General features: G+C 52.2%; 241 protein-coding genes, 1 pseudogene and 1 riboswitch (2 of these 243 only partly in view). Of the genes and pseudogenes, 36 read left to right on the top strand and 206 right to left on the bottom strand.

The window, feature by feature from the left end:
• From ACFVSO_RS11435 to metH, 17 genes are all read right to left on the bottom strand, one after another.
• Positions 1-260 carry the 5' portion of an endonuclease MutS2 gene (locus ACFVSO_RS11435; protein WP_387473365.1) on the bottom strand. It extends 1777 nt beyond the left edge of the window, so only the first 260 of its 2037 coding nucleotides appear in the window; the start codon lies at positions 258-260; the stop codon falls past the left edge of the window.
• Positions 261-834: 574 nt separating this feature from the next.
• Complete coding sequence (locus ACFVSO_RS11440; protein WP_387473367.1) at positions 835-2358, bottom strand: glycine betaine uptake BCCT transporter; 1524 nt, start codon at positions 2356-2358, stop codon at positions 835-837.
• 92 nt (positions 2359-2450) lie between these two features.
• The gene (locus ACFVSO_RS11445) at positions 2451-3113 is read right to left on the bottom strand and encodes an MBL fold metallo-hydrolase (RefSeq protein ID WP_387473369.1); all 663 of its coding nucleotides are present in this window, start codon (positions 3111-3113) and stop codon (positions 2451-2453) included.
• Positions 3114-3229: 116 nt separating this feature from the next.
• Positions 3230-3904 carry a GNAT family N-acetyltransferase gene (locus ACFVSO_RS11450; RefSeq protein WP_387473371.1) on the bottom strand — a complete coding sequence of 225 codons (675 nt, stop codon included), beginning with the start codon at positions 3902-3904 and terminating at the stop codon, positions 3230-3232.
• Between the two features lie 7 nt (positions 3905-3911).
• Complete coding sequence (locus ACFVSO_RS11455) at positions 3912-4619, bottom strand: GNAT family N-acetyltransferase (protein WP_387473373.1); 708 nt, start codon at positions 4617-4619, stop codon at positions 3912-3914.
• Positions 4620-4638: 19 nt separating this feature from the next.
• Positions 4639-5499, bottom strand: coding sequence for a carbon-nitrogen hydrolase family protein (locus ACFVSO_RS11460; protein ID WP_387473375.1), 861 nt, complete (start codon positions 5497-5499; stop codon positions 4639-4641).
• Positions 5500-5521: 22 nt separating this feature from the next.
• Positions 5522-6886: a sensor histidine kinase gene (locus ACFVSO_RS11465; protein WP_387473378.1), complete on the bottom strand. Its 1365-nt coding sequence runs from the start codon at positions 6884-6886 to the stop codon at positions 5522-5524.
• Complete coding sequence (locus ACFVSO_RS11470; RefSeq protein ID WP_387473380.1) at positions 6883-7581, bottom strand: response regulator transcription factor; 699 nt, start codon at positions 7579-7581, stop codon at positions 6883-6885. The genes ACFVSO_RS11465 and ACFVSO_RS11470 overlap by 4 nt, the downstream gene beginning before the upstream one ends.
• A gap of 77 nt (positions 7582-7658) precedes the next feature.
• Positions 7659-9281, bottom strand: coding sequence for a serine/threonine protein kinase (locus ACFVSO_RS11475; RefSeq protein WP_387473382.1), 1623 nt, complete (start codon positions 9279-9281; stop codon positions 7659-7661).
• Positions 9282-9449: 168 nt separating this feature from the next.
• Entirely contained in the window at positions 9450-10469 is a 1020-nt protein-coding gene (locus ACFVSO_RS11480; RefSeq protein WP_387473385.1) for an SAM-dependent methyltransferase, read from the bottom strand.
• 50 nt (positions 10470-10519) lie between these two features.
• Positions 10520-10861: a cyclic-phosphate processing receiver domain-containing protein gene (locus ACFVSO_RS11485; protein WP_387473388.1), complete on the bottom strand. Its 342-nt coding sequence runs from the start codon at positions 10859-10861 to the stop codon at positions 10520-10522.
• A gap of 42 nt (positions 10862-10903) precedes the next feature.
• Positions 10904-11722, bottom strand: a complete 819-nt coding sequence (locus tag ACFVSO_RS11490) for an Fpg/Nei family DNA glycosylase (RefSeq protein WP_387473390.1) — start codon at positions 11720-11722, stop codon at positions 10904-10906.
• Complete coding sequence (locus ACFVSO_RS11495) at positions 11723-12565, bottom strand: TIGR01457 family HAD-type hydrolase (protein WP_387473392.1); 843 nt, start codon at positions 12563-12565, stop codon at positions 11723-11725.
• Positions 12562-13872, bottom strand: coding sequence for a ribonuclease H-like domain-containing protein (locus tag ACFVSO_RS11500; RefSeq protein ID WP_387473394.1), 1311 nt, complete (start codon positions 13870-13872; stop codon positions 12562-12564). The genes ACFVSO_RS11495 and ACFVSO_RS11500 overlap by 4 nt, the downstream gene beginning before the upstream one ends.
• On the bottom strand, positions 13869-16151 hold the full coding sequence (locus ACFVSO_RS11505; RefSeq protein ID WP_387473397.1) for a DEAD/DEAH box helicase: 2283 nt from the start codon (positions 16149-16151) through the stop codon (positions 13869-13871). The genes ACFVSO_RS11500 and ACFVSO_RS11505 overlap by 4 nt, the downstream gene beginning before the upstream one ends.
• Positions 16152-16292: 141 nt before the next feature.
• Positions 16293-17231: a ribonuclease Z gene (rnz, locus tag ACFVSO_RS11510; RefSeq protein ID WP_387473399.1), complete on the bottom strand. Its 939-nt coding sequence runs from the start codon at positions 17229-17231 to the stop codon at positions 16293-16295.
• 109 nt (positions 17232-17340) lie between these two features.
• Positions 17341-20721 (bottom strand): methionine synthase, encoded by a 3381-nt coding sequence (metH, locus tag ACFVSO_RS11515; protein WP_387474259.1) that lies wholly within the window; start codon positions 20719-20721, stop codon positions 17341-17343.
• Positions 20722-20922: 201 nt separating this feature from the next.
• Here metH and ACFVSO_RS11520 point away from each other — a divergent pair, with 201 nt between their 5' ends.
• On the top strand, positions 20923-21462 hold the full coding sequence (locus ACFVSO_RS11520) for a 1,2-dihydroxy-3-keto-5-methylthiopentene dioxygenase (protein ID WP_387473401.1): 540 nt from the start codon (positions 20923-20925) through the stop codon (positions 21460-21462).
• A gap of 110 nt (positions 21463-21572) precedes the next feature.
• Here ACFVSO_RS11520 and ACFVSO_RS11525 read toward each other — a convergent pair whose 3' ends face one another.
• The 4 genes from ACFVSO_RS11525 to ACFVSO_RS11540 all read right to left on the bottom strand — a co-directional run bounded on the left by ACFVSO_RS11525 (position 21573) and on the right by ACFVSO_RS11540 (position 23587).
• Positions 21573-22361, bottom strand: coding sequence for an HAD family hydrolase (locus ACFVSO_RS11525; protein ID WP_387473403.1), 789 nt, complete (start codon positions 22359-22361; stop codon positions 21573-21575).
• Between the two features lie 27 nt (positions 22362-22388).
• Entirely contained in the window at positions 22389-22895 is a 507-nt protein-coding gene (locus ACFVSO_RS11530) for a hypothetical protein (RefSeq protein WP_387473406.1), read from the bottom strand.
• 12 nt (positions 22896-22907) lie between these two features.
• Entirely contained in the window at positions 22908-23105 is a 198-nt protein-coding gene (locus tag ACFVSO_RS11535; protein WP_387473408.1) for a DUF896 domain-containing protein, read from the bottom strand.
• Between the two features lie 179 nt (positions 23106-23284).
• A complete protein-coding gene (locus ACFVSO_RS11540; protein ID WP_387473410.1) occupies positions 23285-23587 on the bottom strand; it encodes a LysM peptidoglycan-binding domain-containing protein in 303 nt (100 codons plus the stop codon).
• Between the two features lie 230 nt (positions 23588-23817).
• On the opposite strand from ACFVSO_RS11540, the gene lexA reads away from it, so the two are divergent.
• Together lexA and ACFVSO_RS11550 are read left to right on the top strand one after the other, a co-directional pair.
• Positions 23818-24438, top strand: coding sequence for a transcriptional repressor LexA (gene lexA / locus ACFVSO_RS11545; RefSeq protein ID WP_387474262.1), 621 nt, complete (start codon positions 23818-23820; stop codon positions 24436-24438).
• A 162-nt stretch (positions 24439-24600) separates the two neighbouring features.
• Positions 24601-24777, top strand: a complete 177-nt coding sequence (locus ACFVSO_RS11550) for a YjfB family protein (RefSeq protein ID WP_387473413.1) — start codon at positions 24601-24603, stop codon at positions 24775-24777.
• 112 nt (positions 24778-24889) lie between these two features.
• On the opposite strand, the gene ACFVSO_RS11555 is transcribed toward ACFVSO_RS11550, so the two are convergent.
• The 5 genes from ACFVSO_RS11555 to ACFVSO_RS11575 all read right to left on the bottom strand — a co-directional run bounded on the left by ACFVSO_RS11555 (position 24890) and on the right by ACFVSO_RS11575 (position 28458).
• Entirely contained in the window at positions 24890-25087 is a 198-nt protein-coding gene (locus ACFVSO_RS11555; protein WP_387473415.1) for a hypothetical protein, read from the bottom strand.
• A 134-nt stretch (positions 25088-25221) separates the two neighbouring features.
• Positions 25222-27045 (bottom strand): ABC transporter ATP-binding protein, encoded by a 1824-nt coding sequence (locus tag ACFVSO_RS11560; RefSeq protein WP_387473418.1) that lies wholly within the window; start codon positions 27043-27045, stop codon positions 25222-25224.
• Complete coding sequence (locus ACFVSO_RS11565) at positions 27042-27443, bottom strand: hypothetical protein (RefSeq protein ID WP_387473421.1); 402 nt, start codon at positions 27441-27443, stop codon at positions 27042-27044. Before ACFVSO_RS11565 ends, ACFVSO_RS11560 begins: the two co-directional genes overlap by 4 nt.
• Positions 27444-27490: 47 nt before the next feature.
• Entirely contained in the window at positions 27491-27964 is a 474-nt protein-coding gene (locus ACFVSO_RS11570) for a hypothetical protein (protein WP_387473424.1), read from the bottom strand.
• Positions 27964-28458, bottom strand: a complete 495-nt coding sequence (locus ACFVSO_RS11575) for a TlpA family protein disulfide reductase (RefSeq protein WP_387473426.1) — start codon at positions 28456-28458, stop codon at positions 27964-27966. Before ACFVSO_RS11575 ends, ACFVSO_RS11570 begins: the two co-directional genes overlap by 1 nt.
• 643 nt (positions 28459-29101) lie before the next feature.
• Between ACFVSO_RS11575 and ACFVSO_RS11580 the strand changes: the two genes are divergently transcribed.
• On the top strand, positions 29102-29902 hold the full coding sequence (locus tag ACFVSO_RS11580; protein WP_387473429.1) for a DUF2935 domain-containing protein: 801 nt from the start codon (positions 29102-29104) through the stop codon (positions 29900-29902).
• Positions 29903-30023: 121 nt separating this feature from the next.
• On the opposite strand, the gene glnA is transcribed toward ACFVSO_RS11580, so the two are convergent.
• From glnA to ACFVSO_RS11685, 21 genes are all read right to left on the bottom strand, one after another.
• Complete coding sequence (gene glnA, locus ACFVSO_RS11585; RefSeq protein ID WP_387473431.1) at positions 30024-31352, bottom strand: type I glutamate--ammonia ligase; 1329 nt, start codon at positions 31350-31352, stop codon at positions 30024-30026.
• Positions 31353-31378: 26 nt separating this feature from the next.
• The gene (locus ACFVSO_RS11590) at positions 31379-31789 is read right to left on the bottom strand and encodes a MerR family transcriptional regulator (RefSeq protein ID WP_119799669.1); all 411 of its coding nucleotides are present in this window, start codon (positions 31787-31789) and stop codon (positions 31379-31381) included.
• 61 nt (positions 31790-31850) lie between these two features.
• Entirely contained in the window at positions 31851-33095 is a 1245-nt protein-coding gene (locus ACFVSO_RS11595) for a methionine gamma-lyase family protein (protein ID WP_387474264.1), read from the bottom strand.
• Positions 33096-33176: 81 nt separating this feature from the next.
• A complete protein-coding gene (locus ACFVSO_RS11600) occupies positions 33177-34160 on the bottom strand; it encodes an AAA family ATPase (protein ID WP_387473435.1) in 984 nt (327 codons plus the stop codon).
• A 301-nt stretch (positions 34161-34461) separates the two neighbouring features.
• The gene (locus tag ACFVSO_RS11605; RefSeq protein WP_387473438.1) at positions 34462-35139 is read right to left on the bottom strand and encodes a YdcF family protein; all 678 of its coding nucleotides are present in this window, start codon (positions 35137-35139) and stop codon (positions 34462-34464) included.
• Positions 35136-35693 (bottom strand): ribonuclease FAU-1 family protein, encoded by a 558-nt coding sequence (locus ACFVSO_RS11610; RefSeq protein WP_387473440.1) that lies wholly within the window; start codon positions 35691-35693, stop codon positions 35136-35138. Before ACFVSO_RS11610 ends, ACFVSO_RS11605 begins: the two co-directional genes overlap by 4 nt.
• 186 nt (positions 35694-35879) lie before the next feature.
• Positions 35880-36533 carry a peptidylprolyl isomerase gene (locus tag ACFVSO_RS11615; RefSeq protein ID WP_387473442.1) on the bottom strand — a complete coding sequence of 218 codons (654 nt, stop codon included), beginning with the start codon at positions 36531-36533 and terminating at the stop codon, positions 35880-35882.
• A gap of 27 nt (positions 36534-36560) precedes the next feature.
• Complete coding sequence (locus ACFVSO_RS11620; RefSeq protein WP_387473445.1) at positions 36561-39047, bottom strand: transglycosylase domain-containing protein; 2487 nt, start codon at positions 39045-39047, stop codon at positions 36561-36563.
• A 148-nt stretch (positions 39048-39195) separates the two neighbouring features.
• On the bottom strand, positions 39196-39441 hold the full coding sequence (hfq, locus tag ACFVSO_RS11625; RefSeq protein ID WP_116044566.1) for an RNA chaperone Hfq: 246 nt from the start codon (positions 39439-39441) through the stop codon (positions 39196-39198).
• Complete coding sequence (gene miaA / locus ACFVSO_RS11630) at positions 39438-40460, bottom strand: tRNA (adenosine(37)-N6)-dimethylallyltransferase MiaA (protein ID WP_387473449.1); 1023 nt, start codon at positions 40458-40460, stop codon at positions 39438-39440. Before miaA ends, hfq begins: the two co-directional genes overlap by 4 nt.
• A complete protein-coding gene (locus tag ACFVSO_RS11635; protein ID WP_387473452.1) occupies positions 40453-41232 on the bottom strand; it encodes a class I SAM-dependent methyltransferase in 780 nt (259 codons plus the stop codon). The genes miaA and ACFVSO_RS11635 overlap by 8 nt, the downstream gene beginning before the upstream one ends.
• Complete coding sequence (gene mutL / locus ACFVSO_RS11640; protein ID WP_387473454.1) at positions 41229-43568, bottom strand: DNA mismatch repair endonuclease MutL; 2340 nt, start codon at positions 43566-43568, stop codon at positions 41229-41231. Before mutL ends, ACFVSO_RS11635 begins: the two co-directional genes overlap by 4 nt.
• A gap of 30 nt (positions 43569-43598) precedes the next feature.
• Positions 43599-46238, bottom strand: a complete 2640-nt coding sequence (mutS, locus tag ACFVSO_RS11645) for a DNA mismatch repair protein MutS (RefSeq protein ID WP_387473456.1) — start codon at positions 46236-46238, stop codon at positions 43599-43601.
• A 34-nt stretch (positions 46239-46272) separates the two neighbouring features.
• Positions 46273-46428 (bottom strand): hypothetical protein, encoded by a 156-nt coding sequence (locus tag ACFVSO_RS11650; RefSeq protein ID WP_387473458.1) that lies wholly within the window; start codon positions 46426-46428, stop codon positions 46273-46275.
• A gap of 81 nt (positions 46429-46509) precedes the next feature.
• The gene (locus tag ACFVSO_RS11655; RefSeq protein WP_387473461.1) at positions 46510-47901 is read right to left on the bottom strand and encodes a putative amidoligase domain-containing protein; all 1392 of its coding nucleotides are present in this window, start codon (positions 47899-47901) and stop codon (positions 46510-46512) included.
• A 186-nt stretch (positions 47902-48087) separates the two neighbouring features.
• Complete coding sequence (locus ACFVSO_RS11660) at positions 48088-48657, bottom strand: outer spore coat protein CotE (protein ID WP_387473463.1); 570 nt, start codon at positions 48655-48657, stop codon at positions 48088-48090.
• A 208-nt stretch (positions 48658-48865) separates the two neighbouring features.
• A complete protein-coding gene (locus ACFVSO_RS11665) occupies positions 48866-49897 on the bottom strand; it encodes an aromatic acid exporter family protein (protein WP_387473466.1) in 1032 nt (343 codons plus the stop codon).
• Position 49898: 1 nt separating this feature from the next.
• Positions 49899-50696 carry an ABC transporter permease gene (locus ACFVSO_RS11670; RefSeq protein WP_387474266.1) on the bottom strand — a complete coding sequence of 266 codons (798 nt, stop codon included), beginning with the start codon at positions 50694-50696 and terminating at the stop codon, positions 49899-49901.
• A 91-nt stretch (positions 50697-50787) separates the two neighbouring features.
• Entirely contained in the window at positions 50788-51585 is a 798-nt protein-coding gene (locus tag ACFVSO_RS11675) for an ABC transporter ATP-binding protein (RefSeq protein ID WP_387473468.1), read from the bottom strand.
• Between the two features lie 27 nt (positions 51586-51612).
• Entirely contained in the window at positions 51613-52623 is a 1011-nt protein-coding gene (locus tag ACFVSO_RS11680; protein WP_387473470.1) for an ABC transporter substrate-binding protein, read from the bottom strand.
• Between the two features lie 157 nt (positions 52624-52780).
• Positions 52781-54295, bottom strand: coding sequence for a carboxypeptidase M32 (locus ACFVSO_RS11685; RefSeq protein ID WP_387473473.1), 1515 nt, complete (start codon positions 54293-54295; stop codon positions 52781-52783).
• Between the two features lie 127 nt (positions 54296-54422).
• Here ACFVSO_RS11685 and ACFVSO_RS11690 point away from each other — a divergent pair, with 127 nt between their 5' ends.
• Together ACFVSO_RS11690 and ACFVSO_RS11695 are read left to right on the top strand one after the other, a co-directional pair.
• Positions 54423-54758 (top strand): iron-sulfur cluster biosynthesis family protein, encoded by a 336-nt coding sequence (locus ACFVSO_RS11690; RefSeq protein WP_387473475.1) that lies wholly within the window; start codon positions 54423-54425, stop codon positions 54756-54758.
• An 11-nt stretch (positions 54759-54769) separates the two neighbouring features.
• The gene (locus tag ACFVSO_RS11695; RefSeq protein ID WP_387473477.1) at positions 54770-55327 is read left to right on the top strand and encodes a beta-class carbonic anhydrase; all 558 of its coding nucleotides are present in this window, start codon (positions 54770-54772) and stop codon (positions 55325-55327) included.
• A 77-nt stretch (positions 55328-55404) separates the two neighbouring features.
• On the opposite strand, the gene ACFVSO_RS11700 is transcribed toward ACFVSO_RS11695, so the two are convergent.
• Complete coding sequence (locus ACFVSO_RS11700) at positions 55405-55932, bottom strand: DUF309 domain-containing protein (RefSeq protein ID WP_387473479.1); 528 nt, start codon at positions 55930-55932, stop codon at positions 55405-55407.
• Between the two features lie 134 nt (positions 55933-56066).
• Here ACFVSO_RS11700 and ACFVSO_RS11705 point away from each other — a divergent pair, with 134 nt between their 5' ends.
• The 3 genes from ACFVSO_RS11705 (at position 56067) to ACFVSO_RS11715 (ending at position 58908) form a co-directional block, all read left to right on the top strand.
• Positions 56067-56519 carry a hypothetical protein gene (locus ACFVSO_RS11705; protein WP_387473481.1) on the top strand — a complete coding sequence of 151 codons (453 nt, stop codon included), beginning with the start codon at positions 56067-56069 and terminating at the stop codon, positions 56517-56519.
• On the top strand, positions 56519-56812 hold the full coding sequence (locus ACFVSO_RS11710; protein WP_116044589.1) for a YxcD family protein: 294 nt from the start codon (positions 56519-56521) through the stop codon (positions 56810-56812). The genes ACFVSO_RS11705 and ACFVSO_RS11710 overlap by 1 nt, the downstream gene beginning before the upstream one ends.
• A gap of 167 nt (positions 56813-56979) precedes the next feature.
• Positions 56980-58908, top strand: coding sequence for a glycosyl hydrolase family 18 protein (locus tag ACFVSO_RS11715; protein WP_387473484.1), 1929 nt, complete (start codon positions 56980-56982; stop codon positions 58906-58908).
• A gap of 234 nt (positions 58909-59142) precedes the next feature.
• Here the strand turns inward: ACFVSO_RS11715 and ACFVSO_RS11720 are convergent, their stop codons facing one another.
• Entirely contained in the window at positions 59143-59811 is a 669-nt protein-coding gene (locus tag ACFVSO_RS11720) for an NAD-dependent epimerase/dehydratase family protein (protein ID WP_387473487.1), read from the bottom strand.
• Between the two features lie 105 nt (positions 59812-59916).
• Here ACFVSO_RS11720 and ACFVSO_RS11725 point away from each other — a divergent pair, with 105 nt between their 5' ends.
• The gene (locus tag ACFVSO_RS11725) at positions 59917-60252 is read left to right on the top strand and encodes an antibiotic biosynthesis monooxygenase family protein (protein WP_387473490.1); all 336 of its coding nucleotides are present in this window, start codon (positions 59917-59919) and stop codon (positions 60250-60252) included.
• A gap of 144 nt (positions 60253-60396) precedes the next feature.
• Here ACFVSO_RS11725 and ACFVSO_RS11730 read toward each other — a convergent pair.
• Positions 60397-60564: pseudogene (locus ACFVSO_RS11730) on the bottom strand (ATP-binding cassette domain-containing protein); the annotation flags it as partial.
• A gap of 166 nt (positions 60565-60730) precedes the next feature.
• Between ACFVSO_RS11730 and ACFVSO_RS11735 the strand changes: the two are divergent.
• Both ACFVSO_RS11735 and ACFVSO_RS11740 read left to right on the top strand, forming a co-directional pair.
• The gene (locus ACFVSO_RS11735) at positions 60731-61060 is read left to right on the top strand and encodes an ArsR/SmtB family transcription factor (protein ID WP_387473493.1); all 330 of its coding nucleotides are present in this window, start codon (positions 60731-60733) and stop codon (positions 61058-61060) included.
• Positions 61061-61076: 16 nt separating this feature from the next.
• A complete protein-coding gene (locus tag ACFVSO_RS11740; RefSeq protein WP_387473495.1) occupies positions 61077-61589 on the top strand; it encodes an SRPBCC domain-containing protein in 513 nt (170 codons plus the stop codon).
• 119 nt (positions 61590-61708) lie between these two features.
• Here the strand turns inward: ACFVSO_RS11740 and ACFVSO_RS11745 are convergent, their stop codons facing one another.
• The 4 genes from ACFVSO_RS11745 to ACFVSO_RS11760 are packed head-to-tail and all read right to left on the bottom strand — an operon-like array spanning position 61709 to position 63341.
• Positions 61709-62098 (bottom strand): VOC family protein, encoded by a 390-nt coding sequence (locus tag ACFVSO_RS11745; RefSeq protein ID WP_387473498.1) that lies wholly within the window; start codon positions 62096-62098, stop codon positions 61709-61711.
• A complete protein-coding gene (locus ACFVSO_RS11750) occupies positions 62095-62448 on the bottom strand; it encodes a DMT family transporter (protein ID WP_387473501.1) in 354 nt (117 codons plus the stop codon). Before ACFVSO_RS11750 ends, ACFVSO_RS11745 begins: the two co-directional genes overlap by 4 nt.
• A 12-nt stretch (positions 62449-62460) precedes the next feature.
• Positions 62461-62787, bottom strand: a complete 327-nt coding sequence (locus ACFVSO_RS11755; RefSeq protein WP_387473503.1) for a DMT family transporter — start codon at positions 62785-62787, stop codon at positions 62461-62463.
• A complete protein-coding gene (locus ACFVSO_RS11760; protein WP_387473506.1) occupies positions 62784-63341 on the bottom strand; it encodes a TetR/AcrR family transcriptional regulator in 558 nt (185 codons plus the stop codon). The genes ACFVSO_RS11755 and ACFVSO_RS11760 overlap by 4 nt, the downstream gene beginning before the upstream one ends.
• Before the next feature lie 316 nt (positions 63342-63657).
• Between ACFVSO_RS11760 and ACFVSO_RS11765 the strand changes: the two genes are divergently transcribed.
• The 4 genes from ACFVSO_RS11765 to ACFVSO_RS11780 all read left to right on the top strand — a co-directional run bounded on the left by ACFVSO_RS11765 (position 63658) and on the right by ACFVSO_RS11780 (position 68589).
• Positions 63658-64911: a serine hydrolase domain-containing protein gene (locus ACFVSO_RS11765; protein WP_387473508.1), complete on the top strand. Its 1254-nt coding sequence runs from the start codon at positions 63658-63660 to the stop codon at positions 64909-64911.
• Positions 64912-65017: 106 nt separating this feature from the next.
• Entirely contained in the window at positions 65018-66118 is a 1101-nt protein-coding gene (locus ACFVSO_RS11770) for a nitric oxide synthase oxygenase (RefSeq protein WP_387473511.1), read from the top strand.
• 564 nt (positions 66119-66682) lie between these two features.
• Positions 66683-68035, top strand: a complete 1353-nt coding sequence (locus ACFVSO_RS11775; protein ID WP_387473513.1) for a lytic polysaccharide monooxygenase — start codon at positions 66683-66685, stop codon at positions 68033-68035.
• A gap of 212 nt (positions 68036-68247) precedes the next feature.
• A complete protein-coding gene (locus tag ACFVSO_RS11780; RefSeq protein ID WP_387473515.1) occupies positions 68248-68589 on the top strand; it encodes a hypothetical protein in 342 nt (113 codons plus the stop codon).
• 62 nt (positions 68590-68651) lie between these two features.
• Here ACFVSO_RS11780 and ACFVSO_RS11785 read toward each other — a convergent pair whose 3' ends face one another.
• From ACFVSO_RS11785 to ACFVSO_RS11795, 3 genes are all read right to left on the bottom strand, one after another.
• Complete coding sequence (locus ACFVSO_RS11785) at positions 68652-68981, bottom strand: antibiotic biosynthesis monooxygenase (RefSeq protein WP_387473518.1); 330 nt, start codon at positions 68979-68981, stop codon at positions 68652-68654.
• 66 nt (positions 68982-69047) lie between these two features.
• Complete coding sequence (locus ACFVSO_RS11790) at positions 69048-69242, bottom strand: hypothetical protein (protein WP_387473520.1); 195 nt, start codon at positions 69240-69242, stop codon at positions 69048-69050.
• Positions 69239-69895, bottom strand: coding sequence for a phosphatase PAP2 family protein (locus tag ACFVSO_RS11795; RefSeq protein ID WP_387473523.1), 657 nt, complete (start codon positions 69893-69895; stop codon positions 69239-69241). Before ACFVSO_RS11795 ends, ACFVSO_RS11790 begins: the two co-directional genes overlap by 4 nt.
• A gap of 95 nt (positions 69896-69990) precedes the next feature.
• Between ACFVSO_RS11795 and ACFVSO_RS11800 the strand changes: the two genes are divergently transcribed.
• The 3 genes from ACFVSO_RS11800 to ACFVSO_RS11810 all read left to right on the top strand — a co-directional run bounded on the left by ACFVSO_RS11800 (position 69991) and on the right by ACFVSO_RS11810 (position 72873).
• The gene (locus ACFVSO_RS11800) at positions 69991-70857 is read left to right on the top strand and encodes a class I SAM-dependent methyltransferase (RefSeq protein ID WP_387474268.1); all 867 of its coding nucleotides are present in this window, start codon (positions 69991-69993) and stop codon (positions 70855-70857) included.
• Positions 70857-71564 (top strand): RluA family pseudouridine synthase, encoded by a 708-nt coding sequence (locus ACFVSO_RS11805; protein ID WP_387473525.1) that lies wholly within the window; start codon positions 70857-70859, stop codon positions 71562-71564. Before ACFVSO_RS11800 ends, ACFVSO_RS11805 begins: the two co-directional genes overlap by 1 nt.
• Before the next feature lie 67 nt (positions 71565-71631).
• The gene (locus ACFVSO_RS11810) at positions 71632-72873 is read left to right on the top strand and encodes a CapA family protein (protein ID WP_387473528.1); all 1242 of its coding nucleotides are present in this window, start codon (positions 71632-71634) and stop codon (positions 72871-72873) included.
• A gap of 36 nt (positions 72874-72909) precedes the next feature.
• Here the strand turns inward: ACFVSO_RS11810 and ACFVSO_RS11815 are convergent, their stop codons facing one another.
• Positions 72910-73317 (bottom strand): MarR family winged helix-turn-helix transcriptional regulator, encoded by a 408-nt coding sequence (locus tag ACFVSO_RS11815; RefSeq protein WP_387474270.1) that lies wholly within the window; start codon positions 73315-73317, stop codon positions 72910-72912.
• A gap of 211 nt (positions 73318-73528) precedes the next feature.
• On the opposite strand from ACFVSO_RS11815, the gene ACFVSO_RS11820 reads away from it, so the two are divergent.
• The gene (locus ACFVSO_RS11820; RefSeq protein ID WP_387473530.1) at positions 73529-73696 is read left to right on the top strand and encodes a hypothetical protein; all 168 of its coding nucleotides are present in this window, start codon (positions 73529-73531) and stop codon (positions 73694-73696) included.
• On the opposite strand, the gene gyrA is transcribed toward ACFVSO_RS11820, so the two are convergent.
• From gyrA to leuC, 18 genes are all read right to left on the bottom strand, one after another.
• Entirely contained in the window at positions 73677-76139 is a 2463-nt protein-coding gene (gyrA, locus tag ACFVSO_RS11825) for a DNA gyrase subunit A (RefSeq protein ID WP_387473532.1), read from the bottom strand. The two genes, ACFVSO_RS11820 and gyrA, sit on opposite strands and share 20 nt — an antisense overlap.
• 12 nt (positions 76140-76151) lie before the next feature.
• Positions 76152-78122: a DNA topoisomerase IV subunit B gene (gene parE / locus ACFVSO_RS11830; RefSeq protein ID WP_387473534.1), complete on the bottom strand. Its 1971-nt coding sequence runs from the start codon at positions 78120-78122 to the stop codon at positions 76152-76154.
• A 57-nt stretch (positions 78123-78179) separates the two neighbouring features.
• Positions 78180-79166, bottom strand: coding sequence for an ABC transporter permease (locus tag ACFVSO_RS11835; protein WP_387473537.1), 987 nt, complete (start codon positions 79164-79166; stop codon positions 78180-78182).
• Complete coding sequence (locus ACFVSO_RS11840) at positions 79159-80103, bottom strand: ABC transporter ATP-binding protein (RefSeq protein WP_387473539.1); 945 nt, start codon at positions 80101-80103, stop codon at positions 79159-79161. Before ACFVSO_RS11840 ends, ACFVSO_RS11835 begins: the two co-directional genes overlap by 8 nt.
• 19 nt (positions 80104-80122) lie before the next feature.
• The gene (locus tag ACFVSO_RS11845) at positions 80123-80953 is read right to left on the bottom strand and encodes a GDSL-type esterase/lipase family protein (RefSeq protein WP_387473541.1); all 831 of its coding nucleotides are present in this window, start codon (positions 80951-80953) and stop codon (positions 80123-80125) included.
• A 187-nt stretch (positions 80954-81140) separates the two neighbouring features.
• Positions 81141-82331 (bottom strand): M14 family metallopeptidase, encoded by a 1191-nt coding sequence (locus ACFVSO_RS11850; RefSeq protein WP_387473543.1) that lies wholly within the window; start codon positions 82329-82331, stop codon positions 81141-81143.
• Positions 82332-82448: 117 nt separating this feature from the next.
• Entirely contained in the window at positions 82449-82727 is a 279-nt protein-coding gene (locus ACFVSO_RS11855) for a YqkE family protein (protein WP_387473545.1), read from the bottom strand.
• Positions 82728-82737: 10 nt separating this feature from the next.
• Complete coding sequence (purT, locus tag ACFVSO_RS11860) at positions 82738-83922, bottom strand: formate-dependent phosphoribosylglycinamide formyltransferase (protein ID WP_387473547.1); 1185 nt, start codon at positions 83920-83922, stop codon at positions 82738-82740.
• A gap of 153 nt (positions 83923-84075) precedes the next feature.
• Positions 84076-85899 (bottom strand): ABC transporter ATP-binding protein, encoded by a 1824-nt coding sequence (locus ACFVSO_RS11865; protein ID WP_387473549.1) that lies wholly within the window; start codon positions 85897-85899, stop codon positions 84076-84078.
• Entirely contained in the window at positions 85896-87692 is a 1797-nt protein-coding gene (locus ACFVSO_RS11870; protein WP_387473552.1) for an ABC transporter ATP-binding protein, read from the bottom strand. Before ACFVSO_RS11870 ends, ACFVSO_RS11865 begins: the two co-directional genes overlap by 4 nt.
• Before the next feature lie 326 nt (positions 87693-88018).
• The gene (locus ACFVSO_RS11875) at positions 88019-91744 is read right to left on the bottom strand and encodes a dynamin family protein (protein ID WP_387473555.1); all 3726 of its coding nucleotides are present in this window, start codon (positions 91742-91744) and stop codon (positions 88019-88021) included.
• Positions 91745-91756: 12 nt separating this feature from the next.
• Entirely contained in the window at positions 91757-92029 is a 273-nt protein-coding gene (locus ACFVSO_RS11880) for an NAD/NADP transhydrogenase alpha subunit (protein ID WP_387473557.1), read from the bottom strand.
• Between the two features lie 20 nt (positions 92030-92049).
• Positions 92050-92730 (bottom strand): endonuclease III, encoded by a 681-nt coding sequence (gene nth, locus ACFVSO_RS11885; RefSeq protein WP_387473560.1) that lies wholly within the window; start codon positions 92728-92730, stop codon positions 92050-92052.
• Between the two features lie 162 nt (positions 92731-92892).
• Entirely contained in the window at positions 92893-94989 is a 2097-nt protein-coding gene (locus ACFVSO_RS11890) for an S-layer homology domain-containing protein (protein WP_387473562.1), read from the bottom strand.
• Positions 94990-95037: 48 nt separating this feature from the next.
• Positions 95038-95637, bottom strand: a complete 600-nt coding sequence (locus tag ACFVSO_RS11895) for a GerMN domain-containing protein (RefSeq protein ID WP_387473565.1) — start codon at positions 95635-95637, stop codon at positions 95038-95040.
• Between the two features lie 19 nt (positions 95638-95656).
• Positions 95657-97078: an N-acetylmuramoyl-L-alanine amidase gene (locus ACFVSO_RS11900; protein WP_387473568.1), complete on the bottom strand. Its 1422-nt coding sequence runs from the start codon at positions 97076-97078 to the stop codon at positions 95657-95659.
• 154 nt (positions 97079-97232) lie between these two features.
• Entirely contained in the window at positions 97233-97832 is a 600-nt protein-coding gene (gene leuD / locus ACFVSO_RS11905) for a 3-isopropylmalate dehydratase small subunit (RefSeq protein ID WP_387473570.1), read from the bottom strand.
• Positions 97833-97863: 31 nt separating this feature from the next.
• Positions 97864-99279, bottom strand: coding sequence for a 3-isopropylmalate dehydratase large subunit (leuC, locus tag ACFVSO_RS11910; RefSeq protein WP_387473572.1), 1416 nt, complete (start codon positions 99277-99279; stop codon positions 97864-97866).
• Between the two features lie 179 nt (positions 99280-99458).
• Between leuC and ACFVSO_RS11915 the strand changes: the two genes are divergently transcribed.
• Positions 99459-100352 (top strand): LysR family transcriptional regulator, encoded by an 894-nt coding sequence (locus ACFVSO_RS11915; RefSeq protein ID WP_387473574.1) that lies wholly within the window; start codon positions 99459-99461, stop codon positions 100350-100352.
• Positions 100353-100845: 493 nt separating this feature from the next.
• Here the strand turns inward: ACFVSO_RS11915 and ACFVSO_RS11920 are convergent, their stop codons facing one another.
• A complete protein-coding gene (locus ACFVSO_RS11920) occupies positions 100846-101649 on the bottom strand; it encodes a carbon-nitrogen family hydrolase (protein WP_387473576.1) in 804 nt (267 codons plus the stop codon).
• A 125-nt stretch (positions 101650-101774) separates the two neighbouring features.
• Between ACFVSO_RS11920 and ACFVSO_RS11925 the strand changes: the two genes are divergently transcribed.
• The 9 genes from ACFVSO_RS11925 to ACFVSO_RS11965 all read left to right on the top strand — a co-directional run bounded on the left by ACFVSO_RS11925 (position 101775) and on the right by ACFVSO_RS11965 (position 111001).
• A complete protein-coding gene (locus tag ACFVSO_RS11925; RefSeq protein WP_387473578.1) occupies positions 101775-102251 on the top strand; it encodes a hypothetical protein in 477 nt (158 codons plus the stop codon).
• Between the two features lie 123 nt (positions 102252-102374).
• Positions 102375-103571 (top strand): pyridoxal phosphate-dependent aminotransferase, encoded by a 1197-nt coding sequence (locus ACFVSO_RS11930; protein ID WP_387473580.1) that lies wholly within the window; start codon positions 102375-102377, stop codon positions 103569-103571.
• A 355-nt stretch (positions 103572-103926) separates the two neighbouring features.
• A complete protein-coding gene (proB, locus tag ACFVSO_RS11935) occupies positions 103927-105033 on the top strand; it encodes a glutamate 5-kinase (RefSeq protein ID WP_387473582.1) in 1107 nt (368 codons plus the stop codon).
• Positions 105034-105069: 36 nt separating this feature from the next.
• Positions 105070-106320, top strand: a complete 1251-nt coding sequence (locus tag ACFVSO_RS11940; protein WP_387473584.1) for a glutamate-5-semialdehyde dehydrogenase — start codon at positions 105070-105072, stop codon at positions 106318-106320.
• Positions 106321-106375: 55 nt separating this feature from the next.
• Entirely contained in the window at positions 106376-107245 is an 870-nt protein-coding gene (gene proC, locus ACFVSO_RS11945) for a pyrroline-5-carboxylate reductase (RefSeq protein WP_387473586.1), read from the top strand.
• Positions 107242-108474, top strand: coding sequence for a 2,3-diketo-5-methylthiopentyl-1-phosphate enolase (locus ACFVSO_RS11950; protein WP_387473589.1), 1233 nt, complete (start codon positions 107242-107244; stop codon positions 108472-108474). Before proC ends, ACFVSO_RS11950 begins: the two co-directional genes overlap by 4 nt.
• A complete protein-coding gene (locus ACFVSO_RS11955; protein ID WP_387473591.1) occupies positions 108471-109154 on the top strand; it encodes a 2-hydroxy-3-keto-5-methylthiopentenyl-1-phosphate phosphatase in 684 nt (227 codons plus the stop codon). The genes ACFVSO_RS11950 and ACFVSO_RS11955 overlap by 4 nt, the downstream gene beginning before the upstream one ends.
• Complete coding sequence (gene mtnB / locus ACFVSO_RS11960; protein WP_387473593.1) at positions 109151-109801, top strand: methylthioribulose 1-phosphate dehydratase; 651 nt, start codon at positions 109151-109153, stop codon at positions 109799-109801. Before ACFVSO_RS11955 ends, mtnB begins: the two co-directional genes overlap by 4 nt.
• A gap of 156 nt (positions 109802-109957) precedes the next feature.
• Positions 109958-111001 (top strand): MerR family transcriptional regulator, encoded by a 1044-nt coding sequence (locus ACFVSO_RS11965; protein WP_387473596.1) that lies wholly within the window; start codon positions 109958-109960, stop codon positions 110999-111001.
• 114 nt (positions 111002-111115) lie between these two features.
• On the opposite strand, the gene ACFVSO_RS11970 is transcribed toward ACFVSO_RS11965, so the two are convergent.
• From ACFVSO_RS11970 to ACFVSO_RS12070, 21 genes are all read right to left on the bottom strand, one after another.
• The gene (locus ACFVSO_RS11970; protein WP_387473598.1) at positions 111116-111799 is read right to left on the bottom strand and encodes a DnaD domain protein; all 684 of its coding nucleotides are present in this window, start codon (positions 111797-111799) and stop codon (positions 111116-111118) included.
• Between the two features lie 46 nt (positions 111800-111845).
• The gene (locus tag ACFVSO_RS11975; protein WP_387473601.1) at positions 111846-113072 is read right to left on the bottom strand and encodes an acetate kinase; all 1227 of its coding nucleotides are present in this window, start codon (positions 113070-113072) and stop codon (positions 111846-111848) included.
• Positions 113072-113941, bottom strand: coding sequence for a 3-hydroxyacyl-CoA dehydrogenase family protein (locus tag ACFVSO_RS11980; protein ID WP_387473604.1), 870 nt, complete (start codon positions 113939-113941; stop codon positions 113072-113074). The genes ACFVSO_RS11975 and ACFVSO_RS11980 overlap by 1 nt, the downstream gene beginning before the upstream one ends.
• A 116-nt stretch (positions 113942-114057) precedes the next feature.
• Positions 114058-115551, bottom strand: coding sequence for an AAA family ATPase (locus ACFVSO_RS11985; RefSeq protein ID WP_387473607.1), 1494 nt, complete (start codon positions 115549-115551; stop codon positions 114058-114060).
• The gene (locus ACFVSO_RS11990) at positions 115544-116083 is read right to left on the bottom strand and encodes a hypothetical protein (RefSeq protein ID WP_387473609.1); all 540 of its coding nucleotides are present in this window, start codon (positions 116081-116083) and stop codon (positions 115544-115546) included. Before ACFVSO_RS11990 ends, ACFVSO_RS11985 begins: the two co-directional genes overlap by 8 nt.
• A gap of 122 nt (positions 116084-116205) precedes the next feature.
• Positions 116206-116712, bottom strand: a complete 507-nt coding sequence (locus tag ACFVSO_RS11995) for a hypothetical protein (protein ID WP_387473611.1) — start codon at positions 116710-116712, stop codon at positions 116206-116208.
• 32 nt (positions 116713-116744) lie between these two features.
• Complete coding sequence (locus ACFVSO_RS12000) at positions 116745-118046, bottom strand: amidohydrolase (protein ID WP_387473613.1); 1302 nt, start codon at positions 118044-118046, stop codon at positions 116745-116747.
• Positions 118027-118683 carry a redox-sensing transcriptional repressor Rex gene (locus tag ACFVSO_RS12005; protein ID WP_387473615.1) on the bottom strand — a complete coding sequence of 219 codons (657 nt, stop codon included), beginning with the start codon at positions 118681-118683 and terminating at the stop codon, positions 118027-118029. Before ACFVSO_RS12005 ends, ACFVSO_RS12000 begins: the two co-directional genes overlap by 20 nt.
• 49 nt (positions 118684-118732) lie before the next feature.
• Positions 118733-121597, bottom strand: a complete 2865-nt coding sequence (gene dinG, locus ACFVSO_RS12010) for an ATP-dependent DNA helicase DinG (protein WP_387473618.1) — start codon at positions 121595-121597, stop codon at positions 118733-118735.
• 16 nt (positions 121598-121613) lie between these two features.
• Positions 121614-122342, bottom strand: a complete 729-nt coding sequence (locus ACFVSO_RS12015) for a tetratricopeptide repeat protein (RefSeq protein ID WP_387473621.1) — start codon at positions 122340-122342, stop codon at positions 121614-121616.
• Between the two features lie 117 nt (positions 122343-122459).
• Positions 122460-122843 carry an aspartate 1-decarboxylase gene (gene panD / locus ACFVSO_RS12020; RefSeq protein WP_387473625.1) on the bottom strand — a complete coding sequence of 128 codons (384 nt, stop codon included), beginning with the start codon at positions 122841-122843 and terminating at the stop codon, positions 122460-122462.
• Between the two features lie 2 nt (positions 122844-122845).
• Entirely contained in the window at positions 122846-123724 is an 879-nt protein-coding gene (panC, locus tag ACFVSO_RS12025) for a pantoate--beta-alanine ligase (RefSeq protein WP_387473627.1), read from the bottom strand.
• On the bottom strand, positions 123721-124632 hold the full coding sequence (gene panB / locus ACFVSO_RS12030) for a 3-methyl-2-oxobutanoate hydroxymethyltransferase (protein ID WP_387473629.1): 912 nt from the start codon (positions 124630-124632) through the stop codon (positions 123721-123723). The genes panC and panB overlap by 4 nt, the downstream gene beginning before the upstream one ends.
• Positions 124633-124977: 345 nt before the next feature.
• On the bottom strand, positions 124978-125961 hold the full coding sequence (locus tag ACFVSO_RS12035) for a biotin--[acetyl-CoA-carboxylase] ligase (protein ID WP_387473632.1): 984 nt from the start codon (positions 125959-125961) through the stop codon (positions 124978-124980).
• Between the two features lies 1 nt (position 125962).
• On the bottom strand, positions 125963-127246 hold the full coding sequence (locus ACFVSO_RS12040) for a CCA tRNA nucleotidyltransferase (RefSeq protein WP_387473634.1): 1284 nt from the start codon (positions 127244-127246) through the stop codon (positions 125963-125965).
• 51 nt (positions 127247-127297) lie between these two features.
• Positions 127298-128458 (bottom strand): N-acetyl-alpha-D-glucosaminyl L-malate synthase BshA, encoded by a 1161-nt coding sequence (gene bshA, locus ACFVSO_RS12045; protein WP_387473636.1) that lies wholly within the window; start codon positions 128456-128458, stop codon positions 127298-127300.
• A 64-nt stretch (positions 128459-128522) separates the two neighbouring features.
• Complete coding sequence (gene bshB1 / locus ACFVSO_RS12050; protein WP_387473638.1) at positions 128523-129215, bottom strand: bacillithiol biosynthesis deacetylase BshB1; 693 nt, start codon at positions 129213-129215, stop codon at positions 128523-128525.
• The gene (locus ACFVSO_RS12055) at positions 129215-129637 is read right to left on the bottom strand and encodes a methylglyoxal synthase (protein WP_387473640.1); all 423 of its coding nucleotides are present in this window, start codon (positions 129635-129637) and stop codon (positions 129215-129217) included. The genes bshB1 and ACFVSO_RS12055 overlap by 1 nt, the downstream gene beginning before the upstream one ends.
• Before the next feature lie 39 nt (positions 129638-129676).
• Positions 129677-130489 (bottom strand): 4-hydroxy-tetrahydrodipicolinate reductase, encoded by an 813-nt coding sequence (dapB, locus tag ACFVSO_RS12060; protein ID WP_387474272.1) that lies wholly within the window; start codon positions 130487-130489, stop codon positions 129677-129679.
• Between the two features lie 10 nt (positions 130490-130499).
• Positions 130500-131033: a tetratricopeptide repeat protein gene (locus tag ACFVSO_RS12065; RefSeq protein ID WP_387473643.1), complete on the bottom strand. Its 534-nt coding sequence runs from the start codon at positions 131031-131033 to the stop codon at positions 130500-130502.
• Between the two features lie 53 nt (positions 131034-131086).
• Positions 131087-131422, bottom strand: coding sequence for a nucleotide pyrophosphohydrolase (locus ACFVSO_RS12070; protein ID WP_387473645.1), 336 nt, complete (start codon positions 131420-131422; stop codon positions 131087-131089).
• A 132-nt stretch (positions 131423-131554) separates the two neighbouring features.
• Between ACFVSO_RS12070 and ACFVSO_RS12075 the strand changes: the two genes are divergently transcribed.
• Positions 131555-132418, top strand: coding sequence for a YitT family protein (locus ACFVSO_RS12075; protein ID WP_387473648.1), 864 nt, complete (start codon positions 131555-131557; stop codon positions 132416-132418).
• A 33-nt stretch (positions 132419-132451) separates the two neighbouring features.
• Here the strand turns inward: ACFVSO_RS12075 and ACFVSO_RS12080 are convergent, their stop codons facing one another.
• The 58 genes from ACFVSO_RS12080 to ACFVSO_RS12365 form a co-directional block, all read right to left on the bottom strand.
• On the bottom strand, positions 132452-133315 hold the full coding sequence (locus tag ACFVSO_RS12080) for a sporulation protein YpjB (protein WP_387473651.1): 864 nt from the start codon (positions 133313-133315) through the stop codon (positions 132452-132454).
• A 46-nt stretch (positions 133316-133361) separates the two neighbouring features.
• A complete protein-coding gene (locus ACFVSO_RS12085; RefSeq protein WP_387473653.1) occupies positions 133362-133991 on the bottom strand; it encodes a DUF1405 domain-containing protein in 630 nt (209 codons plus the stop codon).
• Between the two features lie 65 nt (positions 133992-134056).
• Positions 134057-134920 carry a c-type cytochrome gene (locus ACFVSO_RS12090; RefSeq protein ID WP_387473658.1) on the bottom strand — a complete coding sequence of 288 codons (864 nt, stop codon included), beginning with the start codon at positions 134918-134920 and terminating at the stop codon, positions 134057-134059.
• Between the two features lie 19 nt (positions 134921-134939).
• Positions 134940-135611, bottom strand: a complete 672-nt coding sequence (gene qcrB, locus ACFVSO_RS12095; RefSeq protein WP_119799573.1) for a menaquinol-cytochrome c reductase cytochrome b subunit — start codon at positions 135609-135611, stop codon at positions 134940-134942.
• Between the two features lie 16 nt (positions 135612-135627).
• A complete protein-coding gene (locus tag ACFVSO_RS12100) occupies positions 135628-136158 on the bottom strand; it encodes a Rieske (2Fe-2S) protein (protein WP_387473662.1) in 531 nt (176 codons plus the stop codon).
• Between the two features lie 241 nt (positions 136159-136399).
• Positions 136400-136822, bottom strand: coding sequence for a DUF2487 family protein (locus tag ACFVSO_RS12105; RefSeq protein ID WP_387473664.1), 423 nt, complete (start codon positions 136820-136822; stop codon positions 136400-136402).
• Between the two features lie 113 nt (positions 136823-136935).
• A complete protein-coding gene (locus tag ACFVSO_RS12110) occupies positions 136936-137118 on the bottom strand; it encodes an IDEAL domain-containing protein (RefSeq protein WP_120113266.1) in 183 nt (60 codons plus the stop codon).
• A 23-nt stretch (positions 137119-137141) separates the two neighbouring features.
• Positions 137142-137648, bottom strand: coding sequence for a gamma carbonic anhydrase family protein (locus ACFVSO_RS12115; RefSeq protein ID WP_387473667.1), 507 nt, complete (start codon positions 137646-137648; stop codon positions 137142-137144).
• Positions 137649-137710: 62 nt separating this feature from the next.
• A complete protein-coding gene (locus ACFVSO_RS12120; RefSeq protein WP_387473669.1) occupies positions 137711-138892 on the bottom strand; it encodes a hypothetical protein in 1182 nt (393 codons plus the stop codon).
• Positions 138893-139094: 202 nt separating this feature from the next.
• Positions 139095-139682: a histidine phosphatase family protein gene (locus ACFVSO_RS12125; RefSeq protein ID WP_387473672.1), complete on the bottom strand. Its 588-nt coding sequence runs from the start codon at positions 139680-139682 to the stop codon at positions 139095-139097.
• 42 nt (positions 139683-139724) lie between these two features.
• Positions 139725-140333, bottom strand: coding sequence for an anti-sigma factor family protein (locus ACFVSO_RS12130; RefSeq protein ID WP_387473674.1), 609 nt, complete (start codon positions 140331-140333; stop codon positions 139725-139727).
• Positions 140330-140923 (bottom strand): RNA polymerase sigma factor, encoded by a 594-nt coding sequence (locus ACFVSO_RS12135; protein ID WP_387473677.1) that lies wholly within the window; start codon positions 140921-140923, stop codon positions 140330-140332. The genes ACFVSO_RS12130 and ACFVSO_RS12135 overlap by 4 nt, the downstream gene beginning before the upstream one ends.
• A gap of 565 nt (positions 140924-141488) precedes the next feature.
• Complete coding sequence (locus ACFVSO_RS12140; RefSeq protein WP_387473679.1) at positions 141489-142580, bottom strand: prephenate dehydrogenase; 1092 nt, start codon at positions 142578-142580, stop codon at positions 141489-141491.
• A gap of 10 nt (positions 142581-142590) precedes the next feature.
• Positions 142591-143682 carry a histidinol-phosphate transaminase gene (hisC, locus tag ACFVSO_RS12145; protein ID WP_387473681.1) on the bottom strand — a complete coding sequence of 364 codons (1092 nt, stop codon included), beginning with the start codon at positions 143680-143682 and terminating at the stop codon, positions 142591-142593.
• A 143-nt stretch (positions 143683-143825) separates the two neighbouring features.
• Complete coding sequence (trpA, locus tag ACFVSO_RS12150; RefSeq protein ID WP_387473683.1) at positions 143826-144632, bottom strand: tryptophan synthase subunit alpha; 807 nt, start codon at positions 144630-144632, stop codon at positions 143826-143828.
• A complete protein-coding gene (gene trpB, locus ACFVSO_RS12155; RefSeq protein WP_119799561.1) occupies positions 144632-145825 on the bottom strand; it encodes a tryptophan synthase subunit beta in 1194 nt (397 codons plus the stop codon). Before trpB ends, trpA begins: the two co-directional genes overlap by 1 nt.
• Positions 145822-146505, bottom strand: a complete 684-nt coding sequence (locus ACFVSO_RS12160; protein WP_387473687.1) for a phosphoribosylanthranilate isomerase — start codon at positions 146503-146505, stop codon at positions 145822-145824. Before ACFVSO_RS12160 ends, trpB begins: the two co-directional genes overlap by 4 nt.
• The gene (trpC, locus tag ACFVSO_RS12165) at positions 146502-147299 is read right to left on the bottom strand and encodes an indole-3-glycerol phosphate synthase TrpC (RefSeq protein WP_387473689.1); all 798 of its coding nucleotides are present in this window, start codon (positions 147297-147299) and stop codon (positions 146502-146504) included. The genes ACFVSO_RS12160 and trpC overlap by 4 nt, the downstream gene beginning before the upstream one ends.
• On the bottom strand, positions 147289-148332 hold the full coding sequence (trpD, locus tag ACFVSO_RS12170; RefSeq protein WP_387473692.1) for an anthranilate phosphoribosyltransferase: 1044 nt from the start codon (positions 148330-148332) through the stop codon (positions 147289-147291). The genes trpC and trpD overlap by 11 nt, the downstream gene beginning before the upstream one ends.
• A gap of 2 nt (positions 148333-148334) precedes the next feature.
• On the bottom strand, positions 148335-149903 hold the full coding sequence (trpE, locus tag ACFVSO_RS12175) for an anthranilate synthase component I (protein WP_387473695.1): 1569 nt from the start codon (positions 149901-149903) through the stop codon (positions 148335-148337).
• A 324-nt stretch (positions 149904-150227) separates the two neighbouring features.
• Complete coding sequence (aroH, locus tag ACFVSO_RS12180) at positions 150228-150599, bottom strand: chorismate mutase (protein ID WP_387473697.1); 372 nt, start codon at positions 150597-150599, stop codon at positions 150228-150230.
• Positions 150596-151699 carry a 3-dehydroquinate synthase gene (gene aroB, locus ACFVSO_RS12185; protein WP_387473700.1) on the bottom strand — a complete coding sequence of 368 codons (1104 nt, stop codon included), beginning with the start codon at positions 151697-151699 and terminating at the stop codon, positions 150596-150598. Before aroB ends, aroH begins: the two co-directional genes overlap by 4 nt.
• 300 nt (positions 151700-151999) lie before the next feature.
• Positions 152000-152170, bottom strand: coding sequence for a hypothetical protein (locus ACFVSO_RS12190; protein WP_387473703.1), 171 nt, complete (start codon positions 152168-152170; stop codon positions 152000-152002).
• A 68-nt stretch (positions 152171-152238) separates the two neighbouring features.
• On the bottom strand, positions 152239-153018 hold the full coding sequence (locus ACFVSO_RS12195) for a CheR family methyltransferase (protein ID WP_387473705.1): 780 nt from the start codon (positions 153016-153018) through the stop codon (positions 152239-152241).
• A 29-nt stretch (positions 153019-153047) separates the two neighbouring features.
• A complete protein-coding gene (ndk, locus tag ACFVSO_RS12200; RefSeq protein ID WP_387473707.1) occupies positions 153048-153491 on the bottom strand; it encodes a nucleoside-diphosphate kinase in 444 nt (147 codons plus the stop codon).
• Between the two features lie 37 nt (positions 153492-153528).
• Positions 153529-154503 carry a polyprenyl synthetase family protein gene (locus tag ACFVSO_RS12205; RefSeq protein WP_387473710.1) on the bottom strand — a complete coding sequence of 325 codons (975 nt, stop codon included), beginning with the start codon at positions 154501-154503 and terminating at the stop codon, positions 153529-153531.
• The gene (locus tag ACFVSO_RS12210; RefSeq protein WP_387473712.1) at positions 154500-155360 is read right to left on the bottom strand and encodes a menaquinone biosynthetic enzyme MqnA/MqnD family protein; all 861 of its coding nucleotides are present in this window, start codon (positions 155358-155360) and stop codon (positions 154500-154502) included. The genes ACFVSO_RS12205 and ACFVSO_RS12210 overlap by 4 nt, the downstream gene beginning before the upstream one ends.
• Positions 155323-155997: a UbiX family flavin prenyltransferase gene (locus ACFVSO_RS12215; protein ID WP_387473714.1), complete on the bottom strand. Its 675-nt coding sequence runs from the start codon at positions 155995-155997 to the stop codon at positions 155323-155325. Before ACFVSO_RS12215 ends, ACFVSO_RS12210 begins: the two co-directional genes overlap by 38 nt.
• Positions 155991-156866: a UbiA-like polyprenyltransferase gene (locus ACFVSO_RS12220; protein WP_387473716.1), complete on the bottom strand. Its 876-nt coding sequence runs from the start codon at positions 156864-156866 to the stop codon at positions 155991-155993. The genes ACFVSO_RS12215 and ACFVSO_RS12220 overlap by 7 nt, the downstream gene beginning before the upstream one ends.
• Positions 156863-157585: a demethylmenaquinone methyltransferase gene (locus ACFVSO_RS12225; protein WP_387473718.1), complete on the bottom strand. Its 723-nt coding sequence runs from the start codon at positions 157583-157585 to the stop codon at positions 156863-156865. The genes ACFVSO_RS12220 and ACFVSO_RS12225 overlap by 4 nt, the downstream gene beginning before the upstream one ends.
• Before the next feature lie 5 nt (positions 157586-157590).
• Positions 157591-158460 (bottom strand): heptaprenyl diphosphate synthase component 1, encoded by an 870-nt coding sequence (locus ACFVSO_RS12230; protein ID WP_387473721.1) that lies wholly within the window; start codon positions 158458-158460, stop codon positions 157591-157593.
• Between the two features lie 103 nt (positions 158461-158563).
• Positions 158564-159175 (bottom strand): hypothetical protein, encoded by a 612-nt coding sequence (locus tag ACFVSO_RS12235; protein WP_387473723.1) that lies wholly within the window; start codon positions 159173-159175, stop codon positions 158564-158566.
• Positions 159176-159336: 161 nt separating this feature from the next.
• Complete coding sequence (mtrB, locus tag ACFVSO_RS12240) at positions 159337-159558, bottom strand: trp RNA-binding attenuation protein MtrB (RefSeq protein WP_387473726.1); 222 nt, start codon at positions 159556-159558, stop codon at positions 159337-159339.
• Positions 159559-159700: 142 nt separating this feature from the next.
• Positions 159701-159976: an HU family DNA-binding protein gene (locus tag ACFVSO_RS12245; RefSeq protein ID WP_116044761.1), complete on the bottom strand. Its 276-nt coding sequence runs from the start codon at positions 159974-159976 to the stop codon at positions 159701-159703.
• Between the two features lie 436 nt (positions 159977-160412).
• A complete protein-coding gene (gene spoIVA, locus ACFVSO_RS12250; protein ID WP_119799545.1) occupies positions 160413-161891 on the bottom strand; it encodes a stage IV sporulation protein A in 1479 nt (492 codons plus the stop codon).
• A gap of 279 nt (positions 161892-162170) precedes the next feature.
• Positions 162171-162917, bottom strand: a complete 747-nt coding sequence (locus tag ACFVSO_RS12255; RefSeq protein WP_387473730.1) for a DUF3939 domain-containing protein — start codon at positions 162915-162917, stop codon at positions 162171-162173.
• A 22-nt stretch (positions 162918-162939) separates the two neighbouring features.
• Entirely contained in the window at positions 162940-163287 is a 348-nt protein-coding gene (locus ACFVSO_RS12260; protein WP_387473732.1) for a 2Fe-2S iron-sulfur cluster-binding protein, read from the bottom strand.
• Entirely contained in the window at positions 163272-163892 is a 621-nt protein-coding gene (locus tag ACFVSO_RS12265; RefSeq protein ID WP_387473735.1) for a nucleotidyltransferase family protein, read from the bottom strand. Before ACFVSO_RS12265 ends, ACFVSO_RS12260 begins: the two co-directional genes overlap by 16 nt.
• 24 nt (positions 163893-163916) lie before the next feature.
• A complete protein-coding gene (locus ACFVSO_RS12270) occupies positions 163917-164213 on the bottom strand; it encodes a 2Fe-2S iron-sulfur cluster-binding protein (RefSeq protein WP_387473738.1) in 297 nt (98 codons plus the stop codon).
• Positions 164214-164263: 50 nt separating this feature from the next.
• On the bottom strand, positions 164264-164443 hold the full coding sequence (locus tag ACFVSO_RS12275) for a DUF2768 family protein (protein WP_387473740.1): 180 nt from the start codon (positions 164441-164443) through the stop codon (positions 164264-164266).
• 138 nt (positions 164444-164581) lie between these two features.
• The gene (locus ACFVSO_RS12280; RefSeq protein ID WP_387473743.1) at positions 164582-164857 is read right to left on the bottom strand and encodes a stage VI sporulation protein F; all 276 of its coding nucleotides are present in this window, start codon (positions 164855-164857) and stop codon (positions 164582-164584) included.
• 75 nt (positions 164858-164932) lie between these two features.
• Positions 164933-165967 carry an NAD(P)H-dependent glycerol-3-phosphate dehydrogenase gene (locus ACFVSO_RS12285; protein ID WP_387473746.1) on the bottom strand — a complete coding sequence of 345 codons (1035 nt, stop codon included), beginning with the start codon at positions 165965-165967 and terminating at the stop codon, positions 164933-164935.
• A 6-nt stretch (positions 165968-165973) separates the two neighbouring features.
• Positions 165974-166573, bottom strand: a complete 600-nt coding sequence (gene plsY, locus ACFVSO_RS12290) for a glycerol-3-phosphate 1-O-acyltransferase PlsY (protein ID WP_387473749.1) — start codon at positions 166571-166573, stop codon at positions 165974-165976.
• A 12-nt stretch (positions 166574-166585) separates the two neighbouring features.
• Positions 166586-167908, bottom strand: coding sequence for a ribosome biogenesis GTPase Der (der, locus tag ACFVSO_RS12295; protein WP_387473752.1), 1323 nt, complete (start codon positions 167906-167908; stop codon positions 166586-166588).
• A 78-nt stretch (positions 167909-167986) separates the two neighbouring features.
• Complete coding sequence (locus tag ACFVSO_RS12300) at positions 167987-168166, bottom strand: capping complex subunit for YIEGIA (protein WP_387473755.1); 180 nt, start codon at positions 168164-168166, stop codon at positions 167987-167989.
• Positions 168159-169076 carry a YIEGIA family protein gene (locus ACFVSO_RS12305; RefSeq protein WP_387473758.1) on the bottom strand — a complete coding sequence of 306 codons (918 nt, stop codon included), beginning with the start codon at positions 169074-169076 and terminating at the stop codon, positions 168159-168161. Before ACFVSO_RS12305 ends, ACFVSO_RS12300 begins: the two co-directional genes overlap by 8 nt.
• Entirely contained in the window at positions 169076-169720 is a 645-nt protein-coding gene (locus ACFVSO_RS12310; protein ID WP_387473760.1) for a YphA family membrane protein, read from the bottom strand. Before ACFVSO_RS12310 ends, ACFVSO_RS12305 begins: the two co-directional genes overlap by 1 nt.
• A 91-nt stretch (positions 169721-169811) precedes the next feature.
• Positions 169812-171047, bottom strand: a complete 1236-nt coding sequence (gene rpsA, locus ACFVSO_RS12315) for a 30S ribosomal protein S1 (RefSeq protein ID WP_387473762.1) — start codon at positions 171045-171047, stop codon at positions 169812-169814.
• Between the two features lie 77 nt (positions 171048-171124).
• Entirely contained in the window at positions 171125-171700 is a 576-nt protein-coding gene (locus ACFVSO_RS12320; RefSeq protein ID WP_387473765.1) for a lysophospholipid acyltransferase family protein, read from the bottom strand.
• A 3-nt stretch (positions 171701-171703) separates the two neighbouring features.
• Positions 171704-172408, bottom strand: coding sequence for a (d)CMP kinase (gene cmk / locus ACFVSO_RS12325; protein WP_387474274.1), 705 nt, complete (start codon positions 172406-172408; stop codon positions 171704-171706).
• A gap of 133 nt (positions 172409-172541) precedes the next feature.
• Positions 172542-172736, bottom strand: a complete 195-nt coding sequence (locus tag ACFVSO_RS12330; protein ID WP_387473767.1) for a hypothetical protein — start codon at positions 172734-172736, stop codon at positions 172542-172544.
• Positions 172737-172805: 69 nt separating this feature from the next.
• A complete protein-coding gene (locus ACFVSO_RS12335) occupies positions 172806-173459 on the bottom strand; it encodes a flagellar brake protein (protein WP_387473769.1) in 654 nt (217 codons plus the stop codon).
• Between the two features lie 95 nt (positions 173460-173554).
• On the bottom strand, positions 173555-174913 hold the full coding sequence (gene ypeB / locus ACFVSO_RS12340; protein WP_387473772.1) for a germination protein YpeB: 1359 nt from the start codon (positions 174911-174913) through the stop codon (positions 173555-173557).
• A gap of 99 nt (positions 174914-175012) precedes the next feature.
• A complete protein-coding gene (locus tag ACFVSO_RS12345) occupies positions 175013-175171 on the bottom strand; it encodes a hypothetical protein (RefSeq protein WP_387473774.1) in 159 nt (52 codons plus the stop codon).
• A 46-nt stretch (positions 175172-175217) separates the two neighbouring features.
• On the bottom strand, positions 175218-175916 hold the full coding sequence (prsW, locus tag ACFVSO_RS12350; RefSeq protein ID WP_387473777.1) for a glutamic-type intramembrane protease PrsW: 699 nt from the start codon (positions 175914-175916) through the stop codon (positions 175218-175220).
• Between the two features lie 15 nt (positions 175917-175931).
• The gene (locus ACFVSO_RS12355) at positions 175932-177170 is read right to left on the bottom strand and encodes a Glu/Leu/Phe/Val family dehydrogenase (RefSeq protein WP_387473780.1); all 1239 of its coding nucleotides are present in this window, start codon (positions 177168-177170) and stop codon (positions 175932-175934) included.
• Between the two features lie 155 nt (positions 177171-177325).
• Positions 177326-177940 (bottom strand): genetic competence negative regulator, encoded by a 615-nt coding sequence (locus tag ACFVSO_RS12360; protein ID WP_387473782.1) that lies wholly within the window; start codon positions 177938-177940, stop codon positions 177326-177328.
• A gap of 205 nt (positions 177941-178145) precedes the next feature.
• Positions 178146-178472 (bottom strand): hypothetical protein, encoded by a 327-nt coding sequence (locus ACFVSO_RS12365; RefSeq protein WP_387473784.1) that lies wholly within the window; start codon positions 178470-178472, stop codon positions 178146-178148.
• A gap of 167 nt (positions 178473-178639) precedes the next feature.
• Between ACFVSO_RS12365 and ACFVSO_RS12370 the strand changes: the two genes are divergently transcribed.
• Positions 178640-179470 carry a polysaccharide deacetylase family protein gene (locus ACFVSO_RS12370; RefSeq protein ID WP_387473787.1) on the top strand — a complete coding sequence of 277 codons (831 nt, stop codon included), beginning with the start codon at positions 178640-178642 and terminating at the stop codon, positions 179468-179470.
• On the opposite strand, the gene ACFVSO_RS12375 is transcribed toward ACFVSO_RS12370, so the two are convergent.
• Entirely contained in the window at positions 179460-179696 is a 237-nt protein-coding gene (locus ACFVSO_RS12375; RefSeq protein WP_387473790.1) for a hypothetical protein, read from the bottom strand. The genes ACFVSO_RS12370 and ACFVSO_RS12375 overlap by 11 nt on opposite strands.
• A complete protein-coding gene (locus tag ACFVSO_RS12380) occupies positions 179693-180286 on the bottom strand; it encodes a CPBP family glutamic-type intramembrane protease (RefSeq protein WP_387473792.1) in 594 nt (197 codons plus the stop codon). Before ACFVSO_RS12380 ends, ACFVSO_RS12375 begins: the two co-directional genes overlap by 4 nt.
• Before the next feature lie 78 nt (positions 180287-180364).
• On the opposite strand from ACFVSO_RS12380, the gene ACFVSO_RS12385 reads away from it, so the two are divergent.
• Together ACFVSO_RS12385 and serA are read left to right on the top strand one after the other, a co-directional pair.
• Entirely contained in the window at positions 180365-181273 is a 909-nt protein-coding gene (locus ACFVSO_RS12385; RefSeq protein WP_387473794.1) for a hypothetical protein, read from the top strand.
• Between the two features lie 222 nt (positions 181274-181495).
• Positions 181496-183088 (top strand): phosphoglycerate dehydrogenase, encoded by a 1593-nt coding sequence (gene serA / locus ACFVSO_RS12390; protein WP_387473797.1) that lies wholly within the window; start codon positions 181496-181498, stop codon positions 183086-183088.
• Positions 183089-183203: 115 nt separating this feature from the next.
• On the opposite strand, the gene ACFVSO_RS12395 is transcribed toward serA, so the two are convergent.
• The 44 genes from ACFVSO_RS12395 to ACFVSO_RS12610 all read right to left on the bottom strand — a co-directional run bounded on the left by ACFVSO_RS12395 (position 183204) and on the right by ACFVSO_RS12610 (position 224509).
• Positions 183204-184667: an ATP-binding protein gene (locus tag ACFVSO_RS12395; protein WP_387473800.1), complete on the bottom strand. Its 1464-nt coding sequence runs from the start codon at positions 184665-184667 to the stop codon at positions 183204-183206.
• Complete coding sequence (locus ACFVSO_RS12400; RefSeq protein ID WP_116044806.1) at positions 184668-185384, bottom strand: response regulator transcription factor; 717 nt, start codon at positions 185382-185384, stop codon at positions 184668-184670. It abuts the gene before it with no gap.
• 27 nt (positions 185385-185411) lie between these two features.
• Complete coding sequence (gene ccsA, locus ACFVSO_RS12405) at positions 185412-186671, bottom strand: cytochrome c biogenesis protein CcsA (protein ID WP_387473804.1); 1260 nt, start codon at positions 186669-186671, stop codon at positions 185412-185414.
• Positions 186668-188344 (bottom strand): cytochrome c biogenesis protein ResB, encoded by a 1677-nt coding sequence (gene resB / locus ACFVSO_RS12410; protein WP_387473806.1) that lies wholly within the window; start codon positions 188342-188344, stop codon positions 186668-186670. The genes ccsA and resB overlap by 4 nt, the downstream gene beginning before the upstream one ends.
• Before the next feature lie 11 nt (positions 188345-188355).
• On the bottom strand, positions 188356-188886 hold the full coding sequence (locus ACFVSO_RS12415) for a redoxin domain-containing protein (RefSeq protein ID WP_387473809.1): 531 nt from the start codon (positions 188884-188886) through the stop codon (positions 188356-188358).
• An 85-nt stretch (positions 188887-188971) separates the two neighbouring features.
• Positions 188972-189715 carry a pseudouridine synthase gene (locus tag ACFVSO_RS12420; protein ID WP_387473812.1) on the bottom strand — a complete coding sequence of 248 codons (744 nt, stop codon included), beginning with the start codon at positions 189713-189715 and terminating at the stop codon, positions 188972-188974.
• Positions 189716-189771: 56 nt separating this feature from the next.
• Positions 189772-190308 carry a spore maturation protein gene (locus ACFVSO_RS12425; protein ID WP_387473814.1) on the bottom strand — a complete coding sequence of 179 codons (537 nt, stop codon included), beginning with the start codon at positions 190306-190308 and terminating at the stop codon, positions 189772-189774.
• Entirely contained in the window at positions 190301-190954 is a 654-nt protein-coding gene (locus ACFVSO_RS12430; RefSeq protein WP_387473817.1) for a nucleoside recognition domain-containing protein, read from the bottom strand. Before ACFVSO_RS12430 ends, ACFVSO_RS12425 begins: the two co-directional genes overlap by 8 nt.
• 113 nt (positions 190955-191067) lie before the next feature.
• A complete protein-coding gene (locus tag ACFVSO_RS12435; protein WP_387473820.1) occupies positions 191068-192150 on the bottom strand; it encodes a D-alanyl-D-alanine carboxypeptidase family protein in 1083 nt (360 codons plus the stop codon).
• Positions 192151-192307: 157 nt separating this feature from the next.
• Positions 192308-192796 (bottom strand): GerW family sporulation protein, encoded by a 489-nt coding sequence (gene ytfJ, locus ACFVSO_RS12440; protein WP_387473822.1) that lies wholly within the window; start codon positions 192794-192796, stop codon positions 192308-192310.
• Positions 192769-193455: a DUF2953 domain-containing protein gene (locus ACFVSO_RS12445; protein ID WP_387473824.1), complete on the bottom strand. Its 687-nt coding sequence runs from the start codon at positions 193453-193455 to the stop codon at positions 192769-192771. Before ACFVSO_RS12445 ends, ytfJ begins: the two co-directional genes overlap by 28 nt.
• A 61-nt stretch (positions 193456-193516) precedes the next feature.
• Complete coding sequence (gene scpB, locus ACFVSO_RS12450) at positions 193517-194119, bottom strand: SMC-Scp complex subunit ScpB (RefSeq protein WP_387473827.1); 603 nt, start codon at positions 194117-194119, stop codon at positions 193517-193519.
• Positions 194088-194867, bottom strand: a complete 780-nt coding sequence (locus ACFVSO_RS12455; protein WP_387473830.1) for a segregation and condensation protein A — start codon at positions 194865-194867, stop codon at positions 194088-194090. Before ACFVSO_RS12455 ends, scpB begins: the two co-directional genes overlap by 32 nt.
• A 33-nt stretch (positions 194868-194900) precedes the next feature.
• On the bottom strand, positions 194901-195371 hold the full coding sequence (gene ribH / locus ACFVSO_RS12460) for a 6,7-dimethyl-8-ribityllumazine synthase (RefSeq protein ID WP_120113199.1): 471 nt from the start codon (positions 195369-195371) through the stop codon (positions 194901-194903).
• Positions 195372-195411: 40 nt separating this feature from the next.
• Positions 195412-196668 carry a bifunctional 3,4-dihydroxy-2-butanone-4-phosphate synthase/GTP cyclohydrolase II gene (locus ACFVSO_RS12465; RefSeq protein ID WP_387473833.1) on the bottom strand — a complete coding sequence of 419 codons (1257 nt, stop codon included), beginning with the start codon at positions 196666-196668 and terminating at the stop codon, positions 195412-195414.
• 33 nt (positions 196669-196701) lie between these two features.
• Positions 196702-197367 (bottom strand): riboflavin synthase, encoded by a 666-nt coding sequence (ribE, locus tag ACFVSO_RS12470; protein WP_387473836.1) that lies wholly within the window; start codon positions 197365-197367, stop codon positions 196702-196704.
• 37 nt (positions 197368-197404) lie between these two features.
• Complete coding sequence (gene ribD / locus ACFVSO_RS12475) at positions 197405-198541, bottom strand: bifunctional diaminohydroxyphosphoribosylaminopyrimidine deaminase/5-amino-6-(5-phosphoribosylamino)uracil reductase RibD (RefSeq protein WP_387474276.1); 1137 nt, start codon at positions 198539-198541, stop codon at positions 197405-197407.
• Positions 198542-198812: 271 nt separating this feature from the next.
• Positions 198813-199015, bottom strand: a riboswitch (FMN riboswitch).
• A gap of 32 nt (positions 199016-199047) precedes the next feature.
• Entirely contained in the window at positions 199048-199479 is a 432-nt protein-coding gene (locus ACFVSO_RS12480) for a peptidylprolyl isomerase (protein ID WP_387473839.1), read from the bottom strand.
• Positions 199480-199531: 52 nt separating this feature from the next.
• A complete protein-coding gene (lysA, locus tag ACFVSO_RS12485; protein ID WP_387473842.1) occupies positions 199532-200863 on the bottom strand; it encodes a diaminopimelate decarboxylase in 1332 nt (443 codons plus the stop codon).
• 135 nt (positions 200864-200998) lie between these two features.
• Positions 200999-202657 carry a spore germination protein gene (locus ACFVSO_RS12490; protein ID WP_387473845.1) on the bottom strand — a complete coding sequence of 553 codons (1659 nt, stop codon included), beginning with the start codon at positions 202655-202657 and terminating at the stop codon, positions 200999-201001.
• Between the two features lie 29 nt (positions 202658-202686).
• A complete protein-coding gene (locus ACFVSO_RS12495) occupies positions 202687-203115 on the bottom strand; it encodes a stage V sporulation protein AB (RefSeq protein ID WP_387473848.1) in 429 nt (142 codons plus the stop codon).
• Entirely contained in the window at positions 203108-203761 is a 654-nt protein-coding gene (locus ACFVSO_RS12500; RefSeq protein ID WP_387473850.1) for a stage V sporulation protein AA, read from the bottom strand. Before ACFVSO_RS12500 ends, ACFVSO_RS12495 begins: the two co-directional genes overlap by 8 nt.
• Positions 203762-203878: 117 nt before the next feature.
• On the bottom strand, positions 203879-204634 hold the full coding sequence (gene sigF, locus ACFVSO_RS12505) for an RNA polymerase sporulation sigma factor SigF (RefSeq protein ID WP_387473853.1): 756 nt from the start codon (positions 204632-204634) through the stop codon (positions 203879-203881).
• Between the two features lie 19 nt (positions 204635-204653).
• A complete protein-coding gene (spoIIAB, locus tag ACFVSO_RS12510) occupies positions 204654-205100 on the bottom strand; it encodes an anti-sigma F factor (protein ID WP_387473856.1) in 447 nt (148 codons plus the stop codon).
• On the bottom strand, positions 205097-205450 hold the full coding sequence (spoIIAA, locus tag ACFVSO_RS12515; RefSeq protein ID WP_387473859.1) for an anti-sigma F factor antagonist: 354 nt from the start codon (positions 205448-205450) through the stop codon (positions 205097-205099). The genes spoIIAB and spoIIAA overlap by 4 nt, the downstream gene beginning before the upstream one ends.
• A 143-nt stretch (positions 205451-205593) precedes the next feature.
• Positions 205594-206778 carry a D-alanyl-D-alanine carboxypeptidase family protein gene (locus tag ACFVSO_RS12520; RefSeq protein WP_387473861.1) on the bottom strand — a complete coding sequence of 395 codons (1185 nt, stop codon included), beginning with the start codon at positions 206776-206778 and terminating at the stop codon, positions 205594-205596.
• An 847-nt stretch (positions 206779-207625) separates the two neighbouring features.
• Complete coding sequence (locus ACFVSO_RS12525; RefSeq protein ID WP_387473864.1) at positions 207626-208231, bottom strand: glycerol-3-phosphate responsive antiterminator; 606 nt, start codon at positions 208229-208231, stop codon at positions 207626-207628.
• 75 nt (positions 208232-208306) lie between these two features.
• Positions 208307-209056, bottom strand: a complete 750-nt coding sequence (locus ACFVSO_RS12530; RefSeq protein WP_387473867.1) for an MBL fold metallo-hydrolase — start codon at positions 209054-209056, stop codon at positions 208307-208309.
• 9 nt (positions 209057-209065) lie between these two features.
• Entirely contained in the window at positions 209066-209878 is an 813-nt protein-coding gene (locus tag ACFVSO_RS12535; RefSeq protein WP_387473870.1) for a carbohydrate ABC transporter permease, read from the bottom strand.
• Positions 209879-209897: 19 nt separating this feature from the next.
• Positions 209898-210779 (bottom strand): carbohydrate ABC transporter permease, encoded by an 882-nt coding sequence (locus ACFVSO_RS12540; protein ID WP_387473873.1) that lies wholly within the window; start codon positions 210777-210779, stop codon positions 209898-209900.
• A gap of 137 nt (positions 210780-210916) precedes the next feature.
• Positions 210917-212212, bottom strand: coding sequence for an ABC transporter substrate-binding protein (locus tag ACFVSO_RS12545; protein WP_387473876.1), 1296 nt, complete (start codon positions 212210-212212; stop codon positions 210917-210919).
• Between the two features lie 216 nt (positions 212213-212428).
• A complete protein-coding gene (locus ACFVSO_RS12550) occupies positions 212429-213154 on the bottom strand; it encodes an MgtC/SapB family protein (protein ID WP_387473878.1) in 726 nt (241 codons plus the stop codon).
• Between the two features lie 104 nt (positions 213155-213258).
• Entirely contained in the window at positions 213259-214047 is a 789-nt protein-coding gene (locus ACFVSO_RS12555; RefSeq protein ID WP_387473881.1) for an HAD-IIA family hydrolase, read from the bottom strand.
• Positions 214044-215696, bottom strand: a complete 1653-nt coding sequence (locus ACFVSO_RS12560; RefSeq protein ID WP_387473884.1) for a glycerol-3-phosphate dehydrogenase/oxidase — start codon at positions 215694-215696, stop codon at positions 214044-214046. Before ACFVSO_RS12560 ends, ACFVSO_RS12555 begins: the two co-directional genes overlap by 4 nt.
• Before the next feature lie 230 nt (positions 215697-215926).
• Positions 215927-217255: a pyrimidine-nucleoside phosphorylase gene (locus ACFVSO_RS12565; protein WP_387473886.1), complete on the bottom strand. Its 1329-nt coding sequence runs from the start codon at positions 217253-217255 to the stop codon at positions 215927-215929.
• Between the two features lie 31 nt (positions 217256-217286).
• The gene (locus ACFVSO_RS12570; protein ID WP_387473889.1) at positions 217287-217457 is read right to left on the bottom strand and encodes an aspartyl-phosphate phosphatase Spo0E family protein; all 171 of its coding nucleotides are present in this window, start codon (positions 217455-217457) and stop codon (positions 217287-217289) included.
• Between the two features lie 109 nt (positions 217458-217566).
• Positions 217567-218391, bottom strand: a complete 825-nt coding sequence (locus ACFVSO_RS12575; RefSeq protein ID WP_387473892.1) for a purine-nucleoside phosphorylase — start codon at positions 218389-218391, stop codon at positions 217567-217569.
• Positions 218392-218550: 159 nt separating this feature from the next.
• A complete protein-coding gene (gene deoB / locus ACFVSO_RS12580; protein ID WP_387473895.1) occupies positions 218551-219735 on the bottom strand; it encodes a phosphopentomutase in 1185 nt (394 codons plus the stop codon).
• 63 nt (positions 219736-219798) lie between these two features.
• Positions 219799-220689, bottom strand: coding sequence for a site-specific tyrosine recombinase XerD (gene xerD, locus ACFVSO_RS12585; RefSeq protein WP_387473898.1), 891 nt, complete (start codon positions 220687-220689; stop codon positions 219799-219801).
• 114 nt (positions 220690-220803) lie between these two features.
• The gene (locus tag ACFVSO_RS12590; RefSeq protein ID WP_387473901.1) at positions 220804-221037 is read right to left on the bottom strand and encodes a DUF4227 family protein; all 234 of its coding nucleotides are present in this window, start codon (positions 221035-221037) and stop codon (positions 220804-220806) included.
• Positions 221038-221110: 73 nt separating this feature from the next.
• Complete coding sequence (gene ald, locus ACFVSO_RS12595; protein WP_387473904.1) at positions 221111-222277, bottom strand: alanine dehydrogenase; 1167 nt, start codon at positions 222275-222277, stop codon at positions 221111-221113.
• Between the two features lie 162 nt (positions 222278-222439).
• Positions 222440-222901: a ferric iron uptake transcriptional regulator gene (gene fur, locus ACFVSO_RS12600; protein ID WP_387473907.1), complete on the bottom strand. Its 462-nt coding sequence runs from the start codon at positions 222899-222901 to the stop codon at positions 222440-222442.
• 316 nt (positions 222902-223217) lie between these two features.
• Positions 223218-223835 carry a stage II sporulation protein M gene (gene spoIIM / locus ACFVSO_RS12605; RefSeq protein ID WP_387473909.1) on the bottom strand — a complete coding sequence of 206 codons (618 nt, stop codon included), beginning with the start codon at positions 223833-223835 and terminating at the stop codon, positions 223218-223220.
• A 110-nt stretch (positions 223836-223945) separates the two neighbouring features.
• Positions 223946-224509, bottom strand: a complete 564-nt coding sequence (locus ACFVSO_RS12610) for an NUDIX domain-containing protein (protein ID WP_387473911.1) — start codon at positions 224507-224509, stop codon at positions 223946-223948.
• A gap of 98 nt (positions 224510-224607) precedes the next feature.
• On the opposite strand from ACFVSO_RS12610, the gene mciZ reads away from it, so the two are divergent.
• Positions 224608-224775, top strand: a complete 168-nt coding sequence (mciZ, locus tag ACFVSO_RS12615) for a Z-ring formation inhibitor MciZ (protein ID WP_387473914.1) — start codon at positions 224608-224610, stop codon at positions 224773-224775.
• A gap of 24 nt (positions 224776-224799) precedes the next feature.
• Here the strand turns inward: mciZ and ACFVSO_RS12620 are convergent, their stop codons facing one another.
• On the bottom strand, positions 224800-225936 hold the full coding sequence (locus ACFVSO_RS12620; protein WP_387473917.1) for a M20/M25/M40 family metallo-hydrolase: 1137 nt from the start codon (positions 225934-225936) through the stop codon (positions 224800-224802).
• Positions 225937-226021: 85 nt separating this feature from the next.
• Between ACFVSO_RS12620 and prli42 the strand changes: the two genes are divergently transcribed.
• Positions 226022-226123, top strand: coding sequence for a stressosome-associated protein Prli42 (gene prli42 / locus ACFVSO_RS12625; RefSeq protein ID WP_165867512.1), 102 nt, complete (start codon positions 226022-226024; stop codon positions 226121-226123).
• On the opposite strand, the gene lipB is transcribed toward prli42, so the two are convergent.
• The 3 genes in view from lipB to ACFVSO_RS12640 are tightly spaced (at most 44 nt apart) and all read right to left on the bottom strand, a layout consistent with a single transcriptional unit that may run on beyond the window.
• Entirely contained in the window at positions 226109-226825 is a 717-nt protein-coding gene (gene lipB / locus ACFVSO_RS12630) for a lipoyl(octanoyl) transferase LipB (protein WP_387473920.1), read from the bottom strand. The genes prli42 and lipB overlap by 15 nt on opposite strands.
• Before the next feature lie 17 nt (positions 226826-226842).
• Positions 226843-228159 carry a dihydrolipoamide acetyltransferase family protein gene (locus tag ACFVSO_RS12635; RefSeq protein WP_387473923.1) on the bottom strand — a complete coding sequence of 439 codons (1317 nt, stop codon included), beginning with the start codon at positions 228157-228159 and terminating at the stop codon, positions 226843-226845.
• Between the two features lie 44 nt (positions 228160-228203).
• On the bottom strand, positions 228204-228520 hold the final stretch of the coding sequence (locus tag ACFVSO_RS12640) for an alpha-ketoacid dehydrogenase subunit beta (RefSeq protein WP_387473926.1). 667 nt of this gene lie beyond the right edge of the window; only the last 317 of its 984 coding nucleotides appear in the window; its start codon lies beyond the right edge, outside the window; the stop codon is at positions 228204-228206.

The following is a 228520-nucleotide window of genomic DNA, read 5'->3' on the forward strand; positions in this document are numbered from 1 at the left end:
CCCTCATTATAGCTTCTCCCTTTCCCCAGAAGTACCAGGAACGCTTCAATTCCTTCCATCGCGGACAAGGGAATGCTTGCGCCGCTTCCGAGCAGCTCGGAAGCTTCGAACGTCTCGGTCTGCCATGCCTCGATTTGCGCTTTGGACAAGCTTGGCTTCATCCCCTCCGCCAGTCGCTTGCCTGCGTCCGAAACGGTCAACTCTACCGTCATTTTTTTGATCTTGTCATACTCCAATTTCCTGAGCGTTGATTCATTCATTCCTTGATTCCTCCTTCAAAATGAGCATAAAAAAAGGCAGCAACGAAAACGCGAGCGCGTTCCGTTCCTGCCTTATAACAAATGAAGCCAATTATACCCGAATAACCCGCGCCAATGCGGCGCAGCTCAAAAAATGGGTATAAAAAAACCGTGCTAGTGAGCACGGTGATTTGGCCTCATCCCTATAGCATGGTGGGCGGAAATCCTCATGTTCTCAACTCATGGGATCAGATGACAAAATAAGCCTTACCTATCGCAATTAAAAATCGCGATAAGCCGTGGCTAAACATAAATCAGCCCTTGTGCATCACTGCACCAAGAAGCCGCTTTCGTCCTGATCATATCCAATTACGAGTTAAGAACACCGGTAATCATTAAAATTTCCCCTTTGTCATGCTTATTCCCTCTTATCGTATAAAAAAGGCTGCCTCGTGTCAAGTCATCGATCGACTATCTGCACTAGCCTATATCTGATATCACTAGTCCTTTTCATAATGTCCACACTAGCATGCTAATCATGCCTCATGCCGACGAGCGCAGCCTCTGTCATTCTGCCGAACGTACATGCGCATATTTACATATCATCAATCAGCTCATCCAGCTTCCGTTGGCGCTTGCGCTCCCGGATACGGCGCACCTTCTCCTCATCGCGCAGACAGCGGATTAAAGCGAAGCACATGCCGACGATGATCGCAGCAAAAGGCAGCGAAGTCACAATAGAAGCCGTCTGCAAGCCGTTTAATCCGCCGCTCAGGAGCAGCACGATTGCAATCGTCGATTGCATTACACCCCACACCAGCTTCACCTTTGCTTTCGGATTAGGATCGCCATCCTGTGACAAGATGCCTAATACGAATGTCGCCGAATCCGCCGAGGTGACAAAGAAGACTACGATAAGCAGAGTTGCGACTCCCGAAGCAATCTGGCCAAGCGGCAATTGATTCAGCAGCAGAAACAAGACGGAGGTAACATCATTCTCCGCTGCGGCAGCAAGCGGTATATGCTTGAGCAGCTCCATATGCAGACCCGTGCCCCCGAATACGGAAAACCACAAGAAACCAAGCAAGCTTGGTACAATTAATACGCCAAGAACATACTCTTTGATTGTTCTGCCCTTCGATACTCTGGCGATGAATGTTCCCACGAATGGCGTCCAGGAAATCCACCATGCCCAATAAAAAAGCGTCCAGTTGCCAATCCACTTACTCTCCGAGAATGGAGACAGCCGCAAGCTCATGCCGATTAAATTTTGCACATACGAGCCAAGCGTATTCGTTAGCGTATCCAGAATAAACGCGGTTGGACCTACGCAAAAAACAAAAAGCAGCAAGCAGAATGCCACAATCAAATTGGCCGTGCTTAAAATCTTGATGCCCCGGTCAAGCCCCGACATCGCTGACGCCATAAATAAAAAGGTCATCACGATGATGATCCATATCTGCGTACCCGTCGTCGTGGACATGCCGAACAACGCGTTCAGCCCGCCGTTAATCTGTAGAGCCCCAAGGCCAAGCGAGGTCGCTACGCCGAATACGGTGGCAATGATGGCCAGCAGATCAATGCTCTTCCCGATCGGACCGTATACCCGGTCGCCCAGGATAGGCAGAAACGTGATGCTGATGAGGCCCTTGCGACCCTTGCGGAATTGATGATAAGCAAGTATTAGCCCCACGATCGTATAGATCGCCCATGGATGGAGTCCCCAATGAAAGAATGAATACCGCATCGCGATTCTGGCCGCTTCAGGCGTTCCTCCAGCCAGTCCCTCCGGCGGCACCAAATAATGCGACAGCGGCTCCGCCACACCCCAGAATACGAGCCCGATGCCCATTCCCGTGCTGAACAGCATGGAGAACCAGGACAGCAGCGAATACTCAGGGTCGTCATCATCGCTTCCCAGCTTGAAGCTGCCATATTTGCCGAAGGCCAGCACAAACGAGAAGATCAAAAAGCCGAACATCGACAGCAAATAAAACCAGCCGAATTTCGCAATGGTGAAATCAAATACGACATTGGCGACAGACGATAGCTGATCCGGCTGCAAAGCCCCCCAAAGCACAAACAAAGAAACAATGATGATGGATAGCCGGAAAACCATGACATGTGCCCCCTTTTATGCCATAGCATATCCCGCTGAACGCAAAAATATAGGGTTGCCTGGCATGTTTTTCACATCCCTGGCAACCCTGATCAATCGCATAATTTTATCGTCATGCCGTCTCTCGCGAACTGTACACCCTCCGGCATCGTATTCCTCACATTTACATCAATGTCATGGGACATATGAGTCAGAACCATCTGGTCTGGCTTCCATCGCTCAAATAGCTCTACTGCTTCTTCCACATCATAGATCGAGCGTGTCTCCAGCGGGTATGGCTCCTTGACGAAGCTGGCACCCAATAGGACGAGGTCCGCTCCATAAAAAGGGGCTTGTTGTTGTTCGGTCATATCAATGGCATCCGGGCAATAGATCCAGCGGTATCCGTTCCCCGTATGGACGAACTCGAAGGCATAGGAATAGCCATTGCGGCCGTGATGAACGCGAAAGCATCGGACGTTCCATTGTCCGAGCACTAGTGGCTGCTCCATCGGAATAAAGCGAATTCGCGACATGATCCACGGAAATCTTGAAGTAATGTCTGGGACTACCTCCGGCGGACAATAGGCCTGTCCAACCTGATCCGTCCACCTGCATGCGTCATACCATTCCGGCAATCCGCCGATATGATCATAATGTGCATGGGTAATCAGCATCCGATCCAATGCGCGAAGCCCGGCATTCTCCATCTGGCTTCCCCAATCGGGACCGCAGTCTATCCATGTCGTCCCGGTTTCAAGATTCGCGATTTGCAAGGATGGTCTAAGCCTGCGATTGCTGCCTGTTGCTCGCGCTTCCGAACATACGCCGCAATCGCAATAAGAACGGGGAACCCCTTGTGAGTCCCCCGTTCCGCGGAATGTGATGGTCGTCATAGAGGCAGCAGACGGACCTTGCTCATGCCTTTCAGATTGTCGATCATCGCCAGCCAAGCCTCAGGCTTGTTCGGCAGCGCCGAATAATAACCAGTCAGGAAAGTGACGACAAGTGATGCGTCAATCTCGTCTGCCGTCTCGTCTTGCGGCAGGAATCCAAGGTCAAGCTCCGTGACTGCTTGGCCTTCATGATCCCATGAAGGATGAACATACGAGAGATCAAGACGTTTGTAGCCCATATGAGAAAGTACTTCTCTGCGGACATACGGATTCATTGGCGATACACCGCCGAATTCATGGGATGCTGCGCGGTAAGGATCATAGATCTCCGCAAACATGCCGATCGGCTCCGTGCCGGACTCCTTGGCCAACCGTTCCAGATCACGCTGACGGCTCCGCATCAGGAATCGGCCCACGCCCAGAGACGGCTTGCCAATAATCGTAAAGTCGGTCATCGCGACACGAAGCGATGGATAATAACGGTATTCCGTGGAGCCGACAACTTCTTCTCCATGCAACGCTACGTAGACATGAATGCTTTCATCCAGCAGCGGCTCTCTCCATAGCTCGTAAGCCAACACTTCCTCTGGCGGAAAGATCGAGCCGAGCAGCTCGTGCAACGGCTTGAAATAAGGATCGTCGATCGAGGTAATGCGATGGTAGGTTAACATAAGTTCGTCACTCCGATTCTGCTTGTTGATTGATTGTTTGGTTAGTTGACAATTGGTTCCGAAACGGGTTGCGCCATTCCATAATAACCGCATGATGAAGAGATTCCTCGTCTTCCAGATAATTCTGCGCAATTCCGACCGGGACGCGGCCGCAGCGCAGCAGGAATGAGATGACCGGGTCCGTCCATTCTCCTGCCAGCACCTTCTCGACATATTGCTGCGGAGTCGCCTCCAGCGATTTGGCCCGATACCCCGGCATGCGGCCTCCGCCAAGCAGACGCTCCAGCCGAAGCTGTACGGCCGTTTCGTACATGGACTGCATCAGCCATTTGCCAAGGCCCGTCTTACGGTACTCCGGGATAACACATATATCGACGACGTACAACGTATTGCCGTCTGGACGATGATTGCGGATATAGCCGTTATCCGTGACCGATTCCCAGCTATGTTCATGCCCGTATTCGCCCATATCAACAATTAGACCGGTCATAGAGCCGACGATACGGCCGTCAACCTCTGCGCATAGCGCTCCCTCGCGGAAGCGGCTGACATGCTCGACAAGCTGTTCCTTATTCCATAGCAGCTCCTCGGGGAATGGCGGCGGGAAGCTTAATTTCTGTGCATCCATAAGTCCATCAAAGTCCCGTTCCGAATAATTGCGGATGATTGCTTTTACTGGCTTACCGTTGTGCCAGACATACAGCTGCTTGTTCATTCGCGAAGCTCCTCCCGCCTTAGCTCCAGTCCGGATACAGATCCGATCTTCTGTCTCTCCAGGTCATGACAGAGCCGTTCTTTCTAACTTCCTCTAACAGCGATAGATCAAGATCGCCTACAACGAGCATATCATCGTTGATGACGCCTTCCGCTATAATCCCTGCAGGAGGGAACGGAATATCGTTCGGTGCGAGAATAGCGGCTTGACCGTAGTTGGCACGCATAAAGTCGACCTTGCGAAGAGCACCCACTGTCCCTGTCGTCACCACATAAATCTGATTCTCGATCGTTCTCGCATGGCAGCAATAGCGAACGCGGTGGAAGCCGTGACGGTCATCCGTACAGGAAGGGCAGAAGATAACATCCGCGCCCTTCGCTCTTGCCATCCGAACGATCTCCGGAAATTCGATATCATAGCAAGTGAGCATCGCAATCGTCCCGAACGGCGTCTGGAATACCTCGACTCCATCACCCGGGGACATATCCCATTCCTCTACCTCTGTAGGTGTCAGATGAATCTTGTGTTGAACATCGATTCGGCCATCGGGATGGAACAGATGCGCAGCATTGCGTCTCTTTCCGTCCTTCACTTCGACTACATGGGTACCCCCGATGATATACATGCCGTAGGACTTGGCCAGATCGGCAAATAACCGTTTGTAATCTTCCGTAAAATCAGGCAGTCTGCCGATCGGAAGCGCTTCGCCCTGATCATCACCAATAGATAGAAGCTGCGTCGTCATAAACTCAGGGAAGAGCAGGAACTGTACGCCGTATTCTGACGCATTCCTGACATAGTGGGTAACTTGCTCTTCGAATTGCTGGAAACTCTGGATGTCGGCAAGTTTGTATTGCACCGCCGCTACACGATACTTCATAGAAGGACTCCCCCTGATCTAATCATAATTTGCGCTGCTTGAACTGAAGCGTAATGGTTGTGCCCAGCTCTGGCAAGCTGAAGACGTCGATTTTGCCTTCATGCAGATCGACAATCCGCTTGGCAATCGAGAGGCCAAGACCAACACCGCCCGTCGTGCGGCTTCTGGCGCCGTCTACACGGTAGAAGCGTTCGAATAAGTGCGGAATCTCCTTCTCCGGTATGCCCATGCCTTTATCCTTCACTTCGATCTTCACAATGTTCTTCATGAGCGTGATCGAGATATCAATCGGTTCCTTGGAATACTTGATCGCATTGTCCAGCAGAATGACAAGCAACTGACGGATTTTGTCCTTGTCCCCCATCATGCGGACAACTCTAGACAGCGCCTTCACGCGAATCGGTCGTTGGAATGTCGTTTGCATCATCGTCGCAAGCTCATCGACCACCTGCACTACATCGAACATCTCCAGCCTCAGCCAGTCTTCCTGCTCCGCTTCGGCGAGCGTAAGCATCGACTTGGTCAGGTTTTGCAGCCGTGTCGCCTCCTTGGCGATTGCTTCAATCGCCTCGTCGCGCACGCTCTCGTCATCCCTTCCCCATCGCTTCAGCATGCCCGCATAGCTGCTGATGACCGTAAGCGGCGTCTTCAACTCATGCGAAGCGTCCGCAACGAATTGCTTCTGCCTCGCAAAGGTGCGGTCAAGCCGCTCGATCATTTGATTGAAGGCCCGGATCAACTGCTGAAGCTCAGCGGACTCCTCACGGTTGCCCATATCGATCTGGCGAAGCTTGCCGCTCCGGTCGATCTCGCGCATCGTATTGACCATCTGTTGAATCGGCGCGGTCAGCCTCGAGGTGAACCAATACGTACCGAAGATCGCGAATAGAATAGCGCCGCCGCTCGTTACGCTGAGCGCTGCGACCAGCACCTGCAAATAATCATCCAGTTCATCCAGAATGCGCATCACTTCCAGCATGGCGATTACTTTGCCATTCTCGAAGAGCGGCACCTGCATGAAGATGATTCTCTCTCCGCCTCTCGTAATCATGCCGGAATCATGATAGGGCTTGAACTCCGCCGGGATTTCCAAGAGTGCCGTATGCGTGGCCATACCCGTAATACTCAACACCCGGTTATTGGGCGCAATGATACGGACCATCTCGTTCATACTGCTGTACTCCTCCAGCAGTTCCGGGGAGCTTAGCCCCCGGCCGCTCTGGATTCGCGGATTTTCCAGCATCAGATTGACCTTGGTCGAGATGACCTCTTCTTCGCTCTCTGTCGTAATTTTGATGACATAGAAGTAGACGAATATATTAAAGAAGATCAGAATTAATATAAGCCAAAAAATCGTAAAAAGCGTAAACCGTTTACGCAGCGTCATGCATCCGGCTCCTTTATCATATAGCCAACGCCGCGTACGGTATGAATCAGCTTATGGCGATAGCCCTTGTCCAGCTTTTGGCGCAAATAACGGATATAGACGTCAACAAGGTTGGTCTCCCCAATAAAGTCGTAGCCCCATACTTCGGATAGGATATCCTCACGAGACTTCTCTTCATTGCGGTTCTCCACCAGATAGACGAGCAACTCGAATTCACGAGGCGTCAGCTCGATCAGCAGATCCTTCCGGAATACTTTGCGCGTGCGCAGCTCAATTGTCAGATCGCCGAGCTTAATCAGATCGGAGCCCTCCGCTTCCTTCGGATACTGCTGGAAGATGCGCAGAATGTTTCTCACGCGCGCCAGCAGCTCCTCGACCGCAAATGGCTTCGTAATGTAATCATTTGCTCCATGCTCGAAGCCGCTTACCTTATCAGGAACCGTATCTCTTGCTGTAAGCAATATAATAGGAACAGGATTGCCGGCTTGCCGGATCAGGCGAAGCACTTCAATACCGCTCATCTCCGGTAGCATTACATCCAGCAGCACTAGCTGCCATTCACCAGAGGACGCCATCTCGTAGCCTTTGCGCCCGTCATCGGCTACACCTACCGTATAGCCTTCGTGTTCAAGCTCTAACTGCAATATGCGGGCGATCCCCGCTTCATCTTCAACGACAAGTATGCGTTCATTCATGAGTTTGGACCTTCCTTCTTGTTAGAATCCCAACAATATTATCATCATAAAGAAGGATATGTCCAATTGCAAGAGAACTAGCTATTCCCGTTTTGGTCCAGATGCTGGGTCAGCTTGTCGCATAGCGGAGTCATGGCCTTGCCTAACCGATAGTCCAGCACCGTATTTTCCGTCATCCACTTATTGCTCCACAATGCATTCAATACCGCATCTTGCGGCAACAGCGGAATCACGCAAACCGGACGACCCGGGAAAAGCGACAGCCATTCCGTCCTGGCACGGAACCGCACATCTTTGTTGGCAACCCAATGCAGCGTGCCGCCGCTGTCCTTCAGCTTCTCTCCAAGCTCAATCAGCCGCTGCACATGATCAACTTGCCACTTCGCGATATAGGGATCGCCGACGGCAATGACATGCATCGATTCCATCAGCCAATATAGCGCATCGGGCTCATGCCATTTGCTGGAGAAATCAATGATGTTGATCTCGCTGCCAAACTGTCTCAGCTTTTGCTCAAACAATCTGGAGTCATGCCCGTTCTGCGACAAATGATGCGACGGGACCACGCACCAGTGGATCGCATTGCTGTCCTTCTTTCTTCGATTATAAAACTCCGTATAGCTGATCATCCCATCTTCCTCGTTGGGGTCCTTCTTGGATCTTGCGGGCAGCAATTCGATCCACTCCGGCTGCACGCCGTAATATTCCGCAGCCGTCACGGAGCAGCCTCGCCGTCCGAGCATCATGGATAAGGTGATGGACAGCATGGTAGCCCCCGCCCCAGGCGACATGGAGATGACGCTGACAAGCGCCGGCTTCAGCCTGTTCATATGCGTATCCCAGCGTTTGGGACCGTCATCCTTCAGTACTGCCTGAGAAGTAAAGGCTTTTAATGCTTGCTCCACTTCCTGCATAGTCTGGTAGCGATGCACCGGATTGAGCTGCAGCATTCTCTCCAGCACCGTACCGAACGATGCAGGGTAATCCTTTGGCAATTGGGGGATGATCGACCGGTAACCACTGGACTCACCGTCGTACATCCGGACGCCGTTTGATGCGATGTAATACAGTAACGCACCAAGACCATAGATGTCCGTCCGTACGTCACTTTGCCTCCCGTCCCGCTGCTCCGGTGCTGCAAAACCAAGCGTGCCGAGCTTCACCGTATCGTCGTACTGTCCTTCCTTATATCTTCTCGATATGCCGAAATCGATCAGCTTAATGTTCCCTTTACGATCAATCATCACATTAGACGGTTTCAAGTCGCGATGTATAATAGCAGATGGACGTGTATGCAGGTAGACCAGCGCCGAGCATAACTGCAGACCGATATGAATCAGCTCAGGAAACGTAAAGCCGCTCATGGATTGATTCAGCATACTGGCAATCGTATTGCCATCCACATAATCCATGATCAGCACTTCTCTACACGTCCCATCCTGCGGCGGGAAATAGTCGGTTATGAGCGGCAAGTAGGGATGACTCAGTTTCATTAGCGTATGGGCTTCTTCCGAGTAGATGCCTGACCCGATGCTGCCTGATGTTATTTTCATCGCGCGCACTGTGCCTCCAAGCTTCAGATCCTCTACCGCGTAGACGACTCCCATGCCTCCTTGTCCAATGACGCGAATGACGCGGTAACGGTCTTCGACAATTGTTCCATTCCTCAAAAGTTCGCTTCCTGCTTGATTGTTCATCATCTGTCAGTCTCCTTCTTCTCCCAAACGAAAAAAAGCATCACGAAATCACCTGCGCACGGCAGGTGTTTTTCGGGATGCTTTCCCATTTCTTATATGGTTGATAATGCCATCATTATAACATAGTTGCGATCCTTGCGAATAGTACCGGTGACGCGAACGCCGCCTTAGCTACTCCTTGATGCGAAGATGCAAGGTAATCTCTTCTCTATTGTGGAAAAGCTGCTTGGCCTTCAGCACGGTAAAAGCCGTGCCTAGCCGCTCTTTCACTTCCCGTATGGTCTGCAGCGGCTTACGGTGCATCAGCTTGACGGTTACGATCGCTGTTGCTCCGGGAGCCAGCGCTCCCTTTAAATCCAGGACAAGCTTGCTCATCAGCATTGGACTCCAGCTCATATCGCAGACGAGCAGATCAAATGCGCGCTTGGGAAGCTTAGCTTCGGACGCATTGCGCTTGATATGCGTGAGCGCTGGGCTTGCCAGCAGCGACGGATGCATATCCGCGGGATCAATGGCCGTAACACGCAGTCCGCGTTCCAGCAGCAAGGAAGTCCAGCCCCCCGGCGCCGCTCCGACATCCAGTGCTTGCCGGTAATCCATGTACTGTAACCCGAATGCTCTCTCCGCTTCAAGCAGCTTGAACTTGGCTCTGGATACTTGTCCCTCTTCGCGCTGGAACCGTACGGCTCCCCCCGGCCAATCCGACAGCATGTCTTCCGGTGTGGCGAAGCCAACATACAGCTTGTCCCCTGCCGCATATACGGAAATAATCATCTCCGGCTGCTGTACGACAGGCTCCGCATCCAACTCCTCCAGAACTGCATCAAGCAGCGCCTTTGTATCGGAAGCCGTATAATGGAAGGATGTATTTGCATTTCTACGAATATGTACAGCGGTCCGCTTCTCTTCAAAGGCAAGACGGGCGTTGCGGATCATGTCCGCTAAGCCCTGCAAATCAGACGCGCTCCCATCAATATCCATGATCCGGTCGACCGGTTGGATATGACGGAGGAAGATAGGCTCGTCCCGATGAATAGCCGCGAGAGCTTCAGCTTGCTCCATGGCGCAATTCATAAGGAACACCTCTCCTGCGGCAAGCTGAGTGAAGCTTGCCCCCGGAATTAGTCTTCGAAGCTCCTCCATTGCATAAGGAGCATAGGTTTGATTCGCTGTTCCGATCCATTGACTCACGATGGCTAAGCCTCTTTCATTATGATGTAATAGTAGCAGTATCTTAAGCGCTAACGACGCGATGCCTCTGATATTTCGTCCAGCAGCCGCTGTGGCATGGGGCCGCCAAATAACTGAACATCCTCTGGCACATGCTCTGTTAGCGCATGATACATCTGCTGCTTTCCAGGAGCGCTGGACGTATGCAAATAAATGCGACGTGGATATTTGCCGGATTGAATCAGGTGATGCACGACTTCATACCCCGTAGGTTGGCCCCAGCCTAAGTCGTAGTCCAATGACAGGATATCGATTGACTCTCCGTCAATGAGCAGATTGCATTCCTCTGCTGTCTTGGCAAGCACGAATCCTTGAGGACATTTGCGGAAGTCATCCAGATATACGTGGATCATTCAGACCCTCCATCCGATTTGCTCACGATAATAAATACAGCATTATTCAGTTATTTCCTGACATCCCGTACAAGCGAACGCTTTCCGGTTGCCTGCTGTCAGCTTCTGAACCGTTCCTCCGCATCTTGTACAGGCCTGGCCTTCACGCTTGTAGACCTGGAAGCGCTCCGCGAATCCGCCCGTCAGCAAATCACCTTCGAATAACGGCTTCTCTCCAGCGCCGCCATGGGAGATTGCATCGCGGAGCACGCTGCCCATCGCTTGATACAGTCTCTCCCATGCTTCGGCATCCAGCGATTGAAGCTTCGCATCGGGACGAAGCCTTGCCGCGAAGGCGATTTCATCCGCATAGACTGGACCGATCCCGGAGATCAGCCCTTCATCCAACAGCGCTGTCCTGAGCGTGCTTCTCTTCTTGGCGAAGCGCTCCACGAAGCGAGATAGCGTCAGCCGTTTGTCTAGCGGGTCGATGCCGCGCCCTCTCATATACTCCTCCAGCCCTTTTACAGACATCAGCTTGATGTCCTCCGCTTGCAGACCGTAGAAGGTTACATAACGCTCCCCAAGGGAAATGGTCAAGGAAGCTTTCGCATCCTGCTCCCTGTCGCCGGTTCCGCAATAAACATAAGCATCACTAGAGATTTTCATAAGAAGCCGCTTGCCATTGTCCAGATGGAAAACAAGATGCTGCGCTCTCCGTTCGACGAACCAGATGGTCGTCCCCACTACATGACCGCTGAGCTCTCTCTGAGCGGCCTCATCCATACCATGCTGATGGATGGTCATTGCTGTTATTTGGGCGCCTGCATAACGTTCAGCAAGTATAGCCCGGTAGATCTCCAACTCCGGCAGTTCCTGCATCTAGGCTTTATCCTCCCTGCACATGCTGTTTGCACTTAGATTGCTTGCAATTTCGTATCTCAAATCATCCAAAGTATTGCATATTCGGTCTGGCCTGCAACCGGCAGCTGCCGCATATTGTTCCAAATTATCGTTATGAGTCAAGCCCGTAAGGACTAGCACTGCCTTGCATCCTGCGGCATGACCAGCTGCTATATCCGTCGCTATATTGTCCCCAATGACCCAGGTTTCCGAATGTGGAACACCAAGCCGCCTTAATGAATAGTCCATCAGAATGGAGGAAGGCTTGCCGATGACTACGGGTCTCTCCCCGCTCGCCGCCTGCAGCATCGCCCCAATGGAACCAGCTCCCGGAATAAGCCCGTCAGCGGAGGGAAGCAGCAGATCGGGATTGGTCATCACATATCTCGCGCCAGCCCGTATGTATCGAACCGCTCTGGCCATTCGCTCATAGCTCATGGTCCGGTCAATTCCTTGTACGACATAGTCAGGCTGTTCGTCTTCCGTCAAGCGGCAGCCGGCTTCCTGAAGCGAGCTTCGCAAGCCGCTCTCCCCAATCACGAAGACGGAAGCTCCTGGTGCCTGATCGGCAATATAGCCCGCAGCAGCCTGAGCGGAGGTGCATACATCCGAAGCCTGCGCGGGTATGCCCATCGCCGACAATCGTTCAGCTACCTCTTCCGCCGATACTGATGAATTGTTCGTTACGTATTGATAAGGTAATTTAACCTTATTAATATATGCGATAAGGCGATCCGCCCCATCGATTCGATTGGAACCCTGATACAGCGTCCCGTCCAGATCGATTAACAGTCCGCGCAAGCGGTCGTTCGATTTACTCATGATTCCATCCCTCTTCTGCCTTGCTTGCGCCGCAGCCTGGCTGCCCGATTGCGAAGGCTGTCCTGCTCCGACTGATGCTTGCGATTGCGCTGTCCGAAGAGCGTAAGCCGCTCATGCCTCTCCAGAGCTCGCAGGGCAAAAGCCAGCGCCGATTCCAGATCCTTCGTACGGTGTTCATAATACATCGCAAGCTCAATACAGGCATCAATCACATCCTCATGCGACTGGGCTCCGGCTTGCACAATGGCTTTCTGCCACAATAACACAGCCCGCCCCCAATTTCCAGCCTTCTTATCGCTTGCTGCCAGCATGAGAAGCGATGACGGAGCAGCCCCCTCATGCTGCATGGCCCGCTCGAACAAGATCTCCGGCAATCCGCCCAATCCCATGCGATTCAGCCATAACCCGGTACGGACTAATTCTTCTGCTTCCGTCGGGTACGGAATTCGTCTGAAGATCTGTTCCTGAAGCAGCCAGCCGAAACGGATCGACAAGCAAGCGAGCGACAAGAGATCGCTTTCATTATGACGGAATACACCCTCCAGCGGAGCCGGGTCCCCATCTGCCAAATATTGAAAATATAGCTGCGGGGCCAGGGAGCCAGGTACGTCATCCGTTCGTGTAATGCCAAGCCGCTCCTCTTCAATATGACTAAGCTTGCACGAAGCGAGCGTATTCCGCCATATCGAGCGCGAAGGATGTAAGAAATCAAGATGAAGCGGAGCATAATCCGCAAACCTGATCGCATTCATGATCATGCGATTCTGCACCAGCGGCCAATCGAAAGTTTTACCATTATATGTGGCGAGATACGTATAATTGCGAAGCTTTTTCTGCAAATCCGACAGCATGGCAAACTCCTCGGCGGGATGTCGGATCAGTGTCTGTTCAATGATGAACGAGTCGCCGCTCATATAGCCGATTCCGACCATAAACGGAACATTCCCCGTTCCGACGCCTAGCCCCGTCGTCTCCAAATCCAGATAAAGGATGGAATCGGGCGCTGGTTCGCCAGCATTGGGGTGGAAGGATGACAAGCCGGAAGCCGCCTCCCTCAGTTCGCCGACGACATGTGTACCATGGCGATGATCAAGCGGATAGACCGTTCTTCTAATCAAATAAGAGCCGGCTTCATTGTGGCGAAGGACCACCCCGAAAGCAGACCAGCCCGGATGCAGCTGCTCCCCGTCATCTGCCTCATTCGGAGCAGGCGACGTTTGCGCAGGAACTGTCGCATCGTCATCCACGGTCTGTGTTTCTCCTGACGTCGCCCTTAACCGGTTCATCCGGTCACGCAGGCCGCTCATAGCGCTCCTGCTTCCTGGAGCAGCTCCAGCGCTTGCTGCTTGCCTAGCAGCCCTACCTCTTCGATCGGGCCGACGCAAGCGGGACAGCCGCTGAGACAGCCGCAGGATATGATCATCGACTTGGCATGGTTGAGCAATTCATCATGCACCTCGTACAAACGCTCGCTTAGGCCGACGCCGCCGGGGTAACGATCGTAGAAGTAAATTGTAGGACGCTGTGTATGCACCGCCTTCACCTGCGGTACGACGCGTATGTCGAACGGATCGCACATCAGATAGAGCGGCGCGATATGGACCAGCACATTCGCAATGCCGAGCAGAGCGAATTGCATTTCGTTTTTGCTCTTGCGCGCTGCCGCTTCTTCGCTGAACGAGAACCAATAGCCGCTCGTATGCAGCTCCTCCTCCGGGAGATGGATCGGACCCGATCCGATATTCTCATGGGTGCGCAGGCGAATTTTTTTGAAAATCGTCGCTTTGGCATTAACCGTTACTTCACCGTATTGCCGGAGCAGGTCCCCGGTTTGCTTTTCTTTGTCTACATGTAGAACTTTCAGCTCGACCGCCAGATTGGCATCCGTATAATAGTCAACATCTACCTGGCGCACGAATGCTTTTTTCTCCGGGTAATCGAGCTTCTCGACCTGGAACTGAACCCCTTCATGTATGTAGATGGCTTCCTCATGAATAAGTGTAGGCGCACTGAAACGATCCACTTCACCAAGCACCCGGTTGTCATTGGTCATGTCGACGATAACAAAGTTCTCCTGCGCAGCGGAACGAAGTGAAATATTGTGCGCGGGGAATGATTGCTCCATCCAGAACCAGCGGTCGCCCGCCTTGTGAAGCACCTTCTCTTCCACCAGAAATTCCATCATATCCGCCAGTGATTCCGACCCGAACGTCTCGCCCTCGCGGAATGGCAGCTCATAGGCCGCACACTTGACATGATCGATCAGCACGAGCAAATTGTCCGGATGGATCAGCGCCCGCTCGGGCGGATGAGCGAAGAAAAAATCCGGATTCTGGATCATGTATTGATCCAAGGGATTGCTGCTCGCCACGAGGAATGTTACTGAGCTTTCCATCCTCCGTCCAGCTCGGCCGGATTGCTGCCAGGTGCTTGCGATGGTGCCTGGATAGCCATTCAGGACGCAGGCTTGCAGCTGACCGATATCAATCCCCAGCTCCAGCGCGTTCGTGCTGACTACGCCGCGAATTTCCCCCGTGCGAAGCCCTTTCTCAATCTCGCGCCGGAGCTTAGGCAAGTAGCCGCCACGATATCCTCTAATCGTCTTGCCGTCCAGCTTATCGCGGATGAGCTCTTGCAAGTAAGTAAGCAGCAGTTCCACGCGCACGCGGCTTCTGGCGAATACAATCGTCTGTACGCCTTGCTTCAGCAGCATAGCCGCAAGCTTCTGCGTCTCCAGCACGCTGCTGCGGCGGATGCCAAGCTGTTTGATGACAACGGGCGGATTGTAAAGCACAAAATGCTTTTCGCCCATTGGCGCGCCATTATTGTCCACAAGCTCGACTCGCTCGCCGATCAATCGCTCCGCATGCTCTTTCGGATTATCAATGGTTGCGGATGCGCATATGAACTGCGGATTCGAGCCATAGAATCGGCAGATCCGCTTCAGACGCCGAATCACGTTGGCAACGTGGCTGCCAAATATGCCGCGGTAGGCGTGCACCTCGTCAATCACAATATATTTGATATTCTCAAACAGCTTGACCCACTTGGTATGATGGGGCAGAATCGCGGAGTGCAGCATATCAGGGTTCGTGACGACAATATGGCCGCTGTTGCGGATTGCCGATCGTACCGTCGGAGGCGTATCTCCGTCATAGGTATGGGTTTTGATCCCGCTGTCCATCAGGTCGGCCAGCACTTGCAGCTCCGCCACCTGATCCTGAGCAAGCGCCTTCGTAGGGAATAAGTAGAGCGCCCGGCCTTCCTCCTGCTGGAGCAGGCTCTGCACGACCGGCAAGTTATAGCATAACGTCTTGCCTGAAGCTGTCGGCGTCACGGCCACGACATGACTGCCTCTTCCTACTGCCTCGTATGCAGCCGCTTGATGAGAATAGAGCTTCTCGATTCCGCGCTTCCTGAGCGCTTCCCGCCATGCGGGATGCAGATCATCCGGCAGCGGCGCGAACTTCGCCTCACGCGGAGGCAAGGTGCGCCAATGCGTCACGTTTTCCATGACTGACTCGTTCGCCTTAAGCTGCCCGAGCCATTCCTCCAGATTCGCCGCTCTCCCCGTCCATCGATTCATTGCCTTCACTCCTCTGCCAAAGCCTAGCTTGTCTTCTATGTAGATGATCAAGATCGTTTATTCGTAGATTCGATCTTTATTGTACAGAATACATGTTCGCGCGGCAATGTCATTTTCAGGACGTTGGCCTTTCCGCTGGCCTCACCGCTCATGCACACGTGGAATCTCCACCATGCTAAGGTCGGTAGCGGCAATCACATGCGGGAATACAGCCGCAGCTTCCTCTACGAGCTTGGACAGCTCTTCATTGTTGTATCTGCCGCTGAAATGTGTCATGGCGACCTTTTTGGCCCCGGCTTTAAGCGCTGTCTGTGCTGCCTCTACCGTTGTGCAATGGCCGAATTCATGCGCCTTCTCTTCCAGTCCTGCGGCGAAGGTCGCCTCGTGCACAATGAGATCGGCATGAAGGCTGAGTCTTTCTGCCATCTCGCAAGGGCTTGTATCTCCAAGCACCGTTACGATTCTGCCTCGCAGAACACCGTCGGTAACGGCATCCGGCGTAATGATCGTGCCATCCTCCAGCGTAATCGGGTGTCCGGCCTTAAGCTTGCCGAACAGCGGCCCGGATTTAACACCCAGCGCGCGCAATTTATCGGCCATGAGCGGTCCCGGCGCATCGCGCTCCTCCACCCGGTAACCAAGACAAGGCACGCGATGGACAAGTGGACCTGTCTCCACCCGGAAACGGCCATCCTCATAGATGAACGCCTGCTGCTCCTCCAGCTCATGTATGATGAGCTCGTAATCCAGTACAGTCGCCGTTAGCGAAAAGACGGTGTCTATATAAGACTTTAGCCCGATTGGTCCAAACATGGTCAGCGGCGTCACGCCGCCGTCGAACGATCTGCTGCTAAGCAACCCCGGCAGTCCGTACAGATGGTCCCCATGAAGATGAGTTATAAAGATCTTCTCCAGCTTGCTCAGCTTAAGCGGCACATGCATCAGCTGATGCTGCGTCGCTTCTCCGCAATCGATCAGCCACCACCCCGTCTCCGGCTCAGGCAGCTGAAGCGCGATGGCAGTTACATTGCGATGCTTGTTCGGCCTTCCGGCCCCTGTACCCAGAAACCACATTTTCATCGTTCAGCCCTCGCTTTATTCGCATTTTATAGACCGATCTTTAATGAGAAAGGAGCCCTTCGCCCTCGGATTGCGGAATCCGAATACGAAAGGCTCGTACTTGATCAGGTTATACCTTCTCGACGTTGAAGTATTGCGCTTCCGGATGGGCGAATACCATCGCAGATACGGATGCTTCCGGTTCCATCATAAAACCTTCAGTCAGCTCTACGCCAATATCTTCCGGCTTCATCAGCTCGAAGAGCGGGCCTTGATCCTCCAGATTCGGACAGGCCGGATAACCGAAGGATACTCGAATGCCCTTATATCGCGCTCCGTGGCGCTGCTTCATCGTCATCTCCGGCGGATCAGGATAGCCGCATAGATCACGCATCCGGTGATGGATACGCTCAGCCAAGCCTTCCGCCACCTCCAGCGCAACGGATTGAAGGGCATGGGAGCGTAAATAGTCGCCTTTGTCCTTCCAATCGTTGGCCAGATCGCGAATGCCCTGTCCCGCTGTTACGACGAGGAAGCCCACATAATCCATCACACCACTGTCGACCGACTTCAAGAAGTCCGCCAAGCAGAGATAAGGCTCCACATGCTGACGAGGGAAGGTGAATCGCTTGATCTCCTTGCCAGGCTGCTCAGGGTCATAGATGATAACATCATTGCCTGAAGATTGAGCCGGGAAGAAGCGATACATAGCGTTGGCTTTCAAATACCCCTCTGCACTGCCTTCCTTCAAGATGTCATCCACGGTTTCCTTCAAATGCAGCGCCTTCTCATTGCCCTCGGCAAGCAGCTTCTCAACGGTGCCCTTCAGCCCAAGGTGATGGCCCAGCAGCATCTGCATATTGACGTAAGGCACAATATGAGGAATAGGCACATCTCTCATAATGTGACGTTCCAAATCCGGCGGCGCGAATACGGGGGCATTGGGATCAATCTTGGAGCGGACGGCACGCGTCAGCTGTGGCATAGGCTTCACTTCTTCTTCCAATGCTGCCCCTGCGGCCTTGAACGCTGCAAGCTCTTCCTCCAGCTTCTCCCGATGCGCAGGGTCCATTAGCTTATTGGCAATATCCAGTCCGTCCATCGCATCCTTCGCATACAGGACAAGACCGTCATACTCCGGGCCAATTCTTGTCTTGGTGAATTTCCGCGTAAGTGCAGCGCCGCCGACGAGAATCGGAGCATCTATGCCAGCAGTCCGCAAGTCTTGCGCTGTAATGACCATTTGCTGTGCTGATTTCACGAGCAGCCCGGATAATCCGATCGCATCCGCCTTTTCGTTGCGGTACGCTTCGATCAATTGCTCAGGCGGTACCTTAATGCCGAGATTAATGATTTTATAACCGTTGTTGGAGAGGATGATCTCGACCAGGTTTTTGCCGATATCATGCACGTCGCCTTTGACCGTAGCCAGAATGATCTTGCCCTTGACCGACGATTCCGACTTCTCCATGAACTGCTCCAGATGAGTCACCGATGCCTTCATCACTTCTGCACTCTGCAGAACCTCTGCTACGATCAGCTCGTTATTGTTGAACAGCCGGCCGACCTCTTCCATCCCTCTCATGAGCGGTCCGTTAATAACTTCAAGCGGCGCGTATTTCTTAAGCGCTTCGTCCAGATCCGGGATCAAGCCTTCCTTCGTTCCTTCCACGACGTATGAGCCCAAACGCTCCTCCAGTGTCAGGTTTGAAATCTTCTCTTTCTTCTCAACCTTTTTATGGCGGAAGGCGGCGACAAACGCGGCAAGCGTATCGTCATTCGTGTTGTAGATTAACTCCTCAGCCAGCTTGCGCTCTTCCTCTGGAATAGAAGCGTACCTCTCCAGCTTCTCCGTATTCACGATTGCATAATCCAAACCCGCTTTGGTCGCATGATACAGGTAGACCGAGTTAAGCACCTCGCGTCCCGCATCCGGTAAGCCGAAGGAGATGTTGCTGAGACCCAGAATTGTTTTCGTCTTCGGATACTTCTCCTTGATCATGCGAATGCCTTCCAGCGTCTCAACCGCTGAGCCGATATATTGCGGATCGCCGGAGCCGACCGGGAACATGTTCGGGTCGAAAATAATATCCGCAGGATTAAGACCGTATTTCTCCACCAGCAAGTTGTAGGAGCGTTCCGCTACTTCCAGCTTCGCTTCGCGAGATACAGCCTGGCCCCGCTCATCGATCAGGATCATGACGACTGCAGCGCCATAGCGGTGGATCAACGGAATGATTTTCTCAAACTTCGATTCGCCATCCTCCAGGTTGATGGAGTTAATAATCGCCTTGCCTTGCGAATATTTTAGGCCCAGCTCAATAATATGATCATAGGTGGAATCGAGCATGAGCGGTGCTTTGATCTTCTTCGCGACTTGCGGCAGGAAGTTATGCACCGCATACGCCTCGTCAATATCGGTATCCTGCAGGTTGATGTCAATGACATGCGCCCCGCCTTTTACCTGTGATCTGGCGATCTCGGATGCTTCGTCGAACTTCTCTTCCTTAATAAGCCGCTTGAACTTGCGTGACCCGGAGATATTGGTTCGCTCACCAATCATAATAGGACGATTATCCGCTTCGATAAATACAGTATCGATGCCGGAGACTGCGTCGGAATGCTCGCCAAGCTTCGTTCTAGGGGCAAACTTCGCCATCGTTTCTGACATTGCACGGATATGCTCAGGCGTTGTGCCGCAGCAGCCGCCCGCAATGTTCAGCCAGCCTTGCTCTGCAAATGCAGCCATCTTCATCGCAAGAGATTCCGGCGATTCGTGATAGTTGCCGTTCTCATCCGGCAAGCCGGCATTCGGATAACAGCTTACTGCTGCGCTTGCAATGTCGCTAAGCGTCCGAATATGATCGCGCATAAATTCGGGACCCGTCGCACAGTTCAGACCAATAGAGATCGGCTTCAAGTGCTCGAGTGAAATATAGAAGGATTCAATCGACTGGCCGGCAAGCGTCGTCCCCATCGGCTCAATCGTGCCGGAAATCATGATCGGCAATTCACGGCCGAGCGTCTCGAAGGCATTGCGAATGCCTATGCTGCCGGCTTTCACGTTCAGGGTGTCTTGGGATGTCTCAAGCAAAAGCGCGTCTACATCAGCTTCGATGAGCGCCAGCGCTTGTTCATAGTAGCTGTCGACCAGCTCGTCGAACGTTACGCCGCCCGTTACAGACAATGTCTTGGTCGTCGGACCAAGCGCGCCCGCTACAAATCTGGGCTTCTCGGGCGTGCTGTATTTGTCAGCCGCTTCGCGCGCCAGCTTGGCAGCCGCCAGATTAATCTCGCGCGCCTTCTCCGGGATGTCGTAATCGGCCAGAACCACACTGGTAGCGCCAAACGTATTGGTCTCCAGAATATCGGCCCCTGCTTCCAGGTATTGCTCATGTATTAATGAAATGACATCAGGTCTCGTCAGCACGAGCATTTCGTTACAGCCATCCAGCTCTGCGCCACCGAAATCGTCTTCTGTCAAATTCGCTTGCTGAATCATGGTGCCCATTGCGCCATCCAGAATGAGGATACGCTCCTTGAGCAATTGTTCTAATTTCTGTCTCGACAATGTGCTACACCCTTCCCAAAATCATTACCAAATAGTTTAACAGAATCACCTTATACTGAAAAGGAACTTCCATCGACAATCGCTTTGATTTGAATTATAATCATTATATCATTTAATTTCTATTGGAAAAGAGGGAATGGTATGGCTGAAATTCGCATTCGCAATACAGAGGAACGGATTAAAGGAGAAGAAAACGTTCGCGCTTTTCTGGACAGCCAAGAGGTGCTGTACGAGCATTGGGATCCAAGCAAGCTATCCGAGGAGCTACAAGATAAATTTGTGCTGTCCGATGAAGAGAAAGCTGCAATTCTAAAAACGTATGAAGCCGAAATTAACGACCTTGCCGCACGTCGCGGTTACAGAACTTGGGACATCATCTCCCTGTCCGACGCAACTCCTAATCTTGACGAGCTGCTGAAGAAATTCGAGAATGTCCACACGCACACAGAAGATGAAGTTCGTGCCATTACAGCAGGACGCGGAATCTTCATTATTAAAGGAACAGAGGATGTCGGCTACTTCGACGTTGAGCTGGAAGCAGGCGACGTTATCTCCGTACCGGAGCATAAAGCGCATTTCTTCACGCTTATGGAAAATCGCCAAATCGTAGCCGTTCGCCTCTTTATCGAGACGGAGGGCTGGATTGCCCACCCATTCGCGGACCCAGCGTTCACGAAGTAAGACCCTATTGGAATAAAGAAGCAAGCCCCTCCCGGCTGAACAGGCCGAGTAAGGGGCTTGTTTTTATTTCTAGAAGGAATGATTGCGTATCAAGTTATAACGTATTCGGATTATTGTTCCAAAATCTGGAGCAGTTCTTCCAGGTTGATGATTTCATACGTAGGTACGATCTCATCGTTACGCACCATGCCATGGCGATTGATCCAGACAGACGTCATGCCAATTGTGTTCGCGCCCAGAATATCCGTCGTCAGCTTGTCTCCCACCATGATGCCATGATCGGGTTCGATGCCGAGCTTCTCCAGCGCATGCTTGAAGATGGACGCAGCCGGCTTGCCCTCGCCGAACTGCCCTGAGATGATAATATGATCGAAGTAAGGAATAAGTGCCGGCACACCGTCCAGTTTCTCCTTCTGAAGATCAGGAGAACCATTGGTAAGCAGCAGCAGCTTATATTTGCCCTTCAGCTTGTCGAGGACAGCGAATGTTTCGTCGTAGACGATTGGACGCTTGCGTCTCTCTGCCGGGAATTGCTCCGCCAGCTTAGCCCCAAGCTCCGGATTATCGGCACCCAGCGCCTTAAGTCCGCGTGTCCAAGCTTCTCTGCGGTAATTCGGCGCAAGCTGCTGAAGCTTGCGGAATTCCTCCTGCTCGCCTTCCGCGAAGTTCGCCCACAACCCTTCAAACGGGTTAATTCCAATCATTTTCGTAAACGGAAAAGTCTCGTACGATTCGTACAGCTCTCTTGCTTCCTTGCGGACAGCCGCTTCAAGCTCGACGATATCAACGCCCGCAGCCTCCGCTCCCGCTCTGCAAGTGGCCTCGAACGCTTCCTTCACGCTGCGGTCATCCCACAATAACGTGTCATCCAGATCAAATAATACCGCCTGTTTGGACATGATGGTCTCTACTCCCCCATGAATCAATTATTTTTCGTCGAACGCTATATTGTGCGCAGCTGCAAACGCCTTAAGCTTCTCGGCCATTTCTTCGGTTTTGAAGCGGTTCAGCAAACGAGAATACGTCCAGCTGGCGCCCTTCTGAGGCATAATCGTGACATATCCGTCTTGCACGCGAATGCCTTTAATGTCGGCAACATTCAGACGCTTGTCCCCTGTGAAGCGGCGCGACTGGACATAATCCTTGCCGATCGTTAAATAAGGCTTCCGCAGGAAAAACAGGGCCGCCAAAATAATATAGCAGGCTACGGTGACCCAATACATGGTGGTTGCCTCAAACTTGGGATCGCCTTGCATCACAAAGCTGTACAATCCGACAAAAACCAACAGCAAGATCGGAAATACATAGTTGCGTCCCGAATAACGATCCTTTTTCTCGGCGTTGAATACGACCGGCGCTCCGCCACTTTTCTTGCGGACCTGATTAACCTTGCTCATGTTTTTACGTACTTTGCGTTCCCATGACCTTGACAAGGCTGGTACCCCCTAATGCTTAGTGTTGTTGTCCTCTTCGTCTTCGACGTATTTAATCGAATCGAGCTGCTGCTTGAAGTTGCTTTTGAAGTTGTTCAAATAACGCTGCCTCAATTCGTCGCGCTCCTTCGTTTCCTCGTCCGTTAAGCCTACCGTTTTGTTTTTACGGGAAAGCTCGTTAATACGTGCGATCAATTTATCGATATCCATGTGTCTCAACTCCCCTCTAGCTGTAAACATCTCATTCCCTACCATGACATTACGCATTGCATGAATCAAGGTTACAGGAATGACTCCATTTGAACTCAACTCTACTAGTATACCAGAAAATGAGACAAAAAAAGAGCGCTATAACCCAAAGGTTGCAGCGCTTCTTGCACTATCTTCTATTATAGATCCGGAATGATCAGCTGTTGTCCCGGAATAATCAATGTGTCAGTCAAATTGTTACGATTCTTAATGGTATAGACAAGATAACCTACATCGTCATGCCTCTCTGCATATCGGCTAGCAATCGACCACAAGGAGTCTCCGCTTCCTACTGTCACCACCTGTTCCTGACCCGATGGCTCCATTGTGCCAGATGCCTTTGTTCCCAATAACAAAAAGCTTGTAAAGAGCAGCAGAGCAATCAGTAAGCTTACAACGATCCGCAAGCCATTCGACTTCATCCAGCCGCTAATTACGCTCATGTATGTCGTATTCTTGGATGTGTCAGGTTCCATGTGGATGGAACGGTATGAAGAAGGATTCATTATCATCATAATCAGCACCCCAAACATTTGTTCTGTTCTCAGATTAACACGAACAAATGTTCCAGTCAACAGAAAAATACGAACCTTTGTGCTTAAGAACTTATGTTTGTACGAACTGCGGTTCTGTGTTATAATTTGACACAATAAGAAGAATGGAGATGATGTACGTGTCGAAGCTGTCCAAACGGCAACATTCGATCCTTGAATTTATCAAGCAGGAAGTTCGGGAGAAGGGTTACCCGCCCTCCGTTCGGGAAATCGCAGAAGCCGTTGGTCTGCTGTCCAGTTCCACCGTTCACGGCCATCTGGACAGGCTGGAGAAGAAAGGCTTCATCCGCCGCGACCCTACCAAGCCTCGCGCTATCGAGATCCTGAACCAAGACGACAATGACAACGTCATTCCGTTTCCAGTCGCGCAAGTGCCGATCGTGGGCAAGGTTACCGCCGGCATTCCGATTACGGCTACGGAGAACATAGAGGATTATTTCCCCCTTCCTTCCCATTATGTGGGGGACAGCAAGGTCTTTATTCTTAACGTTATCGGCGAAAGTATGATTGAAGCGGGCATACATAATGGCGACTACGTCATCGTCCGCCAGCAGCAGACGGCGAACAACGGCGAGATCGTTGTTGCAATGACGGAGGATGATGAGGCAACCGTCAAGACGTTCTATAAGGAGAAGGATCATATCCGTCTCCAGCCAGAGAACGCTACGATGGAGCCAATCCGCCTGAAGAACGTCACGATTCTCGGCAAGGTCATCGGATTGTTCCGCGATATTCACTAATTTACACAAGAAGAAGGCTGCTGGAATGAATGATTCATTCCAGCAGCCTTTTATTATAAAGGATATTATCTTAAATCCTCCACCCTTCGTTCACCACACTGCCGAATCGTACCTTCATCCTTACAGGTCAGTTGCCGATATAGCTAGTAGGAGGTGTATAACTTGGATATTGGCGCATTATCGATAGCATTAGGCCAATCAAAGCTGGCCCAATCCGTAGGCATCAAGATGCTTAGCATCGCCAAAGGACAAGCTGAACAGCAAGGACAACAGCTGGCAGACATGATCGGCAAGAGCCTCGACCCTAATCTCGGTCAAAACTTGGATCTTCGAGCGTAATGAATCAACCCGCGATGTTTGCGGGTTTTTCTTTTGGTTTCCTTTTTCAGTTGAAGTACCTAAGACCAATGTCTGACTCCGTCTTGCCAAAACTAACCCGTATCTCTTCCTGCTACGCTTTACCGGCTTGTTTGGAGACTTCCACATCCACCACATGATCCTCATTAAAGATACGCATAGCCCCAGCCGAGTAGCAATAAGCTTTGAATTGCTTGCCCTTTACCGAAATAATCCGCACATTACGAATCGATACATTTCTCTTCCTGTCGATGTAGATGAGCTGTACAACTTTTCCGAGAAATCTCTCCATGCCAATCACCGCCTGAACGAATGTATGTTCTTATTATATCCAAAACATACGTTCGTGTCACATGAAGTTTTTAACTATTTTCAGCCGTTAATCGCAAGACGTGAGGCCAGCTGAAAAAGGAGCAGCACCGGCGGTTACACGCCAAGCGCCTGCTCCTCCCATTCCTTCGTATACCAGCCCGCTTGCTTGCGGAACATCGCAGCGTACTCGCCATTCCGGCTCATTAATGCATCATGATGGCCCTCTTCCACAAGACGGCCATCCTTTAGCACCAGAATACGATCTGCAAACCGGCAGCTGCCAAGCCGATGAGTAATAAAAACCGATGTTTTGCCGCTCGTTAACTTCATCAGGTTCTCAAAGATAGCCGCTTCGGTCATGGGATCAAGCGAAGCAGTAGGCTCGTCCAATACAATGAGCTCAAACTCCCGGTAGAAAGCCCGATTCAGCGCGATACGCTGCCATTGACCATAGGACAGCTCATGGCCGCCGTCGAATTGAACACCAAGGACAGTATCCCAGCCCTGGGGCAGCTTATCGATGAAGGAAGCGGTATTCGCTTCTTCGCTGGATTTCTGAAGCTTATCCCGGTTGCTCAGGTCGCTGATTGCTCCTAAACCAATATTCTCCCATACGGGAAAGGGAAACTGGACAAAGTCTTGAAAGATCGCGCTCATGCGGCTTCGAAGGCTGTCGGAAGTTAGATGCGCATACGCTATCCCGTCAACTGCAATGGAGCCTTTGTCCGGAGCGTATAATCCAAGCAAGCATTTGGCCAGCGTGCTCTTGCCCGCTCCGTTGTCCCCGACAATGGCAATCGTTTCGCCCGCTCCTATTGAAAAGCTTATGCTGTCGATCGCCGGACCAGGAGCCCCGTCATAGTGAAAGGACAGCTGCTCTACCGTTATGCCTTGCCGGATTGGAGACGGAAACTCCTGGTCTCCCTCCTTCCCGTTCCCTTCAGGAAGATTCACAAATGAAATCATCTCATTCGCGTGCAGCAAGCCCTGATGAATGTTGGAGTAGCCCTGGGCCAGCCCTTGCATAAGCGACTGGGAGCTGAATAACGCTTGGGCGAGCGCAACATATTGACCGATCACCAGCCCCCCGGTTGCTCCGGTATGCAAGGCGAACAGCAGCATGCCGCTTAGCAGCGTCAACGTGAACAGCTGCACCCCGTAGGTAATGCCAATCGTTTTTCGCTCCAGGGCAAGCAGCCGGCCGACATTTCTTAAGGCGATCCGCTTCCACTTGGCTATCAAATAAGAAGCCAATTCAAATACGCGAATCTCCTTGGCTCCTTCCCTGCTTTTCAGTAAATTGCTAATGTAGGATGACATGCGCTCATCAGGCGTCTGATGAATGATCAGCTTGAACATCGCTTTGCTTTCATAGAGGTAGGACCCTAACATAGGCACCACAAGAAGCAGCATGCCAAGCGACAGCAACCAATGAAATTGATAAAGCACAACGATAAAGCCAACCACCGTAATCATATTCTGAATCATCGTCAGGATTGTAAAAATAATGCCGATGCCTTGAAGCTGCATGCTAAAGGAGGTGCGTTGCAGCCGGTCATAATTGATATGGTTGTCAAAATAAGAAAGCGGCAGCCGGTTCACCTTCGTCGACAATAGCTCATCGAAGTATAACGTGGCTCGCTGATTAAAGTATTGCTGCGTGTATTTGAATATGCCCCCCATCACCGCCCCGGACAGGAGCAAAGCAAGCTGCAGCCCTACAAGAATCTGCACGCCTCGCATGCCATCTTCACTATTCCCTTGAAAGAGCTGCGCCGCTTCTTCAACCAGTCTGCTTGTAAGCGCAAGCTGCACGATTGGAATAAACGCTTGGGCTATTGTGAGACCAATGAGAATGACAAGCGCCACACTTGAGATTTTCCATAGTATCGGAATCAATAAGCCGAAGGTGCGCAGCTTGCCGTTCGATTCGTTCATGCCGGCTCCGGGCGGGCGATATAGAGCGGGTAATGGGCCAAAGTTGCACCGTCGGCATCCGTCATAACAAAGTGAAACAGTCCCTCGTCATGCACGACAAAGCGCGGCTGGAACGCCATGTCGATACCGGCCGGGGCCGGGGATACGCGTTTATTGACTAGCCCCTCGCATTTCTTCTCCCATACGATCTGATGATCATCATCGTATACCTTGATCCATACGACCCCTTGATCCATGCCAAAAAACAATACCTTAGCCCACAAATAAAAAAGCGTAACCGATGGATATGTACGGATGTGCACGACATTGCGCACATTCTGAATGCAGTGGGCTCTGGCTTCATAATTGTCAATAACCTGATCCGCGATTATAAGCTGTCCGCTTATGGCTGGGTGCATTAGGCAACTTCCCCTCTAATATGGAATGGCATCTTCAACTGTTTGGTCTAACCTATTTGAATCCCGATCTGCTCGTTCAAATGCCCGATGTGCTGGATCGTAAAACGTTGCATCATCAAGCCCTTTTCTAGCACAATGGCCGCCGGAGTCGCCTCCAGACCGAATTTCGCTTTATAAATGTTCTCCTCCATCGTAATGACGGGGAAGGAATAGTCGTAATAGTGGACAAGCTCCTCGTTCTCTTCCTTCAGTCCGCTGCTGACAACTAAGAGCAGCCCATCGAAACTAGCGGAAAAAGCAACAAGCTCCGGAAGCAAATCGATACAGCTGCTGCAGGTTAAAGATACGAAAAGAACAGCCGCCTTCTCGGCATCCGCCAGCCTGGCGTCCAATGCCAGATCAGGGAAGGGCGCGCCGGGGATAAAGGGTTGCTCAATGGTTTCTTCCGGACCGGAAGCGTAGGACTGCTCCCTCTCCAAGGTTTCCCGCTTAAACAAATCTCGAAAGCTAAGTTTGCTCATCACAGCCCCTCCTTCATCGCAACCGCCGCCTGTGGCTCCAAAAACCTTTTGAAAGGAAACAAAAGCTTCTCCAAATACTCCATGCTGCCAGCATGTTCAATCGTAATGATTTGCCCATCCGCATTCAAACCGAACGCCCACGGATAACCGCGAGTTTTCAGTTCGCCGAACATGACATTGTCCGTGGCATGATACAGACGCGCAGACGAGTGAAATATTTGCTTCGCTTGCTCGAATGTCTCTTCCTCTGTATCCATGAATATAATTAGATTCATGCCGGGATATCGCTTGATCAAAGCGTCGATCGCCTCCATAGCGGGAAGACAAGGCGCGCAGGTCGTGCTAATCGTAGCCAGCAACAAATAATCGGTTATAAAATCATATAGGTGCAAAGAATCATAATTGGGAATCCGTATATTAGGCATGTAGTCGCCAATTTGCAATCCTTCTTCCACTCTCAAAAAAGATGGTCGTTCCTTCTCCATCTGATTCATCGCTGTTTCCCCCTTTTTCCGTAACGGAATAGCAGAAAGAGAATCTCTCAAGTTAGTTGAGAGATTCTCTATGAAACTTAATTTTACCAGCAATCACAAGGCCCGTTAACGCTGCAGTTCTCCGAAGGGCATACTAATACTCTTCTTCTTGTGTGGCTGTTCGCGCCTGGGCAATAGCTTGTGCAATACGTAACCCATACCGTAGATCTACATCCATTTGGACATGCCATTATTGTTCACCTCCTTTCATTAATGCCAGAACAAGCAATTAAATCTATCACCTCAAGTTTAATTTATAATATAATTAGCAAATCTTCCTTCGATAGTTAACAATATATAACCATTATCTACAAATGTAAACGGTTTCAACGAAAGTTTACAAAACATTACAGGATTCGACAAGATTCAACGCGTAGATAGCAGAATGATGTCAGTATCCAAGAAATTACGGATATTTTACTATAGACCAGGAAATGAACTGCAGCTAAGTGAACAAAAACGATCTTTACTTGGTGGTATAGGGTGGATAAGCATTGAGAATATAGTCTTACGTGGGCTGAAACGTTCGGAGGCAAGGGAATAGTACAAATTCTCCCTTCATACAGTACTCTTAAAGATTACGGTCTCGAGGGAGATGCTGCCATTGTTAGATCAGTCATTTGTAGCACGTTCTTTAGAAGAAGTAAGGTTTTGGTCGCGCATTATGAAAGAGCATTCTCTTTTTCTTAAATTGGGTTTCCGTTGTGAGGATACCCAATTGATTAACGAAGCTAATCATTTCTATGCCATCTTTGAAGCCATCGAACATAAATCAAATGCATTTACCATTGGGACTGATCCAACTGTCATAAAAAGATTCAATGAAGAGGTGCACACCGCAGTTTCTTATATTTGGGCTTTTAAAAGAAAAGTACTCGGATTAATAGTGACATGCCAGCTCCCGGGAGCAAACAACTTCCCCTTGTTAGTTGATCATGTAAGCAGAGAAGCTAATTATTTCAGAAATCGGTTGTCGGAATTAAACACTGGTCGCTTGGAACCTCTGCCCGATGCGATCATTGATGAAAATGTTTTTTTCCTAAGAATTATGGCTGATCACGCCAAATTCATTAGTCACTTGCTTGATCCCTCCGAGCGGCAGCTAGTGGAACAAGCCAATAACTTCAGTCAAGAATTTGACACCTTGCTATTTCAAGCAAAGGACCTGGAATCTATGCGTCCTCAATCGCAAACGGTTCCGCTGCTTGATCAATTTCTGGATCAAAACAGGGTTTCTGTTAAATCACTACGCGATTTCAAAAAAACAGCTCGAGAACTAATTGAAGCATGCCGTATTAAAAGCATCATTCATCCGTTATTGGCGGATCATGTATTTCGTGAAGCAGAACATTTCCTTGTTATCATCGATATGTTTGAAAACAGTTTGACCGGAAATTCTGCTTAAACTTTGATATATAAGTCCTTTAAGCAAATCAAAAAAGGGAGCGTTTCGGGGGCAGTCGAATTACTCGACTGCCCCCGAAACAACATCCCTTTAGACCCGCGTTATTACTGAACTTCCCCTATTAGTAATGCGTCAAATACTGATCGCGTTCCCATTGGTGAACTTGCGTGCGGTACATATCCCATTCGATTTCCTTCAGCTCGTAGAAGTGAGCCAGCGCATGGTCGCCGAGCGCTTCGCAGACGATATCGCTTTTCAGCATTTCGTCCAATGCCTCTCTCAGGTCAACCGGCAGACTTGGAATTCCTTCGTCTATCCGCTCTTCCTCCGTCATGATATAGATGTTGCGATCGATTGGCGCTGGAAGCGGAGTCTGGTTGCGGATGCCGTCCAGGCCAGCCTTCAGCATGACGGCAAGCGCTAGATACGGATTCGCTGTCGGGTCCGGGTTGCGAACTTCGACGCGAGTCGAGAGACCGCGTGATGCCGGAATACGGATCATCGGCGAGCGGTTGCTTGCAGACCAAGCGACATAGCAAGGCGCCTCATATCCGGGAACCAGACGCTTATACGAGTTGACCGTCGGATTCGTAATTGCAGCCATAGCGCGGGCATGCTTCAGCACGCCTGCCATATAATAACGAGCGGTATCGCTAAGGCCAAGCTTGTCCGACTCGTCGTAGAATGCGTTCGTGCTGCCTTGGAACAACGACTGGTGACAGTGCATACCCGAACCGTTAACCCCGAATAGCGGCTTCGCCATAAAGGTCGCATGCAGGCCGTGTACGCGCGCAATTGTTTTAACGACAAGCTTGAACGTTTGAATTTGGTCCGCCGCTTTGATGGCGTCGGCATATTTGAAGTCGATCTCATGCTGCCCAGGAGCCACCTCATGGTGGGAAGCCTCGATCTCGAAGCCCATCTCCTCCAGCGTCAGCACGATCTCGCGGCGGCAGTTCTCGCCCAGATCCATCGGCGCCAGATCGAAGTAGCCGCCTTGATCGTTCAGCTCTGTCGTCGGCTCGCCGCGCTCATCCGTCTTGAACAGGAAGAACTCCGGCTCAGGACCGACGTTCATCGCCGTGTAGCCCATCTCCTCGGCTTCCTTCAGAGCGCGCTTCAGAATGCCGCGCGGGTCGCCTGCGAACGGCGTGCCGTCCGGCATGTAGATATCGCAGATCAGTCTTGCGACACGATCCTCTGCTACCCAGGGGAAGACAACCCAGGTATCCAGATCAGGGTATAAGTACATGTCAGATTCTTCGATACGAACGTAACCTTCGATGGAAGAACCGTCGAACATCATTTTATTATCAAGAGCCTTGTCCAGCTGGCTAACCGGTATTTCGACGTTTTTGATCGTCCCGAGCAAATCGGTAAATTGAAGGCGGATAAACCGTACGTTCTGCTCTTCTGCAATACGCTTGATGTCTTCTTTCGTGTAGCTCATTAGATCATCTCCTTAAGTCGATTTCACTACCGTTTATTTAGGAAACGGGTCAGCTGTCCCTGAATCATGGACGCTTGCCCCGGTCTCTTCTCAAGAAGCTGTTGCTTCAGCAGGCGATGCAACTGCTGGTCCGACAGCTCGCGGCGCTTCACCTCGGACTGCTCGCTGACGATCGTCGCATCATCCGATTCCTTGGATACCGGATTCATGACCTGCTTAATCCCCGCGATATTAACGCCCTTCTCAATTAGAGACTTGATTTCGAGCAGCCGTTCTACGTCGTTGAACGAGAATAACCGCTGATTACCGGCCGTCCGCGCCGGCACGATCAGCTCATGCTGCTCATAATAACGGATTTGCCTGGCCGTTAGATCCGTCAGCTTCATAACGATGCCTATTGGAAATAAGGCCATATTCCTGCGAATTTCATCAGCCATGTCGCATCAACCTTCCAGTCGCTCATTTATAGGTTCATTGTATCGTTGAGCTATAAATGTGTCAAGTTGTGTAAGGTTTAATCACAACCAAACCTTTTTGGACGAGCTTAGCTAACGCGATCAATACACCGTATTTGGCATGGGCATACGTCAGACCGCCTTGCATATAGGCGATGTATGGATCACGGATCGGCGCATCCGCCGACAGCTCCAGACTGCCCCCCTGGATAAAGGTGCCGGCTGCCATAATGACAGGATTCTCATAACCCGGCATATCCCACGGCTCAGGGACGACATGAGCATCCACAGCCGCTGCTTCTTGAATGCCCTGTACGAATGCAATAAGATGATCGGCTTGTCCGAAGCGAACCGCTTGGATCAGATCCGTTCTAGGCTCTCGCCAATGCGGCTTGCTCTCGAAGCCAAGGCGCTCGAACATCGCAGCCGCAAAGACGCTGCCCTTCAAGGCTTGTCCCACCAAATGAGGGGACAGGAAAAGCCCCTGGTACATCGAACGCATCGTTCCCAACATAGCGCCGACCTCGCTGCCAATGCCCGGGGCGGTCAGCCGGTAGGAAGCAGCCTCCACTGCCTTCTGGGTTCCTGCCACATACCCGCCGGTCTCCGCAAGTCCCCCACCTGGATTTTTGATTAGTGAACCGGCAATCAGATCTGCTCCCACCTGTGTCGGCTCCATGAGCTCTGTGAATTCGCCGTAACAATTGTCTACAAAGACCAGTACATCCGGCTTCAGCGCTTTGACACGCTGGATCATATCGCCGATTTGCTGCACGGTAAAGCTCGACCGCCAGTCATACCCGCGCGATCGTTGAATGCCGATCACTTTGGTTTTCTCCGTCAACGCCGATTCGATTCCGTCCCAATCCAAATCTCCGTCAGGAAGCAGCGCAACCTCGTTATAGGCTACCCCCCAATCCTGCAAAGAGCCTTTGCCGTCACCCGGCTTGCCAATGACCTTATGAAGCGTGTCATAGGGCTTGCCCGTTATATAGATCAGCTCGTCACCGGGTCGAAGCAACCCGAACAGAGCGCAGCTGATCGTATGTGTACCGGATGCAAAATGCGGCCTCACCAGCGCCGCTTCCGCGCCGAATACATCCGCATACACCAAATCCAGCACTTCACGGCCGCGGTCGTTGTAGCCGTAGCCTGTCGATCCGGCAAAGTGATAATCACTGACTCGATGGCGCTTGAACGCCTCAATGACCTTCCATTGATTGCGTTCCGCAGTTCGATCGATTCTGCGGAACGCTTCGACAACCCGATCTTCCTCTTCTTCTGCCATCTGGAGCAGGCTTTCCCATAGTTCCCCGTTCTCTTGTTGAATCTTGCTCATGCTTCTGCTTCTCCCTTTTTCAAATTGCAGCTAGCTTCGTTCTAATTTCAAGTCCTCCGGCCGGATCGACATCAGCTCGCCTTTGCCGGGCACGGAATTGGAATACTGTCCAATCAGGCGCACCGCTTGATGGCGAATCGCCTTCTCGATCGTATTGCGCACAAACCTAGCGTTGCTGAACGAAAACATATCGCTTTGTTTCTCCTGCATCAGATGCTGTCTCAGCTTGAATACCGTCTGCGGCATCATCACATAATCCCGCTCCTTCACCATCAGCTCCCCGATTTGAATCAGCTGGTCTACCGAATAGTCGGGAAAATCGATTTGGATCGGGAAGCGTGACGGCAGCCCTGGATTCGTCATCAGGAATTGTTCAATCTCCAGCGGATATCCCGCCAAAATCAGCACAAAGCCATTGCGATGATCCTCCATCGCCTTCACCAGTGTATCGATCGCTTCCTTGCCGAAGTCCTTCTCGCCGCCTCTGGCAAGGCTGTACGCCTCATCTACAAATAATACGCCGCCCATCGCCTTGCGTACCAGGTCACGTGTCTTCTGCGCCGTATGGCCGATATATTCGCCAACCAGGTCAGCCCGCTCTACCTCAATGAGATGACCTTTCGTCAACACGCCCATCTTCTGGAACAGCTTCGCTACAATTCTTGCAATGGTTGTCTTTCCCGTACCGGGATTGCCCTTGAAGATCATATGATAAACTTGAGAGCCGCCATACAAGCCTGCCTCTGTCCGCATTCGGCTAATGTAGAGCAGCGCATAAATTTCATAGACCAATGCCTTGACGTTATCCATACCGACCATTGGCTCCAGTTCCTTCTGGATATCGGCAAAATGGTCCACCGCAGGCAACGGCTTTACGGATGGCAGCGGCTCCGCTTCAAGCGCATGGGCCGAGGCGCTGCTGCCGAATGTCTCATGGCTGCGCAATACAACATTAATCTGGCGGGAAGGTCTACTCGTTCCGTTGCCTGGTCCCGATATGACGTGTCCGCTCATCTGGCGCATCACCTTTCCTTTTCAGAAGCTGCTCGCACTACAAGAGGTTGTTCAAAAAGTCCACTTTTGATCACGAAGGAGATCAGGGAGCCAACTCGACATCGAATATGGCATTCAGCCGGAACTTCCGGTGCTCACGTAGCTTCCACTACGTTCCGCTCCTCATTTCCTAGCTTCATCCCATCTTCTGCAGCGTTTTGCAAAAACGCATCATCGGAAGCATAAGCTCATGTGCTGAAAACCGAACTTTTTGAACACGCACTACAAGTGTATTCTATCTTGCAGCGTCATATTAGCAGATTCAAAGCATGGACTCAGGCGAGCGGAGACCGGCGGTAAGCAGCAGCCAGTCCAGCTTCCACTTGGTGAACGCCAGCACTTCTCTGGAATCATTATAGAACTCATTAAGGACAGCCGACTTGACACCTGCAACGCCAGCAAGATCAAGCCCTGCATACGCGGCTATCTCTCCGGCGCGGGCCGCATGGTAATCATGCGTAATGACCAGATAAGTGGCATGTCCCTTCTCTTCGGCAAGCATACTGCTGAACACCAGATTTTGATACGTGCTCGTGGAGTGCGTCTCTAGCAACAGCTTGTCTTCCGGCACGCCTTTCTCCACCAGATAGTTCCTCATCCCCTCGGCCTCCGACAACGTGGAGGCTCGCCCCCCGTGTCCGCCGGAGAGGACCAGCGTCTTCACTGTTCCGTTCTCCAACAGCGTGCGGGCATACTCCAGCCTCTCTCGAAGTGCCGGGCTGGGTCGGTCATTCCATAACGCCGCACCCAGCACGATTCCGGCGTCAGCCGCCGGATAAGCCTCTTTGGGGCTATAACCATTAATGAGCCAGAGCATATAGCCGCTCCATAATACACCTACCGCAATTCCCCACATAATGAAACGAAATAAGAGCAGCCACGGGCGAAAAACACGCTTCCGTCTCCGCGGTCTGCTCTTCTTTTGTACTGCTGCTTTCATGATTCGCTAAGTTCCCCCGTTCTCTCCGCCAGCGTCTTGCGATGCTTAAGGCTTAGCGTAAAATAACGGAACCTGCCGTTGCGGATGCTGGACAACAGCCTTCCAGCCGTCTTGCGGGCCAGCGCGACATCCCTGCTGCTTACATCCCCATCACGCAAGGCGTCCTCCAGCTCATCCTCATCCATCAAATAAACTTCGCCGCTAGGCAATACGACTACATCCAGATACAGATCATCAAACCACGGCACCTGCTGATCCGTTAAGCCTTGCGTCTTGCATACATCAATATACCATTGAATGACGCGTCCTTTATCATCGAACATCGTCGTAACGACAAAATGTTCGCCCTTCGGAAAATGCTGCATCCACAAATAACCACGATCGGCCAGACAGAGCCTCCGCCCGTCATATTCCTTCCAAAGCGGCTCCCTTAACTCATGAATCCGATAAAAGGTAACCAGACCTCGGAACTCGTCGCCGTCAAGCGCCAGGCAGGAGTAGCTTCTCCGCAGGATGCGGCGCCAATTCGCCCGGTCAGAAAATTTTCTCTTCATACGGAACGTACCTTTCCGTTCATATTGGTAACCCCTATAGAGAAAGATTACCATATCTTAACGTCCATCTCCACCCGACGGGGAAAATAAACACGCACAGCTTGTACCGGCGTTAGTGAGCCATGCCCTCTAATGAACAAAAAAGCGCCCCGCTGGCTGATCAGTCCAGCGGCGGGGCGCTTCATGCTATACCACTTCAATCACGATTGATTCAATGATGATATCCTCGATCGGGGAGCCATTCTGAACAGGACTCGCTGCGATCTGACGGACGGTATCCATACCGCTTTCAACCTTGCCGAAGATGGTATAGTTCGGCTGCCGGTTCAGATTGGATGCCTCTGGTCCTGTGCAAATGAAAAATTGGCTGCTGCCTGAGTTCGGCGAACCGGTATTGAACATCGCTACCGTGCCTTCCTCATAGACCGATTCCGAATTCAGCTCGTCGGGAATCCGGTAGCCCGCATTGCCCGTGCCGTTGCCTTTCGGATCGCCTGTCTGGATCATAAAGGATTCAATAATGGAATGAAACTTCAGACCTTCGTAGAAGCCTTCGTTCGAGAGGAACACAAAGTTGTTCACCGTTACAGGTGCCGCCTTCGCATACAGCTCCACTACGAACTCTCCCTTGCTCGTTGCAATTATGGCCTTATACTGCTTGTCCAGGTCAATCGACATTTGCGGCATTCTGTCCCAGCTTACGGCTTTCATCGGCTCGGTACCGGACTTTCCGTCCGACACCGGCACCGTGTTGCCCTTGGACCCGCAACCTGCAACGAGCAGCATGATAGCTATGACTACAAGTACGTTACGGAATGTTCCCATGCTTCGAATCGACATGTCCAACCACCTATTCCTGCTATATGCTTAGAGTCCGCCTACCGATACCCCGTCTCCGGCATTGCCGGCAGGAGGAGGAGTCGGATCGATAAGGCCGACTTCCCCATCTCCTTCGCCAGGATTGCCTGTGTTGCCAGGCGTCTCAGGCGTGCCAGGGTCGGTGCCCTCACCGCCGTTTTCCCCGCCGTTGCCATCTTCTCCGCCTTGTTCGCCTTCACCAGGCGGCGTCACCGGAGGAGGTGTTGGATTCTCAGGCTCCATCGGAATTTCCGGAATGCCAATATCGATCTCCGGTACGGCAATCGTGATGACATTCGACGGCTCGCTCCGCTGATTGGTAGCGGCGTCGTAAGCCACAACATAATAATCGTAGGTCACGCCCGGGAAGACACTCATATCTTCGGTATAAGGCGTAACGGTATCCACAAAGCGGATATAATCGCTTGCTCCGCTTTCCTTCCGGTACACTTCATACGTAATATCCTTTTCGCTTACCGGATCCCAGCTAAGCATTACTCTGGCATCTGGCTCGGAGAATACCGCCTTGAAGTTCTTGATCGTGATCGGCGGTTTATCTTCCTTCACGTTGTTCGGACGCTTGAAGCTGTCCTTCGCAACGCCTTTCAGTGCAGGGCGCATCACCTTGGCGAACAATGCCGCCGACTGACCCCCGCCTTTAGTGAGCAAATGATTTACGTCGGTCTTATCGTAGCCCATCCAGACAGCGGCTGTCCACTCCGGCGTATAGCCGACGAACCAGGCATCCTTGATGCCATTGCCTTTGTAGCCCGGAATACCGGCTTGTGTCGTGCCTGTTTTGCCCGCTACCGGACGATCGATCGCCGCCCTTGCGCCTGTGCCGCCCTTCTCGACGACCGCTTGCATCATTTCGGTCAAGTACCATGCCGTCTCAGGAGACATGAGCTGCTGGGTTGGCGGCGCTTTGTATTCCCAGTTCTTCTTGCCTGTAATCTTCGTAATCGCATGCGGATCGACGGACTTGCCGCCGTTCGCCATAATGCTGTAGGCTGTTGCCATCTGCAGCGGCGAAGCGCCGCGCGTCAGACCGCCAAGCGCCATCGCCAGGTTGCGGTCGTCCGGCTCCAGCGTAAGGCCCAGCTTCTCCGCGAATGCCGCCCCTTGCTTGACGCCGACTTCATTAAGCATCCATACCGCCGCCAGGTTGCGCGAGTCCTTCATCGCTTGCGTCATCGAGACAGGAGCAGCGCCCCATCTGTCTTGCGGGCAATAGTTCGAGAAGCACTTCTGGTCGTTCTTCAGCGTGGACCACGGGAAGTACTTGCCCGACTCCAGCGCAGGACCGTAGGCGACAATCGGCTTGATCGCCGAACCCGGCTGGCGCATCTTGTCCACACGATTCCAGCCGCGCGACGAATAATCGCGTCCGCCAGCGATAGCCTTAATCTCACCGCTGCGGTGGTCAATGATGATCATTGAACCTTGTACGATTTGATCGTCTTTGCTCTCCTCGAAGTTGGAAGGATCGGCGAATTCCTTATCCATCGTATCCTGAGCTTGCGGGTCAAGCGACGTATAGATATGCAGTCCGCCGACGCGCAGCTCTTCCTCGGACAAGCCGGTAATCTTCATCGCCTCATTCAGCACGAAGTCGGAATAAGCATAATACTTACCGCTCTTCATTGCGTTCTGATTTGGCGGCACCTCATAGACGACAGCCTGCGCTTCCTTCATCTCTGCTTCTGTAATATAGCCTTGATCGTACATCAGACGAAGCACGACCGCTCTGCGGTTCATCGATTCATCCGGATTGATAAGCGGATTGAAGCGGTTTGGCGCCTTCGGCATCGCGGCCAGTGTCGCGGCTTGCCACAGCTTCATATCTTCCAGCTCTACACCGAAATAAAATTCGGCCGCAGCCTTCACGCCATGAATCCCTTTGCCGAAGTAAATCCGGTTCAAGTACATCGTCAATATTTCATCCTTGGTCAGCTGCTGCTCAAGCGCAACCGCGATGGAAGCCTCCGTCGCTTTGCGGAAGAACGTCTTGTCTGCCGACAGGAATACGTTTTTGGCCAGTTGCTGCGTAATCGTACTGCCGCCCTCGACGGCGCTGCGGGCGATAACGTCCTTCACAAGCGCACGTCCGATCGCCCAGAAGTCCAGCCCCGAATGCTCGCGGAACCGTTGGTCTTCCGTGGCAACAATTGCATTTTTCATAAAATCGGGAATTTCCGAAAACTCCGCTACTTCGCGATGATCCAATACATCGTATAGCCTGGATATCTCATTGCCATTCACATCATAGATGATGGATGCTTCTCCGAATTCAAGCTTGCTGCCATGCTCCTCAAGCAGCCTCTCACCGTTGAGTACAATTAATAGATAACCGATAATGCCGCATACAATAGCAATTACTGCTGTAAAAAAGAGACCGTAGAACCATGCTTTGCCTGACATTCGTCTCTTTTTCTTTGTCTTTGTTTTTGGTTTCGTAGTAGTAGTGGTGGTCCTTCTCCTAGGTTGTTCAGCCATGATGACTCCCCTCCTGCTTCCTTGCTTCGTTTTATCTAGCATTGCCGCGAAAAGGCAAGAGCAACCCAGCTCAGAGCGGGTTGCCCTTGCATGCCGCTATCTAGTTAAACGAATCCCTCTATAAGAAAGTTTCACATTGATCGCTAAACTAGCCCTCAGACGGGTTTTGTTCCTGCTGCATCAAAGAAACGTTCCGTTGCGGTACGAAGGTGGAAATTGCGTGCTTGTACACCATCTGCTGACGGCCTTCGCTGTCAATGATGATTGTGAAATTATCAAAGGCTTTGATCACGCCCCGAATTTGAAAACCATTCATCAAAAAAACGGTAACCGGAATGTTATCCTTTCGCAACTGGTTCAGGAACGTATCTTGAATATTGATTGATTTGTTCATTGGACGTTACCCCCGTCTAAAAAAGATTGATTAGAAGTATATTCAAGATGATCTTGAAACTTTCCTGCTATTATAGCATGAATCGAGCGCAAATTGTTGTGAAAATTTTCCCCCATATCGATCCAGTGGATATCTCCCATATGCCGGAACCAGGATAATTGCCGCTTGGCGAACCTCCTCGTATCCCGCTTCAGCAGCTCTACAGCCGCTTCGTAGCTACACTCGCCCCGCAAGTAACGGGCGATTTCCTTATAGCCGAGCGCTTGCATCGGCACGGCATGCGGCGGCAAGTTGCGGGCAAGCAGCCGCTCTACTTCCTCAACCAGACCTTCCTGCAGCATCTCGTCGATGCGTTGCTCGATGCGGCGGTACAGTACCGCCCGATCCATCGTCAGACCGATGAGCACCAGGTTGTAAGGGGATTCCTTCTTCTGGCCCGCCTGCTGCTCGGTGAAGGATTGTCCCGTTGTATGCTGCACCTCCAGCGCGCGGATCACGCGCCGGATATCATTGGGATGCAGACGCTCGGCGGCAACCGGATCGACATCAGCCAGCTTCCGGTGAAGCGCCTCTGCTCCCTGCTGCTCGGCATAGGCTTCCATCTCTGTGCGAAAGACCTCGTCAGAACCTCTGTCGGCGAATTGATAGTTATAGCAGAGCGACTCAACGTAAAGCCCCGTACCGCCAACCACGAACGGCAGCTTCCCACGGTTGGCGATATCCGCTATCGCGCTGGCGGCCTCCGCTTGAAAGTCGGCAGCGGAATAAGCTTCCTCCGGCTCCCGTATATCGATAAGATGATGAGGCACGCCCTGCCGTTCATCCTCTTTTATTTTCGCTGTTCCGATATCCATCGTCCGGTACACCTGCATGGAATCGCCGGATATGATCTCCGCGTTCCAAGAACGGGCGATGTTCAAGCTAAGCGCTGTCTTTCCGACAGCCGTCGGGCCGATGAGGACGAGCAGCGGCGGCTTGCCTGCAGCACGATTCTCCGGTACTCCCGTTAGATCAGTCAATGGTAATCACTCCGTATGCTATTTTCGATGAATTGAACTGGGTGCGCGTGAAGCCAAGACGGTCGAATTCGTCGCTGACTCCGTTTTCTTTCATAATAACCGTCTTCCTGGCGACGCGTTTCGCCTGTTCGACCACTTCCAGACTCAGCTCGTCCATATTGGCGAGCGAGCGGAAGGCGCCTATCGCGGCAGATTCCATGATGGGCTGGCGGAACATGGGGTCAAAGTAGACGATATCCGCACTGTTGTCCGGCTGGGCAGCCAAGTATTCGGCATGGTTGCTGCAAGTCATCTGAATCCGCCTCATCGCATCGTTCACATCCGGCAGCCCCGTATCGTAGTGCTTCAGACCTTGTCTCACCAGCGAACAGAGAACCGGCTCGCTCTCCAGCGCGATGACTTCGCCCCCCTCTCCTGCCGCATACGAGAAGACAAGAGCGTCTGCCGCCATGCCGGCCGTGCAATCGATAATATGGTCGCCCGGCTCGCAGCGCGACAGCCCAATGAGCGGATCACTCTCGCCCTTGCGCAGCCGCTTCACCCGGACAAATGCCATGCTGGGATGGAAGAACAGCGGCGGCTCCTCCGGGTGTTCATAATACCGCGTCTCGCTATCCGTGACGATGATAACACGATTATCGCCGCTAATCTCCAGCAGCTTGCGCACGGACAGGCCTTTGCGCGGTCTGGCGTCCGCTTGAAGCTCTGCTGCCAGCTTGCCCGCCTGTTCCAGCGATCTGGGCGTAGGCTTCGGAGCCGTCGTAATAATCATGACATCACCCGTTTGAACATTTTTTCAAGCTGATAAGTAGATAAGTGAACAATAATCGGACGGCCGTGCGGACAAGTGTACGGCTGGGAGCAGCGGGACAGCCGCGCCAGCAGCGCATCGCCCTCTTCTCTTGTCATCCGGTCATTGGCTTTGATGGACGCCTTGCAGGCGCACATAATCGCCGCCTTCTCCCTCAGCTTCGTCACGTTAATCGATTTGCGCTCCTCAATGAGCAGCTCAGCCATTTCCTCAATCAGCGATTGCTCCTGGCCCTCCGGCATCCATTCCGGATAGGCGCGAACGAGGAAGGTCTGCGCGCCGAACGGCTCAATCTCGACACCCGCCTCGCGGAACAAGTCGGTCATGTCCCGCAGCTGCGATGCATCCCCCGGCGTGAATTCCAGCGTCAGCGGGACAAGAAGTCCTTGGCTTGCAGCAACAGGATTCCCAAATTTATGAAGGTAATACTCATAATTAATCCGTTCATGCGCGGCATGCTGATCGATCAGGTATAAGCCGTCATCCGCTTGTGCGACAATATAGGTGCCGTGATGCTGGCCGATCCAATGCAGCTCCGGGAAGCGAGGATCAGCGGCTGGCATCTGGTCGGCTTGCCGCCCTCCTGAGACAGCAGCATCTGACTCGGTATTAGCCGGCATTCCTTCCTCAGGGAAGCTTGATGATTCAGCAGCTCCGGCCTCCTTTTCGAGGGCAGATTGCTTAGCATCGTTGGCGGACAGATCGGGCTGCAGATGGACAGGCGGCGATCCCTCATCCTCAGCGGTTAGCCCTGCATGATTCTCTGAGTCGTAAGACACTGTCGCGGATTCCCGCCATGCCCAATCCCCTTCACGGGGATCAGGCGTCGGTGCAGACGGCGCATACAGCCTCTCCGCGGCATCCCGCGGCACCTGCTCCCGATGGGGAGGCTGAGATTGCCAGGATGGCCGATCGGAACGGCCTCCCGGCTGGGCTGAACGACGAACATCATCGCTGCTTGCCGACCAGCCGGTTTTTCCGGAATCGGAGGAAGCAGCCGATCTTCCATATGGCGTTCGAGCCGGTCCATCAGAATGAAAAACCTCTCTCGATTGTTCAATTGGAGCCGTTGGCGCTACGTCCATTCGGGTGTCGGCTCGATCTGGCGCAGCGGTCGTTTCTGCAGTCGCTGCCGCCTCGGAACGTGCAGCTGATGACGGAGAAGCCCCAGCGCCAGAAGTCGCCGAATCTGCCGCTCCCTTCCCTTGAACGGGATCACCTATGCGGTCCGCGATATGGAACGAAATCGCATCCTGTACATACTGCGGCTTGGAGCGGCTGCTCCCCGTCGCTGCTCCAGGTATGTAACGATGCGCCCCAAGTACATCCTTCACGGTCCGTTCAATCAATGCACGAAGCTCCGTCTCCTTGCTGAACCGCACCTCCATCTTCGAAGGATGCACGTTCACATCCAGCAGGCCGGGATGCATGCCAAGCTCCAGCACAACAAGCGGGAACCGGTTGATCGGCAGAAGCGTATGGTAGGCCTGCAGCAGCGATTGATTCACCGCATGACTGCGGATATACCGACCGTTCACTACCGCCGTAATGCCGTTCCGGTTCGCCCGGGTCAGATCGGGCTTCGACACGAAGCCGGTTAATTCATAATCGGCATCCGATCCGGAGACGGGAAGCATCGCCTTCGCTGCGCTGGTGCCATAGATGGCAGCGATGACCTGCAGTCTGTCGCCGGTCCCCATTGTACGCAGCAATACATTGCCATTATGCTTCAAGGTAAAGGCAATACCGGGATGTGCCAGCGCCAGCCGATTAATATAATCGGAGATATGGCCGAGCTCCGTCTGAATGGACTTCATATACTTAAGCCTTGCAGGCGTATTGTAGAACAGATCGCGCACGCTCATGTCCGTGCCCCGCGGTGCGTTGGCAGGCTCATCAGCTGTGACATGACCGCCTTCAATTACCAGCTTGCGGGCAAGTCCACTGTCTGTATTGGCCGACATGCATGTCAGCCTGGAGACCGCTGCAATACTGGGCAGCGCCTCTCCCCTGAAGCCAAGGCTCGCAATGCGGAACAGATCACTGCTCGTCGAGATTTTGCTCGTCGCATGGCGTTGGAAGGCCGTCGCGATATCATCAGGCTCGATGCCGCCTCCATTATCCGTCACCCGGATCAGCGTCAGACCGCCTTCCTCGATGGTGATATCAATCTCCGTACTGCCTGCGTCAATCGCATTCTCCGCAAGCTCCTTGACGACGGAGGATGGCCTCTCCACTACTTCGCCGGCGGCAATCTGGTTCGCCAGCTGCTCGTCCAGCAATTTAATTCTCGACATGTCTTCACGCTCCTTCCGTTATGGACAGCACTAATCTCTCAGCTTTGCTTTCCTGTCATTCAGCCACTGCATCGCCATCATTGGCGTCATATTGAACAGATCCAGGCTGCGCAGCTCCTCTGCCAGCTGCTCCGCCTTGGCCGATGCCTTGCGCGCCTTCGGCGCTTCCGCTGCCGCCGCCGAATCCTCGAACATGGACAGCTGCACAACAGCAGTGGTCTTAGCAGGCGCGGACTCCGCAACGATAAGCATATCAGCTCCTAATGACGACCGCTTGCCATTGTCGCTGCTCTCCGTCTCGTCCAGAAGCTCGTATGCTCTGCCGATGATGGAATTGGGCAGTCCCGCCAGCTGAGCGCAATAGATGCCGTAGCTCGTGCTTGCCGCACCCGGTATCAGCTTGCGCAGGAAAGTCACGTCATCCCCGCTTTCCTCCACAGCCATACGGACGTTCGAGAGCGACTTAAGCGAATCCTCCAAATGCGCGAGCTCATGGAAATGCGTAGAGACAAGCGCCTTACAGCCAATATGGTGATGAACATATTCGATGACTGCCTGGGCGATCGCCATGCCTTCGCCAGTAGATGTGCCTCTGCCCAGCTCATCAATAATGACCAGACTTGCGGACGTCGCTTTCTCCGTCATCGTCTGAATATCCTTCATCTCGACCATAAAGGTGCTCTGGCCGCCGATCAGATCATCCGCCGCGCCGATGCGCGTGAAGATACGGTCGACAAGTGGGAGCACAGCCGACTTCGCTGGCACGAAGCAGCCGATCTGCGCCATTACGCTAATCAGCGCCGCTTGGCGCATATAGGTGCTCTTGCCCGCCATGTTCGGACCCGTGATGAGCAGGATGCGCTGTTCCTCTGCGCTCAGGCGCGTGTCATTGGCGATGAACGGCTCACCGTCCATCACCGCCTCTACGACGGGATGGCGTCCCTCTGCTACGCCAATATCGAAGCCTTCCGTCATGCTCGGCCGAATATAACGACGTTCGGCGCTGACCGTTGCGAACGATTGGTAGACATCGAGCTCAGCAATCATGGAAGCGGCTTGCTGCAGACGATGCAGATGCAAGGCGATATGGTCGCGCAGCTCCAGGAATCTCGCATATTCCAGATCGACCATCTTGTCTTCCGCTTCAAGGATGAGCCGTTCCTTCTCCTTCAGCTCCGGTGTGACGAACCGCTCGGCATTGGCCAGCGTCTGCTTCCGCTCGTAGCGGCCTTCCGGCAGCATCGACAGATTGGTTTTGGACACTTCCAGGAAGTAGCCAAATACTTTGTTGTAGCCGATCTTCAGCGACTTGATGCCTGTCGCCTCGCGTTCCGAACGCTCCAGCTCGGCCAGCCACTTCTTCCCGTTCGTGCTCGCTTCGCGAAGCTGATCCAGATACTCGTCGTAGCCAGCGCGAATCAGCCCGCCTTCCCGAATGGATACAGGAGGCTCCTCGACAATGACCGTCTCGATCATATCCGCCAGATCAGAGCAATCGTCAGCATCCCGCACCAATTCCTGCAGCACAGCGGAACCCGATGCCTCGCATAGTGCGGTCAGAGACGGGATACGGCGCAGCGAGCTTCTCAGCGCATTCAGATCGCGCCCGTTCGCATTGCCGTACGCGACGCGCCCCACAAGCCGTTCCAGATCGTAGATCGGCGAGAGCTCGGCGCGAATATCCTCGCGCAATATGAGATCGCGGTACAGCGTCTCCACCGCGTCGAGCCGACGATCGATTGCGCTCTGGCTTAGCAGCGGCTTGTCGATCCAGCGGCGCAGCAGCCTTGCGCCCATCGAGGTGCCTGTCCGGTCCAGCAGCCAGAGCAGCGAGCCTTTCTTACTGCGGTCGCGCACCGTCTCGGTCAGCTCCAGATTGCGTCTTGTATAGTGGTCCAGAATCATATATTGATTCGGTTCATAGGATTTGATCGCCGTTACATGGCCAAGCGAGCGCTTCTGCGTCTCTTCCAGATAACCGGTAAGAACGCCAACCGCCTTCAGCCTAGCTTCCTGCAAGCCTGCAAGCTGCTCCTCGCCGAATTGAGCCGCCATGCGCTCGCGGGACACGGCGCCGCGCTCCGTCAGCGGAATCTGGCGGCCCCATGACGCGTCGCCCGACAATAGCCGGATAAGCGCTTCATCGCCTACGACTTCCGACGGCACATAGACATTCAGCTCGTCAATCATCGAAGCCGGAGATTCCGGAAAAGAAGTAACATAGAACTCTCCCGTCGAGAGATCGCATGCCGCAACGCCTAGCATGCCGCCAGCGGCCGCGACTGAGGCGATAAAGTTGTTCGACTTGCCTTCCAGCGACTTGGCCTCCATAACCGTGCCGGGCGTTACGATGCGGACGATCTCGCGCCGGACGACGCCTTTGGCCGCGGACGGATCCTCCACCTGCTCGCAGATCGCAACCTTGTAGCCCTTCTCGATCAGGCGGTTAATATAATTTTCAGCGGAATGATAGGGAACCCCGCACATCGGAATTTTGGAGCTGCCGCCGCCCTCTCTGCCTGTGAGCGTAATCTCCAGCTCGCGCGAGGCGTTAATGGCGTCGTCAAAAAACATTTCATAGAAATCGCCCAATCGGAAAAACAGGAAAGCGTCCTTCGCTTCCTCCTTCACGGACAAATATTGCTGAATCATCGGAGTATAACCGGCCATCTCTTCGTTCCTCCCGATATGTACTTGATCATCACTAGCGTGTATGCATGAAGAACCGCCGCTTCTTGAAGCGGCTTGTCCTGTTAAGCGGTCTGATCAGATAGGGTTGTCCGAACGCAGCAGAATCCCGCCAATGCACTTGCAAGCGCAGTTGCTGAATCTTCTGTCCGGTATCAAACCATCTCTTCATTATACCAATCGGAAGGAGTCTAGGCTATAACCCGGAGAAAGGAGATAGGAGGTATAAACGTTCTGAAAACAGAACGAGCCTTCATACGACGGGAACCGGTATGCGCCACTTCGCCCGGATATCTTTGCTTTCGTCCCAGGTCTTCCCTTGCCGCGCAGATTCGAACAGAGGCTCGATATAGCGGGCCAGCGCGGGGTAGCTCTCCGTCGCGGCCACGGCATCCGCGACCTCATCCAGGCAGCCGGCCAGCTCTGTGCGGTCGCCGGTATAATATGCCTCCGCGAAGCGCTCCTCCTGAGCGGGAATGCGCGGCATCCGCAGCGCTTCCCGTGCGCACAGAAGCGCAAGCGCAAACGCCGCCTTCGCCGCTGCCGGAGATACGAGCCAGCTCGGCAGCGTGCGGTACTCGAACCCGCCATGCGGCTGCGGGCGGAAGTCCCCGAGCGCGCCGTAGCGGGGACGGCGGCCCCGCCCGGCGGGGTCCTCCACCAGCGCGAGCGGATAAGCCGCGCAGCTGTCCAGCAGGCGGAGCAAGCGGCCGGTAAGCGGCGCTCCGCTAATATGGATATGCCCGCCGAGCGCCAGCCCCGGCAAGGGCATCGCTCCGGCGACCCAGCGCAGCTCCGGGTCGCCGATCTTCACGGCGGCGCGCGCCAGCAGCCGCCGCACATTCGCGGCGAGCGCGGCGGGCGTCTCCGCCGGCTCGGGCCGCAGCTCGGCGACGGGATAGAGCAGCCGCCGCCCGATGTACATCGCGTCGGTGCCGGCTGCGCCCCTTGCGCCTTCGCCGAAAAACCGCGACGCCGGAGCCAGCTTGCCCGCCGGCGTCAGCAGCGCAAATTCGGGGTCGGCGCCGATAAGCAGCAGCCGCCCCTGCATCCCTGTTGCAGCGGCGGCATACCTCGCCGCGAACTGCCGCGCCAGCTCCGCGCCTTGCAGCGTATCCGCCGCAAGCGGCCATGCCGCCACGATCGCGGCGCGCCCCTCGTCGCTCAGGGATACCTCGGCATCGCCGATCTCCAGCCCGAGCGCATACAGCGCCCGGACCGCGACTCTCGCCACGCGGCGCAGCGGCGGAGCTTCCGGCCATCCCTCGGCAGCCAGCGACAGGGAGCGGCCATTCACAAGCCGGTGAATAGCATAGGGCTCCAGATTGACCACCGTCACGCGGTATAGTCTCGCCTCTGCTTCTTCCGCTTCTCTCGCTTCCGAACAGCTCAATCCTGCCCGTTTCCATAACCGGCATCGCTGCTCTGTGCTCATGAGGGCGGCATGCGCCGCGCCTGCGTTCACGACCCATACACCGTCGAACGCATCGGGCGAAATGGGAACTCGCAGCGACGATGCAATGACCGCATCCCCCGCACACAAGCCTGAACTTGCTGCAACAGCCCCATTGCCCTCCGGCGGTTCTGCAAGCTGTACGCCGGCAAGGTTGCCGTCCTCCCCTCTCCATAGCCATGTCGCTGCCATCGCCATCCGCCTCTTTCCCCTCAAGCTAATATGAAGCCGTCTTGTATGCCCGCTTCATCGCTGCCTGCCAGATTTCACGCCAAAAAAGGGCTCCGGTCAAAAAAAAGGAGGGCTTTCGCCCTCGAATCTGCCGCACATCCGGCATATACTGCGTTATCCGCTCCCAGCGCGGAAGAGTTCATTCCCTTACAGCTCGTCGTCCAGCAGGTCGGCGTCCAGGTCCTCGTAATCACCATCGTCATCGCCGAGGCTGAAATCCAAATCCTTGTCATCCAGGTCGTCGCAACCGCCTGGAATAACCGCTACGCATACCTTCGTCTCGGCGATCATCTCAACCGCGAACTCACGCTCTACACGAACGATAACATTTTGCCCGCTCGATGAGATATTCGCTTCGATACAGTTAGGCTCCTGGAGCACTTCCGCAGACACTTCCTCCGTGGCAACCCTATGTTTAGGATCTACATACGAGAGCGGTACATTTTCGACGAATTGTACGGATTCTTTGGCTACATCTGTTTGCGAATTTTTGTTGTACGAATACCAAATGTTGATATCGTAAGTACCGATCACCTCAATACCGTCGCCCGAACGAACCGCTTCATACTGATGGTTGATGATCCATGCGCCCAAAATACTGGTCGGATGGTGAGGCGGTGTAACGGTATGGGTTACAGTGGAAAACTTACGACCTTTGCCGCAGACAGCTTTAGTAATAATTTCTCTGCACTGTAGCTGTTTATCTGCAATAGTCATTGATTTAACCTCCTCCATACAATCATTCAATTAAAGTGTATGCAGGTCATAGGCGTTTGTTGATTAAACGAGTCTAATCAACGAAATTTATTTTACATGCCTCCTGCGGCAAAGCGCCATTCCCCGCAGGAAACGAATGCAAGGCCGTCGGTAACATTTCTTCTGTACATCTATATTCAGCCGCCGGTCGAAATATGAGATAAGAAGCTTAATTTGAGCCGCTCTTCCTTTTCTCCCCTTCCGCCGGAACGGGCTTTTTCTTCATGCGCTTCGCTACAGCCAGGTAGCGGTCGACCTCATGCAGCAGCGTCAACAGCGCCGCGCGAATCTCGAATTCCTCGCGTGTCTTCGGCAGCTCCATCTCCCGGAATGAACGCATCAGGTTGAATACCATCCCCTCCGCCTTACCTTGATAGACTTCTGATTTCACGTCCCCGGCAAGCCGTTCCAGCAGCTCGGCGATCAGCTCGCCTTGCGGCCATTTCTCATAGACGAGCGCAAGCTCCGCAATCATCTGCTGGATCGAGTAGAGCTGCTGTCTGCGCATCTCGAAGTAACCCGGCCAGTAGGTCGAAGGCTCCTGGTACCATAGCCGGTTCTCCGAATTGCGGACGGAACGCTTCGCTCCCTCTTCAATAATACGGTGAGCATCAAGCAGCTCCGAGCCGTTCCATAGATGAATCGGATCACGCAGTGTAGCAGCCATCTCGCGGAAGATTGTGCTGAGCGCATGCTCCAGCTGCGAGCGCACCGCCAGCAGCTCCTTCTCGTCTTTGGGCATATAGATGAAGTTAATGGCCGTCGCCCAGCCGAGTCCGACGAACAGTAGCAGAATCTCGTTGCCCAGGAAGGAAGCGGTAACTTGTCCATGCGTGAACAAGTGAAAGACGATAACCGCGCTCGTAATAATGCCGTCCTTAAGCTGGAATCTGGACAGGATCGGGAACGAAACGAGAATGTAGATGGCTACCGCCCAATAATGGAAGCCAAATACCGTAAAGATAAGCGAAGCGAAAAAAAGACCCAGCACCGAGGCGACGAACCGGGCAGTGGCGCTCTTCAGCCCCTTTTTCCGCGTCACCTCAACGCCGAGTATAGCCAGCATGCCAGCCGACAAGGCTGGCTCCAATCCCAAATAATAAGCGGTATAGATCGCGGCGATTGCCGCCAGCGCTGTTTTGATTACCCTAATGCCCATGATGATGCCCTCTAATCCGGTAGAATAATTTCCTTCCATCATCCTACCGTTCCCGCCAGCCCTCCGTCAACCGCTTCTCCAGCGCTGCGACCAACTGGTACATCATGGTGGCGACAATGCCGATCACGACAAGGCTGGAGAGGACAAGCGTAAAGTTGAATACTTGAAACCCATATATAATCTGATAGCCAAGGCCCACTCTCGCCACCAGAAATTCCCCTACAATAACGCCGACCCAAGCGAGTCCTACGTTGACCTTCAGCGTCGCGATAATGACAGGAAACGAGCCTGGCAGGATGACCAGACGGAACAGCTGGAGCCTCGATGCCCCGAACAAGCGAACGACTTTAATGTAGCCGGTGTCGATTTCCCGGAACCGATTATAAATATTAATGGTCGTAATAATGACCGTTACCGACAGGGTGATGGCGACGATGGACATGAAGCCCGGTCCCAAACCAACTATAAATATGGGGCCCAATGCGACCTTCGGCATGCTGTTCAATACGACCAAATAAGGATCAAGCACACGGGAGAGAAACGGAAACCACCATAGAAGAGCCGCAATGACGGTGCCCAGAATGGTGCCCAGCGCGAAGCCCGCTATCGTCTCTGTCACTGTCGCCCCTACATGAGGCCACAGCGTCCCGTCCGTTGCTGTCCGGAGAATCTGATCGAAGAGCTTGCTGGGATAGCTGAACAGAAGGGGATCGATCCACTTATTCCTTCCTGCCGCTTCCCACAAGCCAATGAACAGCACAAGCAGCGTAAGCTGGGTCGTGCCGACTGCCCAGGACAATGATCGTGATTTGCGTTTATGCTTATCGTACAAGCCATTCATTAGCGTAACCCGCTCTTCCTGAATACCGGACAGTCCCAGCTGGTCATCTGCCTTGCGTTCCTTGTCGCTTCCACCCTTACCCGGATGGCTGTCATTCATCGCTTTCACCTCCAGCTCCATCCACCGCATCCAGCTCTGACCACAGCTCTTCGAAAAGCGTCTGGAAGCCCGCCAGCTTGCGTGCCGTCATGGGATCAGCCAATCTGATCTTCTCAGGAACCTCAATCTCCTTGCGGATACGTCCCGGATTGCGGCCAAGCACAATGATCCGGTCGCTCATCGCCGCAGCCTCCGCCAGATCATGCGTGACCAGGACGGCGGTTTTACCGAGCTTTTTGAGTGTCTGTACGACCAAGTCCTCCAGTTGAAGCTTGATATGAAGGTCGAGCGCCGAGAACGGCTCATCCAGCAGCAGCACATCCGGCTCCGTCACGAGTGTCCGGGCAAGCGCAACCCTCTGGCGCATGCCGCCCGACAGCTCATGCGGGTAGCGGTGACCGGAATCACCCAGCCCCAGCTCCGTGAGCCATCCCTCCACAGCTTCCATTGTCTTGCGGGATTTGGTGCCGTTAATCTCAAGCCCGATAGCAGCGTTGTCCCTGATGGAGCGCCACGGGAACAAATAATCCTGCTGCAACATATATCCAACCTTAGACGAAGGCCCGCTCACCCGCTCTCCCCCGAGCAATACTTCCCCCGTTGTCGGCGGGAACAGTCCTGCCAGCAAGCTGAGTAGCGTTGTCTTGCCGCATCCGCTAGGTCCGACGAGACTGACGAACTCTCCTTGCGCTACGGAGAGATCTATTCCTTCGACGGCCAGCGATGCCCCTTTGTCATTCACATACACATGAGAGAGCCGCTGTAGCGCCAGCGCCGGAGTATCCTTCATTCCATCGCCCCCTCGCATCCGATTATTCTACTTCACCGAAGCGATAGCTTCCTTGGCGAATTCGGTATTCACCAGGACGCTATGCTCCGGCCGCTGGTCCAGCTCTCCTGCGGATGTGATGACATCAATCAAATTGTTCCATTCCGCTTCATCCACAATCGGATCTGTTGCGAATGAGCCTTGCTGCTTGTAGCGGTCAATTGAGCTTACCAAGATATCGCGGTCCACGTTCTCGAAGTAAGGCAGTACAACATCGGCAATCTCTTCCGCGCTATGATCGGCAACCCAATTTTGCGCTTTGTAGACGGCATTGGTGAACGCTTGAACATCTTTGCCGTTTTTCTCGATAAAGCTTCCTTTCGTCATGAACACGGTATAGGGCAGAAGTCCGCTCTCCGTACCGAAGGAAGCGACAACATGCCCTCTGCCTTCCTTCTCGAAGATCGATGCCGTAGGCTCGAACAATTGCACATAATCGCCAGTGCCGGACGAGAAGGCAGCCGGGATATTGGCGAAGTCCACATTCTGGATCAGCTCCAGATCATGATGCGGATTGATGCCGTTTTTCTTCATAGAGAATTCCCCGGCCATCTGCGGCATGCCGCCAACTCTCTGGCCCAGGAAGACGCTGCCCTTCAGCGAGTTCCAATCGAAATTGTCGATTTGCTCTCTTGCGACAAGGAACGTGCCGTCCGTCTGCGTCAGCTGAGCGAAGTTGATGACCGGATCGTCTGCGCCCTGCTGATAGACATAGATGGATGTCTCCGAACCGACAAGCGCCACGTCGACCACGTTCGAGAGCAGCGCTGTCATCGTCTTGTCGCCGCCCGGCGTCGTGGTGAGTTCAATCTTCAATCCCTCCTCCTCAAAGAAGCCTTTTTCAATCGCTACGTATTGCGGCGCGTAGAACAGCGATCGCGTCACCTCTCCGATCCGGATGAGCTTCTTGTCCGAATCTCCCCCTCCGCAGCCTGCAAGGGCCGCAGTAGCCGCTAGCATAAATGCAAGCAGCAGCGTGCCATATGCACGTTTGCTCATAACCATACCTCCCGCCAATAGGCAAAAATAGATGTACCACAGCCTATGCGGGAGCCATCAGCGCTGTGATAGCAAGGTTGACACGAACGCAAAAAAGCCGGTCCGCGCTCGTCTCAGGACGACCGCAAACCGGATTTCTTCAATTATATGCAATTTCTTACAACTTGTAGATGTCCGTATACTTCTTCGTCAGATAATCGACCAGGTATTGCGGATCAAGCGGCTTGCCCGTAACGGCTTGCACCAGCTCGGACGGCGTACGGAGCTTGCCGTACTTATAGATGCGCTCCGCCAGCCAATCCTTGATCGGATGCAGCTCCCCTTTGCCGACCAGCGACCACATACCTTCAAGCTCCCGTTCCATCGTATCCGCGAATTGTGCGGCATACATATTGCCGAGTGAATAAGATGGGAAGTAGCCGAATGCGCCTCCCGACCAGTGTACATCCTGGAGAACGCCTTCCGCGTTGTTCGGAGGTGTAATGCCAAGATACTCCTTGTACTTGTCGTTCCAGAGCGCAGGCAGATCTGAAGCCTTCGCGCCGCCGTTGAAGATCAGCTTCTCCATCTCATAGCGGATAATTATATGAAGGTTGTAAGTCAGCTCGTCAGCCTCAATACGGATGAGCGACGGCTGGACGATATTGTTGCCGCGGTAAAATTGATCCACGGATACGTCCAGCTGTCCCGGGAACCGCTTCTGCAGTTCGCCGAAGTAGCGATCCCAGAACGGACGGCTGCGTCCAATCACATTCTCCCAGAAACGCGACTGCGATTCATGGATGCCCATCGACGTGCCCGTGCACAGCGTCGTATTCGTCAGCTCCGGCATAATGTTCTGCTCATACAGCGCATGCCCGCCTTCATGAATCGTGCCGAACAATGCGCTTGTCACATCATTCTCCAGATAGCGGGTCGTGATGCGGACGTCGCCAGGGTTCAGCCCTGTCGCGAACGGATGCGCACTTTCGTCGAGGCGTCCCGCTTCGAAGTTGTAGCCCATCTGCTTCAAAATGAACAAGCTGAATTCTTTCTGTGCAGACTTGTTGAAGGTCTGGCGCAAGAAAGACGTATCAGGCTGATGCGGAGAAGCTGCGATGGCAGCAGACAGCGGCACCAGCTGATCCCGCAAGCCGCCGAAGATGCTGTCCAGCTGGGCTACCGTCATGCCCGGCTCGTATTGATCCAGCAAGACGTCGTACCGGGTGTCCTTCACTCCCCACAGATCGATGAACTGGTTCGTATACGAGATGACTTTGTCCAGGTAAGGCTGGAAGCCGGCATAGTCGTTGTTCTCCTTCGCTTCCTCCCACTTATTCTCCGACTGCGAAGCCAGTACGACATATTCCTGGTACAGCTTCGGCGGAATTTTCACGCTGCGGTCATATTCCTTGCGCGTCTCCGTTACAAGACGGCGGTCGATCTCAGACAGCCCTTCATAGGCGCTTCTCTCCTCCAGTGCCGACAGCAGCTCGCCAAGCTCCGGCGAAGTCGACACCTTGAACATATCGGCCGACAGGATGCCAATCGACTCCGAGCGTGTGTCCATTCCCTTGCGCGGCGCCCCGGTGCGCAAATCCCAATAGAGAACGCCAAGCGCTTCCTCATAGCTTTTAATTTTATGTACGGTATCTCTGAATTGGCTCAGTGCGGTTCCATTTGCTTCCGTCATTTTTCCATTCCGCCTCTCTCGCCGGCTACCGAATCGCCCGGCATGCTTGATCTTGGAGTATTCACTCCTTATAATCATCTTAAACCTGCATGACCGGCATTCGCAACATGAGAAGGAGAGATTTTCAATGCATATTACATTTACAGAATCAGCCGCAAGCCGACTAGCCCCGCTATTAGCGGACGGTACAGCCAAGCTTAAGCTGCTGCACGATACCGAAGGCTGCGGCTGCGTCATGAGCGGTGTGCCTGCGCTTCAGCTGGTGCGCGAGGCTACAGTTGACGATAAGGAAGCGGCTGGAGACCCGTTCCCCTTCCTCTACGAGCCCAGGCATGAAGTGTTCTATGAACCGAAGTTAAAGGTTGACTTCAATCCGGCAACCCACAGCTTCTCGCTGCGCAGCGACAATCAGACTTATACGACTCAGCTGCGGCTTATTCCATTGCAGTCAATCGAAAGCTAGGAGGATATCAAGTGGGCAAAATCGAAGACATCCTGAGCTACAACGAGCAATTCGTCTCGACCAAAGCATATGAGCAATACGCAACCAGCAAATTTCCCGACAAAAGAATGGTCATCTTGACCTGCATGGACACGCGGCTTACCGAGCTACTGCCCAAATCGATGAATCTTAAAAATGGCGACGCCAAAGTGATTAAAACCGCCGGGGGCATCATCACCCAGCCATTCGGCAGCGTCATGCGCAGCGTACTCGTTGCCGTATATGAGCTTCAAGCCGATGAAGTGTTCGTCGTGGGCCATCACAATTGCGGTATGACAGGTCTGAATTCGCAAGAGATTATCCAGCATATGACCGAGCGCGGCGTGCCGGAATCCACCATCGAGACATTGAAGCATTCCGGGGTCAATCTGCTCCGCTGGCTAAGAGGCTTCGACAACGTGAGGGACAGCGTCGTGAACAGCGTCAGCATCATTCGCAATCATCCGCTTCTTCCCGCCAACATTCTGGTTCACGGCTTGATCATCGATCCCGATACAGGCGAGCTGGAGCTGATCGACAAAGGCGAATAAGCGCCTTACATTACTATACATAAAGAAGAGGGAGCAGCCGGCGGCCGCTCCCTCTTCTAATCATGCAGCGATTACGATTAAGACTGTCTATCAGCCCGTTTCTTCCATAAGGCTTCCTCTCTGGCGGCAAGAACCTCCGTACGATCCCGGCGAAGATGGCGGTGGATGATCTCTTCGTCCTTCATGGGACTAGCCGTTCCCCAAATGAGTCCCCGGATATCACAAGCTTGCCTGCACAGCTGAATCAGCTCTTCATCCCACAGCTTGAACTCGATGTCCTCGAACGAAGTACCGGACTCTACAGCCTCCCGGCGTACTTGCAGCTGAGCACGGAGCGACCGGGTATCCACACCAAGCTGCATCAGCTGCTCATCCGAAAGCTTTCGTTCTGCGCTTTCGTACATTTTGGCGGCTCCTCGCCTGTTGCCGCGCCGTTCATGATATTGTCCGACCGCAATCTGAATCAGCCCGACCCAGGTATCGCCCATGCCGTCATTCGGATGCTCCTTCCAATACTCCTCCAGCAGCTCATGGCATTCGAAATAGTCGCGCGTTGCATGAAATTCAACCAGATACGCAATATAAGCATCAGGGTATTTGCCCATAGGAGCGTCCCTCCTGTCCGTTTCCGAAAAAAATCAAAAAATATTTTATAAAAATGAAACCTTCGTTCATCTTAGCCGTATTTCAGGATGATAGCAATATATGCACATCACCAAGCAGGAGGAGAAAGATCATAATGAAAAAAGGAATTCTCGTAATGCTGGCTCTCACACTGTTCTTGAGCTTCGGTTTCGGACAAGTAGCAGACGCCAAACGCGGCGGCGGCTTCAAATCGCCAAAACAAAGCTTCACCCAAACGCCTAAGAAGACGGACAACGTCAACCAGTCCAATCCGGGCACAAAAGCGGGGGCAACTCCCGGCGCTACTGGCGGCGCTGCGAAGTCCGGCGGATTGTTCGGCGGCAGCGGCTTGATGAAAGGTCTTATGATCGGCGGTCTTGCTGGTATGCTGTTCGGCGGATTGTTCGGCGGCATGGGCGCTTTCGGCGAGATTTTGGGACTACTGATTAACGTGATGGCCATCTTCGCGGTTATTATGCTCATTCGCGTTGCCTGGGTGTACCTGCGCAACAACAAGAATAAGAACAATAATAACAACGGTACGCCTGATCAACGGAGACCTTACTAATCGTGAGAATCTACACCGATGAGATTATAAATGCAGTATGCCTGAATTACGCCGAGCGCAGAGGCGTACAGCCTAGCGAAATCGAAGTGCAGCTCTCCTGGGACGAAGAGTACGGTTACACCGCAGAGCTTTGGGTTTCCGGCCGCAGTCAATACCTGATTGAATCCAACTTGCTGGAGTCGATCGAGCAATACATGCATTCGCATTACAATCGCAGAGTTTTCCGCTCCGACATCAAGCTGGATATTGACGAGGATGCAGGCGAATTTTTTGCGGATATCGCAGATCAATAGCACCAGGGCAATGATCAAGAAGCAGCGCTTTCGAGCGCTGCTTTTTTTTGTTCCCTGCAAGCAAGCCAGTTTTTTAACGCTTCATTTGCTGCCACTATTTTCATTCTATTTTTATAGCAACTCCTCCCTCCTCTTCCGCGTCTAATAGAGTAGATTACGAGAGGAGTGTGGTACTAATACGTAACGCAAAACGAATAAGCATGGTGGTGGCGCTCATTCTGCTGCTCCAGTCGTTCCTGACGCCTGGCGCCCATATCGCTGAAGCAGCGCAAGCTACCAAGTATCGGGTCTACCAGTATGACAAGGCGCTCAAGGAATTCGCAAAGGAAGCCGATGCCATCCGGTATGCCCAAAGCTTCAACTACAGCCATGTCGAGCAGATTGCAGACCGCAAGTGGCTATGGAACAACTTCCCGAGGTACAAAGTGTACCAACGCGGTGAATCCAATACGAAGCTGGAGTTCCGTACCTATCAGGAAGCGCTGAACGCAGCGAAGTACCTGAAGGATGTACATATCCGCGATTTGCAAAATGTGGGATGGGTCTATGAAAACTATCCTAGATTCCAACTCTATCAAGGCGACAAAACATTGCCGAATTGGTCCTTCCATACGCTTGATGAAGCCAAGAAGGAAGCAGCGAAATGGGGCAACGCGCATATTATCGACCTATCCACGAACAAGTGGATCTGGGATAACCTGACCGCAGCCCAGGTGAAAGCGCAAAGCTCGGCAGCAGCCGTCTACCAGCTCGTGGTGAATGGCGAACCGGCAGCGGATGCCAAGCTGTACTCCTTCCTGAAAAACGCGGTCGCGGCTTCGGCCGATATCCCGAACAGCCAGGTTGTGAATACGGTACGGAATGAGGTTGTGCATTCCAACGTTCCGGCATTTGAGGTTAAGCAGAACGGCAAGCTCATCAAGAGCTATATCAGCCTTGACGCTGCTGTTAAATATGCCAAGACGCTAGCAAATGCGGAAGTGCTGCAGAATGGCGCAGCGCTGTGGTCGAGCTACTCGTACCTGGAAGTATTTCAGGGCGACCGGAAAATCAAGACATTCCATCAAATAGACTCGGCGCTCTCTTATGCGAAGTATTATGCCAACATCACGATACGCACGCTAGACGGACGCGCGTTATGGAATAATGTCAAGTCGCTGCAGATTCTAGGCTGGAACGGCAGCAGCGCCAGCTCCACCATTATGAATCATGTCGCCAATACACAAGGCTTGACGATTGACTCGCCGACTTGGTTCGAGCTGACAGCAGCAGACGGTACGATGAAGGATATGTCTGACCCGGCTGTAGTCAAAGCTTTGAAGGAAAAGGGCATTCTGGTCACACCGCTGCTTCATAACGGCTTCGACCGGAAGATGACGACCGAGTTCTTGAAGAACGCTGCCGCTCAGCAGAAGTTTATCGACGCGCTTGTGAAGCGTTCCGTCGAGCTTGGCGTATACGGCATCAATATCGACTTCGAGGAAGTAGCAGGCGCCGATCGGGCAGCTTACACCGCTTTCGTGAAGAAACTGACAGCTGCTGCTCATGCCAAAGGGCTGAAAGTATCGATTGATTTGCCGCGCGGCAGCGTTAGCTGGAACCATCTGACCGCTTACGATCATGCCGCTATCGGCGCCATTGTGGATACGGTCATCATTATGGCCTATGACGAGCATTGGAAGGGCAGCGACAAGCCCGGCTCCGTCGCGGGCTTGAAGTGGGTCGAGGAAGGCGTCAAGCAATACCTTGACTACGGCATTCCGCGCAGCAAGCTGATGCTGGGTATGCCGTTCTACGTCAGAGAGTGGCGGATCGCGCCCGACGGCAAGCTGGTCGACAATCGCGCCATCTTTATGAAGGAGCTGCCTAAGCTCATTGCCGATACAGGCGCCAAAGGTGAATTCGACGCGGTATCCGGGCAATGGAAGTATACGTACAGCAAAGACGGCTATACCCATGTATTCTGGGCAGAGACGCATGACACCGTACTTGCCAGAATAGCTATTGCCAAGAAATACGATCTCGCAGGCGTTGCCGCATGGCGGCTTGGCTACGAGGATGCGGAGCTCTGGACGAAAGTGCTTAGAGCCAAATAATTATAGGCAAGATGCCATAAGCAGATGCAGCAAGCAAGCCCTGAACCGGAGTGAACCGGTTCAGGGCTTGTATGCTTATCCCCTTCCCTTCCGTTTCCATAGCGGTTCGCCGTGCTCCTAACTGCATATTTCGAAGATTCACGCTTTCCGATCAAAAAAACAAGCCAAAGCACCTACAATCAGCTCTGGCTTGCGCTAGTCGTCCAACTCATGTTTTGGGTCATTTCCTAACGTTCATATAGCTTTGTCCGGCTTAGCCAGCTTGGCGATAGATAAGCTATCCACTATCGTCTTGTCATATCCGTTCTGGGCGATATGAATCATGGATAACCCGAGTTCCTTAAGCGTCGTGACATGGCGCGGCATTAGCCTGCGCAAAATGGGATACAACGCTCCCAGCAGCTTATAGTAGCCATGCGTATGAGCCAAGCCTTTCGTAGGATGAATATAGCCGGGACGATACATGTAAGTTCCTTTGAACGGAAGCTTCAACAAGGCATTCTCGGTCCTGCCCTTCACTCTCGCCCACATGCTTCTGCCGCTCTCGGAGCTGTCGGTTCCTTCTCCGGTCACGTAGCAGAATACCATCTCCGGATTTTGCTCAGAGAGGATACGGGCTACATGCAGAGTCAAATCATAGGTAACTCTCGTATAGTCGGCTTCGTTCTTGCCAACAGAAGATATACCGAGACAGTAGAAACAGGCATCATAGCTTGCAAACTCCCCTGCGCGGGGCTCCAGCTGAAGAAGATCGTCATGAACAAGCTCCTTCACTTTGGCGTGAACGACGCCGCTTGGCTTTCGGCTAAGAAGCAGAATCTCCAATACATCGGGGTGAAGGAGACATTCATGCATCACTCCTTCGCCGACCATGCCGGTTGCTCCTGTTATGATCACTTTCATCCTCGCACCGTCCTGTCCCATTGATATGAATGCTGGTTTTCATTGCGCTCTAATTTGAGTATAATCTTATCTATTCATACGCTTCAACCAAGGAGGACTTCAGGCATGGAATCAGTACGTCATCATGAAGGCAACAGCTCGTATTATGCGGTCATATTCACCAGCACGCGTACGGAGGGAGACAACGGCTACGGTCATATGGCGGACCGGATGGTTGAGCTCGCTTCCCGCCAGCCCGGATATATCGGAGTCGACAGCGTCAGAGACGCATCGGGCGACGGCATAACCGTATCCTACTGGGAAAGCCTTGAAGCCTTCCGCAACTGGAAGGCGAACGAGGCTCATCTGATCGCCCAGGAGAAGGGCAAGCTGGACTGGTATAAACATTATTCTGTCAAGATCTGCAAGGTTGAGCGGGAGTATGGCTCTGACGAACGATAGTCATGCCTATGACAACTGCAGAACCTTAGTATATGGATGTACAAAGAAACCGCACTACTTGAAAATGGCAGGTCAATCTCCATTTTCCAAGATGCGGTTTCTTTTTGCCTCCATGCTGAGAGCTATTCTGGATAAGAGATAACATGGAGGGTTCAGTCCTCCAAGCATATGTAAAAGCGTAGACTTGCCGCTTCCCGAGGTGCCTACAATGGCAACAAATGCGACTTCCTCTACTTCCATGTTCACGTCATCCAAAGCCGCCACGCTTTGGGCTCCTCTACCGTATTTGTTCGACAAGGCTATCGTCTCCAACTCGTCATAAAAGCGTTCTCCTTTATGAATCAAGATGATAGTGTAAAGGATAATTCTTACGATCTCTTGACAACAATATTCCTTGACAGGAATATTCCTTACCAGGTATATTGTAATCACAATAAGAACAAGTTAGTCCTAGAAAAGAGGTGAGTGAAGTCGGATTATGGATACGACGACATTCAGCGCACTGGCCGAGCCGAACCGCCTGCAAATTGTAGAGCTGTTAATGGATGGCCCTCTGTCCGTGGGTGATATTGCGGAGCAGCTGTCGCTTAGGCAGCCGCAAGCTTCCAAGCATCTCCGCGTATTGCTTGCGGCGGGGCTCGTCGAGGTGCAGGCAGAAGCCAATCGCAGGCATTATGGACTGCGGATGGAACCGCTTCGCGAGCTGGACGAATGGCTCGACTCCTACCGCCGGCTTTGGAACGAGCGCTACGACAATCTCGATCAATACTTGGCATTTCTGCAATCCAAACCAAAAGACAACCATTAATCAGGAGGCGTTACCCATGACAAACAAAATGATGACCAAAGTAGACGGCAATGTACTGACGATCGAGCGCGAATTCAATGCGCCGCGCAATCTAGTATTCCAGGTATACTCCGATGCGGAACACATCAAGCAATGGTGGGGGCCTCGCGGATGGGAGGTAACCGTATGCCATCTCGATTTTCGCCCGGGCGGCGTATGGCATTACTGCATGAAGTGTCTTGATCGCAATCAAGGCGACTTCTACGGTATGGAATCATGGGGCAAAGGCATCTACAGCACGATTGTGCAAGACGAGAAGATCGAATATACGGATTACTTCTCCGATGCCGAAGGCAATGTGCCTGAGGACATGCCGTCTTCAGATATTACGCTGATCTTCGAGGAGCAGGACGGACGCACGAAGCTGATCAATATTGCCCGCTATGTCTCTGCCGAAGCGCTTCAAACCGTGCTGGATATGGGTATGGAGTATGGCTTCTCCGAGACGATGGATCGTCTGGAAGAGCATCTGGACCGTATCAAAGGCTAATCGGATGAAAGAAAAGGGCAGTTCCAGACCGCTAGCGATCTGGAACTGCCCTTTGTGATGTCTCACCAACTATACCCCTTCGACAAGCTGCAAGCCATCGTTGTGGTGCCTCTGATCTCCTACTCCACATATATCGTATGAATATTCCCTTCCGGATCAGCGAAAAAAGCGGTTGTATGTCCCCATGGCATGACTGCCGGTTCCTTGACCGCCCCAGCGCCGCATGACAAGAGATGGGTATAGGCAGAGCGGACCGACTGGGGCGATTCCAGACGGAAGCACAGCTCCACCGCTTGTCCGGACTGCGGAATCACATAAGACGGATGCCCTCCGCTCTGCTCTGCCATCAGCTCTCTTGAGCTTAAAGAAAACCGCGTGCCTTCGTTTTCAAGCTCAGCATAATGCTCCGTATCGACCGCTATCGTGAAGCCTAGCGCTTCCCTGTAGAAGCGAGCCATACCCGGCACATCGCTCGTAATCAATGTAACAACCGTCAGCTGCGCCTTCATGCCGCTTCTCCCCTCGTCGGCTTCCGTGCCGAATCGGATGCGTGCAGCAGCACCACCCCACCTACAATAAGCGCAAAGCCGGACAGGGTCAGCATATTAAATGGATCTCGCCATAGAATAACGCCGATGAGCGCCGTCAATGCCGTACCTACTCCCGACCAAATGGCATAAGCCATCGACAGCGGAATGGTACGCAGGCAGATGGACAGACTGTAGAAAGCGACGCCAAAGCCAATCAGGACGCCAATGGACGGCAGCAATTCCGTAAATCCATGCGACAGCTTCAGCATGGTCGTACCGAACACTTCAAATAAGATGGATACAGATAACGCTACATACCCTTTATTCATGATGAGTCCCCCTCAGCTCATGTCCGTAGACAGCTTCATTAAGATAACGCCCGCAATAATCAATACGATGGCAAGCACCTTCTTTACATTCAGCGCTTCCTTCCATAACACGACGCCAACCACAGCAGTTAAGGCTGTGCCAACGCCGGACCATATGGCATATGCAACGCCAAGCGGCAGCTCCTTTAGCGTCTGCGACAGGAAGAAGAAGGCGGAGCCCATTCCCAGCAACACACCGAGGCTCGGCAGCCATTTCGAAAAACCTTTTGACAATTTAAGCATAGAGCTCCCGAATACCTCGCTTACAATTGCGAACATGAGCAGGATGTAAGGATTCATAGGGTCTCACCTTCTTCTGTCAGCTTCAACAGCTGCTCGATCACCGCGTCCAGCGCCGCATCGTCCAGTGGTTTGAGCTTGTACATATCGGAATAATACAGTCCGTCTATCGTGAGACGGATCAGATTAACGACAACGGGATCAAGCGCGTCCTCGCTCAGTTTTCCGAACCAATAAGCATAGTTGTTGTTCATGCTCTCGACAAAGACCGGTTCAAGCAGCGCCGCCGACATCACGCCGACGTTCAGAATGCCACCATGCTTCTTCAAGTCTTGTCTTGAGGCTTGTATATACGCTCTGCACCATTTGCCGTGCTCGCGACTGTCCTTATTCGCATAAGAATGGAACATCTCCGTGAACTGGTCAAAGATATGAACGGTTATCCCCTGCAGCAGCGCATCCTTGCTAGGAAAGTGATACAGCAAGCCGCCTTTGCTGACGCCCGCTTCCTTTGCTACCGCATCAAGCGTCAATCCGTTGAAGTCGACCGTTAAGATTAACTGCATCGCAGATTTCAAAATATGTTCGCGTTTGGAACTTGCCTTCGTGCTCATCCGAATCCCCTCCCGATTATGTACCGTCTAGACGGTTTTTCTTTTTACTATACCGTCTGGACGGTTTTGTGTCAAACAAATAATTCAGCTTCATGAACGGCTCAATAACTTATGGAAGTAGCCGCCCCTGCTTCACGAATCCGCGATACGGCTTGGACTTCCCTCCTGCTTGACCACTGTCCATGGAAGAGAGTCCGACGCCCCCGCTGCAGGTCGCGGACTTCTATTATAATTCCAGGCCTTTCATCCGCCCGGAAAACCGTGTGCCAGCTATTGGCCATATGGTAGAATAGCCTTCTGAAGGGAGTTAAACAAGATGTCAATCATACACCATAAATTAGCAGCCTATATGAAATCCTACACCGATCTGTATCCATTCAGCGGCAGAATTCTGATTGCTCTCCACAATGAGCCTGTCTATGACCAATCATTCGGCTACGCAAGCGCAGAGCATGGCATCCTCATTCAACCGGATACGAAATTCGGCATATGGTCCATCACGAAATCGTTCACCGCAATGGCGGTTGCGATGCTGGCAGAGGAAGGCCTGCTCCGCTTCGATGACCCTGTCAGCGATTATGTCCCGTCGTTCAAGACCTTTGGGCCGATGACCATTCGTCATTTATTGCAGCATCGCTCCGGGCTGCCCAACTTTACGAACATGCCGGAGTACAATGCGCACCAGAACAAATGGCCGCTGGACGTGGAGCGGACGCTGGCTCTATTGCAGGACAAGCCGCTCGATTACCCGCCTGGCGAATCGTTTGCCTACAATAATACAGGTTACTTTGTATTAGGCCTTATCATCAAGAGAGTATCTGGCATGTCCTTTGAATCCTTCGTCGCTTCGCGTATCCTGCAGCCGCTCGGCATGCATCATACAGGCGTGAACAACGGACGAAGAATCATTCCGAATATCGCATCCCCTTATTCCTCCAGCGGAAGAGAGCTTGCGCCTGCCGAGTATATCGATATGAGCACCGTTACTTCGGCCGGAGGCATGTATGCGACCGCCGCGGATTTGCTCAAGTGGGATCATGCGCTGAGCAGCAGCCGGCTGATCAGCAAGGAGCTGACGGACCAAATGTTCGATTTTACAGAAGACGGCTATGAGCTGGGCTGGTTCCTGGACAGGAAGCACGACCGGAGAAGAATCTCCCATAGCGGAGCTTATCGCGGCTTCAGGAGCGAGCTGCACCGCTATCCCGATGATGGCGTAACGGTCATCCTGCTTACCAATTACGATTTTGTCCCGTCGACGAAGCTTGCTGGCTCCCTGGCCGATCTGATGCTTGGCGAAGAGGCGATCGTGCCCGAGCAGCCTCCTCGCTATCCAATGAAGCCGGAGGAATTTGAGCTGCTGAAGGGCATCTATGAAGGCTTTGGCTGCAGAGCGGAAGTAGACTCGGATGCGGGCGGCTATTTCTTTGTATGGAACAACCGGGAAAAGCATGTGCTGTATCCGGTATCGCCGGCAGAGTTCCGGCATAGCTGGCATGATCTCTCCTATGCCTTCAAGCGGAAGGATGACGGAGTATGGTCTTTTTTGGGGATGAAGAAACGCGCCTGACCGACTGCATTGTTCGGGTCATACATTGTTCACATGTGCCCGGTTTGTCTTCGATGCAATCTTGCTATAATAAGGCCATAACATTCCGGTACGGGAGAGAACCAGCATGAACGTCACGAGCATACAGCAAGACCTCTTGGAGCATGCGACCGCCTTCATCCGCCAATGCTACGGGGAGCTTGGCAAGTCCGCGCAAGACATCAGCCTTCGTCTACATGAAGTCGAAGCGGAGATTATGCAACAAGATCATTATAAGCATACGCCTGAAGAGCTGGCGCACGGCGCCAAGATGGCATGGCGCAACAGCAACCGGTGCATCGGGCGGCTGTTCTGGGACAACCTGTCCGTCATCGACGCCCGGCATGCCGGTACGACCGATGAGATGGCTGAGGCGATCTGGCAGCATATCAGCTCCGCAACAAACGGCGGCAAGATCCGGCCATTCATTACCGTCTTCCCGGCTTCGACCGGGTTCCCGGCGCATCCCCCGCGCATCTGGAACCATCAGCTGATCCGTTATGCAGGGTATGAATCGGATGATGGCACTACGGTTGGAGACCCCGCTTCCGTCTCCTTCACCAGGCTGTGCCAGGAGCTTGGATGGCAAGGCGCCGACACACCACACGATATTCTGCCGCTTGTTCTCAGCATAGGCAACAGCGAGAAAAAATGGTATAATATACCGAAAGAGCTAACGCTCGAAGTGCCCCTCTCCCATCCCGATATACCCGCTTTCGAAGAGCTAGGGTTGAGATGGTATGCCGTACCTTTCGTGTCGGACATGCTGCTGGAGATCGGGGGCATTCATTACACAGCGGCTCCGTTTAACGGCTGGTATATGGGTACAGAGATCGGCGCCCGCAACTTGGCTGACAAGGATCGTTACAACATGCTTCCCGACGTCGCCCGGCTGATGGGGCTGGATACCTCCAGCAACGCCTCGCTCTGGAAGGACAAGGCGCTGGTGGAGTTGAATGTCGCCGTTCTCCATTCTTATAAGGCTCACGGCGTTACGATCGTTGACCATCATACCGCAGCCCAGCAATTTATGCGCTTCGAGCGCAATGAACGGGAAAGCCGCCGAGAGGTGACAGGCCGCTGGTCATGGCTTGTTCCGCCGCTCTCCCCTGCGACGACGCATATCTTCCATCAGCACTATGAGGATCACATCGTTTCACCCCAATTTTTTTATCAAAATAAGTCGTAAGGCCCTTTACGGGGCCTCCTCTTTTAGGATAAGACATGATACAAATACTAGTAAATTTACACAATTTGCAAGAAATATTCGTAATATTGAAATTAAACCTCATTAAAAATGATGAAATAGGGGGAAAATTTGATTAAAATAATAATTCCCCTCCACATTCTCCGATTATTCCCCTATACTAGACACATCTTCAACAAATCCTTAACGATCACCCGATTGACCGCTCCCAAGTCCAATCATATGATTGCAAAAGCGCTTGCAATTCCTTCGATCTGAATTTTGATTCATTCACTGCGTTTCACCTGCAACTTCAATCAACAACCAACCTTTTACCATCAACAACTTGCATCCAAGACGAACTGACGGCTTTTTCACATGCGTGTATAAGCTCTTCTTTGAGTTTATATAAAACCTCAAGAGAAAGGAGATCGCCTTATACGTTATCGGAATATTTAGGTTATTTAAGCTTCCCTAAGATTCACGGCAGTACCTGCAATGTCATCAACTAGAACCGCATAATGGTCTAATCGCTCTACTCTATCACTATTAGGAGGTTATCTACCAATGACACTGCTTCAAAACCCGCGTCAACTATTCGTAAAGGCTTTGCTCGTTAGCGGCTTCGCACTCGTTCTGGTGGCAATCATGACAATTATGGCCGACAGAGTATCCGCTCACGGCTATGTTGAATCACCAGGAAGCCGAGCTATACTTTGCAAAAACGGCGTAAATACGGACTGTGGCGCGATTGTGTACGAACCGCAAAGCTTGGAAGCGCCAAAGGGCTTCCCGGCAGCAGGTCCTGCAGATGGCAAAATCGCTAGCGCAGGCGGCGCATTCCCTAAGCTTGACGAGCAATCCAGCACACGTTGGAGCAAAGTTGCACTCTCCGGCGGACAGCAAACGTTTACATGGAAATTCACAGCTAACCATGCAACAACATCCTTCCGCTACTTCATTACAAAAGCAAACTGGAATCCAAACTCCCCGCTGACTCGTGACCAATTCGAGTCCACTCCGTTCTGTACGGTGAACTACGGCGGCGCCCAGCCTCCGATGAGCTATTCCCATACTTGTAACGTTCCAACTGACCGCTCCGGATACCATGTGATCCTGGCAGTATGGGATATCGACAATACGGTAAACGCTTTCTACAACGCGATTGACGTAAACTTGAGCGGAACGAGCAACGGCGACACAACAGCTCCTACTGCTCCGTCCAATTTAAGCGCTTCCAATGTTACTGCGACTAGCGCTACTGTATCCTGGTCCGCTTCCACTGACAACGTCGGTGTAGCCGGCTACCGGATCTTCAACGGAGCGACTCAAATCGGTTCCACGACTGGCGCGCTATCGTATAATTTGACGGGACTATCCGCCAATACGGCTTACAATATTACCGTTAGAGCATTTGATGCGGCCGGTAATGTATCCAACGCGAGCTCCATCATTACCTTCACAACTTCGAACATCTCCGGACCGGATACGGTTGCGCCTACTGCTCCAGGCGGACTTCATGTCATGGGCAGCGCAACCCAAAACTCCGTACCGCTGATGTGGAGCGCATCGACAGACAATGTCGGCGTAACTGGCTACCAAATTTTCCGCGGCACAACTCTGGTTGCTACGGTTTCCGGCTCCACGCTTGAATACCTGGTAACTGGCCTGTCCGCGAACACAGCTTATACGTTCACCGTCAAAGCAGTAGATGCTGCAGGTAACGTATCCGCTGCAAGCAACGCAGTAAGCGTAACTACGCCTTCCGCACCATCAACATTCCCGGCTTGGAGCTCGACACAAGTCTATGTTGGCGGAGACAAAGTAACGTATAACGGCGTGAACTATGAAGCAAAATGGTGGACGCTTAACAACATCCCAGGTACTCCTGCAGGCGATGTATGGAAAGTCATTCCTTAATCCTTGCTAGAGCGCAACATCTAGTTCGCTAAGCTCACAACAAGTTGGTGCCGATCCCTATCGGTATCAGCTTGTTTTTTTGTCCCCCTCTCCTTTGCCCTACAAGCGCTGGACTATAGTCCCAAAAAACCGTTTACAATTCAAAGTTGTTGCGGTATATTCTTTATAGAGAACACATGAATTCTCTATATTGTACTAGGGAGTGGATCCAGTTGAAAACCTTGAAACGGGTCATCGCATGCGCCACGCTCCTCACCTTGCTTGCATTCCCGGCATCCGCCTTCGCCTCCGGCAAGTCATCCGGCTATGATGACGATCGGAACAAAGGATTGCTAGCCTCTATCTCCTCCCTCTTCTCCTTCTTAGGGGGCTCCAACAGCAAAGACAAGAAGGAAGATACATACGACTATGACAAGCATTACAACGACAAGAAGGGCAGCAAGGGGGGCCTCTGGGACTGGCTTAACGACCGCAGCTGGTGGAATGACTTCAGTTGGTGGAAGCAGCATGAGAGCGACTCATGGAAGCTATGGGAGAAATATTATTGTTACTAAACGGCAAGGGCTGGCCCGCGACCATCGTCGCAAGCCAGCCCTTGTCCCTTTATGACCTAGTGTTATACGCCAGCTGCGGAGCCGGCAATTACTTTTTTGACATCGTACATTTTCACAGTGGTGCTAAGGATATAGCTAGGAGGCGCATCGTTACGCTTCTCGCGGTGTCCGGCAATATGGGCAGGACTCTTCTCCCAGTTTTTCCAGGCTTCCTCGGATTCCCAACGGATCATGGCGATAACTTCTTCTGATTCTTTATTTTTGCGGCTGACCATCACGGTCCGGTCGACCAAACCTGGCATCTCATCAATCGCGCCGGTGGAACCGAAGCGCTCTGCAACCTGCTCCGCATGACCTGGCTCTACAACAATTGTTCTCAATTGGATGAACATGGAATCACCTTCGTTATCGTTTTCTTTTCATCATATCGATAACGATTATCAATGTCAACATCTTATTCATAGTGCTTCATAGTGCTTCAGTCGATACCGATAGCCGCAGAACGAACATTTGAACACAATGCTGTCTTCCCCAATAACAAAGCTGAAACGGTCATCATCTTCAAGCTCGATATATTCCCGGCCATGCTCGTCCCGGTCACCCGTTGCGAATAAATTAGTCCGATTGCCGCATTCGCATTCCATATGTATCATGAATAAGCTCCTCTCTTGCGTCCCCGGATATTGGCCAGCAGCAGCGTAACCGCGATCACGGCCAACCCCGCGCTATAACCGACGAGCACATCTGATAGGTAATGAACGTGAAAATAAATACGGCTTACTCCCATCAATACGACCAGCAGAGCGAGAATGATGGCAATGACCGATTTTGCCCCTCCGCTCCATCTGCTCTCTTTTAGGAAAATAATCATAATCATACCAAACATCACCATGCCAAGCATGGCGTTGCCGCTTGGAAAGCTGGCCCCATCCGCCGTTAATTCCCATGCGGTATCGGGACGCACGCGACCGAACCCATTTTTCAGTAAAGTATTGATAAGATATCCGGCTAACACACTGCCGATCAGCATGCCGGCATACCGCCAAGCATAACGATATCCAAACCAGCCTGCTGCGATAAGTGTGATCGCGACAATGACAGCGGTTGAACCAAGCAAGGACATCCCTTTTAACAGAGTCGTAAGTCCCTCGCTCCTCCACTCCGTTAATCCATCATGTGCCCATTGGTCGAGGCTGTGACCTCCGTTATCCGGCACCGTTATGGCTGCAAAGACAAATCCGGTGATGCCGATGATCAGCATGATTAACCAAAAGTTCCGTTCCTTGCGAATAAATACCGCCTCCATGGGTAAGTTTCATTGCTTAGTTTTCCCTGCTTCGTTATAATAATCGATGATATTAAGATGTGACAAGACTAGAGTCAAGGAAGGAAAGAGAAATGATGTACATAGCAGATAAATGGACAGATTACGAAGTTATTGATACAGGAGAAGGCGATAAGCTGGAGCGTTGGGGCAATTACGTCCTTCGCCGGCCGGACCCTCAGATTATTTGGCCGATTGCAGATGAATCAGGACCTTGGAATAAAACGGATGGCTACTATCACCGGAGTTCTTCTGGCGGCGGCAAGTGGCAGATGTCGGCAACGCTGCCGGAGAGATGGACCATTACCTATGGAGAACTCTCCTTTCATATAAAGCCAACCAGTTTCAAGCATACCGGCTTGTTCCCGGAGCAAGCGGTCAATTGGAGCTGGATGATGGACAAGATCCGCAATGCTGGCCGGCCGATTCGCGTCTTGAATCTGTTCGCCTACTCCGGCGGAGCTACGGTAGCTGCAGCCAAAGCCGGCGCTGACGTATGCCATGTCGATGCTGCCAAAGGCATGGTGCAGTGGGCGAAGGAGAATGCGCAGCTGTCGGGCCTTGAATCGGCGCCGATCCGTTACATTACGGACGATGTATTCAAGTTCGTCCAGCGTGAGCAGCGCCGCGGGCGCCAATACGATGCGATCATTATGGACCCGCCTTCCTACGGACGCGGACCGAACGGCGAGACATGGAAGCTGGAGGAGAATTTGTATCCCTTCCTTCAATCCTGCACAACGATCCTGTCAGACAACCCGTTATTCCTGCTCATCAATTCGTATACGACTGGCCTGTCGCCTACCGTTCTTCATAACATGCTTCATATGACCATGAATGCCAAGTACGGAGGCACAATCAGTTGCGGCGAGATCGGATTGCCAATTACGAGATCCGCCCTTAATCTGCCATGCGGCATTCTGGGTCGCTGGGAGTCTAACTAATGCGGATCCCCGTATTATATGAAGACAATCATTTGCTTGCAGTCGTGAAGCCGCCGGGGGTGCCCTCGCAAGAGGATGAAACGGGCGATCCGGATATGCTTACGCTGCTGAAAGCGGATCTGAAGGAGCGGCATGGCAAGCCCGGCAATGTTTTTCTTGGTCTCGTTCACCGGCTGGACCGACCGGTCGGTGGAGCCATGATCTTCGCTAAGACGTCCAAAGCGGCCTCCAGGCTGTCCGAAGCGGTACGCAGCCGTACCTTCGGCAAAACCTATATGTGCGTCGCACAAGGCGTCCCAGCGTCTCCTGCAGGCACCTTAAAGCATTATCTCTGGAAGGATCAGAAGCGCAATCAGGTTTCCGTATTTGAGAAGCCTGAAGCGGATGCGAAGGAAGCGATACTGGAGTACAAGGTTGCAGCGGTTCATGAACGATTCAGCTTAATTGCCGTTAAGCTCCATACGGGCCGGTCGCATCAAATCCGCGCGCAGTTGGCCCATATTGGCTGTCCGCTTGTCGGGGATTTGAAGTATGGCGCAGCCAAGCAGCCCGGTGTTACGAATATCGGGCTTTGGTCAACCTCCGTTGCGGTTCCCCATCCCATCTCCAAGGAAGAGGTTGTCTTTCATTCCTTGCCGGAGGCGGCTGCGCCCTGGAGCTGGTGGGAGCAAGACCAACTGGCGTACGCAGCCAAACTTTATATCTAACACATCAATGGGAAGTCCAGGCTAGAGCCGGCTTCCCATTGATTATGAGAGGACGAGTATAAGCCTTATGCGACGCAAGACCGTCTTAATTCCCGTCATTCTTCTATTAAGTGTTCTATCCATCATTATTCTGTATCTGCTAGCTCAAACGATTGGTGATAAAATCGCCACTGACAAGGTAGGCAATCAAGGGCTGGTATCTGCTGCCCCTTCGGAAGCCGCAGCCACTCTCCCGCCTCCTACGGCGGAACCGACGCCGACGCCTGAGCCGGTGTTCACGGAAGCAGTCTGGGTTGGCGTCGGAGACATTATGAGCCATTCACCGCAGCTGCCTGGCGCATATGACGCCAAGCTTGGCGTGTATGATTTCAATCCGTTTTTTGCGGAAGTGAAGGACATTCTAAGCCAAGGCGACTGGATTATGGCCAATTTGGAGACGCCGATTGCCGGTGCAGACTTCGGCTATTCCGGCTATCCAACCTTTAATGCGCCATACGAGCTTGCGGAGGCGCTGAAGAACGCCGGCTTCAATCTCCTCTCCACGGCAAACAACCATTCCCTGGACAAAGGCGAGCGAGGGCTGCTGCGGACGCTTGAGCATCTGAAGGAGCTTGATCTGCAAGCGATCGGCACCGCTTTTTCGCAGGAAGAAGGCGATGCGCTAATCATCGCGGAGCAGAATGGCATCCGTATGGGGCTTCTTGCATACACCTACGGCACCAACGGCATTCCAATCCCGCAAGGCAAGCCTTATCTCGTCAACCTCATCGACGAAGAGAAAATTAAAGCAGACATTGCCCGTTTGAAACGGAACGGAGCCGACCTTGTTACAGTCGCTCTTCACTTCGGCAATGAATATCAGACCACTCCATCGGAGAGTCAGAAGACGCTGGCAAGGTCGCTCGTAGCAGCCGGCGCCGACATTATTGCCGGTTCTCATCCTCACGTGATCCAGCCCTATGAGGTAATCGAAGGCCGCGATGATAACGGCAACGAGAAACGTTCGCTCATCATCTATTCCATGGGCAACTTCATCTCCAATCAGCGGGGGGATTCCAAGGATTACGGCGTCATCTTCAAGGTCGGTGTCCGTAAAAATGTAACGGAAGATATGACCACACTGACCGAGATCGAAGCTATCCCAACTTGGGTACACCGTTACAAGCCTGACCGTTCCTTCCGCTATCGCATTCTTCCCGTGGAAGAGACGCTTGCCGCGAGAAGCGACAGCTTGCTGAAGGCAGGGGAATATGATCAAATGCAAAAGGACTTCGATATGCTCCTGCAGCGATTGGAATCTATGAAATAACAAATTGGGCCGCTTCCGAGATGGAAGCGGCCCTGCTTATGATGAATTGGCGACTTTGCCCAGCAGATAGACTAGCAATTGCTGATTATGAGTGGAGATGCGATCAAGCGAATGCTCGATCATGCCATTGCGTATGCCCCGCCCGCGCTCGGCTTCCGACAGCCCTTTCTCCGTCACCGATATCCATACAATGCGGCGATCGTTATCGTCTCTCGTGCGAGCGATGAGCCCGCCTCTCTCCATCCGGTCCAGCAGCGTCGTAATGGCGGCCGGCGTCGTGGACAAAAACTGAATAAGATCAGACGGTTTCATCGGCTGAGACTCCAGCAGAAGCTCCAGTACATTCAGCTGACCTTCTGTGAGCGGAGCAAGCGCCTGCTCCAGATTGATCTTCCACTCGCGCGACAGCTTCGTCCACACCCGAGTAAAATCTTCAGAAATCAAACTTCCCACCCGCTTTCTGTCCTATTAACCTCTTCTATGTCTATTATAGCAATTGCTCATGTCGAATAAAAGGTTAACCCAATTAATAGTTTGCGTCATTAATCGCTATAATAGCGAACCGTTTGACAGCAATTGACATATAATGTGGCGACAGCCCAGCTTCACGGGCGAAATTCCACTAACCCTGACGATAAGAAGGAGCGTGATCCCTATGGACACCAGAAAGGCTGAAGTCATGGAGCGCATACGCACTTACGGCATCATAAAAGACCCACATTGGCTTGACCGCCCGGATGAGCTTGTGCCAATGTGGGTCATGCTGGAAGCCTTCCTTGAATTAATTGAACGGCTCGACCCGCCTAATCGGCCTTTTGACTAAGCTCCGGCACGTTGCGAACAAATGTCGTCACAATACTGTCGTTCTTCTCTACCGACAGCAGTCCCTTGCCGACTGACTTGCGTTCATCGATAGGCGCTTTCTCCGAATTCAGCGTCAGCTTGGCGCCTCCTGATGTAAGCGCCACAATCTCAATCGGCTGTCTGCAATAGTAGGCAGCCGCCAGCTTGTCGCCATTGGACCGTACCCGCTTGCCTTCCTTGAATTCGAACGTCTGAACGCCTCGTCCGCCTCTGCCCTGAATCGGATAATCCAGCAGCAGAGATCGCTTCGCATATCCGATATCGGAGATGACAAGCACTTCTCCCTCATCATCCGACACCCAAAGCGCAGAGACCAGCTCATCATCATCCTTCAACTGCATGCCTCTTACGCCAGCCGCTACGCGGCCCATCGGATTCACTTCCATCTCCGCGAAGCGGATACTCATACCGTTGCGAGAGACAAGCAGCAGCTGCTTCTGGCTATCGCTAACCGTAACGCTGATGACCTCGTCGCCATCTGCAACCTTGCAAGCCGCGACGGCAGTTGAGCGCGTCGTCGCATACTCCTTCAGCTCCGTTCGCTTCACTTGACCGCGCTTCGTCACGAATACAAGCGACAAGCCCGATTCCGCTATATCCTTGATCGGTATGACGCTGATGATCGCATCATCCTTCGGCAGAGGAATAATATTCACGACTGCCGTGCCGGTATCCTTCCACTTGAAATCCGGTATTTGATGCACAGGCAGCAAGTAGTATTGTCCCTTACGGGTGAACAGCAGCAAATTATCAATCGTATTCACTTGCAGCAAATCCCGAATGACATCCCCGTCCTTCACGCCTGCACTGTCCAGCTCGCCGCCCGAGCGGGTAAAGGACATCATGCTGGTCCGCTTCATATAGCCGTCTTGGCTAAGCGTCACAAGCACATCCTCAGGCGTAACCAGAACCTCCAGATTCACCTTCAGCTCTTCCACTTCGCCCTGAATATCCGATCTGCGGTCGACCCCGTATTTGTCCCGGATCTCGACCAGCTCATCACGGATTACGCCAATCAGCTTCTTCTCGCTTTCCAGAATGGAACGCAGGTAAGCAATTTTCTTCTGCGCTTCCTTCAGTTCCTTCTCCAGCGACGTAATCTCCAGATTCGTCAGTCTGTAGAGCTGGAGCGTTAGAATTGCATCGGCCTGGCGTTCAGTAAAGCCAAACTTCGCAATCAGGTTGTCCTGGGCGTCAGCACGGTTTTTGGACGCTTTAATCGTGTTGATAACCTCATCCAAGATATTCAGCGCTTTGACAAGCCCTTCTACCACATGCGCACGGTCTTCCGCCTTTTCCAGCTCGTACTTCGTGCGGTGGGTAACTACTTCCTTCTGATGGTCAATGTACGCTGACAGCATCGGGAGAAGTCCCAGCTGCTGCGGAGCCTTATTCACGATGGCAACCATATTGAAGTTGTATGTAACCTGCAGATCGGTTTTCTTAAGCAAATAAGCCAATATTCCGTTCGCATCAGCTTCTTTTTTCAGCTCTACGACGATACGGAGACCATTACGGCCGCTCTCGTCCCGCACTTCCGCAATGCCTTCGATCTTCTTCTCCAGACGAATCGTCTCCATCGCTGTCACGAGACGCGACTTCACGACCTGATACGGAATCTCCGTAATGACGATCTGCTGCTTGCCGCCGCGCATATCCTCGATTGCTGTCTTGGAGCGAAGGTAGATGCGGCCTTTGCCCGTAGAGTATGCATCGCGGATGCCTTCCTCGCCCATGATCAGACCGCCCGTCGGGAAGTCAGGTCCTTTGACGATTGTCATCAAATCCTCAAGCGTGGAATTCGGCTTCATCATATACGTAATGCAGGCATCAATCACCTCGCGCAGGTTATGCGGAGGGATCTCTGTCGCAAATCCAGAGGAAATACCGCTTACCCCGTTAACCAGCAGGTTGGGGTATCGGGATGGCAATACAACGGGTTCTTTGGTCGTATTGTCGAAATTGTCCTTGAATTGGACGGTCCGCTTATCAATATCGCGCAGCAGTTCCATCGCAATCTTGGACAGCCGCGCCTCTGTATAGCGCATCGCCGCAGCTGGATCATCATCTTGCGAGCCCCAGTTGCCGTGACCGTCGACCAGCGGATGCCCCATCTTCCATGGCTGAGCCATTCTCACCATGCCTTCATAAATCGAAGAATCCCCGTGCGGATGGTAGTTGCCCATCACATCGCCAACGGTTTTCGCCGATTTCCGGTACGGCTTGTCCGGCGTATTGCCCGAATCGTACATCGCGTACAGAATGCGGCGCTGTACGGGCTTGAGCCCGTCTCGTACGTCGGGGATCGCGCGATCCTGTATGATGTATTTCGAATAGCGTCCGAAGCGGTCGCCTACGACCTCCTCAAGGAACGCCGGCAGGAATTGTTCCAGGATACTCATGCTTGCTCCCCCCTATTCTTCATATTCGGTAAAGTCTACGTTTTCAATGATCCAGCGCTTACGAGGATCGACCTTGTCTCCCATAAGCGTCGATACGCGGCGTTCCGCCTTGGCCGCATCCTCAATCTGTACTTGCAGCAGTGTTCTGGATTCCGGATTCATCGTCGTCTCCCATAGCTGATCCGGGTTCATCTCGCCAAGTCCCTTATACCGCTGAAGCTCGTATCCTTTGCCGTATTCCTTCAAATAATTTTGCAACTGCTCATCCGTCCAAGCATAACGAATCGTCTCCAGCTTGCCTGATTTTCTTGTAATCTTATAAAGGGGAGGCTGAGCAATATAGATTCTGCCGGTATCAATCAGCGGCTTCATATAACGATAGAAGAACGTCAGCAGCAATACTTGAATATGCGCACCGTCCGTATCCGCATCCGTCATAATTATAATTTTATTATAGTTGCTCTCCTCCGCCTCGAATTCCGGACCAACACCGGCTCCAATCGCAGAGATAATCGCCTTGTATTCGTCGTTCTTCAGAATATCGGCCAGTTTCGCCTTCTCCGGGTTCATCGGCTTGCCCTTAAGCGGTAATATCGCCTGATGCTTGGAGTCACGGCCTTGCTTCGCAGAGCCTCCAGCGGAATCGCCTTCCACGATGAACAGCTCGTTGCGCGTATAGTCCTTCGACTGCGCAGGCGTCAGCTTGCCGCCCAGATTAGAGCTTTCGCTCTTCTTCTTGCCGCTGCGGATTTCCTCGCGCGCCTTCCGGGCCGCTTCACGCGCCTTGGATGCCTGAACCGCTTTCTTCAGCAGCGACTGGGCAATCTGCGGATTCTCCTCCAGGAAAACCTGCATCTTGTCGGTTACGACCGCGTCGACTGCGCTTCTCGCAGAAGCGCTTCCGAGCTGATCCTTCGTCTGTCCGACAAATTCCACCTCAGACATCTTAATATTGATGACCGCCATCATGCCTTCGCGAAGATCGTTGCCCTCCAGGTTCTTGTCCTTCTCCTTGAGCAGCGCAGCTTTACGGGCATAATCGTTCATGACGCGCGTATAAGCGGTCTTGAAGCCCGTCTCATGCGTGCCGCCGCCTCTGGTCGGAATGGAGTTAACGAACGAAGCGATCGTCTCCGTATAGCCGTCATTGTATTGCAAAGCGACCTCAACCTCGATATCATCGCGGTCGCCAGCAAAGTGGATGACCTCATGCAGCACCGTCTTGTTTTCATTCAAATATTGAACGAACTGGCTTGCGCCGCCCTCATAATGGAAAACATCGGTTTTGCCGCTGCGATCGTCCTTGATCGTCACTTTCAGCCCCGAGTTCAGGAACGCAATCTCCTGCAGCCTCTCAGCGAGCGTGTCATAGTTGAAGGATGTTCCGGTCTGGAAGACACGTGCGTCCGGCTTGAACGTCACCTTCGTTCCTGTCCGGTTCGTATTGCCGATAATCTCAAGTCCCGTTACCGGCTCGCCGACATGCTCTTTGCCTTTGTCGTCGATCCAGTATTCGAAGCGCATTTTATGTATTTTGCCATCGCGGTAAATTTCAACTTCCAGCCACTCCGACAGCGCATTTGTTACCGAAGCGCCAACGCCGTGAAGACCGCCGGATTTCTTATATCCGCCGCCGCCGAACTTGCCGCCCGCATGCAGAATCGTGAAAACAACTTGCGGCGTTGGAATGCCGGTCTTATGCATGCCGGTCGGAATTCCGCGCCCGTTGTCGTGGACAGTGATCGAGCCGTTCTTGTGCAGCGTCACGTCCATTGCGGAGCAGAACTTCGCCAGATGCTCGTCCACCGCATTATCGACGATTTCCCATACCAGATGATGCAAGCCCGACGTGCTGGTGCTGCCGATGTACATGCCCGGCCGCTTGCGTACAGCAGTCAAGCCTTCTAATACCTGTATATCATCGGCCTCATAGTTTCGGTCTGCGGCCGCTGTGCCTGCGAGAAAATCCATTTGCTCAGCCATGAGCTTCCCCCAATCCGTATCTGCTTTTAAGTCTCGTTCTCATATCTTCAAGCTATTTTAATTCAAGATGTCCCCTTTCGTAAAGACGCGAAACGAAACGATCAATCCCGCAGCTCCCCATACAGCCAGTACGGCCAAAGAAAAAGGAAGCGTCATGCCCTCAATGGGCGGTGGAGTTCCTTCCAGATAGCTGGTCAGCTTCAGATTGACCGAAAATAAATATTTCGCACTCCTCCATGAAGAGGACATAGAGGACAAAATCGTACCGGCAATGATCGCCGACATCATCGTTACCAAGCTGGCCGCCGTACTGCGAATCAGTACGCTTACCATAAGGCCAAGCGCGGCGACGGTCATAGCGGAGAACCAGCTTAGCCCAGCCTCCATAAGTAAAAACCGCCATTGCGGTACCGCATGGACCGCCGAGCTGTCGATGGCTGATCCCTCGATCCGAAATCCGGTCAATACCGGTGCCGTCCAGCCTCCGTAACCAAAAACAAAGCCGGATATAAGGTAACACAATATAACCGTTACCGCAATGGTTAATGAAACATAAAACGTCAGAGCGCAAAGTTTACTGAATAAGATCATCCACCGTTTCACCGGTCTCGTCAGCAGCATCTTAATGGTACCGCTTGTCCTCTCGCCCGAGACGATGTCCGAGCCGATCGCCAGCACCAGCATCGGAATGAATAGCGTGATCGAATTGCCCAGAAACTCCCGCGTGAATTGTACGCCGCTCGGCTCGCTGGGATTAATGTCATGATCCAGATAATAGTGAAGCTGCTGGACGGCGATCCGTCGGCCGCGCTTCCAATCCTCCGGAATTCGGTCGCTAGCGAGCGTGTTCTCCATATCCGCAATTTGCTGTAGAATTTGGTTGCGCCAATCCGCAAAGTGCTCAGCTTGATTACTTACGACTTTATGTTCGGCATAAGTAAATACCGGTATAAGAATCAACAGAATAAGGACGATAACGATAAAACGCTTCTTCAGCCACAGCTTAAGCGCCTCATTCTGAACTAGCCCCGCCAGCTTAAGCAAGAGAATCGCTCCCTGTCAGCGCCAAGAAGAGCTCTTCCAGCGTCGGCTCCGCCTGATAGACCGCTGTTATGCCAATTCCCTTGGCCGACAGCCTCTCGACTGTGTCCGCAATGATCGTCTCCGGCATCGCCGCAACGACGATATCCGCCGGCTGGCTATCGGCTATGGTCCCGCTCCGAATCTGAATGCGAGGGTCTCTGCCTAGCTCAGCCGCGCCCTCATCCCTATTGACGAACTGCCAATAGACATATCCGGAAGCGCCTTGAATCAACTCCTCGATTTTGCCTGTGGCGATTATTCTCCCGCGGTCCATAATAAGCACTCTTTCGCACAGCATTTGAATCTCGCTTAACATATGACTGGAGATAAGCAGGCTAATGCCTTGCTCCGCAAGCCTGTGCACGAATGCCCGCAGCTCCTTTATCCCTTTCGGGTCCAGTCCGTTGGTCGGCTCATCGAGTATAAGCAGCTTGGGCCGCCCAAGCAGCGCTTGAGCAATGCCAAGCCGCTGACGCATGCCGAGGGAATATGTCTTTACTTTATCATGAATGCGATCCTGCAGCTTGACGATTGCCGTTACTTCCTGAATACGATCCGCACCCACTCCCTCTGCCATACGCGCAAAATGCTCCAGGTTCTGCCAGCCTGTCATATAGCTGTACACCTCCGGATTCTCAACGATACAGCCAACATGCCGAAGCGCCTGCTCCGGGCGGCGCTGGACGTTATGCCCGCAAATTTCAACGGTGCCGCCTGTCGGCTTGATCAGATCGACGAGCATGCGGATTGTCGTCGTTTTCCCCGCTCCATTGGGACCGAGAAAGCCGAATTTCTCTCCTTTTTGGATGTCAAAGCTCATCTGCTCGACGATCACACGGCCGTGAATCGATTTATGCAGATTCTTCACTCGAAGAACGGGTACATCATTTCCTTCCATTCAAACCTTCCTCCTTTCGTCAATCCAGCGACTCCAGCATACGGCCGGCAATCCGCTCATAGCCCTTGCGATTCGGGTGAAAATGATCCGACGACAAGTAGTCCCCGATACGACCTTCGAATAAATCAAAGGTTGGCACCATCATCATATTGGGGTAAGGATGAATAGCCGCATAAGCCCTCGTATTCCATTCTTGCATGCTTATGCTCGCCCCCCTGAGGTTGTCCAAATCATAGAAGGGATTATAGAGTCCCATATAAACGACTTTTGCTGCCGGATTCATGCGATGCAGCGTATCTGCGATGCGGCGGAAGCGCTCCAAAGCCTCCTCAATTCCCTGTGCCAGCCCGTCAACGCCCAGCGTCTTCCATTCCTTCTGAGCCATCCTTGCACGGGCAGACAGGAACAGATCATTGCCCCCAATCGTGAAGAGAATCAGATTGGCTTGCTTCACCGCATACTGATAGCCGGAATCCTCAGATAAGCGCTCCACAAGCTCAGATGCCTGCATCCCATTCACTGCCAGGTTGTTCAAGACTTGCACCGGCTTATCGTATTTCTTCTTCAATCCGTCAGTCACATGCTGCACGTATCCCTTGCCCGTCTCATCCCCGGTGCCTTTCGTCAATGAATCGCCTAGTGCAACGATTCGAATCTCCTTTAGGTCTGCGAGAGATGCCTCATGCCCCGGAGGAGGCTGGGATGTACCATCAGGAGCCGGCCTCTGGGCCAAGACCGCGGGGGCAATCAGCATATCGCTGATTACAATGCCCAGCCCCGTCACTAGCACTCCCGTCGACAGGAGGGAGCAAGCGGCAATCCAGCCCCACAGTATTCGAGTTCTCTTCATATTCGCCCCTCCAAGTCGGCTTGTTCGTCATAACCGGCATCTTGCATCTGTCGTGTCAGATGTTACCATGGTTTGCATTTCAGCCGCGCCTTATGCCATGCGCACGAAAAAAAAGATGCGCTAAGCGCATCCTGCAGGGACTTGTTCCGTTCGTTGAATCCGATAAACGATAGCAGCTCCGATCCTCTTAACGCGTAATGGCAACCCGTATTATGCTGGATGCCGCATCATAGATCTGACCGTATTGCTCAAGCGGGAGCGGATTGGTCCCTTTGCCCAGCTCAATCGTAAAGCCCGGCCTGCGCCAGTCCTGAATGAACCAATCCTTATAGCCGGCCGTGCTGTCCACATTGCGGATGGACTCGTAACCGCTCGCTTCGGCGAAAGCCGCAGCCAATGCCGCCGACTCCGGCGGCTCCAAGCCTTCAAAGCCCCAGAAGAACACCTCCCCTTGCGTATGGAAGGCCAATACCCGCAGGAACGAATCCCTCCGGGTCAGCTCAGCCAGCGCCTGCACCTCAGGCTCGGTAAGCGGTGCTGCACCAGAGTAGTCTCGCGGAGCAGGCGACTGCGGTCCGATAGCCGCATCGCGCTCCCACAAGGCCGGAAACTGTTTGTTCAGATCGACGCCTCTGATATTGGCTTTCCAGCCGCTAAAGTCCGAGCTGCCTTCATTAATGGCAAGCACCTCGCTGCGTACGGGCTCCGCTTCCGGCAGTCCGCCCACCACCAGATCGACGCCGTCGGGATTCAGCATGGGAACAACCGACAGCGTCACAGCCAAATATGGCGCGTACATGGCTGTCCCTTGCCAATCCATGCTATTCGTAACGCTCATGGCGTATTCGTTCAGAAACTGGACGAGCACCGGAGTCGTAATCCATTCATTCGCGTGAATGGAGCCGTTCGCATGAATGATTCGGTCGCCGCTGCCAATTCGAATTTCCGTTAGGGGCTTGCCCATTACGCTATTGCCGATCGAGGAGCGTCTCAGGAACGGATAAACGTCAAGCAGTCTGCCCAGATCCTCTTCAAGAGCCGCGACGTTATAATTGCGCTGCGGATTGGTGACCAGCTCCATGACGCGTCTTGGTATGCGTATGGTATCTCCCACCTGCAGGTTATTGCTTTCCAGTCCCGGGTTGGTCTGCAGCAGCAGCTCCGCCGAAATGCCGTTGCGCGTTGCGATACGCCATAGCGAATCCCCGCTTGCGATCCGATATTCTACCCACTGGAATCCCGGTATTTGCACAGCCTGGCCGATGTACAGCGCTTCCGGCTCAATCCCAGGATTGGAATCCACGATTAGACGGAAGGGAACACCGAAGAGGATGCTGTACTTCCAGAGCGAATCCCCGCTTCTTACCGTAACTTGCATGACGTCAATGCCTCCTTCACCCTCCAAAATTCTCATTAGAATAAAGTATGGGCCTCTGCCGGAATTGGTGCCTAGATACAAAGAAAGCCCCCGCACAGTGGCGGAAGGCTCCTGATCTTATTTATATTTGCTCCATTTGCTGTCGCTGTTCTCCAGTAGGTAAGAGAAGTCATTCTCCAGACGCTTCTTCTCTTGCTTCTTCGCTTCTTCCTCCTGCAAGCGCTGCTTCTCCTTGCGATCGGCCTCCGCTGTCTTCAGCTCGTCTGCCTGCGCCTTAAGCTTTTGCAGGGTATCCGCACCCAACAATTCCTTCAGCGTAGCGCCTCCCGCTTCCGTACGCTCCTGCTCATTGCTGCGCTTCGGCTGCGGCTGCCTCTGCTTGCCTTTCTTTGCCATCCTGATTCACCTACTCGTTATCGTATTCAATATGAAGTGATTCCGCCGCTCTGCGCGCAAGCGCGCGTGCCGACTCTGTATCAGAGGCCGTGCTGAGAGCCACAGCCATACGCCGGCCTACTTTCGTTTCCGGCTTGCCGAACAAGCGGACTTGCGTATTCGGTACAGCAAGCGCATCCTCTAGCCCGCCAATGCGGAAGGATTGCGACTCGCGGTCCGCCTTGAGCGTATGCGAAGCGCCCGGCGACAGAAGCCGGATCGTCGGAATCGGATAGCCCAGAATCGCACGAATATGCAGCGCGAATTCCGACAGATCCTGCGTCGCCATCGTGACCATGCCTGTATCATGCGGACGAGGCGATACTTCGCTGAAGAGAACCCCGTCCTTGGTCAGGAACAGCTCAACGCCGTAAAGGCCGTAGCCGCCCAGCTCCTCCGTAATGCGATAGGCGATCTCTTCCGCTTGGCGGATCTGCACGTCTGTCATGTCATGCGGCTGCCACGACTCGATATAGTCCCCATCCTTCTGCACATGCCCGATCGGCGCGCAGTAGCTGGTGCCGTTCACTGAACGGATCGTGAGCAGCGTTATTTCCGATTCGAAGGTCACAAATCCTTCTACAATAATACGGCTCTTCTTGGCGCGGCCGCCTTCCATGGCATAATTCCAGCAGCCCTCCAGCTCAGCCTCCGTACGGCACACGCTTTGGCCTTTGCCCGATGAACTCATAATCGGCTTGATGACGCATGGATAACCCAGCACATCTGCAGCAGCCCTCAGCTCATCCAGCGTATCGGCGAAACGGTACGGCGCTGTGGGCAGGCTCAGCGTCTCGGCTGCCAGCCTGCGGATACCCTCGCGGTCCATCGTCAATCGCGCAGCCCGGGCAGTCGGGATGACGCGGTGTCCTTCGCTCTCCAGCGCAAGCAGCGTCTCGGTCGCAATTGCTTCAATCTCCGGCACAATAAAATCTGGCTTCTCCTGCTCGATAATGCGGCGAATACCTTCACCGTCCAGCATATCGACCACATAGCTGCGATGTGCAACCTGCATCGCCGGCGCATTCGCATAACGGTCTACCGCGATTGTCTCTACGCCCAGGCGCTGCGCTTCAAGAACGACTTCCTTGCCTAATTCTCCCGATCCTAGTAACAGCACTTTACGAGCGTTCGATGTTAAGGGTGAGCCATACATATGAGAAAGAACCTCCTGGAACATCTTCGTCTGGTTTCACTCAAATAACGAGATCCCCTTCAGACAAAAACGGTTTTCTTCCATTGTGGAGGTTCTTTCGTGAAAAATCAATATAAAGGAGCAGATAATTGCTGAAACGTTCGGTTTTTGAGGCTATAAATAGCGATATTGCGCTTCAATCAAGCCATGATATACGCCTTTTGTTGCCATCAGCGCTTCATGATTGCCTTGTTCTACAATTAAACCATGATCCAGCACGATAATATCGTCCGCATGGCGAATCGTGGACAAGCGGTGAGCGATCATGAAAGACGTACGTCCTGCAAGCAGCGTCTTCAGCGCTTCCTGGATTTTCAGCTCGGTCTCCGTATCGATGCTTGCGGTCGCTTCGTCAAGAATGAGAATTTGCGGGTCCGCCAGCAAAGCCCGCGCGAACGACAGCAGCTGCCGCTGTCCCATGGACAATACGTTGCCCCGCTCCTCTACTTCTGTCTCATACCCGTCAGGCAGTGACATAATGAAGTCGTGGGCATGCACGGCTTTCGCCGCATCCTCGGTCTCCGCATCGGTCGCATTCAAACGGCCGTACCGGATATTGTCGCGAATCGTACCCGCAAAAATAAAGGTATCCTGCAGCACGATGCCGACCTGCGAGCGAAGACTCTCAATCGAGACATCGCGAATGTCGGTGCCGTCGATAAGCACCCGGCCTTGCACGGGATCATAGAAGCGGCACAGCAGGTTGATAATCGTACTTTTGCCGGAGCCGGTATGACCGACAAGGGCGATCGATTGGCCTGCCTTCACGTCGATGCTGATGCCTTTCAGCGCCGGTCTGTCCTTCTCGTATTCGAAAATGATTTGATCGAACTTGACATCGCCTTTGATCGCAGGAAGCGGCTTCGCGTCCTTAGTCTCGGCTACCGTCGTCTCTTCATCAATAAACTCGAAAATCCGCTCGGAGGATGCCATAGCGATCAGCAGCTGGGAATACATTTGGCCCAATCGGTTGATTGGCTCCCAGAAGTTGCCGATGTAGTTGGCGAAGGCGAACAACAGACCAATCGTGATCGCCTGAATCTGGATCAAATGCGTGCCATACCAGAACAGGATACAAGTACCGATGGCAGCCGTCACTTCAATGACGGGGCCGAAGGCCTGGTTCAGCGCGGACGCTTTGTTCCAGGACTTAATATTGTCCGTGTTCATATGGTTGAAGAAGGCCATATTGTCCTTCTCTTGCACATACGCTTGCGTAACCTTCATTCCTTGAATGCTTTCGTTCAAATGGGCGTTGATCCGCGATTGCTTCATCCGCACATCCTGCCAGGCGAAGCGGATGCGCTTGCGCAAGGAGGTCGATACGATGAACATAATCGGAACGGTAATCATAACAGCCAGACCCAGCTTGACGTTCAGCGCCAGCAATATAATGACGATGCCCACAAGCTGGATACAGTCCATCAGAAGATTCACGACACCATTTGTGAACAAGTCTTGCAAGGCGTTGACATCATTCGTAACCCGAACGAGTACGGAGCCTGCCGGACGCTTGTCATAGAAGCGGAACGACAGCTTCTGGATATGCTGGAACAGATGGTTGCGCAGGTCGTAGATGACTTTTTGCCCAATGATGCTTGTATACTTGATCCGGTATCGGTTAGACGCCCATTGCACAATGTAGAGCGCCAGCATAAGCCCGCCGATTACCGCCAGCATGCCGGTGCTTTTAGAGCCCTTATCGGCATCCAGAATGCTGTCGATGACATAGAGCATCAGGAACGGAATCGCAAGTCTGGTCAGCGTGCCGAGGATCATCATGACAAGGACGGGCATCAGTTCTCGCTTGTATGGCATCATGTACGTATAGAGACGGCGCAGCTGCGCCCAGTTAAACGGCTTTTCGATCGCCTCGTCGTCCTGGTAGACGAAGCGTTCATTGCGGCTTCGCCCTTTGGCGGATGCTTTTGCACTCATTTTGCGTTGCTCCTTCTCCGGTCTTGAATATCAATCACGGCATATTCATCTTCATCGTCATTGACATAGTCCGCGTATTGGATTTTATAGGTCTCGCGGTAAGGCCCCTTCTGTGCAATTAGCTCAGCATGCTTGCCTCGCTGCACGATATTCCCCTTATCAAGCACAATAATCTCGTCTGCGTGACGCAGGGATGAGATGCGATGAGCGATAATGAACGTAGTTCTTCCAGCCATCAGCTCCTTGAAGCCCGCTTGAATCTCATGCTCCGTCTCCATGTCGACCGCGCTTGTCGCATCATCCAGAATCAGGATGCGCGGGTTTTTGATCAGCGCGCGCGCAATGGCGATACGCTGCTTCTGTCCGCCGGACAAGCCCATGCCCCGCTCACCGACGACAGTATCGTAACCAAGCGGCAGCTCCATAATGAAATCATGCGCTTTGGACAGCTTGGCGGCATGCTCGATTTGCTCTTGGGTGACATCCCGGATACCGTAAGCAATATTGTCGCGGATCGATGCCGAGAACAGGAATGTCTCCTGGAACACTGGCGCGATCTGCCGCCTAAGCGACTCGACATCCACATTTTTGATATCCATCCCATCCAGCATGATACGGCCATTCTTCACGTTGTATGCCCGCATCAGAAGCTGAATGATCGTCGATTTGCCCGATCCCGTGCCGCCCAACAGGCCAATCACCGATCCTGCCGGAGCGTCAATGTCGATAGCCGTCAGAGCGGCCGATTTATCGGGATAATTAAACGTCACATTTTCAAAGCGGACATGCCCTTTCACGTTGCGTGCGTCCAGCTCAACAGCGTCCTTTACGTTTTTCACATGCACATGCTCGTTCAGGAGGCCAAGCACGCGTTCGCCCGACGCTTTGAACTGCGTGTAGTTGTTAATATGGAAGCCGAGTCCCCACATAGGGCCGATAATATACCAGATCAAGCTGAAGAAGGCTACGAATTCGCCTAGCAGCAGCGAACCGTTAATGACCATAATCCCGCCGGTAATGAGCAGAATGACTGCGCTCAAATTGGCCACCAGCTCCATAACCGGGAAAAATTTCGCCCAGATTTGCGCCGCTCCTACCTGGTTCGTCTGATACGCTTCGCTGCGTACGGAGAACTTCGATACTTCATGCGATTCTCGGGCGAAGGACTTCACCGTGCGAACGCCTGTAATGTTCTCTTGGACGGCCGTCGTCAGATTGCTCATCGCCTGGCGCATTTCACGGAATGCCGGATGAATCAGCTTCTCGAAGCGAAGAGCCAGAATCGCGAGGATCGGAATCGGCAACAGCGTAATAAGCATCAGCTGCCAGTTCAGATACAGCATCATAGCGCCGCCGAAAGCAATCATGAGCACCATGTTCAAGATTTGGGCGAAGCCAAATCCGATAAAGTTGCGGATAGCCTCCAAGTCTGCTGTAAGCCGCGACATGAGATCGCCCGTCTTGGCCTTGTCGTAATATTGATAGGATAAGGTCTGAAGCTTGTCATACAAGGCGTTGCGCAAGCGGAAGGCGACTCTGTTGCCCAGTCTACTGCCAAAAAAGCCATGCAGAAACTGATTGAGCGCTTTCAAAGAAATGACTCCCACGACAATGAGCGCGAGCTGCGGTACAAGCTCGAACTTCCGCGGTGTAATGACATCATCGATCAGATAACGCAACAGATTCGGGTAGACAAGCCCCAGCGCCGTGGCGATCATCAAAAACAAGATCGATGCAATTAAGAACTTTCTCTCCGGCATATAAAAAGCCTTTAATTGCCTCAGTACGTCCAACGAAACCCAACTCCCCATCTCTGTTATGTAAGCATGAATGAATCTTATCAGCATCGCTTTAGAGGAGCAAATTCGATAATTTTGCGAATTTTTATGTAGAAGCGCTTAAACTCCCGCTAGCGGAATTGGAAACGGTTAAACCTCCCAAATCGTCCCGAATCGATACCATAATGTGCGTATTACTCCGTTTTTGCATATTTTCACACAAGACAACCTAAACTTTTTTCCAGTTCAGCCAAGCGTGCTCGAAAAAAAGAATGCTTTCCCGGAAAAGAAATTCCGTGAAAGCATTCCATAAATCGGATGAGACAACAGCAGTCCCTCGGTTAGCCTTGGATTGCTGCAAGCTTCGCCTGAAGCTTCTTCAACTCTTCCAGCTGCCCGCTGTCGGTTAGCGTTGCGCGCTTGCCATCGGCAAAGGCAGTCACATCCTGCTTCAAGAAGCCGCTAGCCTGGCCGGCAGCGCTTTGCCAGACGCGCTCATAATGAACGGTCCAATCGGCAATGACAACTTCCATCCAGCGCTGAAGCTCTGGTGCGATGCGTGTCTCCAGCTCCTTGCGCAGCTGCGTTTTGCCTTCTCCCTCAAAGAACTGGCGAGGTGACTTGAAGCGGCTCCACAGCCATTTTGCGTCCATGCCCTCCGCTTCCCAATCCTTCGCTTGCTCGGGAGCTTGCACGCTCTCAGCCGGATAAGGTGCTGGCAAATAGTCTGCAAGCAGCTCCGTCAATTCTTCACTGCAACGATCGTATTGCTTCTTGAGGTTGGTATGCAGCGCCCGCTCCATACGAAGCGTGGTCGCCAGAAGCTCCTGCGACAACTCACGCTGCATCAGTCTTTGCAGCTCCAGCCATGATGTCCATACCATCCGGCGCAAATCGCGGCCATCGTCCTGCAGTGAGGCCGGATTGAAGGCCAGATGATAGAAATCGCCGAATCGGTATTGCAGTCTCTGAATGACGTAATAGAGAAGTTCGTTGATTTCCTGCTTCAGTCCATGCGGAATAAGACTGGCGGCCATCGTATCCACAAGTGCCGCCGACTGCCCTGCCGCATCAAATAATTGACGCAGCTGCGCTTCACGCTGCGAAGCGTCGCCTTCGGCTCCGCGCACCCAGCCGCTCACTGTCCCTATCGTACGAGCCAGCTCCTGATAAGCGGATTCTACGGCGAGCCGTCCTAAATCATTAGTAATAAAGGAAAGGAAAGCCGATTCCAATTGCGGCATACGAGACCGCTCCAGCAGCTGATGATCGGCGTCCATCTTGCCGTCAAGCGCTTCGATACTGGATACCGGGAACAATCTTGGCGAACGGATCGCATGCTGCAGCAGGTTGGACTCTACATGCGCAAGTACACCCTGCAGTTCCTCTTCGTCTGCAGCCAAATCCGCCGCATTGACGACAAAAAACATTTTATCCAGCTCGAACTGGTCCTTCACTCGGCCCAACTGGTCGAGGAATTGGCGGTCCGCTTGCGAGAATGCATGATTGTAATAGGTTACGAACAGAACCGCATCCGCGTTTTTAATATAATTGAACGCTACGCCTGTATGGCGCGCATTGACAGAATCTGCTCCAGGCGTATCCACCAGTACAATGCCTTCGGCTGTTAACGCGCATTCATAGTGAAAATCAATCTCGCTAACGAAGCAAGAACGGGATTCTTCCGCCACGTACTTGGCATAATCCGCCCGATCGGTCTTCAGCTCCTTGCCAAGCAGCGGCTCATGCCGCTCCCAGCCTTGACGCGCTGCGCGCAGGAAGCTGTAATGAGGCCGTCCGCCTGCGCCGATGGATTGCGGCGTCAGCTTGTCGATCGCCTTCAGGATTGAGGCCGCATCCGGCATATGGGCTTCGGATGCTTGCTCGCCGAGCAGCGCAAGAGAGTAGCGCAAGTCGGCTAGTACAACCTCCCTGCTCTTCATCACGACACGCGCTTCGCCATGCCCGTATTCCGGTGTAGGGGGCATAAGACGATTAATCGCCGCTGTCGTCGGATTCGGAGACACGGGCAATACAGCGTCGCCGATGAGTGCATTTGCGAGCGATGACTTGCCAGCGCTGAATGCGCCGAACAACGCAACCGTAAACCGGCTGCTCTGGAGGCGCTCAGCCTTCTCACGCATCGCAAGAGCAGCCGAGCGAAGCGCCGCTTGCGAAGAAATCAGCTCAGCCGCCTGAATGAGCTTGCCCGCAGCTTCGCCCTGTTTGGAGCGAACAGCTTCATTATTCAATCCCGAAGCAGCCTGAGTGCTGCGATGCACCCCTGCCTCCAATGTAGCTGCCACTTGGTTATCAGGACGGTCAGGATGCGAGACAACAGGCGTTGCCCCCACTTGCTCTTCCTTTACAGCAGCGGAGCCGTCAAGCTGGGCAGATGCATCGCTGCGTTCCGTTGCTGAGGATGACACAGTCTCAGCAGGCTTAGGCAGCACAGGCGCCGCAATCGGCGCTGGCAGCATCCGCCGCATCTCGGCTGCATCCTGCTCCAGCTTCGCTGCTATGCTCTCCAGCTCGTGAATCGCATTAGCCTGGCTTTGAACCTCTGCCAGCCTCTGCCCTGCCTCTGCACGCTCAGCTTCGCTTGCCGCAGATGCGCTGACCGCAATCTCGTCAATGACGTCAAGCGCACGCTGGCGATAGACGCTCTTAATGTCTGCGGCCAGCTCCTTGCTGAACGTCATCGTATATTCGTTGCCCATGACGGCTCCAGCCTTCACTCTGCCGATCAGCCAATTACCGTCCGGTGCCCAAGAAAGCTCCGAAGCCAGAGTTCCCTCCAGCTTCTCCAGGCTATAGCTCGCCGCCTCTGCTGCTTTGCGCAGCAGTTGCTTGACATGCCACTCGATCGATGCGCTTACCAGACTGGACAGCTCCGCCTGGAAGGCTTCCAGCCTTCTCTCCTGCTCAGCGGCCGTCTTTGCGCCCGCGAATAAAAGCCCGGTCTTAAAGCCCGGCTTGCGGCTCTCCAGAAAGGCATGGGCCAAGTCACGCAGAGGCGCCGGCGTAATATTCGCGTTATCCAGCAGCGATTGAAGCTCCTGACGCAGCTTCGTTCGATACACTTCTTGCTGGGCGGCAAGGTTGTCAATCCGCGCACGAAGCTCCTGCAGCTCACCAGACACGGCTGCCATCGCTTCTTCGCCTCCGGCTTCCGCGATTAGACGCTCGCGCTCCGGCTCCTGACGCTCTTCAAGCCACTTCAGGTGAGTCTCCGTCAGATGTCTGAGCGAAGCGTCCACACTATACGCGCAAAGCTCCTCGCGCTGCTCAGCCAGCTTGCTGATCAGACCGGTCAGCTTATGCCATTCATGATGGGGATGCTCCGGTTTTCTAAGCGATAAATAGACAATACCGGCAGGCTCCAAATGCCATGCCTGGAATGCTTCTTCTACGCTATTGCGATAATCGGAGAAACTAAGCTCCCTGTCACGATGCTTATCGATTTGATTGACAATAAAATATAAGGGCTTGCCCCAATCCTTCAATTCCTTGGCGAACGCAAAGTTAATTTCCGATTGGACATGATTGTAATCCATCACATAAAACACGACATCCGCCAAATGCAGCGCCGATTCCGTGGACATCCGGTGCGCATCGTCCGTCGAGTCGATGCCAGGCGTATCAAGCAGGACCGTTTCATTGCCCAGCAATTCACTTGGATAAACAATCGACACGGACGTATATTGCTCGCCGTCTACACAATATTGATCTAGCTCGCCGATCGGCACTTCCGCTTGAATCGTTGTGCCGTCCTCCGTTACTTTCTCTACTTCCGCATAAGCCCGCTCGCCGCCTCTAATAGATACGACGTTAGCGCTGGTCGGAATCGGACTGGACGGGAGCAGCTGAGCTCCGCAAAGCCGATTGACCAGCGTAGATTTGCCTGCCGAGAAATGTCCGCATAACGCAACAGTAAGCCGACCTTCGGTCAGCTTACTAGTTAGCTCACGCGCCTGCCGCGCGCGTATAGGGTCTCCTGCCTCGGTCATTGCGGCGCTTGCGGTCCGAAGTGCTTCCGCTATGCCTTGTACCGTCATTGTTGTCATCTCCCAGAAATCCTAGACGGCTTCCTCTTCGTCAGTCGGCAGGCAAATTTCGAATACATTGCCATGCTGAAGAATCATAATGTTGCGTTCCTTCTCCCTCATGACGACAACCTCAGGCTTCGTGCGCATACGGTCGATATATTGATCAGGCACATCGCCCGAGCCGCTTACCGTTATGCCATCGATTACGATATCTTCATTTTCTTGCGGCGGGGATTCAAGCACTTGCTCGTAAATATCGGAAAAAAGCTCAAAGTTGTTCGTGTACACGGAAATGCATTTCATGATTCATCATCCTTCATTGGCTAATTTAGTTTTTTACCTTTATTTTTGGTCTTAACCGCTGGCTTCATACGCGCTTTTCCTTCTTTGCATATATCCAGCAAGGGACATACAGGACATTGCGGATTTTGCGCCTTGCAGTGATATCGTCCGAAAAAAATGAGTCGGTGGTGAGTTAGTGTCCATTCCTCTTTCGGAACCAGCTTCATCAGCTTCTGCTCGACGACAAGCACTGTATCATCGGGCTTGGCTGCGCCAAGTCGCTTCGACACTCGCTCGACATGCGTATCAACCGCAATGGCTGGTACGCCAAAAGCATTGGACATGACGACGTTAGCCGTCTTGCGCCCGACGCCGGGAAGCTCGATCAATCCTTCGTGGCTGGCTGGAACCTCACCCTCATATTTATCGATCAAAATGCGGCACAACTTCTGTATATTGGAAGCCTTGCTTCGGAACAACCCGATTCGGCGAATATCACCTTCCAGCTCCTCCAGAGGCACGCTCAAGTAATCCTCGGGCGTCTTGTACTTCTGGAACAAACCTGCCGTAACCTTGTTGACGGTCTCATCTGTGCATTGAGCCGAGAGCAATACTGCGATAGTCAGCTCAAACGGATTGTCATGAATAAGCTCGCAATGCGCGTCCGGGAACATCTCTGCTATGGTATCCAATATATGACGCATCTTCTGCTTTGCACTCATGATTCCCCTCCAGTTTAGCACTATCGTTCAAAGTGTAGCGAAATTTGACACGGTACGCAACCATAAATCCGCATAATTCCATAAAAAAACTGCCCATAAGGGCAGTTTTTTTCACAAAACGTTCCTGCTTTTATAGGAATGATGGCTTAAACGGCATTTTCCCTATCCGTTGGAAGTTGTTGTGACGCTTTGCAATTTCTCCAGCGTCGAGCCAACATACGTCGCATTGATTTTTTCGCCAGCCTTGAATTGGCTGAAAGCGCCTTTTGTACCGTCGGCTTTGTAGATATCAATGCTTGCTGTTGAGAGGTCGAACGCCGCTTGTGTTCCGGTTTTGACTCTCAGCTTCTTGTTCACCGAATCTACGGATACGATCTCGTACTGGATATTTTGATGGATCTTAATTTGGTAAATCAAGAATTGGTCATACTCCAGATCAAGTGTAATCGTCGCACCCTTTGTCAGGTCGCTCAGATTAGCTGATGGCTTGTCTTTCAGATCAACATTAGATTTGTTATAAGGAATCGTAATCAATTCACCATTCGCAATCTTGATTGTTACCTGCTGGTCCGTCTCGTTCAAAGTAACAAGTTCACCTACATACTTGTCCACGAACTCCAGAATGATAATGTTATTATGCGAGTAACTGACAATAATGTTCTTGAATTGATTCATTAATTTCATTCCGTCTTCGCGCTTCATGGTCTCGCCGCGATAAACGAATTTAGTTGCGTCCGTAATATACAGCGCCTGCGCGTTTTTGCCGTTGGAATCTACAATCGTTAATAGTTTATCATCCTGGGCGCTGTTCACAATTTGTGCCGCAGTAATTTTATTCATTTGACGATTCTGCACTTTAATAGCGACAACCTGCTCATTCGCATTGATAGACAACTCCACGACGTCCACCTTCGCGATCAAATCGCTGATCGATGTGTTCGGCAATCCTTCAATTTGAACCGTAACACTCTTATCGAGGAACTTGGACACCAGGTTTTTGCCGTCTTGCAATATCGTAATCGACTCTTTGTCCAGATTTTGCACCAAGCCGCTGATCGTTGTTGTGTTAGGCGCTACAGCGGTTGTCAGCTTCAGAGTACGCGGATCTTTGCGGAAGCTGTCCTGTACAATGGTCACTTTCGCATCGCGCCTAATGGTATCGATCGCTACGGACTTGCCGTCGGCATCTTCCACGGCCAATGATTCGTCATAGGTGAACAACTGCGCTTTATTGTCGATCCATACATAGAATGTTTTGTCCGTCGCATTGTAGCGGTCGAACGTTCCCGATAGCGTCTTTGTATGCTGGGTATCGCTCTCCACCTCAACGTACAGCGCTTTTCCATCTTTCCCGATAACCGTTACGTCGCCATATTCAAGCAGCTGGTCCTTCGTAATCGGCTTCTCGGAGTTGAAATGGAAATATACCGTACTGGAATCAAGTGTATAACTCGTCTCTTTCCCATCTTGGTACAAGGTCAGTCCCGTGCTGGTCAGATCGGATACAACGCCCGACAACTGGCCTTCATAGTCGACCGGATAGCTGGACTGTGCTCTGCTGAACAGAGTAGCCAAACTAGCGCGCGTAATCGTCTTGGCAGGCTCGAACGTAGTCTCCGTCATCCCTTTGACCAGGCCAAGCTGGAATGCTGCGTTTACAAATCCTTTATAGCGGGTACTAATAGATGAGGCATCTTGGAAAGGCGACGACGCATTTTGCAGTTGGCTCGCTACTGCTTGCTGTCCAATCGCTTTCACAATCAATTTCGTAACCCATTCACGGCTCGCAGGCTTGGAGCCCCAAGCGTTTTCGGTATCCGCTTTGGCTAGCGCGTACTCTTCTTCACGGTCAAGCAACCCTTCCTTGAAGGCAAGCTCGATGTAGGTTTTGAAAAATTCACTTACTTCAAATGATTCATCGAAGATGATCATAGAGTTCGTCGGTGCTTTGTCAATCAAACCGGCAAAACGCAAAGCCATCAAGACGGCTTCCTGCTGAGACACGCTTTTCTCCGGCTTGAACGTCGCCGTGCCATCTGCCGTATTTTTATAACCGTCAATAATGCCTTGGAAATAAAGCTTGGCGATATGCTTCTCGGCCCAGTGTCCCGCATTCACATCAAGAAACGGCGTTGAAGCTGTAACCGCAGCGGCATGTACAGCGATAGGTGTTGATAAAACGGCAGAACCGCTTCCCGTTACAAGTGTAACAGCAAGCGCTCCCGTAAGTATTTTTTTCCAGCATAATTCGATTGGCATCCAGGTCGTCTCCTTTGTCGATTTCGAATAATGTAAGTGATAGAGCTCTTATCGAACGATTGGATGATCCAGATCGACGTGGCCCATCATGCTCTCAACCGCTTCCCCTACGACAAGGATGTCGATGCCTTCCACGAATGAGAATTGGAACAGCGTGCTCTTGAGTGTCTCGACCATCTGAAGCTCGCCGGGCGCGCCTAGACGGGCTTCGTCCGGAATGTGGATGTCCACCGTTACGATGCCGTCATTGAGAGTGACGGCCAAAATATGTACGTCCTTCCATAGAGAGACGCTGCCGTCGCCGGCATCCTTTTGCAGTTCAGCCAGTGCGGCTTTCACCATATCGGCCTCATCTGCATTCGGAATCGTGACTTTTCTCTCCAACGTTTTCTCCAGCTCGGCGTCTGTCGCGTAGATTGTAATTTCCATCTGATCCGCAGGTGCGCTGGAAGGAACCGGAGACGGCTCATTCGCGCTTTCCTCCGGTTCGTTATCCTGCCCGCCGTTCGATTCATTAGCTGTAGGGGATGCCCAGACGCCGCCTTGCGTGTCCACGTTAGTCTTCTCTTGAGCACCGCAACCCGAAAGCGCGGCTATAACAACAAATGAAGCGATCAACACTCGAAAGGCTTGTCCGGTTTTATGCATCAGCCAGAACCTCCGCTCTCTATTTCAATTTCAAATATGCTTTAATTCCCTTAGCTACTTCTGCTCCGAACTTGTTCTGAACGGAATCTGTAAATAGGGCTTTCGCATCGCCATCATTGGATAGATATCCGGCTTCGATCAGAACGGCTGGCATCGTCGTCTCCTTGATGACCTTGAATGCCGCTTTCTTCACACCTCGGTTATTCAACCCGGTTCCGGCAAGTACATATGGATGTAGAAAATCCGCTAACGCCTTGCTGTTTTCGCGATAATAGTAAGTCTCCGAGCCGTTTACGCTTGTTTTGTCATAGCTGTTGGCATGAATGGAGATAAACAGATCGGCCTTATGATCCTGCGCAAACTTGATGCGGTCGGCCAGCTCAATAAACGTATCGTCTGAACGAGTCATCAACACATGGATACGCTTGTCCTTCTCCAGTTCGGCCTTCAGCTTCAGCGCAGCACTCAGGTTGAATTCCTTCTCCCAGCGAGTCATGGACTTGCTGTATGCGCCCGGGTCCTTAGCGCCGTGACCTGCATCGAGCACAACGGTGAATTGCGCGCCATTGTTGTCATCCGGCGGCGTTGTCACCGGCGTTTCAGGTTCAACCGGCGTTTCTGGCTCCTTCGGAATATCTGCAGTTGGCATCAGCGCAATATGTATCGCGTTCTCCGACTCCGTCACCACGTATCCCGTGTCATCGCCAATGTTGATGACCAATCTCGCTGTAAGCGGGTTCAACTGGAATTGAGCGTACTTGTAACCCGTGAGCAATGGGTTATCAGCCACTTCCACTCTTGTCTCCCCATTGAAATAAGGCTCAAACGTCGTGTTTTTGAAATCAAAAGCAAGACGCTTAGGGTTGTCTAGCACAAGAGGTTTACCTGGCTTCTGGACATCCGTGTGGATGAGCGTAATGACGGACTGTTCGTCCATCGAAACGCCTGTTATGTACCCTGTCGGCAATGGCTGCTCTGGCTCTGCCGGTTCAGGCTCAGCAGGCTGCTCCGGCTGAATGCGGAACATATGCACTTCCCGCTCGGGGCCCTTCCACTCAAATTCCAGTCCAAGCAGTTCGCCTACTGCTCTCACCGGTACCATCGTCCTTTGATTCATCAGCTGCGGCTTGGCGGCTATGTCCATTATGACGTCGTTTACCTTCACCATTGCTTCGCCGATAATCAGCTCGATGACAGTGCTGTCGTTCTTGATGGTCACTTTCTTCATGACGGGTTCCCATTCCACTTCATAGCCAAGCCCCTCGGACAAAATGGCCAGCGGAACGAGCGTCGAACCATTCTCGATCTTCGGATCCACATCAGACACTAACTGCTTGCCCTCCAGAAACAACTTCGGAGGCACGCTGGCAGCATGTCCGACGGACGCGAACATCGTGAACAACAACGACATCAACAACATAATGGATACAGACTTTTTCATTTCCCACCTCGATGACTGAATTTCCTTCATCGAATGTGATCATTCGACATACAAGGACAACTGTATAGACGCACAGTGTCAGAAAAAGTTGCGTATAGAGGAAAAAAGAGGACAACCTCCTTATCAGTCGGTATGTCCTCTTTGCTGATGTCTATTAGCCTAAGCGAGCAGCGTGCTTTTGCTCGTATGCTGAGATTTTGTCTTCGTGCTGAAGCGTCAGACCGATATCGTCCAGACCTTGCAGCAGGAACTGGCGGCGGTGCTCGTCAAGCTCGAAAGAAAGGTCGAGACCGTATTCGTCAGTCAGCTTCTTGTTCTCCAGATCGACATTCAGCTTGTAGCCTTCATGCTTCGCTGTGCGCTGGAACAAATCCTCTACTTGCTCTTCGCTCAGCTTGATCGGAAGAATGCCGTTTTTGAAGCAGTTATTATAGAAGATATCCGCGTAAGAAGGTGCGATAACTACCTTGAAGCCATAGTCCAGAATCGCCCATGGCGCATGCTCACGGGATGAGCCGCAGCCGAAGTTCGCTCTGGAGATCAGAACGGAAGCGCCTTGGTAGCGCGGCTTGTTCGGTTCGAAATCGGCGTTCACTTCGCCGCTCTCGTGGAAACGCCATTCGAAGAACAGAAACTGGCCGAAGCCGCTGCGCTCGATGCGTTTCAAAAATTGTTTTGGAATAATTGCGTCTGTATCTACATTGACCCGGTCAACCGGAGCAACGATGCCTGTTAATTGTTTAAATGGTTCCATGGATGATAATCCCCTCTCCTGCGTTATGCGCTTAGTTCAGCACTTCCGTCTTGATTTCCCAATCGCGAACGTCAGTGAAACGGCCATTGACCGCTGCAGCTACTGCCATTGCAGGCGATACGAGATGCGTTCTGCCCCCGCGGCCTTGACGGCCCTCGAAGTTACGGTTGGAAGTCGATGCGCAGCGCTCGCCTGGCTTCAGAACGTCCGGGTTCATCGCAAGACACATGGAGCAGCCGGCATCGCGCCATTCAAAGCCTGCTTCTGTGAAGACTTTATCCAGTCCTTCCTTCTCCGCTTGAATCTTAACGCGGCCGGAGCCTGGAACGACAATCGCCGTTACGCGGTCGCTGACTTTGTAGCCTCTAGCGATCTCGGCAGCAGCGCGAAGATCCTCGATACGGCCGTTCGTGCAGGAGCCGATAAATACATAATCAATCTCAATTTCGGACATTGGCGTACCTGGCTTCAGATCCATGTATTCCAATGCTTTCTCAGCTGCTTTGCGCTCGTTCTCCGTCGGAAGATCAGCAGGGAAAGGTACTTTGGACGTAATGTCCGTCCCCATGCCCGGGCTAGTTCCCCAGGTTACTTGCGGAATCAGGGAATCTACATCGAAATCTACTACTGTATCGTAAGCTGCGCCCTCGTCCGTTGTAAGCTGCGACCATGCCGCTACCGCTTCATCGAAGTTAGCAGGTGCATACTCGCGGCCGCGAAGGTAGTTGAACGTTGTCTCGTCTGGTGCGATCAAGCCGGCGCGAGCGCCGCCTTCGATGGACATATTGCAGACCGTCATACGCTCTTCCATCGTCAGGGAACGAATCGACTCGCCTGTATATTCAATAACATAGCCAGTTGCGAAGTCTGTGCCGTACTTCGCGATAACGCCGAGGATCATGTCCTTTGCCGTTACGCCCGGTTTGCGGTTGCCGATGAAGCGAACTTCCATCGTTTTGGCTTTGGATTGCTGCAGACATTGAGTCGCCATTACATGCTCAACCTCAGATGTGCCGATACCGAATGCCAGCGCGCCGAACGCACCGTGCGTGGAAGTATGGCTGTCACCGCAAACGATTGTTTTGCCCGGATGTGTCAGGCCAAGCTCAGGTCCCATAACGTGAACGACGCCTTGGTCCACACTGTCCAGGTCGAACAGCTTAACGCCGAAATCCTTACAGTTCTGAGTCAGCGTATCCACTTGCTGCTTGGAGATCGGATCGGAGATGTTGAAGCGATCCTTCGTCGGTACGTTGTGGTCCATTGTTGCAAACGTCAGGTCCGGACGGCGAACCTTGCGGCCCGACAGGCGCAAGCCTTCGAACGCTTGCGGAGACGTTACTTCATGAACAAGCTGCAAATCGATGTAAATAACGCTTGGTTTGCCTTCTTCTTGATGAATGACGTGATTGTCCCAAATTTTCTCAAACATTGTCTTTTTCGCCATTATGCTCACCCCATGAATTCATTATTGCTTGCTGCAATAATCTGCTTTATTAATTACTGCCATCATACCATGTCTTTCTTCATTGATCTAAGATATAATATCTATAAGGACTATAGTTATTAACTATAACTCGCGTTATCTTATTTGTATAGATCGAATTTAAAGGGAGGTTTAGCCGGATGGAACTGCGTCAATTAAATTACGTCATCCAGATCGCCAATGAAAAAAACTTTTCCCGAGCCGCGGACAAGCTGCATATTGCCCAGCCTTCGCTAAGCCAGCAGTTGTCCAAGCTGGAGCAGGAGCTCGGGGTATTATTGTTCCGGCGAACCACCAACTCAGTTGAGCTCACTCAGGCAGGCAAGGTATTCGTGGAGAAGTCGCAGACGATTCTGGATACGGTCGAGCAGTTGAAGCAGGAAATGGACGATATGGCGCAAATGCGCAGAGGGCGCCTTGTGGTTGGCACTCTTCCCATTACAGGTTCACACGTCCTGCCGCTTGTACTTCCTGCCTTCGGCGCGCAATATCCTCAGATTGAGGTTGTGCTGGTTGAAGAAACAACAGCCAAGCTGGAGCAGTTGACCGCCAGCGGCGGCACCGACCTGAGCTTACTGTCCTTGCCTCTCATTGACAGCTCATTATCCTATGAGCCCTATCTGGAGGAAGAGATATGGCTCGCCGTGCCCCCGCAGCATAGGCTTGCATCCCGGCAAGAGCCGATCGAGATCAGCGAGCTGAGCGCGGAGCCATTCATCGGGCTGAAGCGCGGTCAAGGCTTCCGCCAAATTACAGTCGAGCTGTGCGAGGCGGTCGGATTCACGCCCCAAATCGTATTCGAAAGCAGCAATATCGAAACGGTACAGTCGCTAGTGGCTGGCGGCATGGGTATTGCCTTTGTTCCTCGCATGCTGACCAGAACGGGCGGAGACTTTGCCCCGGTATATTTGAAGCTGCAATCCCGCCCTACCCGCACGCTTGTCGTCGCCAGCCGCAAAGGCCGCTACTTGTCCAAAGCCGCCCAAGCGTTTATCTCCACTCTGAACGAAACGATTAGCGTCTATCAAGGGTAGCGATGGTCGTTGCAGTAGGTTGTGTTACGATTCTTATGAGTGTGACGGTGTTTAGCTTAAGTCAGTTCATTTGAGTGGTGAGCGGCGCATTTTCGATTAAGGTTAGTTAGTATATGTGTGAGCGGATCAGTATCTTCGAAGTAAAAAGGACAGAAAATGCTTGGATAAGCGCCCATTATACATTAATAAACACATCATCTTGATGAGACTGGAACTTTGCTGAACTTGATGATCGCATGAGCTTGACCAGGCCTATTCTCAAAACACCTAAATTAACTCAAACACTCAATTAACACTTATTATATAGGACTTGTCGAGCAGTTCTACCCCTACCCATGAACTGAACAATACCGAAATTTGTCCATCAAAAAATCGCATTCTGTTAAGCTGCTGATCAGCTTGTATAGAATGCGATTTTTAAGTTGTACATGTATAACGTATGAGAGTGCGCTTCTAAGCCGAGTTTCTCGGCTTGCAGGCCCTCCCCCGCAATCTAACCTTTAAAGTAAAGCTGAGGCCGCCGGTCTTCAAAGACCGGAATGCGGCTGCGCACTTCGCTCACAAGATCCAGATCGATGTCCGCCCACAGAATCGTCTCTTCCTCGCCAGCTTCTGCTATAATCTCCCCCCATGGGTCGATGACAAGCGAGTGGCCGAAGAAGGTCGTCTCCCCGCTAGTCCCCATCCGGTTGCACGCAATCACGTACATTTGATTCTCAATCGCTCTCGCTGTCAGCAGCGTGCGCCAATGGTGCAAACGCGGATTCGGCCACTCGGCTGGTACGAACAACAGCTTGGCTCCGTCCAGCGCCAGCGTGCGCGCCAGCTCCGGGAACCGGATGTCATAACAGATCATCATGCCTGCCTGTTCCCCTTCAATGACAAGACGCCCCGGCTTCTCCCCGGCTTGCAAGTACTTCTCTTCCTCCATCAGGCGGAACAAATGGATTTTGGAATAATCACCAATTTGGTTGCCCTCTCTGTCGAAAGCATACATCGTATTATAGACGCCGTCCGCCTTGGCTTCTGCAATAGAGCCGCCAACGATATAGATCCCATGCTGTTTGCTGAACGCGGACAGGAACGCGATCGTCGCCTCCCCGTTCGTATCCGCCAACTGTTCGATCTCCGTCAAGGCATAACCCGTATTCCACATCTCCGGAAACATCACAACATCCGGCTTCACTTCCGCACGTACCACTTCCTCCAGCAAGCTCTTGAGCTTAGCCAGGTTTTGGTCAGGAAATCCCGCTTCTATATTCATTTGCAGCAAAGCAAGCCGCAATTTCTTCGTCATAAGGTGAAGCCTCCCAGTCATGTTCTTTTTCACTAATGATACCTTCTCATGGTTCTCTGTCAAGATGGGCATCGTAACGAAGAAGCTTAATTCAAGAAACTACATCACAAAGGAGTTTTTCTAATATGTTGCTTGTTCGTTATCCACGATTGCTGCTTATGGCGCTCGCCGCCATCATTCTGCTCACCTTTGCCGCTCCCGCTGCTTCCGCGGCTGCAAGCTCCGGTATCGCAACCAGCCCCGAAGCCGAGCTCCGTCCGATCCAAGTGTTCGACGTTGCCGCTGGCCGTGTCGTTAGCACCCTACCTAACGATAAGAAGTTTCAAAAGATGGCTCTTTCCTGGACCGAATCGGTTACAGGACTCGCACCGCAAATGACGGCAGGCCAAAATTGCAGCTATGTCTATCGCGTGCCTCTTGCCAAACCTGCAACTGTCGCATCCGGCGATATCAAAATTAGCACAAGTGATCTCTTTCTGTTTTATTGCAAGGATGAAGCGCCTATGCTGCTTGTCTTCGACGAGCGTCGCAAGCCTTTTCTCTTTCTATTCAAAGAAGACATCGGGCCGTTTATCAAAAAAGTAGGCCTGCCAGCATCATAAAAAATATGGCGTCGGCTGCGCTCCCTGCTTCAATTCTCCCTTCATTCATGCTACATTATTGCTAATGTCTTCTCGGCAACGACTGACAAATCGCTATAGCAAGCAATTTCGGAGTGTGATGAAATGGAAGCAGGAGTAGAAAAACGGCGGATTCGGCCCGCTGCTCGCATGGAGGGTCTGCCGACGCAGTTTTTCGCCAAGCTGGTAGGCAAGGCGAATGCGCAGATCGCCAAGGGCAAAGATGTCATTAATTTGGGGCAAGGCAATCCCGATCAGCCCACTCCCCCGCATATTGTAGCCAAGCTGCAAGAAGCCGCAACCAATCCGCTGTATCATAAATACCCGCCGTTCAGCGGGTTTCCTTTCCTCAAGCAAGCGGTCGCGAAGCGCTACAAGGAGGATTACGGCGTAGAGCTTGATCCCGATACGGAAGTCGCCATTTTGTTCGGAGGCAAAACAGGGCTTGTGGAAATTAGCCAATGCCTGCTCAATCCGGGAGATGTCTGTCTCGTTCCCGATCCCGGTTACCCCGACTATTGGTCGGGCGTTGCGCTGGCAGGAGCGGAAATGTCCTTTATGCCCCTGCTTGAGGAGAACGGGTACTTGCCCGATCTCAGCGCGATTGCACCAGACAAAGCTGAGCGCGCTCGACTTATGTTCATGAACTATCCCAACAATCCGACGGGCGCTGTTGCCACGCCGGAATTTTACGCTGATGTAGTGAAGTTTGCGGAAGCCCATGATGTGGTCATTGCGAGCGACTTCGCGTACGGCGCAATCGGCTTTGACGGCGGCAAGCCGATCAGCTTCCTGCAGACGCCTGGCGCGAAGGAAGTCGGCGTGGAATTCTATACGCTGTCGAAAACCTACAACATGGCCGGCTGGCGCGTAGGCTTCGCGCTTGGCAACACCGATGTCGTCTCCATGATCAATCTGATTCAGGACCATTACTACTGTAGTCTGTTCGGCGGTATCCAGGAAGCGGCTGCACTTGCGCTTACAGGTCCTCAGGATTGCGTGACGTCGCTGACGGCCATGTACGAGAGCAGAAGAAACGCCTTGTTCGAAGCGCTGGATCGCATCGGATGGAAAGCGGCAAAGCCAGGAGGCTCTTTCTTCTGCTGGCTGCCAGTGCCGGAAAGCTATACATCAGAGACGTTCGCGGATAAGCTGCTGCTGGAAGCCGATGTCGTCGTTGCTCCGGGCGTCGGGTTCGGATCGCATGGCGAAGGCTATGTGCGCCTGGGCTTATTGTCCAGCGAAGAGCGCCTGGTCGAAGCTGTCGAGCGGATTGGGAAGCTTGGACTTTTCACCCCGTAACGATGCGATTATGGTGGGATGCCTTTCTTTACAGAGGCATAAGATCATGTTATCCTTAATTTAGTTGAAACCAGAAACGTGATGACGGGACCAGTAAGCAGATCAAGGCCTTGCCCAGAGAGTAAATTCCACCGGCTGCAAGAATTTACCTTAGGCCCACTGCCGAAACCTACCTCCGAACGGCCGGCGATAAGCCGGACAGCGCCTCCTGTTACGAGGCTTCAAGATGGACGATGGTTATGCCTTGCGGCAGCAGCATCGTCAACGAAGGTGGTACCGCGGAAGTGAAGACTTTCGTCCTTTAGAGGACGAAAGTCTTTTTTGCTGTCACAAAACAGTATAGGATGGGATGAACATGTCGGAGAGAATCGTCGTGAAAATCGGCAGCAGCTCGCTTACATCAGAGGAAGGCGGATTGAACCGGGAAAGCATAGCCTTCTTCGCGTCAGAGCTCGCCTCGCGCTATCGCCAGGGAGATGCAGTCATGCTGGTAACCTCGGGCGCGGTTGCTGCGGGTTTCCGCCAAATCGGTTACACGTCCAGACCAAAGATTGTACACGAGAAACAAGCGGCCGCGGCAGTCGGGCAGGCTCTGCTGATGCAAGCCTATCAGGAGGCCCTCTCCCGTTACGGCATCGTCGCAGCGCAAATTTTGCTGACACGGGCAGACTTCTCCAATCGCCGCCGTATTCAGAATGCGCTAATGACGATTGAAGAGTTGCTGAAGCAAGGCATTATTCCTATTATTAATGAAAATGATACCGTGGCAACCGATGAGCTGGTGCTCAAGTTCGGCGATAACGACAATTTGTCCGCGCTTGTCGCAGCGATGACCAAAGCCGCCAAGCTTGTCATTATTACCGATATGGACGGCCTCTACACCGAGGATCCGCGCAAAAACCCGCAAGCAACCAAGATAGAACGTGTGGAGCAAATATCGGAGGATATATTGAAGCTCGCAGGCGGCGCCGGCTCTTCCGTCGGAACGGGCGGCATGCGTTCCAAGATTGAAGCAGCAAGGGTTGCCATGCGCGGCGGTGTAGGCGCCTTTATCGGGAAGGTTCAATTGGAAGGCGATCTGACCAGGGCTGTGGAAGGCTGCGGCAGAGGCACGTATTTCGATACGAAGCTTCATAGTCTGCCGATGAAGAAGCAATGGCTTGGATTCCACTCCATGCCTCAGGGACGAATAACAGTCGATGACGGCGCGGTAGCCGCTCTTCTCATTGGAGGCAAGAGCCTCCTCCCCGCTGGCGTAACGGCTAGCGACGGTGACTTCCATCCCGGGGATGTGGTTGAGGTCGTGAATCGCCAGAACGAAGTGCTGGGCAGAGGCGTCGTCAATTACGCCGCATGGCAGCTGCAGGCTGCCGCCGGGCTTGGCTCGGAAGAGGTCTCCCGCAGGGTCGACGTCTCCCGCATTGAAGTCATCCACCGGGATGAATGGATCACGCTTATATAAATACCGCACGATAAATGAACCAGGAGGGGAACTGGAATGATAAGTGAAGTGAGAGCAAAAGCAACACTGGCGCAAGAAGCGGCAGCAGCGATGAACAAGCTGACGACCGAGCAGAAAAACGCCGCATTGTCCGCGATGGCGGACGCCTTGATCGCAAGAGAAGTGGAAATTATCGCAGCGAATGCCGAGGATTTGCAGCGCGGCCGGGACAACGGCACGAGCACCTCCCTGCTCGACCGTCTGGCCTTGAATAGCGAGCGCATCGCAGGAATATCCGAAGGGCTGCGTCAGATCGTGGATCTGCCGGATCCGGTCGGCGAGCTGCTGGAATCGTTCCAGCGCCCGAACGGCATGAAGGTGGAGAAACGCCGCGTTCCGCTTGGCGTTATCGGCATGATCTACGAAGCGCGTCCGAACGTAACGGTAGATGCCGCAGGCTTGTGCCTCAAAACCGGCAACTGCGTGGTATTGCGCGGAGGCTCCGCTGCCCTGTCCTCCAATCGTAAAATCATTGAGATATTGAAGGATGCGATGAAATCGACCGCCCTGCCGGTTGATGCGATTCAATTAATTGAAGACAGCGATCGCGCTTCCGTCAACGAAATGCTGAAGCTGAATGGCCTGCTCGACGTCGTCATCCCACGCGGCGGCGCCGCACTCATCCGCAATGTAGTGGAGAACGCCACGGTACCGGTTATTGAAACGGGCGCAGGCATCTGCCATGTGTATGTAGACAATACGGCCAATATTGCCATGGCTGCTGACATTGCTTTTAATGCAAAAGTACAACGCCCTTCCGTGTGCAACTCCATCGAGACGCTGCTTGTGCATCAAGATATCGCAGAGGCGCATTTGACAGCCCTAGTCGAGCCGATGCTCAAAGGAAATGTAGAGCTGAGAGGCTGTGACCGCTCCAAGGCTATACTGGGCGATATCCGGATGGCAACCGATGAAGATTTCAGCACGGAGTACAACGATTATATTATAAATGTTAAAGTAGTAGACGGGCTTGATGATGCGCTCGGCCATATCCGCCGCCACGGAACGAAGCATTCCGAATGCATCGTGACGGAGACTGGCGAGCATGCCGACCGTTTCCTCCAGGAAGTAGATGCGGCGGCTGTCTACCATAATGTATCCACCCGCTTTACCGATGGTTTCGAGTTCGGCTTCGGCGCAGAGATCGGAATCAGCACGCAAAAGCTGCATGCGCGCGGTCCAATGGGGCTTCCAGCCCTGACTTCAACGAAATATCGAATTACGGGCAACGGCCAAATTAGAGGTTAAACCCCGTTAGGAAAGCTAGTTTTCTAACATAAATTTAAAGAGGAGGAGACCAACCATGACTATACTTACGGAGACCGGCATCGCAACGATGCGGATCTGCTTCTATGGCGCGGGTTCTATGGCAGAAGCGATTGCCCGCGGCTTGATTCACGAGAAGCTCGTCGATCCCGCCAAAATCTCGATGCTTAACCGCAGCAATGAGGAGCGGCTAGCGGAGCTTCATGAGCGCTACGGCGTTCAAACCGTCCTGCAAGGCTCGTCCAACGATACGTATTTGCAGGAAGCGGATATTGTATTTCTAGCTATGAAGCCGAAGGATGCGGCGGAAGCGATCTCGGCTATCGCTCCCCTTCTCAACTCCAAGCAACTGGTTGTGTCTGTCATTGCAGGTCTCTCCATTGCTTCCATGGAGAAGCTGCTCGGCGCAGATCAGCCGATTGTACGAACGATGCCGAATACATCGAGCACTATTGGACTTGGTGCAACCGGCATCAGCTATTCATCTAAGGTGACTCCTCAGCAGCGTCTGATTAGCGAAGCGATGTTCCAATCGATCGGCATTAACGCAGTCGTCGAAGAGTCGCTCCAAGACTCTGTCACAGGCGTGTCCGGCAGCGGTCCCGCTTATGTCTACTTTGTGATGGAAGCGATGCTAAAGGCGGCAAAAGAACTTGGCCTTGAGCCGGATATGGCGAAGGAGCTGGTCGTTCAGACCGTCCTCGGCGCGGCTCAGATGGTGAAGCAAACCGGAGAGAGTCCGGAGGACTTGCGGCGCAAAGTCACATCTCCGAACGGCACGACGCAAGCCGCGATTGAGACGATGACAGAAGCCGGACTGCCGGAAGCGATTGTGAAAGGCATGAAGCGCTCCTCCGAGCGCGCTGCCGAGATCGGAGCTGTAATTGGAAGGAGCATTGCGGAATGAGTCAAGTATGTATTGCGACTTATCGTTCCTATGACGATAAAGCCGATTTTGATAAAAAAGCATTATCCATTGCCGTAGGATTGACTGTAGGCAGCTGGACGGAGCTTCCAGAAGCCAAAAAGGCGGAGATGGAGAAGCATCTGGGCAAGGTGCTGTCCGTTGACGTACATGAGCCAGTGAATGGTGCGGCCGGCGAGCGCTATGCGGATATTCGCATCGCATATCCCGACATTAACTTCAGCCGCGATATCCCTGCCCTGCTCGTTACCGTATTCGGCAAGCTGTCGATGGATGGCCGTATTAAGCTGATCGATCTGGATGTATCCCAAGATTTTGCCTCGGCTTTCCCTGGGCCGCGCTTCGGCCTCGGCGGCGTACGCGATTTGCTGGGCGTCCATGACCGCCCGCTTCTAATGAGCATTTTCAAATCTGTCGTCGGACATGATCTGGCCAATCTTCAGGAGCAGTTCTACAAGCAGGCGCTTGGCGGTGTAGACTTGATCAAGGATGATGAAATCCTGTTCGAGAACCCGCTAACGCCTCTGGAGAAACGGGTTGAGGCATGTATGGAAGCCGCCCGCAAGGCTCAGGATGAGACGGGACAGAAGCTGCTTTACGCGGTCAATCTGACCGGACCTACCTCTCAGCTGGCAGCGAATGCCCGCAAGGCTGTTGCGGCTGGCGCGAATGCGCTGCTGTTCAACGTCTTGTCCTACGGCTACGACGTCTTGCATGAGCTTAGCAAAGATCCCAAAATTAATGTTCCTATAGCAGCGCATCCCGCTCTCGCTGGAGCGTTCTATCCTTCGCCGCATTACGGCATCGGGGCTTCCCTGCTGCTCGGCAAGCTGATGCGGCTCGCCGGAGCGGATCTTGTGCTCTTCCCGTCTCCTTACGGCTCCGTAGTGATGCCGAAGGAAGAGAATCTGGCCGTCAAGGACGCCCTGCTTAGCCCGCTCCACGGGCTTAAGACCAGCTTCCCTGTCCCTTCCGCGGGCATTCATCCGGGACTAGTGCCGCTCATCCTGAAGGACTTCGGCACCGATGTCGTCGTGAACGCCGGTGGAGGCATCCACGGACATCCAATGGGCACCGCTGCAGGCGGGCAAGCGTTCCGCCAAGCAATCATGGCCGCAACAAGCGGTATTTCGCTGCGCGAAGCTGCTGAGGCAAGCGGCAATGAAGCACTTCAAGCCGCAATACAAGCATGGGGGATTAAAGAAGCATGACGAAATCTGAGACATCCAAGAAACGCATCGTATTTTGCGATTTCGACGGCACCATCACCATTAACGACAACATCATTGCAATTATTAAGCATTTCAATCCTGAAGGCTGGGAAAGCATTGCCGAACGCACCATCTCGACAGAGCTGTCGATCAAGGAAGGCGTAGGCGCACTATTCCGCCTCCTGCCTGCTTCCATGAAGGAAGAAGTCGTCTCCTTCGGCATTAACAATGTGCGTATAAGAGATGGCTTTGCTGAATTCATCGCCTATTGCAAGGAGCAGAACATTGATTTTTATGTGACGAGCGGCGGGATCGACTTTTTCGTTTATCCTGTGCTGTCGCAATTCGATATTCCGCTGGATCATATCTATTGCAATGGCAGCGATTTCTCGGGCGAGCGCATCGAGATTCTGTGGCCGCATCCTTGCGACGGGCATTGCACCAATAAATGCGGTATGTGCAAAACGACTATTATGCGCCAATTTCCGACTGATGACTATGAGCGGATCATTATCGGTGACAGCGTGACCGACTTCGAGGGAGCCAAGCTCGCAGATACCGTCTATTCCCGCTCCCATCTGACTACGAAATGCAAGGAGCTCGGCTTGCCGCATACCGAATTCAATACCTTTCATGACATTATCGCGGCCATGAATGAAGAAAGGAAGTCATCATCATGAGTTTTGATCAAATCCGTACGGAGGACAAGCAGCGCGCTCTGGGCGAGCTGCGCGACGTAAAGGAGCTGTTCGCTTCCAGAGGCTGGTTCCCTGGCACAAGCGGCAATCTGTCTGTCCGTGTAGGCGATTATGCGCCGGAGCAGTTCCAATTCGCCATCACCGCGAGCGGCAAGGACAAAACGGTCCACACGCCGGAGGACTACCTCTTCGTCGACCAGAATGGCAAAGCCTGCGAAGCGACATCGCTTAAGCCTTCTGCCGAGACGCTAATTCATTGCGAGATCTATCGTCTGACTGGAGCAGGAGCCATCTTCCATATCCACTCCGTGTTCAATAACGTCATCTCCGAACACTTCTGGGACCGGAAGTCCGTGCCGGTAGACGGTGTGGAGCTGATTAAGGGCTTTAATCTATGGGAGGAAGAAAAGCATATCGATATTCCGATTGTCTCGAACTTCGCCCATATCCCCTCCATCGTTCCGGAGATTACAGAGCGGATCGATCGCGAAATTCCGGGCATCCTGCTTCGGAAGCACGGCATTTATGCCTGGGGAGCCAATGCCTTCGAAGCCAAGCGCCATCTGGAAGCATTCGAGTTCATTTTTGAATACGTCTATCGTCTGGAGCTGCTGAAGCGCGGCGTATAAGGGTATATGTGTTCACCATACAGAAAGCCGCCCGCAGGTCAATCTGCAAGCGGCTTTTTTGCTGACTCGCTCTCAAAAAACATCGCTTGACTTTAACGTTACGTCAACCTTCATAATAGGAGTTATTAGGTACGGGTTTAGGAGGTACATCCCGCAATGATGGTTCATGAAGCTGCGCGCATCGTGGGCGTTACACCAAGAACGCTTCGATTTTATGAGGAAAAAGGACTGGTCACGCCCCAAAAGACTTATGAAAACGGCTACCGCAGCTATTCGGAAGAGGATATTACACGGCTGCGCTGGATTATTTCCTTGCGGGAGCTGGGCCTGTCTGTGGCCCAGATTGCCGAGACGATTCCGTTAATCGGGGAGTCGGACCAGCTTATTCGGAAGGTGGATCAAGCCAGAGCCCGGCTTCATGAAGAGCTGACCGCCGCGCTTGATGCGCTGCATGCGTTCGATGAGACGATATCCGGCTGGCAGCGTGAAGGAATGCCCGTATTGGAAGATGTCGAACGGGCAGCCGCGCGTATCCGCCATAACCGAATGCTGCGAACATCCTGGAGCGATGAGTGGAATTATGACCGTCTCGCTCAGCAATACGGCTATGAGGCTCCCCTTATTGCGCTGTCGGGCATCCTTCAGCCGCAGCAATATGATCATGCTATTCGCAGGACGCTGGAATGGATCGATCCGGCCCCGCATGAATCCGGTCTGGAAACCGGCGCAGGCAGCGGCAATCTGACCTCGCTGCTATGCACGGCTGGGGCGCATATGACGGTCGTCGAGCAATCCCGCGAGATGATCAGCCTGCTAAGAGAACGACTGCCGCAAGTAGATACGAGACAAGGCAACTTACTGTCGCTCCCGCTAACGCAAACCTTCGATTTTGTTACCTGCAGCTTCGCCCTTCAGCATTTGGTCGCCTCCGGTCAGCTGCTTGCGTTAGGAGAGATGGATCGAACCTTGAAGCCAGGGGGCAGAATGGTCATTACAGGCTTGATGACGCATGAAATGAGTGACGAGCAAGCCTCCACCAGTCAGCAGGCCCATAGTTATGATACGGAAACCGTTCATCTTGCCGGACTGCTGCCGTCACGGCTGCCAGAGCTTGTTCAGTGGCTGGAGCAGCGATTCTATTCCGTCGTAACAGAAGAACTCGATGAAGAGATCACCATTCTGTATGCGGTAAAGCCATAACGGCTTCATCTCGTATTTAAAAACGGAGCTCTCTCCTCTTATTACAAAAATAAACCATGCCGACAGGCATGGTTTATTGAGATTAAAGACTTTATGCGAGACTGCTTTACGTAATCAGGCTCTGCCGCCGTGGAATTTGCCCGCATGGGCTCTCGCCTCATCCGCATTCGTAACCCGATTGCGACTCCATTCAATCAGAATACGGTCTATGTATCTTAGGCTAAGCTTGCCTGCAAATACAGCTTCCTTCAGGGCAAACAAAACAATTTCTTCGGAATAGCGGTCCTGGTCCAGCCAGCTGACGATCGTCTCGCATTCCATGGGAGACAACAATCTGCCGAATTCCTGCTCGAACACCGAAAAAAGATTGGAGGCGGGTGCGCTCTTCTCCAGCACGATCGGCTGCTTGTCCGTCTTCTTCGATTGGCGCTTCGACGTTGCCCGCCATTCGGACGCCTTCATCAGCCATCCGCTCCAGTTATAGCGCTCGCTGCGGAGACCCGTAACATCGTCGATATAATCGTCAATAGATAAAAAACCGTCCTTCATCAAGCGGCCAAGCAAAGCGCCGATCTCTCGGACATGAACGCCCATTCGATCCGCCAGCTCTTCCGGTGTGGGGAAATCATTCCGCTCTGCTTGTCCATACAGCATTATCTGCATCAGCAGCATGGCCTCAGAATCAGATAACCCAATTCGGCTGTAACTTTGAAGGAGGAGGCTAGGGATATGGACTCCCCCTTCGCCAATTGCAGCAGCAATGCCGTGCGTGTAGGCTTTCCATAGTTCGTCATTCAAGCCCAGCCTCTCCTCTCTAGTAGTCGTTGATGATGTTCATGCTAACTTATTGTACCGTATGATTGCTGTTATTTAGCCCTTTCACTATCGCGTTCGTATCGCGTGCGATAAGCAGCTCCTCGTTTGTTGGCACGACTAGCACCTTCACTCGCGAGTTTGGTGTCGAGATTTCTCTTGCTTCCTTGCTGCGAACGCGGTTCTTCTCTTTGTCGAGCTCGATGCCAAGGAACGTTATGCCTTCGCACACCGCCTCCCGAACATCCGGAGCATTCTCCCCTACTCCCGCCGTGAAGACAAGCACGTCAATTCCGTTCATTGCAGCCGCGTAAGCGCCGATATACTTGCGAAGCCTGTACGTATACATATCAAAGGCCAGCTTCGCGTTTTTGTCGCCCTCATGCATCGCTTCCGTCACTTCACGCATATCGCTGCTGATGCCCGATATGGCTAGCATACCGCTATGCTTGTTCAGCATGGAGTTCGCTTCGTTCAGCGTCAGCTCTTCCTTATTCATGACAAACGGTACGATCGCAGGGTCGATGTCGCCGCTGCGCGTTCCCATCATCAAGCCTTCGAGCGGCGTCATGCCCATGCTCGTATCGAACGACTTTCCGTCCAGTATTGCCGTACAGCTTGCACCGTTGCCGATATGGCAGGATACCATTTTCAGCGATTCAAGCGGTTTGTTCAAGAAACGGGCCGCCTTGTCGCTTACATAGGCATGCGATGTGCCGTGGAAGCCATATCTGCGAATCTTATGTCTGCGGTACAGAACGGTAGGAATCGGGTACAGATACGACGTTTGCGGCATGGTCTGGTGGAAGGCCGTATCGAATACGACAACCTGCGGCACTTCCGGCATAACCGCCTCTACTGCCGTAATGCCCATCATGTGCGCAGGGTTATGAAGCGGAGCAAGATCGAACAAGCGGCGAATCTCCAGCTTCACTTCCTGAGTAACAAGCACGGAGCCCTTGAACACCTCTCCCCCGTGCACAATCCGGTGGCCGACCGCGTCAATCTCGGACATCGCGCTGATGACGCCATGTTCCTTGTGCGTAATCATATCGATGACTCGTTTGACCGCTGTCACATGGTCCAGAATCTCACTAACGTCCCGTACTTCCGGCTTCCCCGTTGGCTCATGGGTGACGATAGATGAATCCATGCCTATGCGCTCTACGCGACCGCTCGCGAGCACCGTTTCATTCAACATTTCGTAAAGCTGGTACTTCAGCGAAGAACTGCCAGCGTTAATAACCAATACCTTCATTAGATCCGATCTCCATCCATATCGTAGTTGAAGAAGCCGACGCCAGTCTTGGCTCCAAGATGTCCGGCGCGTACCATCTTCTTAAGCACGATGGATGGGCGGTATTTCAACTCCCCATACTCGCGGAACATGCGTTCAAGCGCAGCCAAAACGGAATCCAAACCGAAACGGTCCGCCATCTCGAATGGTCCATGCTGGAACGAATAGCCGACACGCATGGCATTGTCAATGTCCTCTGCAGACGCCACGCCTTCCTCCAGCACATGCAGAGCCTCATTGATGAACAGGCAGATCAGACGGGATGTCACGAAGCCTGGCGACTCGAATACCATGATGCCTTTCTTCTGAAGGACTTCTTCGACAAAATGCTTCGTGCGATTATACGTATCATCCGATGTCTTCAGACCTAGAACGATCTCCACCAGATCGATTTTTAAAACAGGGTATATAAAATGAAGGCCGATCACGCGGTTCGGCACTTTCGTCACGCTGGCCAGCTCTGTCAAGCTGAGTGTAGACGTGTTGCTTGCCAGAATTGCTTTCTCTTCGCAGATGGCGTCGAGCTTCTGGAATACTTCTTTCTTGGCATCCAAATCCTCCGATATCGTCTCGATGACAAGCTCACAGCCCGCAAGTTCCTCAAAGGACAATGCCGATTGAATCCTGGATAGGACAAGCTTCTTCTCCGCTCCTGTCAGAGCCCATTTCTCGATTTGCTTATCCAAGCTGATTTCAATCATGTGTAATCCATAGGCGAGGCGTTCTTTGGTGCGCTCGATGACGATAACGTCGAGTCCTTTCGCGGCCAACATCTCCGCGATGCCCTGACCCATCGTGCCTAAGCCGATTACTCCAACCTTTTTAATCATTGATGCAATTTCTCCCTCTTGATAGTTTCCCCCTTATTATAACGTAATTCGACTAAAAAAGAAGACGGACAGGGAGTCCGTCTTAAATTTGTAATATTGTAGACAATTTTGTGAACTTATGCGGCTGTCGAACTCGACAATAATGCGCGGAACGCCTCGCCATCGAGCGTCTCTTCCCGCAACAGCGTCTCCAGGGAATCCGTGAACACTTGACGGCGTTCCTCCAGCAGTTTTTTGGTTTTCGCCATCAGCTCATCCAGGGTGCTTTTGGTTACATCGGCCCACTTGTCGGGCGTCATCATGGAGGCGTCAATAATGCCAAGCGGCGTCAGTCCGGACTCTACAAGCGTCTTGACAATACTTACCGCCTGATCAAAGTCACCGCGCGAGCCCGTGCTGCGCTCGCCATAAAACATTTCTTCCGCAGCCGCTCCGCCTAGCGTGATCATAATTTGTCCATGCAGGAATGGGGTCGTGTACAGATATTGCTCCTTCTGCGGCTGATGGCGCACATAACCGAGAGCGCCGCCGCGCGGGGACAGCGCAACCTGGGACACACTTCCCGGACGGACAAGCTCCGCCATAATGGCATGCCCAAGCTCATGAAGCGCTACGCGCTCGCGCTCTTCCTTCGATGTCTCGCGGTCAGTCTTCTCGCCCAGCATGACCTTGTCGATCGCCATCGTAAGATGGCGCTCATCGACAGTAGCGTGGTCTTCGCGCATCGCATAGATTGCGGCTTCATTCATCACCGCTTCCAGCTGCGCACCGGAGAAGCTGTATGTCTGCTCCGCAATACTATCCATGTTCACATTCTCTTCCAGCGGCTTATTCGCTGCATGAATGTTCAGAATATGAAGCCTGCCCTTCTTGTCCGGCAGCTCTACGCCAATATGACGGTCGAAGCGGCCAGGACGCAGCAAGGCGCTGTCCAGCATCTCCTTGCGGTTCGTCGCTGCTATCATCAGGATACGCGGTGATTCGTTCGCGTGAATGCCATCCATCTCCGTCAATAGCTGGTTCAACGTCTGGTCATACTCGCGCTGCTGTCCGCCATCACGCTTGCCGCCAATGACCTCGATCTCATCGATAAAAATAACAGCGCTGCTTTTGCCTTCCTTTTTCGCTTTCGTGCGTGCTTCCTTGAACAGGTCGCGGATGCGCCCCGCCCCTACGCCAACATACATCTCGACAAACTCGCTGCCCGAAGCGGCCAGGTAGATCGAATCCGTATATTGGGCCGCTGCTTTGGCCAGCAGCGTCTTGCCTGTACCCGGAGGACCGGACATAAGGATACCTTTCAAGGGACGAATGCCCAGCTTGGCAATCTGTTCCTTCTTCACCAGAAAATCGAGTGCTTCAATCAACTCGCCTTTCGCGCGTTCTTGTCCGCCAATCTGCTCAAAGGTAAAGGAAGGCGACTTTACTTCACTTCTAGACTTGCCATTCGAAAGCGCCGTGAGCTTGCCACGGCCTTTTGCCATAAAAAACAGGGCTCCTCCGACCGCCGCCAAAAACAAAAACGGCAATACGTTAACCCCCATAAAAAGCAAAAATACGATGAGAACAGGAACAAATCCAATCGCCAGCTCCAATCCATACTTACGCATTAGGCCACACCCCCATTTGGTTTGGCGTTCTTGGCAAGACGATATATTTGGCGCCTCCTGCGTTTTTGATCGTTACATATACATTGGTTCCGTCCATATCCGTTACCGTCTCAACACCGTCATGTCCAGATGCGACACGTTCCATCGTTTTTGGAATATCGGAATAGGTTTTTGTCTCCATCGCCTGTGCTATATCGAACATCGCTTCCTGCCAGATCGCATTAAGCGATGCGTCTTCTTCGTTCTGAATGACAATATCCAGCTTGCGTTTCCCTGCTAATGCTTTGCCTTGCTCCGTTACGGATGTGTAGACATCCTTCAAGCTTGCCTCATCGGACAGCTCGACTGATACGCTTACTTTATCCTGCTCAATGACCGGTTTATCCGCATTGGCGATACCCGGTACATTGGCAACGGCATCCGTTAATGGTGAAGCTACCGCGACCTGCTTGTACAACATCCAGCCGCCAAAAAGTGCTGCAGCGGATATCACGACGGTTATGGCGATCGGCATCATTCGAGGCTTTCTCATAACTATATCCCTCCAGTACTGAGTATATATAAATTGTCGCAATTGATCTATCACATTTGCTATACGTTAGTATATCACAATTATATACATAATGCGTTCTGTAAAAACAGGAAACGGGACCATTACGGTCCCGTTTTTGTCGGCAATGTATAGGTTTCAATCAGTGTCGCTTGCTGATCGAAGCTGTAAAATTGATATTTGAAACGTTCCTTGCTGCCTTCCGGCTCCTTATAATACACTTCCCATACGGGCTGCTCCCGGAATAATCCCGGTGTCACACGAATGATGGAAGCGCTGGCATGGTCGTTTAGCCATTTTGTTCGAAATTGGTCTTCCGGCAAAACTTGATCTGCCATCACACGATGCTGCAAAGCTCCCTCTTCATTCAGGAAAACGAATAGCTCTGATTCTGTTTCCGTCGTTCCATAAGCAACCCATGTCGTCGCTTCCCAGACATGCTTGTACAGCTTTTCGATATTCGCCATTTCGCCTGTCGCGAACACGGCTTCTCGCATGCTGCTTTCCTCCGACCACTTCGGCATTTGCACATCACGGAAATAAAAGCCGAACCAAACCCCTAACGCAATCAGGCAAGCGATGATAGCGAACAGCCAGCGCTTTGGCGTCATAAATGGCGGCCTTTTCTTTTCGACCGCTCTCATTAGCCGTTCAGTAACCGCTCGAAGCTTGCGGCTGCCTCATATTTGATCTTCTCTTCATCCATTAATGTGCAGACGCCGTTCTGTACCACCTGACGCCCATCCACCCATACATGCTTGACGTCTCGGCCCGATCCGGCATAAACAAGATGCGATACGATATCCGTAAGCGGGTAGAAATGCGGCTGATCCAAATCGATTGCAATAAAATCAGCCTTGTAGCCGGCTTTCAGCTGACCGATCGAATCTCCCTGCCAGATGGCATTCGCTCCGTACGTAGTGCCAAGCTTAAGAGCCTCCCAGGCCGGGATTGCTGTCGGATCGCCGGATACTCCCTTGTGAAGCAAAGCGGAGAAACGAATTTCTTCAAACAAATCCAGGTTATTGTTGCTCGCGACGCTATCCGTACCGAGCGACACCTTCACACCGGCTCTCATCAGCTCCGGAAGCCGTGCAACGCCGGAAGCCAGCTTCAGGTTGCTGACAGGATTATGCGAGACGGATACGCCGTGCTCTGCCAGCAAAGCAATCTCTTCATCGGTCAGATGGACAGCATGCGCTACGAGCGACGGACGCGAGAAAAATCCGAGTCGATCCAGATGCTCGACTGGACGTGCGCCGTAATCGCGAACATTCTGCTCCACTTCCGCAATCGTCTCGGACATGTGCGTATGAAGCGGCAAGTCCAGCTCATGCGCAGCCTCCACGAATTTCTCTATATAGGCGGGAGGACAAGTGTATGGCGCATGCGGCGACAGCATCGTCGAGATTCTGCCGTCTGCCTTGCCGTGCCATGTCTTGGCGAAGGCAATCGCATCATTCAGCTTGGCCTTCTGTTCTTCTTCCGAGCACAGACCGATAACGCCGCGTGTCAATATGCCGCGTATGCCTGCTTGCTCAGTCATAGCCGCAACCTGATCCATACGATCGTACATATCGACAAACGCAGTTGTGCCCGTACGCAGCATCTCTATAATCGCGAGCGCGCTTCCGGCTCTTGTGTCGGCATCCACATATTTGGCTTCCATCGGCCACATCTTCTGCTCCAGCCATACCTGCAGCTTCTGATCGTCGGAATAGCCCCGCAGCAGCGTCATAGCCGCGTGGCCGTGTGTATTGACCAGACCCGGCATGAACGCCAGCTTGCTGCCGTCAAGCTTCTGTGCATCGGGCAACAGGCCGACTGGCGGTTCTGCGCCAACGTATGTAATTACACCGTCTGTCACAACCATATGTCCCTTTACTGTTTTTGCAGCATCATCCATCGTAACGAATAGGCCATCTTTAATCCAAAGCTGTGTCATCGCTTACGTCTCCTTCATGATTCAAATAATAAGCCAGACTTAACAATTCCCTTGTGAAATCGGCATTATGAATACGCACATCATCCGGCACCCGAAGAATAGCAGGAGCAAAGTTCAAGATTCCCTCTACACCTGCGGCAATAAATTGATTGGCGACATTCTGCGCTTCATGCGCGGGCACGGTAATAATGCCAATTCGTATCTTTTGTTCGGCAACGACCCGCTCCAGCTCGCTCATCGGTTCTACGACCAAATTGTTAATATTGGAGCCGATCTTTTCGGGATGCACATCAAATACGGCTGTAATCTGCATATTATCCTTGGAATACTTGTTGTAATTGCATAAGGCATGCCCCAGATTGCCGGCTCCGACCAATGCGACTTTAATCGTTTGATTCAGCTTTAAGATCTGTCTGATCTTCTCTATGAGATACATGACGTCATACCCGATGCCTTTGCGTCCGAATTCGCCAAAATAAGCCAGATCTTTCCGAATTTGAGCCGGGTTCAAGTCAAGCTTGACCCCCAGCTCCTGCGAGGAGACCGTTTGGATCTCCCGGAGATGCAGCTCATTGAGCACTTGCAGATAAATCGGAAGGCGTCTAACGACCGCCTCCGATATTTTTGCGGACTTCATGGGAACCAACTCCTTCTTAACGGGGGTTGTAAAAAGCTAAGCGTCTGTTTTAATCTCCTGTTGCCGAATGAGCCAGCCATTGCTGCATGCGGGGTACCATCTGATTCGTATGCATCGTCTCGATCTTGGGGCCCGGCAATGAATACAGGAAGTGCTTGCCATAAAAGGTGTCAATGACTCTCGTATCATAGATGATGACAATTCCTTTGTCATGCGCTGTGCGGACTAACCGCCCGAAGCCTTGCTTGAAGCGGATTACCGCCTGCGGAATGGACAGCTTCATGAACGGATTCTGCTTCTGCCGCTGAAGCAGCTCGGACTTGGCCTCCACCAGCGGATGATTAGGCGGCTGGAACGGCAGGCGGACAATGGCCAGGCACACAAGTCCTTCCCCGGGAATGTCTACCCCTTCCCAGAAGCTGCTGGTGCCAAGCAAGACCGATTCGGGCTGCTGCAGGAATCTCCGGGTCAGCTTCGTCCGGTTGCTGCTGTCGATGCCTTGGCCCAGCAGTTGAATACCTGCTTCATCCAGCTTCAGCTTCAGCGGATCATACACTTGCTTCAGCATCTTGTAGGATGTGAACAAAACAAGCATCCTGCCTTTGGTCTCCACTGCGGTATCGGCGAGCGAGCCAATCAGTTTATCGAGATAGGTATCATCTACAGAAGCGCCCTTAAGCACAGGAAAATCACGCGGTATGACCACAAGCGCCTGCTCCCGGTAATTGAACGGAGAAGGGAGCAGTACCGTTTTCAGCTTGCCTTGCTTCTCATAGCCCTCAAGGCCAAGCTGCTCTTCAGCGTATTGGAAGCTTTTTTGAACCGTCAAGGTGGCGGAAGTCATGACGATGCTGTCTTTTGCATCGAAGAAGTACTTCTGCAATTGACTGCTGACATCAACCGGCGCAGCGTAGAGCTGCAGCGAACGATGACGGTATGCGGTGCTCGCCTCCAGCCAGTAGACATACTGCGCATCCTCCAGCTTTGTGATGAGACGAAGTTCATCCTTCACCCCTGCAAGATCCCGCAGCGCGCCGTTCAAATCCGTCAAAGACGCTTGTATAGACAAATCGTCCGCTCTGTCCTTAATATCGTTCATCATCTTCTCAGCCGTCTTGATCACTCTAGTCAGCTCGACGTGTACGTTATTCTCGACAGCCAGCACCTCCTCCCAGCCAGCCGGAAGCTGGCCGGAGCTAAGCCGCTTTACCAATGCGCCGTTGTCGCTCACGCTGTCCGATGCTGTGGAGGCAAAGGCATAGAACATCTCGAACAGCTTGTCCCAATGCTCCTTGATTTCTTGAAAAACGGGAATAATCGTATCAATGGTCTCCGTCCAGGCAGTGACATGATCGTCACCCTCTTGCTGAAGCCGCAGACGCAACGTCGGCAGCAAACCGGAACGGTTGTCCCGGTACAGCCGTACGATAGCTTGAACAAGCGTGAAATAATGCACATTCATGCCCAAATGCTTGCCGGCAACTTCCTCAACATGATGAGCCTCATCAATAATAAGATGGTTGTAGGTAGGAAGCAGACGATGATCGGCTTGCACATCGGTGAACAGCATGGAATGGTTCGTAATGCATACGTCAGCCAGGCTCGATTCATGCTTCGCGCGGTGATAATAGCAGCGCTTGAACCACGGGCAAGCCCTGTTCAGGCAGGAGTCGGCATCGCTCGCCACTGTTGACCAGAAATCGGAGCCCCTGCTGCCGAAATTCAACTCCTCCTGATCGCCGGTTTCGGTCTCCCCGAGCCAAACGACCATTTGTGCAGCCGTTATGGGGTCCTCTATGGGTGCGACCATATCTTGAGCGTTCAGTTTCCCTTCAAATTTCCGCAAGCACAAATAATTGCCCCTGCCCTTGAATATGGAAGCTTTGAACGGAAACGGAAGAACCTCGCCAAGCAACGGCAAATCCCGCTGGCGCAGCTGCTCCTGCAAATTGATTGTATGGGTACTGACTACGATTTTGCTCTTGCTTTGCAAACTGTAGTACAACGCTGGAATCAAGTATCCAAGCGATTTGCCTGTTCCTGTTCCTGCTTCAATCAGCAAATGCTTGTCTTGCGAAAGCGCTTCATACACTTCGCGGAACATGATAACTTGAGACTCCCGCTCTTCATACCGCTCGAATTTGTTCTGGAACCGCGATTTGACCTCGGACAAATAATCCTCGAACGATAGGCCATCCAATACACCTTCGCCCGAGGGCTCGTCTTCCCTTGGCGGCTTCTCCTCGCTCCATTCCTTAGCTTTAAGCGCGAACTGACGATAGAAATCATAATCGCCCATATCGAATACGGTATCCTGCTCAATCCGCTTTTCATTCCACTTCAAGAACCAATGAAGATCCTTGCTTTCATCGATTAACGCAGACAGCCGCTGCACAGTAAGCAGCGGCATGGAACGCAATTTTTCGACCGTCTCCATAAAGATAAGGGCGGTTGCCATCGCATCGCTGTCGGCTTGATGATGCTGATGATTATCAATGCCGAACTGCTCGGCGACCGCGCCGAGCTGATACGTTGTAATGCTTGGATAGAAGATGCGAAGCAGCTCGATCGTATCCAGTCTGCGCCCGGTGAAGGGCATATACCCGCAGCGATCCAGCGCATTATTCAAAAAACCGGCGTCAAAACCGACATTATGCGCAACCAGCACCGCGTCGTCCAATAACGGAATAAGCTCAAGCAGCACCTCATTCAGCTCTGGAGCATCCTTGACCATTTCCTCCGTAATGCCAGTTAACCCCGTAATAAAAGCTGGAATGGGAATTCTCGGCTTAACAAACGAGCTATAGGTTTTGACAATGTCCAGCTCATCGGAAACGATAACAAGTCCAACCTGCAAAATATCATCTTCCGCGCTATGTCCGGTCGTTTCCAAATCCAGTACAGCATAATTCATTGATTCCCCGATCCTCTCACATACAGCACAGCTCCGTGCTACCGAAATATAACGATAATTGTCCCGGCGTTTCTTGGCAGGACTTAAGATTGTTTAATGAGTCCGTGAAGCTCGGATACACCTCATATGCCTTGCGGAACAGCTTCTCCGCCTGGGCGATGTTCATGTGAACCGCATGAATGCATCCAAGGGCATTATAGCCTAAAGCCAGCCACTTCGGAAAGTCCGACAGCACAATTAATAATTGAAATTGCCGCTGGGCCTCCTGCCAATTTTGCATATGCATCTGGCTCATACCCAGGAATAGCCTGGCCAAATTGCATTCGGGCGCAACGGCAATCGCATGTTGAAATAAACCGGCAGCGTGAGAAAACATAAATAATTTATAATAGCCTTGACCTTTGTTAATGAGCAGCTCCGCTTCTTCAGGTATGGCAAGATCCGCCATATTGCAAGTGGTTGTTTCCACTGGCGAATAGGACGAAGCTTGCCCTTCTGCTTCAACAGGATCATCATCCATCACAGACGTAGTGACCATAACAGGCTGAGCAGCCGCGATGCCTTCCTGGAAGTCGGACACCTTCTCTTCGAAATCCAGCCATTGCTCGATAAAGCTGTCGCTCATTTTTTTCAATTCGGCGATTTGCTTAAGGTACGCCATTCGCTCCTGTTCGCTTGCTTGTGGGTACTGCTTGGTAATACCGTCAAGCATTTCGTTCATCGACGTGAACATATGCTGAAACATGCCGCATCCCGCCTTCGCTTAGAATAAGGAGTGATACGGTCATTTTTTGTTTACAGCCTGCTTTTCATACGGCGTACCAGCCGTTACATAAGTCAGGTAGGTTGCGTAATCCTGCAATTAGATAATCGTGGCATGCAATTCCTCAGTAAGCACCTCAAGCGGCTTATTCTGGTCGTCCAAAATGGTAATAACCGGCTTGTGTGCCTTGGCTTCTTCGCTCGTCATCATGCCATACGAGATAATAATTACTTTGTCGCCTGGCTGCACCAGTCTCGCCGCAGCGCCGTTCAAGCAAATAACACCGGAACCTCTTGCGCCTGTTATGACATACGTCTCGAACCTCGCGCCATTGTTGTTGTTGACAATTTGAACCTTTTCATTCTCAAATAAATCCGCGGCATCCATCAAATCCTCGTCAATGGTAATGCTGCCCACGTAGTTCAAATTCGCTTCCGTTACGGTCGCACGGTGCAGCTTGGATTTCATCATCGTTCTAAACATCGTTAAACCCCTCCACTCGGATGGTACAGGCTGTTATCAATCAAGCGTGTCGTTCCGAATTTGACCGCCATAGCCAGCAATGCCGGCGATTCCAGCTTATGCGTTAGTTCTTGCTCGTCTAGCGGCTCAAGCGAAGGATACCGAAGCAGCTCCACATAATCGATGACCGCATCCGGAGCAGATCCGATTCGCTCCTTCACACGCGACAGTAGCGAGCCTGCTGTCATGGTCTCCTCCTGTATCCATCCCCTCGCTTGCTCCAAGGATTGAGACAGGATAACGGCCTGCGCCCGGTGTTCGGCGGACAGATAGACGTTGCGCGAGCTGAGCGCAAGTCCGTCAGGCTCACGTACGGTTGGACAAGGCACAATAACCGTATCAAAATTCAGATCATCCACCATTTGCTGGATAACGGCAACCTGCTGAGCATCCTTCATCCCGAAATAAACCCTGTCCGGCTTAATCAGATGGAACAGCTTGCCAACGATCAGCCCTACCCCGTCAAAATGTCTGGGTCTCGAAGCGCCGCAGAGCCGGTCAGTCAATCCGCTGACGATGATGCTGGTCTTGGAAGGCTTCGGATACATTTGTTGTACTGTAGGTAAAAAAACAACATCAATTCCGCATTCGTCCGCGAGCTTCAAGTCGCGTTCTTCGTCGCGAGGGTAGCGGTCAAGATCCTCATTCGGTCCAAATTGCGTCGGATTAACAAAGACGCTCAATACCGCAATAACGTTCTTCGCCTTCGCTTCCCGCATCAGGCTTGCATGCCCTTCATGCAGATAACCCATTGTCGGAACAAAGCCGATCGATCTTCTCCCGCCCTCGGATAATGCGTATAAGTGCTCTTTCAGGTCGGTAATGGTGCGGGCTACAATCATGCGAGCGGTACTTCCTTTCGCTGGCTCTCTTTCGCTGTGTTGCGCGGCTCTTCAGTTTTGGCTGTTCCCCCGCCGTACAAGGCTGCAGGGGCTGCTGATCCCGGCTGGAACACATGCTCCTCGGCAGGGAACTGATTTGTCTTCACTTCATCGACAAAGGATTCAATCGCTCCCCGGATCGTCGAGCCAATGTCGGCGTATGTCTTCACAAATTTCTTTTCAAAATAGGGGGAAGAATATTGCAATATATCATGATAGACCAGAACCTGTCCGTCGCAAGCTCTGCCTGCGCCTATGCCGATCGTCGGAATCGTCAGCGCCTTACTGATCGCTTCCGCTACCGGCTCTGTCACAAGCTCCAGAACGATGCTGAATGCTCCTGCCTTCTCCAAGGCGAGCGCATCCTCCATCAGCTTCTGAGCGTCCTTCTCGGTCTTCCCTTGCACCTTGTAGCCCCCAAGCTGATGCACGGACTGAGGCGTAAGCCCCAAGTGGCCCATAACAGGAATACCGGCTTGTACCAGCGCTTCCACATCAGAGGCGATTTCCGCGCCTCCTTCAAGCTTCAGCGCCTGCGCGCCGCCTTGCTGCATAATCTTCGCAGCGTTAAGCAGCGTGGCTTCCCGGCTGGCTCCATAGGACAGGAACGGCATATCCGCTACAATGAAAGTGTTCCCGGCGGCTCTGGCCACCGATCTTGTATGATACACGATATCGTCAACTGTCACTGGTATCGTCGTCTCGTAGCCCAATACGACATTGCCGAGCGAATCCCCTACCAGTATGACATCAATTCCCGCTTCTTCTGCAAGCTTCGCCGACGGATAATCATAAGCCGTCAGCACGGAAATCGCATTGCGCTCCTGCTTCATCTTCAGCAGGCTGTGGATCGTCAGTCGTTTCCTCATCGCTTTCATCTCCTTTTCGTTGTCGAACAGAGAGACTGATTGTCCGCTGAACCAAGCGATAGCATCAGCATCTGAACACGCACTTATGTGCTATTTTAAACACAAAAAAACCTTTTAGCCGATTGCTAAAAAGGTTCCGGACATAAAAAGGAAACGGTTGCTTGTTGTGCTTCCTTCTGTCTCGGTCCCTACGGCTCAGAGCAGAGTGTGCAACACCAATCATTGACACGGTTCAATCTGCGAGGCTTACCAGTGCAGCTTCCTTGGAATACCGCCTGATACATGTAGTGTACCATAAAAAAATACCGTTCGTAAACGGCGTAAATGAACCGCCTTGCACCTGTCCTACGACCGGCTAAGCGGCTCGCCCATCTCTGCCGAGAAGATCGTAACCAGCGAGCCGTCGGCACGCTCTATGCGGATCGCTCCGCTCTCATCCAGCCCTACCGGGGTGCCTTCAAGCTCGCCTTGCGGCGTAACAAGACGGACCTTCTGGCCGATGGATACCGACAATGACTCCCACAGTGCCGCAATCGCTGAGAAGCCTTCCTGCAAGAACAGGTCGTAAAGCGTCTCCCACTCCTGCAAAAATTCCGTGACAATTTGACGGCGGTTGAATGGCTGTCCAGCCTCAATGCGAAGCGATGTTGCTTTCACCAGCAATTCCTCCGGATAATCCCCCTCCGACAAATTTACGCTAATCCCGATGCCTGCGATAATATATTTGAGACGCTCATCCTCCGCTGCAGATTCCAGCAGAATGCCGCTTATTTTTTTCCTATGTATCAACAAATCGTTAGGCCACTTGATGCCAATGGGCAATTGCGTCAGACGCCTCAAGCTTCTGCATAGCGCAACTGCTGTCAGCAGCGTGAGCTGCGGGGCGCAATGAATCGGAACATGGGGACGCATGACCATGCTCATCCATATTCCTTTGCCTTGAGGAGATACCCAGCCGCGGCCCATTCTTCCGCGTCCGCCAGTCTGCTCCTCCGCGAGCACAAGCGTCCCTTCCGGTGCTCCTGACTCCGCTAGCTCCCTTGCCGAATCCTGAGTAGATTTCACCTGTTCATAGTAATGGACGGTCTGTCCGAATCTCGCCGCAGTTCCCGGCCCCGTCAGCATATCGCTGCTAAGCTTATCGGGAGAATAGACCAGCCGGTAACCCAGCTTGGTCGATGCTTCAATCTCGTAACCCGCTGCTTCAAGCTTGCGAATCTGTTTCCAAACCGCCGTACGGCTCACCTTAAGCTCCTGGCTCATCATCGCCCCGGATACGTATTGATCCGGATGACGCTTCAGCAAATCCAGCAAATGATCATGGCTCATTCTATATACCCTCTTCATTCCATAATAGTGACGCCGCAAGGAGCTTGTCCCTCTCGTTCGCGACCTCTCCAGAAGCTGCCGCAATCAGCAGCCGCTTCAGCATGATGCTCATCCACGGACCGGCTTTGCGTGACAAAGCTTGCTGCAAGTCATTCCCGCTCACAGCCAACTGCTTCAGCGACTTGACAGGCATCTCTTCGAGCATCGCGGATAAGCGATTCGCGCTTTCCTCCGATACTTGTCCCGCTTGCGGCTTCAAAGCACGTACGACATGCAGCCAATGCATGGCTGCTTCCTCGCCGAAGCGAATAACACTGGCCAGCCATGCAGCGCGAATGCCTGGCTCATCGCCCGTATTCACGCGCACAGCCAGCTCTGAATGCAACCGTAATACCGTCATAATCAGACTCGTTCTCTTATTGGGAAGCCTAAGGCTTGCTAATAGCTCTTGCGCATCCTTCTCGTCAGCTTGCAATGACAATAAAATAGCTGCCCAACGCTCGTCTAAATGCTCAAGCGAGCCTAGTGAAGCCATTTCATCCCTGCCATCTTCCGCTATTTCTTGAATACGCGCTAACAAATCAGGCGGTACCGCTTCCTTGAAGTCTGCCCACAGCCCGCTGGCGCCAAGCCAAGCCAGTGCTCTCTCAGGGACATCGCCGGACAACATCTTATCCAGCTCTGCTTGCACGCGCTCCATTGCTATATGGCGAAGCAAAGGCTTGTATGCCTTCATTGCCCGCCAAAGGGACGGAACCGGCCGAAGTCCATACGTACCGAGAAAGCGAATCGCTCTCAGCATGCGCAAGGCATCCTCTTGGAGACGCTCATCCGCTTTCCCGACGCATCGGAGCCGGAACTTGTGCAGGTCGCTCAACCCGTCATAGGGATCGTATACGCTCCCGCTTTGCCTGATCGCCATCGCGTTCATCGTGAAATCCCGGCGCAGCAGGTCTTCGTCCAGCTGCAGCACATACGCAACGGAGGACGGTTTGCGGAACTGCTCGTATTCCGATTCTGTCCGGTAGGTCGTCACCTCATACGTCTCGCCTTCCTGCACAACGGTAACCGTTCCGTGCTGCAATCCCGTCGGGATACATTTCGGAAATAATGCCATAACCTGCTCCGGCAATGCCGAAGTGGCAATATCGATATCATGAACGGAAAGGCCCAGCACGGCATCTCGCACAGCTCCGCCGACGAATACAGCCTCATGGCCTTCCGCCTCCAGTTGCTCAATCAATGGCATCGCTGCCCTCATCTCGGACGTAAGCTCTAGCTTCAAAACTGCCCCTCCTTACGTACGACTGCCGTTGCCTCTTCACGGGAACAAGCGTTACTCGCAGACCGATACCGGCAGCTCGGCATCAATGCCAAGCACGCGGTAGTAGATGGATTCGTATTGCTCTGTAATCGAATCATTGCAGAAGTCATGTCTGGCACGCTTCAAGCAAGCTTCCTTGAACTTCGCATGAAGCGCATCGTCCGTCAGCAGCTTGATGGCGCCTTCCGCCATCTCCTCTACGTTACCGACATCCGACAAGAAACCCGTTTCGCCATGCGTAACCAGCTCCGGAATGCCTCCGGCATTGGAGCCGATTGTCGGCACGCCGCATGCCATGGCTTCAAGCGATACCAGTCCAAAGCTTTCTTTCTCGGAGGGCAGCAATAACACGTCCGCCATCGAGATGACTTGGGCAACGTCTTCTTGCTTGCCAAGGAAATGGACGCGGTCCTCAAGCCCCATATTTTTAATTTTGCATTGAATCTTCGTCAATTCCGGTCCTTCGCCTACCAGGAGAAGCTTCGCCCTTACCCGCTTCGACACCCGCTCGAAAATCTCCACTACATCGCTCACGCGTTTCACTGGGCGGAAGTTCGAAATATGCATCAATATCTTCTCGTCCGGCGCGGCAAAGTCGGCGCGCAGGGAAGCTGCTTCACGCGGATAATATACGCGCTTATCGACAAAGTTGTAGGTCAGATCAATAGGCGTCAGGATATCGAGCAGATTTCTCGTCTCTTGGATCAGATCGTTGGATACCGCCGTTACGGCATCGCTCTGATGGATCGCAAGCCGGATCAGATCCTTTAATGACTCATCCTGAGCCAGGACGGTTATATCGGTGCCATGCAGCGTCGTAACGGTCTTAAGACCGTTGCCGACCATCTGCTTGGCGAGATAAGCACATACAGCATGAGGCACTGCATAATGCACATGCAGCAGATCAAGCTGCTGCATCTTGGCTACTTGAGCCATCTTGCTGGCAAGCGACAGATCGTAAGGAGGATAACGGAATACATAATAATCGTTAACTTCAACCTCGTGGAAAAATATATTTTTATTAAATTTGCCTAACCGAAACGGTATGCTATGTGTAATAAAATGAATTTCGTGCCCACGCTCGGCAAGCAGCTTCCCTAATTCCGTAGCAACGACACCGGATCCCCCAAGTGTCGGATAACATGTAATGCCGATTTTCAGCTTCTTAGCCATTCGTGATGCACCTCCCCACTCATGTGGTATATCTATATCTATTCCCTATAGGTTGTACGTTTTGTCAAAATAATGAAATGCCGAACGGGCGCTTGATAGTGAAGCCTTCGGCATATTGCCAGCCCTTGCTTTGACCAAGCAAGAAATCTCTCGCTTCGACCCGCTCTACATAAGCGTTCGTAAGCGGCGTGGCTACCGAATCTGCGCTATGCAAACGGTCAAATTGGGAGCGGTATGCCCGCAGCGCTTCCCGCTTCACATCGTAAGTAGACGTGACATCCACAATTAGCGATACGGCCTCGACGTCATTAATATAATAATAAATAAGCTGCTCCACCTGAACAGGCGGCAGATGCGGCATATAATTGCGCAGCTTGGCATTAAACACAGCTTCTTCAATCAGCTTGCTGCAAGCGATATGATCCGGATGACGGTCAACCCAATATGGCGCAAATACGATACGCGGCTGCCAACGTCTAATTTCGGCAACGATCGCATCGATTTGTTCCCGGCCCCCCTGCAAGCCGCGGTCGGGCAGCCCCAAATTCGTCCGTGCAGATAAACCAAGCACCGCAGAGGCTGTTGCGGCTTCTTGCCGCCTCAGCTCCACGGTGCCGTTAGAGGACATCTCTGCTTCGGTCAAATCGCAAATGCCGACCCGCTGTCCCGCCGCCGTATGTTTGGCGATCGTTCCGCCCATTCCGATCTCTGCGTCATCCGCGTGAGCTCCGAATACGAGGATATCCAGCTTGTCCATTACTCGGCCGCTCCCGGCTTATATTTGTGCACCAGCTCGCGCCATGCAAAATCGCCGCGCTCAACAGCTTTGACCAGTACTTCCGCTGTCGCAATGTTCGTCGCGACCGGAATACCCTGTACATCGCACAGACGAAGCAGCGCGATAATATCCGGCTCATGCGGCTGTGCCATCAGCGGATCTCGCAGGAAGATAATCAAATCCATCTCATTCTCGGCTACCAACGCGCCGATCTGCTGGTCTCCGCCCAGCGGGCCGGACATAAAGCGATGGATAGACAGCTCAGTCTGTTCCATTATGCGAGTACCAGTCGTGCCGGTGGAATAAAGCGTGTGGGGCGTGAACACATGTTCATAGGCGATGACGAAATTCACCATCTCGTCCTTCTTGCGGTCATGCGCGATAAATGCAATGTTCAGCATGTGAATCCCCTCTCCCGATGTCAATTTGCGCCTTGTCGGCTAGTCCATAATATGTTCGAAACCATAGATCAAACCGCTGTATGTCATAACCTTCTTCACGGCTACATTGACACCCGGCATATAGCCGGCACGGTCATAGGAATCATGACGAATTTTAAGCGTTTGGCCATAGCCTCCGAAGATAACCTCCTGCTGCGCAAACACGCCCGGAAGTCTGACGCTATGTATACGGAACCCATTATAATACCCGCCGCGCGCTCCTTCAATTGTTTCTTCTTCCTTCGGATTGCCCTGACGCAGCTCCTGGCGAACTTGTGAGATCAGCTCGGCTGTCTTGATGGAAGTGCCCGAAGGCGCATCCAGCTTCTGGTCGCCATGATATTCGATGATTTCCACATTCGGCAAATATTTGGAAGCCTCTGCTGCAAATTTCATCATCAGAATAGCACCGATCGAGAAGTTAGGCGCGATTAAGCCGCCGATTCCTTTTCCTTTGCACAGCTCGTCCAGCTCTTCAATCTGCTCTGGCGTGAAGCCTGTTGTCCCGATAACAGGACGGACTCCATACTCGATTGCCTTCTTCGTGTTGCCGTAAGCGGCTTGCGGGACTGTAAAGTCAACAAGCACGTCAGCCTTCGCCCCGCTCAGCGCTTCGTCCAATGTTGCGCTTACGATCACGCCTGTATTGGAATGGCCCGCGAATAAGCCTGCATCGACCGGCCCGGAGGACGGATCTACGGCAGCTACCAACTGCAGCGTCTCATCCTCCAGTACCATCTTAACGACCTCTCTGCCCATTCTTCCCCCAGCGCCAGTAACCGCAACTCTAATCCGTTCTACCGTCATCCCCATCACCTTTTCTTTATCGTCTTCTCATCGTGGAACGGATGCGTTCCATTCTCCGTTTGCGGCTAATGTCCGCGAATAATCTTCGGGCCGCCGAGTGGTTCGGATCCAGTCTCAGCGCTTCCCTCGCGCACTCTATGGCTTCATCTAAACCTCCGTCTGTCATGCATACCATCGCAAGCGTGTAATACGCATCAAAGCTCAGAGGGTCCAGCATAACCGCATGCCGGAGCAGCTCAGCGGCTTCCTTTATATCCGGATTCTCCCGGTCTATCAGCACATTCGCTTCCGCCAGCAGAAGACGGGATTGTATCACTTGCGAATGATACCGGTACTCCTCATTATCTGGCTCCAGCTTCTCGGCCACATCTGCATAGATTTTCGCCTTCGGCCACTTGCCGCTGCGCGCGCAGGATACGGCGCATTTATGATAATATCCGGCGTTATCCGGTTCGGCAGCTATCGCTTGCTCGAACCAATAGATCGCCTCTTCAAAATCGCTGTGAAAAATATATTCATACGCCTTCCTGATGCAGGTCTCCCCATCCATCTGCCCATCCTCCTTGTAGTGGGGTGATGGTACAGCATATGTATGGAGCTTGCTTACAGTTCGTCGCTTTTCTTCGTCCAGCGATTTGCGTCACGCGTATTGAACTTGTGCATGACCTTATCGTGAGCCTCGGTCAGATCGATGCCTAGCGAATTGGCGAAGCAGGATAACAGGAACAAAATGTCACCAAGCTCCATCTCGACGGTATTTTCCGCCTCATCCGCCCTCTTCGGCTTCTCTCCGTAATAATGATTAATCTCACGTGCCAGCTCGCCGACCTCTTCGGTCATTCTTGCCATAAGGGCAAGCGGGCTGAAATAGCCTTCCTTGAATTGCGAGATGTACTCGTCCACCTCACGCTGTACTTCAGACAATGACTTCTCAGACATCTTTCCGGCTTCCTTTCCTGTATAGCTGCACGTTACTATGTTACCGTATAGGTCCGCTCAAAATCAATGTTTTTCGCACGCGTCAATTCGCCATACTAGAGATAAAGCAATCTATAGAAAGAAGGCGTCTTCGTGAAAAGAATATGGAATCAGCTGCGCCTGATCTTGCCCATACTGGTCGGAACGGCCATTTATGCTTTTGGGCTGCATGTTTTCGTTATTCCGAACCAGCTCATGGAAGGCGGATTAACCGGCATTGCCGTATTGCTGAATTATGCCGCCGGATGGAAGCTGTCGGTCACGACGCTGCTGCTCAATATCCCACTATTCCTCCTGGGCTGGAAGGCTCTGGGCAAATTCCAAATGCTCTATACCATCGTTGGCACGGTGTCGCTTTCCTTGTTTCTAGCGCTTATTGAATATTTCATTCAGGCCGGATGGCTTGTCCCATTCCATAGTACTAATGATTATATGCTTGCCGCGTTATATGCAGGAGTAACGCTTGGGACCGGACTAGGCATCGTCTTTCGTTTCGGCGGCACGACCGGAGGCATCGATATCATTGCACGGATATTGACTCGCTGGCGCAGCTTCAGCATGGGTCAGGTCATATTGGCGTTTGATGCCGTTATCATTGGCATCTCCATTCTCTACATCTCCCTGGAGAAGGTGCTCTATACGCTGGTTGTTGTTTTTATCGCCTCGAAGATGATCGATTTTCTGCAGGAAGGGGCTTATGCCGCAAAGGCTTTCTCTATCATTACCGAGCACGGGGAGCAGATGGCGACGACGATTACCCATGAGCTGGAGCGCGGCGTCACCCTGATGCCGGCGAAGGGAGCCTTCTCCGGACAAGAAAAAGAGATCGTCTATTGCGTTGTGGGAAGAGCGGAGAACCGCCGCCTCAAAACCATCATTCGCAATATCGATCCCAGGGCCTTCATAGTAATCAATGACGTACACGACGTGCTGGGCGAAGGCTTCAAAGAAGAATAGCGGACTTTCCCGCTTCGCTTGTCTCCGATAAGACTACAGCTTCTTCACGCCGTAAGGCCTTGCCTTATATTTGCGCCAGCCTGTCCAGGTCAACACGCCTGATATAATCGTACCCAGCAGCAGCGCCCACTTCAGCGGCTGTCCGATGCCTGGCGGCGCTATGGCCGGTACGGCTGCCGCCTGCTTGTCCTCTAAAAATATACGGTTGATCACCAGCCTAATCGCATCAAGCGATTGATCGACCTCCGTCTTCGACACCGTAGATTGCTTGCCTTCGAGCAATCTCCCCGCATAAGCAATACGCTCCATCAATTCTCTCATACGGATGGGATCACCTGCGAACATCGCCGCCGTCTCGATTCTGGCCGCATGCTCGCTTAATCCTTGCAGAGTAGCGCGCGCAGCAGCTACAGGGTCTCCGGCTTGTCTCTTCCATGCTTGCTTCAGCGTGTTCACATCATGCGTAAGCAGCGCTTTGTATTGATGCCACAGAGCTGCCTTGCCATTCATTAGCGCATCAGCGCCCATACGCAGCCGTACGGTATGCTCAAGCCACAGCGAATGCTTCACGCCACTGGAGAGCGCCCGCTCGACAGCAGCTGCATCATGCTCCATTGCCGACCATCCGTCAGCACTGCCGTAGCTGCGAAGCATCTTATTGTCCAGCAGCTTATTCAACCTTTGCAACTCAGCGAATGCGGCTTGCCGATTATTCGTATAAGCCGCCGTATATAAAGCTGTCGCTGTCTCGTCCATTCGTTCAAGCTGATGGTACGGACCTGACGAGAACAGGAATGCGTAGCTTCCTTCTGGACTCGCGCCGCCCCATACCACTCCAGCCGTGCCCATCGCCATACATAGACAGACGATGAACGGAATGATAATACGCGATTTCATGGACATCCCCCCATAGACCAATCTATGAGGGGATGTCCGTCTTTATTCATTTTTTTCGAAAACGCAAGACAAGCCATGCGGCTAGGAAGCTTGCAAACGACAGGGCGTACGTGAAGGTCCGCACGGCATCCAGATCGTCCTCCAGCTCTGCCGGAAGCCATGGATTAATGCCATACGTATAATCGATGGTATCATTCAGCAGCAGCCATCCCAGGCCTGCGACAAGCGCACCGGTCCTAGCTTTCATGAATCTGAAATACAATAGCGCCTCTGCGGCCATCCCCAGATGCGATGCGATCAGCATGTAATGCTGCCAATTCAGCACATCGCCTTGTGCGGCTCCGCCGACAATCATGGCAACTGCCCATATGCCGTATTTGACCGAACAAACGACAGCAAGTGCCTCGATCACAACACGCACGATGTCGCCGAGTTTGGATGATCGCTGTGGAGGGAACATCAAAAATAGAAGCGACAGGGTGAAAAACAAGCTTGAAGTTGGCGAATCCGGCACAAAAGGAAGCATCCATGCCGGTTTGTTCTCGATGGTCCAAATGAGCTGGTTTTCATACCAGATATAACCGTATATCGTACCGACCAGATTAACGATAAACAAAAGCCAAAGCACATTGCGGTTCAGCAGGAAGCTTCGGCTCCAGAACAGACTCAGATTCATGCTCTTGTTCCTTTCCAAAAAAAACCTGACCGAATAATTCGATCAGGTTTCCTTTAAGGGTTCAACTACTCTTGGGTTTGCTTGGTCAGCCATACAGCCAGCTGATCAATCTCATCTGAAGAAAGTGTAGCTTCGTATGGAGGCATCGCGCCGCCATTACGGCCGTGTGTAATCGTCTCCACGATCTCTTCCTTCGACAGGCGATTACCTACGCCAAGCAATGCTGGTCCGTTGGCACCGGCTAAGTCATTCGCATGACAGCCCATACATTGAGATTGAACGATCGACATTGCCGGATCTTCAGGCTCAATGATAGCTGCAACAGGCGCTTTCTTCAGCGGATTAGGACGAGGCAAGCCTCTCTCATGAGCCAGTCTTGCTTCTTCCTCGCGAACGTGATGCTCAGGAGTTTGTCCATTCTTCTCCAGCATGTGCTGGTAGTGATCCCAAGATACAACCGTCAAGTATACGCAAGCCGCCAGCGTCAGAAGCATAAGCGACGAAGCGATTGGACGGCGGTAGAAGCGGCGCTCCTTGCCGGTATCCAGGAATGGAGCAAGCAGCAATCCGCCGAACAGAATACCAGGAATGCCGAGCGTGCCCAGCAGGATGAACTCCTGCGATACATATGGATATTTCAAAAATTGATACAGGAACAAGAAGTACCAGTCTGGCATCGGAATAAACGATGCATTCGTCGGGTCAGCCGGATAGCCCAGCGGTGCAGGCTCAGCGATAACCCATACCAGGAAACCGACCAGTACGACGCAACCAACCATCCATTCCTTCAGAAGGAAGTTAGGGATGAAGGCTTCCGATTTACCCGGAAATGACGTGTAGTCTGGCGGTGTCTGGAAGCCGCCCGCTTTCTTGACGCGCGAGTCGCCCACATAGACGACCTTCTCGTTCGATTTATGACCGTGAGCCATGTGTAAGCCCTCCCTTCGCTTAAAGTGGTCCCGAAATGCCTTGTTTCCGAATCATCAGGAAGTGCGCCGCCAGCATGGCGATCAAAGCGCCTGGCAGGAAGAATACGTGAATCGCGAAGAAGCGAGTCAGCGTCTGCGCCCCTACGATGTCGCCGCCATACAGGAAGTCAGCAATGTAGGATCCGATAACAGGAACGGAAGCCGCGATTTCTACACCTACTTTAGTTGCGTAGTAAGCTTTGTTGTCCCATGGAAGCAGGTAACCTGTAAATCCAAGGCCAAGCATGATGAAGAAAATCAGCATTCCGACTACCCAGTTCATCTCACGCGGAGCCTTGTAGGAGCCGGTGAAAAATACGCGAAGAGTATGTAGGAACATCATTACGATTACCAAGCTCGCACCGAAATGGTGCATGCCGCGAACGATCTGGCCGAATGCGACCTGATGCTGCAGATAGTCAACGCTCGCGTAAGCGTTAATAATATCCGGCACGTAGTACAGGGTCAAGAACATCCCCGACAAAATCTGGATAACCGTGATAAAAAACGTCAAGCCACCGAAGCAGTAGACAAATGCAGAGAAATGATGCGCCGGGTTAACGTGCTCGGGCACCTCATGGTCTGCTACATCTCTCCAAAGCGGCGTAATGTCAAGACGTTCGTCAATCCAGTTGTATACATTTTTAAACATCTGCAGTACGCCCTCCTTAGCTTCTTGTGTTCGGAACGAGTGGTCCCAAATAGACAATGCCGTTGTCAACGACAACTTCGTATTCGTCGAGCGGCGAGTTGGCTACTGCCAAGTTCTTGCCGTCCTTGGAATATCTCGCGTCATGGCACGGACAGTCATATTCGTTATGACCTTTCGTATTCCAGAAAATCGTGCATCCCAAATGCTTGCAGACCGGAGACAGGGCAAATACTTTGCCGTCTGCGCCTCTCGAGATCCAAGCTACGAGTTCAGGCTCGCTCTCATACCAACCGTCAATCTGATGAATCTTGAACTTGAATTCTTGCGGTTCCGTGGTGACTTTGCTCTCCTCGACAACCTTGACCAGATTGCCTTCACCCTTCTTCGCAAGAAGCGGATCAACCGCAAACCGAACCATCGGAAGTACCGCGCCGCCCATCATGAAGGCCGTTGTGCCGCCAAGCGTATATGACAAAAATTGACGCCGGGACATTTCTTTGCGCTGAACCGGACGATGCGCCGTCTCGTGTTGTTCATGATTACTCATCTTCTGTTCTAACCCCCTTTGCCAACCATATCTCGCGTCTTGCCGCACGGCAAAAAACACATGACGAACTAGGACATAACTTATAATAGCCTAGGTGTTTGGGAGCGTCAAGAATATGGCCCGATATTTGCGTCATTCTGGAAATGCCGTTCAAGAATTTGTTATCATTTTGTCACATTTGACCTGCTCTGGCATTTGTTTTCCCCATATTTCGATCTAATTATACGAAGGATATCCATATTTAAGGAGAAATGGGGCTCCAGAGCTCTCTAATTTGTGACGACACCTCGCCAGGGGTCAGGAGATGTCCGTCCGGTCCAGGCTGCAGAATCAGATCCGCAGCTTCAATCATCAGCCCAGGAGCGGCAAACGCCGTCATGATGATCACATATTTAAACCCCGCTTGCTTCAGCCGGCTGCACCATTCGCCGAGCATCGAATGGAACGCTTCACTTTCTGATATGTAATGACATGCCGGATACGTAACCACCCTGCCCTTGAACGGAATCTCCACCAGATCCATCATATCCCGCAGCCGCTCAAGCCGGACTGTCGTCTCATAGGGCGACTCCCCGCCACCAAGCCCCGTGACGGGAAGCAGGCATGTATCCAGGTACGGCTTAAGCTCGTCCCATTGTTCTTCCGTAATATCGCTGAATTTCATCCGTTCTCCTCATTTCCCCGTTGTCTCTGCTCTTGCTTTTTCCATTCTACAAAAGAAAGCCTCCGTGCGCTAGGGCTGGCATACAGCCGGCTGCACATGGAAGCTCCTTATCGTTAATGCTTTAGCTCATTGAGTTGCTTGACGAGTCGGTAGAACGTATCCTCGTCGCCGGACGCGAGCGCTTTGTCAATAGCATGATTCAGCTTCTCGGTCTGAAATTTCAGCACTGCTTCGTCCAGTACAAGCTCAGCGACCAATCCGAGCATCGCCTCATACGTTTCTTTCATTTTGTCCATAGGATACACCTCCACACCGGCGCTTACGAGATCCTATATTCGATTCCTTTCGTCACGTAGCTCTCCATTGTCCTTCTCATGCGCAGTAAATCATCCTCTGTCAACTCTCTTACGACTTTGGCGGGCGTTCCGATAGAAAGCGTATAGGATGGTATTTTCTTGTTCTCTGTCACAATCGAACCGGCTCCTATTAAAGCATATTCACCAACGTCTGCGCCGTTTAGTACGATTGCCCCCATTCCGATTAATGTACCTTTGCCTATCGTGCAGCCGTGAATAATCGCGCTATGGCCGACCGACACTTCGTCAGCCAGTACAAGCGGCTGATCGGTATTCACATGGCCTACAACACCGTCCTGGATGTTGCAGCTATGTCCGATTCGGATAGGAGCGAGATCGCCGCGAAGCACGGCGTTGAACCAAACAGTGCTTTTGGGACCAATCGACACATCGCCGATCAGCTTGGCACCTTCTGCGATATAGCAGCTATCGTGTACAGCGGGCATTATTTGGTTATACGGCAACAACATTTATCCTCATCTCCCTTGTCAACCTTGAATTGGGGAGATTCTACCAAGGCCGCTCCTGAATGTCAATGCAAGGCAAGTCCGGCTGCGTCCGGCCCTCTAGCCATGCGATCGATGACCGTATTGCCCGCTTTCGTCATGCGCACAACCGTTCCGTGCTCCGGGTGTTCCCCTATGCGCAGCAGGCCTAGATGCACCATCATTTTAAGAATCCTGGCTTCCAGGATGGCATGGGCATCGTCGTAGTAATAGGTCTTGATGAAAGGAAGGAGCACTTCCCGGAGCGAGGACACGCTCACCCAATCGGGCGCAAGCGCATGAATCCAATGAACCAGCGACAGCAGATTGGCCACAGGGCCCTTGTACAGCTTTAGCCAATAACGATAGATCAGCTCTTGCTCATCTGCTTCAGCCGGCTTCTCCAGCCGTTCCTTGCCCGCATCCTCTAAAATGAGCCATCCATCTGGCTGTTCGCTGATATATTTGGCGCTGCAGCAGTAATCATAGAGCAGGGAGAACCGGTCCGGATAATAATTGAAGTGGCGGCCATATCCGAATCGCCAGGCTCCCTTGCTTGGCAAGTCCTCCCGCACGCCCATCCGGTCCAGCATTTGCTGAAGAGACCGCTTGTACATGGAACCGTCCGGGATAAGCTGCACTTCATTGTGGTATACATAATGAAGCAATTGCTTGATGTCTTCTTGCATTAAGCCCTGTTCATCCCTGTACATATGCGGTTCATCCGTGTATTGGAGCTGCTCGGCGAATCTGCGCCTGAGCGTCTCGCGGAATCTGGTCTTCAGATCGCTCGGAATCTGGAACAGATACCTCCCCGGACCGCTGAATCCGTTAAAGAGCCAGCCCTGATGCTTGAACTGGACGATGATTTCCCTTGGACTAGGCGGCGCCGGCGGCAAAGCAGCTTTTTTCTTGCTTTTTTTCGTTTTTTTGGCTGGTTCTTCCACCGGTTCCTTCTTCTCACCGAAGCGGCTCTGTTGAACCCTCGCGACCAGATCTTCCAGACTGTAGGACTGCCTGGACTCGAATAGCAGAGAATTAAGGAAACGCAAATCTTCCAGCTTCATAGAGCTGATTTGATTCTCGAATACGTCATGCCGATTCACTTGCGACAGAATGGACTGGATCAGCTCGTTTTTGGAGTTCCCGTTGCACTCGCACTGGTAAACGCCCGCAATCTTGCTGAGCTGACCGATATCGGCATAACTTAGCATGTCTGACAGATTCATGGCTCTCCCCTTTCTGCAGAGTACCGCTCCCTCGCAGGCTGCAGCTTCTATAGCTAAGGTTTTACTACCATTATTGGACAATTCGCGCATTTCATACCCATCAGTTGCGGTTGCCTCCAAGTAAATAGACTGCCAACGCAAAAAAAGCTCTCCGAAAACCAATCGGAAAGCTTGCTCTAACTATTGATCTAAAGCTGTACGGCTAGACGTTGATCTCCTCCAAATGCCGGGTACAGTTATGAAGCAAGGGCTGCCATGCGTCGTTCTGCCGCTCCAGAATAGAGTAGGACAGGTTGCCAAGGCGGGAATCCTCCAGCTCCGCACATAGCTCCTTTAGCATCTGGGCGATGAAGCTTCCGTGCGAGACGACCAGAACGCTCTGGCCTTCTTCTCTCTTCATCAGGTCCGAGATCGCTTCCGAGCCTCTGGCACGCACCGCTGTGTCGGATTCCATGCCAAGGCTTTGCTCACGCCAGTCCGCTCCCCAGCGCTCCAGACGTTCTTGCTCCGTCGTCCCTTCGATCTCGCCAAAATAACGCTCACGCAGACGAATATCCGGCTCCAATACAGGAATAGCCAGCCGCTCGGCAATAATGGCTGCTGTTCTTCTTGCCCGCTGCAGGTCGCTAGAGATAACTGCGTCCCATATACGCTGTTCCTTGCTCAATCTGGATGCCAGCGCACTCGCTTGCGCAATGCCTTCCTCATTAAGCGGAATATCCGTCTGCCCTTGTATGATGCCCTTTGCATTCCAATCTGTCTTCCCATGCCGGACCAAGCCGATAAGCAATCCGATTACCCCTTTCGATGTCTGCCGGTCCCGAGCCGAACGTCAATGTCGCGTTCTGGACAGCCAATTTAATATTAGTAATGCCATAACCAGTCCAAGCAGCGATAGCGCTACATAATATTGCGGGAACGTCGGCACAACCTTCAGTACGACCGGGTCGCTTATGCTGGCTACGGGCACTTCTGCATAGAAACCCGCGGTCATAAATGCGTTGTCTGTCGAAGCGTTGGCCGCTTCAATCAGTCCCGTCATCTTTTGCAACTGCGCCTCGGTAGTCGCATCCTTATAATCGAACACAAATACAAAGAACGCGCAAGCGAACATTGCCATGCAGCCCGCAATAAGAATAGCCGTATTTCGACGGAATGATTTGGAGAAGTGATAGCTTTTGCTTGGAACCGGCAAGTACCAGGATTCGTCCAGGTAGATGCGCTCCATCACGGCACGGTTCACATGCTCTGAAGGACCGATCGCGGCGGTTTCCTCTGCGCAAATGCGAACGAGATCCTCGCTCTCTTCCCAGAAGCCGTAATGAGCGGAGCAATGCTCGCAATCCAGCAAATGAGCCTCCAGTTCTATTCTCTCCTGATCCTCCTCGGACATATCCCAGTAGTCGGAAAACCTAAGCTGCACGTCCTCGCATTTCATCATGAATTCATCCTCTCGAAAGACTCCGCCGACGGCATCGTTCCATAATAAGGCTCAAGCTGCGTCTTCACGCTGGCTCTTGCCCGGAACAGCAATGATTTGACGGAACTGACCGACTGCCCAAGAATATTCGCAATCTCCTGGTAATCCAGTTGGTCATATTCCCTAAGAATAAGCGCGGACCGTTGCTTCTCCGGCAAATTGTTAATTGCCTCACGAACCATAGCCATTCTTTCATTGCGCAGAAGCTGCTGCTCGGGAGCGGCTTCATGCGATGCGATCGGTTCGAAACCTGCGTCATCGAGCGATACATTATTCGCCTTGCTTTTCCTAAGCTCACTCAAAACGGTATTGCGCGCAATCGTATACAGCCACGTAGAGAAAGAAGCATCCATCTCCCGGAAGGAGTGGAGGCTGCGGTAAGCTTTATAAAATGTCTCTGAACATAAATCCTCAGCCAGCAATTCCAGTTTCGCGCTTTTCAGCATATGAAAGATGAAGGCTAATATCTTGCGCTGATAACGCCGCATCAGTTCGGAGTACAGCTCGACATTGCCATCCTTAATCTCTCGTATTAACTGGGAATCAGTCATGACAGGCGAACCTCCTCCACCTGCAGATTATTCCCGGACCCTATGTATCATTGTACCGGCCCGAAAACAAAAAGTTGCGGTCATTATCTCAATAAATACAGATTTAACTGCAGATTCAATTGAGTAAGTTTAACAATTCGATTCCGACAGGCAAAATCCTGCCTGTTTCGACATTACTTCTTAAACCTTCATTTTCCTAATAAAACGAATCAGGGGGAAAAATGGCTTAACTCGCTTCTGTTACTCCTATCTGTTACTCCTATATAACCTATGTTCGGAGCTTCCCAAACAAAACACCCCTTGCAGCCGGAAGCCGCAAGGGGTGATTCACACCCTTATTGCACACAGATCTCCAGTGTTCTTCATGTTCAGGCCAGTGGCCTGAAATAAACAAAAAAAAACCACTCCGTGGAGTGGTTTGCGTTCATGATGAACGCTGCAGTTATTGGATAGGAGTGGAGAGAAACCATACTGTACTTTTATTATATGTATACGCTTCCATTTTGTCAACAAGCGTTTTCATTTTCGTGACAAATCTTGAAAATGAAAACACAGGAATGTCCATCTATTGATGAACGGAATAGCCATTATTCTCAAGCAGTGCAATCGCTTGATCCAAATACTCCTGATTGCGGAACGATAACCGAAGAATGCCCGGCACATCTTCCCTGCTCTCGATAATTTGCAGATTGCTAAGATTGATCCGGTTGTTGCCCAGCTCGCTGGCAATCTTGCCGATAATACCGGGATGATCCGGCACATCGACATAACAATCATACACCGAATGAATCATGCCCTTGCGTCGCTCCGGCATGCGGTTGCGGAATTCACCCGCCGTCCGGAACGCTTCTTCAATGGCTGGTCCGTCCAGCTTCTCCAGCATTTGCGCGAATGATTCCATTCCGGCATTCCAGTCGCGGATCAGCCGCAGGAGTACTTGGCGGTTATCAAGCAGAATATCCCGCCATAAGCTTGGATCTCCCGAGGCGATGCGCGTAATGTCCCGGAAGCCTCCGGCAGCCAAGGATTGATACAGATCATTGCGTTCATTATAGCCTCGCACCTGGTTCACCAGCGCAACAGCAATCATATGAGGCAAATGACTGATCGCTCCCACGATGTCATCGTGCGAGTCAGCATCCACCTTGACAATATTCGCTCTCGTATGCGAAAGCAGCTCCGTCAATCGCTCCACCGCCTCTGGCGGCGTTGATGGTTCTGGCGTCAATACATAGAAGGCATTTTCCAGCAAATGATAGGAGGCCGCCTCTACGCCGGAGCGCTCAGACCCTGCCATCGGATGACCGCCGATAAAGGTCGCTGGTCCCAGATCAATGGACCTCGCATAAGACGCCACCGAAGACTTCGTGCTGCCGACATCCGTGATGATACAGCCTTTCTTCAAATGGAAGGCGCTGATCTTCTCCATATACTCCTGCAGGTTGCCAACCGGTACGCATAGAAAGATAAAGTCCGCTTGCTCCGCGGCTTCCTGGATCGATGTCGTGCCGACATCGACCACGCCGCGTTGAAGGTATTTCTGAACGGAGCTTTCCCGATTGGAGAATCCGATCACCCGGATACCCGGCTTGCCTTTCAGGCAAAGCGCAATCGAACCCCCAATAAGACCTACTCCAAAAATCGCTACATTCGTCATAAATTTAAGTTTACACCGTCACTTCCTGCAAAACTTGCTCCAGCGCCTCGATAAAGGCCGCATTCTGCTCAGGCGTTCCGATAGATACGCGAATATAGGTTGGGTAGTTAGCCCAGCGTCCCTTCACGATTACACCTTTGCGCAGCAGCGCGTCGAATACTTCCCCTGAAGGGCGCTTCGCATCTACTAGAATAAAATTGCCGTTCGCCGGGAAATACGACAGGCCAAGCCGGTCGAACTGCTCCGTCATATAGCGAATGCCTTCCAGATTGTGTTCTTTGCACGCAGCAACAAACGCGTCATCCTTCAGGGAACTGAGTGCGCCCGCTTGAGCGATACGCGTCGTGTTGAACGGCTCGCGAATCTGATTCATGAATTGAATCACTTCCGGTCTGCCGACTCCGTATCCGATACGGTGTGCCGCAAGGCCGTAGACTTTCGAGAATGTTCTAAGCACGAGCAAGTTCGAATAGCTCTTCAGCAGCTCAACGCCATCGCTGAATTGTTCTTGATCGACAAACTCCCGATAAGCTTCGTCCAGCACAACAAGCACATGCGACGGCACTTCATTCAGGAACGCTCTTAGCTCAGCATCGGTCACAATCGTACCTGTCGGATTGTTCGGATTGCAGATCCAGACGATCTTGGTCTGATTCGTAATCCCGGCGAGCATCGCAGGCAAATCATGCTTGCCATCCTTCAGCGGCACTTCAATGATGCGCGCATTCTCAATTTGGGCATTATGCTTGTATTGGGAGAAGGTCTCATTGGCCATAATCGTCTCGTCGCCAGGCGCAAGATACGCTCTGGCTGACAGCACGATCACTTCGCTGGAGCCCGCTCCAAAGATAAGCTGATTCTTCTGAACCCCCAGCTTGCTTGCCAGCTCGTCCGCAAGCAGGACGCTTGCTCCATCAGGATAAATACTGCTATTGGTAAGCTCTGCGAGCATGGCGTTTTTCGCTTCGCTCGAGAAACCGTACGGATTTTCATTCGATGCCAGCTTGATCACACGATCCAAGCCAAGTTCTCTTTTTACGTCTTCCACCGGCTTGCCCGGATTGTATGCAGACAGATGGACGACATTGGATTTGGGCTGCATGACTCTTCACCTCTTCTATGTATTGAAGTGTTACTGTCCCATTGTCTCATATCTGTATGTTGTTTTAAAGCTTTTTCGAAAAAACGAAAAACCCGCCCCTTGAGCCATTCATGAGGCTCAAGGGCGGGTTTGAGGAAACAGGGTTATCCTTTAAGCGAGGATACGAACTTACCCACTTCGGCAAGCCCTTGCGCTCTTGTCTCTTCCTTCTCCAGCAGAGGGAGCGCCTCTTCAATCTTTCTCACGATGGCACTGCCGACGATAACCGCATCGCATTGCCGCTCGAACCGCTCCACTTGCTCACGGCTGGAGATGCCGAAGCCGATTCCGATCGGCAAGTCGGTCGAGGCTCTTACGGTCGCCAGGAAGTCATCGATTCCGGTATGGAAGTCCGAGCGAACGCCGGTAACACCTAATGAGGATACACAGTATACGAAGCCGCGAGCCTTGCGGGAGATACGTGCCACTCTGTCATTGGAGGTTGGCGCGACCAATGGGATAAGATGGATTTGATGCGCCTCCGATAGCGCTCGTACTTCCTCGTCTTCCTCAATCGGCAAATCCGGGATAATAAGTCCGCTAATGCCTTTGCTCTTCACAAGCTCAAAGAACGGCTCCAATCCGAATTGGAGAACAGGGTTATAATAAGTGAAAAGAATCAGCGGGATCTTCACTCCTTCCGCGCGAGCTTGCGCAGCTAAGTCAATGCAGTCCAGAATTGTAATCTGGCTGCGAAGCGCCCGCTCTGAGGCGCGCTGGATCACCGGACCGTCCGCCAGCGGATCGGAATATGGAACGCCAAGCTCGATCATATCTGCGCCGGATTGTTCTAACTCCTTGATGATGGCTAGCGTGGTAGGAAGATCGGGATCGCCTACCGTCAGGAACGGAATTAGCGCAGTGCGCCCTTCCGCCTTCAGCTTGGCGAATGATTGATCAATGAGATTCATTAGCTTTGACCTCCCAGATAGCCCATGATAGCTTCGACGTCTTTATCTCCGCGCCCGGACAAGCTGACGACGACGATCTGATCCTTATCAAGCGTAGGCGCAAGCTTAAGCGTCTGCGCAATGGCATGTGCCGACTCCAGCGCCGGGATAATGCCTTCCGTACGGGACAACAGCTGGAGCGCCTCCAATGCCTCGGCATCGGTAATCGGCACATAGTCCGCTCGTCCGGAATCCTTCAAATAAGCATGCTCAGGCCCGATGCCGGGATAGTCCAGCCCCGCTGAGATCGAATGCGCCGGCTGCACCTGTCCGAATTGATCCTGCAGGACGTAGCTAAGCGAGCCCTGGAATACGCCATGGCGGCCCTTCGTCATCGTAGCCGCATGCTCTTCCGTCTCCACGCCTCTGCCCGCGGCTTCAACACCGAGCAAGCGTACGCCTTCATCTTGGACGAACGGATAGAAAATGCCCATTGCATTGCTTCCTCCGCCGACAGCAGCGACTACATAGTCAGGCAATCTGCCTTCTTCCTTCAAGATCTGCTCGCGCGCCTCGTCTCCGATAATTCGCTGGAAGTCGCGGACCATCATCGGATAAGGATGCGGACCTGTCACTGAACCCAAAATGTAGAACGTATCGTTGACATGGCTGACCCAATACCGCAGCGTCTCGTTACAGGCATCCTTGAGTGTGCGTGTGCCGGAAGTGACGGGAACAACCTCGCTGCCGAGCAGATTCATACGGAAGACGTTCAACTGCTGGCGCTTCATGTCTTCTTCACCCATGAATACTTTGCATTCCAGTCCCAGCAATGCGGCAATGGTCGCCGAAGCAACGCCATGCTGGCCTGCACCCGTCTCGGCGATAATTTTGGTCTTGCCCATACGCTTGGCAAGCACTCCTTGGCCGATTGTATTGTTGATTTTATGCGCTCCGGTATGATTGAGGTCTTCACGCTTCAGGTATACCTTCGCTCCGCCGAGATGCTCGCTTAAGCGTTTTGCATAATAAAGTGAAGTCGGGCGGCCTGAATATTTATATAGCAGCTCCCGTACTTCCGCTTGAAAGTCGGGGTCCTTGGAATAATGCGCATAGGCCTCCTCCAGTTCGAGGAGTGCGTTCATTAGCGTCTCCGGCACATATCGGCCGCCGAACTTGCCGAATCTGCCATTTACGTCAGGTACTTGTATCATGCTTCTCTCACCCTTCTGACAAATGATCTGATTTTCTCGATATCCTTGCGCCCATCGGTCTCAACACCGCCCGATAGATCTATCCCGTCCGGACTATGCTTGTACAGCAGCTCCTGGACATTGCCCTCATGCAAGCCGCCGGCCACATACAGGGGCAGACCAAGTGAAGCTGCCGATTGTTTGTATGCCTCGATGACATCCCAATTAAAGGGCTTACCGGTGCCGCCTCCCGGCGCATCGATCAGAATGGCGTCCACCAACCCTGCATACGGGGCCAATCGTTCATTCGGATCAACCATCTGCCCGTCCGCTGTCGCATCTGCCTCCCGCCGGATAGAGACTACTCGCCAAACGGCCGTCCCCGGAAATCTCTCTCTCAGCTCGGAATAATACGACGGTGACTCTTGTCCATGCAATTGTACAACATCGAGAGGCGCAACAGCCAGAATATTCGCCAATTCTTCCATGCTTTCATTCACGAATACGCCCACCGCATGAGGACGGGCTTTGCGGTCATTGCGAATCCCATGAATCGCTTCAATTAGCTTAGCAGCTTCCTCTTTGCTCACTTGGCGTTTGCTGGGGGCGAATACCAAGCCGATCTCGTCTAGCGATAATCCGTCCATGGCCTTAATGGTCGCTTCATCCCGCAAGCCGCATATTTTGATACGAACATTCATGAACGAATCTCGCCCATCAGCGCGCGCACCGCATCGCTTACATCCGGCTGACGCATAAAGTGTTCGCCTATCAGCACGCCATGCGAGCCGACCGATTGCAAATAGTCCATATCCCTGCGGCTAGCAATTCCGCTTTCACTAATAATCGTTACATCCTGAGGGATCATGCCGATCAGCTTCTCTGTCGTGGCGAGATCGGTGACAAAGGATCTGAGATCGCGATTATTAATGCCGATTAAGGTTGCCCTATCCAGCTCGAGCACGGTTTCGAGCTCTGCTGCGTCATGAACCTCGACCAGCACGTCCATGCCAAGCGACTTCGCCAAATCATGGAACTCTTCCAACTGGACTTTCGTCAAGATGGCTGCAATAAGCAGCACTGCATCCGCCCCTATAATGCGTGCCTCATAGATTTGCCGGTAATCGATAATGAAGTCTTTGCGAAGCAGAGGAATATCGACCGATTGCTTGACCAGCTTTAAATAATCATTCGAACCTTGGAAGTAGTCACGGTCTGTCAGCACCGAGATGCAGTCTGCGCCTGCGGACTCATAGGCACGAGCGAGTGCTGCCGGCTCAAAATCCTCGCGGATTAGTCCCTTGGAAGGGGACGCCTTCTTCACTTCTGCGATCAAGCCCATGGCGCGCTTGCGACGACTCTCCTGCAATGCCGATTCAAAGCCGCGGCAAGCCGGCATTTCGTCGATGATGCCCTCGTATTCGGACAAGTGGAAGCTTGCAGACAACGCCTCGACTTCCGCTTGTTTGGTAGCAACGATTTTATCAAGAAACATGTGCCAACTCTCCTGTCGTTTGAATAAGCTCTTCCAGCTTGACTTGCGCCTTCCCGGAATCAATGACTTCTGCTGCCAAGGCGACTCCCTCCCGGTGCGTGGCGGTCAGTCCGCCGACATAGATGCATGCGCCCGCATTCGCGAGCACGATATCCCGGTAAGCGCCGCGTTCTTCGCCACGGAAGATGGAGCGAATAAGTCCCGCATTGACTGCCGCTTCTCCGCCTTGAACATCAACAATGGAATGCCGGGTCAAGCCGAGGTCCTCCGGCTCCATATGATAGGTCGTAACGATTCCCTCTCTCAGCTCCGAGATTTGGGTGGGAGCGGATATGCTGATCTCATCCAGCCCGTCATGGCTGCTGACGACAAGCGCGCGCTTTAACCCAAGCTCACCCAGCACCTCTGCTATTGTCTCGGTGCGCGAACGGTCATACAGGCCAAGCAGCTGGCGATCGGCGCCTGCCGGATTCGTCAGCGGGCCAAGCATATTAAATATGGTGCGGATGCCGAGTTCCTTGCGGGGGCCAGCCGAATGCTTCAAGGACGGATGGTAATGCTGCGCGAACATAAAGCAGATGCCAATGTCGTTCAGGCAGGCTGCTGCCTGCTCAGGAGATAGCGTAATCTGGACGCCAAGCGCCTCCAGCACGTCAGCGCTGCCGGTCTTGCCGGACATGGCGCGATTGCCATGCTTGGCGACGCGGATGCCTGCTGCGGATGCGATAATGGAAGACGCTGTGGAAATGTTGAACTTATGAATGCCGGAGCCGCCTGTGCCGCATGTATCCAGCAGCCCTTCTTGCTCTGTCTGAACTCGGCTGGCATACTGACGCATGACCTGGGCAAAGCCTGTAATTTCATCCTTGCTCTCGCCTTTCATGCGCAGCGCGGTTGCGATAGCCCCGATCTGCGAGCCTGACGCTTCTCCGCTCATTATGACGGACATCACCGCCGCCGCTTCTTCCTTCGTCAGATGCTCTCCGCCAATCACCTTATTTAACGCCGCTTGCATCGTCATCATTCCGCTCATCGTTAACCGCGCCCCTTCCCCGTCTGGACTTCGTAATCCGTGTTGATCGCCGTGCTTCTCGCCTGCATGGCTTCCGGCTTCCGGAAGCTCGCTTCCGCCGCTCTGATCGCCTTTAGCATGCCTTTTGCTTTATTGACCGTCTCCATATATTCGTTCTCCGGAACAGAATCCCACACAATACCTGCACCGCTCTGAACGTAAGCCTTGCCGTGCTTGAAGATAATGGTCCGGATCGTAATACAGGTATCCATCGATCCGCCGAAGCCCAGATAACCGATCGCCCCGGCATATGCGCCGCGCGCCTCATTCTCCAGCTCCGCAATGATTTGCATCGCTCTCAGCTTCGGAGCGCCGGATACCGTTCCAGCCGGCAGGCAGGATATGAAAGCATCGAAGAAATCTTTGTCCTGCCGTAGCTTGCCTGATACGTTCGATACGATATGCATCACATGGGAGTACCGCTCAATTTCCATGAATGAATCACAGCGGACGGAACCAAATTCCGATACGCGGCCGATATCGTTGCGGCCCAGATCGACCAGCATAAGATGCTCCGCTCTCTCCTTCTCATCCGCCAGGAGCTCCAGCTCCAGCTCCTTATCCTGCTCCGGTGTCGCGCCTCTCGGTCTTGTGCCGGCAATAGGTCTTGTCTCGACCCGATCGTTCGCCACTTTAACCAAAGCTTCCGGCGACGTGCCTACAATGACTTCCTCGCCCATTTTCAAATAGTACATGTATGGCGAAGGGTTCATCGTGCGAAGCACGCGATAGACGAGCAGCGGATCAATGTCGGTATCAATGCTGAAGCGCTGTGATAGCACAACCTGGAAGATGTCCCCGGCTCTGATGTATTCCTTCGCCTTGTCGACATTTGCTATAAATTGATCCTTGGTTAAATTCGACTGCACATCTCCAAGCTCCGGATCATTCGGAATGGGGGACGTGGGAGACACGCTGCTCGGAACCGGCTGCTTCAAACGGTCAATCGTTGCATCGATTTTAGCAACCGCTTCGTTGTAGGCCTGCTCGATTTCGCCGTCCGTCGCACCGGATTCGATATGAACGTTGCCGATTATTTGCAGCTGCTGCTTGAAATGATCAAATACGATAACCTGATCACAGAACATGAATTGCATATCGTTCATTTGCAAATCGTCAATGCGATGCGCCGGCAGATTCTCGTAATACTGAAGCAGATCGTATCCGAAAAATCCGATTGCGCCTCCTGTGAATGGCGGCAATTCGCTGGAGGAAGGGCTGCGGAAGGACCGCAGTTTCGCCTTGAGCAGCTCGATCGGCTTCTCATGCAGAATCGTCTTCTCCCCTTTATGCTCCAGCACCAGCTCGCCATGCTTGCCGTACAGCTTCATGAATGGGTCCGTTCCGATGAAAGAATATCTCGCCCATTTGGCGCCGCCCTCCACGCTCTCCAGCAAGAAAGCATGGTCTTCTTCGGCAAAATGCTGAAACAACCGGATCGGCGTCTCCGTATCCGCCATTACATAACGTACAATCGGTATCAGATTATAGCTTCCAGCAAGCCCTATTACGCGTTTCAATTCATTCGTCATCCTTAACGACCCCCATTAATGGAATTTCGGCGAGAAGCGTATAATCAAAAAAGCTCCCGCCGCAGCAGGAGCTTAGAATGTATCGATGATAGCGTGCCCTATAGGTTCCCTGCAATCACTTCGATGCGGTAAAGCAGAACAGCCAGCGGATACAAAAATATGTACCGGGTCCATGCTCAACTTGACCAGCAACCATGATCTTATGGGGTTTGCCCTACGGCAACTCACTAATGCTCTACTCATCTCAACTCAGCTAAAAACCTACTCGACTCATCTCATCTATTGCATTAACTATATAGCATCCGAAGCGGATGCGTCAACCCGTTATTTTGACTTTGACAAATCCGGACGAAGCGCCTGGGCGCCGCGTAAATAGACATGGCGGATATCCGCTTGCGTCTTCTCTGTATTGGCCAATACCATAACGCGGATACAGCGCTCCAAGCTTCCCTTCACCGGAACCTCCAGCGCACACATCAGCGGCACCAGCTCCCATCCTTCGAGCTGTCTGATCGACTGGGCGGGGAACGTCTCGTTCAGATCATTCGTCACCGTAATCAAGACACTGCAAATGTCAGCAGGGTCCAGTTCATTCTGAGTTACGAGATCCTTCATCATCTCCAGCGTCGCGCTGGCAATTTGTTGTCCGTCATTCGCATCTACGGTTATCGCACCACGTATTCCGCGTACACTCATTGCTGTTCAACCTCCAGTTTCAATTCCTCCACGATCTCTCTTACCCAGGCGATCGGCACATCCGACTTGATCTCGACTTCGCCGATCGCCGTCGGTACGATAAATACCATTGTACCTTCCGCAAACTTCTTGTCATGCATCATCGCTTCCATGATTGCATCCACATCGTAATGCTGCGGAAGCGCAATTGGCAATTCGCACTTGGCCAGCACGCGTTTGGTCGTTGTGTACACGTCCTCAGGCGCTCCATAGCGGACGCCAAGCTTAGCCGAACCAACCATACCGATCGCTATCGCTTCACCGTGCTGAAGTCCGTTGTAGCCTCCAACCGCTTCAATCGCATGTCCGATTGTATGTCCCAGGTTCAGAATAGCCCTCAGCCCATTCTCTCTCTCATCCTGCGAAACGACTGACGCCTTTACGCTGCAGCCGTTGTGAAGCGCATAGCCAAGGCTGTCTGCATCAAGCGCAAGCAGCTTATCCGCATGCTCCTCGCACCACTGGACGAAGGAGGCATCCCAGATCAGTCCATGCTTGACCACTTCGGACAATCCGGACCGCACCTCGCGCGCCGGCAACGACTGCAGCAGATTCAAATCATACAATACAAATTCAGGCTGATGGAATGCGCCGATAATGTTTTTGGCCTTTGGATGGTTGACCGCCACCTTGCCTCCTACACTGCTGTCATGCGCAAGTATCGTAGTCGGGATTTGCACGAATTTGACACCGCGCATAAAGGAAGCTGCTACATAGCCGGCCAAATCGCCGACAACGCCGCCGCCAAGTGCCACGATCGTTGATTTGCGGTCAAGACCGGCATCGAGGGCGCTTGCGATCAGCTGTTCCAGCATAGCGAGCGACTTGGAACCTTCTCCCGCTGGAACGACCGCGCTTGCGGCTTGATATCCGCCCCCATTCAACCTCTCTTCAAGCAGAGCCAGATGCAGCGGCGCGATATTCGTATCGGTAATAATAAGCAACGGAGATTTTTTGCTAATGCCGTGCTTGGAAAAATAAGTATCCGCCTCGTTCAAGAGGCCTTCCCCAATATAGATAGGATAAGAACGTTCACCAAGGTCTACCATAAGTTCACGCATAGTCTGCTATCGCCCCAATTGCTTAAAATATTTGTTCTTACCCGTTCGGACTAGAGGGTTAGCACGCAGTCAATTAGCTTAGACGCAAGCCAAAGTCCCTCCTTAAGCGCAAAGCCGCACTCTCATGCGCCTGCTGTCGTGATAATCCCGAAACATCTTTGCTCATTATAGTACAGCCATGCGGGTTTGACAAGAAATCTCACCGTTCCCTTAGACCGCCTCAATACCCGTCAAAACAGCAAAAGACCGGGCTCCCGATTCCATCGAATCAAGGCAGCCCGGTCTTCTCGGCAGGCATATCTACAGGCTCTTGGCAGCCGGTTGTTCATGGCAGCCATTGCTTTCGCTCATGTATTTGGTATCATCCGCAATTCTAGCCGCTTGCCTGCTGTCCACGCCGATGATTTGCGCGCACTCCTGTATCGTAAGAAACCCGCGGCGATACGCGGCGATCACTTGGCGCTTGTCCATATCCAGTTCTCCTTCCACAAATCGATTCTATGATTAGTATAGGAGAACATGGAAACCGCTATACATCGCTACACGCGTCTGTAAAAGAAAGTATCCGCTGTCTCGAAGCCGTATTGCGCAGGAGAGAAAATTTGTTCTGTACTGCCGACGAACAGGATCCCTCCCGGCTTAAGCGCTTCGGAGAACTTATGATACAAGCCATGCTTGGCTTCTTCGGTGAAATAAATCATGACATTCCGGCACACAATCAGATCATAGCCGGAATCGAACCGGTCATGCAACAGGTTGCCCTGTTTGAACTGTACCGCTTTCTTCAGCTCGTCCGCTATACGATAAGCTCCTTGGTCCGGCTTGAAGTAACGGCTGCGAAAGGCTGCCGGCACATCTCGAAGCGACCGCTCCAGATAGATCCCTTCCTTCGCCTTCTCCAGAACGTTGTTGTCCAGATCCGTAGCGACTAGTGCAGTCTTCCCAGCGGCCCCTAGCTCGGATAATATCATGGCCAACGTATAGGGCTCTTCACCTGTGGAGCAGGCTGCGCTCCATATTTTCAACCGGGGATTAGCACTCATCATCTCCGGCAGGAACCGTTCGCGAAGAACATCCCATCTCCCCGGATTCCGCCAAAACTCCGACACGTTGATCGTCATCCGGTCCAAAAACTCGTTCAGCAAAGCGCGATTCCCTTCAATCGCCTCATAATAGGCTTGAAAGGTGGAGAAACCATTTTTCATGCGAAGCGTCGTCAGCCTGCGCTTCATCTGCGCTTCCTTGTATTGCGAAAGATCAATATCAGTCTTTCGCTTAATGCGGTCAATAAATTGTAAGAAGTCCAGATCATCAGACATAACGGCAGCCTCCATCTTATGCGGCTGGCTTATACCCAGCGTTGAATCGTATGCTCGTAAGACACAAGCTCCTCGGGTGCAAAGAAGATGCCGATCTCCCGCTCTGCATTGACCGCAGAGTCAGAGCCATGAATCAAATTAAAGTTCGTATGTACCGCAAAATCAGAACGAATCGTACCTGGCGCAGCATCCAGCGCATCGGTCTTGCCGATTAGCGCCCGCGACAGCGCGATGACATTGTCACCGCTCCACACCATGGCGAATACGGGACCGGATGTAATGAACTCCAGAAGCGGCTCATAGAACGGCTTGCCTTTGTGCTCCGCATAATGAACTTCCGCGCGCTCGCGCGTGATCTGCATGAACTTGGCTGCCGACAACTGAAGCCCTTTTTTTTCGAAGCGCGACACGATTTCGCCGATTAATCCGCGTTGAACGCCATCAGGCTTTATCATCAGAAACGTTCTTTCCATCTTGCAAACCATCCCTTCCAACACCAGATTAAATGATCTAATAGTTTCTCTTCCCGACGAAATGCGCAATATCGGTAAGATTCTTTTTCGCCGTATGATCGGGTAATCCTTCTAATGCCTTCAAAGCTTTCTGTATGTAACAGTTAGCAAGCTCGTCCGCGAGCTCTCCTCCTGCGCTGTTGCGAATGAGAGAGATGGCCCGTTTCGTATCGGGAAAGCCTTCATGCTTGCGTATCATGCGGATTTCCTGCAGAAGCGGCTCTCTGGCTCCCGGATCGCGCAAGGCAAGAATGACCGGCAGCGTAATATTGCCTTGACGGATGTCTGAGCCTGGCGGCTTGCCGATTTGCTTCTCGGTGCCGTACAGGTCAAGCAGATCATCGCGTATCTGGAAGGCCATTCCCACATTGTAGCCATAACGGTACAGCCGATTCGCTGTTGCCCGGTCCGCATTGGCTGCTACAGCCCCAAGCTGGCAGCTGATCGCGATCAATAGCGCCGTCTTTCTACGAATTCTAAGCAAGTAATTGCGGATCGTCTGCTCCGTATTGAAGAAGTCCCTGATCTGCTCCATCTCGCCGATGCACATTTGAACAAGCGCTTTGGACAAGATTTGGTGGATCTGCGGATTGGGAAGCTGTGTGGCAATCGTCAGCGCTTTCCCATGGATATAATCGCCTGTGTACATGGCAATCCGGTTATCCCACTTGGACTTGACCGTCAGTTGACCGCGTCTTGTCTCCGCATCATCGATGACATCGTCATGCACTAGCGAAGCCATATGGATCAGCTCCAGCGGTACCGCCACTTGCTTGAGGACGTCCAGCTTGTAATCTCCGAACTTGCCCGCCAGCAGCACAAATACAGGACGTATCCGCTTGCCGCCTGCTTTGAGCAAGTGTGTCGACGTATCGCTAAGCAGGACATGGTCATCGGATACGCTGCGTTCCAGCGCTTGTTCGATCTGATTCAAATCGCCCTTCATTTTTGCGTACAGTTCTAATAGTTTCATTCCTTCACCTTTTGGGGAGAGTGTCCTTCATAAAACGTCAGCCGCGCCTCATGCTGCAGCAGGTTGAGTTCACGCGCGTATTGGAAATAAAGAGACAAGCCGGCTTGCAGCTTATCGCCGAAATCATATTGCAACGAACGGAAGTAAGTCTCCCAGTAAGAAGACTCTCCGCCAATGGTTGCGCATGCGCGCTCGATCAGCGGACCGGTGTTGTGCTGGTTATGCGCTTTGACGGCTAACATCGCTTCGTATATCGCTCGCAATTCGCTTCCATGCTTCTCAACTGCTGATCTGCGCGCAGCCACAACAGCGTAGGCCATGCCGAAACCTGTCCAGTTATGCCACAACTCTCCCAGATCGAGCACATGCAGCCCCTCTGTATGCCAGGAAGCTGTGATGGCCGGGTCGCCGATCAGAAGCGCTGCATCGGAATCCTTCAGCATGGCTTTCAAATCAGGCTCGGCCCGAACATATTCGGGCTCAATCCCAAACCGCATGGTCATGATGATCTTGAGCAGGTTAATCGTTGTCGCGGTGGTCGTCGTAACCGCAATCTTGCGCGGCTTGCGCTTCTCCAAAGGTTCCTTCATAAACAGCAGAAGCGAATGGACACGGCCAATGGACCCGACCGACAGACCTGGCATCAGTACGTAATCGTCGCAATACTGTCCGTATGAAAAGGATGAAATGGCCGAAATGTCCAATTCCCCTGCGCTGAGCAAGCGATTCAGCTCCGAGGGGACACGCGCAATCATCTCATAGTCCAAACCTTTTACCTGACGCTCGAAGCCCTTGAACAGAGGCCAAGCGTTGGCATAGTCAATCTCCCCGATGGTGATCCGATGCGAGTTGCTCATTATGCTCATCTCCCCATCTTCTGTACAAATCATGATCAATATCTACGTTGTCCAGTACTTTTCCCACAAGGAAATTAATCATTTCATCCATGGATTGGGGCTTGTAATAAAAGCCCGGCATCGCCGGAACGATACGTACGCCCAGTCTGGCAAGCGTAAGCATGTTCTCCAGATGAATCGCATGCAGCGGCGTCTCCCGCGGCACAAGCAGCAGCTTGCGTCCTTCCTTCAGCATAACGTCGGCAGCCCTCGCCATCAAGTTGTTGGAAGCGCCGTGCGCAATCGATGAGAGCGTTCCCATGGAGCATGGCATAATCAACATGCCCTCCACCCGGAACGATCCGCTCGCAATCGAAGCGCCGATATTCGCATTGGGATGGAAGACCAGCTTGCCTTGCCCACCCTGCCTGGAGAATGCCCGGTCGAGCGTCTCCGCTCTGCGTGCCGTCTCCCAGCCAAGCTCTTCCTTCAATACGCGCCATCCCGCTTCCGTAACAACCAGATGCACTTCGAAGTCCTTGGCCAGCAGTTCCTCAATCAGCCGAATGCCATAAATTGCACCGCTTGCGCCCGTAATGCCAACTACCCATCTTTTTCTGGGGGTTTCCCTTACTGGTGTCTGCTCTCTGCCTACCATTGTCTAAGCACCACCAAGTCCGCAATGGTGAAGATGAACAATACGACGCTAAGCGTCCCGTTCATGCCAAAAAACGCCGTAGGCACGCGGGATAAGTCATGCGGCTTCACCATCCAGTGCTGATAGAACAGCAAGGCGATGGAAAGCAGCGCACCGAACAGATAGAGCCAGCTGAGCTGTGTCATCCAGAACAGAATGACAAAGCCAATTGCTGTCACAATATGAAGTGACCTTGCGATCCACAGAGCGCCGGAGATGCCAAAACGCGCCGGAATGGAGTGCAGGCCAGCGTCACGATCATATTCATAATCCTGTGTTGCATAAATGATATCGAACCCCGCAATCCACAGCGCGACCGTACCATAGAGAAGCCATGCCGAGAAATCGAACTGTCCTGTCACAGCCACCCATCCTCCAAGCGGAGAGAGCGCGATGGTCAGGCCAAGCACGATATGGCACAGCCAGGTAAAACGTTTGGTGTAGGAATAAATAACAAGGAAAAATACCGCAATCGGCATCAGCTTCATCGCAATTGGCGCCAGATTGGACGCCGCCCAGAACAGCAGGACAAACGAAACGATGATGAACAGAAGCACTTCAGCCGACTTCAGCAAGCCGGCAGGCAAAGCTCGGTCCCTCGTACGCGGGTTCCGCAAGTCAATCGCTTTGTCGATCAGGCGATTCAGGCTCATGGCTGCACTGCGTGCTCCGAACATGGCAAGCGAAATCCAACCGATTTCGCTCCAGGACGGAAGCCTTTGTTCCATCACAACCGTGCCAAGCAAAGCCCCCATATAGGCGAAAGGCAAGGCGAACACAGTGTGTTCAAACTTAATCATTTCCAGTATAATGCGAAGTTTGCGTATCATTGCTGAACATCTCTTCCCTTCGTGCCTATGTGCAAAGCGGCGATGCCGCCGAAAAAGAGGCGCACATCCACTTCTTTCATATCCGCTTGGCGGTAAAGCTCTGTCAAACCTTTGGAGTCAGGGAACAGCTTCAGCGAATCGGGAAGCCATTGGTATTCCTTGAATCTACCCGCAATAAGCTTGCCGAACCATGGCATCATACGTTCGAAGTACAAATAATAAATGCTCTTGAATGGCTGCCATGTCGGCTTCGACAGTTCCAGGCAGACGACTTGTCCGCCTGGCTTTACGACGCGTCTCATTTCCTTCAATACTTGCAGATAGTCCGGCACGTTCCGAAGGCCGAAGCCAACCGTAACATAATCGAAGGTATTATCTTCGAATGGCAGGCTCATGGCATTGCCTTGCACGAGCTCGATATGGTCATCCAAGCCCAGCTTCTTCAATTTCTTCTCGCCGATATCCAGCATGTTCTGACTAAAATCAAGCCCTACAATACGGCCTGTACCGCTAGCTTTGGCCAAATCAATGGTCCAATCGCAAGTGCCGCAGCATATATCCAGCGCCGATTGGCCAGGCTGCACATCCATCCGGTTCATCGTATACTTGCGCCAAGCCTTATGCCTGCGAAAGCTGATGACATCATTCATCAAATCGTATTTGGGCGCTATTGTCTCGAATAAGCCATGTACATGGCTCTTAGAATTTGTATTGTCCATTTCCTTCACCTCGTCTCGTTAAGCGCGGGCATACCGCTGGACAGCTTGCTGACCATACTATCCGCTATGGCGGACAGCTCGCTTGTCAACTTGTCCGAATCCAGTAACGCAGCCCCGGATCTCAGCGATTCGACCGCTTGCCGCAGCTTAGCTGTCAGCAATGCCCGTATGTCGTATTTGTGAAGTAGTGCAGGAAGCTCACCGCTCTCCAGCGTCTGGGAGGCGAGCCGATGGCGTTCCTCTTCCGTACCGACCTGCAGGACATGCCAATAAGCCCAACTTTTGTCGAACTTATCGATGCTCTCGCTGCGCTCCAGCTCTTCCAGTACAACCTCGCAGCGGCTTACGTCCTGCAGCAATTCGGGCCAGATACGAGCCACAGCACCCTCCAATATACCGGAGAAGTGCTGGAACAGCTCGCTTCTAAGCTGCACAGCCTGCTTGAAGTATTCTTCAGCTGTTAAGCGCAGACTTCTCATTCGTGTATACAGGTTCACCTTAAGCCGGTTCACTTCGCATACGGCGCCGCTGATCTTCGTAATCATCTCAATTTGTCCCGCGTCTGCAAGCAGCTGATAGAATCTCGCACTGAAAAAATCCCCAGCCAATACCTTCAATTGCCTGGAACGCATATCCGCCTCGGAGCGCTTTGTCGTCTCCGTATCGATCAAATCGTGAGTATCCATGCCAAGCTGTACAAGCGTCACAACCAACGTGTAGAGCTCGCTATGCTCCTTCACTGACCTCTGTTGACTAAGGAACGCATATAGCATCCGTGCTCTCGGCTCAGCCAGCGGAGGCAACTCGGTATGCCTATCAATCATATCGTGCCTTGCATGAAGTTTTGTCATCTCAGGAATGCGGTATCTAGTCATTATAGAAGCCTCCGAACAAATGTAGCAGCAAGTCTCCGCTCAATAATCTAAACTATTATAGCACAACTTTACATGAGAGCATACGACTCCCCTTACATGTTCATCAATTTGCTATATCCGAAGTCCCAGGCCGAACCGAGCGTGCCGAATAGCCCTCCGGTTTGCCGAATCGATCCATCCACGCCGATGTAAAGCTAAGCCTCAGACGCTGTCTCCATACTTCATCATGTACCGGATCGGAGTCTTGAAGCTCTCCCAGCTCGCCAAACAGCCAGGCGTCTCCCTCGCGGACATCCACCGCTGCCAGAAGCCGTTTCTTTTTGCCGTCACTCTCCATAATACGGATGAGCAGCCGCTTCACATTATCGAGCTGCTTATACGAAACCCCGATCAATCGTTCCACGTCATCGAACCACTGCTCCGGTCTGCCGCTGTCGCTCGGTACGACCAACTCCAGCGTCAATACGGCGTTCCGCCACTCCACATGGCCCAGCCGCTCGCGAAGATCGACGCCAACGAACGCATCGACGATGTTCGCATTGGTCAAATGCTCGATCGGCGCCCCGCGGAAAACGGCAACGTCGCCCCCTCCGCCCTTGGACTTCATCAGAGCCTGGGGCAGCCATGCCGCTCCGAGCGTAATGGCCAGCGTAACCGCACATGCAGCTGCAATTCTAGTTCCGGTGCGCAATGCGGCACCTCCATTCATTCTCATAAGTACATAGTCCTTATTCCAAGTCTGGTCATTCCGGGCATGACACATACAGACTTCAGGCATATAATACATTGTACGAGAATGGGAGATTGAATATTCGGCTTGTCTGATCCGGGCAGGATAAAAACAAAAAAGCAGGCTTCGCCTGCTTTGCTCCAATCTTATTGATCGGTTTCCACGGTACCGTATTTCGTCATAACAACGGCTTTTCCCCGGATTTTGATAGCCGAGGTATGATCGGTGAACTGACAAATCAGCACTTCGTTTTTGTCCAGCTTTTCGGTATGGTGGAACCGCGTATCCTGGCCGCGCGTCAGGCCGATGACCTGTACGCCTTGATCCTTCGCCTTCACTACAATATAATCGCCAACCGTAGGCTCCATGGTGATCCCTCCGCAATTCAACATTCCTTGCTATCCATGTGAATTATAGTGGAAGTCGCGCCAATGTGCAATGCCGCGTCATTTCACATCCCACAAAAAAACGCTCAAACGAATCGTTCGAGCGCCTGTTCTTGCCTATACGTTAATTGGATACGAGGTCCTTGAGAGATTTGCCTGGTTTGAATGCCGGCATCTTGCTGGCAGCAATATCGATCTCTTCGCCTGTTTGCGGATTGCGGCCTTTACGTGCTTGGCGCTCGCGCACTTCGAAGTTGCCGAAGCCTACCAGCTGCACTTTATCGCCGCTTTGCAGCGCGTCGGAGATTGCCTCGAAAACGGCATCAACCGCTTTTGTCGCATCCTTCTTGGACAGGTCCGTCAATTCAGCTACTTTCGCGATCAAGTCAGTTTTGTTCATGATTTCACCTCCTTAAAAGTTTTTGAGAATCAAAAACTTACTTCGTAAGCATATGCTTAGTTTTGTAAAGCAAAACTTACTTCGTAAGCAATGCGTAGCAAAACTTACTTGGTAAGCATAGGCTTAGTTTTGTGAGACAAAAACTTGCTTCGTGTGCACATGCTAGAACAGTCATATTCCTCTTATTAACCGAAAACTTCAAATATATACCTTTTGACCGAACAAACCTATAGTAATACAGCAGAATTGCTTTTTCAAGTGAAAACGTTGATTTGACGCGGAAAAGGAACGTTTTCTAATTTTACGGTCATTTTGGCTGAAAAGTCTGTCATTATCCGATTTCTGGAGGGGCTAAGCATATAGTCCCAAAAGGCAAGACAGGCTGCACCGAAGGTCTTGGCGACCTTTGGTGCAGCCTGTCGGTTGTCAGGGTTTGTTACAGAATAATGGCGATTAATCCGCCGGAGCCCTCGTTGATAATGCGGCCCAGCGTCTCTTGAAGCTTGTAGCGCGCATTGTCCGGCATCATGGCAATTTTGCCTTGGATGCCCTCTCTTACGATCGAATGCAGCGAGCGGCCGAAGATATCCGATTCCCAAATCTTGATCGGGTCGTTCTCGAAGTCCTGCATGAGGTAGCGGACCAGCTCCTCGCTCTGCTTCTCCGTACCGATGATCGGAGCAAATTCGGATTCCACATCGACCCGAATCATGTGGATGGACGGGGCAGTCGCTTTCAGCCTTACGCCGAAACGAGACCCCTGGCGAATGAGCTCCGGCTCGTCGAGCGCCATCTCCGCAAGGGACGGGGCTGCGATGCCGTAACCGGTCGTTTTGACCATCTCAAGCGCCTCCGCGAATCGGTCATATTCCCTCTTGGCATGAGAGAAGTCCTGCATCAGCTGCAGAAGGTGATCCTTCCCTCGAATCTCGACGCCGACAACCTCCATCAAGATACGGTCATACAGCTCGTCGGGAGCGTACAGATCGATCTCCGCAACGCCCTGACCCATATTCATACCGCTAAGTCCGGCTCTTGCAATAAAGTCGTAGTCCATGAATTGCGCCACAACCCGCTCTACATCGCGGAGGCGGCGAATATCCTTCACCGTGTCGCGCACGGAGTTCTCGTAATTCGTGCGCAGCCAGTGATTATCATTCAGTACCATGACCCAGCTCGGCAGATTGACATTAACCTCATGCACGGGGAATTCGTACAGCACTTCACGCAGAACGGCTGTGCCTTCTTCTTCACCCATCGTCGCCACGCTGAGCGCAATGACTGGAATATCATATTTTGCCTGAAGCTCGCTTCTAAGCTGCTGTGTCTCCTCGCTCTTCGGACGCGTCGAGTTGATAATAAGCACAAACGGCTTGCCTACTTCCTTCAGCTCTTCAATAACGCGTTCCTCTGCCACAACGTACGAGCTTCTCGGTATCTCTGCAATCGAACCGTCCGTTGTCACGACGACGCCAAGCGTAGAATGCTCCTGAATCACTTTGCGCGTCCCGATCTCGGCCGCTTCCTGGAACGGAATCGGCTCGTCGAACCAAGGTGTCGTAATCATACGCGGGCCATTCTCATCCTCATAGCCCTTGGCTCCTTCTACCGCATAGCCGACGCAGTCTACCAATCTTACATTCACTTCAAGCCCTTCCGCCACTTTAAGCTGAACCGCTTGATTTGGCACGAATTTGGGCTCTGTTGTCATAATGGTTTTGCCTGCGGCGCTTTGAGGAAGTTCGTCCACGGCTCTGACCCGGTCCGATTCATTCGCAATGTTGGGAAGTACGACCGTCTCCATGAATCGTTTAATGAACGTTGATTTGCCCGTCCGGACCGCCCCAACTACACCGAGGTAAATATCCCCGCCGGTACGTTCGGCTATGTCCTTGAAAATGTCTACTTTCTCCACTGAATATCCCCTCCCAATTGATTTTCCGGTTCGCCGCCATCCACCGGACAAAAGGGCAGGCCAGCGACGCAACTCGTACATACTTTTTGGACTAGTAATAGCTTATGTCCCGACTGTCCAATTATGACGATTCCTTCTACGAAAACTTTTTTCATTTACCGAATGAACCTGCTTCCCTTCCAAGATTGAAATATATGAGGAAAGGACTCTTTCTATGCCGCGGCGCACAAAAAAACCTCTTCCGCTGCTGCAGCGGAAGAGGTTCGTTCCATTATACGGTTAAGGCAATATAGCGACCGGCTCGCCGCCGACCAGCTTGTAGACCGGTGCTTTCACAGGGACAAAGTCAGAGCTGTCCACTAGTAACTCTCTCAGATCGTCTATCCCGTTCGCGGCGGATTCGCCGTTCTTTTGAATATATTGCATGAGATCGATGCCGTAATCGATATAGATGTTCCCTTTGTCGTCCAAAATCGTATGCAAGCCTACACCCGAAAAACCGCTTCGAATATCAGGCGCTTTTTTGCCCATGCCCTCGTAATCTATCGTATAGAAGCCCGGGTACATCTCTTCCTTCTTCGGCAGGGAGCCGCGGCTGTCCGCATATTGCTTCACCCAGCTCTGCACGTCGATCAGCTTCTGGAACGTCGCAATGTCCATCAGCTTGACGGTAGGATCAGTCTCCTCGTTAATGATGATGAAATAATAATTGCCGCCGTTCTCGAATGCAGCGGACGGAATGTAGCTTAGATATCCCTTTGCCTGAAGCTTCTTGTAATCGATCTTATATTTCTCATATACGGGAACATCCTGCGAGCTTGTCACAATCGGTAGAAGTCCTTGCTCATCAAAATATTGGTCGATCGCAGCTTGAACGTTACGCACCGCCTCTTTGGGCGGCACATTCTGCTTCTCGTCTTCCGGATACAGACATCCCGTAAGCGACAGTGTAATCATAGCAAGCAGACCGATCATAGCGCTTGTACGCCATTTGCGGCCCGCTGCAAATAGAGCAGATGATTTCATTGCTTATTATCCTCCATTTCCGTCACCAGAGCTCGTCGCTCTCTTCCTTCTGGCGCGCCAGCGCTTTGGCGACTGCCGCGCGCAGCGGGTCTGGCGGAAGCTCCACTTCTACTTTGCCCGACACGCGAGTCTGGCAAGAGAGCCGGATATTCTTCTCCTCCAAGCCGGCTAGCTTGCGCCGTTCCTCGTCTCCCATGGGAAGCAGCTCGCTTCCAGGCAGCACGATAACCTTGCACATAAAACATGCGGCTTTGCCTCCGCAGCGTGTCGCGATCGATACGCCGGCTCGCCTCGACGCGTCCAGCACAGACGTGCCTCGTTTGACCTTGACCGCCCGTCCGCCCGGCCAAAAAATCACTTCCGCATCCACGGCCGCTCTCCTTTCTGCGATCCCGTTATCCGTTCATGAACATCGATGACGACATCCTCCGCAAAATCATTGCCGGCCTCGATGGCTTCGAGCGCAAGCCGATGAGCAAGAGGCTGCTTCCGCATCTCCTCCGCAATGACGCGCACACGGTCTTCCCGCTGCCGAAGCGTATTGAACCATAACTCATGGGCTAAAGGCACCACTCGGACATAGTCCAGCTTTCCATCCATATGTTCATGAAGCTCCATCGCCTCGCTATACGGTAGCAGCACTTCTTTTACGTTTATCTGATAACAACAGCCCAGTGCATGGACGGTGAAACCACCGACCAATTCCACCTGAATCGACCCGATCCGATAATGGCTAAGCGTTGAACGATAAATATCCGTCTCGCTGAATGAGGGCTTATCGATTGCATAGCCGCTAAGCGCATCATGAATGGCGCTGGCAGCATCGTCATCACAATACAAATCAATGTCTCGCGGCGGAGCACCCAGCTGAAGTCCTCTAAGCAGCAAGGCTGCGCTCCCGCCGAGCACCCACGATGTGTTGCCGGCCAAGCGTACAATCGTAGATAGCGCTTCATGCACGCTTGTTGTTTCCATGATCATGCCGGCACTCCTTTTATGTTAGAAATATGTCTTGTTAGCAGCTACAATACGGCCGGCGCCTTCCTTGACCACAGCCTGACAGCCCAGGCGGTAGCCTTCGTCGAACTCCTCCGGTTCCAGTCGATCCCATTCCTCGTCTGTTACCTCTTCCAGAAACTCTCCGCCCTCGGATACCAGGCAGCGGCAGCGCGCGCATGTCCCGCGCGTGCATGAGAAGCTCCAGTCTACTTTATGTTTGATCGCATGGTCCAGTATGGTCAGACCTGATTCCGATTCCACCGTTGCGGTGATCGTTCTGCCCTTTAGTTCAATCATGTTCGTATATAACTCCTTTAATCTTCATATCAGGTATGTACTGCCTTCTGTTACAGGATGGAGAAAAATCCATAAATAAAGCCGAAGATTAATAGTACGAAAGCAACAAAAGATAATACGAATTTAAGTATGCCTTTTGTCTTCACTCGGGCAAAGGTAATCAAAAAAGCTGCAATCGCCATTAGTCCAATGCCGAGAAAAGAAACCCACATTTTCGTCATTGCATCCATTCAGGTTCCGGTCTCCTCATCTGTATCGTTATAAGTTCTCAGGCTATTATAGCATTAGGCAAAAAAAAGGACAAAAGCGTATTCGCGATTCGCGCCCGGGAAGCTCCCGGGCGTATCGCCCACTTTTGTCCGATGCCGTTATCTCTTCGCCATCATCTTGACCAGCGCCTCCAAGTTCGACGGACTTACTCCGCTTGACTTGATCGCTTTTACAATATCGCTCACGGTAGAATCCGGCACTTTCATTTTGGCCATATCCGCTACCTGCTTAATCAGCTTACGCAGTTCCGCTTCATTTTGCAGGGTTCCGGCATCCACACCGCTGGCAAGTTTTTTGACTGCGTTTTCGGTTATGGTTTTGCCGGTTTTTTTGTTGATTGCGCTTAGCACGTCTTTGGGAATTCCTTTAGACAACCTATTTCACCCTCCTCAAATATCAGCTTCTAGCATCATATGAGGAGGGCGGGTTATTGGTGTAGGCGCTATGGGTCAGCCTATTGGCTCAATCTCATGCGTCTTCAGCCTGCCCATCAAGCTCTCAACCGCTTCCTTAGGCGACTTGCCTTCGAAGAGAACGGCATACAGCTGGGTTGTAATCGGCATCTCCACTTCAAATTGCTTGGACAACTGGTGAGCGGCACGTGTCGTGCGTACGCCTTCCACCACCATGACCATCTTCTCCAGCACGATCTCCAGCGGCGTACCGTCTGCGAGCATAAACCCCGCACGCCAGTTGCGGCTATGCTTGCTCGTTCCCGTCGCGACAAGATCGCCAACGCCTGCGAGGCCGGCGAAGGTCATTGGATTCGCGCCCATCACTGCTCCAAGCCGGCCAATCTCAGCCAAGCCGCGGGTGAGCAGCGCAGCCTTCGCATTGTCGCCAAAACCGAGGCCATCGCTGAGGCCAGCCCCCAGAGCGATAATGTTTTTGATCGCACCGGCAACCTCCACGCCTACGACATCATTGTTCGTATAGACACGGAATGTACCGTTAATAAGCGCGTCCTGGGCTTGATCGGCAGCTGCCAGCGACTCAGACGCAACAACGACGGTAGTCGGCTGCTTGCGAATGACTTCTTCCGCATGGCTAGGGCCGGACAATACAACGATCTCCGATGACGGTCGGCCTAATTCCTCCGCCAGTACCGTAGACATTCGTTTCAGCGTATGCTCTTCGAAGCCTTTTGTCGCATGCACACATAATGTGCTCGGCTCCAGATGCGGAGCCGCTGCCTTCGCTACCTGCCGCATGGCTGCCGACGGAGCAACGAATAGAGCCAGCTCCGCTCCAGACAACGCTTCGGCCAGATCAGTGGTCGCTATGATATTATGCGGAAGGTCATTATCCTGGAGATATTTGCTGTTCTGATGTTTCGTATTGATTTCAATCGCTTGCTCCTCGTTCCGGGTCCATAAGGAGACCCGGAATCCGTTGACCGCCAGTACGGACGCAAGCGCGGTACCCCAGCTGCCTGCTACCAGCACAGCAGCGCGGCGAACCCCGGATGTCTCATTCCTACTCATACACGCTTACGCTCCTTTCTTAACGCCCAGCTTGTTCTCCGTCCCCTGCAGCAGCTTGACAATATTGGAGCGATGTCTGACGAATGCAAATACCGCTAGAACAAGCGTGCCGCACAGCAGCGGAAGCGAATAGTTAAGCAAGGCAATGCTTACGGGCATTAAAGCCGCAAATACAAGTGATCCAAGCGATACATACCTTGTCAATACAATCAGGAGAATCGCAATCAGACCTGCGTATAGCGCGGGCAGGAAAGAAAGCGTAGCTACTACGCCAACCATCGTCGAGATCCCCTTGCCGCCCTTGAACTTGAACCATACAGGCCAATTGTGACCCGCAATGGCTGCCAAGCCGCATAGCACAGGAAGCCATTCATTGTCGCTAAGCGCATGACCTAGATAGACAGCGAAGATGCCCTTGGCAATATCCAGTACGAACACTGCAATCGCCGGGCCTTTCCCAAGCACGCGAAGAGTATTGGTCGCTCCCGCATTGCCGCTTCCATGATGGCGGATATCGATGCCTTTGACCCATTTTGCAATAACGATGCTGAATGATACCGCTCCGATCAAATAACTGACAAGTATCGCGACAATATTAAGTAACAAGCTGCTTCTCCCCTAGTCCTCGTCGGATTTGCGCCGCGTGAAAATGCGAAGTGGCGTACCTTCGAAGTCGAAAGCAGCGCGAATTTTATTTTCCAGATAACGCTCATACGAGAAATGCATCAGATCCGGATCGTTCACGAAGCAAACAATCGTCGGAGGCTTGGTTGCCACCTGCGTAACGTAGTTAATGCGCAGGCGCTTGCCCTTGTCCGAAGGAGGCGGATTGATAGCCACCGCATCGGATACGACATCGTTCAAGAGATGCGTCTGGATACGCATCGCGTGCTGCTCCGATACATGATTAACTACAGGCAGCAGCTTATGCAAACGTGATTTGGTTAGAGCGGATAAAAACGTTACAGGCGCATAGGTCATAAACAAGAAATGATCACGAATACTTTGCGTAAATTGCTGCATCGTTTTCTCGTCTTTCTCCACAACATCCCATTTGTTCACAACAAAGACCGAAGCTTTCCCCGCTTCATGGGCGTAGCCGGCAATATGCTTATCCTGCTCGATAATGCCTTCTTCGCCGTTAATGAGCACAAGCACGACATCCGCGCGCTCAATAGCCTTCATGGCACGCATGACGCTGTATTTCTCGGTGGACTCGTAAACTTTGCCCCGTTTGCGCATGCCTGCCGTATCGATCAGCACATAGCGTTTTCCATCATGCTCGAACGGCGTATCGATCGCATCGCGCGTCGTACCCGCCACATTGCTCACAATAACGCGGTCTTCACCTAGCAGCGCGTTAACCAGTGATGACTTGCCGACGTTCGGTCGGCCAATTAGCGCAACGCGAATAACGTCTTCGTCATAACCGTCATCTTCAAGCTCCGGAAGCAGATCCGTTGCTGCGTCCAGCAAATCTCCTATGCCAAGTCCATGAGAACCTGAGATCGGGATCGGCTGACCGAAGCCAAGGCCGTAAAATTCATACACTTCATCCATCCGGTTCTCATTGTCCACTTTGTTCACAGCCACAACGACCGGCTTGCGCGAACGGAACAGCATCTGCGCGACTTCATCATCCGCATGCGTCAATCCGATTTTTGCGTCCACCATAAAAATAATGACATCGGCTTCTTCGACGGCAAGCTCGGCTTGCATCCGTACCGACTTCATAATTTCATCTTCGCCGTCAATCTCGATCCCACCGGTATCGATAATGCTGAACGGCTTGCCGTTCCATTCGCCTGTGCCATACAGACGGTCGCGGGTTACACCCGGTTTATCCTCAACGATAGCCAGTCGGTCGCCAATCACTCGATTGAATATAGTGGATTTACCCACATTTGGACGGCCGACTATGGCGATTACGGGTCTTGCCATAATTGGTTTTTCACTCCTTCAACAATTCTCACGTTACTCATCATAGCAAAAAAGAGCGCGCTTGGCTAACTTTTCATGTTAATGATGGTCGACGAGAATGATCGTACCGTTCTTCAAGTCATGCGCGCTTGCATCCAATATTTTCTCCAAAAGGAAGGCAATTTCCTCTAGCTTCCTGGCATCAGGCGCAATAAATATCGGCGCACCGCCCTTTACCTCATCAGGATGGACGGACACAACGGCAACAATATCAGCCAACCTCCCCCGCCTCCTTTTCGTTCACCTTGGCTTCTGTCGGCATTCGAACGGCTGATTCCAAAATTTGCACGGCCCGAATAATTTCCCGTCCTTTCTCCGCGTCCTTCTCCTGCGGAAGCATGAAGATAGCTAACCGTCCGTCATTCATATCCAGCTTGGCCATTGGAATAAGAGCCGGCTCGCCGTCATCCCGATAAACCCCTAAAATAGTGGCAAGATCGTATAAAATCGCTTGACGCTGCCCCATATTGCTGAGCGTTACTTTGCTGTTGGGATTGGTTGGCTTCAGAATATAGCCGATGCCGCGCTTCGCGATGATGTCCTGGTTAGCCTTTAGACCTACATTCATAATGTAGATATCCGACACAAACAAGTCAGGTCCATCGACAATAACCTCCGCAATTTCGACAGAAGCAATATGGGCAATCTTATGACCCGACTTCAGCTTAAAGACAATAATTAAAGACAGTAATCCTGCTGCAATGCCAAACCATACGTTAATCACAATAGAGAAAAGGCTGGTTAGAAGCGCCGACATGATCACTAGATAATTGCGCCCTTCGAACACCATCGCAATGCCTTCAATATAAGTAGCCCCACGGCTCACAAGTTCCAGACTATCAATCTTCGTTAATGTCTCCCGTTCCATCTTGCGAACATCTCTGAACTGCTGGGCGGCCAGCGTCAGGAAAGTGATGGCCGTATAATCCTTGCCCATCAATGCCGGTACGGCAACAGCGCCTAGAGCTGCAGCGATTACCCCAAGCGAGATATGAATGATTCGACCATGCGGGTAGGTCGGGTATTGACGATAGTCGGTTTTCAGCATAAGCAGTCTGGCGATGACTCCGAATACGATGCCCAATAAGACACCGACGAGATGGTGATTTTCCTTTAGCAGAGCAAGCATTATGATGAACGCCCTCCTCTCAGATGCAGCCATACCGCACCTATTCTGGAACCAATAGCACGTCCGGCCCTCAGGAGCACCGTCACCGCAACTGCCGAGCAGAAGGCAATAGTTACGCTATCCCACCACTCCCATGAACCGATCCTGGCCTGGATGACGCCGTCTCGGAACAGGGCCTCTACGAAGTCACCAAGCGCTGCTCCCCATACCACAAGCACAAGCTGATGTCTGCTGTCCGATGTGAACGCACCGCATAGTAGACCCGCCAAGAGGGGCATATCCCATACCGGATCCATCCAGTAAAACATCGTTTCATGTGAATATAAGCTTCTAGCGCTTCCCCATACGATCGCAAGCATGAGCGTGCATAACATCAAGTAGCCTCGCTGACCCTCCTTTGCGGAACGCCATAACAAAACGGCACAGACAGCCATCAGCAACCATGCCGAAGCATGGATCTGGACGGCGGGTTCACTGCTAAATGGCGATGACCATAATGGAAATATTAGCAGTGCAGCGATGGCAAGCGTAATCGTAACGGTCCACCCTGTGCGCATATGAGGTGCAAAAACATCCTTCCAGCCTGTAGCCCATAATATCGAAACAATTAGCAGCAGCAATACACTGATATAACCTGGTATCATTTCGCAATCACCTCATGTAACCCTATTATGCACCAACAAAAAAAGGCTATTCCGACGCTCATAGCGCAGGAATAGCCTTTATGCCTATCTATTATTTCAATTTGCTAAGCTTGTCGCCGAAGCGCTCGCCCAGGGAATAGCTCATGCTGGAGCTGTTCAAGCTTACGTTCGGATTGTTGATTTCTTCAATTTTCGGAGAACGAGGCGCACGTTCCGATCTTGGAGCCGGTGTTGGCTGCTCTGGAGCTTCTTCTGTTTCTTTGATGCTCAAGGATACGCGCTTCTCAGCAGCATTGAAGTCAAGCACTTTCGCTTGAACTTCTTGCCCTTCACTCAGCACTTCGTGCGGAGTAGCGATGTGACGGTGAGCGATTTGAGAGATATGAACCAGACCCTCTACGCCAGGAGCGATCTCGATGAACGCGCCAAACGTCACGATGCGGCGAACGGTGCCTGTAACAATGTCGCCAACATTGAATTGGCTGGCAGCCGTGTCCCAAGGACCCGGTTGAGCCGCTTTCACGCTCAGGCTGATCTTGCCAGCAGCTGGATCAACTTTCAGCACTTTCACGCGTACCGATTGTCCTTCAGCTACAACATCCTTCGGATGTGCAACATGCTGCCAGGAAAGCTCGGAAACGTGAACCAGGCCGTCGATGCCGCCGATATCTACGAATGCGCCGAATGGCGTCAGGCGTTGAACTGTACCTTCCAGCTCTTGGCCAACTTCCAGGGAAGCCATTACTTTTTGTTTGTTTTGCTCGAATTCTGCGTCAAGCACTTCTTTTGCCGACAGAATCACTTTTTTGTTTTCCAAGTCAAGCTCTTTCACTTTTACGCGAATTGTGCGGCCTTTGTAATCGCTGAAATCTTCAACGAAATGACGCTCAACCATGGACGCAGGAATGAATCCGCGTACGCCAACGTCAGCGACCAAGCCGCCTTTTACCACGTCAGCTACGACAACTTCGAATACTTCACCAGACTCGAAGCGGCTTTGCAGCTCTTCCCATGCTTTTTCGCCGTCTACAAGGCGCTTGGAGAGAACCAGGCTCTCTTTGTTGTCGTCGATGCTAACGACTTTCAGTTCAACCTCTTGACCGACCTCTACCGCATCCGTTGCGTTCTCAAGCTGTACAGGGGACAGCTCGCGAATCGGAATGACACCGTCATATTTATATCCAAGGCTTACGTAAGCTTGGTTATCTTCGATTTTGACGATAGTACCTTTTACGGAGTCGCCTTTCTTCAAAGAAACGAAATTGTCTAGCGCGTCTTGGCTTACTTCCTCCGCGACGGATTCTTGCACATTGATTTCTTCTGACATTGAAATAACCTCCTCAGTTCATACCCCAACTTTATTTAAATCCGCTTGGCAATCGCTTTGCGGCATTTAAAACATACCTATTGATTTTCCTTGATCAAGTCCGCGATTCGGACCATCATCACATTTGTAACTTGGTCCAGAGCATCCGGCGATGATGTATCGATAATTTCAGTAATAATAATTGGCTTGCCATAACATACCTTGGTCTTTCTAAAAGGCTTGTAGCCGCCGACGATGGCAACCGGTACAATGGTCGCGCCGCTTCGCAAGGCGATCATGGCTGCGCCCTTCTTGGCCGCTCCTGCATTACTGCGTGAACCCTCCGGGAATATGCCCATTACGTTGCCTTCCTTAAGCAGCGTAATGCCGGACTTGATCGCATCCTTGCTGACGCCGCCCCGTTTGACCGGGAATGCGCCGAATGAACGGATAAGCGGACCAAGCACAGGGATCTTGAACAGCTCTTCCTTAGCCATGAAATACACTTTGCGCGGAACCTTGACTCCAATTGTAGGCGGATCCAGATTGCTAATATGATTGGATGCCAATACAACGGGCCCTTCAGCAGGTATGTGATGCAGGCCTCTAGCCTCCAGACGGAACAGCACCGTGTAAATCACTCTCAGCAAAAACCTAAATATGACGTATAACATAGTTTACTTCGCCTCCGCCAATTTGGTTCTGCTTAATTTTACGATTGCCGCAACAACTTCATCGATAGACATATTGCTGCTGTCCAGTTCGATTGCGTCTTTCGCTTGTATAAGCGGAGATATGTCTCGCTGCTCGTCCAATCGGTCTCTCTCGGCAATCTCGCTTTCTAGCTGCTCGAGCGATCCCCCATGGTCGGACGGCAGCTCCTTAAATCTGCGGAGTGCTCTTTCTTTCACCGACGCTGTCAGGAAAATCTTCAATTCCGCATCAGGCAGCACATGTGTGCCGATATCCCGCCCGTCCATCACGACGCCCTTCTGAACGGCCAATTCGCGCTGCAAGGTGCCCAGCACCTCACGCACGACGCCGCTTGCGGCGAAGTAGGACACGTGACGAGTTACTTCCCTCGATCGGATCAATCCCGTAACATCCTCGTCATTAACGAAGATCGATTGTCCCCTCTCACCCGGTTCAAGCCGGATTCGAGTCGTACGAAGCAGTTCCGAGAGCCTTGCCTCTTGCTCAGCTGTAATCGACAAGCGCTGCGCGCTTAAGGTTACAGCTCTGTACATCGCACCTGTATCGATGTACACGTACCCCAAATGACCGGCGACCATTCTCGCGACCGTGCTCTTGCCGGCGCCTGCCGGCCCGTCGATCGCAATATTGATTCGGTCGCTGTCACCATCTTGCAACGCCACGTACAGTCAACCCCCTTTAAAATCAAGACGGCCTCTTTCCCAATGAAACATGCTTCCTGCCATTTCAAAGAAAAAGCAGGCATTGCCTGCGAACGTGAAAATTATACCACACTATGGCCCCGGATGCAAAAGACAAGCGCTAGTTCAGGCGGGTACCTTCCCACCGATCCGCGCTTGTCAGCATGCCTCTGATTGTGTCATTCTGCATTGCAAGCTGGAAGATCCCAAGAAGCAGCAGCAAAGCAATAACGGTCTTTAGCAACAGGCTGCTTAGATAATCCGACAGCCTAATCCAGTCGCCTCTGCTTCGATTCTTCCCTATGAAACGAATCATGGAATTCCTCCTCTATAGAGGATAGCATTCCGATCGCAGTCCCAAGCTATGCATATGAATTACAACTATTTACCGGTTTCTGTACTCCAGCTGCTTCTCGAAGCAATAGCGAATGATTTTCCCGCGCTCGGAATCGCTGATGCTTACGAACTTGATCATGCATTGCTTGCGGCCGGAATCCAGGACATTAACCCGGACAACCTCCGCCTGAAACGATACATGCTCGATCGATCCGTTCTTATAGGGGACAAGCAGCCAGCAGTCCAATAATCCGCCGGATTGAAGCGCCCACTTGCCGTCACATACGAATGAAATACCGCCGCCGCCCACATCGTCCGTATGGCAAACGAAGCGTTCATGCTCCGATAGCTTCACCGCGAGCTCCAGCTCGGCAGGCACGCGGAGAAAGCTTCGGCGCTGCACTTTCGTCATGCGCTCGGGGTCCGGCTTTACAATCTTGACCAGCCTGATCGCATCATCCTTGAATCCGGTCACATGGGAATCGAAGTAATGCTTGACTCCGTCCGGCGATAGGAAATAAACCGACAGCTCGTCTCCCAGAAACAGCCGTTTTGTTCTGCCCGTCTGCTCATGCAGCGGGTATTCAATATGTAACGCTCCCTCTTCTTCGTCGGCGATTCTGGAGCGGTATTCGATCGCCGCTTCGGTCTCGTCGGAAGAAGCGATATGATAATACAGCATTTGATTAACCGTTGGCAACAAAATAGCTCCCCCCCATATATCAGACATTATAGCATGTCGAATGGAGGGGAGCTATATCGAACTTTCCTTTGTTTAGTCGGGAATTATCGCGTTAATTACGAGTTAGCAGCAGCCTTGCGATCCTCTGCGCTCATCTTCTCGACCTTCTCTTCCACGCCGTTTTCCGCATTAATATAGATCCGGTAGATCGTGCCGTTAATGCTTCCTGTGTATTCGTAGCAAAGCACTTCCTCGCCCAGCTCGCCATCGATGAGCGCCAGTTGCTCCTTCGTCACCTTCAGAGCGGGATTAATCGTTTTTTTGGCCTCTTCCTTCGTCATAATGGGACTTGGAAGGTCACGGCTGCGATGCTCATACACATAATCGCCAGCCTGCAATCCCACCGTCTCTCCATTATCCAGCGCCACCTTTACCGTAAGCTTGTCCGGATAGATCAGCACGCCGTTCTGCGAGCTGACATAGGTAAAGGTACCGGCATTCTGATAGATATCATATGTCACAGCCCTCATATCCTTGAAGCCATGCTCTTCCAGGAACTTATCCGCAGAGGCCTTCGCTTGCTCGAAGCTGATCTTTTTGCCTCCAAGCTCTCTCGTCTTCATCAGCGACGTAATTTGGCCGCCGTGAGAAGTGAAATCCATCTGTACCTTGCGGCTCGGGTCATCCGGGAACGCAACCGCAGTATAAGACTCATAATCCGTGCCTTTCCCGTTTTCTTGAACCGTAATATCGGCTGACTGGATGCCTAGCAGCTCCGCTGCATTCTTCTTCACGTCCTCTGGACCTACCTTATTGCCGCTCAGCATCTTGATCGTGCGTTTCTGATACAAGCTGCTGACAGACGGACCCCAGTCCATCTCCGGATAACCGTCAACCTTGCCTTCAACCGATCGCAATCCGTCTACAATCGTGTTATGGCCTTTCTTGGCGTCCGACGCAATTGCAACCTCGACATCCATCCAGCGCAAATTGTTGGTTAACACATCCCGCTGCATCTGCTGCAAATCCTTTGCGAGTTCATCAGACTTTTGGTATAGGGTCTGCAGCGTTTTGAATTCGCCGTCCGACAGAGGCTGCTTCGTCAAATCCCTCACTGACGTTTTGTAGGCAAAGTTGGAGATGTGAGAAAGGAAGTCCTCCGCTTCCGTGAACGGCAAGTAACTGAGCGGCAGCTGGCTGATCTCGTTCTGAGCCTGACTGGTCAGCCGCCATACGTTCACAAGCGCCTTGCGATGAGAGCCTGTCGAGGCAGAGTGGACCGCAAGCGTATTGCCAAGCTGATCATGCAGCTTCTCCACATGGAAGGTCAGATCATGGAACGCCCGCTGATATTGATTCTCCGCCTTGATCAGAATCGCGTTTTTGTCTTGGTGCTCCTGGTACCCCCAATATACAGCGCCGATCAATAGTACGGCAACAATCGGAAACATAATTGAGCTAAGTCTACGATACATGCAAAAAGCTCCTTTCTAATGCCAAACCTGGTGTTAGTTTGGATTGCGGAAAGGAGCTTTATGCATATTCTGTATTCTTTTGCGTGAAGCGTCCAGGGATTACACGGAATGTTCTTCAATGTCCAGATCGTTGCTATTATTGCAAATGCACTGCTTGAAGCCTGTATCGATCGAACCTTTGTCCCGTCTGCCTCTGAGTACGAACTTCTCGCCGCATAGGTTGCAGCGAATCGTTACCTTTACGCGCGCCTCTTCCATAGGTACCTCCTGAATCGCGATATACGATCCAGTATAGACGGAAGCGCTACAATTTAACCTCATCCTCATGCTGGCTGCCGAATCGGAAAGGCGATCTCGCGTTGGCTCGGTTCATCTTGTGCAAGCCCCACATCCATAGCAGCACCATGAACGGAACGATGAACCACATCCAATCATGCTTTGTCGCAATGATGATCCAGTCATACAAACCATGCAGCATAATCGGAAGCAGCAATGAAATGACCAAAAACAGCTTCGTCTTGGACTCCACTGCGAATTTGGCCTTGCCCAGATAGTACCCCATCATGACGCCGAACAACGCATGGCCGGATACGGGCAGCAGCGCGCGCATAATCTGGGTGCCGAAGGAAGAGGGCGTATAGATTGCGTACAACACATTCTCCATTGTCGCAAAGCCCAGCGAGATCGAAGCCGCGTAGACGATTCCGTCATAGGGCTCGTCGAATTCGGTATGATTATAGATCACATGGTAAAGAACAAACCATTTCAGAAACTCTTCGACGAAGGCTGATTGCACAAAAGCAGCGGCAATTGGTCCGTCGCCGAGCCAAATCTGAAAACCGCGCTGCAACACCATTATTGGCACCACAACGAGTACGCCCAGCACAAACATGCGAAGCACCATATGAATGGGCTCGGCATCATAGCGGTCTCTCAGGTATAAATAAGTCAGCAGCGAGACGCCCGGAGCAATCGCTGCCGTCAATAATGAAAACAAAAGCATGCCTAACCTGCTTTCCTACACCCACCCGCGGAATCTGACAGCTTCCGCCATCTTGCGGACGCCTGCCATATAAGCTGCGAGGCGCATATCGATCTTGCGGGTCAGATGTATGTCGTATACGTTCTCGAAGCCGCGTATCATCATCTGCCTGAGCTTCTGGTCAATCTCAATCTCGTCCCAGTAATAACCCTGATTGTTCTGAACCCATTCGAAATAGGACACAATCACGCCCCCAGCGCTGGCGAGAACATCCGGAATGAGGAGCACGCCCCGGTCTGAAATGATTCGGGTCGCTTCGAGAGTGGTGGGGCCATTGGCGGCCTCCACGATGATGGAAGCGCGGATCCGATCCGCATTGGCTTCCGTAATCTGATTCTCAATCGCTGCCGGAACGAGCACATCGCATTCAAGCTCAAGCAATTGTTCATTGCCTATCGTATTAGGGAACAAATTCGTCACATTGCCGAAGGAATCTCTTCGATCAAGCAAATGCGGAATATCGAGCCCTTCTTCATTATACAACGCTCCGTTCACATCGGAAATACCAATTACGCGAGCTCCTGCCTCATACATAAATTTGGCAAGATAACTGCCTGCATTGCCGAAGCCTTGAATGACAATTCTGGCGTCCTTGATATCGATCCCTTTGATGCGCAGCGCCTCATGAATCATAATGACGACACCGCGCGCCGTTGCCGTCTCACGCCCCTTGGAGCCCCCCAGCACGATGGGCTTGCCCGTAATAAAGCCGGGGGAATCGAATTCTCTGATTCGGCTATACTCGTCCATCATCCAAGCCATAATCTGCGAATTCGTCATCACATCGGGCGCCGGAATATCCTTGGTCGGCCCTACGAGCTGGCTAATCGCCCGCACATAGCCCCTGCTGAGCCGCTCCAGCTCCCTGAAGGACATCTTGCGCGGATCGCATATAATGCCGCCCTTGCCGCCTCCATACGGGAGATCGGCAATACCGCACTTAAGGCTCATCCAGATAGACAGTGCTTTGACTTCCTTCTCCGTCACGCCCGGATGGAAGCGGACGCCTCCTTTGGTAGGTCCCACCGCATCATTATGCTGGGCACGGTAGCCTGTGAATACGCGAGTCGTACCGTCGTCCATTCGCACAGGAATACGTACCGTAAGCAGCCGCATCGGCTCCTTCAGCAATTCGATCATATCGTCCCCGTATCCCAATCTTCTTAGCGCTTGTTCGATTACGATTTGAGTAGCTTGCAGCACATCGTTCATCATGTCACCCATCCTGTCCCCTTCGGCTCATCTACCACTAATATGAACTCCGCACCCGCTGAGTATTCCGGTTTGCTTTCCTGTTCTGGTTAGCAAGGATGAAAAAAGAACATCATCAGGCATAGCCTTCGGATGTTCCCGATCGGTGATTCCTTTCCTTAAAAAAGAAAATGATTACAAATTTCCTTTACGGCATTCTCAGGCATGATAACCTTTCCATATTCCTCCAGCATGGCATGCGCGACGGAAGTTGCTTCCCCATATTCCGCAAGCAATGCGATGACAGCCTGATGCTTAGACGCCTCCACCTGACTTGGTTCCAGTACAAGAATCCATTTGTCATTGTAAGAGTACAGTCTTCCGCTTTCTGTCAGCTTCGACGATTGCAATTGCTTGGCGGCCGATATCACATCTTCAAAATCGCGGAATGCATACATCACGATATCTGTCTGCTCCATCGTCACTTCCATATCATATATATCGTCTTCCATATCATCGTCTTCTCTCGAATGCTCATCCCCTGCCCCACCGGATTTGCCTCGGGTTACAATAATGACCATGCCTTGCGCCGGCATTGCCAGCACTTCAACTGCGAGCGGACCGCTGGCGTCAAAGCCAAGCTCCGTATAGGCCTGTTCCATCATCTCCAAAAACAGTTCGTGAAGCTTAGGCGGCTCGCGCCACATATCGTCCTTATGGATCCCACGTTCCAATAAGTCGTCGAACGTCAGGAAAATCCGTATTCTGTCCTGACTTAGTCGCTCGATTTTCATGACAGGATCCTCCTTTGCAGCATCTGTCGTAATAGCGTATGAATCAATCCCCATCTTGTGAATAAAATGGACTCATACCGATATGTAATTACTTTATCATGTCTTACGCATGAATGCACGAAATTCGAATGAAAAAAAGAATCGATCAAGCAGCATTCCAGAATGGATTGGCGCCTGATCGACTCTTGCAACCGAGTAATGAACGTCAATGAGACATGGCAGACGATTCCGCTTTGATTTTATTGACCTCGCGCTTCAGGGAAGGATCAGTCTCCACAATGGCCTCAATTTGTTCCCAAGCGGCTGCGGATTTTTCGGCGGTATCGTCTGAAGGCTTTGGGGATAATCCGACCACCGCCTCTTTCTTCCAATCCGCATTCACCATTTTTGCCATTGTCTTGCGGACTATGCCCGAACACATATCGGACATTGCACCCGCCGCCCATGCAACGGTTGCGGGTTTCTTCTTCGCTACATAGATGGTCGCTGCTGCGCCAATAATTCCACCAAACAACAATCCGCTTAATTTCATAAGGCTGAACACCTCTTTCATGCTCTGTTTTCATCAGTAGTGTAGCCGTATGCGCAGAACGCCATTCTGTATAAAATAAGGAAGCACCACGCCAGTGCAACATGAAGTTATGGTAGAATAAAAATACAAATCGACACCAATCGCGTTTATTGCCGGAGGAGACTGACATGACAATCAAAAAACAATTAATGCTACTTTGCCTGCTTACCGCCGTGTTAGCGGGATGCGCAAACAACGCTGACCATAACGGTAACAACGCTTCTCCAGCCTTGTCCAATCAGACAACGGCTTCCCCCTCGGCTGCCGCAACCGTCACGCCGACGCCGGAACCGTCTGCAATGCCAGAGACGGCTATAGAAGCAAAACCCCTGTACCGGATGAATGAAGTCTACCGCTTTGTAGCCATTGACGAAGCGACTCCCAAAAAAGCGGTCCTTCTCACCTTCGATGACGGTCCCAAAGACGAGACACTAATTAACAGCTTATTCGACACGCTCGACAAGCATGGGGCCCAAGCGATTTTTTTCGTCAACGGCTATCGGGTGAAAGCCCATCCAGAGCTGTTAAAGCTTATCCATGAGCGGGGCGGCACAATCGGTAATCATTCTTACGACCATATAAATCTGAAGAACGAAGAGACGGCGGTTGTGGAAGAGCAGCTGTCCAGCGTGCAGAACATGGTCAAGGAACTGACGGGCGAAACACCGAAGTTTTTCCGTCCGCCGTTCGGCTCTGGCGGGGACTCCGTCAAAGAAATCGCAAAAAACCACGGCATGATGTACATGACGTGGTCGAATGGTTCGCTGGATTGGGACAGCTCCGCACGGGACAAACCGGAAGTGGTTATCCGCAATGTAATGGACCAGCTCCATCCCGGCGCCAACATTTTGATGCATGAGCTGCCATGGACGGCCGAAGCGCTGGATGAGCTGCTCGGCAAGATTGAAGCCGAGGGCTATACGTTCATCGATCCGGCAACGATTGAGCTTACGAACTGAATTTATTGCCGTACCAGAACAGAAATGCGACGAGACAAAGAAATAGAACAAACAATAAATTATAATACCATTTGTTCACTTTATGGAGACTAGAAGGAAACTTCTTGCGCCTTGGCGGAAGCTTCAGCGGCTCGCCTTCCTGCGAAGCCGTGGCATTCGTCATGTCACCTGCCTTTTCTGGTTGATGGGGTCTGGATGTACGGCTATGTCTTTGTTTCCTGCTCATGGCTCCCTCCTGAATCGAATAATCATACCCATAACAAAATCAATGACGAAATGCGCAACAATCGGCGCCCATAAGGTATCGCTCTGAATATAGATCCAGCCGAGGCCATAGCTGATGGAGAATACAAGGCCTGTCGGAATCCAGTGACGCAAATACCGGACATGAATGGCTGCGAATACGATGCTTGTCCAATAAGGACCGATGGCATGCTGAATCGCACCGCGGAACAGCAGTTCCTCGCATACGGCAACCACAAAGGAAATAAGCGCAATATGCCAGATAGGCCGGGTGCGGAAGATACGGTCGTTCACTCCGCCGTCATCGGCTGCTTCCTCGGGTACCCAGCGGGAAATAAGCAGGTCCACTGCGATCACCGCAGCGGCTAGTCCGACGCCCCACACGAGGAATTCCAATTGCTTCGGAATGGCCAAAACATCCAATAAATTTTGACGCTGAAATAAAATCCATATGATACCGATAATAAGAGTAAGCGCCTGCGTAGCATACAAGTTAATAAGTAGCATACGGTCATCAATCTCGTCAATGTTAACCTTGCGCACGCGTATGTTGCGTATGTCGAATTTTTTCATTGCTGCGCGCCTCGCTCTCGGGTAATAGTTATGCTTACATAAGTATTTACATAATTGATACATAGAAGGAGATTTATTATGGAAAAACGATTAACGACCACAGCCATGTTATTTAGCGTTGGATTTGTTTTTATGCTTGTATTCGCAGTAGGTGCTTTCTTCTACGGCATACAGATCGGCACAGAGAAGGCAGAGGCCAAATATACGGCTAAGACAGAAGCTAGCAAAAAAAGCGAAGTCACTACACCTTATCAACAGCAAGAACTGGTATCCTTCTATCTTACCGTATTTTCTCCTTACCGTGAATTTCAGACCGAATGGCTCGCTGTAGCGGACAAGCTATTGCGCAGCGGCAATCTCGATGCCGGTTCAGCCTTCAAGAATCTGGCGAAGCTGGCTGATCAGAAAGCGGATGAAGCCAGTTCCTTCAATATGCAGAAGTCCCCTCTGCTAGGGGAGGCCCAGGTAGCCTATATCAGAAGTCTGAAGTACTTCAAAGACGCCGCAGCCAAAGCCGCATCTAACAAGACGGATGATCCCGCCAAACTGCTGGAACAAATTCAAAGCGATACAAACTATAAATCCGCTGTTGGTGAATCACTGGCCGCTCAGCAGGCTTATTATGAAGCCATGCAGAAGTGGGCAGCCTCCGTTGACCCGGTCATTCCCGCTGCCTACAAAGCAGCAGCGCCAATGAGCGTAGAGCAATGGGACAAGCTTTCGCTAATCGTCAAAAATATGGTTGTCGTCTCCTATCTGAGCGAACGCGGCGAGCTATTCGGCTTTATGCCGCAAGATCTGACAAGTCGAGTCGATGAGTTCATCCGTTCGGGACAAGCATCAAAAATGAAGCTGAAAACAGTCGGCGGCATTGTCGATCTTCTGCTCAACACAAGAGCTGTCGATTCGGGAGATTTCAACGCGAATAAAGCCAGATTCTATCAATCTGAGACGCTGCCGCAACTGCCATTCTTCTACTCGGAATGACAGCATTCCCTCCTGTTGTGCTTGAATCATAACGAAAATTTCACAAATGAGCAAGTTTCAGCATTGCAATTGACCGCGCTAATGCTATAAAATAGTAAAGTCCAACTCGTTCGTAGACTGAACTCTCGACCCGATGCTCTTGAGCGGTGCGGGCCGAGGGTTTTTCTGTTCATAATTATAGCGTGGCCGCGTGCGACGCCAATTCTAGGAGGCCTGTTTTACATGTACAAAGTGCTAGTATCCGATCCTATCAGCGATCTTGGGATCCAACAGCTTGTCGAAGCGACTGACATTATTGTCGACAAGAATCCTGGTTTAACAGAAGACGAATTAGTAGCAATCATTGGCGATTACGATGCGTTGCTTGTTAGAAGCCAAACTCGAGTCACTGCCAAAATTATGGAAGCCGGCAAAAAGCTGAAAGTGGTGGGACGAGCTGGTGTCGGTGTCGACAACATCGATCTGGGAGCCGCTACAGAGCGCGGCATCATCGTCATTAATGCGCCGGACGGCAACACGATTACAACTTGTGAACACACATTCGCCATGATGATGGCTGTTGCGCGTCATATTCCGCAAGCATACATGAAAACAGTCGGCGGCACTTGGGACCGCAAGTCCTTCCTCGGCGTCGAGCTTCGCAACAAAACGCTTGGCGTTTTGGGCATGGGACGCATCGGCAGCGAAGTAGCCAAGCGCGCCAAAGCGTTCGGCATGACGATTATGGGTTATGACCCGTTCATGACCGAAGAGCGTGCCGAAAAACTCGGCATCAAGCTGGCCAGTGTAGACGATATCGTCCGTGCGGCTGACTTTATGACCGTCCATACACCGCTTACGCCAGAGACACGCCATATGATCGGCAAAGCGCAATTTGCTGTCATGAAGCCGGGTATGCGGATCGTCAACTGTGCACGCGGCGGTATTATTGATGAAATTGCACTCGTTGATGCCATTGACCAAGGCATCGTTGCTGGTGCGGCATTCGACGTATTCGAAGTTGAGCCACCGGCTGAGGACCATCCATTCCTGAAGCATCCGAAAATTATCGTAACACCGCATCTTGGTGCTTCCACCATCGAAGCGCAAGAGAACGTAGCGATCGACGTATCGGAGCAGGTATTGCATATTCTGCGCAACGAACCATTCATGAATGCCGTGAACATGCCGCCGATTCCGGCTAATCTTCAAAGCAAGCTGCAACCTTACTTCACGCTTGGCGAGAAGCTCGGCAGCTTCATTGCCCAATCGACAGAGGGTGCTGTACAAGAAATTGTCGTCAGCTACTCAGGCGAGCTTGCCGAAGTCGATACGCAGCCGCTTACACGTTATATCGTTCGCGGCGTCTTGTCCCATCATCTTGGACAAGAGCAAGTTAACGTCGTCAACTCCATGCATCTTGCAAAAATTCGCGATGTGAACATCGTTATTCAGAAGTCACATGCATCGAAAGACTTTACGAATCTGGTGACAGTAGCTCTTCGCACGAAGAAAGAAGAACATGTCGTAGCGGGCACTTTGCTCACAGGCTACGGTCCTCGTATCGTTCAAATTGACAAGTACCCTGTCGATGTTACGCCAGAGGGCAATCTGATTCTCATCTCGCATAATGACAAACCGGGCATTATCGGCCGCGTTGGTACGCTGCTTGGCAACAACGATGTCAACATCGCTACGATGCAGGTTGGCCGTCAGCTTGAGGGCGGATCGGCGATCATGGTTCTGCGTGTAGACAAAGGAACGCCGAAGGAAGTGCTCCTGCAATTGACAAGCATGCTTGAGCTTAACACAGCGAAAGAAATCATTCTGCCCTAATTGTTTCACGAACAACAAGATTAATCGGTAACCTTCAACAAAAAAAGCGTTCCAGCGATGGAACGCTTTTTCTTATTTTCCGCTTATACGGACATCCTTCCCGATTCGGTGACAATTATTCTTTCCCTTCGACAGGAAGGAGAAGTGTAAAGGTTGTGCCGGTCGCGGCTGTGCTGCTTACATGAATTTTACCGTGATGCAGATCAATCAGGTTTTTCACAATAGCCAGTCCAAGACCCGTGCCGCCTGTCCGTTTTCTTGCTTTATCCGCCTTATAGAATCTCTCAAAGATATAAGGAACATCCTCGGGGGGAATGCCCACTCCTTCATCGCTAATTTCCAGCTGGATATAAGGCTCCCCGCTTACATGAAGATGCTCAGCTCCAATCGTAATGGATTTGCCAGCAGGCGTATGGCGCACCGCGTTGTCCATCAGATTCGTGAGCACCTGCTCCAGCCGATCCTCATCCGCCTGCTTAAGTGTCAGCTGCTGGTCCTCAGGAGCATTGACATGCAAGGCTACTTCACGTTCCTTGGCATACACCTGGAACTTGCGGTGTACTCTGCGGACGACAAGCCCCAGATCAATCTCCTGAAAGTTCATCTCGACATGTCCAGCTTCCATACGGGCAGTATCAAGGAAGTCATTGACCAGTCTGCCCATTCGAAGCGATTCATCATAGATGACCTGGACTAGCTCTCTTCTCTCTTCCGGCGATGCAACGATATCGTCAAGCAGAGCCTCGCTATAGCCTTGAAGCATCGATAGTGGCGTCCGGATCTCATGCGAAATGTTCGCCACGAAGTCTCGTCTCAGCTTATCGAGCTTATGCTCTTCCGTTACATTCCGGATTACGGCTACCGCTCCTCTTGTGACGTTCCCGGATTGCAAGGGAGCCATCACCACCGACCATACGCTGCTATGCACATGGACTTTTTCGGTCAAGTCCTTGCCATCCTTCATGACATGCTGGAACAGCTGCCTCAGCGGCATTGGCACGCCGGGAAATGACGGCACATCCTCCAACGGCTCCTGCTCCCATGCGGACTCCAGCGACGACCAGCCATTAATAAGCAATTGGCCGCTTGGGTTCGTCAAGATGACCTGCCCTTCCGAATCGAAGGTAATGACAGAATCCCCCATACTGCGCAAGATGCTCGACAGGTGATTCTTCTCATGGTGCAGGGCATGGATCAGCTTATCAAGCTGCTCTGTCATGTTATTGAACGTGATGGCCAACTGGCCGATCTCGTCAGAGGAGCTGATATGCACACGCGTGCTATAATCGCCTTGCGATACGGAATCCGCGGCATTCTTCAGCTGAAGGAGCGGCTGTTGGATTTTGGCCGAGAGGAAAAAAGCAAAAAACGTAGACAACAGAAATCCAATAATGGCCGTAATAATAAACAGCACTTTAATATCATGCGACGAATTCTCGTCAAACCATATATCGATATACTGCAGCAAAAAAACGCCGAGGATAAGAAGCACAACGGCGACCAACAACATGATGGTCGCCCACAGCTTGCCCACGACGCTATGCCACAGCAAACGCGCCAATCGATCCCAGAGCTTCATTTATTTCGGTACCTCTAGCTTATAGCCTACGCCCCATACCGTCGTAATCATAGCCGCCGCTTCCGAGGACACCTTGTTCAGCTTCTCGCGCAGCCGCTTGACATGCGTATCAACCGTACGCAAATCACCGAAAAACTCATAATTCCATACATCCTTCAGCAGTTCTTCGCGCGAGAACACTTTGTCCGGCGATACCGCCAAGTAATGCAGCAATTCATACTCCTTCGGCGTCAGGCTGACCTCGTGCCCGCCAGCTGTGACGCGATGCGCATCATGCTCGATCACAAGATGAGGGAATACAATATTATTGCTCGTATTCAGTTCCTTCGTAAGGAAAGCGGTCGCAGATGAGCGTCTAAGGATTGCCTTCACCCGGTAAATGACCTCGCGCGGGCTGAATGGCTTGACGACATAATCGTCGGCGCCGACCTCGAAGCCCTGGACGCGATTCATCTCTTCTCCCTTGGCCGTCAGCATAATGACCGGCGTCGCTTTCACTTGGCGCAGACGGGAGCATACCTCCACCCCGTCAATACCCGGCAGCATGACATCCAGCAAGATAAGAGCGTAGTCGGTATTGGATGCCAGCCTTAAAGCGGTCTCTCCATCTTCGGCTTCATCGATGACATAGCCTTCTTTCTCCAAATACATTTTCAGAAGACGGCGGATACGCTCCTCATCGTCTACAACCAATATGCGATTTCCGTAGTCGGACATGTCAAGCAACTCCTTTCATAAGCTCCATTATACACCGGAATAAGAATGCAAGCCTGCAATAATGAGGTTAACCCCAATGAGTGTGAACAATACGATCACGAAGCCGATAACTGCAAGCCACGACGAACGCAGACCCTGCCAGCCTCTCGACAAGCGGAAATGAAGGTACGCGCTGTAGAACAGCCAGGTAATAAGCGCCCATACTTCCTTCGGATCCCATCCCCAGAACCTGCCCCAGGCGATCTCCGCCCAGATCATCGCAAATATGAGTCCGCCGAGCGTAAAGATCGGGAAGCCAATCGCAATAGCCCGGTAACTGATTTCATCCAGATCATCCGGATCGATGCCTTCCATAACGGGATGAATAACTGCGCCAAGACGCTTGCGGAATAACAACCGCAATGCGCCGTACAGCAGTGTACCCGCAATAATCGACCATACAACCGTGTTGAGCTTGCGTCCTGCGTTGACGCCGTTCATCCAATATGGCGCTTCAAACAACGGCTTGTCCATGCCAAGGAACGTTTGAACCTCGACGATTTGGCTATTATACGGCTGTACAATTGGCGGCAAATAGTAATGGACCGTATCCACAATCGTGGATTCCTGGCCTTTATTATCGATATGCACCTTCTCTTCCGTAAACGATGCTTCATAGCCCGCAAATCGGAATCCGAAGACAGCTACGATAAAGCCGACAATGACGATAATCGAATAAAGCGTGAATTCGATCCAAAATTGTGCGCGTCTCGCTTCCTTTGTCTTGTCAGTGAAGTTGACGACGCGGAGCAGATACATCAGACCGGCAGCAAAGCCGACGGCAAAAAACGCTTCGCCCAGCGCGGCTGTCGTCACGTGTACCTTCAGCCACACGGAATTCAGAGCCGGAATGAGCGGCTGAACCTCCTGCGGGAATACGGACGCGTAAGCGACTATAATAATCGTAAGCGGAATTGCGAACATGCCGAGCAATGGCTTGCGGTACATGGCATATACGATCGTATAGGCGATCATGATCGCCATACCGAGGAATGTCATGAACTCGTACATGTTGCTTGTCGGAATCTGCTTGCTTCCGATCCAGCGTGTAAAGAAGAAGGTGAGATGTGCGACCAAACCTGCGGTCGACACGATAAATGCGATTCTGCCCCAGCGCTTCTCATGCATCTTGGGATCGCGGTTGCTCCACTTCTTGCCCGCTATGGCGATGACATAGAACATGAAAGCAAAGCAATATAGAAAAAAGGCAACCATAAACGCATCACTGCTAAAGTCCAATAAACTCACGCGTTTTTCCCTCCGTTATCTAGCGTCTTCGGATCAATTTCGATTCCGATCTTCTTCAGGGCATGTGCTACATCCGAACGCATGCCAAACCAATTCTTGTTCGTATGAGCGCCAAGCGCCAGCTTCCCGTCATCGATGCGAAGCCAGATCCGGCGATGCTGCCAATACGATCCCATGATTAAGCCAAGCATAGAGAAGACCGCGCCTACCCATAGATACGGAAGAGCCTTGTCCACACGCACGTTCAAATGGGTCGTAGCCTCGGAGAAGTCAACGTTTTCCATGCCGTCCACCCGAATTTCGATCTTGCCCGCGATTTCGCGGTTAATCGTATCCTGTGCGAATTTCACCTTGTCCTTCTGCATCGGGAAGTAGATGTACGGCTCGCCTTCAGGCTTCAGCCCTGGCCCTTTGACTGTAAAGACAAAGGCCGGCGCATTCGGATCCCGAGATAGCGTCGTTGGCTTTCCTTCGCTATTGAGCGCAAATTCCATGTAGTTGGCGAACAGGTCTAGCGTAAAAGGTCCTAGCTTATGCTGCAGCGCCGAATCCTTCATAGGGAGATAGAACGGGCCGTACTTCTCGCCGGTCTGCTTGTCCTCCAGAATCGGATTCACCGCATTCAGCCTCGGTGTCAAATCAAAGTCAAACTGGTAGAGCTTAAGACCGTCATAGACGAGCGGTTCATTCACAATGATGTTATGACGCTTGACTTCCTCCAGTACCGGCTCTTTGAGCGGATCATTGCAATCGCTCACACAAGCGTACAAGACAGCTTGCGTCTCGTAGTTTTTGGCTCGTGCTTTTCCTTGAAGCTGCTCCGGAAGCTCTTCGTCCTTGTAGAACTCGACGATGAACTTTTCGCTCTTGATATAGTAGTTCGTTCCCGCAATCTTGACCGTATCGCCATCGGGTACGCTTACATAAGCATCCATCTGCCAGCCCGGAATACTGCGCGCCAGAATAGCAAGCAAGAACAAAATCAAGCCAATATGGTTAATGTATGGACCCCACCGGCTGAATCTGTTCTTCTCTGCCAGCAGAGCCGTCCCTTGGCCTTCCTCTTGATGCACCTTGTATCCTCTGCGCTTCAGCTGAGCGCCGAAATTCGCCACCCATTCCTTCGGATCGCCCCCAATATCGGCGGTATATACCGTCTTCTGGCGCAATATGAATTGGTGATGCTTACGTATCTGCTGCTTGTTCAGCGCACGGTACAGCGGAAGCACCCGGTCCAAGCTGCAAATGACCAGCGACGTTCCGATCATGACGAGCAGGCCGATAAACCACCAGCTCTCGTACGTGTGGGACAAGCCAAGCATATAGTAGATCTTGCCCGGCAAACCATATGTATTCTCATAATAGGTAGACGGATCGAAATTATTGATGAACGTGCTCTCCTGCGGATAGATCGTGCCCAGCATAGCTGTCAGGAACGTAATGACGATCAAGTAGATCGCGATCTTGACCGAGGAGAAGAAGCTCCATATCTTGTCGATCACCGTCTGATTGCTCTTCTGCGATCTGCGGGCCACTCCGTCATAGCGCATCTCCAGCGGCGTATCGGATTGCTGCAAGTCCTTCAGGAGCGGCTTGCCGCAGGACTCACAAAGCACGGTTCCGACCGCATTCTGATGACCGCATTCGCATTTTGTATTTTCTACCGTTAACACGTGATGACCTCCTACAACTGCAACAATCTTTCCACTCGTTCCTCGATATCCTTCTCCAGCATGCCTCCGACCTTCACTTCCATCAGCGTTCCGTCAGGCTTAATGAAGAACGTGGTCGGATATTGCCGCAGCCCGTAGCTGCGCTCCGTTTGACGGTTCACGTCCCGGAGGATGGGGTAGGACAGATCAAAGCGATTCACAAAGTTGTTGACGGTGAGCGTATCCTCGCTCAAGTTAATCGCCAGAATGACCAAGTCGTGATCCTTCCACTTCTCGTATTGCCTCTCGAATTCCGGCATCTCTCTGACGCATGGCTCACAGAAGGTTCCCCAGAAATTCACTACAACCGGCTTCCCTTTGAATTCAGACAAGCTTCGGACGTTCCCATCGAGATCCGCTAGCTCAAATTTCGGCGGCTCGGCACCGACTTTAAGAAGCCCCGTCTTGTCCTTCCCGAAGAACGTGGAGCCAATGGCATAACCGCCTAATATCAGCACTGCGAGCAAGATCACGATCTGAATCTTCTTGCGCGACTTACCCATGTATGTATTCACCACCCGTTCTATTGACACAGCTGTCCTAGTATCATTATAACGAAAAGTCGACGGCAATAACTGCCGCCGCCGATCACTTTTTATGAACTTTATGTGTCTTGGTTGCTGCTCCCAGAAGTTCTTGAACCTCTTGCGGCGTGAGATGACGGAACTTGCCTCTGCCCAATTGCTGCAAGCCCAGCTCTCCGAATTTGATTCGTTTCAGCCGTATGACTTTATGATGGATGGCATCGAACATCCGCCGGACTTGGCGATTGCGCCCCTCATAGATCGTAATCGAGATCGTCGCTTCATTCTTCTCCGTGTCCACATCATGGTACTCTACCTCTGCCGGAGATGTCATGCCGTCTTCCAGCATAATGCCTCTCTGAAGCTTCTCCAGCGCAGTTCCATGCGGAACGCCTTTCACAGTAGCATGATAGGTTTTCGGAACGTGATGGCTGGGATGTGTCAGCTTGTTCGCGAATTCGCCATCATTAGTAAGCAGCAGCAGGCCTTCGGTATCATAGTCGAGCCGGCCAACCGGATACACTCTTTCTTTGATGCCCGGCAAGAAGTCAGTAACGGTCTTGCGTCCTTGAGGGTCCTTAGCGCTTGTAATAACGCCTTTCACCTTGTTCATCATTAAGTAAATCTTCTTCTCGCCTCTGATGGGCCTACCGTTTACGGTAATCGTATCGACCGCTACGTCCGCTTTCACACCGAGCGTCGTTACTTTCTCACCGTTAACCTCAACGGCGCCGGACAAGATAAGCTCCTCGCATTTCCGTCTGGATGCAATTCCTGCCTGAGCCAAAATCTTCTGTAAACGTTCCAATGCTCTTTCACCTCACTCTCCATCATAACGATATCGAGAGTAAAGCACAAGCTCCGCTACCTGAATATGTATAAGCAAATGGCGATTGCCGCAAAAAATCCGACAATATCAGAGAAAAGGCCAACCTTTAGCGCATAACGTGTACGTCTGACCGCAATAGCGCCGAAGTATACGGTAAGAACATACAACGTCGTATCCGTGCTGCCTTGGATCGTCGAAGCGATGCGGCCTATCATGGAATCCGGGCCATAGGTCTGAATCAAATCCGCCGTAAAAGCGAGCGACCCCGCACCTGTGAGAGGCCGAAGAATGCCAAGCGGAACGACTTCGCTGGGAATGCCCATCCAGTCGAAGGCCGGTTTAACCGCCGACAACATCAAATCCATGGCTCCTGACGCACGAAACATGCTAATCGCTACCATCATGCCTACCAAGGGGGGAATGATGGCGATGGCCGTTCCGAAGCCGTCCTTCGCTCCTTCTACGAAAGTCTCATAGACAGGAATTCGTCTTCGCATAGCGGCGTAAAGCGGAATAAACACAATAATAGCGGGAATCATCCAGGATGACAGCTTGGTAAACAACTCATACAACCTCTCCACCTCCCGTCGGCCGTACCCGTCCTTTGCCCGTTAAAGGCGGACGGGGGGTGGTTGGAGGAGCTTGGGATTTGCGGCGGTACCAGCGGTCAGCCAGAATAGCCGCCGCTGTTGCTACGAATGTAGCAGCCAGCGTCGTTCCTATGATCTCAGCAGGATTCGCCGAGCCATAATTCATTCTGATCGCAATAAGGGTTGTCGGAACAATCGTAATGCTTGATGTATTCAGCGCCAGCAGCGTACACATCGCTGGCGTCGCGGTGTCCTTATCCGGATTGAGCTTCTGAAGCTCCTGCATCGCTTTGATCCCCATTGGGGTGGCAGCATTGCCGAGTCCAAACAAATTGGCGCTTAAATTGCTCATGATGTAACCGATGGCGGGATGATCCTTCGGTATATCGGGGAACAGCCAGCGTACAATTGGCCTAAGCAGACGAGCCAGCTTCGTCAATAGTCCGGCATCTTCGGCAATGCGCATCATTCCGAGCCAAAATACCATAATGCTAATTAAACCAAAGCTTACCGTAACGCCTGATTTTGCGCCGTCGAAAGCCGCTTGCGTAACGGTATCCATTTTTCCGGTTATCGCAGCTACAACTACGCTTATGACGATAAAAAACAACCAAATCCAGTTCACCATATTTGACTTCCTCCCCCGCATACCGTACTGACCGGTTCCCGATCTCCCGCTCGAACACCCGTCAATGATGAATCAGCGATTCCGATGAAAATTCAAAACGCTGGCTTATCAGCTTATTGACTCCCTAATCTGGGGTTACCTGGTTCGTAGATCGGCACTGCGCCGATAGGCTGTCCGTTCAGATAAAATGCCAGACGGCCGCGCTCGCCAAGCGCATATGCTGTAGTTGCTGCATCTATAAGCTGAAGCTTGGAATGAACGGCATTATGCTCGTCCGATTCAAGCGGATAATGGAATCTTTGAGCTGCAACGTACGGATAACCGGCAATATCATTGCCCTTCTCGATAATGGACACCATCGGATAATGCTTGAAGCCCCAATCCAGCATATGGCGATGATCCGCCCAATCGTCCCCGTCATTGATGGTCACAGCCGCTAGCTGCTGGCCTTCACGAGTGGCGGAACTTACCAGGCAGCGAAATGCTTTTTTGGTGTAGCCTGTTTTGACACCATCGGCCCCATCGTACATCGACAGCATTTTGTTTTTGTTCTGCCAGCGATAGTCCCAGCTGTCAATGGGATTAGGGGCTCGCTTTTCTCTCGTCTTGACAATCTCCGCAAAAGCTTCATTTCTAAGCGCGTAGGCAGTCAGCTTGGCAAGATCATTGGCCGTGGAGTAGTGACCCTCCTCATCCAAGCCATGCGGATTGCGGAACTGGGAATGGGCAAGTCCGATCTCTTCCGCCTTCTGATTCATAAGAAGTACAAAGCCTTCTTCAGAGCCGCCTACATGCTCCGCAATGGCGGTTGCTGCATCGTTGCCTGAGCGCAGCATCAGTCCATACAACAAATTCGATAGGCTCATCTCTTCTCCCAGCCTGAGATAGATCGACGAACCTTCCCTGCCGAATGCGCGTTTGGATGTTTTCACCATATCGTTCATATTGCCATGCTCGATCGCTACAATCGCCGTCATAATTTTTGTCAAACTGGCGATCCGCATCGGCGTATCTCCCTCATGACTGTAAAGCAATCTGCCCGACTGAACATCAATCAGTGCCGATGCACGCGCCTTCGTACCAAGCGGCGAAGGAGCCGCTGTCGCGCTGCCAGGCACTATTGTCCAGCTCATAAACGACATGATGATCAACAGCGCAATTAGGCGCATGAGTCTGCTTCGCTTTTCGCTGTTCATGCTGTGTATACCCCTCTCGTTGCGATGGTAAGCTGACGACTTTCTTGCTCCTGCCATAGTATATGCTTGTACTGCCCGGGGTAGACGAGGCGATTCATTCAAAAAAATGAAAAACTGCCCTTTCGGGCAGTCAGGGGATAAGCATATGGGACAACTTTTAACCGTGTCGCTCGGTCTCATCCGCAACATGTCCGTCGATAATCGTGGTTGTTGTCTCCACGTAGTCCGTGTCGGAATGGTTGCCTCGCATCATCGTCTGAAGCTTTTCGAATACTTTTGGAGCGGAATCGATCACTTTCTCCATCAGATGGGTCTGATTATCAAGCGGAACGATTTTGACGCCATGAGTGCCCACAACGAGAAAAGCGATTGGCGTAATGGATACACCGCCGCCGCTGCCGCCGCCAAAAGGCAGCGATACGGAAGCGTTATGCGCATCCGTTGCTCCGCCTGTGTGTTTATGCTCATTCTCCGTACGAATATCGCTTCCGCCGGCAACAAAGCCAAAGCCAACCTTCGAGATCGGCATAATAACACTGCCATCCGGCGTCTGAACCGGATCGCCAACGATGGTATTCACGTCTACCATCTCTTTAATGTTTTCCATAGCGGTTTGCATTAGGCCCTGAATAGGATGTTCTGCCATGCTTTGACGCCTCCCTTCCATTTCTTCATGCGAACTAAAAGTTGAAGTCCGGCAAGGATAGCATAACCGAAGCGGATTTGCGCTATGCACGACCACTCGGTCTTAAAAGCTGGTTGGCTGAAGTTGGGGTGGACCTCCATTACCGGCCCGCTCTTCACATGAACTATCTGGGACAGCAGCCCCAGAATCCCCGTCTTCACTGACCAGACGGCACCAGTAGCCATAGCCGTCCACATTGCGTCACCGGTGCCAATGGAGGTCGTCCAGCGCCATTCCGTCAGGTGTACTCTGGCTAGAGTATCCTTAATCCAACCCTTCAAATCCTTTGTCAAACGAAGGATCTCCTTGTACTTCTCAATAGAGCTGACGACTTTGTCCGTGTCGATCTCGTCGTTGAACTCTTTCCATGTATTCAATCCCGCTTTGCTTGCGCTCACTTGTTCATCCACTTTCACAGCCAGACCGTCCATGCTCATGAACGGGATTTTGTAACGGTATCGAATGAGGCCGAACAATGCTCTCACGTTTAGCTCTGCATCATCATTATTGCCAACCCGCCTCACATATCCATGAACGACGACCGGGGAGGACAAAACAACGACGATGGCAAGCAAAAAAAAGCCGCCGGCCCAAATCCAACCGTAAGGGTTACCGGGCATGTTAATGCTTCCTCCGTTTCCCTAATATAGGTTGAAATTAGTATGGCCTGGCGGCTGATTCTCATTCTTTTAATTCATCAATTGTCATTTGTCTTCCATCGAGGCGCTCGAACAGCATCTGGGTTTGCTCGTCCAGCGCATCATCGACATCGATATGCTTCGGCTCCGGCAATTCGCGTATGGAGGCCAATCCAAAATAATCAAGAAATGATTTCGTTGTTCCGTATAAGATTGGCCTGCCGATGGCTTCCGCGCGGCCCACCTCTTCGATCAAATCTTTTGATACCAGAGATTGTATGGCACGATCGCTCTTCACGCCGCGAATTTCTTCGATATCGATACGCGTGATCGGCTGTCTGTAAGCGACAATAGATAATGTCTCCAGCGCTGCCTGCGACAGCTGAGCCCTGGTAGGCGTATAAGCCATGCGTTCAAAATACAGTGCATGCTCCGGGTGGGTCGTCATCCGGTAGGCGGATGCAACCTCGGTAATTTGAATTCCCCGCTCCTCGCGCTGCAAATCCCGTTGCAAGTCATATACCAATTCAGAGGCAAAGTCGGAATCCATCTCCAAGATATCCGCCAATTGGCGTTTGGTTAATCCTTCATCGCCGGCCATGAATAGAAGTCCCTCAATAATCGACTTCAACTTCTGATAATCCATTTTCTTCCGATTCTCCTCTCCAATGAATGACGATATCTTCAAAGAGCGAATGCTGGAAGCAGCGAATATGCTTCATCTTCATTAGCTCTAATATCGCAAGAAACGTCACCACGACCTCATGCCGATCCATGTTCTCGCGGATCAGTTTGGAGAACCTGACCGTCTCATATTGCTTTAGCACGTCCACGATATCCCTGATCCGGTCCTTGACCGATATCTCGTCCCGCTGTACAGTAGCGATTACGTTTCGCCTTGCGGCTTTGCGCAGCGCCTTCTGGAAAGCAGCGACCAAATCCGAAACATGCAAGCCTTCAACGGGATTGATGATTTCTTCTTTTAGAAATGGGGTCATATCCTCCGGCTCTCTGGAAAATACGAGACTGCGTTCGAATTCCTTCTCCCGCAGCTGATCCGCCAATTGCTTGAATTTGCGGTATTCCACCAGCTTCTGAATCAGCTCGTCGCGAGGATCGAGGCCGTCATCTTCCCATTCCTCGTAATGATCTTCAAAGACGGGAGGTTTCGGCAAGAGCTGCTTGCTCTTAATTGCCAGCAGAGTCGCCGCCATGACGAGAAACTCGCTGGTTACATCCAGCTCCAGCTCCTTCATGGCATCCAGATACTCCATATATTGAATGGTAATTTCGCTAATGGATACCTCATGGATATCAATCTCAGCCTTGTCGATCAAATGAAGCAGAAGGTCCAGCGGACCTTCGAATGCTTCCAGCTTATAAAGCACAGACACTCTTGCAACCTCCCGCGTTGTACAGCTGGCCGGTTATCCTTGCAGCTGTTTCGTTAAATTCGCCATCTCGATCGCGGTAACAGCCGCTTCGTAGCCTTTATTGCCTGCTTTCGTACCTGCGCGCTCAATGGCTTGCTCGATAGAATCGACCGTCAATACACCGAAAATCGTCGGAACGCCTGTTTTGAGCGCTACGGCAGATACGCCTTTAGCCGCTTCGTTACACACATAATCGAAATGAGGCGTAGCGCCTCTGATGACAGCGCCAAGCGTAATAACGGCGTCGTATTTGCCGCTCTCCGCCATCTTTTGCGCGATTAGCGGAATTTCGAAAGCGCCCGGTACCCAAGCCACTTCCACATCCGATTCGGAAGCTCCGTGACGCTTGAACGCATCCAAAGCTCCGCCTAGCAGCTTGCCGCTGATGAACTCATTAAATCTTCCAACCACTACGCCATATTTTAACCCTTCTGATACTAAATGTCCCTCATAAATTTTCGTCATGTTCAAAACATCCTCTCAAATTTGTTTGTATGGGTCTAATTTATTGTTCCTGCTGGGGTACCGCATCCGGCTCCAGACCTTCTATACGCAGCATGTGGCCAAGCTTCGCCTGCTTCGTGCGCAAGTAATGGCGATTGCTCTCGTTCGCTTCCATCTGAATCGGAACGCGCTCGACTACTTCCAGGCCGTAGCCTTCGAGTCCTCTGATTTTGCGAGGGTTGTTCGTCAGCAATCTCATCTTGGATACGCCAAGATCCTTCAAAATTTGAGCTCCTATGCCATATTCCCGCAAATCCGGAGCAAAGCCTAGCTTAATATTCGCTTCAACCGTGTCGAATCCCTGCTCCTGAAGCTCATAAGCTTTCAATTTGTTGATCAGGCCGATGCCGCGTCCTTCCTGTCTCATATAGAGCAGCACACCGCTTCCGGCTTCATCGATTTGCTTCAACGCCGCGGCAAGCTGTGGACCGCAATCGCAGCGGTGGGAGTGAAACACATCGCCCGTGAGGCATTCGGAGTGAACGCGCACTAATGTTGGTTTACTTGGATCAATCTCGCCTTTCACAAGTGCGACATGCTCCTTCTGATCCACCTGATTCGTATAAGCAATCGCTCTGAATTGGCCGAAGTCGGTCGGCATCTTCACATCAACCGCACGCTCTACCAGCTTCTCCTTCTCATTGCGATAGCGGATAAGCTCTTGAATCGTAACAAGCTTCAGGCCATGCTTCGTCTTGAATTCTACCAAATCGGGCAATCTGGCCATCGAGCCGTCTTCCTTAATAATCTCGCAAATAACGGCAGCCGGCTTGGAGCCGCTAAGCTTCGCCAGATCAATGGCAGCTTCCGTATGTCCCGCGCGTCTCAGCACGCCGCCTTCCTTGGCGATCAGCGGGAAGATATGTCCCGGCCGGCGGAAATCGCCTGCCTTCGCATCGGGATCGATCAATGCTTTTATCGTAAGCGACCGCTCATGAGCAGAGATGCCTGTCGTGGTCGACACATGGTCAATAGAGACGGTAAATGCCGTACCGTGATAATCCGTATTATGCGTGACCATCGGCGGCAGTTCCAGCGCCTCGGCCCTCTCCTGAGTAATCGGCGCGCAGACCAGGCCTCTGGCTTCCGTAATCATAAAGTTGATAACTTCCGGTGACGCTCCGTCAGCAAGTGCGATCAAATCGCCTTCATTCTCGCGGTCCTCATCATCGACGACAATGACTGGACGGCCTTGCTTCAGTTCGCTTATTGCTGCTTCAATCGTGTCAAATACATCTTGTTCTTCGGCATGATTCATTTTGGTTCCCTCCCTGGCCTTCTATATTCTCTCTTATAAAAACCCATGCTCCGCCAAATAAGCGGTTGACAGCTTGGATGGTTCGTTTTTCTTAGGGGTGCTGTGACCCCTGAAATGCAGCAGATGGTCCACATACTTCCCGATAATATCGGTCTCGATATTCACAATCGAGCCTGGCTGCCTGTACTGCAGCGCAGTCTCGGCAAGCGTATGCGGAATGATCGATACGGTAAAGCCGTCTTCTGTTGTGTCTATAACGGTTAAGCTAATTCCGTCGATCGTAACAGAGCCTTTGGGGATAATATAGCGCAGCTGCTCCGGATCATCCAGCCGAATCCGAAAGACGACCGCATTGGCATCCGCCTTGCGCGTGACGACCCTTCCGGTGCCGTCGACATGGCCCTGCACGATATGTCCGCCGAATCTAGCGCCGGCCTGCATGGCCCGCTCCAGATTAACCGGCTCTCCCGACTGCAGCAGATGCAGGCCGGACCGGCGATACGTCTCCGGCATCACATCCACCGCAAAAGATTGCCGATCGTAGGAAGTGACCGTCAAGCATACGCCATTGACCGATATGCTGTCGCCTAGCTTGACGCCTTCCGTTACGACTTTCGCCGCAATCGTCAAGATCATCGCTTCGCCTTGCCTGTTCACGCTCTTCATCGTTCCTATTTCCTCTACCAAGCCTGTAAACATGAATCCTAAGCTCCTTCCCTCGCGCCGGATCGCCCTATCATGCCCCTGTATCCGCAGCGTATCTAGGATATCCGGTCACGCATATATCGTCTCCCGCCATCTCTACCTGAACCCGTTCCAATGGAATGGCCTCCGACATCGCGGCACGGCCGGGGAGCGCAATGTTTTGCGGTGCCTCGGCGCCGCCGATAAATTTGGTTGCATAATAGAGCACGACTTTATCGATCAGACCTTGGTCAAGCATCGTCCCGCTTAGCTTGCCCCCGCCTTCCAGCAAGATGGAGCCGATCTCTCGGCGCCCAAGCTCAGCCAGCGCTACTTTCATGTCCACGGCCGGACCGCTGCCGCAAGTGATGACATCGATGCCGGCCTCCTTCAGCAGCCGCTGCTTCTCAGTATCGGCTTGCTCAGTCGTCAGCACAATCGTAGGCGCCGATGGATCGCTCACCACACGAGCTTCAAGCGGAAGACGAAGCTTGGAGTCGACGATGATGCGGACCGGATGGATGGCAGGCACTGCCGCACGGGTCGTCAGCTGAGGATCATCAGCCAAAGCTGTTCCAATGCCAACCATGATCGCCGCATGCTGATGGCGCAGCGTATGCGTCTGCTCCCTTGCGACAGATCCTGTCACCCACTTGCTGTCGCCTTGCTCCGTTGCGATCTTGCCGTCCAGCGTGCTGGCCGTCTTCAAGGTTACGAACGGCAGGCGGGTTGTAATATACTTATTGAATTTCTCATTCAAGGCTTGGGATTCATGCTCCAACAAGCCCGTGCTGACTTCAATGCCATGCTTCCTTAACCGGTTCACTCCTGTACCGGAGACAACGGGATTAGGGTCGGTGGCCGCGACTACGACTCTGGCCGCACCAGACTTTATAATCAGATCGCAGCAGGGCGGTGTTTTGCCATGGTGGCTGCAAGGCTCCAGTGTCACATAGACCGTCGCTCCTTGCGCTTCGCTGCCGGCCATCGACAGCGCATGCACCTCGGCATGGCCTTCGCCCCGCTTCAGATGAGTGCCGATGCCTACGATACGTCCTTCTTTCACTACAACGCAGCCAACAACCGGATTAATCCCGGTTTGCCCGGAAGCCTTCGCCGCCATCTGAATCGCCAGCGACATGTAATACTCGTCATTCAATATATCGATCAAGACGCAAAAACCCCCCATACCGGCAAGCTGGCCGACAGGGGGGTGAGATATCGAGAACAACGGCGTGAGTAATAAGATATGCCCATAAGCAAACAAGGCAAGCACCGCTAAGTCAGCACAAATAACCGTGCATAGCTGCGCCTTCATGCCAAAGCATGCTCCAAAACAGACCGCAATAAAGCGGTCTTGCATCTATCTTACTCGCAAAGTCAACAAATAGACTTCTCCCTATACATGTGAAAAGATGCACAAGGGAAAATGACAAATCTGTTGTACTGCATTGCCGAAGCTTCTCCTTCTCCCATCCAGACTATACTGTCGGTCCCGGATTTACACCAGGTCCACCGTTCCAATGTCTCACAAGTTATTGCCCTTATGAGCTCATCAGCCCGGGTCACGGACTAACGGAATGCGCAGCACATACGGTTGTCCGTTCTGCGCTGCGCTCCGATCACCGCCGGTTGGGAATCTCACCCTGCCCCGAAGGAAAGCTAACTTACTAATTTATAGTACACATCGTACCATTATTTTTCGGAAACTTCAACTGTCTCCATTTTGTCTCCGCCTTTAAGCGCGTCAACAAACTCCATGCCTTTAGTTACTTTGCCGAAAACCGTGTGTCCGCCATCCAGATGCGGCTGCGGCTGGTAGCAGATATAGAACTGGCTTCCGCCTGTGTTGCGGCCGGCATGGGCCATCGCAAGCGTACCGCGCTCATGCTTGTTCGGGTTGATCTCACAGTTGATCGTGTAGCCTGGTCCACCTGCTCCGCTGCCATTCGGACATCCGCCCTGTGCTACGAAACCTGGAATAACACGGTGGAAAGTCAGACCGTTATAGAAACCGTCGTTCGCCAGCTTCTCGAAGTTCGCGACAGTATTAGGCGCGTCCTGGTCGAACAGATCCAGATGAACCTCTCCGCCGCTCGCCAATTTGATTTTTGCTTGTTTTGCCATTATTGCATCTACCTTTCTTTATCCGAATAAGACTACGTTACCAATTCTGCCCTTACTTCGCAAGGGTTGATTTCTGCAGTCTTGCCGGAATCACGTCATTGCATACAATATTGTCAAGCGATTCGCGCTTAACAACAAGGTCTGCCTCGCCGTCTTTTACGAAGACGACAGCCGGACGGCGGATGCGGTTGTAGTTGCTTGCCATCGCATAGTTGTATGCGCCTGTGCAGAATACAGCAAGCAGATCGCCGGTCTCCGCTTTCGGCAATTCCAGATCCCAAATGAGCATGTCGCCGCTCTCACAGCACTTGCCTGCAATAGACACCGTCTCTTCTGTCGCTTCGCTCGCTCGGTTCGCCAGAAGGGCCTCATAACGGGATTGGTACAGGGCTGGACGCGGATTGTCTGTCATGCCGCCGTCAACCGCGATGTATTTGCGTACGCCGGGAATATTTTTGCTAGTCCCTACAGTGTACAGCGTTGTGCCGGCATCGCCGACCATGCTGCGGCCCGGCTCTACCCAAATTTCCGGAAGCGGGAAGTCCGCATTTGCAAAGTTGGTTTTGATTGCGTCCGTAATGGCGCCTACATATTCACTGACCGGAAGCGGCGTGTCGCCTTCCACGTAACGGATGCCGAAGCCGCCGCCCAGGTTGATTACCTTGAAGGTCAAGTCCAGCTCTGCGCGGATGGAAACGGCGAACTGAGCAACCTTGTCAACCGCCATACGGAAGCCTTCAACCTCGAAGATTTGCGAACCGATATGGGAGTGAACGCCCAGGATAACCAGATTGTCCAATTTCAGCGCTTCTTCAATCGCTTGCTTCGCAGCGCCGTTGCCCAGATCGAATCCGAACTTGGAGTCTTGCTGTCCTGTCGAAATATAATCATGCGTATGCGCTTCTACGCCTGGTGTAATGCGCAGCAGAATGTTTACTTTTTTGGCTTTGTCGCCGGCAAGGGCGTTAAGCAGCGCCAGCTCGTCGAAGTTGTCTACGACGAAGCAGCCGATACCTGCGTCCAGAGCCATGTTGATCTCATCCGGCGTTTTGTTGTTGCCGTGGAAGTGGATGCGCTCCACCGGGAAACCCGCTTGCAGAGCCGTGAACAGCTCGCCGTCGGACACCACATCCAGCGATAGTCCCTCTTGCTCAGCGATGGCGCACATCGCCATTACGCTGAACGCCTTGCTCGCATAGGCGACCTGGAAATTCAGTCCGGAAGCCTTGAATGCTTCGACATATTCTCTGGCGCGCTGGCGCACAAGAGCCTCGTCAACAATATATAATGGCGTACCGAATTTCTTCGCCAAGTCTGTGACGTCATTCCCGCCTATTTCCAAATGACCGTTTGCATTAATGTTACTTGTACCGTGCAGATACATTGCTACCCCTCGCTTTTTTGACGCTTCCATCATGAAGCGCTACTGATATTATTTGCAACTATAGCATCAGTATAACGCATGAGCAGCGCATCTGAAATGGATAATTTCGCATTTCATTTGTATTTTTACGTTCCTTTAGCTCGTCTCCGGCATCTTGTCCCGCTGCTGCGGCCTCAATATATTCGGCCTTGTCCGATTATAGAGAAGCGGCTGACGAATGACGATGCTGAGCAGCGCTTTCGCATCGAAGGGGATGATCGGCCACATATAGGGACGGTTCATCGAACGCTCGTTCACCAGGAAAATGACAATCACAGTCGTTACAATGACGAACCCTGGCACGTTGAAGGCCGCCACCGCCATAAGCAGCACCAGGCGTACGATCCGGTTGGCAAGGCCGAGCTCATAGCTTGGCGTAGCGAACATCCCAATTGCTGCGATTGCCATATAAAGGATAACCTCATTCACGAACAGCCCCGTCTGCACCGCAATATCGCCGATCAATATCGCAGCTACCAGCGACATGGCCGTCGCAAGGGTAGTCGGCGTATGTACGGATGCCATCCGCAGCAAATCGACACCGATCTCCACGAGAAGAAACTGCACAAAGAGCGGAATTTTCCCCGTCTTGCTCGGCCCCAGAAACTCCAGCATCGGCGGCTTGAACTCCGGGTGCATGACGAACAAGAGCCATAGGGGCAACATAAAGAGCGATGCAAATATACCAATAAATCTGACCCAGCGCAGATAAGTGCCAATGAATGGCGTCTGCCTGTTTTCCTCTGCATGCTGAACCAGGTCGGTATACGTTGTTGGCAATGTCATGACGCTGGGAGATGTATCCACAAAGATGGCGACTGACCCTTCCAGCAAATGCGCTGCGACCGTATCCGGGCGCTCCGAATAGCGTACGAGCGGGAAGGGGCTCCAGCCGCGCTTGATCGTCGCTTCCTCCAGCTGCTTATCCGCAAGCGGCAAGCCGTCTACCTTGACCATCGATATTTTGTCCTTGATCGACTTCAGCAGCTCTTTATCTACAATATCGTCGATATAGGCAATACACACGTCCGTTTTGGTGCGCTCTCCGACCATGACAAGCTCATAGCGCAGCTTGGGATCGCGCAGCCTTCTGCGGACAAGGGAGATATTGACCATCAGCGTCTCGTTGAAGCCATCGCGCGCCCCGCGCACGACCTTCTCCAGGGACGGCTCCTCCATGCCGCGTGCCGGAAAGTTTTTGGCATCGATCTTCAGAGCTTTGCTTTCTCCATCAATGAATAAGGCGCTGCCGCCAGCCAGCACAAACGTGATCAGCATATCCCAGTCTTCTTCCTTGTCTACTTGCGCAGCAGGCACATAGAAGTCCAGGAACGAATGAAGCGCATCGCTGCTTAAATCGCCTGGCTCCAGATAGGTCAGTCTCATGAGCACTTCCGTCAATACTTCTTCCTTCACCAGGCCATTCAGGCAAAAAAGCGCCGTCCTCTTCTCTCCGAATGTCATCTCCCGTACGACAACATCAAAGCTTGTTTTGTAGCCCATCTCCTCCAGCTTCTTCAGCACAGTGTCCAGATGATGGGGAATCGGTTCCCTCTTCTTCTTCTCTTTCTCCTCTTGTTCCTCTTGCTCCTCGATCCCCCTGCTGACTTGCATAATCTCATCGAAGCTGTTGCCTTCCTCCTCAGCTCCGCCGCGGCGAGATTCTTCCTGCAACTGGTCTTCGGATATAAATTGCGGCTTCATCCCGCCGTCCTTGCTAACTTCCTCGTTCTCTCTTTGCATATCACTCATCATCGGCCCACCTCGTTTTCTGTTTGCTCGCTTTACCACTGGAATACTAGCCAATCGAACAAGGAACCAAATGTTTTCCCCAATACCATCGCCATTACAAGTCCTACGATATAACGCGACAGCTGCAGCCGCTTCGCCAGAATCGGCAGAACGTTCATGACTTCCGTCAGCGCAGCGGCCAGCATCCCTACAAAGATTCCGTCGAACAGCCCCGCTCCGCTTAAGAATAGCGGTGGGGGCAGCGACAATCGCCAGTCCATAAAGTCGGCGAATGTCCAATAGAGCGCTCCGCTAATAATAGCTGTCTCGAACCAGATCGATAGCCGGAATGCGTTCGTCAGCTGCGCCAATCGCGGTATCAGATCGAAGACAATCAGGAGCGCCACGAGCCCGCTGCCCACCGCCAGGCCTCCGCCAATGCCCAGCACGGCAATGAACATGTTCGCCAATAGATCAATCATGGGAACCGCCGCCGTGGAGCTGGTCGTAATTGGCCTTTTTCCTCATCTCATCCGCAATGACGTAGTCATTAATATTTTCCTGGTACATGAACAGCTCGACCTCCAGCGGGTTGGGCTCTTCATTAAACCGCTTGCGGAAGATGTGGTTGAAGAACAGCACCATACCCAGTCCGACACCGAACGAATACGGAATTTGGAACCAAAGCGGATGCTCCGTCTTCTTCCCCGTTACAAGCTCGACAATGCGGATATGGACTTCCTTCATGCTCACGTCTGTGTGGAAATTCATAATGGCCAGCCCCGCTCCAAAAAAGAGCAGCAGCCACGCAAGCACAAGCAGCGCGTACCTCGGCTTGACCGGCTTGTCGGCAACCATCAGCAGCACCTGCGGATCGCCGTAAGCTTCAACCGTCACGTCAGGATATAACTGCCGTATCGACTTGACGATCTGGAGCATATCAATGACGACGCGGTTGCCATCCTGCTTGCTATGCTCGTAGAGCTTGAGACTCTTCAAGCTGTCCTCCAGCCCGTCATCATCCGTCATCAGTCTCGCCACTTGTCCAAGCGTAACCGTGTGCGTGGGCCGGATGTAGATTCTTTTTTTCAATCGCAGATAGAGGACCCCATGGCTGGAACTGCCCATATGTCATCATCCCTTCTGCCCCTTCATGGCAATTCGTTTCTCGATTAGTATGAGACAAGGAGGATAAGGATACTCAGCCAAAAATATGAAGGTTTTGCATAAAAAAAGACCAAACCGCTATTGAGCGATTTGGTCCCTGATCGATTGCAATATTTTTTTCTCCAGGCGCGATACTTGCACCTGCGATATGCCTAGCCTGCTGGCGACCTCGGATTGCGTCTTGTCCCTGTAGTAGCGCAAGTAGACAATCAGTCGCTCCCTTTCGCTCAGCCCTTCAATCGCTTCTACCAGTGCCAGCTTATCGAACCAACGCTCCTGTGAGTCGTCAGCGATCTGATCCATCAGCGTAATGGGGTCCCCGTCATTCTCGAACACCGTCTCGTGAATAGAGGTAGGCGGCTTGTTCGCCTCCTGGGCGAACACCACATCCTCCGGTGTAATGCCGAGGCGCTCCGCTACCTCCGATATCGTCGGCAGCCGTCCCAGCGTCTTCGACAGCTCATCCTTCATCTTGCGAACCTTGTTCGCCGTCTCCTTGAGCGACCGGCTTACCTTTAGCGTGCCGTCGTCCCGCAGAAACCGCTGAATCTCTCCGATAATCATCGGAACCGCATACGTCGAAAACTTCACGTCGTACGACAGATCGAATTTATCGACTGACTTCAGCAGACCGATACAACCGATCTGGAACAGATCCTCGGGCTCATAGCCCCGGTTGATGAAGCGCTGCACAACAGACCAGACCAGTCTGATATTGCAGTTGACAAGCGTATCTCGCGCGACGGTATCCCCAGATTGGCTGAGAGCGATCAGACGTTTCACTTCCGCGTCATCCAAATAAGGCTGGGCTGTTTGCTTCAAATCGACATCCATGAGGCTCAACCCCTATGCTCTAATTGTAGAGCGCTTTTTTTGACTCGATTCTCTTCTGCATGTCTACCCGGGTTCCGCCGCCTATCGAGCTGGAAACCTCGAAGCGGTCCATAAAATTTTCCATAATCGTAAATCCCATTCCGGAGCGTTCCAGCTCCGGCTTTGACGTATAAAGCGGCTGACGAGCCAGCTCGACGTCCTCAATACCGCGGCCGCGATCCGATACGACGATGGATACCATGTCCATATCAATAGAAGCTTCAATCTCCACCATCTTTGTCCCATCGCTATCATAGCCGTGTATGATCGCATTGGTTACGGCCTCCGAGACGGCCGTCTTTAAATCGTTCAGCTCTTCCATGGTCGGATCCAGCTGAGACACGAACGCCGCGACTGCGATGCGAGCAAAGGCTTCATTCTCCGAACGGGCGCTGAACGACAGCTTTAATTCGTTGCGGCTTGTCATGACACCACCTCCAAACTCGTAATCGCGCTTCGCTCATTGTCGTGAATGGCAATGATTTTGAACAACCCCGATAGCTCGAACAATCTGCGTACGGCGGGATTGACATCACAGACTACCATTTTGCCGCCCTTGGCCTTCACTTGCTTGTAGCGGCCCAATATGACACCGAGTCCCGAACTGTCCATGAACCCCAGATCCTTCAGGCTCAAAATGACATGGGAGACGCTGTCGCGCAGTAAGGCTTCCTCCATCTTGTACCGGACAATATCCGCCGTATGATGGTCAAGCTCGCCATGCAACCGCACAATCAGCACTTTGCGGTAATGCTCCAATTCGATTTGCAGACTCATTCGCGCTGTTCATCTCCTTCAGGGTAATGGATACTCTTGCCGAGATAGAACTAGCAATTCTCTAAATGCCCTTCCAATTCCTGCACACCGACAAAACTAGAAGCATACCGCTAGGAGCTGACAAAAGCTGCACGATTCCCGCATTAATGGAACAATCCGCCTGCTGCACGGCCCAGAAGCTTCCACCAGCTGGCCTTGTCGATCTTATTAGGCGCAGCAATGTCATATTCCTTAAGCACCTGATCTCCCTGATAGACGATCAGCTTGCCAATCGATTGACCTTTCTGAATCGGTGCCTTAAGCTGATCGTTAAGCTTCAGCTCATGCCGGATATCCGCTGTCGGCGTCCCTTTCTTCAGCAAGATACTGTATGGCTTCTCCGCAATAAGCTCAAGCTCGGATTCCATTCCCTTCTCGATTCGGGCTGTACCGATGGGGTCGCCTTCGCCTACAATCGGATAGTTCATGTATTGGGCGAATGCATAATCGAACATTTGAGATACCTCGTTGTTCCTGTGCTTGGTCGTTGGTTCGCCCATGACGACCGCGATAACGCGCAGATCATCCCGCTTCGCCGTTGCCGACAGACAATATTTTGCCTCGCTCGTAAAGCCGGTCTTAAGACCGTCCGCCCCGCTGTAGAAGCGAACAAGCTTATTCGTATTGACGAGCCAGAACGGCTTCTCCGACGATTTCCTGAGGTAGTCCTGGTATAATCCCGTATACTTCGTCACCTCTGAATGTCTCAGCAGCTCCCTGGACATGACGGCAATATCATGCGCGGAGGAATAATGTCCTTCAACCGGCAAGCCATTCGGATTGGCGAACTGCGTATCATTCATGCCAAGCTCCTTCGCCTTCTCGTTCATCATGGCGACGAATTGGCTCTCCGTGCCCGCAAGCTTCTCCGCCATTGCGACCGACGCATCATTGCCCGATGCCAGCGCGATGCCTTTGATCATATCCTCGACAGACATCTCTTCGCCTTGCTCCAGGAAGATTTGCGAACCACCCATGGATGCGGCGTATTCACTTGTGCGCACCATATCGGTCAGCTTGATTTTCCCTTCGTCCAAAGCTTCCATGACGAGCAGCAGCGTCATAATCTTCGTAATGCTGGCAGGCGGAAGCCTGTCGTGGCTGTTCTTCTCGTAGATGATCGTTCCGGTATCGGCATCCATAAGGATAGATGATCTTGCGGATGGCGCCAGGTCGATTGTCCCTGCGCTTTGCTGCTGCGGCGCTTTCTCCTCAGCGAGCGCTGCCGCCGGCAGCATAAGCGTACATGTCATAACTATTGCGATTAATGAAGCTACTGATCTCTTCAACGAAATGTCCCTCCTGGTAGATAGATGTGCAATACGGCACTATTTTCCTTTCCAGTGTTGACGCTATCGCTGGAAATTATTCCTTGGCGGAGCATTTCGTGAATGGATTCAATTGTAAAAAACGTGCTGATTTTCACTTTCTGCAACTATTAAGCGCGTGGTTTGAAGGGAGCGGATAAGATGAAAAGAAATACTCGAATGGCAGCGCGTGCTTGAGAGAGGTCATCCCCGTCGCTATCTGGAAACGGAGCCTTTCAAAGGTTATATCATTTAAGTCGCTCAAACCGACCTATTAACCATTAAGCGTCTCACAAAGCGTTTTAAGTCGATTTCACAGGCATATTCCCGCTTTACCTGCCTCACTGACTCATTTAAGTCGCTCAAACCGACCTATGCCTCCAGTTGAACGCTAACAGACCAATTAAGCCGATATCACCGACCTATTTATCACCTGGTCGCCTCCCTAGCTCATTCAGTCGATTCTACCGACTTATTTCCCACCCGAGCGCCTCCCTAGCTCATTCAGGAATCTCGCTACAAAATAGTAAAACTAGTAGCTAACAAATCCTAAATAACAAGAGAAGCTTCACGCTACTGGCTTGCTGAGGATCATAAAGAACATTTGCTGACGAAACTTGTCATCTGCAAAACAAATCAATGAAAATAACAAAAAAGCCAGCGCCTATGCGCCAGCTTAACCTTACTTTCTTCAATTTCTGTTATTTCACTTAAGCACCTTCGCAACAACATAGACAAAAAGCCTGGATCGCTTCTCTATAACAGCATCGGCATCTCTGCTGCTCTGGCTGCATGACCTTGCCGAACAATAGTCAAACTTATAGCCTGCTCAGCCCATATGCTGATCCTGCCAACGCCACAGTTCCTTGCTGGAGGTCGATATGCCGATGACCCCGCTCTTCAGCGCCAGTTCGTAATCCTGCATATCCACCATCAAGCCACCGGCAATTATCGGTATGTCCAGCTCGGCGCGAATGCGCCCCATAATACGAGGGCACACCATGCCAGGGAGCACCTCAATTGCATCAGGCTCTGATGCTTTCGTCATCCTGATTCCATTCTCGAGCGAGACGGAATCGAAGACGAACAGGCGCTGAACCGTCAGCAAACCCAGCTTTTTGGCTTCGGCTATAATGTTGTTTTTGGTCGTCACAATGCCGTCAATACCCACCTTCTCGGCCAAATAAGCAACGCCTGTCTTGTCCTTGCCGATCCCGTCAATGAGATCGAAGTGGACGAAGGACAGCTTGCCGGCGTCCCTGATCCCCTCGACGATCGCATCGATTCTAAATATATCCGTCTTCAAAATAAACACCACGCTAGAGCTGGTCTCCAGCACGGGTTGCAGCTCTTCCTCGTTCATCAGGGATGTAATAATCGGCTTACGCTTCAAAAAATACGCCATTCTTCTGGCACCGTCATGATCTTTTCTCATCTCTCATCACCTCATCGTTGATTCAACGCTATCTCCATGTCTCCGGTTCAATCAACAGCAAATGCTGCTCAATCGTTACAGCAGCTCGCTCTCCAAATCCTGCGCCAGCTTCATCCGTGAGCGGATATAGGGCGTCACTTCGGCGAACACCTCGTCATAAGGCTCGCTGTCGGTCAGATGCACCAGCGCGAGCCGGCGAATCGCCGTCCAATCATAATATTGAATGATCTCCTGCAAGCTGCTGTGAGATGCCAGCGGAACTCTTGCCGTCGTCGCTTCATGAATAAGCAGATCTATATGGTTCATCGCTTTGATCGCAGGGTTCAGCTCCGTATCGGAGGAATATACCGCCACTCGTCCATGATGCTCCACTTTGATGCCAACTGTCGGCACCGCATGCCTGCCGGGAAAGACGGACAGCACCATATCCGAGTCGCTGATCAGTACAGAAGGCTGCTCCCATGCATACGTTCGAATGACCGTTTCGAAGCTGGCGGGCCAGTCAGTCATACCCAGCTTGCAGATCCAGTCCTCCAGCCACTTCCGGTCCCCATGATCGCAATAGATATCAAGCGGCTTCGCTCGCCCATCCAGCCACATCCCCCACAGCAAGGAGGGAAGTCCGTAGATATGGTCAATATGCCGATGCGTCAGCACCAGCCTGGCCACCTCGCCCGTCCCCATGCCCAGCTTCTTCAATTTGCCTAGCGGATTCCCGCCAATGTCGATCATCGTACTGCTGCTGCCGCCGCGCAGCAGCAGCGATGTATTGTCCCGATCCCGTCCGGCTGCCGCACATGCCGTACCCATGAATACAATTTCCATCGCGTCCGCCTACTTCAATCCGGAATGCATGAAGCTGTCGACGAACTGTCTCTGGAAGAAGAAGAACGCAGCCAGCAAAGGCAGAATGACAAGGACTGTCGCGGCAGTTACCGTCCCCCATTGCGCCCCGGTCTCGAACGACTGGGCGAAGATTGCTATGCCGACCGTCAGCGGTCTCGACTCCACTGAGTTGGTGACGATCAGCGGCCACATGAAGTTGCTCCAGTGTGTACTGACGGAGATCAAGCCGAAGGCGACATAAGTCGGCTTCGCCGAAGGCAGATAGACGTAGAACAGCGTCTGCCACCATTTGCAGCCGTCCACTTTCGTCGCATCATCCAGATCCACCGGAATTTGCTTGAATGTCTGGCGAAGCAAGAAGACACCGAAGGAGGATGCCCAATACGGCAGCATGATCGCCAGCTTGGAGTCGATCAAGTTCAGCTCTTTCATAATGGCATAGTTCGGGAAGATCAGAATATCAGGCGGAATCATGATCTGCACCAGAAATACGATAAAAATTACGCCGGAACCGATGAACGTCAGCCTGGCAAATGCGTAAGCCGCAAGCGTAACCGTGATCATCTGAACTGCCAGAATGCCTAAGACGATCACAATTGTGTTCCAGTAATATTGCAGGAACGGGATGGTCTCCCATGCCGCCAAATAGTTGCCGAACGTCGGATTTTTCACCGAAAACGGATTCATGCGCGTGATAACTTCGATCGATGGCGTAAACGAAGTCAATATCGTCCACACTAGCGGCATAATAAAGAGAATGCCCAGCAATACAATGATAGTTCGATTGATTACGCGATACATGTACCTGCACTCCCCTTCCCTAGTAGTGGATGCGCTTATCCAGATAAGCGTAGTTGAAGATTGAGATCCCCAGTAAAATGACGAGCAGCACGACGGTCAATACGGACGCTGCGCCCATATCCCAGAAGCTGAATGCCGTCTCGTAGAGGAAGAACAGCAGCAGGTTGCTGGCATTGTCCGGCCCGCCTTTGGTCATGATGTACAGATGGTCGACCAGCTTGAAGGCATTCGTCGTGGCGACGATCATACAGAACAGCGTAGTTGGCATAATGAGCGGGAACGTAATTTTGCGGAAAACATGGAACGGCTTCGCCCCTTCAATCTTCGCAGCCTCATACACATCGCCCGGCAAGTTTTGCAAACCAGCCAAATAAAAAATCATAAAAAATCCGGCTTCCTTCCAGATCAGCATCAGGATCATGGCATACATGACCCAGCCCGGTTCGCCCAGCCAGTTGGCTCCATCGATGCCGAACAGGGACAGAAATTTGTCCAGCAAGCCGTAATCCGGCGTGTAGATGAACAGCCAGATGTTCGCGATACAGATCATCGGGATTAGCGTCGGATAGAAGAACGAAGCTCTCAGAAAGCCGTTACCCCTCATTTTGTTGTTCACCCAGATTGCCATATAGATGGCTAGCAGCAGGCTTGTGGGTACTGTACCGATAACGAGAATCAGATTGTTTTTAATAACCTTGAAAAACACTTCATCCTGCAGCACCCTGGCATATTGATCGAATCCGACAAAGCTCTGCGCTCCGAAGGTGGAGCTGAAGAAGCTGAGATAGATCGATTTGAATGTCGGATAAAAGGTAAACATCACCAAAAACACTAAGGATGGAAGCAGAAGGGCATAAGCAAATGCGTTCTCTTTCCAGTTGATCGAAAATCTTCGTGTCATGTTTATCACCCGTTTCCACCTTGAAGAAGGTTTAATGACAGCACAAGAGCCGCGAGCATGCATGAACGCGCTTTCACCAATTGAAAGCATTCGGATGCTTGTCGCGGCTCTCAATGGTCTCTGGCCTAATCTCTATTTTATTTGGACTGGAACGGCTTCAAGATTCCCTCCGCCTGCTCCTGCGACTTCGCCAGCGCTTCCTTGGCGCTTAGCGTGCCGAGCAGCGCAGCCTGGATATTATCGTTAAAGATCTTCGTCACTTGGCCGTTCTGGTACGTGGAAAGTTCACTATCGGCGAACTCCAGTTGGTCGCGCGCTACGGCTGCCTCAGGGAAGTCCGCAACATATTGCTTGAGCGCTTCCGTCTCGTAGGACGCCTTCGTCGTGCCGACATAGCCGGTATCGATTGACCACTGCGCAACTCGCTCCGGCTGTGTCAGGAACTCGATAAATTTAACCGCTGCTTCCTTGTTCCGCTCCGGGATATCCTTGAATACATACAGGTTGCCTCCGCCTGTCGGGGAACCGTATTGTTTGTTAGCCGGCAGGAACGCTACGCCGAAGTCGAAAGCAGCTTCGTTTTTCACCTTCGTCAGATTGCCAGTCGTGTGGAACATCATAGCCGCCTTCCCGCTGATGAAGTCGGAAGGTACGGTCGCCCATTCAATCGTTCCGGATGGCATCACTTTATCCTTCTGCCCCAAATCCATATAGAATTGCAGCGACTCCTCGACATGCGGCTTGTTGAAGTGAACTTGCTTGCCGTCGTTCGACATGATGTTTTCGCCCGATTGTAGTGACAGCGCTTGCAGCATCCAGTATTGATAACCGGTGCTTGGAATTTCGATGCCCCACTGTGAGCCATCCGTCTTCGTCAGCTTGGCGGCATACTCACGCAGCTCTTCCCAAGTGGCTGGCGCTTTCTCCGGGTCAAGACCCGCTTCGCGGAATTTATCTTTGTTGTAATACAGGACGATGGTGCTCCGTTGGAACGGAACGCTCCATACTTGATCTCCCGACTTGGTGTTGCCAAGGAAAGCTTCGTAGAACCCGTTGAAATAATCTTGCGAGAAGCGAGGCGTCAGATCCTCGATCGCATTCATCGAGAGAAGCGTGTACAGATCCGTCGACAGGAGCACGGCCATATCCGGCGAGTTGTTGCCCTGCACGGCTGTTGCCACTTTGGTCATCGTATCCTGATAGCTGCCTCCGTAGATCGGCATAACGCTAATATTTTCGTTTTCTCTCTCGAAGTCTTTGGCGAGCTGGTCAATCAGTTTGGTGATCGGGCCGCCAACCGCTACCGGGAAGTAAAACTGGAGCTTAACCGGTCCGTCCCCCCCGTCGTTTCCTTTGCCGCCGGATGAATTACCGTTGCTGCATGCCGAGATGATAAATGCAAATACAAGGATCAATAATGCCAGCTTCTTCATTCGGAATCCCCCTATGTCATTTTCGCCGGATAAAAAACAAGAGAGAAGTCCTCTGCATTAAAACGCTTTCAAACATACGAAAGCAGTTCGTTATGCAAAGGGCTTCTCATCATCTCCGCCCGGCATTTTCAATTGTACATGTACATTTTACATGCGGTTCACGAATTTGACAAGAAATATTTTTACATTTTGTTTGCGCTTTCATGATTGTTTCCTCTATTCGCGTTCTCTCCAGTTCATGCGGACTTGCTTGATGCCTTCCACTTGCCACAACTGTTGGAAAAGCGAATTAATTCCCTTTGCATTAAAGGAATGGACGCGAAATTCCATCGTACAGGAGGTGCTTCCCTGCTCGTCTGCATCCCCCCCGTTCATGACGCTCAACTGCTCGACCGACATGTTCGACTTCTCCAGCAAGGAGGTAATCCGATGGATTTCGATGGGGCTATCGCCGGTATCAATGACGATTTTCAGAGTGCCCGCCTTTTTGATAAACAGGAACTTCGATTCGAACTTGTTCAGTACCAGCGTACTGAGCAGGACAAGCACAGTCGTCACAACGGCAGGCCAGTAGAAGCCTGAGCCGACACTTAATCCGATCGCCGCCGCGACCCATAGCGTAGCCGCCGTCGTCAAACCGGAGATGACATGATTGGAGCGCCGCAATATGGCGCCTGCGCCAAGAAATCCGATGCCGCTGACCACTTGTGCCGACAGTCGCGCAGGATCGAATCTGGCATTGGGATGATTGATCAGATCGCTGTCGAAGCCGTAGATAGAAGTAAGCATAATTAGGGCAGCTCCTACCGCGACGAGCAAATGCGTCTTAAGCCCGGCCTGCTTCCTCCGTCTCTCCCTCTCCCATCCGATGATGCCTCCGAGCAGGGCGGCAAGCAGAAGCCGCAGCAGCATGGTGTCCGTATTCAACGAAATTTCGAACATCGCAAACCCTCGTCTCCTCATTTCATAACTTCACTTCAAAGAAATCGCGGATCACATCCTTCGGATGTCCCTCATCCGAATTCTGTCATCGCTAGCCAGCTCTATTAGCCAGCCTGCCCAATCTCCCATACCGATTGAAGCACGTAAGTCGGTTTCACATCAGACCCTTTCCAGTCATCAGCTCCCGTCACGCCGGTCAATACAAGCGCCGTGCCCATTCCAGCCATCTGACCCATACGGATATCGGTCTCCAGACGATCACCCGTCATTAAGCAATCCTTTGCTTCTACATTCAAGAGGTGAAGCGCCGTCTCGGTCGTCAGCGACGAAGGTTTGCCCATGACGATATCTACCTTGATGCCGGATGCGCCTTCGATCGCGCCAATCATCGCCCCGCAATCCGGAATCTCTCCCCCAGGCATCGGACACGTACGGTCAGGGTGGGTCGCTATGACGCTGGCGCCGCGCTTGATCGCTTGATAGGCAAAGTCCAGATGGTCATAGTGGAAGTTACGGTCCCAAGAGATAACGACAACCCCTGTCTCATCCGGTGTATCCGCGAATACGATGCCGTTGTCTCTTAACTCGTCTTTCAATATATCCTCGCCGATGACATACGCCTTCACGCCGGGATGATGCCGCTTCAAGTAATGAATAGTGACGAGTGCCGGATTCAGAATCTCCTCCAGCGTAACCGAAAGGCCAAAGCCATGCAGCTTGCGCAAATACGCCTCGCGTGAGTCGATCGTTTTGTTCGTCAAGAATAGCAGCTTCTTCCCGAGCGACTGCAGCCGCTGTATCGTCTCTACGGCCCCGTCGATGGGGTCGCTCCCAAGATAGATGGTTCCGTCCAGGTCGAAAATATAGGCTGAGTATTGTTGAAGGTTTCTCATGCGCGGCTCCTCCATACTTCTTTTATCTGGTCCTCAATGAGCATATGCTGCCTTCGTGACTCAGGCTCACTCCAGCCCATGATAGAAGCCATCATATCAACGACCTGATTACGAGCATCATCCGCCCGCTTCCAATCAAAGAGCAGCCAGCCCGTACGCCGCAGCAGAAAATCAACAGCGTTCAGCGTCAGCTCATGATCGATGCAATAGAGAATTTCGCCATAGAGCAGCTGGTCTTTTTTCGCCGAATAATCTTGAGCGCTAAGTGCAGCCTTCAAGACGTCTATCGTATTGGCGCCATACCTCGTGGCCAGATCCGCTATCTGCGCCCGGATCAGTCCCGCATCCCCCCCAAATCGCATGGCGGCATCAATCGCTTGCTCGTAGCTGGCACCCGGACTGGCACCTCCGCTGATTGGTTCCCTATCCGTCGTGCACGGCGGATAGATGTTGCCATTCTCATCCTGCAGTTGCTTCGATGCCAGATCCACGACCTTCTCCGCCATCTTGCGGAACCCCGTCAGCTTCCCGCCGGCAATGGTAATCAGACCGGAATCCGACAGGATGATCTCATCCTTGCGCGATACTTCGGATGGACTTTTGCCTTCTTCCCATAATAGCGGGCGCAGGCCGGACCAGCCTGTCTCCACATCCCGCTTCTTCAGCCGGACGCTCGGGAAGGCGGCATTGACCGCATCCACCAAATAGTTCATATCCTCATCGGTAATGCCCGGCTCTTCAAGCCCGCCTTTGTACACGGTATCGGTCGTGCCGATATAGGTCTTGCCGCCGCGGGGGATGACAAAAATCATTCGTCCTCCCGGAACATCGAAGTACGCTGCTTGCCGGATCGGCAGCTTTTTGTAATCGACGACCAGATGGACACCTTTTGTCAGAAGCAGCTTTTTGCCATGGAGCGAATTATCCCGCTTCCGTACTTCGTCGACCCATGGCCCGGCAGCATTGACAATTTTTTTGGCATAAATTTCGTAACTATTGCCACTCGCCAGATCGAGTACTTTGACACCTGCCACCTTGCCTCTGCGGTAGATGAATTGCTCTACCTTCGCATGATTGGCAATAATCGCGCCTCTGGACCGGGCACTTTTCATCACTTCTACCGTCAGTCGCGCATCGTCGGTCCGATATTCGTAATAGTAGCCCGATCCCTTCAGTCCGTCCGTCTTGAACAATGGCTCCAGCGCCATCGTCTGTTCTCTTTTGTACATTTTACGCCTCTCGCTTCTCTTTACGCCTGCAAGCCAGTCATAAATATACAAGCCTACGGCACTGGCGAGATAGCCGTAAGTCCCCTTCTTGTAGATCGGCAGCAGCATCGGAATCGGGTCGACCAGATGTGGAGCGCTCTTATGCAGCAGCGCCCGCTCGGAGCCTACCTCCCTGACGAGATTGACCTCGCCTTGCTTCAAATAACGAAGACCGCCATGTATCAGCTTTGTTGAACGGCTGCTTGTGCCCGATGCCACATCGTTCATCTCCAGCAGCCCTGTCTTCATCCCCCTGATGCTTGCGTCCCAAGCAATGCCAGCCCCTGTAATGCCTCCTCCGATGATGAGCAGGTCCAGCTCTTCCCCGGCCATTTGCTCCAGATAGCGCTCACGTTCCCTCGCCGAGAATAGGGTTTTCATCGTGCATTCCTCCTTGGTTGCTCCCAGTCCTATTGCAGGAACCGCCGGAAATGCAAAAAACCCTTCTGCAAAGAGTACACGCCAAATTGGCGCTTACTCTGCAAAAGGGTTCTCCATTTTCTCCGACCGCTCTGCTAAGCTATGATTACATCCATTATATGCCGAGACGGACCGGCTGTCTACTCTTATTTCTAGTGAAGGGCTGTTATCCGAACAACATGCCTTTTATGCTAAAAACGCGTGATACCCTCCGATGTAACAACCGACAGAAGCAACGGGCGAAGCTCCGGCTTGGCATTCTCAATCGTATAAGCGCCAAGCACGCGATCGCCTACTTGGTCGGCCGCTTCATTCTTGTTCCGTACATGCAGAATGGCAAGCGTATCGCCTTCCTTCACCTCGTCGCCTACCTTCTTCCGAAGGATTAGACCAACAGCATAATCGATTATGGAATCCTTGGTTTCACGTCCAGCACCCAGCATCATAGCTGCGAGGCCAAGCTGTTCCGCCTCAATAACGCTGACATATCCGGACTGCCGGGCTTGCACTTCAATGGTGTAAGGGGCCTTGGGCAGAAGCTCCGGCTGATCGGCGATGCGGCCATCGCCGCCCTGGGCTTCAATGAATGCCCGGAACTTGGCGAGAGCTTCGCCGCTGGCCAGCTTCCCTCGCAGCAGCTCCTTCGCTTCGTCGAAAGTGGATGCCTTGCCTCCAAGCACGACCATATGTGCCCCAAGCGCCAGGCACAGTTCGGTCAGATCATCCGGCCCTTGGCCCTTCAGCGTAGCCAGCGCTTCCTCTACCTCAAGCGCATTGCCAATCGCGAAGCCAAGCGGCTGATCCATATCGCTGATGACGGCTGCCGTCTGTCTGCCGACTTCCGAGCCAATGGCAACCATTGCATTGGCCAGCTTCTCGGCATCCTCCACCGTCTTCATGAAAGCGCCGCTGCCCGTCTTCACATCCAGCACGATCGCGTCAGCGCCCGCCGCAATTTTCTTGCTCATTACGGAGCTCGCTATGAGGGGAATAGACTCTACTGTGCCTGTAACGTCTCTCAGCGCATACAGCTTCTTGTCGGCAGGGGCCAGATTCCCGCTCTGTCCAATGACAGACAGACCGATATCATTCACCTGTCGGATAAAGTCCTCGCGCGACAGCTCCGTGTGAAAGCCATCAATGGCCTCCAGCTTATCGATTGTACCGCCTGTATGTCCAAGGCCGCGTCCCGACATCTTTGCTACGGGAACGCCGGCAGAGGCTACAAGCGGCCCGATAATCAAAGTCGTCTTGTCTCCAACACCGCCCGTACTGTGCTTATCTACTTTAATGCCGTGAATCGGCGACAAATCCACTTGATCGCCTGAGGAAGCCATAGCCAGCGTCAAAGCCGCCGTCTCGGCAGACGACATCCCGCGGAACAGGACCGCCATTGCCCACGCCGATATCTGATAATCGGGAATCTCGCCGCGGCTGTAGCCTTGGACCAAAAATCCGATTTCTTCAGACGACAGCTCGCCGCCGTCGCGCTTCTTATGGATCACATCAACAACCCGCATGTCTGCTCCCTCCAAATATGAGCAGGCGCAACTACGTCGTACGGGCGAGCAGTCGTTGCTCGGACTGAACCCGAACAATAATCTCGTCCAACGACTGGCTGAGCACCAGCACATCGCGGTGCAGCAAGTTTTTCTCCGTGATTGCCGTCTCAACCATTGCATTGCGCAGCTGCTCCAGTTGCATTAGTAATTGCTTATCCATTGCTCGTCCACTCCATCTTTCTTTGATCATGGACATTATACGACGATTCCCGTTTGGAAAACTGTCACATTGAGTCGAGCTAAATGTTACAATTGTGTTACAAAAACTGTTACATTTTAGAAATTAACGCTGTCACCAGACCCAGGAACTGGGACTTGACACGTTCGATTGTTTCCATTACTTCCTCATGGGACAAGGGCTGATCCAGAATTCCGGACGCCATGTTGCTAATACAGGAAATTCCGACTACTTCAATGCCCGAGTGGCGGGCCGCAATCACCTCGGCAACGGTCGACATTCCGACAGCATCCACACCTAATGTGCGAAGCATGCGGATTTCGGCAGGGGTCTCATATGTCGGACCAAGCAAGCCTGCGTATACGCCTTCCTGAACTTCAATCCCTTGGCTGGCTGCAACCTCCTGCGCAATGGCACGCAGACGCTTGCTGTAGGCTTCCGACATATCAGGGAAGCGAACGCCAAGCGCATTATCGTTGGGACCGATCAGCGGGTTTTTGCCCGTCATGTTCAGATGATCCGAGATCAGCATCAAATTGCCTGAAGCGAAGTTCAGATTGATGCCGCCGGCTGCATTCGTCACAAGCAAGGATTGCACGCCCAGCGCCTTCATGACGCGGACTGGGAATGCCGTCAGTTCAGGACCGTAGCCCTCATACATATGGAAGCGGCCGCGCATCAGCACAACAGAGCGTCCGGAGAGCGATCCAATCAGCAGCTCGCCTGCATGGCCTTCTACGGTCGAGATCGGAAAATGCGGGATGTCCTTATAAGCAATAACCGTCGCGTTTTCGATGTGGTCGCCCAGCACGCCAAGCCCCGAGCCCATAATCAGGCCGATTTCCGGCTTAACCGCTGTTTGTTGTTGTATGTACTCCGCAGCTTCCTTAATGTGCGCCGCAGTCAATTGATTCATGTTTATTCCTCCTAAAAAGTTTTACGAAGTAAAACTTACTTCGTAAGGATTTGCTTAAAGTTTTACGAAGTAAAACTCACTTCGTAAGCATGGACCTAAAATTTTTACGAAGTAAAACTTACTTCGTAAGCATGGACTTAAAGTTTTACGAAGTAAAACTTACTTCGTCTCCAGCAAATTCAAGAAGCTTGTCCCGTTTGGCGGCGCCTGCACACCGAAATTATCGGCGATTGTCGCGCCCAAATCGGAGAACGTCTCCCGAACCGGCAATTCGCCTGTTTTCTTAAAGGCAGGGCTGTACAGCAGCACCGGCACATATTCACGCGTATGATCCGTGCCAGGGTGGGTCGGGTCGTTGCCGTGGTCTGCCGTTACGACGAGCAGATCCTTTTCGCCAATAACCTTCTCAAGCTCAGGTACGGCGCGGTCGAACTCCTCCAGCGCCCTAGCATACCCTTCCGGATCTCTGCGATGTCCATAGAGGGAATCAAAGTCAACCAGATTCGTGAACAGCAATCCGCGGAACGGCTCCTTAAGCCGATCCAGCGTACGCTGGATACCGTCTGCGTTGCTTTTGGTCGAAGTCGCTTCCGATATGCCTTCCCCGTCGAAGATATCATTAATCTTGCCGATGGCAATCGTATCGAAGCCTCCGTCCTTGAGAGCGCTAAGTACGGTCGGCTGAGGCGGCTTCACCGCATAGTCATGGCGATTCGGCGTACGCTTGAAGCTGCCAGGCTCGCCGAGATACGGCCTTGCAATGACACGGCCCACCGTGAAGCGATCGTCCATCGTCAGCTCGCGTGCGATCTCGCAAGCGCGGTAGAGCTCTTCCAGCGGAATAATATCCTCATGTGCTGCGATTTGGAACACGCTATCCGCCGATGTATAAACGATCCATGCGCCAGTCTTCATCTGCTCTTCGCCCAGCTCGTCCAATATTTCCGTTCCGCTTGACGATTTGTTGCCAATCACCTTGCGACCGGTCCGCTCTTCGAACGGTCCAATCAGCTCCGGCGGGAATCCGTCTGGGAACGTCTGGAACGGAACCGTCAGCTTCAGGCCCATAAGCTCCCAGTGACCTGTCATTGTATCTTTCCCTACAGACACTTCCGCCATCTTGCCGAAAATAGCGCCTGATGCACCGCTCTCCGGCTTCCAATCTCCGATGGGAGCAATCCGGTCCAGTCCCCAGCGCCGCAGATGCGGCAGTTCCAGGCTGCTTACACGCTCCGCGATATGTCCAAGCGTATGTGATCCTATATCTCCGAATTGGTCTGCATCGGGCAACTCGCCGATTCCGACACTGTCCAGTACAATAACGGCTATACGTTCAAATTTCATGTTGTATACCTACTTTCTGACTGTGATTTTATGTACGATAGTGAATTTGCGAGAATACCAGCCTTAAGCTCTCGGGTGCGCTCCTGCGTAGGCATCCTTTAGCCTTGTTTTTGCAAGCTGTGTATACTTCAGCGTGGTGGCAATGTCCGCGTGACCAAGCAGCTCTTGAACGGAACGAATATCCGCTCCGTTCTCCAGTAGATGGGCGGCTACGGAATGCCTTAGCGTATGCGGCGTTATCTCTGCTCCTATGCCCGCTTCCTTCGAATATTTTTTAAGCATTTTCCAGAAGCCTTGCCTGGTCATTCGGGTGCCCAAATGATTCAAGAACAATGCCGAATCCGGCTCCCGGCCGGTTAAGAGACATTCACGGCCCAGCTCCAGGTAATCGTTAATGGCATCCTTCGCATGGCTGCCGAACGGAACGATTCTCTCCTTCAAGCCATGGCTGATACACTGTATATACCCCATGTTCATATGGACATGTTCCACATTCAGCGATACAAGCTCTGTTACCCGAATTCCGGTTGCGTAAAGCAGCTCCAACATGGCTTTGTCGCGTTTGCCCGTGGCGGTAGCGGTATTCGGCGTCTCCAGCAGCGCGCTGGTCGTAGCCACGGTCAGGACATGCGGAGGCTTCTTCTCCTGCTTCGGCGATTCCATATGAATCGACGGGTCCGAGACAATAATGCCTCTGAGGGCCAAATAATGAAAGAACGCGCGCACCGATACGATGTGTCGTGAGATCGTAGCCGCCTTACGGCCCTGCTCCTTCAGCAGCATCATATATTTGGACAGGTGATGACGGTGAACATTTGTCCATTCCCCGATTCCTTCATCCTGCACATATCGAATGAACCGATTCAAATCGCGCTCATAGGAGGCGAGTGAGTTGGGAGACAGCTTTCGTTCCAGCTGCAGATGAGACATATAAAGATTCAATTGAGCTTCCAATTGCAACTTCCTTTCGGGGATAATGCCAATACTTCAGGATGGACCTCCATCATGATTCAACATTCGACATAAATAATCCTTCTTTTCTATCGAATATCATGAGGATTAAAGACATTATTCCCCGTACCAGTAAAACCATCTTAGCCGATCCGCCCCATATCCGGCTTCCGGCGACTCCGGGTCCGTGACAAACACCTTGATCGCAGCGCCCTTCGGCTTCTGATAGGGATGGACGGGCGAGATCATATCCATCAGCCACCGGTAACCGCCAGTGGCAAAAAACAGAAGAAAAGCGAAAACAAGCAGAAACCAGATCCGATTGAGCCAACTACGGAATGAAAAAACCATGCCAAGCAGCCTCCTTCTCCTCACACAACCGTAAATAGTCTGTCCCTATCACAGTATGAGACCGCTGCCTGGATTATGTTATCCGCGAGCCGGAGTCATATGGCTCCAGCGAATCGTAAGCAATGCTTTCTAGTGCCTTCATTATAGGCGTATAGGCATAGCTCGTCGATGCCGCTACCGCTTCATTCGTCACCATGCCGGCATACGTATTGACGCCGCGCTGGAGCGGCAAGCTCTTCCTTACCGCCGCTAATCCATTCGTCGCAAGCTCAAGCGCGTACGGCATCGTCACATTGGTAAGTGCAAAGGTTGACGTGCGGGGAACGGCGCCGGGAATGTTCGCGACGGCATAATGCACGACGCCATGCTTCACATAGACCGGGTCCTTATGGGTCGTCGGTCGATCTACGGTGGCAATGGAACCGCCTTGATCAACCGCAACATCCACGATAACAGCACCTTTCTTCATCCGCTCGACCATTGCCTCCGTTACGAGATGCGGCGCTTTGGCTCCTGGAATCAAGACTGCGCCAATGACGAGATCGGCGTGGCTGACCGCCTCCGCGATATGCAACGGGCTAGACATTAATGTACGGATTCTACCCTCGAATAACTCATCTATATAACGCATCCGATCGGCGCTGCGCTCGATCACGACAACATTGGCGCCAAGGCCCAGCGCCATTCTCGCGGCATTGGTTCCGACAATTCCGCCGCCGATCACGACAACCTCAGCAGGAGGAACGCCAGGCACGCCGCCCAGCAGCACGCCTCTGCCGCCATTGAAGGCTTCTAGAAACTGCGCGCCGACCTGAACCGCCATACGTCCTGCTACTTCGCTCATTGGCGTCAGCAGCGGCAGGCTGCCGTTATCAAGCTGAATCGTTTCATATGCAATGCCCGTAACGCCATTATCCACCAGCGCCTTTACCAGCTCCGGAACAGCAGCCAGGTGCAAGTACGTGAACAAAAGCAGTCCTTTTCGAAAATATCCGTATTCCGCAGGGAGCGGCTCCTTCACCTTCATGATCATATCCGCTTCCGCCCATACATCGGATGCAGCACCGCGCATCGTCGCACCTTCCCTGACGTAATCCTCGTCCTCGAAGCCGCTGCCGCCACCCGCTCCAGATTCCACGACAACGGTATGCCCAGCCGCTGTCAGCATTGTGACGCCTGCAGGCGTCAGAGCAACCCGATATTCGCTTTGCTTGATTTCCTTCGGCACTCCAATAATCATCTGCCACGCCTCCTAAGTGGATTGTTACTAAGCGTACCTTATCCAGCATTGGCTTAAATTATGTGTATGCCGACCAGCGCCGAAACGGAATTCCGCCAGTCTCTCCTATGAACGGCAAAACGGCTCAGCTCTCTACATCCGATGGATGGATCGCATAAGCCGTTATAATGGGTTTGAATGATCGTTTTTCTCCCTGCAACGTACGCATACGCCTTGAAAGTCTAGTCTGTGGTCTACTACAAAGAAGCCGTATTCCTGCTCCAGCCTCTCTTCCAGCGGCAGCAGCCAGTCTTCCTTAATCTCCTCCATCGTCCCGCACTGCACGCAGATCAGGTGATGATGGTGATGCTTATTACTATCCGTACGAAGATCGTATCTTGCCACGCCGTCTCCGAAGTTCATCTTCTCCACGACATGCATCTCACTCAGAAGCTCAAGCGTCCGGTATACGGTCGCTAGGCCGATCTCGGGGGCTTTATCCTTCACCAGCATGAACACTTCTTCTGCGCTCAGATGGTCTTCTTCATTCTCCAGCAGCACGCGAACGGTAGCCTCGCGTTGCGGGGTCAGCTTATATCCCTGCGACTGCAATTGTTGTTTGATCTTCTCAATCCGGGCTTCCATGATCTCCCCCCTACCACATGTCCGCGCCTCTTATAGAAGTTGTTCAAAAAATCCACTTTTGATCACGAAGCAGATCAGGACGCCTGCTCGACATCGAATATGGCATTCAGCCGGAACTTCCGGTGCTCACGCAGCTTCCACTTCGCTCCGCTCCTCATTTCCTAGCTTCATCCCATCTTCTGCAGCGTTTTGAAAAAACGCATCATCGGAAGGCATAAGCTCATGTGCTGAAAACCGGACTTTTTGAACACGCACTTATAGGAAACGTTCCCTTCATTATAGGGGTTAAACGCAGAGAAAGTCAAACAAATTGATGTCAAATCATGCCGTTACGAGACGAAAGGTAGGGAGCAGCCCACCCGATCACAGAAGGTGAAATATAAGCCTCCACCAAGGCCGCGCCTGCGAACAGAAGCAGCATAATCATGGCAGTTGACGTCAGCGTGCCCAGCTGAGGCAGAAGCGTTCCCGATTGCTGCAGCAGCCGGTTCTTCACCAAGTAGACGCCGAATGAGATCGAAGCTGCGCTTGTAATCATCATAGCGGGGACAGCAATAGCATTTTGCGGAGCCAATGTAACGAAAGAAAAGAAGATTCCTTTCCATTCATACTGCTGAACGAGAATGCCAATCGAGAAGCCGAGCAGCGCGCCTTTCAAAAAGTTGAGCACCAAAATGCCCGGAATACCGATCACCGTCACGCCGAGCAGCCAAATAAGCAACAGCCATTTCAAATGAAAGAAAAACCGCTCCCAAAATATATCTTCGGCCGTAGCGCCAAGACCGATCTGCATGCTCTGTACATAATGGCCGACTTCCGACGCCAGCTCCTGCTGCTGCTCCAGTGTCAAGGCATTGACAAGCAGCGCACCGAATATGCCTCCTACCGCGAACAAAACGGCAACGAACAAATAGAGATTAAAATGAGCCCTCACGACGCAAAGCCCCCTTGCTTACCGCAGAATGTGTACGAACGATCCTCCGCTCATGGAGGGTTGTCCTTTTCATTCTATGTAAGCAAAGGGGCTCGTATGACGCTATTGCGCTAGATCTTGCCCGTATTCACGTAGAGCTTCCACGCATAGACGGCCAATATCGTCTTGGCATCGCTAATGCGTCCTTCAGCTATATAAGCGTCGGCTTCTTCCATCGTAATCGCCTCTACACGCAGATCCTCATCCTCGTCCAGACGCTGCTCGCCCGCTTCCAGCTGATCTGAGAAGTAGAGATACAGCTTCTCATCTGCGAATCCCGGCGATGTATAGAAGGCGCTGACAAGCTTCAGTTCCTTGGCCCGATAGCCGGTTTCCTCCTCCAGCTCGCGTGCTGCGGCTTCCATCGGGTCTTCACCAGCGTCAAGCTTGCCCGCCGGAATCTCGATCTGGAACTTATCCATCGGCTTCCTGTACTGATCGACGACCAACAGCTTGCCGTCCATCAGGCCCATGACCGCCGAAGCGCCTGGATGCCGCACGATCTCGCGGGTAGCCTCTTTGCCGTCAGGCAAAGCGACCGTATCCACCTGCAAGGAAATGACTCTGCCCTGGAAGATCGGCTTGCTATGTATCGTTTCTTCACGCCAGATTGGCTTGTTATCCCCTGTATCCATCCGGACCCCTCCTGTAGCTGCGCCTGCTTGGCAGGCATAACTTGTCCCGCATACGCATACCTATCCAGTATCAAGCTACCCGATAGGAGCGATGGAAGATGAAACAATATATTGCATCGAATCAATTAAGACTGATCGGCAAGGGCTGGGAGATCCGCCATCATTTAAGGAAGCTCGCTGCTTCTGGGGACGATGTGCTTCTGTCCCGGTTTACGAAGGAGCTGCCTCCCGTTAAGGTGACGCTTGGAGGCTCACGTCGCCCTTGACCAATTACGCAGATTCGGGCTGAGTTATTCGCCAGCTCCGGCTTGCTTAATAATTTCTACAACCAGCTCAGCCGTCTTCGCCAGATCGTCTACTTTGATCTGTTCTTTGGTCGTATGGATATATTCATAGCCCACAGCCAGATTAACCGTTGGCACACCCAAGCCGTTGAAGATATTGGCATCGCTGCCGCCGCCGGAATGGAAGGTCTTAGGCGTAGCACCGATCGCTACAATCGCTTTTTTCGCCAGCTCAACCACTGCATCCCCATCTTGATAGAGGTACGCCGGATAGATAATGTCGCTTTCGAATTCGGCACGAGCTCCGTATTCCTTCGCTGCACTTTCGACCGCTTCCTTCATTGCCGCCAGCTGCGCGTCCAGCTTCGGTTGAACAAGGCTTCTCGCTTCCGCATCCAGCTTCACATAGTCGCATACAATGTTCGTTGCGCCGCCGCCCTCGAATTTACCGATGTTGGCCGTCGTCTCCGAATCGATACGTCCCAGCGGCATGCGGGCAATCGCTTTCGCCGCCACCTGAATCGCGCTAATGCCATCCTCCGGGTTAACGCCAGCATGCGCCGACTTTCCGAACAGCTTAATCGTCACTTTCGCTTGCGTAGGCGCTGCTACAGCAATATCGCCGATTGCGCCGTTGGAATCCAGCGCGTAGCCGAACTTGGCCTCCAGCTTGGAAGCGTCCAGCGCGCGTGCGCCCAGCAGCCCGGATTCTTCGCCTACCGTGATGACGAATTGAATGCGGCCGTGAGGAATCCCTTGCTCCTTCAATACGCGAATCGCTTCGAACATGGCAGCCAGTCCCGCTTTATCATCTGCGCCCAGAATAGTCGTGCCGTCACTGCGAATATAGCCGTCAGCATCCAGCTGCGGCTTAATGCCGTTGCCCGGTGTTACGGTATCCATATGGCTTGTAAAGAAAATCGTAGGCGCATTCGCGTCCCCGCCGTTCGCGGTCTCCAGCATGGCGAACAAGTTGTTCGCTCCATGCCCTGTTTTGGCAGCCGCATCGTCCTCTGTTAGAGTTAAACCTAGCGCCGAAAACTTCTCCTTCAGCACTTTGCTGATTTCCGCCTCATGCTTGGTCTCGCTGTCCACCTGTACAAGCTCCATAAATTCTTGAACCAAACGATCTTTTTTAATCATCCTGTTTCCTCCGTCCATCTCTATCGTTTACAATAGAATATAGTGTAACCTGTTGTTATTTTTATTCAGAAAGGAGAATTGTCTTATGCGTCAGCAAAAAATGATTCGTATCGTCGCCATCGTCGTCGTTGCCGCGCTTGTTGTTACTACTTTATTTGCCGGTGTCGGTTCGCTATTCCTGGGTTAGTGCATTCACGGACAAATGGAGTCCAAATTGCTTCAGGAAGTATGGCAGCAATTCAGCAGCCGCATCCTCCACCGTCAAATCCAATCCCGTCAGATCGTTAAAGGAGGTTACGCCGTATTGCTGAATACCGCATGGCACAATACCGGCGAATCCTTCCGAAGCGATACCTGACTTAATATTGAGCGCAAAGCCATGGCTCGTAATAAAGCCCCTCCGACGACGGGCTTTATTAAATTTCACGCCGATTGCCGCAATCTTCTCATCCTTGACCCATACTCCTGTATATTCCGGCTTACGCCCCGCTTCTATACCATATTTTCCGAGCCAATCGATAATGACCTGCTCCAGGCTTCTCAAATAGGCATGAAGATCCAATCCGATCGCATCCAGATACAGGAGCGGATAACCGACCAATTGACCGGGGCCGTGGTATGTAATATCCCCGCCGCGATCGATCTCGAACAGCGAGATGCCCCTCTCCTTCAGCTCATCCTCATCCAGCAGCAAATGCTCGGGATGGCGGTCGGAACCCATCGTATAAGTAGGCAGATGCTGAAGAAGGAGCAGCGTCTCCAGACGCTCCTCCCGGTCAATCTCCTTCACATATGCCTTTTGCAGCTCCCATGCGTCCGCATAGGGGACTGTTCCGATGTATCCGGCAGCCACCGGTCTGGAATCAGTATGTAGTTCTGTTTCCTTCATGATGGATACCCCTTCTCTTAATACAGTTTGCTGTCGAGCGTGAAGCTTTCCAGATTGTCCTTCACCCGTTGCAGGAATCTGCCGCAGATAACGCCGTCCAGGATACGGTGGTCAAGCGACAAGCACAAATTCGCCATCGACCGCACCGCAATCATATCATTAATGACGACTGGACGTTTCACGATGGATTCGAACGTAAGGATCGCGGCTTGCGGATAGTTGATAATCGGATAAGACAAGATGGAGCCGAACGAGCCCGTATTATTAACAGTGAACGTACCGCCCTGCATATCCGACAGCGTCAGCTTTCCTTCGCGTGTCTTGCGGGCAAGCTCGTCGATTTCCTTCGCCAGTCCAGCGACGTTTTTGTGGTCGGCATTTTTGATCACTGGCGTCAATACCGAATCTTCTGTACCGACGGCAAGAGAGATGTTGATATCGCGCTTTACGATGATTTTGTCCACAGCCCAGGTGGAGTTCATAATCGGATAATCCTTGATTGCATTAACAACGGCTTTCAATAGAAATGCCAAATACGTCAAGTTAATGCCTTCGCGCTTCATGAACTCATCCTTCAGCTTGTTTCGCAGAACGACTAGATTCGTCACGTCAACCTCGATCATCGTCCAGGCATGCGGAATCTCGCTTACGCTCTGTCTCATGTTGCGGGCAATCGTATTGCGGATCGGCGTCACATCAATGAAGGTTTCGCCCCGTCCAGGCGCGCTGTTTTCGATCTCGATCTTCGGTATACGCGGCGTCTCGGACAAATGAATGCCAGAGGAACGCACCTGCGCTTTCGGATCAATGGTGGCAGCGGCGGAAGGTGCCGCTTGCGGACTCGATGACGTATGAGCGCCCGAAGCGACATACGCGAGCACGTCTTTGCGCGTAATGCGCCCGCCAAGTCCCGTTCCGCTCACGTCGCTCAGACGAACGCCATGTTCGGCCGCCAGCTGCTGCACTGCCGGAGAGAACCGATTGCGCATCGGCGCATCCTCATTGGTCGCCATGGCTGCCTGTCCTGCTGCGGTTGCCGCAGGCTGACTAGCTGCCGTCTGTGCCGAAGGCTCGGCGGACTCTCCCGCCGCTTCCGTCTCGATGATGCAGACCGGCGTCCCCACAGGAACCGTCTCTCCGCTGCCGACCAATATTTTAACCAGCTTGCCTGACACTGTGGAAGGAAGCTCCGCATTTACTTTATCGGTTAATATCTCGCAGATAGGCTCGTAGATATCCACCCAATCTCCCGGCTGCTTCAGCCACTTGTCAATCGTGGCGTTCACAAGCGATTCCGCTAGCTGCGGCACGATAATTTCCGTCAAAGTTTTCATTCAACCAGCTCCTAACTGTCCAAGCCTAAAAGGCCCCGCAATCCTTAATATAATGCCAAATTTTTCATTGCTTCTTTGACTTTGTCCTTATTCAGTAGGAAAAACTTCTCACCCGGAGGATTAATCGGCATAGCCGGTACGTCCGGACCGCAAAGGCGCATAATCGGCGCATCCAGCTCATAAAGCAGCTCTTCCGCGATTATCGCAGATACTTCGGCTCCGACACCGCCTGTTTTGTTATCCTCGTGAATAATCAGTACCTTGCCCGTCTTGCGTACTGCTTCCAGAATGGCTTCCTTATCCAGCGGCTGCAGGGTACGCAGATCCAGGATATGAGCGCTAATGCCTTCCTGCTGCAGCT

Source organism: Paenibacillus sp. NPDC057967, from assembly GCF_042887015.1.
Classification (GTDB): domain Bacteria; phylum Bacillota; class Bacilli; order Paenibacillales; family Paenibacillaceae; genus Pristimantibacillus.

Excerpts from the sequence above, each read along its gene's own strand:
- ACFVSO_RS12560 (WP_387473884.1), bottom strand. The coding sequence starts at position 215,696 with ATGAAAACCCTATTCTCGGCGAGGGAACGTGAGCGCTATCTGGAGCAA.
- ACFVSO_RS11520 (WP_387473401.1), top strand. The coding sequence starts at position 20,923 with ATGGCTGAAATTCGCATTCGCAATACAGAGGAACGGATTAAAGGAGAA.
- leuD (WP_387473570.1), bottom strand. The coding sequence starts at position 97,832 with ATGGAACCATTTAAACAATTAACAGGCATCGTTGCTCCGGTTGACCGG.
- serA (WP_387473797.1), top strand. The coding sequence starts at position 181,496 with ATGTACAAAGTGCTAGTATCCGATCCTATCAGCGATCTTGGGATCCAA.
- ACFVSO_RS12345 (WP_387473774.1), bottom strand. The coding sequence starts at position 175,171 with ATGGAAGAGGCGCGCGTAAAGGTAACGATTCGCTGCAACCTATGCGGC.
- spoIIAA (WP_387473859.1), bottom strand. The coding sequence starts at position 205,450 with ATGAGTCTGCAAATCGAATTGGAGCATTACCGCAAAGTGCTGATTGTG.
- ACFVSO_RS11700 (WP_387473479.1), bottom strand. The coding sequence starts at position 55,932 with ATGGGCAAATACCCTGATGCTTATATTGCGTATCTGGTTGAATTTCAT.
- ACFVSO_RS12330 (WP_387473767.1), bottom strand. The coding sequence starts at position 172,736 with ATGATTCGTTTCATAGGGAAGAATCGAAGCAGAGGCGACTGGATTAGG.
- ACFVSO_RS11855 (WP_387473545.1), bottom strand. The coding sequence starts at position 82,727 with ATGGCAAAGAAAGGCAAGCAGAGGCAGCCGCAGCCGAAGCGCAGCAAT.
- ACFVSO_RS11680 (WP_387473470.1), bottom strand. The coding sequence starts at position 52,623 with ATGAGCAAACGTGCATATGGCACGCTGCTGCTTGCATTTATGCTAGCG.
- ACFVSO_RS12080 (WP_387473651.1), bottom strand. The coding sequence starts at position 133,315 with ATGAAATCGCGTATTATCATTCCGTTCATCGTCTGTCTATGTATGGCG.
- ACFVSO_RS11495 (WP_387473392.1), bottom strand. The coding sequence starts at position 12,565 with ATGAGTAAATCGAACGACCGCTTGCGCGGACTGTTAATCGATCTGGAC.
- ACFVSO_RS11725 (WP_387473490.1), top strand. The coding sequence starts at position 59,917 with ATGGAATCAGTACGTCATCATGAAGGCAACAGCTCGTATTATGCGGTC.
- ACFVSO_RS11805 (WP_387473525.1), top strand. The coding sequence starts at position 70,857 with ATGCGGATCCCCGTATTATATGAAGACAATCATTTGCTTGCAGTCGTG.
- ACFVSO_RS11890 (WP_387473562.1), bottom strand. The coding sequence starts at position 94,989 with ATGCCAATCGAATTATGCTGGAAAAAAATACTTACGGGAGCGCTTGCT.
- ACFVSO_RS12365 (WP_387473784.1), bottom strand. The coding sequence starts at position 178,472 with ATGAAATTAAGCGGATTGTTGTTTGGTGGAATTATTGGCGCAGCAGCG.
- ACFVSO_RS12215 (WP_387473714.1), bottom strand. The coding sequence starts at position 155,997 with ATGGTAGGCAGAGAGCAGACACCAGTAAGGGAAACCCCCAGAAAAAGA.
- ACFVSO_RS11615 (WP_387473442.1), bottom strand. The coding sequence starts at position 36,533 with ATGTCGATTCGAAGCATGGGAACATTCCGTAACGTACTTGTAGTCATA.
- ACFVSO_RS12090 (WP_387473658.1), bottom strand. The coding sequence starts at position 134,920 with ATGGCTCACGGTCATAAATCGAACGAGAAGGTCGTCTATGTGGGCGAC.
- ACFVSO_RS12530 (WP_387473867.1), bottom strand. The coding sequence starts at position 209,056 with ATGGAAATTGTATTCATGGGTACGGCATGTGCGGCAGCCGGACGGGAT.
- ACFVSO_RS11675 (WP_387473468.1), bottom strand. The coding sequence starts at position 51,585 with ATGAAGGATACTCCGGCGCTGGCGCTACAGCGGCTCTCTCATGTGTAT.
- ACFVSO_RS11570 (WP_387473424.1), bottom strand. The coding sequence starts at position 27,964 with ATGAGCAAACTTAGCTTTCGAGATTTGTTTAAGCGGGAAACCTTGGAG.
- ACFVSO_RS12270 (WP_387473738.1), bottom strand. The coding sequence starts at position 164,213 with ATGATTGAACTAAAGGGCAGAACGATCACCGCAACGGTGGAATCGGAA.
- fur (WP_387473907.1), bottom strand. The coding sequence starts at position 222,901 with ATGGAAGCCCGGATTGAGAAGATCAAACAACAATTGCAGTCGCAGGGA.
- spoIIAB (WP_387473856.1), bottom strand. The coding sequence starts at position 205,100 with ATGACAAGCCGCAACGAATTAAAGCTGTCGTTCAGCGCCCGTTCGGAG.
- ACFVSO_RS11985 (WP_387473607.1), bottom strand. The coding sequence starts at position 115,551 with ATGCGTAAGTATGGATTGGAGCTGGCGATTGGATTTGTTCCTGTTCTC.
- ACFVSO_RS12140 (WP_387473679.1), bottom strand. The coding sequence starts at position 142,580 with ATGACGAATGTAGCGATTTTTGGAGTAGGTCTTATTGGGGGTTCGATT.
- ACFVSO_RS11485 (WP_387473388.1), bottom strand. The coding sequence starts at position 10,861 with ATGATCCACGTATATCTGGATGACTTCCGCAAATGTCCTCAAGGATTC.
- ACFVSO_RS12255 (WP_387473730.1), bottom strand. The coding sequence starts at position 162,917 with ATGAAATCATCTGCTCTATTTGCAGCGGGCCGCAAATGGCGTACAAGC.
- ACFVSO_RS11940 (WP_387473584.1), top strand. The coding sequence starts at position 105,070 with ATGATAAGTGAAGTGAGAGCAAAAGCAACACTGGCGCAAGAAGCGGCA.
- ACFVSO_RS11590 (WP_119799669.1), bottom strand. The coding sequence starts at position 31,789 with ATGGCTGATGAAATTCGCAGGAATATGGCCTTATTTCCAATAGGCATC.
- ACFVSO_RS11490 (WP_387473390.1), bottom strand. The coding sequence starts at position 11,722 with ATGCAGGAACTGCCGGAGTTGGAGATCTACCGGGCTATACTTGCTGAA.
- ACFVSO_RS12135 (WP_387473677.1), bottom strand. The coding sequence starts at position 140,923 with ATGACTGATTCCCAGTTAATACGAGAGATTAAGGATGGCAATGTCGAG.
- ACFVSO_RS12000 (WP_387473613.1), bottom strand. The coding sequence starts at position 118,046 with ATGACACAGCTTTGGATTAAAGATGGCCTATTCGTTACGATGGATGAT.
- ACFVSO_RS12115 (WP_387473667.1), bottom strand. The coding sequence starts at position 137,648 with ATGTTGTTGCCGTATAACCAAATAATGCCCGCTGTACACGATAGCTGC.
- proC (WP_387473586.1), top strand. The coding sequence starts at position 106,376 with ATGACTATACTTACGGAGACCGGCATCGCAACGATGCGGATCTGCTTC.
- ACFVSO_RS12385 (WP_387473794.1), top strand. The coding sequence starts at position 180,365 with ATGGAAAAACGATTAACGACCACAGCCATGTTATTTAGCGTTGGATTT.
- trpA (WP_387473683.1), bottom strand. The coding sequence starts at position 144,632 with ATGAATCTCATTGATCAATCATTCGCCAAGCTGAAGGCGGAAGGGCGC.
- ACFVSO_RS12380 (WP_387473792.1), bottom strand. The coding sequence starts at position 180,286 with ATGAAAAAATTCGACATACGCAACATACGCGTGCGCAAGGTTAACATT.
- ACFVSO_RS11740 (WP_387473495.1), top strand. The coding sequence starts at position 61,077 with ATGACAAACAAAATGATGACCAAAGTAGACGGCAATGTACTGACGATC.
- ACFVSO_RS11635 (WP_387473452.1), bottom strand. The coding sequence starts at position 41,232 with ATGATTATTACGACGGCTCCGAAGCCTACGCCCAGATCGCTGGAACAG.
- prsW (WP_387473777.1), bottom strand. The coding sequence starts at position 175,916 with ATGCTTTTGTTTTCATTATTGACGGCAGCGATTGCTCCGGGCGTCTCG.
- deoB (WP_387473895.1), bottom strand. The coding sequence starts at position 219,735 with ATGAAATTTGAACGTATAGCCGTTATTGTACTGGACAGTGTCGGAATC.
- ACFVSO_RS12370 (WP_387473787.1), top strand. The coding sequence starts at position 178,640 with ATGACAATCAAAAAACAATTAATGCTACTTTGCCTGCTTACCGCCGTG.
- lipB (WP_387473920.1), bottom strand. The coding sequence starts at position 226,825 with ATGAAGGAAACAGAACTACATACTGATTCCAGACCGGTGGCTGCCGGA.
- glnA (WP_387473431.1), bottom strand. The coding sequence starts at position 31,352 with ATGAGCTACACGAAAGAAGACATCAAGCGTATTGCAGAAGAGCAGAAC.
- ACFVSO_RS12190 (WP_387473703.1), bottom strand. The coding sequence starts at position 152,170 with ATGGACAAGCGCCAAGTGATCGCCGCGTATCGCCGCGGGTTTCTTACG.
- ACFVSO_RS12535 (WP_387473870.1), bottom strand. The coding sequence starts at position 209,878 with ATGTATCGCGTAATCAATCGAACTATCATTGTATTGCTGGGCATTCTC.
- ACFVSO_RS12480 (WP_387473839.1), bottom strand. The coding sequence starts at position 199,479 with ATGGCAAAACAAGCAAAAATCAAATTGGCGAGCGGCGGAGAGGTTCAT.
- mutL (WP_387473454.1), bottom strand. The coding sequence starts at position 43,568 with ATGTCGAGAATTAAATTGCTGGACGAGCAGCTGGCGAACCAGATTGCC.
- ACFVSO_RS11820 (WP_387473530.1), top strand. The coding sequence starts at position 73,529 with ATGGACACCAGAAAGGCTGAAGTCATGGAGCGCATACGCACTTACGGC.
- ACFVSO_RS12360 (WP_387473782.1), bottom strand. The coding sequence starts at position 177,940 with ATGAAAATCGAGCGACTAAGTCAGGACAGAATACGGATTTTCCTGACG.
- ACFVSO_RS11920 (WP_387473576.1), bottom strand. The coding sequence starts at position 101,649 with ATGACGAAGAAATTGCGGCTTGCTTTGCTGCAAATGAATATAGAAGCG.
- ACFVSO_RS11930 (WP_387473580.1), top strand. The coding sequence starts at position 102,375 with ATGGAAGCAGGAGTAGAAAAACGGCGGATTCGGCCCGCTGCTCGCATG.
- ACFVSO_RS12555 (WP_387473881.1), bottom strand. The coding sequence starts at position 214,047 with ATGAGAAACCTTCAACAATACTCAGCCTATATTTTCGACCTGGACGGA.
- ACFVSO_RS11760 (WP_387473506.1), bottom strand. The coding sequence starts at position 63,341 with ATGAGCACGAAGGCAAGTTCCAAACGCGAACATATTTTGAAATCTGCG.
- ACFVSO_RS11455 (WP_387473373.1), bottom strand. The coding sequence starts at position 4,619 with ATGAACAAGCAGCTGTATGTCTGGCACAACGGTAAGCCAGTAAAAGCA.
- ACFVSO_RS12590 (WP_387473901.1), bottom strand. The coding sequence starts at position 221,037 with ATGGTTTTTTCATTCCGTAGTTGGCTCAATCGGATCTGGTTTCTGCTT.
- aroH (WP_387473697.1), bottom strand. The coding sequence starts at position 150,599 with ATGAGTGTACGCGGAATACGTGGTGCGATAACCGTAGATGCGAATGAC.
- ACFVSO_RS12195 (WP_387473705.1), bottom strand. The coding sequence starts at position 153,018 with ATGTCTGATGATCTGGACTTCTTACAATTTATTGACCGCATTAAGCGA.
- ACFVSO_RS11685 (WP_387473473.1), bottom strand. The coding sequence starts at position 54,295 with ATGACGGAAGCAAATGGAACCGCACTGAGCCAATTCAGAGATACCGTA.
- ACFVSO_RS11465 (WP_387473378.1), bottom strand. The coding sequence starts at position 6,886 with ATGACGCTGCGTAAACGGTTTACGCTTTTTACGATTTTTTGGCTTATA.
- ACFVSO_RS12220 (WP_387473716.1), bottom strand. The coding sequence starts at position 156,866 with ATGATACGCAAACTTCGCATTATACTGGAAATGATTAAGTTTGAACAC.
- ACFVSO_RS11665 (WP_387473466.1), bottom strand. The coding sequence starts at position 49,897 with ATGATGGAAGGAAATTATTCTACCGGATTAGAGGGCATCATCATGGGC.
- ACFVSO_RS12525 (WP_387473864.1), bottom strand. The coding sequence starts at position 208,231 with ATGAGAAAAGATCATGACGGTGCCAGAAGAATGGCGTATTTTTTGAAG.
- ACFVSO_RS11500 (WP_387473394.1), bottom strand. The coding sequence starts at position 13,872 with ATGAGCGGCCTGCGTGACCGGATGAACCGGTTAAGGGCGACGTCAGGA.
- ACFVSO_RS11460 (WP_387473375.1), bottom strand. The coding sequence starts at position 5,499 with ATGAAGTATCGTGTAGCGGCGGTGCAATACAAACTTGCCGACATCCAG.
- ACFVSO_RS11475 (WP_387473382.1), bottom strand. The coding sequence starts at position 9,281 with ATGATGAACAATCAAGCAGGAAGCGAACTTTTGAGGAATGGAACAATT.
- der (WP_387473752.1), bottom strand. The coding sequence starts at position 167,908 with ATGGCAAGACCCGTAATCGCCATAGTCGGCCGTCCAAATGTGGGTAAA.
- parE (WP_387473534.1), bottom strand. The coding sequence starts at position 78,122 with ATGGCTGAGCAAATGGATTTTCTCGCAGGCACAGCGGCCGCAGACCGA.
- dapB (WP_387474272.1), bottom strand. The coding sequence starts at position 130,489 with ATGGGGATGACGGTAGAACGGATTAGAGTTGCGGTTACTGGCGCTGGG.
- purT (WP_387473547.1), bottom strand. The coding sequence starts at position 83,922 with ATGTATGGCTCACCCTTAACATCGAACGCTCGTAAAGTGCTGTTACTA.
- lysA (WP_387473842.1), bottom strand. The coding sequence starts at position 200,863 with ATGTATCTGCACGGTACAAGTAACATTAATGCAAACGGTCATTTGGAA.
- leuC (WP_387473572.1), bottom strand. The coding sequence starts at position 99,279 with ATGGCGAAAAAGACAATGTTTGAGAAAATTTGGGACAATCACGTCATT.
- ACFVSO_RS11925 (WP_387473578.1), top strand. The coding sequence starts at position 101,775 with ATGTTGCTTGTTCGTTATCCACGATTGCTGCTTATGGCGCTCGCCGCC.
- ACFVSO_RS11605 (WP_387473438.1), bottom strand. The coding sequence starts at position 35,139 with ATGAAAGCAGCAGTACAAAAGAAGAGCAGACCGCGGAGACGGAAGCGT.
- ACFVSO_RS12160 (WP_387473687.1), bottom strand. The coding sequence starts at position 146,505 with ATGAATGTTCGTATCAAAATATGCGGCTTGCGGGATGAAGCGACCATT.
- hisC (WP_387473681.1), bottom strand. The coding sequence starts at position 143,682 with ATGCAGCCCAAATCCAATGTCGTCCATCTGTCTGCATACAATCCGGGC.
- hfq (WP_116044566.1), bottom strand. The coding sequence starts at position 39,441 with ATGAACAAATCAATCAATATTCAAGATACGTTCCTGAACCAGTTGCGA.
- ACFVSO_RS11705 (WP_387473481.1), top strand. The coding sequence starts at position 56,067 with ATGAAAAAAGGAATTCTCGTAATGCTGGCTCTCACACTGTTCTTGAGC.
- ACFVSO_RS12285 (WP_387473746.1), bottom strand. The coding sequence starts at position 165,967 with ATGAGTAGGAATGAGACATCCGGGGTTCGCCGCGCTGCTGTGCTGGTA.
- ACFVSO_RS12275 (WP_387473740.1), bottom strand. The coding sequence starts at position 164,443 with ATGGATGCAATGACGAAAATGTGGGTTTCTTTTCTCGGCATTGGACTA.
- ACFVSO_RS11660 (WP_387473463.1), bottom strand. The coding sequence starts at position 48,657 with ATGACTATTGCAGATAAACAGCTACAGTGCAGAGAAATTATTACTAAA.
- ACFVSO_RS11450 (WP_387473371.1), bottom strand. The coding sequence starts at position 3,904 with ATGTTAACCTACCATCGCATTACCTCGATCGACGATCCTTATTTCAAG.
- qcrB (WP_119799573.1), bottom strand. The coding sequence starts at position 135,611 with ATGTTTAAAAATGTATACAACTGGATTGACGAACGTCTTGACATTACG.
- ACFVSO_RS11875 (WP_387473555.1), bottom strand. The coding sequence starts at position 91,744 with ATGACAACAATGACGGTACAAGGCATAGCGGAAGCACTTCGGACCGCA.
- ACFVSO_RS11505 (WP_387473397.1), bottom strand. The coding sequence starts at position 16,151 with ATGAATCGATGGACGGGGAGAGCGGCGAATCTGGAGGAATGGCTCGGG.
- ACFVSO_RS12105 (WP_387473664.1), bottom strand. The coding sequence starts at position 136,822 with ATGAAATTCAGCGATATTACGGAAGAACAATGGGACGAGCTTAAGCCG.
- rpsA (WP_387473762.1), bottom strand. The coding sequence starts at position 171,047 with ATGTCAGAAGAAATCAATGTGCAAGAATCCGTCGCGGAGGAAGTAAGC.
- ACFVSO_RS11565 (WP_387473421.1), bottom strand. The coding sequence starts at position 27,443 with ATGCACCCAGCCATAAGCGGACAGCTTATAATCGCGGATCAGGTTATT.
- ACFVSO_RS11775 (WP_387473513.1), top strand. The coding sequence starts at position 66,683 with ATGACACTGCTTCAAAACCCGCGTCAACTATTCGTAAAGGCTTTGCTC.
- ACFVSO_RS12230 (WP_387473721.1), bottom strand. The coding sequence starts at position 158,460 with ATGACTAGATACCGCATTCCTGAGATGACAAAACTTCATGCAAGGCAC.
- aroB (WP_387473700.1), bottom strand. The coding sequence starts at position 151,699 with ATGCGTGAACTTATGGTAGACCTTGGTGAACGTTCTTATCCTATCTAT.
- ACFVSO_RS11610 (WP_387473440.1), bottom strand. The coding sequence starts at position 35,693 with ATGAAGAGAAAATTTTCTGACCGGGCGAATTGGCGCCGCATCCTGCGG.
- bshA (WP_387473636.1), bottom strand. The coding sequence starts at position 128,458 with ATGGCTAAGAAGCTGAAAATCGGCATTACATGTTATCCGACACTTGGG.
- ACFVSO_RS11620 (WP_387473445.1), bottom strand. The coding sequence starts at position 39,047 with ATGGCTGAACAACCTAGGAGAAGGACCACCACTACTACTACGAAACCA.
- panB (WP_387473629.1), bottom strand. The coding sequence starts at position 124,632 with ATGAGGAAACGACTGACGATCCACAGCCTGCTGAAGATGAAGCAGGAG.
- ACFVSO_RS12070 (WP_387473645.1), bottom strand. The coding sequence starts at position 131,422 with ATGTCTGAGAAGTCATTGTCTGAAGTACAGCGTGAGGTGGACGAGTAC.
- trpE (WP_387473695.1), bottom strand. The coding sequence starts at position 149,903 with ATGACGAATGAATTGAAACGCGTAATAGGGCTTGCTGGAAGCTATAAT.
- ribE (WP_387473836.1), bottom strand. The coding sequence starts at position 197,367 with ATGTTTACAGGCTTGGTAGAGGAAATAGGAACGATGAAGAGCGTGAAC.
- ACFVSO_RS11850 (WP_387473543.1), bottom strand. The coding sequence starts at position 82,331 with ATGCAAGTTACGGTAAGAAGCGGGGATTCGCTCTGGAAGTACAGCATC.
- ACFVSO_RS11770 (WP_387473511.1), top strand. The coding sequence starts at position 65,018 with ATGAACGTCACGAGCATACAGCAAGACCTCTTGGAGCATGCGACCGCC.
- ACFVSO_RS12265 (WP_387473735.1), bottom strand. The coding sequence starts at position 163,892 with ATGGAAACAACAAGCGTGCATGAAGCGCTATCTACGATTGTACGCTTG.
- ACFVSO_RS12245 (WP_116044761.1), bottom strand. The coding sequence starts at position 159,976 with ATGAACAAAACTGACTTGATCGCGAAAGTAGCTGAATTGACGGACCTG.
- ACFVSO_RS12540 (WP_387473873.1), bottom strand. The coding sequence starts at position 210,779 with ATGACACGAAGATTTTCGATCAACTGGAAAGAGAACGCATTTGCTTAT.
- ACFVSO_RS12445 (WP_387473824.1), bottom strand. The coding sequence starts at position 193,455 with ATGCCCGGTAACCCTTACGGTTGGATTTGGGCCGGCGGCTTTTTTTTG.
- nth (WP_387473560.1), bottom strand. The coding sequence starts at position 92,730 with ATGAGTGCAAAGCAGAAGATGCGTCATATATTGGATACCATAGCAGAG.
- ACFVSO_RS12550 (WP_387473878.1), bottom strand. The coding sequence starts at position 213,154 with ATGTTCGAAATTTCGTTGAATACGGACACCATGCTGCTGCGGCTTCTG.
- ACFVSO_RS11670 (WP_387474266.1), bottom strand. The coding sequence starts at position 50,696 with ATGAATGGCTTGTACGATAAGCATAAACGCAAATCACGATCATTGTCC.
- ACFVSO_RS11765 (WP_387473508.1), top strand. The coding sequence starts at position 63,658 with ATGTCAATCATACACCATAAATTAGCAGCCTATATGAAATCCTACACC.
- ACFVSO_RS11975 (WP_387473601.1), bottom strand. The coding sequence starts at position 113,072 with ATGAAGGTATTGGTTATTAACGCTGGCAGTTCTTCGCTGAAGTACCAG.
- ACFVSO_RS11995 (WP_387473611.1), bottom strand. The coding sequence starts at position 116,712 with ATGACGCCAAAGCGCTGGCTGTTCGCTATCATCGCTTGCCTGATTGCG.
- ACFVSO_RS12235 (WP_387473723.1), bottom strand. The coding sequence starts at position 159,175 with ATGAGAATGAATGGAGGTGCCGCATTGCGCACCGGAACTAGAATTGCA.
- ACFVSO_RS12210 (WP_387473712.1), bottom strand. The coding sequence starts at position 155,360 with ATGAGCAACTCGCATCGGATCACCATCGGGGAGATTGACTATGCCAAC.
- ACFVSO_RS11965 (WP_387473596.1), top strand. The coding sequence starts at position 109,958 with ATGATGGTTCATGAAGCTGCGCGCATCGTGGGCGTTACACCAAGAACG.
- ACFVSO_RS11955 (WP_387473591.1), top strand. The coding sequence starts at position 108,471 with ATGACGAAATCTGAGACATCCAAGAAACGCATCGTATTTTGCGATTTC.
- ACFVSO_RS11790 (WP_387473520.1), bottom strand. The coding sequence starts at position 69,242 with ATGATACATATGGAATGCGAATGCGGCAATCGGACTAATTTATTCGCA.
- trpD (WP_387473692.1), bottom strand. The coding sequence starts at position 148,332 with ATGAGCGGAATGATGACGATGCAAGCGGCGTTAAATAAGGTGATTGGC.
- mutS (WP_387473456.1), bottom strand. The coding sequence starts at position 46,238 with ATGGCCGGTTATACTCCGATGATTCAGCAATATTTGTCCGTGAAGGAG.
- trpC (WP_387473689.1), bottom strand. The coding sequence starts at position 147,299 with ATGTTTCTTGATAAAATCGTTGCTACCAAACAAGCGGAAGTCGAGGCG.
- ACFVSO_RS11880 (WP_387473557.1), bottom strand. The coding sequence starts at position 92,029 with ATGAAATGCATTTCCGTGTACACGAACAACTTTGAGCTTTTTTCCGAT.
- ACFVSO_RS12355 (WP_387473780.1), bottom strand. The coding sequence starts at position 177,170 with ATGATGAACGATGTGCTGCAAGCTACTCAAATCGTAATCGAACAAGCG.
- ACFVSO_RS12085 (WP_387473653.1), bottom strand. The coding sequence starts at position 133,991 with ATGAATCTGAGTCTGTTCTGGAGCCGAAGCTTCCTGCTGAACCGCAAT.
- ACFVSO_RS12465 (WP_387473833.1), bottom strand. The coding sequence starts at position 196,668 with ATGAATCATGCCGAAGAACAAGATGTATTTGACACGATTGAAGCAGCA.
- ACFVSO_RS11745 (WP_387473498.1), bottom strand. The coding sequence starts at position 62,098 with ATGAAGGCGCAGCTGACGGTTGTTACATTGATTACGAGCGATGTGCCG.
- ACFVSO_RS12570 (WP_387473889.1), bottom strand. The coding sequence starts at position 217,457 with ATGGATAAGCAATTACTAATGCAACTGGAGCAGCTGCGCAATGCAATG.
- panD (WP_387473625.1), bottom strand. The coding sequence starts at position 122,843 with ATGTTTAGAACGATGATGAAATCCAAGCTGCACCGTGCGACCGTAACG.
- ACFVSO_RS11440 (WP_387473367.1), bottom strand. The coding sequence starts at position 2,358 with ATGGTTTTCCGGCTATCCATCATCATTGTTTCTTTGTTTGTGCTTTGG.
- ACFVSO_RS11865 (WP_387473549.1), bottom strand. The coding sequence starts at position 85,899 with ATGAGTGCAAAAGCATCCGCCAAAGGGCGAAGCCGCAATGAACGCTTC.
- ACFVSO_RS11785 (WP_387473518.1), bottom strand. The coding sequence starts at position 68,981 with ATGTTCATCCAATTGAGAACAATTGTTGTAGAGCCAGGTCATGCGGAG.
- ACFVSO_RS11980 (WP_387473604.1), bottom strand. The coding sequence starts at position 113,941 with ATGATTAAAAAGGTTGGAGTAATCGGCTTAGGCACGATGGGTCAGGGC.
- ACFVSO_RS11950 (WP_387473589.1), top strand. The coding sequence starts at position 107,242 with ATGAGTCAAGTATGTATTGCGACTTATCGTTCCTATGACGATAAAGCC.
- ACFVSO_RS12305 (WP_387473758.1), bottom strand. The coding sequence starts at position 169,076 with ATGCTTGCTCTGCTAAAGGAAAATCACCATCTCGTCGGTGTCTTATTG.
- ACFVSO_RS12620 (WP_387473917.1), bottom strand. The coding sequence starts at position 225,936 with ATGATTAAAAAAGATCGTTTGGTTCAAGAATTTATGGAGCTTGTACAG.
- ACFVSO_RS11720 (WP_387473487.1), bottom strand. The coding sequence starts at position 59,811 with ATGAAAGTGATCATAACAGGAGCAACCGGCATGGTCGGCGAAGGAGTG.
- ACFVSO_RS12495 (WP_387473848.1), bottom strand. The coding sequence starts at position 203,115 with ATGATTGATCTATTGGCGAACATGTTCATTGCCGTGCTGGGCATTGGC.
- ACFVSO_RS12575 (WP_387473892.1), bottom strand. The coding sequence starts at position 218,391 with ATGAATCAATTGACTGCGGCGCACATTAAGGAAGCTGCGGAGTACATA.
- ACFVSO_RS11525 (WP_387473403.1), bottom strand. The coding sequence starts at position 22,361 with ATGTCCAAACAGGCGGTATTATTTGATCTGGATGACACGTTATTGTGG.
- mtnB (WP_387473593.1), top strand. The coding sequence starts at position 109,151 with ATGAGTTTTGATCAAATCCGTACGGAGGACAAGCAGCGCGCTCTGGGC.
- ACFVSO_RS11535 (WP_387473408.1), bottom strand. The coding sequence starts at position 23,105 with ATGGATATCGATAAATTGATCGCACGTATTAACGAGCTTTCCCGTAAA.
- ytfJ (WP_387473822.1), bottom strand. The coding sequence starts at position 192,796 with ATGGCAGAACATCCTATTCAGGGCCTAATGCAAACCGCTATGGAAAAC.
- ACFVSO_RS12500 (WP_387473850.1), bottom strand. The coding sequence starts at position 203,761 with ATGGGCAGTTCCAGCCATGGGGTCCTCTATCTGCGATTGAAAAAAAGA.
- ACFVSO_RS12035 (WP_387473632.1), bottom strand. The coding sequence starts at position 125,961 with ATGAGCCATGATCATTTGCTGGATTTGCTGAAGCGTCATCCGGATCAA.
- ACFVSO_RS12130 (WP_387473674.1), bottom strand. The coding sequence starts at position 140,333 with ATGATGAAATGCGAGGACGTGCAGCTTAGGTTTTCCGACTACTGGGAT.
- ald (WP_387473904.1), bottom strand. The coding sequence starts at position 222,277 with ATGATTATTGGAGTGCCGAAGGAAATCAAGCAAAGCGAATATCGGGTT.
- gyrA (WP_387473532.1), bottom strand. The coding sequence starts at position 76,139 with ATGAGTATCCTGGAACAATTCCTGCCGGCGTTCCTTGAGGAGGTCGTA.
- mciZ (WP_387473914.1), top strand. The coding sequence starts at position 224,608 with ATGAAACAATATATTGCATCGAATCAATTAAGACTGATCGGCAAGGGC.
- dinG (WP_387473618.1), bottom strand. The coding sequence starts at position 121,597 with ATGAATTATGCTGTACTGGATTTGGAAACGACCGGACATAGCGCGGAA.
- ACFVSO_RS12320 (WP_387473765.1), bottom strand. The coding sequence starts at position 171,700 with ATGTTATACGTCATATTTAGGTTTTTGCTGAGAGTGATTTACACGGTG.
- ACFVSO_RS11915 (WP_387473574.1), top strand. The coding sequence starts at position 99,459 with ATGGAACTGCGTCAATTAAATTACGTCATCCAGATCGCCAATGAAAAA.
- ACFVSO_RS11735 (WP_387473493.1), top strand. The coding sequence starts at position 60,731 with ATGGATACGACGACATTCAGCGCACTGGCCGAGCCGAACCGCCTGCAA.
- ACFVSO_RS11755 (WP_387473503.1), bottom strand. The coding sequence starts at position 62,787 with ATGAATCCTTACATCCTGCTCATGTTCGCAATTGTAAGCGAGGTATTC.
- ACFVSO_RS11895 (WP_387473565.1), bottom strand. The coding sequence starts at position 95,637 with ATGCATAAAACCGGACAAGCCTTTCGAGTGTTGATCGCTTCATTTGTT.
- ACFVSO_RS12490 (WP_387473845.1), bottom strand. The coding sequence starts at position 202,657 with ATGATGAGTGATATGCAAAGAGAGAACGAGGAAGTTAGCAAGGACGGC.
- ribH (WP_120113199.1), bottom strand. The coding sequence starts at position 195,371 with ATGACGAAAATTTATGAGGGACATTTAGTATCAGAAGGGTTAAAATAT.
- ACFVSO_RS11900 (WP_387473568.1), bottom strand. The coding sequence starts at position 97,078 with ATGAAAAAGTCTGTATCCATTATGTTGTTGATGTCGTTGTTGTTCACG.
- ACFVSO_RS12545 (WP_387473876.1), bottom strand. The coding sequence starts at position 212,212 with ATGAAGAAGCTGGCATTATTGATCCTTGTATTTGCATTTATCATCTCG.
- panC (WP_387473627.1), bottom strand. The coding sequence starts at position 123,724 with ATGATTGTAGCCCGCACCATTACCGACCTGAAAGAGCACTTATACGCA.
- ACFVSO_RS12110 (WP_120113266.1), bottom strand. The coding sequence starts at position 137,118 with ATGGACAAAATGAAAGAAACGTATGAGGCGATGCTCGGATTGGTCGCT.
- ACFVSO_RS12565 (WP_387473886.1), bottom strand. The coding sequence starts at position 217,255 with ATGCGGGTTGTTGATGTGATCCATAAGAAGCGCGACGGCGGCGAGCTG.
- ACFVSO_RS12635 (WP_387473923.1), bottom strand. The coding sequence starts at position 228,159 with ATGAAAACTTTGACGGAAATTATCGTGCCGCAGCTAGCGGAATCGCTT.
- ACFVSO_RS11650 (WP_387473458.1), bottom strand. The coding sequence starts at position 46,428 with ATGAAGAGATGGTTTGATACCGGACAGAAGATTCAGCAACTGCGCTTG.
- ACFVSO_RS12415 (WP_387473809.1), bottom strand. The coding sequence starts at position 188,886 with ATGGGTAAGTCGCGCAAGAAGATTCAGATCGTGATCTTGCTCGCAGTG.
- ribD (WP_387474276.1), bottom strand. The coding sequence starts at position 198,541 with ATGGGGGGTTTTTGCGTCTTGATCGATATATTGAATGACGAGTATTAC.
- ACFVSO_RS11655 (WP_387473461.1), bottom strand. The coding sequence starts at position 47,901 with ATGGCAGCGACATGGCTATGGAGAGGGGAGGACGGCAACCTTGCCGGC.
- bshB1 (WP_387473638.1), bottom strand. The coding sequence starts at position 129,215 with ATGGACAAGCTGGATATCCTCGTATTCGGAGCTCACGCGGATGACGCA.
- ACFVSO_RS12205 (WP_387473710.1), bottom strand. The coding sequence starts at position 154,503 with ATGAAACTATTAGAACTGTACGCAAAAATGAAGGGCGATTTGAATCAG.
- ACFVSO_RS11470 (WP_387473380.1), bottom strand. The coding sequence starts at position 7,581 with ATGAATGAACGCATACTTGTCGTTGAAGATGAAGCGGGGATCGCCCGC.
- ACFVSO_RS11540 (WP_387473410.1), bottom strand. The coding sequence starts at position 23,587 with ATGAGCGTAATTAGCGGCTGGATGAAGTCGAATGGCTTGCGGATCGTT.
- ACFVSO_RS11595 (WP_387474264.1), bottom strand. The coding sequence starts at position 33,095 with ATGGCAGAAGAAGAGGAAGATCGGGTTGTCGAAGCGTTCCGCAGAATC.
- ACFVSO_RS11840 (WP_387473539.1), bottom strand. The coding sequence starts at position 80,103 with ATGGAAGGAAATGATGTACCCGTTCTTCGAGTGAAGAATCTGCATAAA.
- ACFVSO_RS12065 (WP_387473643.1), bottom strand. The coding sequence starts at position 131,033 with ATGGATGGGGAGACCTGCATCAGGAAGGCGTATGAATATATTTTTCAC.
- trpB (WP_119799561.1), bottom strand. The coding sequence starts at position 145,825 with ATGATACAAGTACCTGACGTAAATGGCAGATTCGGCAAGTTCGGCGGC.
- ACFVSO_RS12005 (WP_387473615.1), bottom strand. The coding sequence starts at position 118,683 with ATGAAGTCCGCAAAAATATCGGAGGCGGTCGTTAGACGCCTTCCGATT.
- ACFVSO_RS11990 (WP_387473609.1), bottom strand. The coding sequence starts at position 116,083 with ATGAGAAAGCCTCGAATGATGCCGATCGCCATAACCGTCGTGATATCC.
- ACFVSO_RS12435 (WP_387473820.1), bottom strand. The coding sequence starts at position 192,150 with ATGAACAGCGAAAAGCGAAGCAGACTCATGCGCCTAATTGCGCTGTTG.
- ACFVSO_RS11555 (WP_387473415.1), bottom strand. The coding sequence starts at position 25,087 with ATGGAGAGATTTCTCGGAAAAGTTGTACAGCTCATCTACATCGACAGG.
- ypeB (WP_387473772.1), bottom strand. The coding sequence starts at position 174,913 with ATGTATCGTAGACTTAGCTCAATTATGTTTCCGATTGTTGCCGTACTA.
- ACFVSO_RS11795 (WP_387473523.1), bottom strand. The coding sequence starts at position 69,895 with ATGGAGGCGGTATTTATTCGCAAGGAACGGAACTTTTGGTTAATCATG.
- prli42 (WP_165867512.1), top strand. The coding sequence starts at position 226,022 with ATGCGTCAGCAAAAAATGATTCGTATCGTCGCCATCGTCGTCGTTGCC.
- ACFVSO_RS11560 (WP_387473418.1), bottom strand. The coding sequence starts at position 27,045 with ATGAACGAATCGAACGGCAAGCTGCGCACCTTCGGCTTATTGATTCCG.
- ACFVSO_RS11810 (WP_387473528.1), top strand. The coding sequence starts at position 71,632 with ATGCGACGCAAGACCGTCTTAATTCCCGTCATTCTTCTATTAAGTGTT.
- sigF (WP_387473853.1), bottom strand. The coding sequence starts at position 204,634 with ATGGATGTCGATTTGAAGCAAACAGCCCAGCCTTATTTGGATGACGCG.
- ACFVSO_RS12610 (WP_387473911.1), bottom strand. The coding sequence starts at position 224,509 with ATGGATACAGGGGATAACAAGCCAATCTGGCGTGAAGAAACGATACAT.
- proB (WP_387473582.1), top strand. The coding sequence starts at position 103,927 with ATGTCGGAGAGAATCGTCGTGAAAATCGGCAGCAGCTCGCTTACATCA.
- metH (WP_387474259.1), bottom strand. The coding sequence starts at position 20,721 with ATGGGCACCATGATTCAGCAAGCGAATTTGACAGAAGACGATTTCGGT.
- ACFVSO_RS12430 (WP_387473817.1), bottom strand. The coding sequence starts at position 190,954 with ATGGTGAACTGGATTTGGTTGTTTTTTATCGTCATAAGCGTAGTTGTA.
- ACFVSO_RS12310 (WP_387473760.1), bottom strand. The coding sequence starts at position 169,720 with ATGATACCAGGTTATATCAGTGTATTGCTGCTGCTAATTGTTTCGATA.
- ACFVSO_RS11845 (WP_387473541.1), bottom strand. The coding sequence starts at position 80,953 with ATGAAGAGAACTCGAATACTGTGGGGCTGGATTGCCGCTTGCTCCCTC.
- ACFVSO_RS11690 (WP_387473475.1), top strand. The coding sequence starts at position 54,423 with ATGCATATTACATTTACAGAATCAGCCGCAAGCCGACTAGCCCCGCTA.
- ACFVSO_RS11600 (WP_387473435.1), bottom strand. The coding sequence starts at position 34,160 with ATGAGCGGACACGTCATATCGGGACCAGGCAACGGAACGAGTAGACCT.
- rnz (WP_387473399.1), bottom strand. The coding sequence starts at position 17,231 with ATGAAAATGTGGTTTCTGGGTACAGGGGCCGGAAGGCCGAACAAGCAT.
- ACFVSO_RS11800 (WP_387474268.1), top strand. The coding sequence starts at position 69,991 with ATGTACATAGCAGATAAATGGACAGATTACGAAGTTATTGATACAGGA.
- ACFVSO_RS12395 (WP_387473800.1), bottom strand. The coding sequence starts at position 184,667 with ATGAAGCTCTGGGATCGATTGGCGCGTTTGCTGTGGCATAGCGTCGTG.
- ACFVSO_RS12120 (WP_387473669.1), bottom strand. The coding sequence starts at position 138,892 with ATGAATCTGTCAGACATGCTAAGTTATGCCGATATCGGTCAGCTCAGC.
- ACFVSO_RS12225 (WP_387473718.1), bottom strand. The coding sequence starts at position 157,585 with ATGGACAATACAAATTCTAAGAGCCATGTACATGGCTTATTCGAGACA.
- ACFVSO_RS11750 (WP_387473501.1), bottom strand. The coding sequence starts at position 62,448 with ATGAATAAAGGGTATGTAGCGTTATCTGTATCCATCTTATTTGAAGTG.
- ACFVSO_RS12055 (WP_387473640.1), bottom strand. The coding sequence starts at position 129,637 with ATGCTGAACATTGCATTTATCGCGCATGACCGCAAGAAGGACGAGATG.
- ACFVSO_RS12015 (WP_387473621.1), bottom strand. The coding sequence starts at position 122,342 with ATGTTTCAGCATATGTTCACGTCGATGAACGAAATGCTTGACGGTATT.
- ACFVSO_RS12375 (WP_387473790.1), bottom strand. The coding sequence starts at position 179,696 with ATGAGCAGGAAACAAAGACATAGCCGTACATCCAGACCCCATCAACCA.
- ACFVSO_RS12400 (WP_116044806.1), bottom strand. The coding sequence starts at position 185,384 with ATGTCCGACTACGGAAATCGCATATTGGTTGTAGACGATGAGGAGCGT.
- scpB (WP_387473827.1), bottom strand. The coding sequence starts at position 194,119 with ATGGATTATCAGAAGTTGAAGTCGATTATTGAGGGACTTCTATTCATG.
- ACFVSO_RS12100 (WP_387473662.1), bottom strand. The coding sequence starts at position 136,158 with ATGAGTAATCATGAACAACACGAGACGGCGCATCGTCCGGTTCAGCGC.
- ndk (WP_387473707.1), bottom strand. The coding sequence starts at position 153,491 with ATGGAAAGAACGTTTCTGATGATAAAGCCTGATGGCGTTCAACGCGGA.
- mtrB (WP_387473726.1), bottom strand. The coding sequence starts at position 159,558 with ATGGAGCCTACGGTTGGCGATTATATTGTAGTGAAGGCGAAGGATCAA.
- ACFVSO_RS11575 (WP_387473426.1), bottom strand. The coding sequence starts at position 28,458 with ATGAATCAGATGGAGAAGGAACGACCATCTTTTTTGAGAGTGGAAGAA.